At 65.8% G+C, this 202,633-nt stretch carries 178 protein-coding genes, 6 tRNA genes and 1 rRNA gene; 108 read left to right on the top strand and 77 right to left on the bottom strand.

What is annotated here, in order from left to right; genetic code table 11:
- Nucleotides 1–248: 248 nt before the first annotated feature.
- The 3 genes from ABIC17_RS18145 to ABIC17_RS18155 all read right to left on the bottom strand — a co-directional run bounded on the left by ABIC17_RS18145 (nucleotide 249) and on the right by ABIC17_RS18155 (nucleotide 3,220).
- Nucleotides 249–656, bottom strand: a complete 408-nt coding sequence (locus ABIC17_RS18145; RefSeq protein WP_354284255.1) for a host attachment family protein — start codon at nucleotides 654–656, stop codon at nucleotides 249–251.
- A gap of 88 nt (nucleotides 657–744) precedes the next feature.
- Nucleotides 745–1,449: a hypothetical protein gene (locus tag ABIC17_RS18150; protein WP_354284257.1), complete on the bottom strand. Its 705-nt coding sequence runs from the start codon at nucleotides 1,447–1,449 to the stop codon at nucleotides 745–747.
- Between the two features lie 346 nt (nucleotides 1,450–1,795).
- Nucleotides 1,796–3,220, bottom strand: a complete 1,425-nt coding sequence (locus ABIC17_RS18155) for an aldehyde dehydrogenase family protein (RefSeq protein WP_354284259.1) — start codon at nucleotides 3,218–3,220, stop codon at nucleotides 1,796–1,798.
- A gap of 121 nt (nucleotides 3,221–3,341) precedes the next feature.
- Between ABIC17_RS18155 and ABIC17_RS18160 the strand changes: the two genes are divergently transcribed.
- The 4 genes from ABIC17_RS18160 (at nucleotide 3,342) to ABIC17_RS18175 (ending at nucleotide 7,362) form a co-directional block, all read left to right on the top strand.
- The gene (locus ABIC17_RS18160; RefSeq protein WP_354284261.1) at nucleotides 3,342–4,316 is read left to right on the top strand and encodes a quinone oxidoreductase family protein; all 975 of its coding nucleotides are present in this window, start codon (nucleotides 3,342–3,344) and stop codon (nucleotides 4,314–4,316) included.
- Between the two features lie 107 nt (nucleotides 4,317–4,423).
- Nucleotides 4,424–4,678, top strand: coding sequence for a GCG_CRPN prefix-to-repeats domain-containing protein (locus ABIC17_RS18165; protein WP_354284262.1), 255 nt, complete (start codon nucleotides 4,424–4,426; stop codon nucleotides 4,676–4,678).
- A 179-nt stretch (nucleotides 4,679–4,857) separates the two neighbouring features.
- Nucleotides 4,858–6,390, top strand: coding sequence for an aminoacyl--tRNA ligase-related protein (locus tag ABIC17_RS18170; protein WP_354284265.1), 1,533 nt, complete (start codon nucleotides 4,858–4,860; stop codon nucleotides 6,388–6,390).
- A 300-nt stretch (nucleotides 6,391–6,690) separates the two neighbouring features.
- Complete coding sequence (locus ABIC17_RS18175; RefSeq protein ID WP_354284267.1) at nucleotides 6,691–7,362, top strand: outer membrane protein; 672 nt, start codon at nucleotides 6,691–6,693, stop codon at nucleotides 7,360–7,362.
- 122 nt (nucleotides 7,363–7,484) lie between these two features.
- On the opposite strand, the gene ABIC17_RS18180 is transcribed toward ABIC17_RS18175, so the two are convergent.
- From ABIC17_RS18180 to map, 5 genes are all read right to left on the bottom strand, one after another.
- Nucleotides 7,485–8,984, bottom strand: coding sequence for a carbohydrate porin (locus tag ABIC17_RS18180; protein ID WP_354284269.1), 1,500 nt, complete (start codon nucleotides 8,982–8,984; stop codon nucleotides 7,485–7,487).
- Between the two features lie 95 nt (nucleotides 8,985–9,079).
- Nucleotides 9,080–10,024, bottom strand: a complete 945-nt coding sequence (gene trhO, locus ABIC17_RS18185; RefSeq protein WP_354284271.1) for an oxygen-dependent tRNA uridine(34) hydroxylase TrhO — start codon at nucleotides 10,022–10,024, stop codon at nucleotides 9,080–9,082.
- 210 nt (nucleotides 10,025–10,234) lie between these two features.
- Nucleotides 10,235–11,656, bottom strand: a complete 1,422-nt coding sequence (glnA, locus tag ABIC17_RS18190; RefSeq protein ID WP_277968607.1) for a type I glutamate--ammonia ligase — start codon at nucleotides 11,654–11,656, stop codon at nucleotides 10,235–10,237.
- Nucleotides 11,657–11,789: 133 nt separating this feature from the next.
- Nucleotides 11,790–12,128: a P-II family nitrogen regulator gene (locus ABIC17_RS18195; RefSeq protein WP_010163022.1), complete on the bottom strand. Its 339-nt coding sequence runs from the start codon at nucleotides 12,126–12,128 to the stop codon at nucleotides 11,790–11,792.
- A gap of 327 nt (nucleotides 12,129–12,455) precedes the next feature.
- Nucleotides 12,456–13,280 carry a type I methionyl aminopeptidase gene (map, locus tag ABIC17_RS18200; protein WP_354284274.1) on the bottom strand — a complete coding sequence of 275 codons (825 nt, stop codon included), beginning with the start codon at nucleotides 13,278–13,280 and terminating at the stop codon, nucleotides 12,456–12,458.
- Nucleotides 13,281–13,344: 64 nt separating this feature from the next.
- Here map and ABIC17_RS18205 point away from each other — a divergent pair, with 64 nt between their 5' ends.
- Genes ABIC17_RS18205 through ABIC17_RS18215 form a run of 3 tightly spaced genes read left to right on the top strand, consistent with a single transcriptional unit; the run spans nucleotide 13,345 to nucleotide 16,498 of the window.
- Entirely contained in the window at nucleotides 13,345–14,100 is a 756-nt protein-coding gene (locus ABIC17_RS18205; RefSeq protein ID WP_354284572.1) for a competence/damage-inducible protein A, read from the top strand.
- A 14-nt stretch (nucleotides 14,101–14,114) separates the two neighbouring features.
- Entirely contained in the window at nucleotides 14,115–14,465 is a 351-nt protein-coding gene (locus ABIC17_RS18210; RefSeq protein ID WP_354284276.1) for a hypothetical protein, read from the top strand.
- Nucleotides 14,466–14,470: 5 nt separating this feature from the next.
- On the top strand, nucleotides 14,471–16,498 hold the full coding sequence (locus tag ABIC17_RS18215; protein ID WP_502958497.1) for a TonB-dependent receptor plug domain-containing protein: 2,028 nt from the start codon (nucleotides 14,471–14,473) through the stop codon (nucleotides 16,496–16,498).
- A gap of 33 nt (nucleotides 16,499–16,531) precedes the next feature.
- Here ABIC17_RS18215 and ABIC17_RS18220 read toward each other — a convergent pair whose 3' ends face one another.
- From ABIC17_RS18220 to ABIC17_RS18230, 3 genes are all read right to left on the bottom strand, one after another.
- Nucleotides 16,532–17,677 carry an FUSC family protein gene (locus tag ABIC17_RS18220; RefSeq protein ID WP_354284278.1) on the bottom strand — a complete coding sequence of 382 codons (1,146 nt, stop codon included), beginning with the start codon at nucleotides 17,675–17,677 and terminating at the stop codon, nucleotides 16,532–16,534.
- Between the two features lie 160 nt (nucleotides 17,678–17,837).
- Nucleotides 17,838–19,340 carry a diguanylate cyclase domain-containing protein gene (locus ABIC17_RS18225; RefSeq protein ID WP_354284281.1) on the bottom strand — a complete coding sequence of 501 codons (1,503 nt, stop codon included), beginning with the start codon at nucleotides 19,338–19,340 and terminating at the stop codon, nucleotides 17,838–17,840.
- A 91-nt stretch (nucleotides 19,341–19,431) separates the two neighbouring features.
- Nucleotides 19,432–20,619, bottom strand: coding sequence for a DUF2252 family protein (locus ABIC17_RS18230; protein WP_354284283.1), 1,188 nt, complete (start codon nucleotides 20,617–20,619; stop codon nucleotides 19,432–19,434).
- Between the two features lie 384 nt (nucleotides 20,620–21,003).
- Between ABIC17_RS18230 and ABIC17_RS18235 the strand changes: the two genes are divergently transcribed.
- Together ABIC17_RS18235 and ABIC17_RS18240 are read left to right on the top strand one after the other, a co-directional pair.
- Entirely contained in the window at nucleotides 21,004–22,503 is a 1,500-nt protein-coding gene (locus ABIC17_RS18235; protein WP_354284285.1) for an HWE histidine kinase domain-containing protein, read from the top strand.
- 166 nt (nucleotides 22,504–22,669) lie between these two features.
- Nucleotides 22,670–23,023 (top strand): response regulator, encoded by a 354-nt coding sequence (locus ABIC17_RS18240; RefSeq protein WP_354284287.1) that lies wholly within the window; start codon nucleotides 22,670–22,672, stop codon nucleotides 23,021–23,023.
- A 15-nt stretch (nucleotides 23,024–23,038) separates the two neighbouring features.
- Here the strand turns inward: ABIC17_RS18240 and ABIC17_RS18245 are convergent, their stop codons facing one another.
- The gene (locus ABIC17_RS18245; protein ID WP_354284289.1) at nucleotides 23,039–24,499 is read right to left on the bottom strand and encodes an aminotransferase class I/II-fold pyridoxal phosphate-dependent enzyme; all 1,461 of its coding nucleotides are present in this window, start codon (nucleotides 24,497–24,499) and stop codon (nucleotides 23,039–23,041) included.
- Nucleotides 24,500–24,744: 245 nt separating this feature from the next.
- Here ABIC17_RS18245 and ABIC17_RS18250 point away from each other — a divergent pair, with 245 nt between their 5' ends.
- The 3 genes from ABIC17_RS18250 to ABIC17_RS18260 are packed head-to-tail and all read left to right on the top strand — an operon-like array spanning nucleotide 24,745 to nucleotide 28,515.
- The gene (locus ABIC17_RS18250; RefSeq protein ID WP_354284291.1) at nucleotides 24,745–25,749 is read left to right on the top strand and encodes an SDR family oxidoreductase; all 1,005 of its coding nucleotides are present in this window, start codon (nucleotides 24,745–24,747) and stop codon (nucleotides 25,747–25,749) included.
- Nucleotides 25,746–27,572 (top strand): glycoside hydrolase family 15 protein, encoded by a 1,827-nt coding sequence (locus ABIC17_RS18255; protein WP_502958499.1) that lies wholly within the window; start codon nucleotides 25,746–25,748, stop codon nucleotides 27,570–27,572. Before ABIC17_RS18250 ends, ABIC17_RS18255 begins: the two co-directional genes overlap by 4 nt.
- A 49-nt stretch (nucleotides 27,573–27,621) precedes the next feature.
- Nucleotides 27,622–28,515, top strand: a complete 894-nt coding sequence (locus ABIC17_RS18260) for an SDR family oxidoreductase (protein ID WP_354284293.1) — start codon at nucleotides 27,622–27,624, stop codon at nucleotides 28,513–28,515.
- Between the two features lie 112 nt (nucleotides 28,516–28,627).
- On the opposite strand, the gene ABIC17_RS18265 is transcribed toward ABIC17_RS18260, so the two are convergent.
- The 4 genes from ABIC17_RS18265 to ABIC17_RS18280 form a co-directional block, all read right to left on the bottom strand.
- A tRNA-Gly gene (locus ABIC17_RS18265) sits at nucleotides 28,628–28,701 on the bottom strand.
- A gap of 129 nt (nucleotides 28,702–28,830) precedes the next feature.
- On the bottom strand, nucleotides 28,831–31,887 hold the full coding sequence (locus tag ABIC17_RS18270; RefSeq protein ID WP_354284295.1) for a glycosyl hydrolase family 28-related protein: 3,057 nt from the start codon (nucleotides 31,885–31,887) through the stop codon (nucleotides 28,831–28,833).
- A gap of 85 nt (nucleotides 31,888–31,972) precedes the next feature.
- A complete protein-coding gene (locus tag ABIC17_RS18275; protein ID WP_354284297.1) occupies nucleotides 31,973–35,014 on the bottom strand; it encodes a TonB-dependent receptor plug domain-containing protein in 3,042 nt (1,013 codons plus the stop codon).
- 57 nt (nucleotides 35,015–35,071) lie between these two features.
- Nucleotides 35,072–38,128, bottom strand: a complete 3,057-nt coding sequence (locus tag ABIC17_RS18280; protein ID WP_354284578.1) for a glycosyl hydrolase family 28-related protein — start codon at nucleotides 38,126–38,128, stop codon at nucleotides 35,072–35,074.
- 194 nt (nucleotides 38,129–38,322) lie between these two features.
- Between ABIC17_RS18280 and ABIC17_RS18285 the strand changes: the two genes are divergently transcribed.
- Entirely contained in the window at nucleotides 38,323–38,859 is a 537-nt protein-coding gene (locus ABIC17_RS18285; RefSeq protein WP_354284580.1) for a gluconokinase, read from the top strand.
- Nucleotides 38,860–38,970: 111 nt separating this feature from the next.
- On the opposite strand, the gene ABIC17_RS18290 is transcribed toward ABIC17_RS18285, so the two are convergent.
- The gene (locus ABIC17_RS18290; RefSeq protein ID WP_354284299.1) at nucleotides 38,971–39,648 is read right to left on the bottom strand and encodes a FadR/GntR family transcriptional regulator; all 678 of its coding nucleotides are present in this window, start codon (nucleotides 39,646–39,648) and stop codon (nucleotides 38,971–38,973) included.
- 284 nt (nucleotides 39,649–39,932) lie between these two features.
- Between ABIC17_RS18290 and ABIC17_RS18295 the strand changes: the two genes are divergently transcribed.
- The 4 genes from ABIC17_RS18295 (at nucleotide 39,933) to ABIC17_RS18310 (ending at nucleotide 45,277) form a co-directional block, all read left to right on the top strand.
- Nucleotides 39,933–40,205 carry a response regulator transcription factor gene (locus tag ABIC17_RS18295; protein ID WP_502958500.1) on the top strand — a complete coding sequence of 91 codons (273 nt, stop codon included), beginning with the start codon at nucleotides 39,933–39,935 and terminating at the stop codon, nucleotides 40,203–40,205.
- 28 nt (nucleotides 40,206–40,233) lie between these two features.
- The gene (locus tag ABIC17_RS18300) at nucleotides 40,234–41,328 is read left to right on the top strand and encodes a Gfo/Idh/MocA family protein (protein ID WP_354284301.1); all 1,095 of its coding nucleotides are present in this window, start codon (nucleotides 40,234–40,236) and stop codon (nucleotides 41,326–41,328) included.
- A gap of 52 nt (nucleotides 41,329–41,380) precedes the next feature.
- Nucleotides 41,381–42,628, top strand: coding sequence for a CaiB/BaiF CoA transferase family protein (locus ABIC17_RS18305; RefSeq protein ID WP_354284303.1), 1,248 nt, complete (start codon nucleotides 41,381–41,383; stop codon nucleotides 42,626–42,628).
- Nucleotides 42,629–42,886: 258 nt separating this feature from the next.
- Nucleotides 42,887–45,277, top strand: coding sequence for a TonB-dependent receptor (locus ABIC17_RS18310; protein WP_354284305.1), 2,391 nt, complete (start codon nucleotides 42,887–42,889; stop codon nucleotides 45,275–45,277).
- 94 nt (nucleotides 45,278–45,371) lie between these two features.
- Here the strand turns inward: ABIC17_RS18310 and ABIC17_RS18315 are convergent, their stop codons facing one another.
- The 4 genes from ABIC17_RS18315 to ABIC17_RS18330 form a co-directional block, all read right to left on the bottom strand.
- Nucleotides 45,372–45,824: a hypothetical protein gene (locus tag ABIC17_RS18315; protein ID WP_354284307.1), complete on the bottom strand. Its 453-nt coding sequence runs from the start codon at nucleotides 45,822–45,824 to the stop codon at nucleotides 45,372–45,374.
- Between the two features lie 60 nt (nucleotides 45,825–45,884).
- Nucleotides 45,885–47,342 (bottom strand): AMP nucleosidase, encoded by a 1,458-nt coding sequence (locus ABIC17_RS18320; protein ID WP_354284309.1) that lies wholly within the window; start codon nucleotides 47,340–47,342, stop codon nucleotides 45,885–45,887.
- 85 nt (nucleotides 47,343–47,427) lie between these two features.
- Complete coding sequence (locus ABIC17_RS18325) at nucleotides 47,428–47,700, bottom strand: hypothetical protein (RefSeq protein WP_354284311.1); 273 nt, start codon at nucleotides 47,698–47,700, stop codon at nucleotides 47,428–47,430.
- Nucleotides 47,701–47,790: 90 nt separating this feature from the next.
- Entirely contained in the window at nucleotides 47,791–48,270 is a 480-nt protein-coding gene (locus ABIC17_RS18330; RefSeq protein ID WP_354284313.1) for a peroxiredoxin, read from the bottom strand.
- Nucleotides 48,271–48,392: 122 nt separating this feature from the next.
- Here ABIC17_RS18330 and ABIC17_RS18335 point away from each other — a divergent pair, with 122 nt between their 5' ends.
- The 11 genes from ABIC17_RS18335 (at nucleotide 48,393) to trxA (ending at nucleotide 62,777) form a co-directional block, all read left to right on the top strand.
- Entirely contained in the window at nucleotides 48,393–48,953 is a 561-nt protein-coding gene (locus tag ABIC17_RS18335) for a YqgE/AlgH family protein (protein WP_354284315.1), read from the top strand.
- 143 nt (nucleotides 48,954–49,096) lie between these two features.
- On the top strand, nucleotides 49,097–50,512 hold the full coding sequence (gene ahcY / locus ABIC17_RS18340) for an adenosylhomocysteinase (protein ID WP_354284317.1): 1,416 nt from the start codon (nucleotides 49,097–49,099) through the stop codon (nucleotides 50,510–50,512).
- Between the two features lie 169 nt (nucleotides 50,513–50,681).
- Nucleotides 50,682–53,036 (top strand): sensor histidine kinase, encoded by a 2,355-nt coding sequence (locus ABIC17_RS18345; RefSeq protein ID WP_354284319.1) that lies wholly within the window; start codon nucleotides 50,682–50,684, stop codon nucleotides 53,034–53,036.
- Between the two features lie 52 nt (nucleotides 53,037–53,088).
- Nucleotides 53,089–53,337, top strand: a complete 249-nt coding sequence (locus ABIC17_RS18350; RefSeq protein ID WP_354284321.1) for a type II toxin-antitoxin system CcdA family antitoxin — start codon at nucleotides 53,089–53,091, stop codon at nucleotides 53,335–53,337.
- A gap of 23 nt (nucleotides 53,338–53,360) precedes the next feature.
- Entirely contained in the window at nucleotides 53,361–53,636 is a 276-nt protein-coding gene (locus ABIC17_RS18355) for a CcdB family protein (protein WP_354284323.1), read from the top strand.
- Nucleotide 53,637: 1 nt separating this feature from the next.
- The gene (gene tsaE / locus ABIC17_RS18360) at nucleotides 53,638–54,078 is read left to right on the top strand and encodes a tRNA (adenosine(37)-N6)-threonylcarbamoyltransferase complex ATPase subunit type 1 TsaE (protein WP_354284325.1); all 441 of its coding nucleotides are present in this window, start codon (nucleotides 53,638–53,640) and stop codon (nucleotides 54,076–54,078) included.
- Nucleotides 54,075–55,043, top strand: a complete 969-nt coding sequence (locus tag ABIC17_RS18365; RefSeq protein WP_354284584.1) for an aminoglycoside phosphotransferase family protein — start codon at nucleotides 54,075–54,077, stop codon at nucleotides 55,041–55,043. The genes tsaE and ABIC17_RS18365 overlap by 4 nt, the downstream gene beginning before the upstream one ends.
- The gene (locus ABIC17_RS18370; RefSeq protein ID WP_354284327.1) at nucleotides 55,040–55,804 is read left to right on the top strand and encodes a nucleotidyltransferase family protein; all 765 of its coding nucleotides are present in this window, start codon (nucleotides 55,040–55,042) and stop codon (nucleotides 55,802–55,804) included. The genes ABIC17_RS18365 and ABIC17_RS18370 overlap by 4 nt, the downstream gene beginning before the upstream one ends.
- A complete protein-coding gene (gene addB, locus ABIC17_RS18375; protein ID WP_354284329.1) occupies nucleotides 55,797–58,754 on the top strand; it encodes a double-strand break repair protein AddB in 2,958 nt (985 codons plus the stop codon). The genes ABIC17_RS18370 and addB overlap by 8 nt, the downstream gene beginning before the upstream one ends.
- Before the next feature lie 186 nt (nucleotides 58,755–58,940).
- The gene (gene addA / locus ABIC17_RS18380; RefSeq protein WP_354284331.1) at nucleotides 58,941–62,390 is read left to right on the top strand and encodes a double-strand break repair helicase AddA; all 3,450 of its coding nucleotides are present in this window, start codon (nucleotides 58,941–58,943) and stop codon (nucleotides 62,388–62,390) included.
- Nucleotides 62,391–62,453: 63 nt separating this feature from the next.
- On the top strand, nucleotides 62,454–62,777 hold the full coding sequence (trxA, locus tag ABIC17_RS18385; RefSeq protein ID WP_277968484.1) for a thioredoxin TrxA: 324 nt from the start codon (nucleotides 62,454–62,456) through the stop codon (nucleotides 62,775–62,777).
- 189 nt (nucleotides 62,778–62,966) lie between these two features.
- Here the strand turns inward: trxA and argJ are convergent, their stop codons facing one another.
- The gene (argJ, locus tag ABIC17_RS18390) at nucleotides 62,967–64,187 is read right to left on the bottom strand and encodes a bifunctional glutamate N-acetyltransferase/amino-acid acetyltransferase ArgJ (RefSeq protein WP_354284333.1); all 1,221 of its coding nucleotides are present in this window, start codon (nucleotides 64,185–64,187) and stop codon (nucleotides 62,967–62,969) included.
- A gap of 430 nt (nucleotides 64,188–64,617) precedes the next feature.
- Between argJ and ABIC17_RS18395 the strand changes: the two genes are divergently transcribed.
- Together ABIC17_RS18395 and secA are read left to right on the top strand one after the other, a co-directional pair.
- Nucleotides 64,618–64,881, top strand: a complete 264-nt coding sequence (locus tag ABIC17_RS18395) for a hypothetical protein (RefSeq protein WP_354284335.1) — start codon at nucleotides 64,618–64,620, stop codon at nucleotides 64,879–64,881.
- A gap of 96 nt (nucleotides 64,882–64,977) precedes the next feature.
- On the top strand, nucleotides 64,978–67,710 hold the full coding sequence (gene secA, locus ABIC17_RS18400) for a preprotein translocase subunit SecA (RefSeq protein ID WP_354284337.1): 2,733 nt from the start codon (nucleotides 64,978–64,980) through the stop codon (nucleotides 67,708–67,710).
- A gap of 313 nt (nucleotides 67,711–68,023) precedes the next feature.
- On the opposite strand, the gene ABIC17_RS18405 is transcribed toward secA, so the two are convergent.
- On the bottom strand, nucleotides 68,024–68,722 hold the full coding sequence (locus tag ABIC17_RS18405; protein ID WP_354284339.1) for a CC0125/CC1285 family lipoprotein: 699 nt from the start codon (nucleotides 68,720–68,722) through the stop codon (nucleotides 68,024–68,026).
- A gap of 236 nt (nucleotides 68,723–68,958) precedes the next feature.
- On the opposite strand from ABIC17_RS18405, the gene ABIC17_RS18410 reads away from it, so the two are divergent.
- Complete coding sequence (locus tag ABIC17_RS18410) at nucleotides 68,959–69,540, top strand: hypothetical protein (protein WP_354284341.1); 582 nt, start codon at nucleotides 68,959–68,961, stop codon at nucleotides 69,538–69,540.
- Between the two features lie 143 nt (nucleotides 69,541–69,683).
- A tRNA-Asn gene (locus tag ABIC17_RS18415) sits at nucleotides 69,684–69,758 on the top strand.
- A gap of 82 nt (nucleotides 69,759–69,840) precedes the next feature.
- Here ABIC17_RS18415 and ABIC17_RS18420 read toward each other — a convergent pair.
- From ABIC17_RS18420 to ABIC17_RS18440, 5 genes are all read right to left on the bottom strand, one after another.
- Nucleotides 69,841–70,479, bottom strand: a complete 639-nt coding sequence (locus ABIC17_RS18420) for a phosphoribosylanthranilate isomerase (RefSeq protein ID WP_354284343.1) — start codon at nucleotides 70,477–70,479, stop codon at nucleotides 69,841–69,843.
- A gap of 95 nt (nucleotides 70,480–70,574) precedes the next feature.
- Nucleotides 70,575–71,249, bottom strand: a complete 675-nt coding sequence (gene pyrF, locus ABIC17_RS18425; protein ID WP_354284345.1) for an orotidine-5'-phosphate decarboxylase — start codon at nucleotides 71,247–71,249, stop codon at nucleotides 70,575–70,577.
- Nucleotides 71,246–71,605, bottom strand: a complete 360-nt coding sequence (locus ABIC17_RS18430; protein ID WP_354284347.1) for a hypothetical protein — start codon at nucleotides 71,603–71,605, stop codon at nucleotides 71,246–71,248. The genes pyrF and ABIC17_RS18430 overlap by 4 nt, the downstream gene beginning before the upstream one ends.
- Before the next feature lie 39 nt (nucleotides 71,606–71,644).
- Nucleotides 71,645–73,948 (bottom strand): patatin-like protein, encoded by a 2,304-nt coding sequence (locus tag ABIC17_RS18435; RefSeq protein WP_354284349.1) that lies wholly within the window; start codon nucleotides 73,946–73,948, stop codon nucleotides 71,645–71,647.
- Nucleotides 73,945–74,634, bottom strand: coding sequence for an endonuclease/exonuclease/phosphatase family protein (locus ABIC17_RS18440; protein ID WP_354284351.1), 690 nt, complete (start codon nucleotides 74,632–74,634; stop codon nucleotides 73,945–73,947). The genes ABIC17_RS18435 and ABIC17_RS18440 overlap by 4 nt, the downstream gene beginning before the upstream one ends.
- Nucleotides 74,635–75,362: 728 nt before the next feature.
- Between ABIC17_RS18440 and ABIC17_RS18445 the strand changes: the two genes are divergently transcribed.
- The 3 genes from ABIC17_RS18445 (at nucleotide 75,363) to ABIC17_RS18455 (ending at nucleotide 81,296) form a co-directional block, all read left to right on the top strand.
- Nucleotides 75,363–76,325: an alpha/beta hydrolase gene (locus tag ABIC17_RS18445; RefSeq protein WP_354284353.1), complete on the top strand. Its 963-nt coding sequence runs from the start codon at nucleotides 75,363–75,365 to the stop codon at nucleotides 76,323–76,325.
- A gap of 104 nt (nucleotides 76,326–76,429) precedes the next feature.
- On the top strand, nucleotides 76,430–78,943 hold the full coding sequence (locus ABIC17_RS18450; protein ID WP_354284355.1) for a glycoside hydrolase family 9 protein: 2,514 nt from the start codon (nucleotides 76,430–76,432) through the stop codon (nucleotides 78,941–78,943).
- Between the two features lie 268 nt (nucleotides 78,944–79,211).
- The gene (locus ABIC17_RS18455) at nucleotides 79,212–81,296 is read left to right on the top strand and encodes a prolyl oligopeptidase family serine peptidase (protein ID WP_354284357.1); all 2,085 of its coding nucleotides are present in this window, start codon (nucleotides 79,212–79,214) and stop codon (nucleotides 81,294–81,296) included.
- Nucleotides 81,297–81,330: 34 nt separating this feature from the next.
- Here ABIC17_RS18455 and ABIC17_RS18460 read toward each other — a convergent pair.
- The 3 genes from ABIC17_RS18460 to ABIC17_RS18470 all read right to left on the bottom strand — a co-directional run bounded on the left by ABIC17_RS18460 (nucleotide 81,331) and on the right by ABIC17_RS18470 (nucleotide 83,130).
- Nucleotides 81,331–81,406: transfer RNA gene (locus tag ABIC17_RS18460), tRNA-Thr, on the bottom strand.
- A gap of 34 nt (nucleotides 81,407–81,440) precedes the next feature.
- Nucleotides 81,441–82,364 (bottom strand): hypothetical protein, encoded by a 924-nt coding sequence (locus ABIC17_RS18465; protein ID WP_354284359.1) that lies wholly within the window; start codon nucleotides 82,362–82,364, stop codon nucleotides 81,441–81,443.
- Nucleotides 82,354–83,130, bottom strand: coding sequence for a Crp/Fnr family transcriptional regulator (locus tag ABIC17_RS18470; protein WP_354284361.1), 777 nt, complete (start codon nucleotides 83,128–83,130; stop codon nucleotides 82,354–82,356). Before ABIC17_RS18470 ends, ABIC17_RS18465 begins: the two co-directional genes overlap by 11 nt.
- 116 nt (nucleotides 83,131–83,246) lie before the next feature.
- Here ABIC17_RS18470 and ABIC17_RS18475 point away from each other — a divergent pair, with 116 nt between their 5' ends.
- The 4 genes from ABIC17_RS18475 (at nucleotide 83,247) to budC (ending at nucleotide 86,946) form a co-directional block, all read left to right on the top strand.
- The gene (locus ABIC17_RS18475; protein WP_354284363.1) at nucleotides 83,247–84,368 is read left to right on the top strand and encodes an alpha/beta hydrolase; all 1,122 of its coding nucleotides are present in this window, start codon (nucleotides 83,247–83,249) and stop codon (nucleotides 84,366–84,368) included.
- A 103-nt stretch (nucleotides 84,369–84,471) separates the two neighbouring features.
- The gene (locus tag ABIC17_RS18480) at nucleotides 84,472–85,557 is read left to right on the top strand and encodes a catalase family protein (RefSeq protein ID WP_354284365.1); all 1,086 of its coding nucleotides are present in this window, start codon (nucleotides 84,472–84,474) and stop codon (nucleotides 85,555–85,557) included.
- A 58-nt stretch (nucleotides 85,558–85,615) separates the two neighbouring features.
- Nucleotides 85,616–86,185 carry a type 1 glutamine amidotransferase domain-containing protein gene (locus tag ABIC17_RS18485; RefSeq protein ID WP_354284367.1) on the top strand — a complete coding sequence of 190 codons (570 nt, stop codon included), beginning with the start codon at nucleotides 85,616–85,618 and terminating at the stop codon, nucleotides 86,183–86,185.
- Nucleotides 86,185–86,946 carry a meso-2,3-butanediol dehydrogenase gene (gene budC / locus ABIC17_RS18490; protein ID WP_354284369.1) on the top strand — a complete coding sequence of 254 codons (762 nt, stop codon included), beginning with the start codon at nucleotides 86,185–86,187 and terminating at the stop codon, nucleotides 86,944–86,946. Before ABIC17_RS18485 ends, budC begins: the two co-directional genes overlap by 1 nt.
- A gap of 50 nt (nucleotides 86,947–86,996) precedes the next feature.
- Here budC and ABIC17_RS18495 read toward each other — a convergent pair whose 3' ends face one another.
- Both ABIC17_RS18495 and ABIC17_RS18500 read right to left on the bottom strand, forming a co-directional pair.
- Nucleotides 86,997–88,307: a replication-associated recombination protein A gene (locus tag ABIC17_RS18495; RefSeq protein WP_354284371.1), complete on the bottom strand. Its 1,311-nt coding sequence runs from the start codon at nucleotides 88,305–88,307 to the stop codon at nucleotides 86,997–86,999.
- 179 nt (nucleotides 88,308–88,486) lie between these two features.
- Nucleotides 88,487–88,645, bottom strand: coding sequence for a hypothetical protein (locus ABIC17_RS18500; protein ID WP_354284602.1), 159 nt, complete (start codon nucleotides 88,643–88,645; stop codon nucleotides 88,487–88,489).
- Between ABIC17_RS18500 and ABIC17_RS18505 the strand changes: the two genes are divergently transcribed.
- Nucleotides 88,604–89,143 (top strand): PadR family transcriptional regulator, encoded by a 540-nt coding sequence (locus tag ABIC17_RS18505; RefSeq protein ID WP_354284586.1) that lies wholly within the window; start codon nucleotides 88,604–88,606, stop codon nucleotides 89,141–89,143. The genes ABIC17_RS18500 and ABIC17_RS18505 overlap by 42 nt on opposite strands.
- Nucleotides 89,143–89,457: a DUF2218 domain-containing protein gene (locus ABIC17_RS18510; protein ID WP_354284373.1), complete on the top strand. Its 315-nt coding sequence runs from the start codon at nucleotides 89,143–89,145 to the stop codon at nucleotides 89,455–89,457. Before ABIC17_RS18505 ends, ABIC17_RS18510 begins: the two co-directional genes overlap by 1 nt.
- Nucleotides 89,458–89,660: 203 nt before the next feature.
- Here ABIC17_RS18510 and ABIC17_RS18515 read toward each other — a convergent pair whose 3' ends face one another.
- Complete coding sequence (locus tag ABIC17_RS18515; protein WP_354284375.1) at nucleotides 89,661–90,812, bottom strand: glycosyltransferase family 4 protein; 1,152 nt, start codon at nucleotides 90,810–90,812, stop codon at nucleotides 89,661–89,663.
- Nucleotides 90,813–90,886: 74 nt separating this feature from the next.
- Here ABIC17_RS18515 and ABIC17_RS18520 point away from each other — a divergent pair, with 74 nt between their 5' ends.
- Complete coding sequence (locus tag ABIC17_RS18520) at nucleotides 90,887–91,591, top strand: glutathione S-transferase C-terminal domain-containing protein (RefSeq protein ID WP_354284377.1); 705 nt, start codon at nucleotides 90,887–90,889, stop codon at nucleotides 91,589–91,591.
- On the opposite strand, the gene ABIC17_RS18525 is transcribed toward ABIC17_RS18520, so the two are convergent.
- Nucleotides 91,588–92,088 (bottom strand): GAF domain-containing protein, encoded by a 501-nt coding sequence (locus tag ABIC17_RS18525; RefSeq protein ID WP_354284379.1) that lies wholly within the window; start codon nucleotides 92,086–92,088, stop codon nucleotides 91,588–91,590. The two genes, ABIC17_RS18520 and ABIC17_RS18525, sit on opposite strands and share 4 nt — an antisense overlap.
- A gap of 67 nt (nucleotides 92,089–92,155) precedes the next feature.
- A complete protein-coding gene (locus ABIC17_RS18530) occupies nucleotides 92,156–92,572 on the bottom strand; it encodes a BLUF domain-containing protein (RefSeq protein WP_354284381.1) in 417 nt (138 codons plus the stop codon).
- A gap of 162 nt (nucleotides 92,573–92,734) precedes the next feature.
- On the opposite strand from ABIC17_RS18530, the gene radA reads away from it, so the two are divergent.
- From radA to ABIC17_RS18555, 5 genes are all read left to right on the top strand, one after another.
- Nucleotides 92,735–94,108, top strand: a complete 1,374-nt coding sequence (radA, locus tag ABIC17_RS18535) for a DNA repair protein RadA (protein WP_354284383.1) — start codon at nucleotides 92,735–92,737, stop codon at nucleotides 94,106–94,108.
- Nucleotides 94,109–94,371: 263 nt separating this feature from the next.
- Entirely contained in the window at nucleotides 94,372–94,947 is a 576-nt protein-coding gene (locus ABIC17_RS18540; RefSeq protein ID WP_354284385.1) for a CvpA family protein, read from the top strand.
- Nucleotides 94,948–94,974: 27 nt separating this feature from the next.
- A complete protein-coding gene (locus ABIC17_RS18545) occupies nucleotides 94,975–95,409 on the top strand; it encodes an iron-sulfur cluster assembly scaffold protein (protein ID WP_354284387.1) in 435 nt (144 codons plus the stop codon).
- Nucleotides 95,406–97,166: a cation:proton antiporter domain-containing protein gene (locus ABIC17_RS18550; RefSeq protein ID WP_354284389.1), complete on the top strand. Its 1,761-nt coding sequence runs from the start codon at nucleotides 95,406–95,408 to the stop codon at nucleotides 97,164–97,166. Before ABIC17_RS18545 ends, ABIC17_RS18550 begins: the two co-directional genes overlap by 4 nt.
- Nucleotides 97,163–97,501 (top strand): DUF423 domain-containing protein, encoded by a 339-nt coding sequence (locus ABIC17_RS18555; protein WP_354284391.1) that lies wholly within the window; start codon nucleotides 97,163–97,165, stop codon nucleotides 97,499–97,501. Before ABIC17_RS18550 ends, ABIC17_RS18555 begins: the two co-directional genes overlap by 4 nt.
- 142 nt (nucleotides 97,502–97,643) lie before the next feature.
- Here the strand turns inward: ABIC17_RS18555 and ABIC17_RS18560 are convergent, their stop codons facing one another.
- Genes ABIC17_RS18560 through ABIC17_RS18570 form a run of 3 tightly spaced genes read right to left on the bottom strand, consistent with a single transcriptional unit; the run spans nucleotide 97,644 to nucleotide 99,441 of the window.
- Complete coding sequence (locus tag ABIC17_RS18560) at nucleotides 97,644–97,787, bottom strand: DUF2256 domain-containing protein (protein ID WP_354284393.1); 144 nt, start codon at nucleotides 97,785–97,787, stop codon at nucleotides 97,644–97,646.
- The gene (gene aroB, locus ABIC17_RS18565) at nucleotides 97,787–98,878 is read right to left on the bottom strand and encodes a 3-dehydroquinate synthase (RefSeq protein ID WP_354284395.1); all 1,092 of its coding nucleotides are present in this window, start codon (nucleotides 98,876–98,878) and stop codon (nucleotides 97,787–97,789) included. Before aroB ends, ABIC17_RS18560 begins: the two co-directional genes overlap by 1 nt.
- On the bottom strand, nucleotides 98,875–99,441 hold the full coding sequence (locus ABIC17_RS18570) for a shikimate kinase (protein ID WP_354284397.1): 567 nt from the start codon (nucleotides 99,439–99,441) through the stop codon (nucleotides 98,875–98,877). Before ABIC17_RS18570 ends, aroB begins: the two co-directional genes overlap by 4 nt.
- An 89-nt stretch (nucleotides 99,442–99,530) precedes the next feature.
- Here ABIC17_RS18570 and ABIC17_RS18575 point away from each other — a divergent pair, with 89 nt between their 5' ends.
- Genes ABIC17_RS18575 through ABIC17_RS18590 form a run of 4 tightly spaced genes read left to right on the top strand, consistent with a single transcriptional unit; the run spans nucleotide 99,531 to nucleotide 103,433 of the window.
- Nucleotides 99,531–99,668 (top strand): hypothetical protein, encoded by a 138-nt coding sequence (locus tag ABIC17_RS18575; protein WP_354284399.1) that lies wholly within the window; start codon nucleotides 99,531–99,533, stop codon nucleotides 99,666–99,668.
- Entirely contained in the window at nucleotides 99,628–101,538 is a 1,911-nt protein-coding gene (locus ABIC17_RS18580; RefSeq protein ID WP_502958501.1) for a hypothetical protein, read from the top strand. The genes ABIC17_RS18575 and ABIC17_RS18580 overlap by 41 nt, the downstream gene beginning before the upstream one ends.
- Nucleotides 101,535–102,473, top strand: a complete 939-nt coding sequence (locus ABIC17_RS18585) for a tyrosine-type recombinase/integrase (RefSeq protein WP_354284403.1) — start codon at nucleotides 101,535–101,537, stop codon at nucleotides 102,471–102,473. Before ABIC17_RS18580 ends, ABIC17_RS18585 begins: the two co-directional genes overlap by 4 nt.
- 12 nt (nucleotides 102,474–102,485) lie before the next feature.
- On the top strand, nucleotides 102,486–103,433 hold the full coding sequence (locus ABIC17_RS18590) for an acetyl-CoA carboxylase carboxyltransferase subunit alpha (RefSeq protein WP_354284405.1): 948 nt from the start codon (nucleotides 102,486–102,488) through the stop codon (nucleotides 103,431–103,433).
- 103 nt (nucleotides 103,434–103,536) lie between these two features.
- On the opposite strand, the gene ABIC17_RS18595 is transcribed toward ABIC17_RS18590, so the two are convergent.
- Nucleotides 103,537–103,704 carry a Flp family type IVb pilin gene (locus ABIC17_RS18595; protein ID WP_354284407.1) on the bottom strand — a complete coding sequence of 56 codons (168 nt, stop codon included), beginning with the start codon at nucleotides 103,702–103,704 and terminating at the stop codon, nucleotides 103,537–103,539.
- Between the two features lie 133 nt (nucleotides 103,705–103,837).
- A complete protein-coding gene (locus tag ABIC17_RS18600; protein WP_502958502.1) occupies nucleotides 103,838–104,035 on the bottom strand; it encodes a Flp family type IVb pilin in 198 nt (65 codons plus the stop codon).
- 39 nt (nucleotides 104,036–104,074) lie between these two features.
- On the opposite strand from ABIC17_RS18600, the gene ABIC17_RS18605 reads away from it, so the two are divergent.
- Nucleotides 104,075–104,506 (top strand): (deoxy)nucleoside triphosphate pyrophosphohydrolase, encoded by a 432-nt coding sequence (locus ABIC17_RS18605; protein WP_354284409.1) that lies wholly within the window; start codon nucleotides 104,075–104,077, stop codon nucleotides 104,504–104,506.
- 27 nt (nucleotides 104,507–104,533) lie between these two features.
- Here the strand turns inward: ABIC17_RS18605 and ABIC17_RS18610 are convergent.
- Nucleotides 104,534–104,607: transfer RNA gene (locus tag ABIC17_RS18610), tRNA-Cys, on the bottom strand.
- 210 nt (nucleotides 104,608–104,817) lie between these two features.
- On the opposite strand from ABIC17_RS18610, the gene ABIC17_RS18615 reads away from it, so the two are divergent.
- The 8 genes from ABIC17_RS18615 (at nucleotide 104,818) to ABIC17_RS18650 (ending at nucleotide 116,008) form a co-directional block, all read left to right on the top strand.
- Nucleotides 104,818–105,483 (top strand): protein-L-isoaspartate O-methyltransferase family protein, encoded by a 666-nt coding sequence (locus tag ABIC17_RS18615; protein ID WP_354284411.1) that lies wholly within the window; start codon nucleotides 104,818–104,820, stop codon nucleotides 105,481–105,483.
- Between the two features lie 66 nt (nucleotides 105,484–105,549).
- Complete coding sequence (locus ABIC17_RS18620) at nucleotides 105,550–107,022, top strand: TolC family outer membrane protein (protein WP_354284590.1); 1,473 nt, start codon at nucleotides 105,550–105,552, stop codon at nucleotides 107,020–107,022.
- A 60-nt stretch (nucleotides 107,023–107,082) separates the two neighbouring features.
- Nucleotides 107,083–107,586 (top strand): DUF2497 domain-containing protein, encoded by a 504-nt coding sequence (locus ABIC17_RS18625; protein WP_354284412.1) that lies wholly within the window; start codon nucleotides 107,083–107,085, stop codon nucleotides 107,584–107,586.
- Nucleotides 107,587–107,663: 77 nt separating this feature from the next.
- Nucleotides 107,664–110,474, top strand: coding sequence for a valine--tRNA ligase (locus ABIC17_RS18630; RefSeq protein WP_354284414.1), 2,811 nt, complete (start codon nucleotides 107,664–107,666; stop codon nucleotides 110,472–110,474).
- 68 nt (nucleotides 110,475–110,542) lie between these two features.
- On the top strand, nucleotides 110,543–112,033 hold the full coding sequence (locus tag ABIC17_RS18635) for an MATE family efflux transporter (protein WP_354284416.1): 1,491 nt from the start codon (nucleotides 110,543–110,545) through the stop codon (nucleotides 112,031–112,033).
- A gap of 231 nt (nucleotides 112,034–112,264) precedes the next feature.
- Entirely contained in the window at nucleotides 112,265–113,257 is a 993-nt protein-coding gene (hemB, locus tag ABIC17_RS18640) for a porphobilinogen synthase (protein ID WP_354284418.1), read from the top strand.
- A 16-nt stretch (nucleotides 113,258–113,273) separates the two neighbouring features.
- A complete protein-coding gene (locus ABIC17_RS18645; protein WP_354284420.1) occupies nucleotides 113,274–113,810 on the top strand; it encodes a GNAT family N-acetyltransferase in 537 nt (178 codons plus the stop codon).
- Complete coding sequence (locus ABIC17_RS18650) at nucleotides 113,807–116,008, top strand: fused MFS/spermidine synthase (protein ID WP_354284422.1); 2,202 nt, start codon at nucleotides 113,807–113,809, stop codon at nucleotides 116,006–116,008. Before ABIC17_RS18645 ends, ABIC17_RS18650 begins: the two co-directional genes overlap by 4 nt.
- A gap of 19 nt (nucleotides 116,009–116,027) precedes the next feature.
- On the opposite strand, the gene moaB is transcribed toward ABIC17_RS18650, so the two are convergent.
- The 3 genes from moaB to ABIC17_RS18665 are packed head-to-tail and all read right to left on the bottom strand — an operon-like array spanning nucleotide 116,028 to nucleotide 119,087.
- Nucleotides 116,028–116,555 (bottom strand): molybdenum cofactor biosynthesis protein B, encoded by a 528-nt coding sequence (moaB, locus tag ABIC17_RS18655; RefSeq protein ID WP_354284424.1) that lies wholly within the window; start codon nucleotides 116,553–116,555, stop codon nucleotides 116,028–116,030.
- Entirely contained in the window at nucleotides 116,545–118,335 is a 1,791-nt protein-coding gene (locus ABIC17_RS18660; protein WP_502958503.1) for a lytic transglycosylase domain-containing protein, read from the bottom strand. The genes moaB and ABIC17_RS18660 overlap by 11 nt, the downstream gene beginning before the upstream one ends.
- Nucleotides 118,332–119,087, bottom strand: coding sequence for a uracil-DNA glycosylase (locus ABIC17_RS18665; protein WP_354284426.1), 756 nt, complete (start codon nucleotides 119,085–119,087; stop codon nucleotides 118,332–118,334). Before ABIC17_RS18665 ends, ABIC17_RS18660 begins: the two co-directional genes overlap by 4 nt.
- Before the next feature lie 156 nt (nucleotides 119,088–119,243).
- Here ABIC17_RS18665 and ABIC17_RS18670 point away from each other — a divergent pair, with 156 nt between their 5' ends.
- The 6 genes from ABIC17_RS18670 (at nucleotide 119,244) to ABIC17_RS18695 (ending at nucleotide 127,309) form a co-directional block, all read left to right on the top strand.
- Nucleotides 119,244–120,887, top strand: a complete 1,644-nt coding sequence (locus ABIC17_RS18670) for an electron transfer flavoprotein-ubiquinone oxidoreductase (protein WP_354284594.1) — start codon at nucleotides 119,244–119,246, stop codon at nucleotides 120,885–120,887.
- A gap of 255 nt (nucleotides 120,888–121,142) precedes the next feature.
- On the top strand, nucleotides 121,143–121,967 hold the full coding sequence (locus ABIC17_RS18675; protein ID WP_354284428.1) for a 4-(cytidine 5'-diphospho)-2-C-methyl-D-erythritol kinase: 825 nt from the start codon (nucleotides 121,143–121,145) through the stop codon (nucleotides 121,965–121,967).
- A 202-nt stretch (nucleotides 121,968–122,169) separates the two neighbouring features.
- Entirely contained in the window at nucleotides 122,170–122,904 is a 735-nt protein-coding gene (locus ABIC17_RS18680; protein WP_354284430.1) for an N-formylglutamate amidohydrolase, read from the top strand.
- 8 nt (nucleotides 122,905–122,912) lie between these two features.
- On the top strand, nucleotides 122,913–124,634 hold the full coding sequence (ilvD, locus tag ABIC17_RS18685; protein WP_354284432.1) for a dihydroxy-acid dehydratase: 1,722 nt from the start codon (nucleotides 122,913–122,915) through the stop codon (nucleotides 124,632–124,634).
- Between the two features lie 87 nt (nucleotides 124,635–124,721).
- Nucleotides 124,722–126,131, top strand: coding sequence for an NAD(P)H-hydrate dehydratase (locus tag ABIC17_RS18690; RefSeq protein WP_354284434.1), 1,410 nt, complete (start codon nucleotides 124,722–124,724; stop codon nucleotides 126,129–126,131).
- Nucleotides 126,128–127,309, top strand: coding sequence for a class I SAM-dependent RNA methyltransferase (locus tag ABIC17_RS18695; protein ID WP_354284436.1), 1,182 nt, complete (start codon nucleotides 126,128–126,130; stop codon nucleotides 127,307–127,309). Before ABIC17_RS18690 ends, ABIC17_RS18695 begins: the two co-directional genes overlap by 4 nt.
- Before the next feature lie 9 nt (nucleotides 127,310–127,318).
- Here the strand turns inward: ABIC17_RS18695 and ABIC17_RS18700 are convergent, their stop codons facing one another.
- Nucleotides 127,319–127,870 carry a class I SAM-dependent methyltransferase gene (locus ABIC17_RS18700; RefSeq protein WP_354284438.1) on the bottom strand — a complete coding sequence of 184 codons (552 nt, stop codon included), beginning with the start codon at nucleotides 127,868–127,870 and terminating at the stop codon, nucleotides 127,319–127,321.
- A gap of 95 nt (nucleotides 127,871–127,965) precedes the next feature.
- On the opposite strand from ABIC17_RS18700, the gene ABIC17_RS18705 reads away from it, so the two are divergent.
- Nucleotides 127,966–128,136, top strand: coding sequence for a CsbD family protein (locus ABIC17_RS18705; protein ID WP_354284440.1), 171 nt, complete (start codon nucleotides 127,966–127,968; stop codon nucleotides 128,134–128,136).
- Between the two features lie 63 nt (nucleotides 128,137–128,199).
- Here ABIC17_RS18705 and ABIC17_RS18710 read toward each other — a convergent pair whose 3' ends face one another.
- From ABIC17_RS18710 to ABIC17_RS18725, 4 genes are all read right to left on the bottom strand, one after another.
- Nucleotides 128,200–129,849, bottom strand: a complete 1,650-nt coding sequence (locus ABIC17_RS18710) for a thiamine pyrophosphate-binding protein (RefSeq protein WP_354284442.1) — start codon at nucleotides 129,847–129,849, stop codon at nucleotides 128,200–128,202.
- 130 nt (nucleotides 129,850–129,979) lie between these two features.
- Nucleotides 129,980–130,312 (bottom strand): Grx4 family monothiol glutaredoxin, encoded by a 333-nt coding sequence (gene grxD / locus ABIC17_RS18715; RefSeq protein WP_354284444.1) that lies wholly within the window; start codon nucleotides 130,310–130,312, stop codon nucleotides 129,980–129,982.
- A 5-nt stretch (nucleotides 130,313–130,317) separates the two neighbouring features.
- Nucleotides 130,318–130,557 (bottom strand): BolA/IbaG family iron-sulfur metabolism protein, encoded by a 240-nt coding sequence (locus ABIC17_RS18720; protein ID WP_354284446.1) that lies wholly within the window; start codon nucleotides 130,555–130,557, stop codon nucleotides 130,318–130,320.
- Entirely contained in the window at nucleotides 130,557–130,880 is a 324-nt protein-coding gene (locus ABIC17_RS18725) for a DUF1476 domain-containing protein (RefSeq protein ID WP_354284448.1), read from the bottom strand. The genes ABIC17_RS18720 and ABIC17_RS18725 overlap by 1 nt, the downstream gene beginning before the upstream one ends.
- 143 nt (nucleotides 130,881–131,023) lie before the next feature.
- Between ABIC17_RS18725 and ABIC17_RS18730 the strand changes: the two genes are divergently transcribed.
- Entirely contained in the window at nucleotides 131,024–132,454 is a 1,431-nt protein-coding gene (locus ABIC17_RS18730; RefSeq protein ID WP_354284450.1) for an Nramp family divalent metal transporter, read from the top strand.
- Between the two features lie 15 nt (nucleotides 132,455–132,469).
- On the opposite strand, the gene ABIC17_RS18735 is transcribed toward ABIC17_RS18730, so the two are convergent.
- The 8 genes from ABIC17_RS18735 to ABIC17_RS18770 all read right to left on the bottom strand — a co-directional run bounded on the left by ABIC17_RS18735 (nucleotide 132,470) and on the right by ABIC17_RS18770 (nucleotide 139,824).
- Nucleotides 132,470–133,471: an NADPH:quinone oxidoreductase family protein gene (locus tag ABIC17_RS18735; protein WP_354284452.1), complete on the bottom strand. Its 1,002-nt coding sequence runs from the start codon at nucleotides 133,469–133,471 to the stop codon at nucleotides 132,470–132,472.
- Nucleotides 133,434–134,063, bottom strand: coding sequence for a 3-isopropylmalate dehydratase small subunit (leuD, locus tag ABIC17_RS18740; RefSeq protein WP_354284454.1), 630 nt, complete (start codon nucleotides 134,061–134,063; stop codon nucleotides 133,434–133,436). The genes ABIC17_RS18735 and leuD overlap by 38 nt, the downstream gene beginning before the upstream one ends.
- A gap of 182 nt (nucleotides 134,064–134,245) precedes the next feature.
- Nucleotides 134,246–135,679, bottom strand: coding sequence for a 3-isopropylmalate dehydratase large subunit (gene leuC, locus ABIC17_RS18745; protein ID WP_354284456.1), 1,434 nt, complete (start codon nucleotides 135,677–135,679; stop codon nucleotides 134,246–134,248).
- 50 nt (nucleotides 135,680–135,729) lie between these two features.
- Nucleotides 135,730–136,575 carry a c-type cytochrome gene (locus tag ABIC17_RS18750; protein ID WP_354284458.1) on the bottom strand — a complete coding sequence of 282 codons (846 nt, stop codon included), beginning with the start codon at nucleotides 136,573–136,575 and terminating at the stop codon, nucleotides 135,730–135,732.
- 162 nt (nucleotides 136,576–136,737) lie between these two features.
- Nucleotides 136,738–137,388, bottom strand: coding sequence for a CoA transferase subunit B (locus ABIC17_RS18755; protein ID WP_354284460.1), 651 nt, complete (start codon nucleotides 137,386–137,388; stop codon nucleotides 136,738–136,740).
- Nucleotides 137,388–138,236: an HAD family acid phosphatase gene (locus tag ABIC17_RS18760; protein ID WP_354284462.1), complete on the bottom strand. Its 849-nt coding sequence runs from the start codon at nucleotides 138,234–138,236 to the stop codon at nucleotides 137,388–137,390. The genes ABIC17_RS18755 and ABIC17_RS18760 overlap by 1 nt, the downstream gene beginning before the upstream one ends.
- Before the next feature lie 122 nt (nucleotides 138,237–138,358).
- The gene (locus ABIC17_RS18765) at nucleotides 138,359–139,060 is read right to left on the bottom strand and encodes a CoA transferase subunit A (RefSeq protein WP_354284464.1); all 702 of its coding nucleotides are present in this window, start codon (nucleotides 139,058–139,060) and stop codon (nucleotides 138,359–138,361) included.
- 71 nt (nucleotides 139,061–139,131) lie between these two features.
- On the bottom strand, nucleotides 139,132–139,824 hold the full coding sequence (locus tag ABIC17_RS18770; RefSeq protein ID WP_354284466.1) for a VIT1/CCC1 transporter family protein: 693 nt from the start codon (nucleotides 139,822–139,824) through the stop codon (nucleotides 139,132–139,134).
- A 156-nt stretch (nucleotides 139,825–139,980) separates the two neighbouring features.
- On the opposite strand from ABIC17_RS18770, the gene ABIC17_RS18775 reads away from it, so the two are divergent.
- Both ABIC17_RS18775 and ABIC17_RS18780 read left to right on the top strand, forming a co-directional pair.
- On the top strand, nucleotides 139,981–140,349 hold the full coding sequence (locus ABIC17_RS18775) for a BlaI/MecI/CopY family transcriptional regulator (protein WP_131528954.1): 369 nt from the start codon (nucleotides 139,981–139,983) through the stop codon (nucleotides 140,347–140,349).
- Nucleotides 140,346–142,112 carry a M56 family metallopeptidase gene (locus tag ABIC17_RS18780; RefSeq protein WP_354284468.1) on the top strand — a complete coding sequence of 589 codons (1,767 nt, stop codon included), beginning with the start codon at nucleotides 140,346–140,348 and terminating at the stop codon, nucleotides 142,110–142,112. The genes ABIC17_RS18775 and ABIC17_RS18780 overlap by 4 nt, the downstream gene beginning before the upstream one ends.
- A gap of 434 nt (nucleotides 142,113–142,546) precedes the next feature.
- Here the strand turns inward: ABIC17_RS18780 and ABIC17_RS18785 are convergent, their stop codons facing one another.
- Complete coding sequence (locus ABIC17_RS18785) at nucleotides 142,547–143,197, bottom strand: hypothetical protein (protein ID WP_354284470.1); 651 nt, start codon at nucleotides 143,195–143,197, stop codon at nucleotides 142,547–142,549.
- A 174-nt stretch (nucleotides 143,198–143,371) separates the two neighbouring features.
- On the opposite strand from ABIC17_RS18785, the gene ABIC17_RS18790 reads away from it, so the two are divergent.
- From ABIC17_RS18790 to nadA, 4 genes are all read left to right on the top strand, one after another.
- Entirely contained in the window at nucleotides 143,372–144,229 is an 858-nt protein-coding gene (locus ABIC17_RS18790; RefSeq protein ID WP_354284472.1) for an MBL fold metallo-hydrolase, read from the top strand.
- On the top strand, nucleotides 144,226–144,909 hold the full coding sequence (locus ABIC17_RS18795; RefSeq protein WP_354284474.1) for a DUF4230 domain-containing protein: 684 nt from the start codon (nucleotides 144,226–144,228) through the stop codon (nucleotides 144,907–144,909). The genes ABIC17_RS18790 and ABIC17_RS18795 overlap by 4 nt, the downstream gene beginning before the upstream one ends.
- A gap of 370 nt (nucleotides 144,910–145,279) precedes the next feature.
- Nucleotides 145,280–145,999 (top strand): hypothetical protein, encoded by a 720-nt coding sequence (locus ABIC17_RS18800; protein WP_354284476.1) that lies wholly within the window; start codon nucleotides 145,280–145,282, stop codon nucleotides 145,997–145,999.
- A 53-nt stretch (nucleotides 146,000–146,052) separates the two neighbouring features.
- On the top strand, nucleotides 146,053–147,063 hold the full coding sequence (gene nadA, locus ABIC17_RS18805) for a quinolinate synthase NadA (protein WP_354284596.1): 1,011 nt from the start codon (nucleotides 146,053–146,055) through the stop codon (nucleotides 147,061–147,063).
- A 7-nt stretch (nucleotides 147,064–147,070) separates the two neighbouring features.
- Here the strand turns inward: nadA and ABIC17_RS18810 are convergent, their stop codons facing one another.
- Nucleotides 147,071–147,745 (bottom strand): Crp/Fnr family transcriptional regulator, encoded by a 675-nt coding sequence (locus ABIC17_RS18810; protein WP_354284477.1) that lies wholly within the window; start codon nucleotides 147,743–147,745, stop codon nucleotides 147,071–147,073.
- A gap of 341 nt (nucleotides 147,746–148,086) precedes the next feature.
- Between ABIC17_RS18810 and nadC the strand changes: the two genes are divergently transcribed.
- From nadC to ABIC17_RS18825, 3 genes are all read left to right on the top strand, one after another.
- A complete protein-coding gene (nadC, locus tag ABIC17_RS18815) occupies nucleotides 148,087–148,944 on the top strand; it encodes a carboxylating nicotinate-nucleotide diphosphorylase (RefSeq protein WP_354284479.1) in 858 nt (285 codons plus the stop codon).
- A gap of 82 nt (nucleotides 148,945–149,026) precedes the next feature.
- Nucleotides 149,027–149,452, top strand: coding sequence for a hypothetical protein (locus ABIC17_RS18820; protein WP_354284481.1), 426 nt, complete (start codon nucleotides 149,027–149,029; stop codon nucleotides 149,450–149,452).
- Nucleotides 149,449–150,156 carry a ribonuclease T2 family protein gene (locus tag ABIC17_RS18825; RefSeq protein WP_354284483.1) on the top strand — a complete coding sequence of 236 codons (708 nt, stop codon included), beginning with the start codon at nucleotides 149,449–149,451 and terminating at the stop codon, nucleotides 150,154–150,156. Before ABIC17_RS18820 ends, ABIC17_RS18825 begins: the two co-directional genes overlap by 4 nt.
- Before the next feature lie 41 nt (nucleotides 150,157–150,197).
- Here the strand turns inward: ABIC17_RS18825 and ABIC17_RS18830 are convergent, their stop codons facing one another.
- Entirely contained in the window at nucleotides 150,198–150,632 is a 435-nt protein-coding gene (locus ABIC17_RS18830; RefSeq protein ID WP_354284485.1) for a DUF4112 domain-containing protein, read from the bottom strand.
- 6 nt (nucleotides 150,633–150,638) lie between these two features.
- Nucleotides 150,639–152,147 (bottom strand): ABC transporter substrate-binding protein, encoded by a 1,509-nt coding sequence (locus ABIC17_RS18835; protein ID WP_354284487.1) that lies wholly within the window; start codon nucleotides 152,145–152,147, stop codon nucleotides 150,639–150,641.
- Between the two features lie 301 nt (nucleotides 152,148–152,448).
- Here ABIC17_RS18835 and ABIC17_RS18840 point away from each other — a divergent pair, with 301 nt between their 5' ends.
- Entirely contained in the window at nucleotides 152,449–153,525 is a 1,077-nt protein-coding gene (locus ABIC17_RS18840; RefSeq protein WP_354284598.1) for a heparan-alpha-glucosaminide N-acetyltransferase domain-containing protein, read from the top strand.
- 140 nt (nucleotides 153,526–153,665) lie between these two features.
- On the opposite strand, the gene ABIC17_RS18845 is transcribed toward ABIC17_RS18840, so the two are convergent.
- The 6 genes from ABIC17_RS18845 to aroA form a co-directional block, all read right to left on the bottom strand.
- A tRNA-Leu gene (locus tag ABIC17_RS18845) sits at nucleotides 153,666–153,748 on the bottom strand.
- An 83-nt stretch (nucleotides 153,749–153,831) separates the two neighbouring features.
- Complete coding sequence (gene ihfB, locus ABIC17_RS18850; protein WP_354284489.1) at nucleotides 153,832–154,113, bottom strand: integration host factor subunit beta; 282 nt, start codon at nucleotides 154,111–154,113, stop codon at nucleotides 153,832–153,834.
- A gap of 154 nt (nucleotides 154,114–154,267) precedes the next feature.
- Nucleotides 154,268–155,995 (bottom strand): 30S ribosomal protein S1, encoded by a 1,728-nt coding sequence (gene rpsA / locus ABIC17_RS18855; protein ID WP_354284491.1) that lies wholly within the window; start codon nucleotides 155,993–155,995, stop codon nucleotides 154,268–154,270.
- Nucleotides 155,996–156,404: 409 nt separating this feature from the next.
- The gene (cmk, locus tag ABIC17_RS18860; RefSeq protein ID WP_354284493.1) at nucleotides 156,405–157,028 is read right to left on the bottom strand and encodes a (d)CMP kinase; all 624 of its coding nucleotides are present in this window, start codon (nucleotides 157,026–157,028) and stop codon (nucleotides 156,405–156,407) included.
- Nucleotides 157,025–157,282 carry a CBU_0592 family membrane protein gene (locus tag ABIC17_RS18865; RefSeq protein ID WP_354284495.1) on the bottom strand — a complete coding sequence of 86 codons (258 nt, stop codon included), beginning with the start codon at nucleotides 157,280–157,282 and terminating at the stop codon, nucleotides 157,025–157,027. The genes cmk and ABIC17_RS18865 overlap by 4 nt, the downstream gene beginning before the upstream one ends.
- Nucleotides 157,279–158,616 (bottom strand): 3-phosphoshikimate 1-carboxyvinyltransferase, encoded by a 1,338-nt coding sequence (gene aroA / locus ABIC17_RS18870; protein WP_354284497.1) that lies wholly within the window; start codon nucleotides 158,614–158,616, stop codon nucleotides 157,279–157,281. Before aroA ends, ABIC17_RS18865 begins: the two co-directional genes overlap by 4 nt.
- Before the next feature lie 108 nt (nucleotides 158,617–158,724).
- On the opposite strand from aroA, the gene ABIC17_RS18875 reads away from it, so the two are divergent.
- The 5 genes from ABIC17_RS18875 (at nucleotide 158,725) to ABIC17_RS18895 (ending at nucleotide 162,807) form a co-directional block, all read left to right on the top strand.
- Entirely contained in the window at nucleotides 158,725–159,042 is a 318-nt protein-coding gene (locus ABIC17_RS18875) for a TIGR02300 family protein (protein WP_354284600.1), read from the top strand.
- A 157-nt stretch (nucleotides 159,043–159,199) separates the two neighbouring features.
- Nucleotides 159,200–159,275: transfer RNA gene (locus ABIC17_RS18880), tRNA-Ala, on the top strand.
- A gap of 131 nt (nucleotides 159,276–159,406) precedes the next feature.
- Nucleotides 159,407–160,555 carry a Gfo/Idh/MocA family protein gene (locus ABIC17_RS18885; protein WP_354284499.1) on the top strand — a complete coding sequence of 383 codons (1,149 nt, stop codon included), beginning with the start codon at nucleotides 159,407–159,409 and terminating at the stop codon, nucleotides 160,553–160,555.
- Between the two features lie 3 nt (nucleotides 160,556–160,558).
- Nucleotides 160,559–161,605 (top strand): Gfo/Idh/MocA family protein, encoded by a 1,047-nt coding sequence (locus ABIC17_RS18890; protein WP_354284501.1) that lies wholly within the window; start codon nucleotides 160,559–160,561, stop codon nucleotides 161,603–161,605.
- Nucleotides 161,602–162,807, top strand: a complete 1,206-nt coding sequence (locus ABIC17_RS18895; protein WP_354284503.1) for a glycosyltransferase family 4 protein — start codon at nucleotides 161,602–161,604, stop codon at nucleotides 162,805–162,807. Before ABIC17_RS18890 ends, ABIC17_RS18895 begins: the two co-directional genes overlap by 4 nt.
- Before the next feature lie 57 nt (nucleotides 162,808–162,864).
- On the opposite strand, the gene ABIC17_RS18900 is transcribed toward ABIC17_RS18895, so the two are convergent.
- The 4 genes from ABIC17_RS18900 to ABIC17_RS18915 form a co-directional block, all read right to left on the bottom strand.
- Nucleotides 162,865–164,532: a hypothetical protein gene (locus tag ABIC17_RS18900; RefSeq protein ID WP_354284506.1), complete on the bottom strand. Its 1,668-nt coding sequence runs from the start codon at nucleotides 164,530–164,532 to the stop codon at nucleotides 162,865–162,867.
- Nucleotides 164,533–164,854: 322 nt separating this feature from the next.
- Nucleotides 164,855–166,174, bottom strand: a complete 1,320-nt coding sequence (locus ABIC17_RS18905) for an ABC transporter ATP-binding protein (RefSeq protein WP_354284508.1) — start codon at nucleotides 166,172–166,174, stop codon at nucleotides 164,855–164,857.
- 34 nt (nucleotides 166,175–166,208) lie between these two features.
- Nucleotides 166,209–167,972 carry an ABC transporter permease gene (locus ABIC17_RS18910; protein ID WP_354284510.1) on the bottom strand — a complete coding sequence of 588 codons (1,764 nt, stop codon included), beginning with the start codon at nucleotides 167,970–167,972 and terminating at the stop codon, nucleotides 166,209–166,211.
- Between the two features lie 366 nt (nucleotides 167,973–168,338).
- A complete protein-coding gene (locus ABIC17_RS18915; RefSeq protein WP_354284512.1) occupies nucleotides 168,339–170,801 on the bottom strand; it encodes a TonB-dependent receptor in 2,463 nt (820 codons plus the stop codon).
- A gap of 378 nt (nucleotides 170,802–171,179) precedes the next feature.
- On the opposite strand from ABIC17_RS18915, the gene ABIC17_RS18920 reads away from it, so the two are divergent.
- From ABIC17_RS18920 to ABIC17_RS18935, 4 genes are read left to right on the top strand one after another with little or no spacing between them, the layout of a single operon-like run.
- Nucleotides 171,180–172,046, top strand: coding sequence for a cytochrome ubiquinol oxidase subunit II (locus tag ABIC17_RS18920; protein WP_354284514.1), 867 nt, complete (start codon nucleotides 171,180–171,182; stop codon nucleotides 172,044–172,046).
- Entirely contained in the window at nucleotides 172,043–174,130 is a 2,088-nt protein-coding gene (locus ABIC17_RS18925) for a cbb3-type cytochrome c oxidase subunit I (RefSeq protein WP_354284516.1), read from the top strand. The genes ABIC17_RS18920 and ABIC17_RS18925 overlap by 4 nt, the downstream gene beginning before the upstream one ends.
- Nucleotides 174,127–174,729, top strand: coding sequence for a cytochrome c oxidase subunit 3 (locus tag ABIC17_RS18930; RefSeq protein ID WP_354284518.1), 603 nt, complete (start codon nucleotides 174,127–174,129; stop codon nucleotides 174,727–174,729). Before ABIC17_RS18925 ends, ABIC17_RS18930 begins: the two co-directional genes overlap by 4 nt.
- Nucleotides 174,726–175,037: a cytochrome o ubiquinol oxidase subunit IV gene (locus ABIC17_RS18935; protein ID WP_354284520.1), complete on the top strand. Its 312-nt coding sequence runs from the start codon at nucleotides 174,726–174,728 to the stop codon at nucleotides 175,035–175,037. Before ABIC17_RS18930 ends, ABIC17_RS18935 begins: the two co-directional genes overlap by 4 nt.
- 313 nt (nucleotides 175,038–175,350) lie before the next feature.
- Here the strand turns inward: ABIC17_RS18935 and ABIC17_RS18940 are convergent, their stop codons facing one another.
- Nucleotides 175,351–176,172 (bottom strand): flagellin, encoded by an 822-nt coding sequence (locus tag ABIC17_RS18940; RefSeq protein ID WP_354284522.1) that lies wholly within the window; start codon nucleotides 176,170–176,172, stop codon nucleotides 175,351–175,353.
- Between the two features lie 246 nt (nucleotides 176,173–176,418).
- Here ABIC17_RS18940 and ABIC17_RS18945 point away from each other — a divergent pair, with 246 nt between their 5' ends.
- The 12 genes from ABIC17_RS18945 to ABIC17_RS19000 all read left to right on the top strand — a co-directional run bounded on the left by ABIC17_RS18945 (nucleotide 176,419) and on the right by ABIC17_RS19000 (nucleotide 189,900).
- Nucleotides 176,419–176,844: a flagellar biosynthesis repressor FlbT gene (locus ABIC17_RS18945; protein WP_354284524.1), complete on the top strand. Its 426-nt coding sequence runs from the start codon at nucleotides 176,419–176,421 to the stop codon at nucleotides 176,842–176,844.
- 93 nt (nucleotides 176,845–176,937) lie between these two features.
- Complete coding sequence (locus tag ABIC17_RS18950) at nucleotides 176,938–179,721, top strand: hypothetical protein (protein ID WP_354284526.1); 2,784 nt, start codon at nucleotides 176,938–176,940, stop codon at nucleotides 179,719–179,721.
- A 159-nt stretch (nucleotides 179,722–179,880) separates the two neighbouring features.
- The gene (locus ABIC17_RS18955; protein WP_354284528.1) at nucleotides 179,881–181,374 is read left to right on the top strand and encodes a L,D-transpeptidase family protein; all 1,494 of its coding nucleotides are present in this window, start codon (nucleotides 179,881–179,883) and stop codon (nucleotides 181,372–181,374) included.
- Between the two features lie 15 nt (nucleotides 181,375–181,389).
- Nucleotides 181,390–181,737 carry a hypothetical protein gene (locus ABIC17_RS18960; protein ID WP_354284530.1) on the top strand — a complete coding sequence of 116 codons (348 nt, stop codon included), beginning with the start codon at nucleotides 181,390–181,392 and terminating at the stop codon, nucleotides 181,735–181,737.
- Nucleotides 181,738–181,882: 145 nt separating this feature from the next.
- A complete protein-coding gene (locus ABIC17_RS18965; RefSeq protein WP_354284532.1) occupies nucleotides 181,883–183,232 on the top strand; it encodes an FAD/NAD(P)-binding protein in 1,350 nt (449 codons plus the stop codon).
- 112 nt (nucleotides 183,233–183,344) lie between these two features.
- On the top strand, nucleotides 183,345–184,250 hold the full coding sequence (locus tag ABIC17_RS18970) for an ATP-grasp domain-containing protein (RefSeq protein ID WP_354284534.1): 906 nt from the start codon (nucleotides 183,345–183,347) through the stop codon (nucleotides 184,248–184,250).
- Complete coding sequence (locus ABIC17_RS18975; protein ID WP_354284536.1) at nucleotides 184,250–185,266, top strand: LLM class flavin-dependent oxidoreductase; 1,017 nt, start codon at nucleotides 184,250–184,252, stop codon at nucleotides 185,264–185,266. Before ABIC17_RS18970 ends, ABIC17_RS18975 begins: the two co-directional genes overlap by 1 nt.
- Nucleotides 185,263–185,997: a methionine ABC transporter ATP-binding protein gene (locus tag ABIC17_RS18980; RefSeq protein WP_354284538.1), complete on the top strand. Its 735-nt coding sequence runs from the start codon at nucleotides 185,263–185,265 to the stop codon at nucleotides 185,995–185,997. Before ABIC17_RS18975 ends, ABIC17_RS18980 begins: the two co-directional genes overlap by 4 nt.
- Nucleotides 185,994–186,659, top strand: coding sequence for a methionine ABC transporter permease (locus ABIC17_RS18985; protein WP_354284540.1), 666 nt, complete (start codon nucleotides 185,994–185,996; stop codon nucleotides 186,657–186,659). The genes ABIC17_RS18980 and ABIC17_RS18985 overlap by 4 nt, the downstream gene beginning before the upstream one ends.
- A 17-nt stretch (nucleotides 186,660–186,676) precedes the next feature.
- Nucleotides 186,677–187,474, top strand: coding sequence for a MetQ/NlpA family ABC transporter substrate-binding protein (locus ABIC17_RS18990; RefSeq protein WP_354284542.1), 798 nt, complete (start codon nucleotides 186,677–186,679; stop codon nucleotides 187,472–187,474).
- A 356-nt stretch (nucleotides 187,475–187,830) separates the two neighbouring features.
- Nucleotides 187,831–188,970: an acyltransferase family protein gene (locus ABIC17_RS18995; protein ID WP_354284544.1), complete on the top strand. Its 1,140-nt coding sequence runs from the start codon at nucleotides 187,831–187,833 to the stop codon at nucleotides 188,968–188,970.
- Between the two features lie 396 nt (nucleotides 188,971–189,366).
- Nucleotides 189,367–189,900, top strand: a complete 534-nt coding sequence (locus ABIC17_RS19000) for a hypothetical protein (protein WP_354284546.1) — start codon at nucleotides 189,367–189,369, stop codon at nucleotides 189,898–189,900.
- An 82-nt stretch (nucleotides 189,901–189,982) separates the two neighbouring features.
- Here ABIC17_RS19000 and ABIC17_RS19005 read toward each other — a convergent pair whose 3' ends face one another.
- Nucleotides 189,983–191,098 carry an alpha/beta fold hydrolase gene (locus ABIC17_RS19005; protein ID WP_354284548.1) on the bottom strand — a complete coding sequence of 372 codons (1,116 nt, stop codon included), beginning with the start codon at nucleotides 191,096–191,098 and terminating at the stop codon, nucleotides 189,983–189,985.
- Nucleotides 191,099–191,313: 215 nt separating this feature from the next.
- Here ABIC17_RS19005 and ABIC17_RS19010 point away from each other — a divergent pair, with 215 nt between their 5' ends.
- Genes ABIC17_RS19010 through ABIC17_RS19020 form a run of 3 tightly spaced genes read left to right on the top strand, consistent with a single transcriptional unit; the run spans nucleotide 191,314 to nucleotide 193,342 of the window.
- Nucleotides 191,314–192,108 (top strand): hypothetical protein, encoded by a 795-nt coding sequence (locus ABIC17_RS19010; protein WP_354284550.1) that lies wholly within the window; start codon nucleotides 191,314–191,316, stop codon nucleotides 192,106–192,108.
- 2 nt (nucleotides 192,109–192,110) lie between these two features.
- Nucleotides 192,111–192,974, top strand: coding sequence for a metallophosphoesterase family protein (locus ABIC17_RS19015; RefSeq protein WP_354284552.1), 864 nt, complete (start codon nucleotides 192,111–192,113; stop codon nucleotides 192,972–192,974).
- Nucleotides 192,974–193,342, top strand: a complete 369-nt coding sequence (locus ABIC17_RS19020) for a hypothetical protein (RefSeq protein ID WP_354284554.1) — start codon at nucleotides 192,974–192,976, stop codon at nucleotides 193,340–193,342. The genes ABIC17_RS19015 and ABIC17_RS19020 overlap by 1 nt, the downstream gene beginning before the upstream one ends.
- A gap of 25 nt (nucleotides 193,343–193,367) precedes the next feature.
- On the opposite strand, the gene ABIC17_RS19025 is transcribed toward ABIC17_RS19020, so the two are convergent.
- The gene (locus tag ABIC17_RS19025; protein ID WP_354284556.1) at nucleotides 193,368–194,435 is read right to left on the bottom strand and encodes an extracellular catalytic domain type 1 short-chain-length polyhydroxyalkanoate depolymerase; all 1,068 of its coding nucleotides are present in this window, start codon (nucleotides 194,433–194,435) and stop codon (nucleotides 193,368–193,370) included.
- 27 nt (nucleotides 194,436–194,462) lie between these two features.
- The gene (locus ABIC17_RS19030) at nucleotides 194,463–194,876 is read right to left on the bottom strand and encodes a ribbon-helix-helix domain-containing protein (RefSeq protein ID WP_354284558.1); all 414 of its coding nucleotides are present in this window, start codon (nucleotides 194,874–194,876) and stop codon (nucleotides 194,463–194,465) included.
- Between the two features lie 206 nt (nucleotides 194,877–195,082).
- On the opposite strand from ABIC17_RS19030, the gene ABIC17_RS19035 reads away from it, so the two are divergent.
- On the top strand, nucleotides 195,083–195,961 hold the full coding sequence (locus ABIC17_RS19035; protein ID WP_354284560.1) for a TauD/TfdA dioxygenase family protein: 879 nt from the start codon (nucleotides 195,083–195,085) through the stop codon (nucleotides 195,959–195,961).
- Nucleotides 195,958–197,253 carry an MFS transporter gene (locus tag ABIC17_RS19040; RefSeq protein WP_354284562.1) on the top strand — a complete coding sequence of 432 codons (1,296 nt, stop codon included), beginning with the start codon at nucleotides 195,958–195,960 and terminating at the stop codon, nucleotides 197,251–197,253. Before ABIC17_RS19035 ends, ABIC17_RS19040 begins: the two co-directional genes overlap by 4 nt.
- A gap of 7 nt (nucleotides 197,254–197,260) precedes the next feature.
- Here ABIC17_RS19040 and ABIC17_RS19045 read toward each other — a convergent pair whose 3' ends face one another.
- A complete protein-coding gene (locus tag ABIC17_RS19045) occupies nucleotides 197,261–197,464 on the bottom strand; it encodes a DUF5818 domain-containing protein (RefSeq protein ID WP_354284564.1) in 204 nt (67 codons plus the stop codon).
- 85 nt (nucleotides 197,465–197,549) lie between these two features.
- Between ABIC17_RS19045 and ABIC17_RS19050 the strand changes: the two genes are divergently transcribed.
- The 4 genes from ABIC17_RS19050 to ABIC17_RS19065 all read left to right on the top strand — a co-directional run.
- Nucleotides 197,550–198,344 carry an ABC transporter ATP-binding protein gene (locus tag ABIC17_RS19050; RefSeq protein ID WP_354284566.1) on the top strand — a complete coding sequence of 265 codons (795 nt, stop codon included), beginning with the start codon at nucleotides 197,550–197,552 and terminating at the stop codon, nucleotides 198,342–198,344.
- Nucleotides 198,337–200,862, top strand: a complete 2,526-nt coding sequence (locus ABIC17_RS19055; RefSeq protein WP_354284568.1) for an FtsX-like permease family protein — start codon at nucleotides 198,337–198,339, stop codon at nucleotides 200,860–200,862. Before ABIC17_RS19050 ends, ABIC17_RS19055 begins: the two co-directional genes overlap by 8 nt.
- Entirely contained in the window at nucleotides 200,862–201,929 is a 1,068-nt protein-coding gene (locus tag ABIC17_RS19060; RefSeq protein ID WP_354284570.1) for a lipocalin-like domain-containing protein, read from the top strand. The genes ABIC17_RS19055 and ABIC17_RS19060 overlap by 1 nt, the downstream gene beginning before the upstream one ends.
- A gap of 444 nt (nucleotides 201,930–202,373) precedes the next feature.
- Nucleotides 202,374–202,633 (top strand): 16S ribosomal RNA (locus ABIC17_RS19065); the annotation flags it as partial.

Here is a 202,633-nt window from a genome sequence, read left to right on the forward strand (position 1 = left end):
ACCACGAAATCTGCGTCGTGCTAGGTCTATCTTTGCCACAAGATGTTTGCAATCGAGCTACTGCGTGCGGACCGGGAACGCCCGCAAGTGGGCGTGAGCAGTCATTCGACCAGGTGGCCTCCGAGTCGAACCCGGTCACTCAGGCGACGCGGCGCGCGACATGCCACCGCCACCCAGCCCAACGACAAAGGCCTGCCGCATCGCTGCGGCAGGCCTTTTCGTGACCTAATCGGTCGAAGAGCGAAAATTCAGGCCGCGTTGACCGCTTTCTCGATGTCGGCAACCGAGTGACCGGTAAGGTCCTTCGAGACCTCCCCGACGAGCTTGGCGCTGAGCGTCTTGTGATAATGCTTGCGCAACTCCCCGAGCGTGCGCGGGGCCGCGATGATCACCAGTTCGTCGATCGATCCGCCCATCAGCTTCTTGTTGAGGATCTCTGCCACACCTGCGGCGAACGCGTCCTCGTCCTGCTGGCTGTCCGACGGATTGGCGGAGCTGCTCTGATGGCGTCCGCCCGAACCCATATTGTCGGTCGACACGTCGCCGGTCGGCTGTTCGGTCAGCTTCAGCGAGCCTGCGTCGCCGGTATTCTTGAACAGCTTGAGATGCTCGCCGTCGACCACCGCGACGAGCGCACCTTTTTTCAAATCGGCCATTATCTCTTCCAATCGGGTTGTGGGTTACCGAGCGCCAACTCCCACGTGCCCCGAACGGTTCATTTTGCGCTGCGACGGGATTCGTCGTTTACCGCACGCGCTTGGCTTTGGTCGCAACCGCAGGCGGCAGTGCCTGCACGCTGGGTGGGGCCGACGGAGCGACACTTGCCGTCGCCGGACGGCTGGCGGCGGGGTTCGCGGCGCGCCAGGCGTCATAGGCGGCGTAGAAATCGGTGAACGGCTTTTCGAGCAAGGGAAGGCGCTCGGCCGCGAAGGCGGTAAAGTCCATCTGTGTCGACGCCGCGCTGTCGGCGAGCGTCGTGATTGCGACGCGGCAGAAGGGGTCGCGCGCCTGGGATTGCGAGAAGAAATTATAGAGCCGCGTCATCTGGTCGTCGTAACGGTCCTGCCAGTCGCCGCCGCGTGCCTTATACTCGGCGGAAAGCCGCGTTTGTGCCGTGTTCAGCACCGCTTTGCGACTGGTCAGCAGCGCATTGTACGCCGCGATGATCCTGTCTTCGTCGGGACCGCGACACGCCAAGGCGGCGACGTTGAGCGCGGCGCGCAAATGCCAGACCGTGCCGTCGGTGGAGAGATTGCGATTGGGCGTGAGATACCGGCCATCGCTCATCACCGCAGGCGTCTTCATGCCGACATAGGCACCTGCGGGCATCGCCAGCGGCGCCGCGACTGGGACAGGCGGCGGCGGGATGGTCGTGACGATCGCGGGCTTGCGGGTGCAGGCCGACAGCAGCGCGAGGCTGATCGTGGTCAAAGCTATACTCTTGCGCATCGCACCCTCGTTTTTCCCCTCGGCATCGTTCGCGCGCAAAATCACGATCCGGCACGGTCGGGGGAACCCCATTATCAGAATCGCGGTCGGCTATAATCGGGTTTGGGCAGCCGCGGTTCGTCATATTGATCGGTTCGCCGCTTCGGACGCGCTACCCGTCCGGTTCGGGTGGTGCCGGGGCGATCCTGTTGCTTGCGGCTACTCGCTTTTGCGCTTCCCCGGCGCAGGCCGGGGCCCAGGAGAAATGGCGGAGGTAACTGTGCGCAGTCGCTCGCAATTTCTTGTTCCTCAACTGGGCCCCGGCCTTCCCCGGGGAAGCGCGGGATTGGGTGAGCGCGCGACCCCGTCAGCCGGGCATCCCCACCACCGTCTTCACTTCCATGAAATCGGTCAGCCCGAACTTGCCGTTCTCGCGGCCATTGCCGGATTGCTTGTACCCGCCGAACGGCGCGTTGCCGTCGGGGCTCCAAGAGTTGATTGTCACCAACCCGGCGCGCAGCCGCGGCGCGACCCGGGCGGCGGCGGCGGGGTCGCCCGAGATCGTCGCGGACAGGCCGAACGGCGTGCCGTTGGCGATCTTTACCGCCTCGTCCTCGCTGTCGTAGCGCGTGATCGTCGCCACGGGGCCGAACACCTCTTCCTGCGCGATCCGCATCTCGGGGGTGACGTCGGCGAACAGCGTCGGCTTGATGAAATAGCCTGCGTTGCGGCCATCGGGACGCCCGGTGCCACCGGTGACGAGCGTCGCGCCTTCGTCGATCGCGGACTGGATCAGCCCCTGGATCTTGTCGAACTGCGCCTTGTTGACGACCGGGCCGATGTGCGCGCCCATCTCGGCGGGATCGCCTACCTCGGTCCGCTCCATCATCGCCTTGACGATCGCGGTCGCCTCCTCGACCTGGCTCGCGTGGACGAGCAGGCGAGTCGGGGCAATGCAGCTTTGCCCGGAATTGGCGAGCACGCCCTGCACCGTCGGCGGGAGGACAGCGCCCAGATCCGCGCCTTCGAGCACGAGGTTCGCGGCCTTGCCGCCAAGCTCCTGATGGACTCGCTTTACCGTCGCAGCGGCGGCCTGCGCGACCGCGATCCCCGCACGGGTCGATCCGGTGAAACTCACCATGTCGACGTCCTTGTGGCTTGATAATGCGGAGCCGACGCCCGCGCCATCGCCGTTGACGAGGTTGAAGACACCCTTCGGCACGCCCGCGGCGTCCATGATCTCGGCGAGGATTACCGCGCAGCCGGGGGATTCCTCGCTGGGCTTGAGGATCATCGTGTCGCCAGCCGCGAGCGCGGGGGCGACCTTGGCGGTGATCTGGTTGAGCGGCCAGTTCCACGGCGTGATCATCGCAACGACGCCCAATGGCTCGTGCACGACGGTCGAGCGACCGAGCCGTTCCTCGAATTGGAACGCGTTCAACGCCTTGAGCGTCGACAGGAAATGCCCGAGCCCCGCAGGGACCTGCGCCGCCATCGCGAAGCCGATTGGCGCGCCCATCTCGCTGCTGACCGCCTGCGCGAGATCGGGGATGCGCTTCTTATATTCCTCGATGATCCGCTCAAGCAGTGCAGCGCGCTCGGCGACGCTGGTCTGCGAATAAGTCTCGAACGCGGTGCGCGCGGCGGCGACCGCGGCGTCAACATCGGCGAAGGTGCCGAGCGTGATCTCGGTGCACGGCTGCTCGGTCGCGGGGTCGATCACGGCATGGCGCACGCCGCCCTGGCTCGCGACCCAGGCACCATCGATATAGTGCTCGAGATAGCTCTTCATCCTCAGCCTCCGCGGTTTTTGAACTTGGGGTACGTTGGCATGGTTCTGGCGCGGAGGAACACGCGTTGCAACCTGAAACCCGTCCGGTACGTTGGCGCGCGACACAGGAAGGTACCAAGGTATGACGCGCACCGCACGGATCGAACGCACGGGGGGACCCGAGGTGATCGAATGGATCGACGTGGATCTCCCCGATCCAGGCCCCGGAGAAATCCGAATGCGCAACACCGTCGTCGGGCTCAACTTCATCGACATCTATTTCCGCAGCGGCGTCTATCCCGCCAGCCTGCCGACGGGGCTCGGGTCCGAAGCGGCGGGCGTGGTCGAGGCGGTGGGCGAGGGCGTTACCGGGCTCATGGTCGGCGACCGGGTCGGCACCTTCGGTCCGACGCCGGGGGCCTATGCCCAGGCGCGCAACCTCCCCGCGAAGACGGTGTTCAAGCTGCCCGACGACATCGACGACCGTACTGCCGCCGCGGTCCTGCTCAAGGGCTGCACGACCGAATTCCTCGTCGAACGCTGTGCGAAGGTTGAGACCGGGCAGACCGTGCTGGTCCATGCGGCGGCGGGCGGGGTCGGGCATCTGCTCGTTGGCTGGCTGAAGGCGGTCGGCGCGACCGTAATCGGGACGGTCGGGAGCACGGAGAAGGCCGAGCAGGCGCGCGCGGCGGGGGCGGATCACGTCATCTTGCACAAGCAGGAGGATGTCGTCGCGCGCGTGCGCGAGATTACCGGCGGGGCGCTGGTGCCGATCGTGCTCGACGGGGTCGGGATGGCGACATGGGAAACGTCGCTGGCGTGCACCGCGCGGCGCGGGCTGATCGTCAGCTATGGCAATGCGGGCGGCAAGGTAACCGGGGTCGATCTCGGAACGCTGTCGACGCGCGGGTCGCTGTTCGTCACGCGGCCGACGTTGTTCAGTTATTATGTCACGCCCGAGGAACGGCAGGCGGGGATCGACCGGCTGTTCACGATGTTGCGGTCGGGCGCGATCACGCCCGTGATCGGCCAGACCTTTGCACTGGAGGATGCGGCGGACGCGCACCGCGCGCTTGCGGCGGGGGAGACATCGGGGGCGACGCTGTTGACCGTCTGACCAACGAAAAGGACCGATGCGGCGGGAACGGAACGCGGGCAAGGCACCGGCGTTTTTTCGATCTCCCGCGTAACTGGGAGGTGTAAAAGCGTTATCGAGAGGTGCTTATGAAGAAGCTTCTTGCCGCGGTGTGCGCCGCGGGCATTGCCTTGGCTGCAGTCGGTCCTGCCGAAGCGGCGGGCGGATGCGGTCGCGGCTTCCATCCCGGGCCGCCGGGGATCTGCCGTCCGAATGGACCGCCCGTTTATGCGCATCGCGGACCACCGCGCGCCGGCTATTATTACCGCGGGCGTGGCTATTGGAACAACGGGCGATATTGGCAGAGCCGGTATCGCTATCGCAACGGCTGGCGTTATCGCTGATCCTTTCTAGCCCCTCCCCTTCAGGGGAGGGGTTGGGGGTGGGGCGGTGCCTCGCAGAGAGGTCAACGTGCTGGACAGCCCCACCCCAACCCCTCCCCTTAAGGGGAGGGGCTAAGTAGTCCGCATCCTAACCGCCACCGGGCTTTGCCACGCCCGCATTTCCCGCTATCCGCGCGGTCATGATCAAACGCGCACTTCCCGTCACCCGCGAGGCCGATTTTTCCGCCTGGTACCAGTCCGTCATCACCGAGGCCGACCTCGCCGAGGAATCCGGCGTGCGGGGCTGCATGGTCATCCGGCCGTGGGGCTATGGCATCTGGGAGCGGATCCAGCGTCTGCTCGACGACCGGATCAAGGCGACAGGCCACGAGAATTGCTATTTCCCGCTGTTCATCCCGCTCTCCTATTTCGAGAAGGAAGCCGAGCATGTCGAAGGCTTCGCCAAGGAAATGGCGGTCGTCACGCATCACCGTCTGAAGGCGGACGGTCTCGGACGGTTGATTCCCGATCCCGAGGCAAAGCTCGAAGAGCCGCTCGTCGTGCGGCCGACGTCGGAAATGGTGATCGGCGCGGCATTCGCGCGCTGGGTTCAGTCGTGGCGCGATCTGCCCGTCCTCATCAACCAATGGGCGAACGTCGTCCGTTGGGAGATGCGCACGCGGATGTTCCTGCGCACCAGCGAGTTCCTGTGGCAGGAAGGCCATACCGCGCACGCCAGTGCGGACGAGGCGCGCGAAGAGACGCTCAAGATGCTCGAAGTCTACCGCGAATTCTCCGAAACCTGTCTCGCGCTGCCGGTGGTGGCTGGCGAGAAGCCCGAAAACGAACGTTTCCCCGGCGCGGTCGCGACTTACAGCATCGAGGCGATGATGCAGGACGGCAAGGCGCTCCAGGCGGGTACCTCGCATTTCCTCGGCACCAACTTCGCACACGCGCAGGACATCAAGTTCCAGAATGCCGAAGGGGTGTTCGAGCTCGCCAATACGACGAGCTGGGGCGTGTCGACGCGGATGATCGGCGGCGTGATCATGGTTCACGGCGACGACGATGGCTTGCGCGTCCCGCCGCGGATCGCGCCGTGGCAGATCGTGATCGTGCCGATGCTGCGCGAAAGCCCCGAGGACGCCGCGATTGTCGACTATTGCAAGGCGTTGCAGGCGGAGCTCGCGCAGCAAACCGCGCTGGGTGAACCCGTACGCGCGCTGCTCGACCTCAAGTTCGGCAAGACCGCCACGAAGCGCTGGGGCTGGGTCAAGAAGGGCGCACCGATCGTGATCGAGGTTGGTGGGCGCGACGTGTCCGGTGGCAACGTTTCGGTGATCCGCCGCGATCGGCTGTACCGCGAGGACGGCAAGCTCGACAGCGCCGTCATCGCGCGGGGTGACTTCGTTGTTGCGGCGGCTGCGATGCTCGAGGACATTCAGGCATCGCTCCACACCGAGGCGCGGGCGCGGCTCGACGCGAGCATTACGCAGGCGGCGGACTTTGCGGCCGTGGAAACGCACTTTGCAGACGGCGTGAAAAACCCCGGCTGGCTAGAGGTACAGTGGTCGCGCCCGACCGGCGCCGCACTCGACGCGGTGGTTGCGCGCCTGAAGGGCCTCAAGCTGACGATCCGCAACGCGCCGATGGAGCAAAACGCGCCGGTAGGAACGTGCATCTTCACGGATGAGCCTGCGGTCGAACGCGTGCTGATTGGTCGCGCCTACTGATCACCGGTGAACCTTGCAGGGGGAATGTATCTCTCCGAAACGGCGAATCGGGTGGTGATCATCCGGTCGTCGTGACTGCGGGGCACTTCATCACATTCTCCCCCAACCGACGCCATGATCGTGCCGCATTTTGTTCAGGCTTTTGAAAGAAAGCGTTGCACAAATGTGACAGATCCGCGTTTCGCGATTTTAATTCCGCCGCGATGCAACAACCTGCGGACAATTAAGTTCAACCCGCTACGGGACACCCGACGCATCCCCCGGGTGCGATCCAACTGCCAAATCATGAGGCCATTACAAATGCGTACACTCAAGCTTGCCGCCGCAGCCGCTGGCGTCCTCTTCGCAGCCCCGGTCTTCGCACAGGACATGGCACCTGCCGCTCCTGCCGACACCGCGATGGCAGCACCTGCTGACACCGCGCCGCAGGCACCCGACGGCACGCGCGCATTCGGCATTGAGCCTTATGTCGGCGTGATGGGCGGCTGGGAGCAGTTCGACAACGAACCGAACCACGGCATCCCGCAGGCGATCAACTCGAACGGTACGCTGCGCAACAACTACCGTCTCGCAGGCGCGCTGGTTCAGGGCGTCGTTGGCTTCAACGTTCCGCTCGGCCCGGTCTTCGTCGGTGCAGAAGGTAACGTCGCTAAGGGCGTGTCCGGCAACATCGATTGGGAATATGGCGCAGCAGGCCGTTTCGGCGTTCGCGCTGGCGATAGCGGCATGTTCTACGGCAAGGTCGGGTATCAGTGGGTCGATTTCGACAACTACCCCGCCTTCGTCAGCGGCGACCGCAACAACAAGAAGGTCGACGGCATCACCTACGGCATCGGCACCGAGTTCGGTCCGAAGGATATCGGCCTTCAGGGCATCACCGGCAACGCCGGCTTCCGCATCCGTGCAGAAGTCAACACGTTCGGTGACTTCCACAGCTTCCGTCCGATGCTGGGCGTGATCACGCACTTCTAATATTTTCCGAATAGTCGGACAGCCTTGAGGGGGCGGGGGATGGCAACATCCTCCGCCCTTTCTTGTTGTGGCGACGATCGCACGGTGCTGTCAGCGTGCGCCCGTTCGGAACACACGGACGGTTAGAGCGTCAGCGCCGCTTTCAGCCCAAGTACGGTCACGTTACCGCGCGTTCGCACGCCACCCGGTTGGTAGATCCACTGGACGTTGGGCTGAAGCTCCAGCCACGCGACCGGTGTCAGGCTGTAATAGAGTTCGGCGGCATATTCGGCATCGCGCACTGGCGTTCCCGGGATCAAGCGGTCCTCTTCGGCGGCGCGGCCGTTGACGTTGGTACGCCCGATGGCGACGCCCAGCACGTCCCCTTCGAGCCCGGGCAGCAAACCCTTGTAGAAAATCCCGAGCGTTGCCTGATTGTCGGTCACGCTGGTAGCGCGGTCCGCCTGCGTCACATTGGCAAAGACCCCGAGCCCGGTCAGCGCCTTGCCGTCCTTGGACGTTCCGCTGATCTGCTGTTGGATGGTAGCGTAGACGCCGTACCGCCCGGAGCGCTGCAATGGCGCGAGGCCGGTAATCGCAGTCGGACGGCGGTTGCGGTCGAGCAGCACGTCGTCGCCATCGGCGGTCGAATACCAGGCACCCACCTTGTACGATCCCACATGCCCGGTATCGCCGAGCCGGGTCCAGCCGGCCTCTACCGGAATGAGCGCGCCGGTCGCGCCATGCCAACGCGCGACGAAGAAGTTGTTCTGCAGGTTGAGCGGGTTGACCTCATACGCGCCGAGCTGGACATAGGCTCCGCCGCCGACGTCGACATGCAGCCGCCCGCCCCACTGGCTGACCGGCCAGTTGTACCAATAATCGCCGACGAGATTGCCGGGCTGCGCGCCGCAGAAGGACAGGTTCTGGAAATGGCAGGAGAAGCCTGCGAAATCGGCGCCCGGATTGGTCCGGCCGACCTTCACCTCGATCGTCTCGCCGATCTTCTGTTCATACCATAATTCCGTGACGCGGACGGTCTGGCCGCGGCCGAACACTTCCTGCACCTGCTGCAAGGTGCCGAGCCCGGCATCGTCCGACAGGTTGCGCCCGCGGCGCCACGTGAAGGTCGCTTGCAGCGTGCCGCCATCGATCCCGGCGATCTTGGCCATGTCGATCTTTGCGCCGAAATCGACCTGACCGGTTTCGGTCAGCTTCCTGCGCTGGCCGCCGGTGACGTTATACCCGCTTTCCGACGCATAGCGCGCGGAGACATCGAAGCCACGATCCCCCAGCCAGGTCCGCGCATGCCGCCAGTCGGCGAACAGCCCCGGCGGGGCGCTGGTCTGCGTATCGCCGATCTGCGGATTGAACAGCGTGTTGCGCGGACGCTGGATGCGGCCGGGCACGCGCCGCCTGGCGGGCGCGGTGGTTTCGCTGGGTGTGTTCGGGCCGGATGGGCCGGCGGGTTCGGTTGCGGGTTTCTGGCTGTCGTTGGCGGGCGGTTGCGCGGCCGGGGCATCTGCGGCTGGCGGCGGGGCAGGGGCACCGATGTCGACCTGTTGCGCGAAGGAGGGCTGCGCGAAGCACAAGGCGGTCGCGGACGTCGCCACGGCAAGGCGACCAACGGTGGACGGAATCATCGGAACTCTCACGTACAAAGCGGCCGAACATTGCCGCGCGCTGCACAAGCCATGTGCGCGGGATTTACGCTAGTCCCGACGCGGGAGGAAACGCGTCATTCTTCCGGGTTAACGGGCGAACCATCGCGTTTCGGGGCGACGGCCCCGACATGCGCGCGCCCCTGCTGCTGTGCCAGCCCCACTTGCCGATGCCGTTCGGCATAGGCTGCGCGTCTTGCCTCATCGCGCGTGCCTACGCAGGCGGGGCAAGCGACCCCTTCCTCGAACAGCGGCGAAGCGCGCTCTTCGGGCGATACGGGCATCCGGCACGCCCGGCACAGGCCATGCGTTCCCGGTGCCAGCCCGTGCCCGACCGCGACGCGCTCGTCGAACACGAAGCATTCGCCTTCCCACCGGCTTTGTGCCTGCGGGACTTCCTCAAGATACTTCAGAATGCCGCCTTCGAGGTGGAAGACGTCGGTCAGCCCCTCGGCCTTGAGGAACGCGGTCGATTTCTCGCAGCGGATCCCGCCGGTGCAGAACATCGCGATCCGCTTGCCCTCCAGCTCGGTGCGATGCGCGCGGGCCCAGGCGGGGAAGTCGCTAAAACTGTCGGTCTTGGGGTCGATCGCCTGCGCGAAGGTCCCGACCTTGACTTCATAGGCGTTGCGCGTGTCGATCACGACCGTGTCGGGATCGTCGATCAACGCGTTCCAGTCGGCGGGCTTCACATAGGTGCCCGTACCGCCCAGCGGATCGATCGCGGGTTCGCCCATCGTGACGATCTCGCGCTTGATGCGGACCTTCATGCGGTGGAACGGCATCGTCTCGGCGTGGCTATGCTTGACCGTGATGTCCGCGCAGTCGGGGAGGGTTCGGATATGTGCGAGCACGGTTTCGATCGCGGCGTCGATGCCCGCGATCGTTCCGTTGATCCCTTCGTGCGCGAGGAGCAGCGTGCCCCTGATGCCCTGCTCGGTGCAAAGGTCGAGCAACGGCTGGCGCAGTGCGTGCGGGTCGGGGAAGCGGGCGAAACGGTAGAGAGCAGCGACGTGGATCATGGCGGCGGCTTTACGGGGTTTCGGGCGGGTTTGGAATGTGGGTTGGTTCGGGGGCAATTGATAGAGAAAGGGCGCCCGGATCGCTCCGGACGCCCTTTCTAAAGTTGCGTCGTGGCAAAGCCACGCCGTCGGTCCTCGCTCTGGCGAGGCCGGCCGACAGCTCCTGTGCGGACTTGGCTTCGCCTTGTCCGCACCGGCGCGTGCCGCGCCTCAGTAGCTGTAGTACATATCGAACTCGACCGGGCTCGGGGTCATTTCCCAGCGCAGCACGTCGTGCATCTTCAGCTCGATGTACGATTCGATCTGGTCCTTGGAGAACACGTCGCCCTTGAGTAGGAAATCGTGATCTGCCGCGAGCGAGTCGAGTGCCTCGCGGAGCGAACCACAGACGGTCGGAACCTCGGCGAGCTCTGCCGGGGGCAGGTCGTACAGGTTCTTGTCCATCGCCTCACCAGGGTGGATGCGGTTCTGGATCCCGTCCATGCCCGCCATGAACAAGGCGGCATAGCAGAGATACGGGTTCGCCATCGCGTCGGGGAAGCGCACTTCGACGCGCTTCGCCTTGGGGCCGGTGCCGTACGGGATGCGGCACGAGGCCGAACGGTTGCGCGCCGAGTAAGCGAGCAGCACCGGTGCTTCATAGCCCGGGACCAGACGCTTGTAGCTGTTGGTCGTCGGGTTGGTGAAGGCATTCACCGCCTTGGCATGCTTGATGATACCGCCGATGAAGAACAGGCACGTCTCCGACAGACCCGCATAGCCGTTGCCGGCGAACAGCGGATTGCCCTTGTCCCAGATCGACAGATGCGTGTGCATCCCCGAGCCGTTATCTTCCTTGATCGGCTTGGGCATGAACGTGACCGTCTTGCCGTAGGCCTGCGCGACGTTGTGGCAAACATACTTGTAGATCTGCATGCGATCCGCAGTCAGCGTCATCGTGCCGAAGGTCAGGCCCAGCTCATGCTGGCCAGCCGCGACTTCGTGGTGATGCTTGTCGCACGGCAGGCCCATTTCGAGCATCGTCGAGACCATCTCGCCACGGATGTCGACCGCGCTGTCGATCGGCGCGCAGGGGAAATAGCCGCCCTTGGCACGCGGACGGTGACCAAGGTTGCCGCCTTCATATTCGCGGCCGGTGTTGGTCGGCAGCTCTATGTCGTCGATCTTGTAATAGCTGGTCGCGTAGCTGTTCTCGAACTGGACGTTGTCGAACATGAAGAACTCGGCTTCCGGCCCGATGAAGATTGTGTCGCCGATGCCCGTGGTCTTGAGATACGCCTCGGCGCGCTTGGCGGTCGAGCGCGGATCGCGCGCGTACAGCTCGCCGGTCGACGGCTCGACGATGTCGCACACCAGGATCAGCATCGGGGTCGCCGAGAACGGGTCGGTCCACACTGCGTCCAGATCCGGCATGAGGATCATGTCCGACTCGTTGATCGCCTTCCAGCCCTCGATCGAGGAACCGTCGAACATGAAGCCGTCGGTCAGCTCGTCTTCGCCGACGACGCCCGCGACCATCGTCAGATGCTGCCACTTGCCCTTGGGATCGGTGAACCGCAGATCGACCCACTCGATCTCCTGGTCCTTGATCATCTTCAGCACGTCGTTTGCGCTGTTGCCCGTCTTAGCCATGTCCCCACGCCCTTTCTAAATACTGAAAAATTGCCCGCGCCAAAATTCGACCGCGGGACTCGTATAGGATCGTCCTATTACGCTGTCACAAGATGTTGCGTTGCGTCAAACGCGCATTCCGATCATTGCGCGGTCAGATCGCGTCTTCGTCGCGTTCGCCCGTGCGAATCCGCAGGACGGTTTCGACCGGAATGACGAAAATCTTCCCATCGCCGATGCGGCCGGTCTGCGCGGCGGCGGCAATCGCCTCGACGACGCGATCGGCGAGGCCATCTTCGACGACCACTTCGAGTTTCACCTTCGGCAGAAAATCGACCACATATTCCGCACCGCGGTACAGTTCTGTATGGCCCTTCTGGCGTCCGAAGCCCTTGGCTTCCGTCACCGTGATCCCGCTGACTCCGACTTCGTGCAGCGCTTCCTTCACCTCATCGAGCTTGAACGGCTTGATGATCGCTTCGATCTTTTTCACGCTGGTACGCCTCCCGGAATGTCCGTTCACCTTACAATAACCATGCCAGGAGCGCGAGGGGCGGAATTGCGTGGGTTTCGCGTGGGGAGCGGGGGGGGCAGTGCCTAGCTGGCGCGCAGGTGGCGGGGGTGTGCCTGATTTTGCGGCATTGTGCTCGTCGTAGCGGAGCGTGCCGAACAAACCCACCACCCCGGCGAAGGCCGGGGCCCAATAGCGAAGGTGGAAATAACGATGCACAGCGCCACAAACATCTACCATCGCGATTGGGCCCCGGCCTTCGCCGGGGTGGTGGTGCTTGGCGCTTCGGGGAGTGCGCTACCCAACCCCTCAATAGGGCGGCTTGTCGAACCCGCCCGGGCTGAGCGTGAAAATTTCGCAGCCCTCTTCGGTGATGCCGATCGAATGCTCGAATTGCGCGGAGAGCGACCGGTCGCGCGTCACCGCGGTCCAGCCGTCGTCGAGCAGCTTCACGTCCGCACGCCCGGTGTTAATCATCGGTTCGATCGTGAAGATCATCCCCGGCTTCAATTCTGGTCCGGTGCCAGGACGTCCGGCATGGACGACCTCAGGCGCATCATGGAACAGCCGCCCAAGCCCGTGCCCACAGAAATCGCGCACTACGCCGTAGCGATGCTTCTCCGCATGGCGTTGGATCGCGTGGCCGATGTCGCCGAGATGGTTGCCTGGCTTGGCGTGCTCGATCCCGATCATCAGGCACTCATAGGTCACGTCGACCAGCCGCTTCGCCTTGATTGGCACGTCGCCGACCAGATACATACGGCTGCTGTCACCGTGCCAGCCGTCGAGGATCGGCGTCACGTCGACATTGACGATGTCGCCATTCTTGAGCGTCTTGTCGCTCGGGATGCCGTGGCACACGACGTGGTTGGTCGAGATGCAGCTCGAATGCGTATAGCCGCGATAGCCGAGCGTCGCGGGGATGCCGCCGCGGTCCGCGATGAAGCGGCGAATCATGTCGTCGAGATCGGCGGTCGCCATGCCGGGCACCATGTGCGGCACGATCATGTCGAGCGTTTCGGCGGCGAGTTTGCCTGCGGCGTGCATCCCGTCGAACGCATCGCGGCCGTGGAGCTTGATCGCGCCGGTCCGGCCCATCGGGGCGTCGGCGGTTACGGTTACATATTCGGTCATGACAATCGATATAGCGGCACGCTCCGGGCTTTGCGAGGGGGCGGCGCGGGGCTATGCGGGCGGGATGACCAACCGCATCTGGACAGCCGCGCTCGCGGTGATCGGCGACGAGATCCTCTCGGGTCGCACGCAGGATAAGAACGTCGCGCAAATCGCGGCCTGGCTCAACGTGCAGGGCATTCGCCTGGCCGAGGTGCGGATCGTCGCGGACCGGACCGAGGCGATCGTCGAGGCGGTCAACATCCTGCGCGAGCGGAACGACTATCTGTTCACCACCGGCGGGATCGGGCCGACGCACGATGATATCACGGTCGACGCGATCGCTGAGGCGCTGGGCGTGCCGGTCGTGTTCCATCCACAGGCGGTGGCGGTGCTCGAAACCTATTATGCGAATCGCGGCGGTCTGAATGATGCGCGCAAGCGAATGGCGCGCGTGCCCGAGGGCGCCGACCTGATCGAGAACCGCATGTCCGGCGCGCCCGGCATCAAGATCGACAACATCTTCATCATGGCGGGCGTCCCGCACATCACCGCCGGGATGCTCGATGCGCTGACCGGCACGCTGGAAGGCGGGCTGCCCGTCATCTCGCGCACGATCGGGTGCTGGGTCGGCGAAAGCGAAGTCGCGGACATATTGCGCGAAGCCGAGAAAACGCATGAGGGCGTTGCGATCGGCAGCTATCCGTTCTTCCGCGACGGCCGTGTCGGTGCAAACTTCGTCGTCCGCGCGACCGATGCCGCACTGGCCGACCGTTGTATTGCGGATTTGACCGCGGCACTGGAGCAATCCGGTCGCAATGTCGTTAGCGACGGTATCTGATCGGGAGCGCTGTGATGAAGAACGTCCTACCCCTCATCGTCCTGCTTTCGGGCCCGCTCGTCGGATTGTCAGCTTGTGACCCCGCCACCAATGCGGGCAACACGACCGCTGCGACAGCGAAGCCCGATCCGATGGAAGCCAAGATCGACGCGCTGCCCAAGAGCTTGCAGGAAACCACCTTCTTCCGCGCTATTCGCGACGGGGGCTACACCTGCCAGAAGATCGTCCGGTTCGAGAAGCACGCGCCGATCGACGGGGAGGCGGTATGGATCGCGGAATGCGATGATCGCGGGCAATATGTCATCACGCTGAAGCCGGACGGGGTGTTCTGGGTCAGCGGTGTTCCCCAGACCAAGAAACTCTGACGGACGTGAAATTCTGGACATTGGCGCTCGCGGTAGCGGGCGTCCCCGCTGGCCTGTCCGCACAACAGGCGACCCTGGCCGAACCGGAAACCGACGGCCCCGACATCGTCGTGCTCGGGTCCCCGTTGCCGCTGCCGCCGGGAGTACCCGCCTATGGATCGGTCTCGATCGATCGGGATCGACTGACCAATGACGCGTCGGGCCGGGTCGAGAACGTCCTGTCCGACGTCGCGGGCTTCCAGCAGTTTCGGCGGAGCGACAGCCGTTCGGCCAACCCGTCGGCGCAAGGCGTGACGTTGCGAGCGCTCGGCGGGAACGCGTCGTCACGCGCGCTGGTGCTGCTCGATGGCGTACCGCTGGCGGATCCGTTCTTCGGCTATATTCCGTTCAACGCGCTGTCGCCCGATCGGCTGTCGAGCGTGCGCATCACGCGCGGCGGCGGGGCAGGGGCGTTCGGTGCCGGGGCGGTCGCCGGCACGATCGAACTGGCGAGCGCGACCCGTGCCGATTTGCCGAGGGTCGCCGGCAGCGCATTCTACGGCAGCAACAATGCGGTCGAGACGAGCGCTAGCGTGTCGCCAGACGTCGGCGCGGGCTATCTGTCGGTCGCAGGACGGTTCGAGCGCGGCGATGGTTTCTTCACCACCCCGGTCGACCAGCGCACCGCCGCGACCGTGCGTGCGCGTTATCGCGACTGGTCGGGGCAAGCGCGCGCGGTCGTCCCGATCGACGCGCAGACCGAGCTACAGGCGCGCGCGGTCGTGTTCCGCGACAATCGCACGCTGCGGTTCGCCGGGGCCGACAGCAGTTCCTCGGGCGAGGATGCGAGCGTCCGGCTGATCCATCGCGGAACCTGGGCGGTGGATGCGCTCGCCTATGTCCAGGCGCGCAACTTTACCAATCGCGTCATCAGCGCGACCACGTCGCGGCTGACGCTCGACCAGCGCAACACGCCCGCGACCGGGATCGGCGGAAAGATCGAGCTGCGCCCGCCGGTCGGGCCCGACCATGTGCTGCGCATCGGCGCGGACGTCCGGCTGGGCGAGGGAACGCTGTACGAAGACGCCTATGCCGCAACCGGCGCGGTGACGACGCGGCGGACCGCAGGCGGCAACACCAGCACCGCCGGGCTGTTCGCCGAGGATGACTGGACGCTCGGGAAGCTGGTGCTGACGGCGGGGGTGCGCGGCGATCGTTGGACGATCACCGACGGGTTCTTCCGCGAGCGGACCCGCACGGGGGCGATCACCACCGACCGGCGGTTTGCAAACCGCGACGGGGTCGAGGCGACTGGCCGCGCAGGTGCGCTGTTCCACGCGAGCAATGCGGTCGCGCTCCGGGCGGCGGGCTATACTGGATTCCGGCTACCGACACTCAACGAACTGTATCGCCCGTTCGTCGTCTTCCCGATCACCACGCAAGCCAACGCCGCCTTAGGGCTCGAACGGTTGCGCGGAGTCGAGGGCGGGTTCGATCTGACCCCGGCGCGTGGCATTTCGGTCGGGGTGACCGGGTTCTATAACCGGCTGGGAGGAGCGATCGCGAACGTGACGATCGCGCCGAATGTTCGGCAACGTCAGAATGTCGATGCGATCGTCGCGCGCGGGGTCGAGGTCACTGCGCGGGCGACGCAGGGGCAGCTGTCGCTCGACGGGTCCTATGCGTTCAGCGACAGCAAGGTGCGTGCGTCCGGCGCTTCGGCGCAGCTCGACGGCTATATCCCCGCGCAGAGCCCGCGGCATACCGCGAGCGCCACGCTCGCCTGGCAAGATCGCCGCGGTTTCGGGCTGTCGCTCACAGGGCGGCACGTCGGGAAGCAGTATGAGGACGATCTGCAGACTGACGTGCTCCCCGCCTTCACGACGCTCGACGGCGTGGTGAGCGTGCCCGTGGCGGCGCACTGGACCGTGGTCGCGCGCGGGGAGAACCTGACCGACACGACCATCATCACCCGCAATGCCGGTGGTTCGATCGACCTCGGCACGCCGCGCCGGTTGTGGATCGGGGTGCGGCTGGGCGGCCCAGCGCGGTAGGGCATCTACCGCAAGCTTGCGTCTTGCCGGCGGCTACGCCGGTTTTGCCGCAAGCACCTTACCGGGGGCGATATCGTCGACCCGCCCGGCAAGATCGATCATGTCGCGGTGCAATCGCCCAGCCGCGAACGCGAGTCCGAACACCCGCCCCGACGCTTCGAAATCGAGCGTTGCCGCGGCGTCGCTCGTCCGGAACAGATCCAGCGCGGCTCCGAACTTGCGGTAGCAGGCGGACGCATCCATGCGGTCGACCGACGTTCCGGCGGACAGTGCGACGGCGCAACGGGTCGCAAGTGCGGCATGGGCATCAAGCATAGCGGCGGCGGGTGTCGCCAGCGCGGCCAATGCAACGGGCGGCAGCACTTCGTCCAGCGCACGGCCGATCAGCACCAGATCGTTGCGGACGCGCCATAATGTGCGCGGCACCGATGCGGGAATCTGATGGTCCGCCAGCCGGGTGGCGCGTTCGCGGTCTGCATCCTTCATTGCGGCTTCGACGTTGCCCAGCGCCTGACGCAAGGCGACATGGTCGGGGGAGGAGGGAAGCGGCGCTCCCGCCTCCAGCGCGCGGGCTTGTTCCGCCAGCATCCGCGCGATCTGGCGCAGCACCGTGGCGGTGCGCGCGATGACGACTGCGTGCGAGCGCGCGGGAAACACCAGCATTGCGGCGAGCACGCCGATGACGCCGCCGATCCCGATCTCGATGATCCGATCCCGTACGAAGTCCTGCACTGGCGCGCCCGGCGGCGCGCTGAGCAGCATGATGGCAGCGGTGACGGGCGCGACCCGCAAGCGTGGGCGGATCGCCGCGACGAGCGCCGCCAGACCCGTGACGATCACGAGCACCAAGCCAACCTCGATCGTCGTGGTTCGCTGCAACGCTGCGCCCAATCCGCCGAGGACTGCTCCGATCAGGGTGCCAAGCAGACGATCGGTCGCTGCGGTGAGCGTGCCGCCGATCGACGCCTGCATGACGATCAGCACGGTGAAGACCGACCAATAGCCTTCGTGCAGCCCGAGCATCCGATACGTCGCAAACGCCGCGACCGTCCCGACCATCACCCGAGCAACTTGGCGCAGGTTGGCGGCGTTGCCGGCGAGCGTGGTACGGATGTGAGAAACGACGGTCAGTGTTTTGTCCCGGAGCCTGAGAATCGCCCGGTCAGGACGGAGCGGCAACCGCCTGAGACCGTGCCGAAGCAGGCGAGGGAGAGATGCTCCACGATCTGCGTGCGCCTGACCCTGCGAACTGCGCGGTTGGTGGTTTGTCCGGGCTGGCGTGTGCTACATTTTGGGGCGCAATTCAACGCGCATCACGGTGTGATGCGCGGGATCCAAGTTACCGTCCGGTGGTGCCGACCGCATAAAGGCGGCGCGGCGCGACGATGGGCTCGGTCATTCCGTAGATCTGCCCCGTGCCCCGCTGGCGCCGTTTGGCCTCGTATAATGCGAGATCTGCGCGGTGCGTCAGTTCGGCGGGCGAGACCAGCGTATCCTCCAGAAAGGCGGCGCCGATCGTTGCAGAGACCGGGCGGCATTGGCCCTCGCGCTCGACGTTGTGGCGTAACGTTTCCAGGATCATCGTGATTTGCGCCTCGGCCCGCGCGCAGTCCCGGGGCCGGGTCAGCAACAGGACGAATTCGTCGCCCCCCAGCCGCGCGACGAAGCTCATCGGCGGGGCGATCTGCCGCAGGCGGTCGGCCATCATGCGCAGGACATCGTCGCCGGCGGCGTGACCGAACGTATCGTTCACCGCCTTGAATCCGTCGAGGTCTAGCAGGATGAGGCAAAGCGGCGCGTTCGCGCCCTTTCGACGATCGAGAATCCCGGCAAGATGCCGCTCGTAGCAGGCACGATTGGCGAGGCCGGTCAGCGCATCGGTGTTAGCCGAATGGAGCAAAACTTGATCGTTCGCATGGCGATCCGTCACATCCTGAAAAACGCCGGTCAGCGCGACAGGCCGTCCATCCGCGACCTGCACTTCGCCCATGCTGCGCACGCGCCGCTCCCGTCCGTCCGCCGTCGTGAAATTGCTTTCGAAATCGAAGGACTCTCCGTTCGTCACCGCGCGGTCCAACAGACGCGCAATTTCGGGGCGTCGTTCGCGTGGATAGAAGCTCAGCCCTTCCTCGACAGAGGGCATCTGCCCGAGCGGGAGGCCGTAGATCGCATAGACTTGATCCGACCAGTGAAGTGATCCGTCAATAAGATCGTACCGCCACGACCCGATCCCGACCATCCGTTCAGCCTGGCGAAGCTGGAGATGCTGCACCTCGAGCGTGGAGGCGTGCTCCTGAAGCGTGCCCGTCAGCGTCCGCAGCGAGGCCGCGGCGGACCGGGCTTCGATCAGACCGGCGACCAGATGCGCGAGATCGCGCAGCGTGCGCTTGTCGGCGGTCGAAAACGCCCGCGGTTTCGTGTCGAGAATGCACAGCGTACCAATCCCGGGGAGATCGGGCGAGAAGCCGGCGGCTGCGGGCCGCAACGGCACGCCCGCATAGAAACGAATGCCCGCGTCGCCGGTCACCAGCGGATTGTCGACGAACCGCTCGTCGAGGGTTGCATCCTCGACGACCATCACGTCTTCCACATGCATCGCATGCGCGCAGAAAGCGTCACCGCGCGGACCTTCGGTCATAGTCAGGCCACAGCGTGCCTTGAACCACTGCCGGTGATCGTCAACCAGCGAGACGAGTGCGATCGGCACATCGAACAGGCGTTGCGCGAGCAAGACGATGATGTCGAATTCGCGCTCTGGAGCAGAGTCCAGAAGCGCGAGGCTTCCAAGTTTTTCTAGCCGTTCGCTTTCGCGAATAGAATGGAACTGGTGTGTGTCCGACATTCAAGCATTGTGCGTATGGTGCGGTTAACATTGGATAAATGCCGCATTAGTCTAGCGTCGTCCGGGCTTTTGCCTATATCGTTGCAGGTCATCAGGCGGCAAGCGCATAGCGGCGGCAGTGATCGAGATAACCGGCCTCGTGACTGCCCGCGAGCGACACGACGCTTTCCCACAACCATGACGGCGCATCGATCATGCCCCTGCGGTCTGCCTCGAGGACGCTCAACCATTCGGTGCGGCTAGCGGCGTCCATTTGGCGCGCATGCGCCTTGCCCACGACAAACGCGAGGTAGCGTGCCGCCTTGACTGCCTGCGCATGGTTGAACTGGTCGACTTCGAGCTTGAGATCCTGCGGGGCCAGTTCGCGAATGAACAGCGAGCGGCCCAACAACCGGATGGGCATCATGCGCGTGCCCAGGTGCGGGGAGAGTGCGCGTGCAGCGGCGACGACGCGCTCGCCATTGTCGGTCGGCATCACCGCACCGCGCGCGGCAGGGGCGATCGGTGCGACGGCTTCCTTCAGGTCGACCAGCGCGTGATCGGAGCGGCCCTTGGCATTCTTCAATCCCACGATCGCCGCAAAGCGCAGTAAGCCCAGGGAACTGCAGCCCTTCATCCAATAAGCGGCATCCACCAGTTTGACCGTACGATGCTTGTCCTTGTGGTCGAGGGCGAGGATCATCCGGCTGACCTTAGGGTCGGTAAACACCGCCTCGAGCGCATCGCGCTCCGCCGTCGCGAGCGCCCAGAATTTCTTGCCGATCGGCAGTCGCGGATCGACCGCCTCCAGGCGTTCCTTCGCCAGATGTTTCCAGCTCCGGCTGGTTGCCGCGCGCTGGACGCTGCGTACCACGTCGGGTTCGACGCCGGCGTTGCCGCTGGTGGGATCTTCCATCGCGGCGGCATAGCCTTCGACCATTTCCTCCACCATCCGCGCGGTGGTGACGCCGGGCAGGTCGGACCCCCGCGCCGCGGTCGCGAGCGACAGGCCCAGGCGGATGAGGTCATGCGCGGGATTGCCGATGACGGCCTGATCGAGATCCCGGATCTGGATCTCGACCCGGCCGTCCCCATTCGTCAGCGGTCCGAGATTGCCGAGGTGGCAATCCCCGCAAATCCACACCTTCGGACCGGCGGGCACCCGTTTTGCCACCGGCGACGCCTCCAGCCATTCGTAGAATTTGACAGTATTTCCGCGAACATAGGCATGGGCGGAACGCGCCATCTTGCGCATGCGATTGGCTTCCAGGATGGCAGGGCGTTCGGTCGAACTGGGCATTGATGGGTCACCTAGGTTGGACGAATATGCCTAACGCACGCCCCGCCAGAATGTAACGGAACATTGCCGCTGGGGTCGTTTGGCGGCCTGGGGGCCCGTCCCCTGACGTGCCAGGTTGGCGTGCGGACCCGACCAAAAACCGATTATTTGCGGGACCCCAACACCGTTGGGTGGGTTCTACCGTGATGATTACGTCGACCAGCCCTTGCATGAAGACGGTCGAAGGCGACCTGGTCCTCCCCGTAAATCGCACCGGGCACTGGTCCGATGGCAGCACATTTCAGCGGGCGAGACCCATCATTTAGACGCGTATCGACCTGTTTTGACGTTCGTATCAGCTTGGCATCGCCATCTTTCATGCCGTTTTATCCCCCTTTTGGAAGTATGCCTGCCTTGGATCGACAGCCTCTCCCGCCCGCCCCGCTCAAACCGTATGATGCGCCACCCGAAGTGCGATCGGCGATCGATGCGTTTGTCGGGAGGCTCGATCCAAACGATCCGATCGTTGCCGCCTTCGACGGGGCGATCGTGCCGATGGTCGTCACCGACCCGACGCTGCCCGACAATCCGCTGATCTACGTCAATCCGGCGTTCGAGCGGCTGACGGGCTTTGCCGCGGAAGAGGCGATCGGTCGCAACTGTCGGTTCATGCAGGGGCCGCTGACCGAGGAAGCCGACGTCAAGCGGCTCCGTGAGGCGATCGCGAAGCGCGAGCGGATCGAGATCGACCTGCTCAATCACCATCGCGACGGTACGCCGTTCTGGAACCGATTGATCGTATCACCGGTGTTCGATGCGGCGGGACAGGTCCGGTACTTCGTCGCGTCGCAGCTGGATGTGACGCTCGAGCGGCATCGCATGATCCAGCTGGAGCAGGATCGCGAAACGCTGGCGGCGGCAGTGGCGGCGCGCGAGGTGGATCTTGCCGAGCGCGAGGCGCGATTGAAGCTTGCGCTCAGGGCAGGGGGGCTGGGAACCTGGACGCTCGATCCTGTAACGCAGGAGCTGACCGCATCGAGGAGTTGCAAGGCGAACTTCGGCTGTGACCCGAACGCACCGCTGACCTATGCCGATATCCTGCAGATGATCCACCCGGCCGATCTGGCTGGCCAGCAGGCGGCGGTCACGTCGACGGTCGAGACGGGGGTGCCGCTGGCGATCGAATACCGGATTCTAACGCCCGCAGGCGATCAGCGCTGGATCGCGATCCGGGGCGAGATGCAATATCGCGCCGACGGCACACCGCTGCTGATGTCGGGCTTTTCGACGGACATCTCGGAACGCAAGTTTGCCGAGGAACACCGCACGATCCTCGCGCGCGAACTGACGCACCGCGTCAAGAACACGTTGGCGACGGTCGGCGCGGTCGTCAGCCAGACGTTGCGTGATGCGGCGTCGCTGGCGGACGCGCGTGTCACCGTGGCCGGACGGATCGCCAGCCTGGGCGCGGCGCATGAACTGCTGGTCCGCGACGAAGTCGATGGCGCGGTGATCGGCGATATCGTCGAGCGGGTCCTGGCACCGTTCGTCGACCGGAACGGCAAACGGATCGTCGTCGGTGGCCCATCGATCCGGTTGTCGCCCGAGGTGACGCTGGCCTTGTCGATGGCGCTGCATGAATTGGCGACCAACGCGATCAAATATGGCGCGCTGTCGAACGCCGACGGGTCGGTGGACGTGCGCTGGGCGCTGCAGGGATCGGACGGCGATCGCCATTTCCGCTTTGCCTGGGTCGAGCATGGGGGACCGTGCGTGACGGCGCCAACCCGTACGGGGTTCGGGTCGCGCATGATCGAGCGGGTGCTGTCGCGGCATGTTCGCGGTGAGGCCAAGCTGTCTTATTTGCCAGCGGGCGTGCGTTTCGAGATCGAGGCGCCGATCTGACGCGACGTGGCGGGCATGGCCGGGCACCCCGGTAATGGTCCCGCACGCCCGCATGTGTTCCGTGCAGATCATGCCCGAGCGGGCCATAATAACGATCGACCGATCAAACACGCGAGCCCGAAACCGATCCTGATGCATTAACATGCTGTACGATCTGGAAACCATCATGTGTCATGTTCTGATTATCGAAGATGACTGGCTCCTGTCGGATCATATCGCGCAGTTGATCGAGACCGCTGGTGCCACATCGGTCGACATTGCAGGGACTGAAGACGAGGCGGTAACGGTCGCGCTGGATCATCCGCCCGCGATCATCATTTCCGACGTGAACTTGCCGCAGGGGACCGGCCCGCTTGCGGTTCAGCGGATCCTCGCGACGCTCGGCACGATCCCTGTCCTGTTCGTCACCGGGTCGCCCGACGTATGCGAACCACGCTCTGATGCGATGCGGATGCTCGTCAAACCCGTCGATGATCGGCTGCTCGTTTCCACTTTCCAGACGATCGCGCCCGCCTGCTGACCCTTACGCCACGGGTCATTCCTTCACCACGCGCAGCGTCGCTTCGGTCGGGTCGACCGGATCCATCATGAAAGCGCCGGCATCGCGGTTGGCGACAAGCCACGCGACGTGCGCCGCGGTGATCCGCTGACCCGGAACCAGGCGCGGCACGCCGGGCGGAGCGGGGGCGATCATCTCGGCCGCAATCCGTCCGGCGGCTGATTCATACCGCACCATCTCCGCAGGACCGTTCAGCGCGGCAGGTCCTGGCATTACCATGTCGACGGAGAGGGTATCGATGCCGGGTGGAACCGCCGTCTTCGGCAGGATCGAGGAATCGGCGGCAAGACGCGCTACCAGATCGCGTAATCCACGGACCAGCGCCTTCTGATCCGCTCGGGTCGTGCCCACCGATACGACCGCGAGAATATGGCGGGCATCGGACAGCCCCATGCTGATGCGGTGGTTTTCGTACAGCCAGTCATCGACCGCATATCCCGATACGCCGAGCGGCGAGACATCGATCAGGATCTTGGTAACATCCAGATCGGCGTCGCCCGGAATGTCGGCACGGGTCAAAACGCGCAGCGGCGTAATTTCCGCGACCTTCGTCCGCATCTTTTCAGCCAGTGCGATGACGGCGGCCCAGATTCGCTCGCCATCCACGGCATGGTCGCGGCGGGTCGCGTCGAGGGAGGCAAGGATCGGTACCGAGGGGCTGGTCGTCTCGAACAACTCATAGGCCATCCAGAGCCGTTGAAGATCGACCTGTTTGCCCTTGGCAACGATGACCGACCCCTGCGCCAACGCACCCATCGTCTTGTGCGCGCTATAGACCGCGACATCCGCGCCCTTGGCGAGCGGATCGTCTGGTAGCTCTGTACAGAAGGCGAAGGCACCGCCCCAGGCGGCGTCGACGATGAGCGGGATCCCGTGGTCGTGGCAAATGGCGGAAAGCGAGGCCACGTCGCTGGTGACGCCGTAATAGGTCGGGCTGACCACGATGAATGCCTTGGCGTTGGGATGCGCCGCCAGAGTTTTGCGCAGGGCCTGCGGCGTGACACCATGTTCGATGTCCCAGGTCGCGTCGGTCTGTACGGGGACGACGACGTCATCGAGCCCTGTCGCCAGCGCGTAGGTGCGCTCGGCCTTGTGCGCATTCGCAGCGATGAGGATCGTGTCGCCCGGGGCGGCAACTGCCGCCATCACCGTATGCAGGCTTTGCGTCGAGCCGCCCGTCACGAAGCGACAGAAGTCGGCACCCCACGCTTCCGCCGCGATCTCGTGCGCGCGTTGCAGGACAAGTTTGCCCTCCGTCCGATCGTCCAGACCCTTGGGGGTGAGCACGTCGGCCCGGAAAACTCGCTTGCCAAGCAAGGCCCGCATTCCGCCCGGCATGGCGGCGCCCTGGTTATGACCGGGAGCGCCGAAGCCGATCACCGGCCTGCGTTCGATCCTCGCCAGCGCCTCTACCAACGGTGCGATCTTCTGGTCCATGCCACGCCCACTCCTTGTCGGACGACCAAACGCACAGGGGATGAAAAGCCCCCGCTGCGGCAAAAATTTCGTTTTCAATGAGGTGCTTGTTTGAATTCGATGCCTTTCGCCACCGGCACGTCCCGGCGCTACCTGCCAATTTGCAGGGATATGGTTTGCCTTGGCGGCGTTTGGTTCTTCTCCGCACCGAGCGTTCAACGTCGGCCAGCAGGTCGTGCGGTCAAAACCAATATCATGGAGCAGACATGGCCAAGACGATTGTCGTTACCGGTGGCAGCGCGGGCATTGGCCTTGCGATCGCACAACGGTTTGCCGGAACGGGCTGGCAGGTCGCGATCATCGCGCGGGATGCCGATCGACTTGAAGACGCCCGCAAGATGCTGTCGGGCGGCGGCGCGAAGGTGCTCGCGATCAGCGCCGATGTGGCAGACGCAGATGCCGTCGACCGCGCCGCCGATCGGGTCGCGGCGGAACTCGGGTCGATCGACGCGTGGGTCAACAACGCGATGTCGACCGTGGTCGCGCCGGCCGATCGGATTACCGCAGCAGAATATGCGCGCGTGACGGCGACGACGTACCTCAGCCAGGTGCACGGCACGCTGGCGGCGTTGCGGCACATGAAACCTCGCAACCGTGGCGCGATCGTGCAGATTTCGTCGGGACTCGCGATCCGCGCCGCGCCGTTGCAGGCGGCGTATTGCGCGGCCAAATCCGCGGTGACGGGATTTACCGATTCGCTGCGCGCCGAACTGATCGCGGATCGCAGCGCGGTGTCGCTGTCGATCGTCTATCTGCCCGCCGTCAACACGCCGCAGCCGACCTGGGCGCGCAATCATAGCGGGCGCGAGCAGATCCTGCCCGATCCGCTGTTCGACCCACGCCTGTGTGCCGAAGCGGTGTTCACCGCGGTGACCAAGCCGCAGCGCGAGTTCTGGGTGGGGCGCTCTACCGCGATGATGGCAATCGGACAGTCGCTTGCGCCCGAACGAGCCGACCAGCAGGCCGCTACGATGATTGCGGACATGACGGGCGAGCCCGTGCCGGATCGTGCGGGCAATCTCGATCAGGCAGTGCCGGGCCCCGCGCAGATCGACGGCCCCTGGCCGGAGCGGGCCAAGTCGACGCGCACCGAGATCTTCTCGAGCCGACAGCGCGATTTGCTCAAGGCGGGAACGGCCGGGGCATTGGTCAGCGTCGGTCTTGCAGCGGGCTATGGAGTGTCGCGCTTGCTGCCACGGACGCGTTCGTGACGGGGTTACTCGACGCGGTGCGACCGCGCCCGGTGCAGCCCGTTGAGGGAGGAACCCGGGTCGACGGGTATCTGGCACTCGAGGATTATGGGGCGCTCGGCGATGGCCGTTCGGTAGCCTTGTCCGGGGCGGATGGGTCGATCGACTGGTGGTGCGTTCCCAATCTCGATTCCCCGCCATTGTTCGACCGCTTGCTCGACCCGGAGGAGGGGGGGCGCTTCACGATCACGCCGGTTGACCCGTTCGAGGTCGAGCGTCGGTACTTGCCCGACAGCAACGTTCTGGAGACGATCTTCACGACTGGCCGCGGGCGGGCCCGTCTGATCGAATCGATGAACAGCGGCACTGCCGGCCGGTTGCCCTGGGCGGAACTGGCGCGGCGAGTCGAGGGGCTCGACGGCACGGTTGCGTTCACGGTCGAAATGCGCCCGGGACGCCGGGCCAACGGCGCCAGTCCGTACCAGTCGACGATCGGTCGGCATTCGGTGTTTCATGTGGGATCGGTGCTGGGCCTGTTCCTCCACACCGACGGCTTCACCGCAGAGCGTGCCGACGAAGCAGTCAAGGGAACGCTGACCGTGACGCAGGGACGGCGCGAGGTCCTTGCGATCGTCGCCGGCGAGGGCGAGCCGCTGGTCGTGCCGAAGCTGGCCGATATCGACGATCGGATCGACGTGTCCGATGCGGAATGGCGAACCTGGTCATCGCGCGTCGCCTATACGGGCGAGCAGCGGCCTGCCTTTATTCGCAGCGTCCTCGCGTTGAAGCTGTTGCTGTTCTCGCCGTCGGGTGCGATCGCGGCAGCGGCGACGACGTCGCTTCCCGAGGGGATCGGGGGCACGAAGAACTATGACTATCGCTACGCCTGGATCCGCGATGCCGGATACACGATCAAGGCGTTTCTCGCCGCCGGCGCGCAGGCGGAGGCCAAGGCGGCGTTCACCTGGCTCCTGAAGCGGCTGGCGGAGAAGGACGCGCGCGTCTGCTACACGCTTGGCGGGGAATTGGTGCCGGATCTCACCGAGATCGAAGTCCCCGGCTATCGACGGTCGCAACCGGTGCGGATCGGCAATGCGGCGACCGACCAGCACCAGCACGGCATCTACGGCGACATCTTCGAAACCGCGTCGTGCTTCGTCGGGTGCGGCAATATTCTCGATCCTTCGAGCGCGGAGCTTCTCTCGCATCTCGCCGACCAGTGCGCGGATGCCTGGCGCAAGAAGGATGCCGGGATCTGGGAGCTGGAAGAGCCGCAGCATTACACGATGTCGAAGGTGAGCTGCTGGCAGGCGCTGGCCCGTGCGGTCGAGCTGGCGGACGAAGGGCAACTGCCGACGACATGCCGCGACCGCTGGGAGCGCGAACGCGACCGGATCGCGGACTGGATCGAGGAGCATTGCTGGTCCGAGAAGAAGCAGGCGTTCGTCTTCTACCCCGGCAGCGACAAGCTCGACGCATCGCTCGCGCTTGCGGTCCGGTTCGGGTTCGACGGTCATGACAAGCTCGCCCGGACGCTCGACGCGATCGATGCCGAACTGGGCGCCGGACCCTATCACTATCGCTACAGCGGCGTGGACGCGGAGGAGGGATGCTTCCTCGCCTGTACGTTCTGGATCGTGGAGGCGCGTGCGTTGCTCGGCCAGCGCGACCGCGCGCAGGCGGCGCTACAGGCGATCACCACGGCGCTCGATCGGGGTGTCGGCATCCTGACCGAGATGGCCGATCCGAAGACGGGGGCCTTCCTCGGCAATCTTCCGCAGGGCCTTTCGCATCTGGCGCATGTCATGGCGCTGGACGTGCTGGCGCAGCAGGACGCGTGCTGACCGCGCGGTCCAATTTGACCCTTTCCCAATCACCCTCAGGAGACGTCTCATGACCGATCGTTTGATTATGCAGGACCCGCGCACCCAATATCCGCGCCCGCCCTTCCCACGCCAGCCGCAGCCTACGCCGGGGTTGGCCGCCGAAATGAACCCGAAACCCGATCATGGCGAGACGAGCTATGTCGGGTCGGGCAAGCTCAAGGGGCGCAAGGCGCTCATCACTGGCGGGGATAGCGGCGTCGGTCGTGCGGCGGCGATCGCCTTCGCGCGTGAGGGGGCCGATGTGGCGATCTCGTATCTCGAGAGCGAGCAGTCCGACGCCGCCGAGGTCATCGCGCTGATCGAGGCGGAAGGCCGAACGGCGCTCGCGCTTCCCGGCGACATTACCGACGAGAACTGGTGCCGCGAGATGGTGGCCAAGACGGTCGACGCGCTGGGCGGCATCGACATTCTGGTCATCAATGCCGCACGGCAGAAGTACCGCGAGGACGTCTCGCAGGTCACGTCGGACGATTTCGACCAGACGATGAAGACCAATCTCTATGCGATGCACTGGATCGCGCAGGCCACCGTGCCGCATCTGCCCGCGGGTGCCAGCGTCATCACGACGGCGTCTGTGCAGGCATACGATCCCTCGGCGATCCTGCTCGACTATGCGACGTCGAAGGCGGGCATCGTCGCCTATACGAAGGCGCTGGCCAAGCAGTTGCTCGAGAAGGGGATCCGCGCGAATGTCGTGGCGCCGGGACCGTTCTGGACCGCGTTGCAGCCGTCCGGTGGGCAGCCGGCCGAGGCGGTCGAACAGTTCGGCGCCAAGAGCGCGTTCGGGCGTCCCGGTCAACCGGTCGAGCTGTCGGCGGTCTACGTGTTGCTCGCCAGCCAGGAAGCAAGCTTCATCAGTGGCGAGGTTTACGGCGTCACCGGCGGTGCGGGGGTCGCCTGAACTCGGGCCGACCGGCGTTGTCGCCAATGTCGGTCGGCTTTTTTACCCGCTGCCGGCGGGATGGAGCGAAAGCGTCGCACGTGAGCGCAACGTTGCAGGGTCGGCGAGGAATTGGAGCGGGTGAAGGGAATCGAACCCTCGTCACTTGCTTGGGAAGCAAAAGCTCTACCATTGAGCTACACCCGCATATCGAACTGCGTCATTCGGATCCGACGTGAAACCACGTGGGAAGGCGACCGAGCCATCGATGTGCGGGCATTGGCACATTCTGCGGGCGGAGGTCAACGCCTACTGCGCAGTTCGCGGCACGCTAGATCAGTCCGCCAACCCGACCCGATAGACCGCATGATGTGTCAGCACGTACAACGTCCGCCCGTCCGCTCCGCCGACGAGCAACTGCAAGGGACGCGCGGGGATGTCGATCCGCCCGAGCGCCGAACCGTCCGCGCCGTAGACGAATACCTGGCCGTTCGCGACGTACACTCGGCCCCGGGCATCGACCGCGACGCTCTCGCCACCGCGGTCTGCGAAGGGCTTCAGGTCAACGACCGCACCCTGCGCAGCGACGCGACCGCGGTAGGTCCTGTTTTGCGATCCGTTGGTGACGAACACCGGCGCGCCCACCGCCGCGGTGGTGAAACCATAAGCATCGAGCGAGTCCGAAAAGCGCCATCCGCGGAAGGTCGCCGGGCCTTGCTGGAACGTGCGGTAGGCCGGCAGTGCCAGACTGCCGTCGGGGGACACGTATTCCAGCGGTTTGGCGGCCCCCATGTCGCGCGCGTACATGTCGGCGAGCGTCGGATAGCTATAGTCGGCGAGATCGAGCTGATCCCTGAACTCGCCATTGGCCCAGGTGTTGACCGGTAGCACGCTCGCCGCTTTCGAGTGCGGGACTGTCGGCGTGGCGGCAATCGGCGTGATCGCGCCATCGCGCGCTTCGGGGTTCAGGCTGAACACCGTTCCGTTGCGTCCCGTCGAGGACAGCACGAGCAGATGGCCCGATGCGTCGACCGCAAGGTTGACCGCATCGAGCGCGGCATCGCTGACGATCGTCAGCCCCGTGTCGGGTGCCCAATGATGGATGCGCTGTGCGTGATGGTCGACGAAATACAGCGATCCATCCCGCCCGACCGCGCCACCGGATGCGGAATAGAAGCCGTCCGCGATACGGTCGACCTTGGCGTTGGCATATGGTTGCCCTGTCGGAAATGCGCTCACGGCGTCGGTCACGTCGAGCATGGCGAATTCGCGTTCGCGGACCTCCAGCCCGCTGGCGCTGTCCTGGATTGCATTGTCATACGGAAACTTGCTGACGCGGAGGTAGGTCGCACAACCGTTCTCGTCGCAGGTGCCCAGACCGCTCTCCGCATTCACATGGACGTTGCGAAAGCGGACCGTATTGCGGCCGTACAGCCTGACGGCGGTGGGGGCGGGCTTGAGCGAGCGCGTGACGCGATACGCGTGGTAATTCGCGATCAGGACATTGTGGGAATCGCGGATCTCGAAGGAGGTCGCGTCCTGGCTTTCGCCCGCTTCCTCCTCGGTCTGCGGCGCGAGGAACTCCCAGTTGGCGGCATGGTCTAGCACGAATTCGCTGCGGCCGTGATGCTCGCTCGACATCTGGTAGACGTGGCCCGGCGTGCTGGTGTCCGATACCAGCATCCCCGCGGTCGCATAGGTGCTGGGGGTCCACACGTTGGCGAACGTCCCGCCGCCGCCGCGTGTCACCCACAGGCTCGGATATTGCGCGTCCCAGCGTTTGGCGGGGTCCGCATCGCCGGTGTGGTTGGCGTTATAGGGATCGAAGCGCGTGCCGTCGGCAAGGTTGGTGCCGTGGCCGCCCTGCAACTTGACGTCCTCGACCAGCGATTGTTCGCCCGCCATCCATAGCAGGGCGGTTGCACGCGGATTGATCCCGCCGGTGGCAAGGCCAAGCCCCGAGACGATCGCATCGCCGCCGCGTGCGCTTTCGATCAGTGCCCTGGGTGCGCCGATCCCCTGGAAAGCAGCGGTGCCGTCGGGGAGGATGATCTGCGTCAGGCTCGGGTGAAGTGCGACCAATACGGTGTCGGGTTTGAGCCGCAGCGTATCGGTGACGACATAGCGGCCCGCCGGGAAATAAATGGTGCGATGCGTATCGATCGCGCGCTGGATCGCCTTGGTGTCGTCGGTCCGGTCATCGCCCTTGGCACCGAGCGTGCAGACGTTGTTCCACGCGGTGGTCGGCGGCAACGCGCGGATTGCGGGCGGCGGCGGCGCAGGGAGCCGCGGGATCGCGCTTGCCTTCAGGACGGTCTGGTAGCTGCCGCTCGTGCCAAGCCCGGGGACGCTCAGCCCGTAATTGAACGAGGCGACCCGGTATGTCCTGCCCGTGCCCGCGACAGTCTTTCCGCTGTCGCGAAACCGCGCGAAGACGGGCGTCGCGCGGGCGACGGCATTTTCGAAGCCGATCTGCGTGAAGACATTGCCCTCGTTGCTAATGACGACCGCGGCGTTGCGAACGCCGTCGAAGTGGACATTCTTGCCCCACAGCCAGTCGCCATAGCCGCGGTCGATGTCGATCGCGGTCGGCATGTCGCGGAAGGACACGTTGACGAGCGTGAGGTTCGCCTCATGCTCCCGGATGGCGGCTTCGCGTTGGCCGTCGAAGCTCGAGTCGAGCAGCGTGAACTGCCAGGCGGGTGAGGGCTTTTCGGTCAGAATGCCATAACGACCGCCGTGGAAATGCAGGTCCTCGGCCTGATTGGCGACCTGGTAGATCCCCGCCAGACCCGACCCGATGTGGAAATCGATATGCGCGAGATAGGCGTGCTGTGCGGCGTGGAAGCGGATTGCGGTGGCGGCGGGGTTCCCCTTGCCGATGACGAAATCCACGTTCGACAGCGCGGGGTAGAAGGTGCCCGGGTTGGCATCTGCGATCCGCGGGTTGAAGGGCACGCTGCCGGGGGGCGGGAAGGGCGTGCGATAGGTTGCCGCCGTATCGACCGCGCCGGGCTTGGCGCCGGCGAAGATTACCATGTTGGCGAGGCCCTTCTGGAACCCCGGCGTGGCGTTGCCGAGCGTGATCGCCGGGCGAGTCTTGCCGACCCCGAAGACGCGGACGCCCGGCCAGACGAAGATCGTCCGGCTGATGCGATACCGCCCCGAGGGCACGAACACGATCCCGCCGCCGCCCTTGTCCGCGGCGGCATCGATCGCGCCCTGCAGCGCGGCCGTATCGTCGGCGTGTCCGTCGCCGACACCCGCCACCGTCACCGCGCGCGGATCGTCCGGCGCGGTCGTATAGACCGATGGGGATGCCACTGCCGGCGCTGCGACGCACGTTAGCCCGGCCAGCAGGAATGCGCGGAACGGAAGCGATCGGCGGGGCATGGCCTATCCTCGAACGAAAATGTCCCGGCCGACGGCCGGGACGAAGCTACGCCGCGACCACCGGCCGCGGCGCGGGGAACGGAGGCTAGAAGTTGTAGCGGGCACCGACCCGGAACAGGCGGCCGAGCGTGTCGTACAGGCCCTGATTGACGTCGATGCCGGTGTTGGTCTGCGGCGACGGGGTCGGATCGCGATCGAGCACGTTCGAGATCTTGAAGTAGACGTTCAGCTTCTTGGTGATGTCGAACGCGCCGCCGAGATCGAGATAGAATGCGCCGCGCATCGTGTTGTTGTCGATCGTCGGATGCTGCGTGTTCTGGAGTGCGGTGCGACCGACCGGGCAGGTGCCGGTGCTACACACGACATATTCGTTGCTGTAGACACCGTCGCTGAACCAGCGTTGCTGCAGGTTGAAGCTGAACCGGTCGGTCGACCAGGTCTCGATCGCGAGCAGCTTCCACGATGGTGTATTGCCCGCGTTCACGCCCGCGCCCTGAGTGGGGATCGTGCCCGGCACGCCCGGATCGGTGATGAAGTTGCGGACATTGGTGGCCAGCCCCCGCAGCTCGATCTGGCCGGGGATGCTGAGCTTGTCGAGCCGGGTCCGGTAGCTCGCCTCGATGTCGAAGCCATCGGTGAAGATCGACGCGAGGTTGAACGCCTGGAGATTGACGTACGGCGTGCCGGTCGCGGGGGCGAGATCGAACGCGCTGCACAGCGAGGTCACCCCGTCACGGCAGAGGTTCACCTCCTGCTGCGCGTTGAGCGTAGAGATCACGCCGTTGAGCTTGATCCGGTAGTAATCGAACGATGCGCTGAATCCGGGAAGGAACGCCGCGCGCGACAGCACGATGCCCGCCGTGGTGTTGCGCGCGATCTCGGGCTTGAGCGCGGTGTTGCCGATTGCGTTCTGCAGGATGGTCAGCGCGGTCCCGGTAAACGGGTTGGTGAAATTGGGGATCGTCGTGGTGATCGGCGCGGCGAAGAGTTCGGACAAATTGGGCGCGCGCACGTCGCGGGAGGTCACCGCGCGCAGGCGGATGCCATCGATCGGTGTGTCCCAGGTGCCGCCGACCTTCCACGTATAGACCGTGCCCGACGTGCTGTAATTGGTCACGCGACCGGCAACGTTGAGGTTGGCGCTGCCAAGCTGTTCCGACTTGAGGAACGGCAGGTTCACCTCGAGGAAGCCCTCGGCGACGTGATAGCTGCCGCGGCCATTGTGGTAATTGCCCGCGTACCAGTTCGCCCCATTGGTCGAGAGCAACGGATCTGCGGGGTAATCCGCGCTGTACGGGCTCTCGTCCGACACGCCGTTGCCATAGGGATCGCCGACGACGTGGTAGAATTCGTTGCGATATTCCGCACCCGCAGCGAATGACACCGGGCCGGCCCAGAGTTCCAGCGGGGAACCGTTGAAGGCGAAGGTGAACGCGTCCTGCGTCTGGCGGGTATGCTGCATCGGGCCGTTGGCAGGGGTGATATAGGCGAGCGCTGCCGCGCTCGGCGTGGCACCGCCGATGATGTTGATCGGCACGCACCCGTTGGCCCGCGCCGTCGCGCTTGCGCAGACGATCTCGCCGTTGAGACGGATCGCCTGGATCGCGGCATTGTAGCGCGGGGTCAGCGTGATGTTCTCGACGTTGATGTCGGTGATGTTCTCACCGTGCTCATACGACACGTCATACGACCAGTCGGTCCCGAACACCGGCAGCTTGCCCGCCGCGCCACCGACGAAGCGATACTGCTTGCGCGAGGGGTAGACGGTGATGTTGCGCGGCAACTGACCGTTGCTGGTGCCGAACTGGAATTGCGTGATCCCCGCGGTGGCACAGGCCGCCTGAATCGAGGCGGGAACATACGGGTTGGAACATTGCAGCGTCAGCCCGGACTTTGTTGCGCCGGGGTTTGGCTGGTTCATCGTATCGACCTGCGCGATGTTGACGGTCGCGTAGATCTCGTTGTTGGCATCGACGTCGAAACCGATACGCCCATAGCCGTTGTAGCGATCGAGGCGCGACTGGAGCGTCGTGCCGATCCCGACGTTGCCGGACAGATCGCCCCCGAGGCAGAACCCGCCCGCCGAGAAGCAGCCCGAGACGGTGCCGGCCGCATTCTTCGCGGGCACGCCGTTCGAACCGTATTGGAACTGGAACGGATTGCCGTTGACGTCGAACGCCGTGCCTTGCAGCGGTCCGGCGCTGATCAGGCCGTATTTGGTGTATTGATACGCCTGCGCATGATCGCGGACCAGATATTGCGGCGACCCGTCGTTGGTGACGTTGCGATTGACGAAGGTCGTCGTGCGATACCACTGCCGCCCGTTCGGGGCTGCTTCGCCAAAGCCGCCGGCGGGGACCCCGTCTTCGTGATCATACTCACCACTGAGCTGTACGTGCAGGCGATCGTTGAAGAAACTCTTGCCGATGGCGGCCTGGAACAGGCCCTGCTTGTTGTCGCCGTACGTCGTGATGCCGCCCTGCACGTTCGCGCGAAAACCGACGAAGCGCTTGTCGGTTATGAAGTTGACGACGCCGCCGACCGCATCCGAGCCATAAGACGCGGACGCACCGCCGGTCACCACGTCGACGCGCTTGATCAGCAGTTGCGGGAACAGGCTGATGTCGGGAACGCCGGTGACGTTCGCGCCGACGACTCGTTGGCCATCGAGCAAAGTCAGCGTGCGGATCGTCCCCAGACCGCGCAGCGAGAAGGAGCTCAGCCCCTGCTGGCCGCTCGACGTGCTGTTGGTGCCGGTGGTGACGCCGCTCGATCCCTGTAGCGAGGGCAATTGCGCGATCGTCGTGAACACGTTGGGTTCCGCGTTGCGCGCGATGTCGGCGGCCCCGATCATCGTCGTCGGCGTCGGCGCGGTGAAGCCGCTTGCGGTGATGCGCGAGCCCGTGACGACGATGTCGTCGCTCGCCTGCGTCGCGGCGGCGGCGGTGTCGCTGGGCAGCGATGCCGAGGGTGACGGCGTTTCGGCCGGCGTTGTCTGTTCGCTCGGCACCGTTTGCGCGGTGGCTGGCACCGCGAGTGCGACCGCGATCAGGGATGCAAGGCTTGCGCCCAGGAGCATGCCGCGGCGGCGTGCGGCGGAAGGAATGTCCTTTGCGATGATCTTCATGTTAGTCCCCACCCCGTTGTTTTTGTTGCTAATTGTTATGTTTGATAGACCCGTCGTTCATATGCGCACCGAGTACAGCGAATGGTGCGTCAGGATGAACAGGGTCCGCCCGTCCGCCCCGCCGAAGATCAGTTGCAGCGGCCGCTCGGGCACGTCGATCATGCCGATCGCGCTGCCGTCCGCAGCGTGGACGAAGACCTGTCCGTTCGCGATGAACACGCGGCCGTCCTTCGCGACCGCGACGCTCTCGCCGCCGCGTTCGGCGAACATCTTGAGGTCGGTCAGCGTACCACCCGCGCCGACCAGCCCGCTGAGCGTGCGCCCTTCGGATTCGTTGCTGACGAACACCCGCTCGCCGACCTTGCCGCGGACGAAGCCGTAGCTGTCAAGCGTATCGGAGAAGCGCCAGCCGACGTGGTCGGGCGCGCCCTGCTGCCACACGCGGAACGCGGGCAGGACGAGGCTTCCGTCGGGCGAGACATATTCGCGCGTCTTGGCCGTTCCGGCATCGCGCGCGAACATTTCGCCGAGGGTGGTGAAATGGTCGGTCGCGGCGTCATACTGGTCGCGGAACTCGCCGTTGTCCCACCAATTGACCGGGAGCAGCGTGTCCGCCGCCGGATGCGACGCGGTGGGCGTGGTCGGGATCAGCTGGACGTCGGTCTTGGGGCCGCGCGGATCGAACGCATAGACCGTCGCCTCCGCGCCCAGTGACGACAGCACGAGCAGCTTGCCCGAGGCATCGACGGCCAGATTGACCGGGTCGAGCGGAACGTCACGGACGGTTTCGAGCCCGGCGCCTTCGCTCCAGCGCAGGATCCGCTGGAAGCGGTGCTCGACGAAGTAGAGCGCGCCCTTGGCGTCGACCGCCGCGCCCGAGATCGAGAAGAACCCGTCCTCCAGCTTGCGCACCGCGCCGATGCCGGGGATCGCGGATGTCGCTGCCGCCACGACCGGGGTTGCGGGCAGGTCGAGCCTGGCGAACTCGCGTTCGCGCAACGCGACGTGGCGGGTTTTGTCGACGATCGCATTCTCGAACGGGAATTTGCTGGCGCGGACATAGGTGCCGCAGCCCGCCGCCTCGCAACTGGCGAACGCGCTTTCGGCGTTGATGTGGACGTTGCGGAAGCGGATATCGCTGCTGTTGGTCAGCTGGACCGCGGTCGTTGCGGGATGGTAGGTCCGCGTGACGCGATAGGCATGATAGTTGGCGAACATCAGGTTGCGCGAATTGCGGATGTCGAGCGACACCGCGTCCATGCCTTCGCCGACTTCCTGTTCGGTCTGCGGGGCGTGGAATTCCCAATTCTCCACACCGTCCAGGACGATCTCGTTGCGTACGTGATGTTCTGCCGACAATTCAAAGACATAACCGGGTGTCTTCGTATCGGATACGTAGAAGCCGGCCTGTGCAAACGTGTTGGGGGTCCACACGTCGGCGAACGTCCCACCGCCGCCATCGGTGACCCAGATGCTCGGATATTGCGCGTCCCAGCGATTGTCGGCGACCGGGTCGCCGCTGCGCGCGGCCTTGGCACCGAGCGATAGTCCGTCGGCTGTCGGAGATCCGCCCCCGCCCATGATCTTGACGTCGTCGACCAGCGAGGTCGCGCCCGACTTCCACAGCAGTGCGATGGCGCGCGGGTTGATCCGTCCGGTGAACAGTCCGAGCCCCGACACAATGTTGTTGCCGCCACGTGGCGTTTCGAGCAGCGGGACGACGCTGCCGGGACCGGCATGGGCGGGGTTGCTGTCGGGGAGCACCAATTGCGTCAGCGCCGGGTGGAGCCCGAGCAGGACGCTGTCGGGACGCAGCTTGATCGTTCCTGTCACGCGGTAGAAGCCGATCGGGAGATAGACGACGCGGTGGGTGTCAATTGCGCGCTGCAGCGCGGCGGTGTCGTCGGTCTTGCCATCGCCGATGACACCGAGCGTCTTGGCATCGGTCCATTCGCTGACCGCCGGGATTGCACGAATGGCGGCGGGTCCGGGCCGGGGCATTGCGCGCAACGGTTCGATCCGTGCGTCGGTGGCGATCGTGCCGGTGGTGCCGAGCGCAGGGACCGCGACGCCGTGACTGAATGCGGCGACCCGGTAGGTGCGCCCCTTGCCGGGGATCGTCTTGCCGCTCTCACGGAACTGCGCGAACACCGGCGTGTCGGTCGCGACCGCGTTGTCGAAGCCGATCTGCGTGAAGACGCTGTTCTCGCGGCTGATGACGACGCCCGCGCGCGATACGCGTTCGAACCGGACGTTCTTGCCCCACAAAGAGTCGCTGTAGCCGGGGTCGATCTCGATCCCGACGGGTGTGTCGCGGATCGCCACGTTGATGAGGGTGAGATCGACCTCATGTTCGCGGATCGCGGCGTCGCGTTGCCCGTCGAAGCTGGAATCGAGCAGCGTGAACTGCCACGCAGGCGAGGTCTTTTCGGTGACGATGCCGTATCGCCCGCCGTGGAAGTGGACGTCTTCCATCACGTTGCCCGCCTGATAGACCCCGGCGAACCCCGACCCGAGGCGGAAGTCCATGTGCGTCAGGAACGCATGTTGCGCGACGTGGAAGCGCACTGCAGTCGCCGCCGGATTGCCCGCGCCGATCTCGACATCGACGTTGCTCATCGCCGAATAGAAGGTCGCGGAATTGGCATCGCGAACGTCGTCGCGCGGCGGGACGATGGTGGGGACGGGAACGGGGACCTTGCCGACGTTATACTGGTCGCCACCGGTGAAGACGACCATCGTCCCCACGCCCTGCTGGAACCCGGGCGTTGCGTCGGCGAGCACGAGTACCGGACGCGTGCGGCCTACCCCGAAGATGCGGACGCCCGGGGGAACGAGGATGCTGCGCGTGATGCGATACCGCCCCGAGGGGAGGAACACGATCCCTGCACCCTGGCCGCTCGCGCGACGTGAAGCGTCGATCGCTTGCTGAATCGCGGCGGTTGCGTCGGTCTTGCCGTCGGTCGGGGCATTGACCGTGATGGCGTTGGCGTCCTTTGGCGCCGACGCAAGCGTCGACCGGGATGAAGGCGTGGCCTGGGGAGGCGCGGCAAACGCGGTGCACGGCAGCAGCACTGCCGCGGTCGTCACCAGCCAGCGTCCGGTATGTCTCATCACGTCGCCGCTCTCCTCGACCAGCGCCTGCGTGGCCGGTTTCGTGCGGGATAGGCCGGGGATTGGCGCGTGACATCCGCGACCAAGGTCGTAGTTCCCGGAACCGACGGGAGCACCGTAGAAGACCTGCGAGATGGCCCCAGGTACAAGGATCAAGAGTGCAGCGGCCATATTGCAACAGCACGATCGCGCCGATGGCGGTGATCATCATGGGGGTCAGCGGGAGCGGCAAGTCCACGCTCGGCGAACGGCTGGCAGACGCGCTGGGCGCACCGTTTCTCGAGGGCGACAGCTATCACGACGCCGCCGCCGTCGCCAAGATGCGCAGCGGTCACCCGCTCGATGACGCGGATCGCTGGCCGTGGCTGGACAGGCTGGGGGCGGCGTTGGGGACCGCGGTGCGCCGCGACGGTATCGCGGTGGCCGCCTGTTCCGCGCTGCGGCGGCGGTATCGCACACGGCTGATCGATGCGATCGTCGAACCGACGCGGTTCATCCTGCTCGACAACAGTCCGGCGGAGCTGCAGCGGCGGATGGCGGCACGGGTGGGGCATTACATGCCGCCGAGCCTGCTCGACAGCCAGATCGCCACGCTGGAGCGTCCTACGGCGGACGAGCCCGCGATGATCCTCGATGCCGGAGCAACGCCTGAGGCATCGTGTGCCGCGTCGGTTGAATGGCTTGTCAGCGAGGCGTCACGGTTGCGCGCGCGGGATACGGTACAGCGCTGAGGGTCATCGAGCACTGTGCTACGACAAGAACAGGCTTCGACTTCGCTCAGCCCGAACGGAGTTGGGGGCGGGACGGTGAGGGACGGGCGGGCGGCGAAGGGCGGGGAAGCCTTACGGCATCAATCGCTTGCGGCCTTCCGACAGATGCCAGCGCATCGCCAGCGCCGCGCCGTCCGCGTCCTGCGCACGGATCGCGGCGACGATCATCTCGTGTTCGCGCAGCATCGCGCCGATCACTTCGGGCGGGCGCGAGCGCGAGATGTCGACGCCGGCGCGCATGATCCGGTCGACATCGGCAAACAGCGCCTCGAACGTCACCAGGAACGCAGGGTTGGCGGTCGCGAGCATGATGCGGCGGTGAAACTCCATGTCCTCGTCATGCGCCGGCGCGCTCGACAACAGCGCGGTGCGAAGCTGGTCGAGGCCATCCTCGATCTGCGCCATCTCATCCTCCGACCGGCGCGTCGCCGCGAGCCGGGCCGCCTCGGATTCGAGCACGAAACGCACTTCGTAAGTGCCGAGCGTCGCGGACATGTGGTCCATCGGCATGAAGGCGATCAGCTGGTTCGACGGACGGTTCTTGACGAACGAGCCCGCGCCGCGCCGCGCCTCGGTGATCCCGTCGGACGCCAACCGCACCAGTGCCTCGCGCACGATCGTGCGCGACATGCCGAACATCTCGGCAAGGCGCGCCTCTGACGGCAGCCGATCCCCGACGGACAAATCGTCGGTGTTGATGATCTCGACGATGCCGGCATAGGCACGGTCCGCCAGGCGCCCTTCGCTCATCGCTTCTTTTCCTCGTCCGCGCTCGATGCAGGTTAGCGGACGCATCGAATGACTGGCAACGCCATCGCACCCGTTCATCCGCATGACCGACCTGTCCGACAACGTTTGCGTTAAATCTGCAACGATTGCTACCAATCGTGCGGCAAAATGCGATTGTAGGTTGAATCTGTCCAACCAATTTGCCTAGACTGACCCACGAAGGATCCGAAAACGGGACTCGAACGGCGGTTGGGGCCGACCGTGCACTGCCTGCAGCGTCGGGCAGATCATCAGGGAGAGGTTGTGTGAAAACCAATCGACAAGAAGCACCGGCGACCGAAGCCGCGACCGCGTCGTCGCCACCGCTCGCCTTATTGACGCCGACGCAGCGGAAGGTGCTCGACGGGGTCTATTCCGGGCAGCTCAACAAGCAGATCGCGTTCGACCTCGGGATCGCCGAGGCGACCGTAAAGGCGCACATGACCGCATTGATGCGCAAGTTGCAGGTGCGCAATCGCACGCAGCTTGCAATAACCGCCCAGTCGCTCGGCTGGAACGGGCGAACGCTCGCGCACTGAGCGAATAACGGTTTTGGGAAGGATGCGCATGGATATCGGACGTCGCGACGTTTTGCTCGGCTCGGCCGCCCTGTTGCTCGCGCCCGCGGGGTCGGCATGCGCGGCGACGGAGCGTCCGCTCGGCTATGCGATCGTCGGCCTTGGCTATTACGGGCTCGACGTCATCATTCCGCAATTCGTCAATTGCGAGCACAGTCGGCTCGTGGCGCTGGTCAGCGGGGACCGCGCCAAGGCGCAGCGCGTCGCGCGCGCGCATGGCGTGCCCGAGCGGGCGATCTATTCCTACGCCGATTTCGACAAGATCCGCGACAATCCCGAAATCGACATCGTCTATGTCTGCCTGCCCAACGGGATGCATGCCGAATACACGATCCGCGCGGCGCGTGCGGGCAAGCATGTGCTGTGCGAGAAGCCGATGGCGATCTCGGTCGCCGAATGCGAGGCGATGATCACGGCATGCCGCAAGGCGGATCGCAAGCTGATGATCGGCTATCGCTGCCATTTCGAGGCGCATAACCTCGAGGCGATGCGGCTGGCGCGGAGCGGGGCGGCGGGCAAGATCCGCTATGTTCGGTCCGAGCATGGCTTCGTCCAGGGTGATCCGTCGAAATGGCGGCTCAAGCGCGCGCTGTCGGGGGGCGGGTCGCTGATGGACATGGGCATCTACAGCTTGCAGGCGGCACGCTACATGACGGGCGAAGAGCCGGTCGCGGTGACTGCGCGTGAATCCACCGACCGGCGCGATCCCCGCTTCAGCGAAGTCGAGGACATGATCGAGTGGACGCTCGAATTTCCGTCGGGGGCGATCGCCGGGTGCCAGTCGATGTATAGCGCGAACCAGAACCACATCCTGCTGATGGGCGACGCCGGGCGGATCGAGCTCGAACCCGCGACGCGCTATGACGGCAACCAGATGTGGGTCGGCAAGGACGGTCGCGAACGCAAGATCACGCCGCCACCCGGTCCGGCCAAGACGCAGTTTGCGGGACAGCTCGACCATATGGCGCAAAGCGTGATGACGGGTCGGCAGCCGATCGTCTCGGGCGAGGAGGGGCTGCGCGATATGCGGATCGTGGAAGCGATCTATCGTTCCGCACGCGAGGGGCGGACGATCAAGCTCTGAACGTCGCGCTCCCCCCTCGTATGCTGCTGCGTTTCGTGGCAGCACCTTGCGTATGTCCAGCGTTCCCCCTCCCGGTCTACCGTCCCCCGCCGCCCTGAACGGCATCAAGGTCCTCGATCTTTCGCGCGTGCTCGCTGGTCCGTGGGCGACGCAGATGCTGGGGGATCTGGGTGCCGAAGTGCTCAAGATCGAGCAGCCGGGGCAGGGGGATGACACGCGCCGGTGGGGCGGTCCTGCACTCGCTGACGGATCGGGGGACTCCGCTTATTTCCTGTGCGCCAACCGCAACAAGCGGTCGCTCGCGATCGATCTCGCCAAGCCCGAGGGGGCGGACCTGATCCGTCGCCTGGCGCAGCAGAGCGACGTGCTGGTCGAGAACTTTCGCGTTGGCGGGCTTGCCAAATACGGGCTCGATTACGCGAGCCTGTCCGCACTCAACCCGCGGTTGGTCTATTGCTCGATCACCGGGTTCGGCCAGACCGGGCCCTATGCCGACAAAGGCGGCTATGATTTCCTGATCCAGGCGATGGGCGGGCTGATGAGCATCACCGGCCTGCCCGACGGCGTCCCCGGCGGCGGGCCGATGAAGGTCGGCGTGCCGATCGTCGACCTGTTCACGGGGACGTATGCCACGGTCGCGATTCTCGCGGCGCTGCGCCACCGCGATGCGACCGGCGAGGGGCAGCATATCGATTGCGCGCTGCTCGACACGCAGCTCAGCCTGTTGTCGAACCAGGCGTCGCGCTATCTCAATGGGGGCGCGGTGCCGGGGCGGTTGGGCAACGACCATCCCGACATCGTGCCGTATCGCGATTATGCGTGTGCCGACGGCGACATCGTCGTCGCATTGGGCAACGACCGGCAGTTTCGGGATTTCGCCGCAATCCTAGGCCTCGCCTCGCTGGTCGAGGACGCGCGCTTTGCCACCGTGGCGCTACGCAGCGTCAACCGCGAGGCGCTGCAGGCGGTGATCGGCCCGATTGTCGCGCGGTGGCGGGTCGACGATCTGGTGGCTGCGATGGAAGCCGCCAAGCTTCCGGCAGGCAAGGTGCAGAGCGTGCCCGAAATCATCGGCGACCCGCATGTCGTGGAGCGCGCCAGCGTCCAGACGATGCACCGGGAGGACGGCACGCCGCTCCGGGTCGTGGGCTTTCCTGCGAAGCTGTCCGCGACCCCTGCACGGTACGACCACGCGCCGCCGCGCGCCGGGGCGGATACGCGGGATGCGCTCCGCGAGGCGCTGGGGTTGTCGGGGGATGCGCTCGATGTACTGGCGGCGGCGGGGGTCATTCCGGGGTAGGAGCGCGCGCCCATATACGTGCGCTTCCCCGGCGAAGGCCGGGGCCCAGTCGCGCTGGCGGACGTAACGAAGCGCAGCCGCCAGCAATCTTCTGTTCCGCGACTGGGCCCCGGCCTTCGCCGGGGAAGCGAAGGAGATCGAGAGCGAAGGGAGAACATCCGCCGCCGGACTGACTTCTGCGCGTCATCCAACTGACGCCGTCCCGTCGTATATCCCGCCTAAGCGCCCGTGTGTTGCAGTGCGACAGGGGGATTTTACATGACGTTCCGGATGGTTTCTTGGGGTGCGCTCGCGCTCGGCATGATGGGTGGACTGCCCACGATGGCAGCAGCTGCGCCCGAAACCCCGCCAGTCGCGGTTCCCGCCGACCCCGTCGCCACGCCCGTCGAGGATGCCACCGAAACCGGGCAGATCGTCGTGACCGGCCGTCGCAGCACGCGGTCGGTGACGCAGCTTGAGGGTGTCGAGATGCAGAAGATCCTGCCGGGGATCAACCCGCTGAAGGCGATCCAGACGCTGCCGGGCGTGACCTTCCTGACCGCGGATCCGTGGGGGAACAACGAACAGAACATCTCGCTGTTCATCCACGGCTTCAACCAGCAGCAGCTTGGCTATACCCTCGACGGGATCCCGCTCGGTGACCAGAATTACGGCAATTACAACGGGTTGTCGCCGCAACGTGCGATCATCTCGGAGAATGTCGGGCGTGTCACGCTCGCGAGTGGCGCGGGGGATCTGGGGACCGCGTCGACCAGCAATCTCGGCGGAACGATCGATACCTTCTCTAGCGACCCCAAGCGCGAGCGCGGCGCCACGATCGCGCAGACGGTCGGCAGCTATGACTCCTTCCGCACCTTCGCGCGCGTCGACAGCGGCGATCTTGGCGGCGGCAATGCCTTCTATGTCTCGGGCGTGCGGCAGGATGCGCGCGCCTGGGACTTCAACGGCAAGCAGGGCGGGTATCAGGCGAACGGCAAGTTCGTCCATGACAGCGGCGCACTGCGGCTGACCGGATATTTCGCCTATTCGGACAAGACCGAGCCGAACGAGGACGCGACCGTCGTCAACATCTCGAAGGGTGAGACGCCGGGCAACGTGCCCTATGTCCGCCCGTTCCTCTACCCGGATTTCAAGAGCGCGGTCGCGTATCTGACGTCGCCTGCCTACACCGCGGCCAAGGACAATTACCGCAATTATTACAGCGACGCGCAGCGGACCGACTATCTCGGCTATCTCGCGATGACCGCTCGGTTGAGCGACAAGGTCAGCTACGACGCCAAGGTCTATTATCATCACAATGACGGCGTCGGCGTTGTCGCCGGGCCGATCACCGTGGCGGGGCTGCCGCAGCTGTTCTCGGTCTATTACCCCGGGCGGAACCTCTCGAGCGTGTTCGGCGGCTCGGGCTTCGCGACGCGGACGACCGAGTATCGGATCGATCGCGGCGGGATCGTTCAGACGATGAAGCTGGCGCTCGGCAACCATGATATCGAGTTCGGCGGCTGGTTCGAGCATCAGAGTTCGTCGGCATTCCGTCGCTGGTATGCGCTCGACGTCAACAACCCCTCGACGCCGTATCAGCGTCCGCGCGACACGCTGACGCCGCTGATCACGCAATATTACAGCGAAGTCCGCGTCGACGAACTGCAGAGCCATATCCAGGACGCGTGGCACGTGCTGCCGACGGTGACGATCCTCGCGGGGTTCAAGTCAACCTACCAGTTCGCGACCCAGCGGGTGAAGGTGCAGCCGTTGCCGGGGTCCTTCGCCGGCTCGATCGCGCTGCCCAACGGTGCGCTGGAAACGACCGAGGTGTTCCTGCCGCAGGTCGGCGCAGTGTGGGACGTGACGCCGAACGACCAGCTGTTCGCCAATGCGCAGAAGAACATTCGCCAGTTCCAGACGAGTGCGGCGGCGGGGCTGTCGCCGTTCGCGCTTGGCAGCCAGGGCGCGTTCGACCTGTTCGCGGCGAACGTCCAGCCGGAGACGAGCTGGACCTATGAGGGCGGCCTGCGATCGCATCACCGGCTGGGCGGCATCTTCTCGATCGAGGGACAGGTGAGCGTCTATCATGTCGATTTCTCGAACCGGCTGCTCGGCATCTCGCCCAACCCGACCGTCAATGCGATCACCAGCGGCGCGGCGATCCTGCAGAACGTCGGTGGGGTGAAGACGACGGGGGCGGATGTGGCGTTCACGCTCCATGCCGGGCCGCGCGTGTCGCTGTACAATGCGCTGTCGTACAATACGTCGAAATATCGGCAGGATTACGTCAGCGGAACGACGACCGTGCCGACGCGCGACAAGAACGTGCCCGGGTCGCCGGACTGGCTCAACAAGACGGTGCTTTCGGTCGGGCACGGCATCCTGGATGCGCAGCTGATCGGCGATTATATCGGCCGCCGCTATGCGACCTATACCAACGATCTGTCGGTGGCGGGCTACTTCACGCTGGCTGGGCAAGTTGGGGCGACGATCCCGCTCGACCAGCGGATGCTCGCGAAGGCGCTGCATGTCAGCGTCAACGTGACCAACATCACCGATCGCAAGGCGGCGTCGTCGCTGAGCATCGGGTCGCCGACCAACACGTATAGCGTCTTCCCGCTGGCACCGCGACAGGTGTTCGGAACGGTAAGCGTGAGCTTCTGATCGGTATACCGGGGCCGTCCGCCAGTGATGGCGGTACGGCCCCGGACCTGGCATTAATACTGCGCAATCCGAACAGGCGATGCGCGGATGTGGCTTACTCCGGGATCGTGCCTTCGTCGGCGATGCCCGCTTCGAACGATGCACTCGAATTGCTGCCGTCGGCCTGATGCGCGCGCTTGTCGCGGTTGGGTTTGTCGGTAACCGGCGTGCTTCCGCGCAGCGCGAACAGCGCAGCGGCGGTGGCACCGACGGCAGCCAGTCCGCCAACGACGGCCGCTGCCGAGCCCCAGCGCTTCCGGGTCGCGGACGTGGGGGCGGCGGGGGGTGCCGGCTTCACGATCGGCTTGCCCGGATTGACCGGACGCCCCGAACCCGCGCTGCGCGGCTTGGCGGGCTTGCGCGGCGCAGGGGCCTTGCCGGCGGATGCGGATTTTGCCCGTGCGGGCTTTTCCGCCTTGGGGGGCTTGGGCGGCTTCGCTGGGCTGGGCGGTGCGGCCGCCTCGGTCGGGGTTTCGGTATCGGTCGGCTTTTTCGGTGGCGTGGCCATCGGTTCATCCTTGAATTGGTCGCAACCCCAACGCGCAACGCGACGCTGGTTTCCCGTCTCTTACCGGAACGGCGGCTCGTTGAAGGCGCGGAGTTTGCGGGAATGGAGCTTATTGCCTTCGCGGCGCAGTTCCTCGCAAGCTTCGATGCCGATCCGCATATGCTCGCTGATGGCGCGTTCGTAGAAGCGGTTGGCCTGGCCGGGGAGCTTCAACTCGCCGTGGAGCGGCTTGTCCGAGACGCACAGCAGCGTGCCATAGGGCACGCGGAATCGGTAGCCTTGCGCCGCGATTGTGGCCGATTCCATGTCGATTCCAACCGCGCGCGACAGCGAGAAGCGCAGGGCAGAGCGCGAATATTGCAGTTCCCAGTTGCGGTCGTCGGTCGTCACGATCGTGCCGGTGCGCAGGCGGCGCTTGAGCTCGTCGCCGGTCTGGCCCGAGACCGTCTCGGCCGCGCGCGCCAGCGCCAACTGGACTTCAGCGATCGCCGGAACCGGGATTTCGGGCGGCAGCACGTCATCGAGAATATGGTCGTCGCGCAGATAGGCGTGCGCCAAGACATAGTCGCCGATCCGCTGGCTCGGGCGCAGGCCGCCGCAATGGCCGATCATCAGCCAGGCCTCGGGGCGCAGCACCGCGAGATGGTCGCAGATCGTCTTGGCGTTGGACGGGCCGACGCCGATGTTGACCAGAGTGATCCCAGTGCCGTCCGCCGCCATCAAATGATAGGCGGGCATCTGGTGCCGCCGCCACGCGCTGGTGTCGGCGAGCATCGCCTCGACGTCGTCGCCCGCGCGCATCATCACGCCGCCTGCGCCCGACACACCGATGTAGCGGCTTGGCGTGCCGTCCGCGTGTGGCTCGAGCTGCGCACAAGCCCAGCGGACGAATTCGTCGACGTAGCGGTGGTAGTTGGTGAACAGCACGTAGCGCTGGACGTGCTCGGGGGGCGTGCCGGTGTAATGCCGCAACCGCGCCAACGAAAAATCGGTGCGCAACCCGTCGAACAGCGCCAGTGGACGCGCCCCGCCGGCGAGCACGGCATAGCGCCCGTCCGCGATCTCGTCACCGATATGCGCGAGTTCGGTCGCGGGGAAATGCCGCGACAGGTCGGTCGCGGTCACCGCGTCGAGGCTCAGCGCATGGCCGGGATCGATCACATAGGGGAAGGGGATTTCCTGCCGTCCGGGGACCGCTTCGACGGTTACGTCGTAATCCTCGATCAGCAGCGTCAACTGTTCGGTCAGATAGTCGGCGAAGATCGCGGGCTTGGTGACGCTGATCGCATAGGCGCCTTCGCTGACGAGACGGCCGAACGAACGGGGGGGCACCGGACGATCCTCGCCGCCGCGATAGTGCAGTCGGATTTCGGGGTAGGCAAAGCTGCCGTCGCTGCGGCTTTCGCGCGCGGGCGGCTGGCCGGTGGTGATGTAGGTGGTGAGGGCCGCCTGGAGGCGTTCGACCGACGCGCGGTACAGGCGGTCGAGCTCGGCGACGATGTCGGATGCTTGCGTCATGCACAGCGGCTAATGCGGTATCGTTACACGCGCAAGACCGGCTATGGTTTGGGGCACGCACCGGAGAGGCGCGTGCCCGATCGCGTTACTTCTTGAGGGGCGGAATCACGTCTTCGCCTTCGCGAAGCTTCTTCACGCCATATACCGTGCCCGCCACTGCGGCGGCCGCGCCGGTTGCGATTGCGGCTGCCGCGACCGGATGTTCCTTGACCGCCTCGACGGTCGCGTTGAACGCGTCGGTGACGGCTTCCTGCGCCTGCGTCAGGATCGACGGATCGACCACCTTCTTGACCTCGGTCGCGGCCTTGTTGCCAAGATCCTGCGCGGTGTCGGTGGCCTGCTTGATCGTATCCGTCATGATGATCTCCCTTCGCATAAAGACGTGTTCCGGATGAGAAACGAAGTGCGGCGAGCGGAGGTTCCGTCGCCACACTCGTTTCGTCGTACGTTAGATTTCGCTCAGCAGATGTTCTGCCGACGAAACCTTGAATTCACCCGGTGCCTCGACGTTGAGCTGTTCGACGACGCCGTCGTTGATCAGCATCGAATAGCGCTGGCTGCGCTCGCCCATGCCGAACTTGGAGCCATCGAAGGTCAGGCCGACAGCCTTGGCGAATTCAGCGTTGCCGTCGGCGAGCATCGTGATGTCGCCCGCGTCGCTGGCCTTGCCCCATGCGCCCATGACGAAGGCGTCGTTGACCGAGGTGAAGGCGATCTCGTCGATGCCCTTGGCCTTCAGGTCCGCCGCCTTGTCGACGAAGCCGGGGAGGTGGCGCGCCGAGCAGGTCGGCGTGAAGGCCCCTGGAACTGCGACGAGCGCGACCTTGCGGCCCTTGAAGAATTCGTCCGAGCTGACCTGATCCGGGCCATCGGGCGTGACTTTGGTGAGCATGGTGGTGGGGACGCGGTCGCCGACGTTGATCGTCATGAGAATCTCCTGATGCGGCCGCTCCGACCTGAAATGGGGAAACGGCTGGGCGGTACGTCGGCCAGCGGCAGCCAAATTTCAAGCATGGCGAGCGCTCGCCCGCATGCCTATGATGCGGGATGATGGACTCGACGACATATCTGACCGGCCAGTTCCTGCTCGCGATGCCCGGCATCGGCGACCCGCGGTTCGAGCGCGCGATCATTGCGATGTGCGCGCACGACGCGGAAGGCGCGCTCGGGATCGGGATCGGCGACACGCTTCCCGGCATCGGTCTCCACGCGGTGCTGGGGCAGCTCGACATCGATCCGGGCGTGGCACCGGATGCCCCGGTCCATATCGGGGGACCGGTCGAGCCGCAGCGCGGGTTCGTTGTGCATAGCCAAGACTGGGGCGGGCAGGACACGGTTAGCGTTGCCAACCGCTGGGCGCTGTCGGGCACGACCGACGTGCTCCGCGCGATTGCCGCCGGAACCGGGCCGTCGCGCTGGATCGTCGCGCTGGGCTATGCCGGATGGGGGGCGGGGCAGCTCGATGCGGAGATGAGCCGGCATGGCTGGTTCAGCACGCCCGGCGACCTGGCGATCCTCTATGATACGCAAGCGGAGCGCCGGTGGGAGCAGGCGTTCGGCGGGGCCGGGATCGACTCGCGGTTGCTCGTCAGCGGGGCGGGGAACGCCTGAGGCAAACGTCGCGATCGTCGCACAGACAGCGATCGAGCGCATGACGGCGCCCCTTCGGACCGACATATAAAGACATCTTTATATTTGATCCGACGGCTATTCGGCAGTAAGGGCGCGGGCATCAACTCAATCGGAGATGCCCCGTGGCCACCGTTCTCGACAAGCCGACCGACTATGTCGTCGCAGACATTACCCTCGCCGATTTCGGTCGCGCGGAAATCAACATCGCCGAGACCGAGATGCCCGGCCTGATGGCACTCCGCGACGAATTCGGTACTGCCAAGCCGCTGAAGGGCGCGCGTATCACCGGTTCGCTCCACATGACGATCCAGACCGCGGTGCTGATCGAGACGCTGACCGCGCTCGGTGCCGACGTTCGCTGGGCGACGTGCAACATCTACTCGACGCAGGACCATGCCGCTGCCGCGATCGCAGCGTCGGGCGTGCCCGTGTTCGCGATCAAGGGCGAGAGCCTCGCGGACTATTGGGATTACGTCGGCAACATCTTCGACTGGGACAATGGCGACGGCCAGACCTGCAACATGATCCTCGACGACGGTGGCGATGCCACCGCGTTCGCCCTCTGGGGTGCCAAGCTCGAAGCCGGCCATTCGTTCGGCGAGCCCGAGAATGAGGAAGAAGTCGAGATGCAGCGCGCCGTAAAGGCGTTCATCGCGAAGAAGCCCGGCTACCTCACTGAGACGGTCAAGAACATCAAGGGCGTGTCGGAAGAGACCACGACCGGCGTTCACCGCCTGTACGCAATCGCCAAGAAGGGCGAGCTGCCGTTCCCCGCGATCAACGTCAACGACAGCGTGACCAAGTCGAAGTTCGACAACCTGTACGGCTGCAAGGAATCGCTGGTCGACGCGATCCGTCGCGGCACCGACGTGATGCTCGCGGGCAAGGTCGCGACCGTTGCCGGCTTCGGTGACGTTGGCAAGGGTTCGGCCCAGTCGCTCCGCAACGGCGGCGCACGCGTGCTCGTGACCGAAGTCGATCCGATCTGCGCACTGCAGGCGGCGATGGAGGGCTTCGAGGTCGTGACGATGGAAGAGGCGGTTACCCGCGCCGACATCTTCGTGACCGCGACCGGCAACGCCGACGTCATCACCGCCGACCACATGCGCGGCATGAAGAACATGGCGATCGTCTGCAACATCGGCCACTTCGACTCCGAGATCCAGATTTCGGCGCTGTCGAACTACAAGTGGACCGAAGTGAAGCCGCAGGTCGATCTCGTCGAGTTCGACGACGGCAAGCAGATCATCATCCTATCCAAGGGCCGTCTGGTGAACCTCGGCAACGCGACCGGTCACCCGTCGTTCGTGATGTCGGCAAGCTTCACCAACCAGACGCTCGCGCAGATCGAACTGTTCACCAACCCTGAGCAGTATAAGAACGACGTCTACGTCCTGCCGAAGCACCTCGACGAGAAGGTCGCAGCGCTTCACCTCGAAAAGCTCGGTGTGAAGATGACCCAGCTGACCAAGAAGCAGGCCGATTACATCGGCGTGCCGGTCGAGGGTCCGTTCAAGCCGGATCACTATCGCTACTGATCGCCGACCACGGCAATCCATGTCGAAGGAAGGCGGCGAGCACTGGCTCGCCGCCTTTTTTCTTGATCTATGCGGTGGATCCGCCGCACGCTCTGTCAACGCGGTGGTACCGGTGGTAGCGCAGCGGGTACGCGAAGGAACGGGCAATGCGCCGTCGTAAAGGGGCGGGATGATCGGTTTGGTGCAGAGCTCGCTGCTGCTGAGCGGGGTTGGGCTGGCAGTTCTGCTGACGGGCGCTTCGGTGATCCTGTACGGCGGTCTGCGCGCGCGTCGCGAGGCGGCCGCGACCTTTGCCGAGAATGCGCGGCTTTCCGCGATGCTCGCGTCCGCGCCTGCGCTCGCGATGATCGTGCATGCCGACGGGCGGGTGGACTGTTCCGAACGACTCGCCGACTGGTTCGGCCTGACGACCCCGCCGCGCTATCTGAACGACCTGTCGGTGCACGGCGCGGGGATCGCGCCCGAGGATTTTACCGCACTGTCGGCGGATGTCGCCGCCGCGCAGAAGTCGGGGCGTGCCTTCGCCCGCGCGATCCGGGCGCTGGGATCGTCCCGCGCGCTGATGATCCGGGGCAGTCGCGCGGCGCGCGACGTGCGGATTTCGGGCGGTGTGGTGGTGTGGGTGTTCGACGCGACCGACAGCGAAGCCGAGATCGTGCAGTTGCGTGCTGCGGTCGACGAGGCGACGACGCATTATGACGAATTGAGCGGGATCATCCAGGCCGCTCCGATGCCGATGTGGTATCGCGGACCGGACTTGCGGCTGGCGATGGTCAATTCGCATTATGTCGATGCGGTCGAGGGGATCTCGCCGCAGGATGTGGTTCAGCGCGGACTCGAACTGGTCGAGGGGTCGGGGGTCGGCGGACCGCTGGCGAGCGCGGTGATGGCGCGCGATGCCAAGGCGATCCAGACACAGACGCTTCCCGCGACGATCCGCGGCGAACGGCGGATGCTGCGCGTGTATGACGCGCCGCTGTCGGCGGGCGGCGTCGCGGGCTTCGCGATCGATATCGAAGATCTCGAACAGGCGCGCGCGCAGCTCAAGCGGTTCGACGATGCGCAGCGCGCGATGCTCGATCGCGTCTCGGCGGCGGTGGTGCAGTTCGGTCCGGACCGCGCGCTGGTGTTCTGCAACCAGCCGTTCCGCCGGATCTTTGCGATGAAGCCCGAGTGGCTCGCCGATCGTCCCGAATTCGATCGCGTGCTGGAGCGGATGCGCGAGGCATCGCGTCTGCCCGAAGTCCGCGATTTTCCGGGCTGGAAGAATGAACGGCGCGAATGGTTTCTCGCGGCGGGCGGTGCGATCGAGGAAGAATGGCATCTGCCGGGCGGGGTGCATCTCCGCGTCGTGGCGCAGCCGTTGCCCGATGGCGGGTTGCTGCTGATCTTCGAGGATCGCACCGAGCAGGTCCAGCTCGCCAGCGCGCGCGACACGCTGCTGCGGGTGCGGACCGCGACGTTCGAGAATCTGTACGAGGCGCTCGGCGTGTTCGCGGCGGACGGTCGGCTGCAATTGTGGAACCACAAGTTCCGCACGCTCTGGGGGTTCGAGGAAGAGTTCCTCGCGACCCATCCGCGCGTCGACGTGCTGGCGGAGGCGGCTGCCAAGCAGCTCGCCAACCCGGCGCGGGCTGGGCTGATCGGCGATCTGGTCCGCGCGGCGACGGTCGAGCGCCAGCAGCGCGCCGGGCGGGTCGCCTTTGCGGACGGCCGGCATTACGAATTCGCCGCGGTGCCGCTGCCCGATGGCAACGGGCTGTTCACGATGCTCGACATTTCCGACAGCCGACGGATCGAGCGCGCGCTGCGCGACCGCAACGAGGCGCTGGAAGCGGCGGACCGGATCAAGACTGCCTTCGTCGCGACGATGAGCTATGAATTGCGCACCCCGCTGACGTCGATCAGCGGGTTCGCCGAGATGCTCAACGAAGGTTATGCGGGCAAGCTGAGCAAGGCGGCGGAAGGCTATGTCGAAGCGATCCTCGAATCGGTCGAGCGGCTCGGGATGCTGGTCGACGAAGTCCTTGATCTGACCCAGGCGGAGGGCGGTACGGTCACGCTCGACAAGCGCGAGGTCGATCTCGTCGTCACGTCGCAGGCGGCGGCGGCTTCGGTCGCGGGGCTTGCGAGCAAGCGCAAGCTAGACTTCGTGACGGACCTGCAACCCTCGACCGGGCACGTGTTCGGCGATGCGCGGCGCCTGCAGCAGATGGTCGAGCATCTGCTCCGCCACGCGATCGCGGGGACGCGCGAGGGTGGGCGGATCCTGTTGCGAGTCGACGGCACGGCTGCGGCGGTGCGGATGATCGTGTCGGACGACGGGATTGGCATGACCCCGCAAATGGTCGAGCGCGCATTCGATCGCTTCGGGCAGCCCGGCATCACCCGCAATGGCGAACGTGCGCTCGGGCTCGGCTTGCCGCTCGCACGGCAGTTCGTCGAGGCGCATGGCGGGACGATCCAGCTCGTGTCCGAACCGGGGCGGGGCACGCTCATTACGGTCCGCTTGCCGCGGCGTTGACTTGTACCGGCGCGGCTATGCGCATAGGTTGTGCGCATAGCGGGAGGACGCAATGGCGCGGGTTCGGGAAGATCGTACGGCCTTTCGTCGCCCCACCAACGTGACGCTGGACGAGCAGCTCGTCGCGTCGGCGAAAGAGCTCGGCATCAACGTATCGCGCGCGTGCGAACAGGGCCTGAGCGACGCGGTCAGCGCCGAGCGGATTCGCCGGTGGCAGGAAGACAATCGCGAGGCCACCGAAGCCTATACCGAATATCTCGCGACCTACGGCCTGCCGCTCGAACGATACAGCCAGTTCTGATGGCGCGGTTCGAGGCGTATCGGATGCGCGACTCCACCGACATCGTGCTGGACTGCCAGGCCGATCTGCTGACCAATCTACCGACGCGGTTCGTCGTGCCCTTGGTCCCGGCGGTCCGGTTTCGGGCTTTATATGCGAGGTTGAACCCTATTTTTCGTATCGCGGACGCGGAGTATGTCTTGGCGACGCAAATGGCGGGAACCGTGCCCTGCAATCGCATGGGAGAAAGGATTGCGGGGTTCGTCGATGAGCAGACGGCGATCATGAACGCGCTCAACATGCTGCTGACAGGATATTGAGATGATCCTTGACGATCCCGCCGCGACCGAGGCGCTGGGCGCGCGGCTGGCGGTTCTTGTCCGCCCCGGCGACGTCATCACGCTGGAGGGGCCGCTCGGCGCGGGCAAGACGAGCATTGCGCGCGGGCTGCTCGCGGCGCTGGGGCTGGAGGGCGAGGCCCCGTCGCCGAGCTTCGCGATCGTCCAGCCTTATGCGCCGCCCGAGGTGCGCTTTCCGGTGCTGCACGTCGATCTCTACCGGATCGACGACGCGGACGAGATCGCCGAACTCGGGCTCGACGAAGCCGAAAGCGATTCGCTGCTGCTGATCGAATGGCCCGAACGCGCGCCCGGTTACTGGCCCGATGCGCTGATGCTGACGCTGGCGATCGAAGAAGACGGGCAGCGTCGCTTGACAGCCGCCGTCCCGCCGGGCTGGAGAGAGCGATGGCAGCAGATATGACCCCACCCGCCGCCGCCGCGGCGTTCCTCGCGGCGCACGGCTGGTCCGACGCGACGATCGATCCGGTTGCGGGCGATGCGTCGTTCCGGCGATATTTCCGTGTGCGCGCGGGGGATCGCAGCGCGATCCTGATGGATGCGCCGCCGCCCGAGGAGGATCCGCAGCCGTTCATCGACATCGCACGCTGGCTGACCGAGCGCGGGTTCGCCGCCCCCGCGATTCATGCGACCGATCTGGCGACGGGGCTGGTGCTGCTGGAGGATTTCGGCGACGTGCGAATGCGCGAGACGATCGATGCCGACCCCGCGCGCGAAATGGGGCTGTACCGGTCGGCGATTGACACGCTGGTCCGGTTGCAGCGCGAGGAAGCAGCCCCCGTGCCGCGCTACGATCTGGCGGTGCTCCACCGCGAGGCCAATCTGCTGACCGAATGGTATTGCCCCGCGATCGGCGTCACGCCGGACCAGGCGGCGTATGACCAGGCGTGGGATGCGGTGCTGGGCACGACGCTCCACGGCACGATGGTGACGGTGCTGCGCGATTACCACGCCGAAAACCTGATGCTGCTGGGGGAGGGCGATGCGCTCGGCCTGCTCGACTTCCAGGACGCGCTGGCGGGGCATCCGGCCTATGATCTGGTGTCGTTGCTCCAGGATGCGCGCCGCGATGTCGCGGAAGCGGTCGAGACCGAGATGCTCGCTTATTACCGCGCCGCGTCCGGCGCTGGCGCGGATTTCGATACCGCCTATGCCGTGCTCGGCGCGCAGCGGAACGCCAAGATCGTCGGCATCTTCACGCGGCTGTGGCAGCGCGACGGCAAGCCGCGCTACGCCGCTTTGTGTCCGCGGGTGTGGGGCTATCTCGACCGCGATCTCGCGCATCCCGCGCTCGCGCCGGTCAGGGAATGGTTCGACGCGACGATCCCGCCCGAACTGCGCGGCAACCCGATGGAGCTGTCGGCGTGATCGGACCCAAGCGGACGTTGCACATCCGGCCCGATCCGGGGGGCACGGTGCCGAAGACCGCGATGGTGATGGCGGCGGGACTGGGTAAGCGGATGCGCCCGCTCACCGCGACGCGGCCCAAGCCGCTGGTGGTGGTCAACGGGCGTGCGCTGATCGATCATGTGTTCGACCGGCTCCGCGCGGGCGGGGTCGAGCGCGCCGTCGTCAACGTGCATTATCTCGCGGACACGCTGGAAGCGCATCTCCACAACCGCGTCGCGGGGATCGACGTGGTCGTCTCCGACGAACGCAAGCAGTTGATGGAGACGGGCGGCGGGATCGTTCAGGCGCGCGCGCTGATCGGCGACGATCCGTTCCTCGTCGTCAACAGCGACAATCTGTGGGTCGATGGCCCGAGCGACGCGATCCGGATGCTCGCCGCGCGGTGGGACGACGAGAAGATGGACGCGCTGCTGCTGATGGTGCCGCTCGCGCGCGCCAATCATCATGCCGGGCAGGGCGATTTTCGGCTTGCCGCCGACGGCAAGATCATCGGGCGGCGGCAACCCGGCAAGCTCGCGCCCTTCGTCTATACCGGCGTCCAGATCCTGTCGCCGCGCGTGATCGCGGACTGGCCCGAGGGGCCGTTCTCGACGATGCTGTTCTGGGAACGCGCGATCGCCGCAGGGCGTGCGTACGGGCTGGTGCACCAGGGCCTGTGGTTCGACGTCGGCACGCCCGCGGCGGTCGGCAAGACCGAGGTCATGCTCGCGGATGGCTGAGCCCGTCCGGCCCAAGATCTTCACGATCCCCGCGCACCGCGCCTTTGCCGATGCGCTGGCGGCGGGGTTGATCCGGCAGTTCGGGCCGAATGCCAAGGGCGACGATCTCGGGCTCGCGCGCGGGCTGGTGCTGCTCCCCAACAATCGCGCCAAGCGTGCGCTGACCGAGGCGTTCGTCCGCGCGAGCGACAACGGTTTGCTGCTCCCGCGGATGGTCGCGATCGGCGATCCGGCGCTCGACGAAGGCGTCGGCGCGGCGCTCGATCCGGCGGATAGCGCGGAGCCGATCCCGCCAGCGGTCGAACCGCTCGAACGGCGGTTGATCCTCGCGCGGCTGATCGGCGAGGAACGCCAGCGCGGCGGGCAGCCGATCGATGCGGCGGAAGCGGTGCGGCTCGCGGGCGATCTCGCGCGGACGCTCGATCAGTTGCTGGTCGAGGATGTCGCGCCGATCCGGTTGCGCCAGATCGAGCTCAACGAAGCGATGTCGGCGCATTGGGAACGCGCGCTCGCGCTTTTCGAGATCGTGCTCGACCGCTGGCCGGGCGAACTCGCGCGGATCGGGCGGATCGATCTGGCGGACCGGCGCGCGCGGCTGCTGCGGCGGCTGGCGGAGCGGTGGGATGCAACGCCGCCACCGGGGTTCGTCTGTGCGGCGGGGATCACCGACAGCGCGCCCGCGGTGGCGCGGTTGCTGCGCTGCGTGGCGGACAGCCCGCGCGGGATGGTCGTGATGGCGGATCTCGCGATCGGGATGGACGAGGGCGAGTGGCAGGCGCTCGGGCCGCACCGGTTCGACCCCGACACCGGCAGCACGCGGCGCTCGATCGAGACGCATCCGCAATTCCATTTGAAGCTGCTGCTCGAGCGGATGAGCGTCAACCGCACCGAAGTCCGCCAGTGGCGCGACGGCAGCGACCATGACGCGACGGTCGCGCGCGGCAAGGCGGTGGCGAATGCGCTGGCGGCGGCGGAGGCGACTGCCAAATGGACGACGCTTCCCGCCGAGGAGCGCAGGCTGAGCGGGATCACCGCCGCCGAACTCGCGACGCCGGGGGGGGAAGCGCAGGCGATTGCGCTAGCGTTGCGCGAAGTGGTGGAGATGCCAGGACGGACCGCTGCGCTGGTGACGCCCGATCGTGGGCTCGCGCGGCGCGTGGCGGCGCATTGCAAGCGGTGGAACATCATTGTGGACGATTCGGCGGGGCGACCGCTGTCGATCCTGCCGCCGGGGACGTTGCTCACCGCATTGGCGGAGGCGGCAACCCAGCGGTTCGCGCCGCTCGCTTTGCTGACGTTGCTCAAGCATCCGCTGGTACGCTCGGGGCCGGAGCGGACGGCGTGGCTGGACGGGGTGCGCGCGCTCGACCGAGTGTTGCGCGGGCCGCGTCCGGCGGCGGGGCTGTCGGGGATCGACGCGCATTTGCGGCTCGCGCGGCGTGCGGGCGATGCGACCGCGTGGTGGCCCGAGGCGCGCGCTTTGCTGGAGCCGCTCGAGCCGTTGTTCTCGCGCGCGGCGCCGCTGGCGGCGCTGGTCGCTGGGTTGCGCGAGACGGCGCAGATCCTGTGTGGCGATGCGCTCTGGGCTGGCCCCAACGGCCGTGCTGCCGCGGAATTGCTCCGCGGGATCGAGGATCATGCGGGGCAGGGGCCGGCGATGGTCGACCCGGCGAGCCTTGCGCCGTTGCTTGCGACGTTGATGGACGAAGTCGCGGTGCGGGCGCAACAGGGCGGGCACCCACGTATCGCGATCTATGGATTGATCGAGGCGCGGTTGCAGACCGCCGACGTGATGATCCTTGGTGGGCTGAATGAGGGCACTTGGCCGGGCCTGCCTGCGCCCGACCCCTGGCTCGCGCCGCGGATCCGGATCGAACTGGGGTTGCCCGGATTAGATCGTGGCGTCGGGATGGCGGCGCATGATCTTGCGCAGGCGTTGGGCGCGCCGAGCGCGCTCATCACGCGCGCGCGGCGCGGGGGCACGCAACCCGCGATCGCGTCGCGCTTCTGGTTGCGGTTGCAGGCGCTGGCGGGCGAGCGGTTCGAGCGGGCTTCCGCGCTGGAGGGTTGGGCGCGCGCGCTGGATGATCCGCGTGAACATCTGCCCGCCACGCGCCCGGTGCCCGTGCCGCCTGCGGAGCGCCGCCCGACGACGATCGCGGTGACCGATGTCGACCGGCTCAAGGCCGACCCTTATGCCTTTTACGCCAAGCGCATCCTCGGGCTGGTGCCGTTCGATCCGGTCGATGCCGATCCGAGTGCGGCGTGGCGCGGGACCGCGGTGCATGCGATCCTCGAACGATGGGCGCGCGAGGATGCGTGCGCGCTCGATACGCTGCATGGCCGTGCGCTCGCGATGTTCGACGGCGCGCATCCGATGCAGCGCGCTTTGTGGCGACCGCGGCTGATGGAGGCGATCAACTGGATCGTCGCGGAAATGGGCAAGCAGGCGGATGCGGGGCGGAGCGTGCTTGCGGTCGAGCAGTCGGGCAAGGTCGCTATTGCGGGCGTGACGCTGACGGGCAAGTTCGACCGGATCGATCGGAACCCGGACGGGACGCTGGCGATCATCGATTACAAGACCGGTAAGGCGCCCTCGGCGGCGGCGGTGCGTGAGGGGTTCAGCTTGCAGCTCGGACTGCTCGGGCTGATCGCGGAGCGCGGCGGGTTCGAGGATATCGCCGGGATCGCGCGCGGGTTCGAATATTGGTCGCTGACCAAGAATGGCGATGCGTTCGGCAAGGTATCGTCCCCGGTCGACCCGGCGGGGAAGCTCGACAAGGTGCTGCCCGAGGATTTCGTGACGCTCGCCGCGCGGCATTTCAGCGATGCGGCGGGGGAGTGGCTGACGGGGATGCGGGGGTTCGAGGCAAAGCTGCACCCGGATTATGCGCCGTTTGCGGAGTACGATCAGTTGATGCGCCGGGATGAATGGTATGGGCGTGAGTAGCGGCGTGGGGCATTACAGCAGCTTCTCAACTTTGGCCGCTTCCCCGGCGAAGGCCGGGGCCCAGTCGCGCTGGCCCAGGTTTGGCAATGCTGCGCTCTCCAACGACCGGCTCACTACTGGGCCCCGGCCTTCGCCGGGGAAGCGAGTAGGGGAGACATGTAGGGGTCGCGTGAGGGGGCATTCCCGATGAGTGAACCCAAGGGCCACCGCCCGCTCCCGATCCTCAAGGACGCGCAGGCGCGCGCGAGTGATCCCGGCGGGCACGTCTGGCTGTCCGCCTCGGCGGGCACGGGCAAGACGCAGGTGCTCACCGCGCGCGTCTATCGCTTGCTCCTGCGCGGGGTCGATCCGGCGGCAATCCTGTGCCTGACCTTCACCAAGGCGGGCGCGGCCGAAATGGCGGGGCGGATCGGCGAGCGGCTCGCGGCGTGGGTACGGATGGCCGAGCCCGATCTCGCGCGCGATCTCCATGCGCTGGGCGAGGATCCGTCGCCCGAGCTCAAGCAACGCGCGCGGACGTTGTTCGCGCGTGTGCTCGATTCGCCCGGCGGCGGGATCCGGATCCAGACGATCCACGGTTTCTGCCAGAGCCTGTTGTCGGGCTTCCCGGTCGAGGCAGGCCTCGTCCCCGGCTTCCGTCCGATCGAGGCGCGCGAGGAAGCGGTGATGGCACGCGATGCGCTCGCCGAAATGCTCGTCGCCGCCGAGACCGAAGGCCGCGAGAAACCGATCACCACCGTCGGCGCGCTGAGCCTTCGGCTCGGCGAGGGCGAGGCGGAACGGTATCTGCTCGCCTGCGCGCGCGCGCCTGCCGCGATGGCGGAACTGCCGATGGGCGATGGCGTCCAGCCCTTCATCCGCCGCGCGCTCGACTTGCCGACCGGCGATATCGAGGCGGTGTTGTGCGAGGCGTGCGACGATAGCGAGTTCGACGTCGACAGCGTCGCGCGGCTCGCGGCGGCGAACCGCGCGTGGGGGACCGCGACCGGCGGCAACCATGCCGACATCGCCGAGTGCTGGGTCGAGGCGACGCCCGAAATGCGCGTTCGGATGCTCGGCGACCTGATCGGCGTGCCGTTCACCGCCAAGCGCGAACCGCGCAAATATTCGCCCAAGCTGATCGCGGCGGACGAGGATTATGCCGGCATCGCGATCGAGGTTGGCGAAGCGTGTGCGACGCTTCTGGGCCTGCGCGAGCGTGCGGCTTATGCCGATCTGCTGGCCGATGCGCTGATGGTCGGGCGGGATTATGCGGCGACCTATGACCGCGCCAAGCACCGGCTCGGTGCAGTCGATTTCGACGATCTGATCCGCGCGACGATCGCGTTGCTGCAACAGCCCGGCATGGGCGAATGGGTCCGCTACAAGCTCGACCAGGCGACCGAGCATGTCCTGATCGACGAGGCGCAGGACACCAACCCCGAGCAATGGGCGATCATCCGCGCGCTCGCCGAGGAATTCTTCGCGGGCGACGGCAGTCACGGCGAGCGCGTCCGCACCTTGTTCACGGTCGGCGATTTCAAACAGGCGATCTTCGGCTTCCAGGGGACCGACCCGCGCTATTTCGGTGCGGCCGAACTGAGTTTCGGGCGGCTCGCGGAGGCCGCGTGGGATTCGGACAGCGCGGAACGCGCGCGGACCGGCGAAATGCGCGCGCGGCCGTGGCACCGGCTGTCGCTGACGCAATCGTTCCGCTCGACCCGGCCGGTGCTCGAATTCGTTGATTCCGCGCTCGAACTGCTGCCCGAGCCCGGCATGGGGCTGATCGCGGACCGCGAGCGTCACGCTAGCGAAGTTCCGGGGCCGGGGACGGTCAGCCTGTGGCCGCTGGTGATCGCAGGCGCTGGCGACGAGGACGAAGAGGGCTGGATCGGCGACGCGACTCGTGCGCTTGCCGGGCAGATCGCGCGGACGATCAAGGGCTGGGTCGGCACGCTGATGCTCGAGAGCAAGGGGCGCACGCTCCAGCCCGAGGACATCATGATCCTCGTCAAGCGGCGTGGCGACCTCGCGTCGCTGATCGTCGCGCGGTTGTATGCGGAGGGCGTGCCCGTCGCGGGGGTCGACCGGTTGCGGCTCAACGCGCCGCTGTCGGTGCAGGATCTGCTGTCCGCGATCCGCTTCGTGCTCCAGCCGGAGGACGATCTGTCGCTGGCGTCGCTGCTGGTCTCGCCGCTGATCGGGTGGAGCCAGGAGCAATTGATGCATGCCGCGCCCAAGCGCGCGGTCAGCCTGTGGCGGCATATCAGCAAGACGCTGCCGCGCGCCGATCTCGCGCCGGTCTATGCGATGCTCGATCGCGCCGATTTCGCGACGCCCTATCAGTTCCTCGAGGAACTGCTGTCCGGGCCGCTCGGCGGGCGGCGCAAGTTGCTCCGGCGGCTGGGGCAGGAAGCGCGCGATCCGATTGAGGAATTGCTCAGCGCGGCGCTCGATTTCGAATCGCTCGGCACGCCGTCGCTGCAACGCTTCCTCGACTGGTTCGATCGCGGCGAGGTCGAGATCAAGCGCGATCCCTCCACGCCGCATGATTCGGTGCGCGTGATGACCGCGCATGGCGCCAAGGGATTGCAGGCCCCGCTGGTGATCCTCGCGGATGCGGCGGTCGACCCGACGCGCTCGCCGCGCTCGACGCTCAAATGGACCGCGGGCGACATGGCGGCGGCGATCCCGATTATCCGTCCGCGCAAGGGCGAGGCGACCGGGCCGCTCGCCGAGCTCGTCGACGACGCCGCCGCGCGCGATCTGGAGGAGCATTGGCGGCTGTTCTATGTCGCGGCGACCCGCGCCGAGGAACGGCTGGTGATCGCCGGATCGGTCGGGCCAAGTGCCAAGGGCGTCGCGCCCGAGGCGAGCTGGTACGCCGCCGCCGACCGCGCGATGGCCGCGCTCGGGTTGCCGGTGGAGGCCGCACCGCGCGATTTCGTCGGCCATGCGCCGCAAAAGCCGGTGCCGCTGGTGCGCGCGAAAAGCGGCGAGGGGCGCGATCCGGTCACGGTGCCCGACTGGGCGCTCCGCGACGCGCCGGTCGAATCGCGCCCGCCGCGACCGCTCGCGCCGTCGTCGCTGGGCGATGACGTCGTGTCAGACGCGCCGCCGACGCCGGCGATGCGCGATGCCGCTGAGCGCGGGCGGCTGATCCACGCGCTGTTCGAGCGATTGCCGCCGGTTGCGCCCGAGGATCGTGCGGTGGCGGCGGATCGCTGGCTCGAGCGGAGCGGCGCGGTGGCCGGTCCTGCCGTGCGCGCGGCGATTGCCGACCCGGTGTTGTCGGTGCTGGCCGATCCGCGCTTTGCCGAGGCGTTCGGGGAGCGGTCGCTCGCCGAGGCACCGATCGCGGCGGTGCTGCCCGACGGGTTCGTCGTGTCGGGAACGGTCGATCGCCTGCTGGTCGAGCCCGAGCGGATCCGGATCGTCGATTTCAAGACCGGGCGCAGCGTGCCCGGCAGCGAAGCCGAGATCCCGCCCTATCATATCAAGCAGATGGCGGCCTATGCCGCGGCGCTGCGAGTGATCTTCCCGGGGCGGCTGGTGGAGGCGGCGTTGCTCTATACCAGCGGGCCGACGCTGTACCTGCTGTCGCCCGAGACGCTCGCCACGCACAAGCCCGGCTTTGCGAGTGCGGAGCAAAGCTAGGCTTCGTGCGCTTGAGGTGCGAGGGCGACGACCTTACGTTCAGCCCAACACAAGGAGACAGACATGCCGACCAAGAAGATCACCGACGCAAGCTGGGATGCCGACGTCACCAATGCGCAGGGCGCGGTGCTGGTCGATTTCTGGGCGGAATGGTGTGGCCCGTGCAAGATGATCGGGCCGAGCCTCGAGGAGATTTCCGAGGAACTGGGTGAGCAGGTGACGATCGCCAAGCTCAACATCGACGAGAATCCCGACGCGCCGGGCAAGTATGGCGTGCGCGGGATTCCGACGATGATCCTGTTCAAGAACGGGCAGCCGGCGGCTACCAAGGTCGGGGCCGAGCCGAAGAGCAAGTTGAAGTCTTGGCTTGAGGGTGAGCTGGCGTAAGGGTTTGGGCCTCCGGATCTGGTGATCCGGGGGCCTTTTTCATTCATACCCCACATATCCGCTTCCCCGGCGAAGGCCGGGGCCCAGGAGTGAAGCCTGAGTTATTGAGCGCCGTGCCCAGTTGGAGAAACCTCCGCTACTGGGCCCCGGCCTTCGCCGGGGAAGAATCTACTTGGGAGTTGGAGAAACTCAGCTCCGATAATCCGCGTTGATCGAGATATACCCGTGCGTCAGATCGCAGGTCCACACCGTCGCTGCGCCGTCGCCGAGCCCGAGATCGACCCCGATCTCGATGTCCCGGCCCTTGAGATGCGCCGCGACCGGCGTCTCGTCATAACCCGTCACCGCCAGCCCCTCGCGCGCGACCTGCGTGTCGCCGAAGCGGATAGCGAGCAGGTCGCGCTCGGCGGGTTCGCCCGCCTTGCCGACCGCCATCACGACGCGGCCCCAGTTGGCATCCTCGCCCGCGATCGCGGTCTTGACGAGCGGGGAGTTGGCGATGCTCAGCGCGATCCGGTGCGCGCTGCGGTCGCTCTCCGCGCCGGTCACCGCGACTTCGATGAACTTGGTCGCGCCTTCGCCATCACGCACCACCAGATGCGCGAGCTGGCGGCACAGGTCGCCGAGTGCCGCGCGGAACGCGTCGGCGCCGTCGTCCTCGGCGGCGGTGAGCGGCGTGTTGCCCGCCTTGCCGGTCGCGAAGGCGAGCACGCTGTCGCTGGTCGAGGTGTCGCTGTCGACCGTGATGCACGAGAAGGTCGCACGATTGGCTTCGCCGAGCGTCACCTGGAGGAACTCCGCCGAGACCGCGGCGTCGGTGAAGATATAGCCGAGCATCGTCGCCATGTCGGGCGCGATCATCCCCGAGCCCTTGATGATCCCGACCAGCGTGACCGTGCGCCCGCCGACCACCGCCGTCGTCATTGCACCCTTGGCGAAGGTGTCGGTCGTGCCGATCGTATTGGTCGCATCCTCCCACGAACAAGGCGCAGCCGCGAAGACCGCGTCGAGCCCGGCCTCGGCCTTGTCGATCGGTAACGGCACGCCGATTACCCCGGTCGAGGAGACGAACACATCCGACGGCCGGCACGCGAGCGCCCCCGCGACCTTGGCGGCGATCGCCTCGACCGCGGCGCGCCCGCGTGCCCCGGTGAAGGCATTCGCGTTGCCCGCATTGACGACGACCGCGCGCGCTTCTCCGAGGATCAGCGCGGCGCGGCACCATTCGACTTCGGGCGAGGGGCATTTGCTTTGCGTCAGCACGCCCGCGACGGTCGTGCCGGGGTCGAGCGTGATGAAGGTGAGGTCGTTGCGCTCCCACGGCTTGTACCCGGCGCGCGCGACACGCGGCGTGACGCCGGCGATCGCAGGCAGGGCGGGGAAGGGGCGAGCGAGCGGGGAGCGGTCCATGTGCGCGGCTTTAGCAGATCGCTACCGCGTCTCAAGCGGTGCTGCCTGCACTCCGTCCGTCTCCCCTCCCTGGAAGGGAGGGGGCGGGGTGGGTCGGTGTGAAGGGCGCGCAGTACCTGCCTTAGGCTTACCCACCTCCCTTCCAGGAAGGGGAGGGCGCGGTTTCGGGCGTTTCGCTTGGGGCGGTGCTTCGACTTCGCTCAGCACGAACGGAATATTTTGCTCAGCACAAACGGACCATATCGCTCAGCACCAGCGGAATTCAGCGCAGTTCCTTCTTTCAACCATTCGGGCGCGGGTGGCTCGTCGAAACCATCCTCCGTTCGCCCTGAGCGCAGTCGAAGGGCCCTCTCCACACGAACAGCCCCCACGACGAGCAGTGTTTGCCGATAGACGAAGTGCGTCGCAGCCATTACATGCCCAGATACCCATGGAATGGCTGCTGTTCTTTTCTGCGATCCTCTCCGCGCTGACCGGCGTGGTGACGGGCGTTCGCGCGCCGGACGTGCAGGTTGAATGCCAGTCGGTCGCGGCGGCTCGTGCGCAGGTCGCGCTCCCCGCGCGGGTGCTGCGTGTGGCGGGCCATCTGCATCTCGCCGGTGGCTTCATGGAAACGCCGGTCTTCTCGGTCAGCAGTCTTACCCTGCCGGTGATCGCAGCGCCGCGCCTGTACCTGGATCGCCCGCGGGCTTGATCCGGTGGCGCCTGCCGCGCTGCCCTTCTTAACGACATCTTTCGGTGGCCGCGTGTAGCGCGCCGCTCATCCTCTTTGAAAATACAGGAATTGCCCATGTTCGGCGGCATTGCCAAATCGCTCTTCGGCTCGTCCAACGACCGTTACGTCAAGTCGCTCGGCGCGGTCGTTGCGAAGATCAACGGGTTCGAACCGACCATCTCCGCCATGTCCGACGAGGAACTGTCAGGCCAGACCGCGCGCTTTCGCGAACGGCTGACGGCGGGCGAAGACCTCGACGCGTTGCTCCCGGAAGCGTTCGCTACCGTCCGCGAAGCCGCCAAGCGCGCGCTCGGGCAGCGGCATTATGATGTTCAGCTGATCGGCGGCATCGTGCTCCACCGCGGCGAGATCGCCGAGATGCGCACCGGCGAGGGCAAGACGCTCGTCGCGACGCTTGCGACCTATCTCAACGCGCTGCCGGGCAAGGGCGTCCACGTCATCACCGTCAACGACTATCTGGCGGCGCGCGACGCGGGCTGGATGGCGCAGGTCTACAACTTCCTCGGGATGACGGTCGGCGTGATCATCCCCAACCTGTCGGACCAGCAGCGCCTCGACGCCTATGCGGCCGACATCACCTACGGCACGAACAACGAATTCGGGTTCGATTACCTGCGCGACAACATGAAGTATGAGCGCGAATCGATGGTCCAGCGCCCGTTCGCGATGGCGATCGTCGACGAAGTCGACTCGGTGCTGATCGACGAGGCACGCACGCCGCTGATCATCTCCGGCCCGACCGACGACAAGTCTGACCTGTATCGTTCGGTCGACCTGATCGTAAAGCAGCTCCAGCCGACTGACTACGAGAAGGACGAGAAGCAGAAGTCGATCATCCTGACCGAGGACGGCACCGAGAATATCGAGCGGCTGCTCGAGACCGCCGGGCTGCTCGAGGGCGCGAACCTGTACGATTTCGAGAACACGCAGGTGGTGCACCACACCAACCAGGCGCTGCGCGCGAACATGATGTTCCGGGCGGACATCGATTACATCGTCAAGGACGGCAAGGTCATCATCATCGATGAGTTCACCGGCCGCATGATGGACGGGCGGCGTTGGTCGGACGGTCTGCACCAGGCGATCGAGGCCAAGGAAGGCGTCGAGATCGAGCCCGAGAACCAGACGATGGCGTCGATCACCTTCCAGAACTATTTCCGCATGTATCCGAAGCTTGCCGGCATGACCGGGACGGCGGCGACCGAGGCGGCGGAATTCTACGACATCTACAAGATGAACGTGGTGACGATCCCGACGCACGTGCCGGTCCAGCGCGTCGACGAGGAAGACGAATTCTACAAGGACACCGCGGACAAATTCCGTGCGATCGCCAAGAAGATCAAGCATCACGCCGATCTCGGCCAGCCGGTGCTGGTCGGCACCGTATCGATCGAGAAGTCCGAATTGCTCAGCGAATTCCTGGTGCAGGAAGGCGTCAAGCATGAGGTGCTCAACGCACGCCAGCATGAGCGCGAGGCGCATATCGTCGCGCAGGCAGGGCGCAAGAGCGTGGTGACGATCGCGACCAACATGGCGGGCCGCGGCACCGACATTCAGCTCGGCGGCAACCTCGAGTTCCGCGTCAACGACGAGCTGTCGGCGATGGCCGAGGGTCCCGAGCGCGAGGCGGCGATCGCGCGGATCAAGCAGGAAATCGCGGTCGAGAAGGCCGAAGTGCTCGCGGCGGGCGGGCTGTTCGTGCTCGGCACCGAGCGGCACGAGAGCCGTCGGATCGACAACCAGCTGCGCGGCCGCTCGGGCCGTCAGGGCGATCCGGGTCTCTCGCGCTTCTACCTCAGCCTCGACGACGATCTGCTGCGCATCTTCGGGCCGGACACGTTGTTCGCCAAGATGATGCGCTCGAACATCGGCGACGGCGAGGCGATCGGCAGCAAGTGGCTGTCCAAGGCAATCGAGACCGCGCAGAAGAAGGTCGAGGCGCGCAACTACGACATCCGCAAGCAGGTCGTCGAATATGACGACGTGATGAACGACCAGCGCAAGGTCATCTACGAGCAGCGCAGCGACATCATGGACGCATCGACCGTCGGCGACGTGGTCGAGGACATGCGGTCTGAGACGGTCAACGGCATCGTCGGCGCGGCATGCCCTCCCGGCACCTATCCCGAGCAGTGGGATATCGCGGGGATGAAGGAGCAGCTCGCGACGACGCTCAACCTCGAACCGCAGATCGAGGCATGGCTCGAGGAAGAGGCGATCGACCCCGAGATCATCGAGGAACGCGTCCGCACGCAGGCCGACGATCTGGTCCGTGAAAAGGCCGAGTCGCTCGATCCCGAGACGTGGGTGCGGGTCGAGAAGTCAATTCTGCTGCAGAACCTCGATCATCACTGGAAGGAGCATCTGGCCACGCTCGACGCTCTGCGTCAGGTCGTCCACCTGCGTGCCTATGCGCAGAAGACGCCGATCAACGAGTATAAGCAGGAGGCGTTCTCGCTGTTCGAGCGGATGCTGACCAACATCCGCGAGGACGTGACTCGCACGATCGCTTTCGCTGAGTTCAACGTCGAGCCGACCCCGTCGCTGCCGACCTTGCCGGACTTTATCACCAGCCATTTCGACCCGTTCACCGGGGACGACGATACCTACGACCAGGATGGTGCCAGCGGCCTGATCACCACGCGCCTGCCGCCGCTGTCGATCCCGCGGCCGGAGGGCAAGGAACTCGGCCAAGATCCGTCGGAGTGGGCCGGCAACGTCAGCCGCAATGCGCCGTGCCCGTGCGGGTCGGGGAACAAATACAAGCACTGCCACGGCGCGGTGTGATCCCCCGCCGCTAACGTCATCCCCGCGGAGGCGACCTCTGCGGACGATGGGTTACGGAGTGGTCATTTCTGTTTTCCCGCGAAGGCGGGAATCCAGAGTCATTCAGACCAACGGTTTGCAGTTCTTGTGACTCCTGGACCCCCGCTTTCGCGGGAGAACAGCATTGGTTTCGCTGAGGCCATGCCTTCGCCGGAATAACGGAATGTGGGGGCGGGGGCCTCCACCACCGCGTCCGCAGAAACCGCAGACGCAAAAAAAGCCCCCCTTCCGGCCTGCGGAAGGGGGGCTTTTTCATGCCGCTGACCGGCAGCCGTTACTTCGGCGTGACGATGCTCGGCCCGAGGTTGCGGAGCACCTCGCGCGCGTCGAACGCACGGATGTTGTCCTTGGGCTTGGGGCCCTTGCCGACGACGATCTCGGCGTTCGCTTCGTACTTGTCGATCGTGTTAATATCGATCCCGCGGTCGAAGAACGGATCGCCGATGAACGGATCCCACGAGCGCCAGCCGAAGCCGCGACCGCGGTAGCGCCAGCTCGGACCCCAATAGCCGCCGCCGAAGCCGCCGCCATAGCCGAACCCGCCACCAAACCCGCCGCCGTAGCCGAGGCCGCCATACCCGCCGCCGAAGCCGCCGATGCCCGGCGTGGCGTAGGTCCGCGTGCTCTTGTCGACGTTACGGTCGGCGAAGACGAAATAGTCGAAACCGCGCTGGACGGTCAGCTCGGCGGCGCGGAACAGCAGGTACTTCTCGACCGTGTCGCGCGAGGTGTAGCTGTTGCCCGAGAAGCTGACCTGGAAGCGGTTGTCCTCGATCTGGCGGTCGGTGTAGCCAGACCGGGCAAAACCGCGGCCAACCGCCGGACGATAGGTCGATTCGGATGCGCAGGCCGTCAGCAGGGTGGATGCCGCAAGCGCCACGATGAGCGCGGATCGGCGGAATTTGGGCGGGAACTTGGGCATTTCGGTCTCCAGTGATCTGGTCTGTGCGGCGAGCCGTGCCGTCGAGGCCATGAAGCGCAGAACGATCGACCCGATGCAAGGCTCCGGGTTCTCGGTCCGATCTTGCTGCGCATAAGCGCCTGTAGATGAACGGAGACTGACGCGCGACGAATTGCTCCGCAGGCGTCAACGAATGTATTACCGTTTTGGGCCTATGTACGACATTATGTAATCGCGCGAACGTCTGACATGCGCTTATGTTGCGAAGTGGGCGTTGGCGAAGCGTATTGGGGGTTTCGATGCGAATCGTGGCATTGACGGCAGCGAGCTTGATCGTCGGGGCGACTCTGGCGCGGGCGGCGCATGCCGATCCCGGGGCGATGTTGCCCGACCCGGTTCCGTCGGCGCTCGGCAAGCTGACCCCGGTCGAAGCCAAGGTGACCCCCGATTTCCGCGTCAGGCTGGCGATGGTGACGTCTGCGGCGGTGACCGATACGCTGCTCGGCCCGGACGGCGCGATGCAGCACCGGTTCGCGAGTTCGATGATCGACTATTACCCGTTCCACGGCAGCGGGCTGCACCTGTCGGGCGGGATGAAGTTCTTCTCGGTCGCCAACTTCGTCCGTGACGCCGAGAAGGCGACCGGCGGTCTGCTCTATATACCGCGTCTGCCGGGCACCAGCAGCGGCGTGCGCACCGGGTTCAACCGTCGCACGCCTGCCGCGACGGTGGGGTATAGCGGCAAATACAAGAACGCGCTGTTCGGGGTCGAGATGGGGACACTGGTCGGTGCGGCCAATGCCGACCTCCCGCGCTCCTATCGTGCTCTGGGCGAACGGCGCGGGGGGCTCAACCCGATCGCCAACCTCGTGGTGGGCATGAAGTTCTGAACCGACGCAACGATTCGGTCGCGCAGCGATCGCCCGATTAGAAAACGGCAGAAATCCGCCGTTTTTTCAGTAATCTAAAAAACCTGCGTCACGGCGCTTGCATTGCCGCGCAACCCGTTGCTATAGGCGCGCCTCCGCGATGTTCCCTGATAGCTCAGCGGTAGAGCTCTCGACTGTTAATCGAGCGGCCGTAGGTTCGAATCCTACTCAGGGAGCCACTTCTCGCCGGACGATCCGACCGTTGCACAGCGTGCAAGGTCGGACCCCAATCCAGCCGCACAGTTTAACGATCGACTTGCCTCAGCAGGCGGCGACCGCGCCCAGGAATGCGGTGATCTTCGTAACGTCCTTGATCCCCGGCGCGCTTTCCAGCCCCGACGACACGTCCACCAGCGTCGCACCCGTCGTCCGCACCGCATCGGCGACGTTGACCGCGTCCAGGCCGCCAGAGAGCGCCCAGGGCTGCGCGTGGCGGAACCCGTGCAGCAACGTCCAGTCGAAGCGTACGCCCATCCCACCGGGCAGGGCGGCGCCGGGGGGCGTCTTTGCGTCGTACAGGATGCGGTCCGCGACACCCTGATAGGGCAGCGCCTCGGCGAGATCGGCGCGCGTCCGCACCGCCACCGCCGCCCATAGCTCGATCCCGGTGCGTGCCTTGATCGCGGCGGCGCGTTCGGGCGAGGTCTGGTGGAGTTGAAGGACTTGCAGACGACCGACGTCGATCGCTGCGTCGAGCATCGCATCATCAGGGTTCACGAACACGCCGACGCGTGCAACGTGCGACGGAACGCGCGCTGCAAGCTGCGCGGCACGGTCGCGCCCGACATGGCGGGGGGAGGGCGGGAAGAACACCAGCCCGACATGGCTCGCGCCCCCGGCGATCGCACAGTCGAGTGTTTCGGGCGTGGATAGCCCGCAGATTTTGGCGGTAACAGGCATGCAGGAGTCCTCGGCGCTCGTCGTTAGGCACGCAAGCGTTATCACGAAGGACTTAACTCTCGACGAACGACCGATCGGTCGCTCGGCTGCTCACGCTAAAGTGTGGCCTCGATCGCGCGAGCCGCGTGGTCGGGGTTTTCGGCCTGGGTGATCGGACGACCGACGACGAGCACCGACGCCCCCGCGTCGATCGCGGCGCGCGGCGTCACGACACGCTTCTGGTCGCCCAGCGCGCCGTCGAGCGGACGGACCCCCGGCACGACGAAGAAACCCTTGGGCCACAAGGCGTGCGCCGCCGCCACTTCGGCACCCGAACACACGACCCCGTCGATCCCCGACTCGCGCGCAAGTTCGGTCAGCCGCAGGACCTGGTCGTGCGGCGTGCCGGGAACCCCGATCGTGGCGAGATCGGCGGCATCAAGGCTGGTCAACGTGGTCACCGCGACGACCTTGGTCCCGACCGGCGCGGCTGCCTTGGCATCCTCCAGCATCGCGCGGCCGCCCGCGGCGTGCACCGTCAGGATCGATGGCTCGATCCCGTGCAACGCCATGATCGCCTTGGCGACGGTATTGGGAATGTCGTGCAGCTTGAGGTCGAGGAAGATCGGCAATCCGACCCCCGCCATGCTGCGCACCCCCGCCTGACCGTTGGCGAGGAAGAATTCTAGCCCGAGCTTGATCCCGCCGACGTGATGGCGAACCCGCTCCGCCATCGCATGGGCCTTGGTGAGATCGGGGGTGTCGAGGGCGACGTACAGGCGGTTACTCACAACAACGCTCCGCTGGCGGGGGTGGTCTGAACGGGTTCGGCGGGCATCGGCGGCGAATCCGGCAGCAAATTGGGGGCAGGGGTAGGCGGCACGGGTGGCGCCATCGCCGCGCGCATGTCGGCGAGCGTGCGTTCCGCGGTCGCCAGTCGCGTACGGAGCCGCCAGCGCAGCGTCGAATGCCAGGCCAGCGTCGGCAGCAACCCGGCGAGGAAGGTGATGAGCAGCAGCAGCGGCAGATTGACCAGCGCCTCCATCCCGCCCCACAGGCGAATCGCGACGCTGGTCCAGTTGGCGACGGTGAACACCGCCGCGATGAACGCGAGCAGGCACCAGAACAGGATCTTGAGGAATTGCATGGGGGCAAGGCTACTCAAAACCGTGCGGCTTGGCCAGCGTCAGCCGATTTCGCGGCGAAGTGTCTCGAACAGGCCCGGAATTGCGGTCTGCCGATTGGCCTCCTCGTCGAGGATCGCGAGGAAGGCGGCGCGTTTGATCGCTGCGGTACGACCGGGCTTGAGCCGCTGGTCGGTGTCGAGTGTAGACAGCACGATGTCGATCATCCGTTCGGCCCCATGCAGCCGCCCCCACAGATAGTCGTTTTCACGGTAGGCGCGGCTGAAGAACGCGCCGAAGCTGTTGAACTGGATGCCCTTCAACGTCGCCTCAGCACCCCCCGACCGGATCGTCGTCGCGTCGTCGGGGGCGATCCGGTCGACCTTGATCGGGTCGAACTCGTCGAGGCCTTCTCCCTGCAACAGCGGCAGGGTGGCGACGTCATAATAAGGGAAGCCGAGATACGTCAGCAGGATCGGCCGCTTCACCTCCCGCGACAGGCTTGCAAAGGCCGCCGCCAGCCTTGTGTCGGTCGCGGTGTCGAGGTCGCGCAGGCGCATTGCCGTGCCCAGTCGCTCGAGCAACGCCGCGGCGTCGCCGTCCACCGCGCTGACGTCCGGCAGGAGCGCGGCATATCGGTCGGACCGCTTGCATTCGAGATAATCGGACAAGCTCGCATAGACCGCCTCCCGGATCGGGCCGAGTTCGGTTTCGGGATGATTGCCCTCAAGCTCGGTGATCCGCCGCGCCAGCAACCGCAGACGGCGTAACCGGAACCCGAGATCGAAGGTGCGCAGGAAGACGATGGTGGTCTGGCCGACCCCGCCTGCGAAGCCTCCCTTGGGATCGTCGAACCCCTGCGCCGCGACCGCGCTTTCGATACGATTGCGGACGTGCGCGCTCGTATGCGGCTTTGCCTCGGCGCCCACGCCGTCGAGTAATGCAGTGATCGCCTCGACCACGCCCGTCAGCTTCAGATGCCCGTAGGCAGCATAGGCATAGCCCGAGCTTTTCGCCGCCGCATTCTGCGCGCGCTGCCGCCATGCCGCGAGGCGTGCCGGGGTCGGCGAATCCAGGAACAGCGTATAGCCGAACAGTCCCTCGACCTGTTTCTCGACCTCTGGCCGGATCCCGGCGATGATCGTCCGCATCCGCTCGATCCGGCGCGAGCGGTCCGCGATGTCTTCGAGATTGTCGCGGATCGGTTGCTGGCGCGGCAGTTCCGACATTGCGCCGATAATAGTCTGGAAGAAGCCGGGGGACTTGTCGCCACCGGTGCCGAACCCGAAGCTGCCACGTGGGTGCGGATCGATATAGACGAACCGGCGGTCGATCTGGCGTTGGGCGGGGCGTTCGCGCAAAGCCTCGATCGCGGGGCGGAAGGGGGCGTTGTTGAGCACCGACCCGTCGATCAACACCGCGGTCTCAGCGGCATTGGCGGCATATTGGCGCGGCAGGATACGCTTGAGGAACGCCTCGCGCTCGGGCCACGTCGTCGCGCGATCTTTGAGCACGCGATCGAGTTCGCCGACCATGAAGGGCGGGAATGCGCCGGGAAAGCAGGACGTCGCGCGCGCCGCGAACGCCAGCTCCGCCGGATCGGCAAGCGTCTCGCACGCAATGCCGTGGTCGGAGAAGGGCACCACCACGCGGTGTTCGGTCTCCACCACTTCGGGGGGCGAGTGCAGCGTGAGGCGTTCGGGGTGGCCGCGGAAATCGGTGACGGTGACGAACAGGTCGAGCGGCTGGCCCGGCGGCAGCAGCCGCGGCGCGCGGGGTGCCGCCGCCATTGCTTCCAGCGCGTCGAGGATCAAACCGGTGAACCGCTCGCCCCCAAAGGGTGGCTCGAACCAGCGCGAGCGAATGAAGTGCGACAGCTTCGCGCGCACCTCGTCGCGCGCGCCCGATTCGACCGTGGCCTCGACCCCGTCGGCGCTCCGCGCGGCGACCCAGGCAAGCGGTAGCGCCCAGGCCTTGGAGAATCGCGTCGTCGGGGCCTGTCGTTCATCGATCAACGCCTCGACATCCGCCGAATCGAGCCACAGTTGCGTCAGTGGTTCGAGGCTTTGCCCCGTGCTGATCGCCTGCCCGAGGAAGACGCCGTTGATGCCGCCCGCGCTCGCGCCCGCGATGATGTCGACCAGCACGCGCAACCGAACGCCGGTTTCGGCTTCGATCTCGTCGAGCAGCGCGCGGTAGATGCCTGCGCTTCCGGTGTGCGCATCGGGTGGCGACGCCCCGGCGTGGAACGCCTGGCTCGCGCGCGCCAGCCGCCAGATCTCCTTGGTGATCCCATGCATATAGACCGCGAGGCTGATGCCGCCGTAGCAAACCAGGGCTAAACGCAGCTCCTTATCGCGGGTCATTGCCGCTCGATCAGTGCCCAGATCGGGAGGTGGTCGGACGCCTTGCGCGCCAGCGGGCTGGTGTGCACCCCGCACGCCTCCACCCGGAAGCCGCGGGTCATGATCCGGTCGAGCCGCCCGATCGCACGGCGCGCGTGGAAGCTGGGTCCGGTCGGCGCGATATCGAACGAATGGCGGAAATCATGCAGGCACCCGCCATTGGGGGTCCATTCGTTGAGATCCCCCATCATCACCGTCGGCATCGGCGGTGCACAATCCTCGACATGCGTCAGGATCGCGCGCGCCTGACGCCGTCGCCACAGGCCCGACAGGTCGAGATGCATGCCGAGGACGCGGATCGGGTTCGAATCGACCGTCAGATCCACACAGATCGCGCCGCGCGGTTCCAGCGTCGGAATATGCAACTGGGTTGGCCGGAGGACCGTGCATTCCTTGCGGACGAGCAACGCGTTGCCGTGCCACCCCATGCTCAGGCGATCGTGCAGGCGGACTGCACGCCAGGGGGAATGGTCCTCGAGCAGCCGGTGCGGAATGATCGCCGCGCGAGTGCCGTGGCGCAAATCCGCCTCCTGCAACGCGATGACGTCCCCGTCGATTTCGCACAGCACGTCGAGAATGCGACGCGGGTCGCGGCGTCGGTCCAGCCCGACTCCCTTGTGCATGTTGTAGCTGACAACCTTGATCACCCGATCGCTATCGGGCGGATCGCGTCGTCATGCAATCGAGAGTGGTCGATCGTACGGGTCATCGCGACGGAATGCGCGACGAACGGAGCGGCAAAGGGGGGCAAGCCGCCGCGTTGCGCGTGGGGGACAACGCGACGCCCATATCGCAACAAACTGCCGTGGGTCTTGTGGCGTAAGTAAAGTCTGCGAGACGCGGCGTAATACGCACGTAAAATGGTGAGACACGAACAGAATGGATAGTCAAACGGCGGCATAACTGCCAAAAGCGACCGTCAAGCGAATGACACGAGCGCCCGATATGATATAAGGCGAATCCAAGGCGCGGGGGCGGATCATGGCTATTCTACAATGGGTAAAGTGCAGGTTTGGTTTCCACAGTCGCAATGGACACCGCGTGCGATGGCAAGGTGGCAAGCGCTATAGCGTTTGCAAGGGCTGCAACCGTCGCATGGTCCGCGAACAGGAAGGGTGGCAGTTGCTGATCGTCCGGGACGAGGCGAAGGGGTGACTGCGCCGCGGTCGGACGGGGACAATCTGGCTTCGGCAGAGCGTGCAGCCACCGTGGACGTCCCCGGGATTACCAGTTCGGCCGGTCGTCGCGCCTGACATAGCGCTACCATCGACAATGACTTGATGGAGAACAACTATCTTTCTTTCGACGCGGATTGCGCGATGGTAACGTTACCGTTAATCTAGTCAGACAATAACAAAAGCTTGGGAGAGCGATCATGAGTCTTGCGTCACGGAACCGTGCGTCGAATTGGGCCGTCAAACCTGTTCGAGCCTGCCTCACCCGCTGCGGCATCGCCGCCGCCTTTGTCCTTGCCGCGCCGTTGCAGGCGCAGAGCGACAAGATGGCGCCGATCGCGATCCCACCCCAGCCATCCGCGATCGAGCTTGGTACGGGCCCGCTGCCGAATGCCAAGGCGCCGGAAGCATGGCACAGCCAATATGGCAGCGTCTTCGCCCGCAACGTGACCGTCGCGACTCTCACTCCCTTCCTGCCCGATCCCGCCAAGGCGACCGGTGCTGCGGTGATCGTCGCGCCCGGCGGTGGCTTCCAGACGCTGTCGATGGAAAACGAGGGCTGGGACGTCGCCCGCGCGCTTGCCGCCAAGGGTGTGGCCGCGTTCGTGCTCAAATATCGTCTCAATCAGACCCCTGAGGACATGGCGGCGTTTCAGAAGGGCTCCGGGCCCGGCGCGGGCCCACGCCCGCCGCGCCCCAGCGCCGAAGCGATGATGGCGAACCTCGCGCCGCAGATCGCGGATGCGCGTGCGGCGTTTGCGCTGGTGCGCAAGCGCGCCGGGGAATGGCATGTCGATCGTGACCGGATCGGGATGGTCGGCTTCTCGGCCGGCGCGATGCTGACGATGGCCACGACGATGGCGGGCCAGGACGCAAAACCCGCGTTCATTGGCGACATCTACGGGCCGGTCAGCCCGATGACCGTGCCTGCGGACGCGCCGCCGTTGTTCGTGGCGCTGGCGGCCGACGACCCGTTGTTCGGGGGCACGGGCTTCGGGCTGATCGACAGCTGGCGCGCCGCGAAGCGGCCGGTCGAATTCCACCTGTTCGAACAGGGCGGCCACGGCTTCGGCATGTACCAGAAGACCACGACGAGCACTGGCTGGTTCGATGCGTTCGCGCGCTGGCTCGACATGCACGGTTATCTCAAGCGCGCCGCCTGACCGCCGCTTGACCACCCCGCGCCGCCGCCCGGGCGGCGCGGCTTGCCGATCGAATGCCCTGTCGCGCCGTCCGTCGGACAGGTTCCGGACATGAGGAAGACTGTATGAAGCGGGTTGTTGTCGCGTTGCTTACGAGTGCGAGTTTGATGGCGGGAATCACCGCAGTGTCGGGTCAGTCCCGGACCGCCCCGGCCAAGGGGCCGGCGCTGATCGTCACGCCCGCCGAGACGCTGGAGGCGCAGGGCCTGTCGGTCATCATCGACCAGAACAAGTTCAGCCCGATCTTCTTCGACGAGAAGAACGCGGGCATCCAGCTCGTCCTGCATGGCAACCGGATCGCGACCGACGGCGCGGTGCGGCTCGACCGCACGCCCGAGCAGTGGGCACCGGTGCCTGCCTTCATCAGCCGCACGCGCGGCACCGAGCCAAATCAGATCGTCGTCCGGTCGGACTATAAAGCGGTCGACCTGGCGTATAGCGTCAAGGTCACCGCGGAGGCGGGCGGCTTCCGCATCGCGGTCGATCTCGATCGGCCGCTTCCCGCGGCGCTCGCGGGCAAGGCGGGGTTCAACCTCGATTTCCTGCCGACCGCCTATTTCGGCAAGAGCTATTTGATGGACGCTGCCCCCGGCCTGTTCCCGCGGCATCCGACCGGGCCGATGGCCAAGGACGGCTCGGGGGATCCGCTGCCGATGGCAACGGGCGGCAAGTCGGTCACGCTTGCGCCCGAGGACCCGCTGACCCGCGTCAGCATCACCTCGGACGCGGGGACGCTGTCGCTCTATGACGCGCGCAATCGGGCGCAGAACGGCTGGTTTGTCGTCCGGTCGGAGATCCCGGCGGGGGCGAAGGAGAATGCGGTCGTCTGGCATGTCCGCCCCAACGTCATCAAGAACTGGGTGCGCGAGCCCGTCGTGTCGTTCAACCAGGCAGGCTATACGCCCGGGCGCAGCAAGGTCGCGCTGATCGAGCTCGACCCCAATTTCACCGCCCCCACCGAGGCCGAACTCGTCAAGCTCGGGCCGGACGGCAGCAAGCAGTCGGTGTTCCGCGCCAAAACCAAACCGCGCGGTCGATGGACGCGCTATGCCTATGCCGCGTTCGATTTCTCGAGCGTGCGTGAGCCGGGCGTCTATGCGATCTCCTACGCCGGGCAGACGACCAACCCGTTCCGGATCGCCGCCGATGCCTATGGCCGGATCTGGCAGACATCCCTCGACACCTTCATCGCGGAACAGATGGATCATGTCGGGATCCGCGAACAGTATCGCGTCTGGTCCGCCCCGTCGCACTTGGACGATGCACGCCAGGCCCCGCCGAACATCACCCATTTCGACGGTTACAAGATGGGCCCCAATCTCGATTCCCCGTTCAAGGCGGGCGAGCATATTCCGGGCCTCGCGGTCGGCGGGTTCCAGGATGCGGGCGATTACGACATCCAGACGCCCGAAAACGCCTCGGTCGTGCGCGATCTGGTGTGGGCGCGGGAGCTTTTCGGGCTCGATTGGGACGAAACCAGCGTCGATGAGTCGGCGCGTGCGGTCGAGATCCGCAAGCCCGACGGGGTCGAGGATGCGGTCCAGCAGATCCGCCACGGCACGCTGCAATTGCTCGCGCAGTACAAGGTGTTCGGCCATGCGATCGTCGGGATCGTCGATCCGGCGCTGCGGCAATATGCGCATCTTGGCGACGCCGGGTCGCAGACCGACAATCTGGTCTACAATCCCAAGCTGAAGGCGACCGAGCGGAAGGGCGACGGGTCGGGCGCGCAGGACGATCGCTGGGCGTTCACCACCAACTTCCCCGCGAACAATCTTGTGGTCGCAGGGGCGCTCGCAGGCGCAAGCCGCGCGTTGCGCGAGAGCGATCCCGCGATGGCGGCGGAGTCGCTTGCAGCGGCCAAGGCGCTGTGGACCAAGGAACAGGCCGGGGTGAAGGACGGCGGCGACGGGCGTGACGATTCGTCCTCGCGTCGATCGCCCGAAATGGCGAACGTGGTCGCGACGGTCGAGCTGCTGATCACGAGCAAGGGCGACAAGGTCTATGCCGACCGGCTCCGCACGCTGATGCCGGTGATCCAGCAACACTTCGAATGGGTCGGCAGCGCGGCGGTCCGGGCGATCCCGCTGATGGATCCGGCGTATCGCGCGCAGCTCCTGCCGCTGGTGCAGGCGCTCAAGACCAAGGTCGATCAGGACATGACCAAGAACCCGTTCGGCGTGCCGATCAGCGACGGGTCATGGGCGGGGTCCAATCAGGTCGTCAGCTTCGGTACGACGATGTACCTGATGCACAAGGCGTTCCCCGAACTGATCGGGACCGAGCACACGCTGGCCGCGCTCGATTATGTGCTGGGGCGGCATCCGGCGAACAACCTGTCGCTGGTGTCCACCGTCGGCACCGCCTCCAAGCTAATCGGCTATGGCCACAATCGCGCCGACTACAGCTTCATCCCGGGCGGGATGGTGCCAGGCGTGCTGATCGTCAAACCCGACTTCCCCGAGGCGAAGCCCGACTGGCCGTTCCTGTGGTTCGAGAACGAATATACGGTCAGTACGACCTCGGCGTATATTCTGGCGGCGCGGGCGGCGATGGCGACGGCGGCGGAAACGCCCTGACGGGGCCCGGGGCTTGCCGCGCGCTGGCTGCGCGCGGCGGCACCGCCGGGCAGGGTGCGAGACCTCTCCTTCCGTTCGTTTCGAGCCTAGTCGAGAAACCTGGCACAGCGATCGTGGCGGCTTCTCGACTGCGCTCGAAGCGAACGGAAGGGGGGATGGGCTCGTTAAGGCCCCCGAGGGGATGGGGGACTAACGCGGACCGCTCTCCTGCTATTGCATGGCGCGCCCAATCGGGCATGACCGGCGGCGACCTATCCGGAGATCCCGCATGCGCCTGACCCTCGCCATAGCCCTCGCGACATCGCTTGGGGTTGCCACGCCGGTCGCGAGCATCGCGCAGCAACAGCCGAATGCAGCACCCGCCGAGGGGCCGCCGCGTGCGTTCACCGGCGCGGACCTGTTCGGGCTGTCGATCGCGGCGGACCCGCAGATCAGCCCGGACGGGCACACGATCGTCTACGTTCGCCGCAGTGCAGACGTGATGACCGACCGGATGCAGTCCTCGCTCTGGCTGATCGACGTCGCTTCCGGGCGGCAGACGCCGTTCGCGGCACAAGGGTCGACCCCGCGCTGGTCGCCCGACGGTACGCGCGTTGCCTATGCCGCCGCTGACGGCGATCGCTCGCAACTGTTCGTCCGCTGGCTGTCCTCCGGGACAAGTGCGCGCGTGACGAGCTTCCCCGGCGATCCGCAGGCACTGGCGTGGTCGCCTGATGGACGACAGCTTGCCTATGTCGCGACGGTCGCGGGTGAGGCGACGACGCTGGGCAAGGCTCCGCCCAAGCCCGAGGGCGCGAAATGGGCCGAGCCGCTGACGGTGATCGACCGGATCAACTATCGCAACGACGGGCCGGGATACGTCAAGCCGGGGCGCGATCATCTGTTCGTCGTCGCGGCAGAAGGCGGTGCCGCGCGCCAGCTGACGTTCGGTGCGTTCGATGACGGTGGCCCGCTTTCCTGGACGCCCGATGGGCGCTCGATCGTCTTCGCGGCGATCCGCGGCCCCGAGGCCGATCGGCAAGTGATGAACTCCGACGTCATCGCGGTCGACGTGACCAGCGGTGCGCTCCGGACGCTGACGAGCCGCGACGGCCCCGACGCCAAGCCGCTCGTATCCCCGGACGGCAGCCGGATCGCGTGGCTCGGGTTCGACGACAAGCGCCGCAGCTACGAGAACACGCAACTCTACATCGGCGACCGCAACGCCGGCGGTGCGAAGTCGCTCACCGAGCCGCTCGATCGCGGGATCGAGGATGCGGTGTGGGCCGCGGACGGGCGTAGCTTGTTCGCGAGCTACGACGATCGCGGGCGGCGCAAGGTCGCGCGGATCGGCCTTGATGGCCGCGTCACGCCGATCATCGACAATGTCGGCGGCGACGGGCTCGACCGACCGTATACTGGCGGTGCCTTCTCGGTCTCGCGCAACGGCACGATCGCCTATACCGGCGGCGATGCGTCCGCGCCTGCGGACGTGTGGGTGTCGAGCGGGGGCAAGCCGCGCCGCCTGACGCAGCTCAACGCGGTGATGACCGCGTCGAAGGCGTTGGCACCCATCCGCAAGATCGCGGTGACCGCACCCGATGGACGGTCGATCGACGCGTGGCTCGCAACCCCTCCCGGCCAGCCTGCCGGGAAACGCGCACCGTTGATCCTCGAGATCCACGGCGGTCCCAACAGCGCATACGGCCCGAGTTTTGCGACCGACGTGCAGCTCTATGCGGGGGCGGGCTATGCGGTGCTGTGGACCAATCCGCGCGGATCGACGTCCTATGGCGCGGAGTTCGCCAATCTGATCGACAAGAAATATCCCTCCGCCGATTACGACGACCTGATCGCCGCGGTCGATGCCGCGATCGCGGACGGCACCGCCGACCCCGACAATCTCTTCGTCACCGGCGGGTCGGGCGGCGGCGTGCTGACCGCGTGGATCGTCGGCAAGACCGACCGGTTCAAGGCAGCGGCAACGCAGAAGCCCGTGATCAACTGGGCGAGCGAAGCGCTGACGATGGACAACACGCTGTTCACCTCGCGCTACTGGTTCACCAAGCTGCCGTGGGAAGACCCGATGAGCTACTGGAACCGTTCGCCGTTGAGCCTCGTCGGCAACGTCAAGACGCCGACCTTAGTCGTCGTGGGCAGCGACGATTACCGCACGCCGGTATCCGAGTCGGAGCAATATTACGCCGCGCTCCAGATCCGCGGCGTGCCGACCGCGCTGGTCAAGGTGCCGGGGGCGAGCCACGGCGGCTTCACGTCGCGCCCGTCGCAATCGGCGGCCAAGGCGTCCGCGATCCTCGCATGGTTCGATCGCTATCGGGTCGGGGCTGGGGGCAACGCCGCTCCCAAGCCATGACCGGCGCGGCAGGCGATGCGCAAAGATGGGGGGATGGTGCCGGTTGCAGGAATCGAACCCGCGACATCCAGTTTACAAAACTGGCGCTCTACCAACTGAGCTAAACCGGCGTGGAGGATGCTGTCCTCGTGCGCATTCCATGCGTCAAGACACGCCGAAGGTCCAGCCCTCCGTGCGCGCGATCTGGCGCGTCATCGCGGGCGGATGCCATAAATCGTCGCGTCGCGCGTTCGTGCGGAGCCATGCCGCGGTGAGGATCGCATCGGTCGCATGATCGGTATAGCGCGGCATCGGCAGATGCGGTTCGCTCCCCATCGCGGCGAGCGCCAGGTCGAGCGCCTCGCCATCGCGCAGCTTGCTCAGGCCCTTGCGGATCCCCGCCGCGCGGGCGGCGATCGTCGTGTAGATTTCGACGACGCAGGCACCACGCCGGGGCGGGGGGTCGATCGGCCAGACCGGAATTGCGGGATCGAGATGATGCAGCAGGCGCATCCCTGCGAAGCTTGCCTTGGCGACCTGTGCCGCGCCGATCGCGTCGTAGACGGTCGATGCCTTGCCGCCGCCGTTCGCGTTAAAATGCTGTTCGCAGCGGCGATAGTGCATGAAGTGCGCCTTCACCCCGTCGGCCGCGCCCAGATAGAAATGCCGCCCCCGCCGCGTCTCCAGGAACGATGCCGCGCCAAGATCGGCATCGCTGCTGTGCCGGTCGACATAGGCCCATAATGCGCGCGGATCGGTCGCGTCGGTTTCGCCCGGCAGATAGGCGCCGCGATCGAGGAACGGCGCCGAGAAGCTGAAGTCGAACCCGACCAGCAAGGAGTCATCCGCGCGGTCGTGCAACCAGTGCAGGATATCGCTGCGTGACCAGACGCCACGCGGCGGCTCGACCAGCAGTGGTGCTGTGCGCCCCTCGTCGCAGATCGCCAGCGCGATACCGGGATGCCGCGCACCCTTCGCGCCTGACCAATCGATCGCCGCGAAGCGTGTAAAGTGCTTCGGAACTAGGTTCGTTTCCGGACTGGTGGTCGGCGTGGCGCATTCCGCCGACGGGGCTGTGTCACCGTCCATTGTCGACCGCATGTCCGTCCGCGATCAGCCGGCGATATTCCTGCTCCGGGTGGCCGTAGGTATCCCCGGCCAGTTGCAGCAACTTGTCACGGCAGCGCACGACAACCTTTGCTCGTAATCCCCGAATGGCCTGTTCCTCTTCCAGCCGGTGCAGGGCATCGGTGATGCTGCTGCGGCGCACGCCCAGCATGAGGCGAAACTCCTCGTGGGTCATGCAGATTTCGTCGGACTGCACGCGGTCGTGATACAACAGGATCCAGCGCGCCATCCGCCGCTCGATCGGGTGGGCGAGCGACGATACGATGGTGCGGCTCATCTGCAGCATGAAGATGTGGACGAACCGTAGCAGCGTCCGGTGGAGGGTCGGGCTCGCCGCGATCGCGGACAGCAACGCGTCCGCCGGGATGCGCAATGCGCGGCCATGTTCGGCCCGCATCGTCACGTCATAGGGGGACCGCCCATCCCCCAGGAGCAGGGGCCAGCCGATGAAGCCCTCGGCACCGATCAGGCCGACCGCGTAGCGCCGGTCGTCCTCGAGCGAATCCAGGATCCCCGCGATCCCCTGCTCGAAGAAGCACAGGCTGTCGATCGGGTCGCCTGCGCGGGTGATGAAGTCCCCCACCGCGAACGATACCGGGGTCAGATGCGGCACCAGTAATGCGAGGTCCGCGGTCGACAGACTGGCGAGCAGCAGGTTGCCGCCGGCCGCAACGGTATCGGGCTGCGCGTGCGAGATACTCGCAGAGATCGGGGTGACATTGCTCATGAAGGCTGGGGACATGGAAGGCTGGCCTGCTCGCTGGACAGGCCGCTTGGCCCGGAACCGTACAGAAACGTTCATGCCGTCGGGTTGTTCACCTTTTGATACAAGCAGGAGCGACCATGACTTTCACCCCCAAGCACCTTCCCGCCCGCGCGATACTCGTCGCTGCGCTGCTCTCGGCGTCGTCCGGCGTTTACGCGCAGTCCGCGCCGTCGGCCGATGCGCCGCCCCCGCCGCCGCCGCCCGCCACTGCAACCCAGCCGCCCAAGGCGGCGCCCGACATGCAGATGGTGCTCGATGCGCTGGCCGGCCTCGGCGGCAAGCCGATCGAGACGTTGACCCCGGCGCAGGCGCGTCAGCAGCCGTCCGCCGCCGATGGCGCAAAGGCGGCCATGGCCAAGAAGGGCATGCCCACGACGCCCGACGCGTCGGTCACGACGCAGGACGTGCGCTATGGCACCGACGCCCAGCAGTTCGCGCGCATCTACAAGCCAGCGGGCGCGCCGGCGGGCAAGCCGATGCCGATCGTCGTCTATTATCACGGCGGTGGCTGGGTGATCGCCGACGTCGCCACCTATGACGCCGCACCCCGCGCGATGGCCAAGGCGCTCAACGCGATCGTCGTGTCGGTCGAATATCGGCATGCGCCCGAGTTCAAGTTCCCGGCGCAGCATGACGATGCCGCGGCAGCCTATCGCTGGACGCTGCAGAATGCCGCGAGCTGGGGTGGTGATCCGGCCAAGATCGCGGTCGCAGGCGAGAGCGCTGGCGGCAATCTGGCGGTCGCCACCGCCATCTACGCACGGGATAACCGCCTGATCGCGCCGCTCCACATCGTGTCGGTCTATCCGATCGCGAACAGCAGCATGACGCTGCCGTCGCGCAAGGATTCGGCGAATGCCAAGCCGCTCAACACCGCGATGCTCGGCTGGTTCGGCCATTACTATCAGACCAGCAAGGCGGATGCGCAGGACCCGCGGCTGAACCTCGTCGCGGCCAACCTGCGTGGCCTGCCGCCGACGACGATCATCAACGCGCAGATCGATCCGCTGCGCTCAGACGGTGAAACGCTGGCGACTGCGATGCGGGCGGCAGGGGACAAGGTGGAGCAGCGCACCTTCCCCGGCGTGACGCACGAGTTCTTCGGCATGGCCAAGGTCGTCCGCGGCGCGAAGGACGCCAACGATCTCGCGGTCGCGCGGTTGAAGGCAGCGTTCGCGGCGGCACCGCGCCAGCGTTAAGCGACACGGGGGCGGCAGGTCGCCGCCCCCGCATATGTGTGGGGAAGGGTCAGCGGCGAAGCGCGCGACATGGCTTTTCCCAACCTTTCGAGGAAATTTTGCCATGACGCATCTACCGTATCGCGACGATATCGAGACGCTCGAACCCAATGAGCAGGACAGTATCGACGGCATCATCGAGGGCATGACCCAGGAGGCCCAGACGGTCGAGAAGCGCGACGGTCATGCCGTCCGGGCAAGCCACGCCAAGAGCACCGCCTGCGTCATCGGCAAGATGACCGTGTCCGACGGTCTGCCGCCGGAACTGGCGCAAGGCTTGTTCGGCGCGCCGGGCACGTTTGATGTCGCGGTCCGCTTTGCGCAGGGGCCGGGCGAGAAGCTCAACGACCGTGTGTCGACCCATCGCGGGATGGCGATCAAGGTGTTCGGGGTCGAAGGCGAGACGCTTCCCAGCCATGATGCGCCGACGCAGGATTTCGTGCTGGCGAGCGGCACCACCTTCCCGGCGGGGACAGCGGACGGTTTTCTGCAGCAGGCGAAGAAGATCGGCGCGACGGTGCCGATGCCGGAGGGCGTGAAGAGTGCGGCGGCATCGGTTGCGCGCACGATGAACACGCTGCTCAACGCCGTCGGTGCGGGGCCGAATGCCGCGCTCGACTTCTACGGGCATCCCTTCAGCCATCCGCTCCACGAAGACTATTACAGCCAGTGCCCGATCCGCTTTGGCGATTACGTCGCGAAGATCGGTGCGTTCGCGGTCGCGCCCGAGCAACGGGCGCTCGCGGACTGGCGGCTCGATCCGCATCAGGACGAGGACGGCTTTCGTCACGCGGCGATCGACTATTTCGACCGCAACGATGCGGTGTTCGAGCTGCGCGCGCAAATCTGGACCAACGCCGAAACCCAGCCGATCGAGGACACGTCGGTCGAATGGCCCGAAGAGGATAGTGCATACCGCACGATCGCCACGATCCGCCTGCCGCGCCAGGCCGCCTATGGCGCGGAGCGGGTTCGCTATTTCGATGAGGTGATGACGTTCCGGCCGGCCCACAGTCTGGCCGCACACCGCCCGCTCGGCGGCGTGATGCGCGCGCGCATGCAGGTATATCGCGCGCTGAGCGACTTCCGCCACCGGGAAACGGGCATCCCGGCCGCAAACACCGCGCGTATCGACGACATTCCTGCCTGACCGGCGGATCGGCGGCGCACAGCCACCTCCCACCACACCGACACTGATGGAGATGACCATGAAACTCGACGGCAAGAAGATCGCGATCCTGATCGCACCCCGCGGCACCGAGGAGCCCGAATTCGCGCAACCCAAATCCGCGGTCGAACAGGCTGGCGGCACGGTGACGGTGATCAGCCTCGAAGCGGGGGAGGCGCAGACCGTCAACAACGACCTCGACCCCGGCACAACCTTCCCGATCGACGCAGCGATATCGGATGTATCGGCATCCGAATTCGATGGCTTGGTGATCCCAGGGGGCTGCGTCGGCGCGGACAAACTGCGGTCGTCGGACGCGGTGATCGCATTCGTGCGCGCGTTCTTTACCGCCGGCAAACCCGTTGCCGCAATCTGCCATGCGCCCTGGACACTGATCGAGGCCGATCAGGTGCGCGGTCGTACGCTGACCTCCTATCCGACGCTCGAAACGGATATCCGCAACGCGGGCGGCCATTGGGTCGACCAGGACGTCGTCGTCGATCAGGGGCTCGTCACCAGCCGCACGCCCGATGACTTGCCCGCCTTCTGTGCAAAGCTGATCGAGGAATTCTGCGAGGGCCGTCATGCGGCGCAGGCGGAGAACGCGTAATGGCGCGATTCTCCGACACGGTGGTCGTGATCACTGGCGCCGCCTCAGGAATCGGTGAGGGCGTGGCGCGCCGGTTTGCCGCGGAAGGCGCAAGCCTGATGCTCGGCGACATTGACGCGGACGGCCTCGACCGCCTGGCGCAGTCGCTCGGCGGCGCGGTCGCGATCTTGCCGACCGACGTTTCCGATCGCGCGGCGTGCGCGGCGCTCGTGCAGGCGGCGGTCGATCGCTTCGGGCGTATCGACGTCCTCGTCAACAATGCGGGCGTCGATCATCTCGGCAAGCTCGACGAGGGCGCCTTCTCTGAATTCACCAAGGTGATCGAGACCGACCTCTACGGCGTCGTTCATATGAGCCGCGCGGCGATCGCGCACCTGCGAGAAGCGAAGGGGTGCATCGTCAACGTCTCGTCGGTGTCGGGTCTTGGCGGGGACTGGAACCACAGCTTTTACTGTGCAGCGAAGGGTGCCGTCACCAACTTCACCCGCGCGCTGGCGATGGACGAGGCGCGGAACGGCGTGCGCGTCAATGCGGTGAACCCGTCGCTGACCTATACCGCGCTGACCGCGGGAATGAAGGAACAGCCCGACCTGATCGCCAAGTTCGAGGAGCGTATCCCGCTCGGTCGCGGTGCGGAGCCCGACGATATTGCGGGCGTGGTCGCTTTCCTCGCGAGTGACGATGCGCGGTTCGTCACCGGGGTGAACCTGCCGGTCGACGGCGGGCTGACGGCGTCCAACGGGCAACCGCCGCTGTCTTGAACGACTGGGGGGCAGGGACGCTGTCCCCCGGATCGTTTGCCGATGCCGTATTATTGTTCGCGGGAAGGATCGATCCGGCGGTTGGACCAGAAGTCGACGCGCTTCTTGATCTCGCGTTCATAGCCCCGCTCGTTCGGCTGGTAGAAGACCGGGCGGCCTTTCTGCGACAGTTCGTCCGGGAAGAAATTCTGCCCCGAAAAGGCATCGGCGTGATCGTGATCATACTGATAGCCCTCGTGATATCCCAGTTCCTTCATCAGCTTGGTCGGCGCGTTCAGGATTCGCTTCGGGGGGGCGACCGAGCCGGTCGCTTTCGCCAGTGCCCGCGCGCGGTCGAACGCCAGATAGGCGGCATTCGATTTGGGCGCGGTCGCGACATAGGCGATCGCCTGGGCCATGAAGAGCCGTCCTTCGGGTAGCCCGACACGCTCGAACGCCTGCCATGCGGTCAGAACCTGGATCATCGCATTGGGGTCGGCCATCCCCACGTCCTCCGATGCCGCGCAACTGAGACGGCGGAATATCACCGAGGCGTCCTCACCACCCTCCATCATCCGCGCCGCCCAGTACATCGCGGCGTCGACGTCGCTCCCGCGCAGGCTCTTATGGAAGCAGCTCAGCAGGTTGAAATGTTCTTCCTGCCCCTTGTCGTAGAGCGGCGCGCGCGACTGCACGATCGTCGCGAGCTGTTCCACGGTGAGCGGCTCGGAGACGGCCCCGGCGAAGATGTCTTCGCACAGGCCGATCAAATAGCGCGCGTCGCCATCAGCCATGCCGATCAGCGCGCTGCGCGCACGCGGATCGAGCGGTAGCGGGCGCTGCTGGTGTTCTTCGACGCGACCGATCACGCGACCGAGGTCTTCGCTATCGAGCCTGCTCAGCGTGTAGACCTTGGCGCGCGAGAGCAACGCGGAGACCAGACTGAAGCTCGGGTTTTCGGTCGTCGCCCCGATCAGCACGAACGTCCCGTCCTCGATCGCAGGGAGCATCGCGTCCTGGACCGGACGCGAGAAGCGATGAAGCTCGTCGATGAACACCACGGTCGTGCGGCCCGCGCTTGCCCGCAGCGACGCCGCGGTGGCGATCGCCTTGCGGAGATCGACGATGCCCGTCGAAACCGCCGACAGCTGGATGAACTCGTAATCGGTCGCCTGTGCCATCAACCGCGCGATGGTCGTCTTGCCGACGCCCGGTGGTCCCCACAGCACGAACGATGACAGGCGCTTGCGCTGAATCATGCGACTGAGCGGCGCGTCGGGGCCCAATAACTGCTCCTGACCGATGACGTCCGAGATTTTGCTGGGCCGCAAAAGCTCGGCGAGCGGCTGCTTGGCGAGGGACGAGAAGAGCGAGTCGGTCATTGGGCTGCCTTATGCGCACGGATGGCGTGGTCGAGTGGGAAAGGGTCACCTGGCGCTTTGAAACACAGCCAGCCTCCGGATGCGTCGGGGAGGATGACCATCGCGGGAAAGATAAGGTCCCGAACGAAAATTTGCACGTCACCCTTGCACGCGCTGTTCAAAGATATATCTTAGTGCCATCATGAATAGGAAGAGACAGTATGTTTGGATTTCATCAACACGGTAGTCGCGGCTGCGATCGGCACGGGCATCGCTTTGGCGATCGGCACGGCGAAGGCGCGTCGCGGATGGGCATGATGCGGGGCGGGGGTGGTCGCGGTTTCGGTGGCGGCGATCATTCCGAGGGACGTTCCGGCGGCAGGGGCGGTCCGCGCGGCCGTCGGATGTTCGACGGTGGCGAGCTGCGGCTGGTGCTGCTCAAGCTGATCGCGGACGAGCCCCGCCACGGCTATGACCTGATCCGCAGCATCGAGGACCTGACCGGTGGTGCCTATGCGCCGAGCCCCGGCGTGGTCTATCCGACGCTGACGTTGCTCGACGACATGGATCTGATCGCAGCGCGACAGGCGGACGGTGCCAAGAAGCTGTTCGAGGCGACCGCGACGGGGACGCAGCATCTCGTCGACAATGCTGAACTGGTCGAGGCGCTGTTTGCGCGGCTTGCCGGCGTTGGGGCGGAACGCGCGCGCACCGATGGCGCGTCGGTACGCCGTGCGATGGGCAATTTGCGCGAGGTGCTTATCAACAAGCTGCGCAGCGAGGACGTGGCGATCGAGACGATCCATGCCGCCGTCGCGCTGATCGACGATGCGGCGCAGAAGATCGAGCGTCTGTGATGGAGCATGTCGCAACCGCCCGCGTGCCCACTGCGCACGCCAGCAAATATTTGCAGCAGACGTGCAAGCATTGGGAGCACAATCTGACGGTCGCCTATACCGCGACTCACGGCACGATCGTTTTCCCGCGGGATGCCCGCGGCGCGGATTATCCGGGCGATGCGACCGTCACGTTCGATGCCGAACCGGACGCGCTCGTGGTGCGGATCGACGCGACCTCGCCCGAGCAACTCGAGGGACTGAAGGGGGCGGTTGCACGGCACGTTGACCGGTTTGCATTCCGGGAGGCACCGCTGGTGTACGACTGGGGGTGAGAATGGCGCGGGCCGTACCCTGATCTTGCGGGGATTCGGGCGTACGGCGTCCTTTCCCTACTCCTGGCGTCACCCTGAACTCGTTTCAGGGTCCACCGCGCCACTGAGGCAGGCCTCGGTAGCACGGTGGATGCTGAAACAAGTTCAGCATGACGCCAGAAACGAGGTTGAGGCCGCCGCCGTACGCCGTCCGACCGTCCTGCCTATCGCCCAGAACGCCGCTCGATCACGCGCAGATAGGTGTCGAGCACGGTCTGGTTGATCGTGTCCCACTTATACCCCCCCGCCTTGGCATGACCCGCCGCGCCCGCCGCGCGGCGAAAGGCGTGGTCTTCGCAGAACCGTTGCAGCGCATCGGCATAGCCCTGGATGTCGGTCGGCGGGACGATCAACCCGGTCACGCCGTCGTCGATCAGCCCGACCGCACCCGAGGCGCGCGCCGCGACGACGGGGACGCCTGCCGCCATCGCCTCGAGCGTGACGTTGCCGAACGTCTCGGTAATGCTCGGGTTGAAGAACACGTCCATCGACGCGACCGCGCGACCGAGGTCATCGCCCGACTGGAACCCGGCGAACACCGCGTCGGGCACTTCCTTGGCGAACCAGTCGCGCGCGGGGCCTTCGCCGATTACCAGCGTCTTGTGGCGCACCCCGCGGCGGTCGAGCGCGTGCATCGCGTCAGCGAACACATCGAGGCCCTTTTCCTTGACCAGCCGGCCGAGGAACCCGACCGCGATCTCGTCATCCGCGATGCCTAGGCTTCGACGCCACTGTAGATCGCGGCGGCCGGGGCTGAAGCGATCATGGTTGACCCCGCGCGACCAGCGGCTGACGGGGGTCGGCACGCCCCATTCGCGCAGGATCTCGCCCATCATCTGGCTCGGTGCGAGGACTTCGTCGACCCGCGAGTAGAATTTGGCCTGGAGCCGGACCAGCGTGCGGACCAGAAAGCCGAGCCCGTAATAGCTCATGTAGGTCTCGAAGCGGGTATGGTAGGATGCGACGACCGGAATGCCGTGGTCTTCTCCGTACTTAACCGCGCTGTGGCCCAGGACGTCGGGGGCGGAGACGTGGATGAGATTGGGGGCGAACGCTTTTAGGTCGGCCCGCAATTGCGCGTTGAGTCCAAGCGACACCTTGTATTCGGCGCGTCCCGGAAATTTGAAGGACGGCGCGCTGACCAGATCGCCGGTCGGCGCGAACGCTGGGCGTCGGCTCGTCGGCGCATAGACGCGTACCTGTGCGCCTTGTTGCAGCAGATGCCCGACAAGCAGGTTTAACGCCTGATTCGCACCATCGCGCGTATAATTATAGTTGCCGCTGAACAGGGCCACGCGGAGATCGGATGCGTCCATTGGCAGGGGCCATAGCGAAGCGCAGGGGGGATGACTATCTCCCTCGGTGCCGCCATTTTGTCAGGAGTCCCGCCATGGTCGATCTTTCGCGTTTTCCGATCACGCAGCGTTGGCCAGCGGCGCATCCCGACCGGTTGCAACTGTATTCGCTGCCGACCCCCAACGGCGTGAAAGTCTCGATCATGCTGGAGGAAACCGGCCTCGCTTATGAGCCGCATCTGATCGACTTTGCGAACGATGATCAGAAGTCGCCTGCGTTCGTTTCGCTCAACCCGAATGGCAAGATCCCTGCGATCATCGATCCGGACGGTCCCGGCGGCGTTCCGTTGGGGTTGTTCGAATCCGGCGCGATCCTGCTGTATCTCGCCGAGAAGACGGGCAAGTTCCTGCCCGCGGATCCGGCCGAGCGGCTTCAGGCGATCCAGTGGGTGATGTTCCAGATGGGCGGCGTCGGTCCGATGTTCGGGCAGCTCGGCTTCTTCGTGAAGTTTGCGGGCAAGGATTACGAGGACAAGCGTCCACGTGACCGATACGTCGCGGAGGCAAAGCGGTTGCTCGGCGTGATGGACGCGGCGCTGGCGGGGAAACAGTGGTTCCTGGGGGACAGCTATACGATCGCCGATATTGCGATGATCGGCTGGGTTCGCGCGCTCGTCGATTTCTACGGCGCGGGCGATCTGGTCGGGTTCGACGCCTTCGGCAATGTGCGGGCCTGGCTCGATCGGGGCCTTGCCCGTCCGGCGGTCCAGCGCGGGTTGGAGATTCCCGCGCGCGGCTAGCCGAGGCTGTCGCGCGAGGGCGCATCCAGGATCGCGGCGATCTCCGCGGCAAACCCGCGGATCGTTGCGATCAGTTCGGGCATGTCGATCTTGGCGGGACCAGGATCGATCGCACAGAGCGTTCCGAAAAACCGGCCGTCGGACAAAGTTATCGGCAGCGAAATGTAACTTTCGAAACCGTAGAGGATAGGTGTCGGATGGGTCCGCCAATAGGCGTCTCCCGACACGCTATCGATCACGACCGGTTGCCCATGTTCGCGGATCTCGTTGCAGATTGTCGTCTTCAAATCGAGTTCGTCACCCGGATCTAGCCCGAACTCGATCTGATCGAGCACATGACACGCCGTCCACGTCTGCTCTGTGACCTGTGCGACCGCGGCAAATCCCATTCCGGTAAGATCGCAGACGCGCGCAAGAATTTCGGCAACGCGCGGGTTCCCGGCCAGAGTAACGCAACCTGTAGCTTTACTCTGCATCGGAATGTTCCCCAGGCGCATCTATACCGCGTCTGGCGAGACGGGCAAGCTACACTGTGCGAAGGGGAAATTCGCTGATGCGGGGATGTCAGGCGGCTGCGTGCAGCGTCGCGAACTCGGTGAATTCCGCGCGCAGCATGGGGTCGTCGATCGGCGCGACCAGTTGCTCGACGATCGCTCGCAAATCGCGCTTCTGTCCGTTGCGGTCGACCACCCGTGCGGAACGATACCCCATCGCCCATTCGCCGAACGCCCGTGTCTCGATCGTCTTGTTCGACAGTCGGACGACCGCGAAATGCCGTGGATCGCGCGAGATTCGCTCGAACACGCTCGCGACTGCTTCTTCCGGACCCTCGAGCACTTGCAGGAATCGGCGTCCACCGACGACCAGCAATCCGGTTACCCCGACGGCGGCATTGTTCCGGCGCGAGCTCCGCAGGATACCGTCTAGCGCAGCCTCGTCGAAGCCGTCGCGGGCGGTGCTGATGTAGAGGATACGCTGCATGAGGGAACTCCGTTGAACGCCCCTAGAATTGCCGCGAAAGCCGAACGTTTCGTTAATTTGATGGTCAGTACTATACTGACCCATGTTATCGTGTGCCGCCGACGCGGCCGTTCGTCGACAAGCCCTGTTCCCTTAACGTTCCAGTTGGGCTAGGCTGTCCCGATGGCAAAACCCCAGAAGCGCTACGTCTGCCAATCCTGCGGCTCAGTCTCGCATCGCTGGGCGGGGCAGTGCGGCGATTGCTCCGAATGGAACACGATGGTCGAGGATACGGCGGGTGCCAACGTCACCCCGTTCCAGGCCAAGCACAATCTGATGGGGGGCGGGCGATCGATCCAGCTCGTCGGGTTGGATGCCGAGATCACGCTCCCCGAACGGATGCAATCGGGCATCGCGGAACTCGACCGCGCGCTGGGTGGCGGGTTCGTCGAGGGGTCGGCGACGCTGATCGGCGGCGATCCGGGGATCGGCAAGTCGACGCTGCTGCTGCAAGCCGCCGCCAAGATGGCGATGACTGGATTGCCTGTGGCCTATGTCTCGGGCGAGGAAGCCGCGGATCAGGTGCGTCTGCGCGCGCGGCGGCTTGGGCTTGGCAGTGCACCGGTGATGCTCGCGGCGGCGACCTCGGTGCGCGATATCCTGACGACGCTGTCGCAGGCGACCCCGCCCGCGTTGCTCGTGATCGATTCGATCCAGACGATGCATTCCGACCTGATCGAGGGCGCGCCGGGCACCGTCAGCCAGGTCCGCGCCTCGGCGCAGGAGCTGATCCGCTTCGCCAAGGAACGCGGCACCGCGGTGGTGCTGGTCGGCCATGTCACCAAGGACGGCAGCATCGCGGGGCCGCGCGTGCTGGAACATATGGTCGACACGGTGCTGAGCTTCGAGGGCGAACGCAGCCATCAATATCGCATCCTCCGCGCGATCAAGAACCGCTTCGGCGGGACCGACGAGATCGGCGTGTTCGCGATGGTCGCCGAAGGGCTGACCGAAATCGCCAACCCCTCCGCCTTGTTCCTGACCCAGCGTGAAGAGGGGGTGACGGGCACCACCGTCTTCCCCGCGCTGGAGGGCACGCGGCCGGTCCTCGTGGAAATCCAGGCGCTGGTCGTCCGCCTCGCGAGCGGCGCGACGCCGCGGCGCGCGGTGGTCGGGTGGGACAGCGGCCGGATGGCGATGATCCTCGCGGTGCTCGAGGCGCGCTGCGGCCTCAGCTTCTCGGCGTGCGAGGTCTATCTCAACATCGCTGGCGGCTATAAAGTGCAGGATCCCGCGGCGGATCTCGCGGTGGCGGCGGCGCTGGTTTCGGCGCTGAGCGAACGGCCGGTCCCGGTCGATGCGGTGGCGTTCGGCGAGATCGCTTTGTCGGGCGAGATCCGCCCGGTCGCACACGCGCCGCTCCGGTTGAAGGAAGCGGGCAAGCTCGGGTTCGAGCGCGCGTTGCTCCCCTCCGCGATCACCGACGACAAGAGCGGGCTGAAGCTGACCGGGTTTCGGACGCTTGCCGACTTCGTCGGGCATATGCTGGGGAAGTAGCGGGGCACTCGCGGGTATGACTCCCCTTAGCCCGTCCCCTTCAGGGGAGGGGTTGGGGTGGGGCCGTGCCGCGCGTTCGGCCGAGGTCTCTGCGAGGCGTTCCCCACCCCCACCCCTCCCCTAGAGGGGAGGGGCTTGCTTGTTGCACGGGCCTCGAAACAAACGGAGGGGGGGGACCAAGTCGCACCCTTACGAGGGACGAGCCTGCCTCCCCAGCTGCAACGCCCTCGACTCCCCCGGCCCGCTCCGGATAGAGCAACCCCATGAACCTCACTGCGCTCGACATCATCGTCCTCATCGCCGTCGGCGGCGCGGCCATGCTCGGCGTGGCGCGCGGGTTCGTCACTGAATTCCTGTCGCTGTTCGCCTGGGTCGCGATCGTCTTTGCGCTCAAGCTGTTTCACGTTCCGCTGACGCACGCGCTGACCGGCGTGGTCGGGACCACCGCGGGCGCGGCGGTGCTGGCGTTCGCGCTGCTGGCGGGGGGGACCTATTTCGTCGGGCGGATGATCGCCAATGCGGTCGGTGCGCGGACTCGCGATTCGGTCATCGGCCCGATCGACCGGGCACTGGGGTTCGGTTTCGGCGCGCTCAAGGGGCTGATTCTCGTAAGCCTCGGCTTTCTGCTGGTCGTGCTGGTCACCGACACGATGGGCGGCGGCCCAACCCAGCGACCAATCTGGCTCAAGTCGGCGCGCGTCTATCCTTTGCTCAACGTCACCAGCGCAGGGATCGCGGATTTTGTCGACCGCCGGCGCAAGGGCCTGCCGCTGTTCGAACCGACGCTTGGCAAGACCACGCCCGCGCAACCGATCAAAGATCCCAAACGGGGTGACTGAGACGATCGGGCTGCCTACATAAGGGGCATGAACGCCCCGCTCTACAATACCGAGATCCTGCGCCTCGCCGCGTCCATCCCCAATCATGCGCGTCTGCCCGATCCGATGGGGAGCGCGGAGAAGCGATCGCCGATCTGCGGCAGCCGCGTAACGGTCGACGTCGCGGTCGATGCCGAGGGCCGCGTTTCGGAGCTCGGGATGCTCGTGCGGGCGTGCGCGCTGGGGCAGGCTTCCGCATCGCTGATGGGGGCGACCGTGATCGGCAAATCGGCGGAGGAGCTCGCGACGGCGCGCGATGCGGTCGCGGCCTGGCTCGCGGGTGAGGGGCCGGTACCCGAATGGCCCGGGGTCGACGTGCTGACCCCGGCCTTGCCACACAGCGCGCGCCATGCCTCGATCCGGCTCGCGTTCGAGGCCGCGGCGGAGGCGGCGCACGCAGCCGCCGCAAAGGCGCCGGCATGAGCGAATCGCTGCTGTTCGACGGTGTCGTCCTCGGCGGTTTCGCTCTCGTTTTCGTTCTCATCTTCCGTCGCCTCGGGCTCGGTGCGACGCTGGGTTTCCTTGTTGCCGGTGCCGTGGCGGGGCCGCAGGTGCTTCACCTCGTCGGCAACGCGCAGTCCAAGATCGGTGTCGCTGAACTCGGCATCACGCTGCTGCTGTTCATCGTCGGGCTGGAACTCAATCCCACGCGACTGTGGGCGCTCAAGAAGGAGATCTTCGGGCTCGGACTGATGCAGGTCGTCGGCTGCGGCCTTGCCGTAACCGTGGTCGTCTGGATCGCAACGCACTTCTCGGGTGCGGCGGCGCTGGTGCTCGGTTTGCCGCTCGCGCTGTCGTCGACGGCGCAGGTGCTCCCCATGCTGCAATCCGCGGGGCGGATGCGTACCCCGTTCGGCGAGCGCGCCTTTTCTATCCTGCTGTTCCAGGATCTGTCGATCGTCCCGCTGATCACGATCGTCGCGGTGCTGTCGCGCAACCCGGCCGATGCGAACGCGCCGCCGGGATGGCTGCTGTTTCTCTACACCGTTGCCGCGGTTGCCGGGCTGGTGCTGGCGGGGCGTTTCCTGCTGCGGCCGTTCTTCCGAATCATCGGCAATCTCGGCGAGCGCGAGATGTTTGTGTTTGCTGGCTTGTTTACCGTGGTCGCATCGGCGGCGATCATGGAGGCGCTTGGCCTGTCGACCGCGCTCGGCGCATTCGTTGCGGGCGTGATGCTCGCGGACAGCCCGTACCGGCACGAGCTGGAAGCCGATGTCGAGCCGTTCCGCTCGATCCTGCTCGGGCTGTTCTTCCTGGCGGTCGGCATGATGCTCGATCTCCATGCGATCGCCGAGCGGCCGTTCTTCGTGATCGGCATGGCGCTTGCGCTGATCGCGACCAAGGCGATCATCATCTTCGGGATCGGGATGCTGTTTCGCATGACCTGGCGGTCGGCGCTCGCGCTCGGGCTGTTGCTCAGCCAGGGCGGCGAATTCGGCTTCGTGCTGTTCGCCCAGGCGCAGAAGGCGCTGCTGATCGCGCCCGAGGCGGCGAGCCTGTTCGGCGCGATCGTGACCCTGTCGATGGCGACCACGCCGTTCCTCATGTCGATGACGCGCCGCATCCGCGAGGAGCCGGTCCAGACCGGCGACCGCGACGGGCCGCAGGCGGATGGCGCGAACGCACTGATCGTCGGCTACGGACGGTTCGGCCAGACGGTCGCGCAGATGCTGATCGCGCAGGGGATTCCGGTGACGCTGATCGACAACGATATCGAGATGATCGACATCGCGGGCGAGTTCGGCGCGAAGGTCTATTATGGCGATGGCACGCGGATGGACCTGTTGCGCCAGGCGGGCGCAAGCGAGGCCGAACTGATCCTGTTCTGCATCGATGGCGATCAACTGTCGGCGGATCTAGTCGAGGGCGTGCATGCGGCGTTCCCCGACGCGGCGATCTTCGTGCGCGCTTATGATCGCCGCGCGGTGATCAAGCTCAAGGGCGCACCGGCCGATGGCATCGTGCGCGAGGTTCTCGAATCGGCGGTGCGGATGGCGCGGCTTGCGCTGCTCAAGGTGGGGGTCGACCAGGCCGAGATCGATCGCAGCGAGGATCGCTATCGCCGCGAGGACCGGGAGCGGTTGAAGGCGCAAGTCGAGGCCGGGGACATTCGCGTCGCCCGCGACCGAATCATAACCCAGGTCTCGCGCGAGGGACCGAGCGAGGCGTTGGGCGGATGAATTTTCTGGCGTTACTGGCGGCGCTGTGTGGCGCGATGGCGGTCGGTGCGGGTGCGTTCGGCGCGCATGGCGCGACCGGTGATTCGGCCAAGTGGCTGACGACGGGCGCGCATTATCAGATGATCCACGCGGTCGCGGCGCTGGTTGCGCTGCAGATGGGGGCGCGGGGGCCGGCGTGGCTGTTCGTGATCGGCGGGGTGATTTTCGCCACGACGCTGTATTTGATGGCGCTGGGCCTGCCGCGCTGGCTGGGGGCGATTACGCCGATTGGCGGTGCTCTGCTGATCGCGGGGTGGTTGTGGCTGGCGTGGGGGGCGATGCGGGCGGGGGTGTGACGGCCCCTCCTAACCTTCGCTTCCCCGGCGAAGGCCGGGGTCCAGTTGCAGAACGAACGTTAACTGGGAACTGCGCTTCGTTACCTCGGCCATCTCTACTGGGCCCCGGCCTTCGCCGGGGAAGCGCGTTAGGGGATGGGAACTACCCCTTCGCCATCCGGCACTTGTCCGAACAATAAACGACATTCTCCCAGTCGCGCTCCCACTTCTTGCGCCACGCGAACGGGCGCTGGCAGACCGGGCAGACCTTGGTCGGCAAATCCCGCTTGGCGACGCCGCGCGGCATCAGGCCGCCAGGAACACGCGGATGTCCGCGAGGTCGACCGACTTGTCGAGGAACGTCCGTCCGATCCCGCGCGCGAGCAGGAAGGGGAGCGTGCCCGCGTCCATCTTCTTGTCGTGGAGCATGTGATCGACCAGCACGTCCGCGCTCGCCGAAATGCCTGCCGCCGCAACGCCGTCGGGCAGCCCGATCGCGCGCAGATGCGCCGCCACGCGCTCGGCGTCCGCCGCCGGGGCAAGATCGTGCGTGGCGGAATACTGGAACGCGAGCGCCATCCCCGCCGCGACGCCTTCGCCGTGGAGCAGCCGATCCGAGAAGCCCGCTTCGGCTTCCAGCGCGTGGCCGAAGGTGTGGCCGAGGTTGAGCAACGCGCGCTTGCCGGTGGTCTCGCGTTCGTCCTCCGCGACGATCCGCGCCTTGGCACCGACCGAATGCGCGATCGCATAAACGCGCGCGTCCGGATCGCCCGCGAGCAGCGCGGCGGCGTTCGCCTCGCACCAGTCGAAGAATTCGGGATCGTCGATCAGCCCGTATTTGACGACTTCGGCATAGCCCGCGCGGACTTGCCGCAGCGGCAGCGTGTCGAGCACTTGCGGGTCGATCAGCACCAGCGCGGGCTGGTGGAACGCCCCGATGAGATTCTTGCCCGCGCGGCTGTTGATCGCGGTCTTGCCGCCGACCGACGAATCGACCTGTGCGAGCAGCGTGGTCGGGATCTGCACGAACCCGCAGCCGCGCTTGAGGATGGCGCAGGCAAAGCCGACGAGATCACCGATCACCCCGCCGCCGAGCGCGATGACATGGTCGCCACGCTCGATCCCGAGATCGAGCAACCGATCGGTCAGCGCCTCGAGCTGCGCCCAGCTTTTCGTCGATTCACCAGGGTTTAGAACGATCGCCTCGCTCTCGACCCCCGCCGCAGACAGCGATGTTTGCAATGTTTCCAGATGCGGCAGGACGTTCGAGTCGGTCACGATCGCCATCTTTCGCCCGCGCGACAGCGGCGCGAGCCAGTCGGCGGCGCGCGCGAGCAGGCCGGCCTCGATCACGACATCGTAACTGCGCGAACCAAGCGAAACGGGGATCGTCGTCATATTTGTCCAAGAGCTTTCAGGATGGCGTTGACGGTGGCGTCATGCGGCGCGCGGTGGCTGGAGACGCGGAGCGGGGCCATCGCGTAGAACGGGTTGCGCACCCGCGCCAGTTCTTCGAGCACCTTGAGCGGGTCCTTGCCGCGCAACAGCGGGCGCGTATCGCGGCGCGACACGCGGTCGGCGAGAACGGACGGTTTCGCATCGAGCCAGACCGCAAAGGCATGCGCCAGAATCGTCTCACGCGTCTTCTGGTCGATGAACGCCCCGCCGCCGGTCGCAATGACGCGGCGTTCGCCGTCCATCAACCGCGCGATCACGCGGCGTTCCCCATCGCGAAAATAGGCTTCGCCGAATCGTTCGAAGATGTCCGGGATCGACATTCCGGCCGCGGTTTCGATTTCCGTATCAGCATCGACGAACGGCAGGCCGAGCCGCACCGCAAGCCGCCGCCCGACCGTCGATTTGCCAGCGCCCATCAGACCGACGAGCACGATCGGTTGGCCATTCCAAGGAGATGGGTCGGGCAGGGCGGTATCCTGAGAAGATGGCGGGCTTTGCAACATTGAAACGAGGGCTATACAGCGCCCCTGCGCATCGGGCAAAAGCTCGCTTGCGCCGCTCTTGTCTTTTCGGTCCGTTACAGGTCTTGCCCATGCCCCGCTTGCTTCTCGTGCTTCTCGTCGTCGTGGCCGTCCTGGTCGGCGGCCTGTTCGCGCTGTCGGGGGTGGCGCATGAAAAGCCGCTGAAGCATGTCGAGAAGGCAGTGCCGCTTGCGAACCTTCAGAAGTAGTCGCGCGCTACCGGCGATCTTCGCGACCGCCGTGCTCGCGGCGACGCTGACGATTCCCGCCGCGGGGCAAAAGGGCCCCGAATCAATCCTGCCGCCGGGGTTCGGCGATCCCAACCCGGCACCGGTCGCACCGCCGGCGCGTCCGCGCGCGCGGCCAGCGCCCGTGTCGTCGCCTGCAGCGAACCCTTCGCCGAGCGCAACGCCGCGGGCGGTGTCGCCGGTCGCCCCGGTAGTCGTTCCGACGACATTGCCACCCGCGCCGCCGCTCGTACCGCTGCTGCCGACCGACGTGCCCACACCCGGCGCGACGCCGACGCCGCTGGCGACGCCGCCTTCCCCGACGGACTTCGCCGCCTTCGTCCGCGCCGACATGCCGAGTTACGCGCGCCGTTCGCTGAGCCGCGTGGGTGTCGCAGGGCCGGCCGAAGGCGCGATGGCACCCGATGCATTCGGTCGCGCGGACGGGCGCTATCTCGAAACGCTGATGCGGCGTCTGCGTCCCCCGCTTGCGTCCCGGTGGCTGTCGATCGCCTTGCGTCGCGCGCTGATGGCGCGGGTCGACACACCGCGCGGCGTCAACGGCGCGGACTTCGCAGCGGAGCGATCCTGGTTGCTCGTGCGGATGGGCGAATCGGTTGCTGCACGCGCGATGGCGCAGGCGGTGGATACCGAGGACTATACGCCCAAGATGTTCGAGGCCGCGATGCAGGCGGCGCTCGCTTCTGGCGACCCCGCAGCGCTGTGTCCGGCCGCAGAGGATGGTGCCGCACTCGGGCGCGAACGCGGGTGGGTGCTCGCGCGGGCCATGTGTGCCGGGCTGTCCGGAACGGCTGCCAAGGCGCAACCGATGCTCGCCGCCGCCCGCAAGTCGCGGATTGCCGGCGGGGTCGATCTCCTGCTTGCGCAGAAAGTCATCGGAAATGGTGGCCGTGCGCGGCAGGCGGTAACGATCGAATGGGACAGCGTGCCCTATCTCACCGCGTGGCGCTTCGGGCTCGCGACCGCGACGGGCGTCGAGATCCCGGAAAGTCTGCTCGAGTCGAGCTCGCCCGCAGTTCAGGGGTGGCGTGCCCTGTCGCCGAGCCTGGCCCCCGGTGTGCGTGCGGCCGCAGCCGATATCGCCGCCGCCCGCGGTATCCTGTCGAGCGCGGCGCTGGTCGATCTGTACGCGGCGATCGATGCCGGGGACGATCAGCCTTCCACCCCGGCAGGTGTCGCGCGCAATTTGCGCACCGCCTATGAAGGGACGGATGCCGATGCCCGGGCCGATGCGCTCGGCAAGGTCTGGGATCAGCCCAAGGACGATGAAGCGCGCTATTCGCGGCTTGTGTTGACGGCAAGCGCTGCGGCGCGGATTCCGACGTCGTTGGCGAAGCCCGACACCGACCGGCTGATCGCGGCAATGCTCAGTGCCGGATATGATACGCAAGCGCTGCGGTGGGGTGGCAAGGCGGAGCGGGGCGGTGACGGCTGGGCGATGCTCACGCTGGCAGATCCGGCGGGGGCGGTGATCGGTTATGGCGAGGTGAGCGCTTATGCCGGTGCGAAGGACGCCGATGGCCTCAAGCGGCGGATGTTCTTTGCGGCGCTAGCCGGGTTGGGTCGGCTCTCGGCGGCGGACGTGACGCAGGGTGCCGAGGCGCTCAACGTTCCCGTGAGCCGAGCGGACAGCTGGACTCGCGCGATCGCGAAGGCGGCGCTGGACAATGAACCGGGTACGGTCGTCCTGCTCGCGGCGACGGGCATGCAGTCACGGTCGTGGCGCGGCATTCCGCCTGAAACGCTGTATCATGTGTGTGCCGCGCTTCGATCGGTCGGGATGGTCGGCGAAGCCAGGATGATCGCCGCCGAGGCGATCGCACGGCTTTGACGACGCCCCCACCCGGGGCGGGTGAGGACCGTGCGCTTATCGAACGGTTTCTCGAGATGATGACCGCGGAGGCGGGGGCCGCGAAGAACACCGTGGCCGCCTACCGTAGCGACTTGATGCTCGCGTCGGGTGTCCTGGGCGGTCGTCTTGCCGCGGCGTCGGCGGATGATCTCACGCGGGTCGGTACGGCGTGGCTTGACCTGTCGAAAGCAAGCGTCGCCCGCAAATCGGCAGCGTTGCGAAGGTTTTTCGCATTCCTGGCGGAGGAAGGGCATCGCATGGACGACCCGGGTACCGCATTGCCGCGACCGGGCGCATCGCGCGGGTTGCCTAAAGTGCTCGATCATGCGGACGTCGACCGGCTGTTCGCCGCAATCGCGGATCGCATCGCGCGGGATCCGCGGGATCCCAACGACCTGCGTCTGTCGGCGCTGGTCGAGCTGCTGTACGGATCGGGACTGCGCGCGACGGAACTGGTGTCGCTGCCGCGGCGAGCGGTGGCGCCCGACCGGCCGTATCTGATCCTGCGCGGCAAGGGCGGCAAGGAACGGCTCGTTCCGCTGTCGGATCGGGCACGCGCTGCGGTGGCGATCTGGCGGGAGTACGTCGCGGAGGAAAGCCCGTGGCTGTTCCCCTCGGGCAAGGCGCATCTCAGCCGTATCCGCTTGTATCAGTTGCTCAAGGCCCTGGCGGCGGAGGCGGGTATTCCACCGGACCGGGTCAGTCCGCACGTTCTGCGCCACGCGTTCGCGACCCATCTGCTGGCGGGCGGTGCCGATCTTCGCGCGTTGCAGGCGATGCTCGGTCATGCGGACATCGCGACAACCGAAATCTATACGCATGTCGATGCGAGCCATCTCGTCGCGCTGGTCAACGCACGGCATCCGCTGGCGGACGAGCAGCGGCGCGTTGACGCGACGCCGCGTGGGGCTTAACCGCCCGAGGTTATGGCAACCTTCCTCGACTTCGAAAAACCGATCGCCGAACTCCAGGGCAAGATCGATGAATTGCGGGACACCGCTGCGGACGGCACCGTCGACCTGAGCGCCGAAATCGCGCGCTTGCAGGCGAAGGCGGACAAGCTATTGCGCGATACCTACACCAAGCTGACCCCGTGGCAGAAGACGCAAGTCGCACGCCACGGCGCACGTCCGCATTTCAAGGATTATGTCGCTGGTCTGTTCGACGACTGGATGCCGCTTGCGGGCGACCGTGCCTTTGGCGACGATCAGGCGATTCTCGGCGGGTTCGCGACATTCCGCGGGCGCCGCGTGCTCGTGATCGGCCACGAGAAGGGGGACGATACCGCCAGCCGGTTGCGGCATAATTTCGGCATGGGCAAGCCGGAAGGCTACCGCAAGGCGATCCGGCTGATGCAATTGGCGGATCGCTTCGGTCTGCCCGTGGTGACGCTGGTTGATACCTCGGGCGCGTTTCCGGGCATTCAGGCCGAGGAACGTGGCCAGGCCGAGGCGATCGCCCGGTCAACCGAGCAATGCCTCGCGCTTGGCGTGCCGATGGTTGCGGCAGTGGTCGGCGAGGGCGGCTCCGGCGGTGCGATCGCGCTTGCGGCGGGCAACGCCGTGCTGATGTTCGAGCACGCCGTCTATTCGGTCATCTCGCCCGAAGGGTGCGCGTCGATTCTGTGGCGCACGGCCGACAAGGCAGCAGATGCGGCTGAGGCGATGAAGGTGACAGCGCAGGACCTCAAGGGGCTTGGGGTCATCGATACGATCGTTCCAGAGCCGCTGGGCGGTGCGCAGCGTGATCCGGCGGCGGCGATCGCTTCGCTTGGTGACGCAATCGATGCGGCACTGACCCGCTTGGTCGACCTCCCGCCGACCGAATTGCGCCAGATGCGGCGCAAGAAGTTTCTGGCGATGGGACGCCTCTGATTTCAAGCCGGCAACGACGGACCGGGGCTGCGTACGCCAGAAACGCAAAGAGCGGCGGAACCGAAGTTCCACCGCTCCCCCAGCGTCAAGTCCGGGTCGAGGCTCAGGACTGAACCATCTTCGACGAAACATTATTGAACGTGTTGCTCAGCTTCGAGCCAAGGCCAGACATCGCGGTGATCGCGGCAACGGCGATGAGAGCAGCGATCAGGCCGTACTCGATTGCGGTCGCGCCCTTCGAGTTCTTGATCAGGTTGCGGACGGTCTTCATGATTTGGATCTCCGTAGGATGGCTTCAATACCCGGTCGGACCGGTGCGCCGGGCCAACGCTGAACGATGTAGGCGCGGCGGGTTTAGAAAGGCTTAAACGGCGCTTCATTTTGATTGGCGCCGCTTCGACACGCTAACTGGACGTGATGACCGCCGTGCTGACGCGGTTCCACATTCCCGTCGTGACATTGGCAAGCTGGACAATCGCTGCGACGGTCGCGATCACGACCAGCGCAACGATCAATCCATATTCTATCGCAGTGCCACCGGTGCGGTCGGCAAACAGCCGTTTTATTATTCCGACGATCATGTCGGCAATACCCCCGGCCATGTAAAGAAGCCCGCACCGTTACCAGGAGAGCGTTACCGAATGCCTAAACCCAGTGCTGCGTTTCCAGTCATGATGGTCGTCGCGGCAGCGCTGGTCGACGATCGCGGGCGTGTCCTCGTACAGCGCCGGCCCGCCGGCAAGGCTTTGGCAGGACTGTGGGAGTTTCCAGGGGGCAAGGTAGAACCAGGGGAGTCGCCAGAGGACGCCCTGATGCGCGAATTGCGCGAGGAACTGGCGATCGACATCGACGCCGCGGCGCTGACCGCCTTGACGTTCGCCAGTATGCCGCTGACCGACCGGCATCTTCTGCTGCTGCTGTACGTGTGTCGCGAATGGCGTGGCGACCCGCGCCCGTTGGAGGCCAGTGCGCTTGCGTGGCATCATCCGGCCGGCTTGCGGCAACTTGAAATGCCGCCGGCGGATGCGCCGTTCATTGCCGTTCTGGAAGCCGCGCTGGCGTCATCGGCATAGCCGACAGCGCGCAACCTGCTGGAATATTGGAGGCCCGACCGGGAATCGAACCCGGGTGCGAGGATTTGCAGTCCTCTACGTCACCACTCCGCCATCGGGCCGGAGAGCGGCGCAGATGCAAGCGGATCGTCGCGCTGTCAACTCTCGCGGTCAAAAAAAGCAACGCAGTTAACGCGCTGTTTACCCAAAACCGACAGAGACGCATTTGAAACAAGCGCTCGCTTGGCGAAGTAGAGGACGCACGGTAGAAGCGGTGCATTGACGATAGGTGTATTGTTGCACTATAACAGTACCGCGACGAGGGTGGCATCATGAATTTGGATTTGCGCAAGCAGGATATGACGGCCATGCGCCATGCGATGGTCGCGAGCCAGTTGCGGACCAACGCGGTCAGTGACCCGCGGGTCGTAGCCGCGATGGACCTGGTTCCACGCGAAGCGTTCCTGCCGGAAACGGTGGCTGAGCTTGCATACCGCGATACGTCGGTTCCGCTGAGCCACGGACGTGCGCAGAACGTGCCGATCGCGACCGGACGCTTGCTGACCCAGGCCGAACTGCGCGCAACGGATCGCGTGCTGCTGATCGGTGCTGCCGGCGGGTACACCGCTGCGGTACTCGCCGAACTGGTGGCCTCGGTGGTCGCGGTCGAGAGCGATCCGGCGCTGCTGGCGATTGCGCGCACGGCATTGGCGAGTCATGCCAATGTCACGGTGGTCGATGCGCCGCTTCATGAAGGCCATGCGTCCGACGGACCGTTTGACGTCCTGTTCATCGATGGTGCGGTCGAAGCCGTGCCGCAGGCTCTGGTCGATCAGCTTGCCATCGGCGGGCGGATCGTCAGCGGCATCGCGGATCGCGGCGTGACCCGGCTGGCGGCCGGGCGTCGGACCGCTGGCGGTTTCGCCCTGCTCGATTTCGCCGACATCGATTGCGTACCATTGCCGGGCTTCGCCAGCCCGCGTTCCTTCACTTTCTGACCAAGAAAAGAGCCGCCTGCGATGCGATTTCTGTCCCTTCTGAGCGGCTCTGCAGTGGTGATGGTAATGGCGGCGGCTCCGCTTTCCGCAGAAACGCTACGCGATGCGCTGATCAAGGCCTATACAAGCAACCCGACGCTCGCTGCGCAGCGTGCTAGCCTTCGGGCGATCGACGAGAATGTGCCGATCGCTCGATCGCAGGCCTTGCCCAACGTGCAGTTGCAGAGTGCCTTCACCGAAAACGTCATCAAGGCGCAGAACAGCTTCGTCGCGCCGGATCGCAGCGGGACGGCAAGTGCGTCGATTTCGGTTCCGCTCTATGCGGGCGGCGCGGTCCGCAACGGGATTCGCGCTGCGCAGACACGGGTCGAAGGCGGCCAAATGGGTTTGCGCGGTACGGAATCCGACCTCTTCTCGGCGGTGGTGGGCGCGTATATGGACGTCATCCGCGACGAGGCGATCGTCGGGCTGAACACGCAGAATGTACGCGTTCTGGACGTTAACTTGCAGGCCAGCCGCGATCGTTTTCAGGTTGGCGATCTGACACGGACCGACGTTGCGCAATCGGAGGCGCGGCTGGCGCTTGCGCAGAGCCAGTTGCAGTCGGCGCAGGCGCGGCTGATTTCGAGCCGGGAAAGCTATATTCGTCTGGTCGGCGCTGTGCCGGGGCGGCTGGACTTGCCGCCGAGCTTGCCCAACCTGCCCGCCAACCCCGACGGTGCCGTGACGGTTGCGCTGCGGAACAACCCGACGCTGCTGGCGGCGGCAAAGGAACGCGACGCGACGGGGTTCGACATTGGCGTGGCGCGCGCCAACCGGCTGCCGCGGATCAATGCCAATGTCGGCGGAAACTATTACAACTATCTGGGAACGCTGGGGTCGGGCACGGGCGTTGCGATCGCCCAGGCCGGCACGGCGGCAACGGTTGGGCTGGGTCTGACGCTGCCGCTGTACCAGGGTGGCCGGCCGGCCGCACAGATTCGCCAGGCGCAGGACGCGCGCGCGCAATCGATCGAACGCGTGACCGAGACCGAGCGGAGCGTCATCGCCCAGGCGCGTTCAGCCTATGCGGTATGGAAATCATCGCTCGACGTGATCGCGTCGAGCGAGGTGGCGGTCAACGCGAACAAGCTCTCGCTGGAGGGCGTGCGCGCCGAAAACAGTGTCGGAAACCGCACGATTCTAGACATTCTGAACGCAGAACAGGAGCTGCTTAACTCCCAAGTGACGCTGGTTACAGCACGTCGTGACGCGTATGTAGCCGGTTTCGCACTGCTCGCATCGATGGGGCAGGCGGAAGCGCGCGACCTCGGGCTCGACGGCGGCCCGCTGTATGATCCGGTCAAGCATTACGAGAGCGTCCGCGGCAAGATCTGGGACTTTGCGTCGCAGCCCGATCCGGCGGTGACGGGAACGCGAACGACCGATACGCCCGCCCAGACCGCGGCGGTCACCCGTGCGCTCGACCCGATGCTCGATTCGCGACCAGTTGACAGGAGCGCGCAGATTACCGCAGGTGAGCAGACGAAGAACCGCTGACGCGGCGAGTAGGTTTCTTTCGCGGGGGTTTCGATGGCGGATTTGAGCGGAGAGCCATCGATGGAGGACATCCTCTCATCGATCAAACGCATCATCGCGGAGGAAAACGACACCTTGCCGGGGCGGACCAAGCGTCCGGATCGCAGTCTTGCGCGCCGCGGCGATGTCGACCCTGCGGTCCGCGACGACATTCTGGAACTGCGCGAAGCCGTTGCCGCTGCGATGCCGACGCTGCCGCCGGTAACGGCGCACACCGTTTCGCCTCCTGAACCCGCGGATGGCGCGACCGCCGCGGACCCCGCTTCGGCACCGCGTCCGCCTGCACCGCCGAGCCCGCCCGAAACCCCGGGAATTTTATCGCAGAGTGCCGCTGCCGCAACCCGCGGGCCGTTCGATACGCTGTCGCGGCTGGTGGTGAAGCCCGAAACGCCGGGGAGCGATACGCTCGAATCGATGGTGCGCGAGATGCTACGCCCGATGCTGCGCGAGTGGCTCGATGCGAACCTGCCGACCATGGTGGAAGCAATGGTCGCGAAAGAGATCGACCGCATCACCGGCAAATAGCCGCGGTCCTGCGCATACGTGCTACGGCATCCAGCGCCCTTTCTTTTTGCGCGTCCCCGGCTAAAGCCGATGGCATCATGAGCGAACTCCCCAAAACCTTCGACCCCGCCGAAATCGAGACGCGCTGGTATGCGCATTGGGAGGCGACCGGCCAGTTCCGGCCCGACCGTCCTGGCGCCGAACCCTGGACGATCGTCAACCCGCCGCCCAACGTAACGGGCTCGCTCCACATCGGCCATGCGCTCGACAACACGTTGCAGGACATCCTGACGCGCCACGCGCGGTTGAAGGGCAAGGACGCGCTGTGGGTCGTCGGGACCGACCATGCCGGCATCGCGACGCAGATGGTGGTCGAGCGGCAGATGGGCGCGCTCAACCCGCCGGAGAAGCGCACCGATTTCACGCGCGAGCAGTTCGTCGATAAGGTGTGGGCGTGGAAGGAAGAGAGCGGCGGCGAGATCACGCAGCAGCTCCGTCGGCTCGGTTGCTCGATGGACTGGGCGAACGAGCGCTTCACGATGGACGAGGGCTTTTCCAAGGCCGTGCTCAAGGTGTTCGTCGATCTGCATCGCGACGGCTTGCTGTACCGCGACAAGCGGCTGGTGAACTGGGATCCGGGTCTCGGCACCGCGATCAGCGACCTCGAGGTCGAGACGCGTGAGATAAAGGGTAGCTTCTGGCACCTGCGCTATCCGCTCGAAGACGGTTCGGGCTTCATCGAGGTCGCGACGACGCGGCCCGAGACGATGCTCGCCGATATGGCGGTTGCGGTGAATGCATCGGACGAGCGCTATACCGCGCTGGTCGGCAAGCAGGTGCGGTTGCCGATCACCGGGCGGCTGATCCCGATCATCACTGACGACCATGCCGATCCGGAGCTCGGGTCGGGTGCGGTCAAGATCACGCCGGGGCATGACTTCAACGATTTCGAGGTCGGCAAGCGCGCGAGGATCGCAGCAGGCGCGATGCTCAACATGCTCGATGCCAAGGCACGCGTCGTGCAGGTTGCGGACGAGTTGATCCCCGAGGCCTTCCTCGGGCTGACCACCGCCGAAGCGCGCAAGGCGGTCGTCGCGCAGTTGAAGGCGGAGGGGTTCCTGATCCCGCACGTCGACAAGGACGGTGCGGAGCATGACGCCGAGCCGCGCACGATCCAGACGCCCTATGGCGATCGCTCGGGCGTGGTGATCGAGCCGTGGCTGACCGACCAATGGTATGTCGATGCGGCGACGCTCGCCAAGCCTGCGATCGAGGCGGTGCGCTCGGGTGCGATCAAGATCGTGCCGAAGACGTGGGAGAAGACGTTCTTCAACTGGATGGAGAATATCCAGCCGTGGTGCGTGTCGCGGCAGCTTTGGTGGGGGCATCGGATTCCGGCTTGGTTCGCCGAGGATGGTTCGGTGTTCGTTGCGATGAGCGAGGCCGAGGCTCAGGCGCAGGCGGGTGAGGGCGTTGCGCTCACGCAGGACAGCGATGTGCTCGACACGTGGTTCTCCTCGGCGCTGTGGCCGTTCGCGACGCTGGGTTGGGATGGCACTTCTTCTCCTTCTTACCCCTCCCCTTCAGGGGAGGGGCCAGGGGTGGGGGATGCCTCGCAGAGCGCAGCGCTTGCTGGACGGCCCCACCCCAACCCCTCCCCTGAAGGGGAGGGGCTAAAGGACACGCTCCACGGTCGCTATCCCAACGACGTGCTCATCTCGGGCTTCGACATCCTGTTCTTCTGGGATGCCCGCATGATGATGCAGGGCTTGCACTTCATGGGCGATGTGCCGTTCAAGACCCTGTATTTGCACGGTCTTGTCCGCGCGGCAGACGGTGCCAAGATGTCCAAGTCGAAGGGCAATGTGGTCAACCCGCTGGGTCTGATCGACCAGTACGGCGCGGATGCGCTGCGCTTCTTTATGGCGGCGATGGAGAGCCAGGGCCGCGACATCAAGATGGATGAGAAGCGCGTCGAGGGCTATCGCAACTTCGCGACCAAGCTGTGGAACGCATGCCGTTTCGCGCAAGGCAACGGCATCGGCGCGAGCAAGACGCTCGAAGCGCCGGTGACGACGCTTGCGGTCAACAAGTGGATCGTCGCGGAGACGATCGCGACCGTCCAGACGGTCGATCTCGCTCTTGCAGACCTGCGCTTCGATGGTGCGGCGAATGCGGTGTATCAGTTCGTGTGGAGCCGCTTCTGCGACTGGTATCTCGAACTGATCAAGCCGGTGCTCGGCCAGATGGACGCGCCCGCCACCGGGCCGGACGCGGACGAGACGCGCGCCGTCGCGGGCTGGGTGATCGACCAGATCCTCGTGCTGCTCCACCCGTTCATGCCGTTCATCACCGAGGAACTGTGGAACGCGATGGGGTCTCGCGAGAGCAACCTGATCGTCGCGCGCTGGCCGATCGCCGACGCGCGATCGATCGATCCTGCGGCAAGCCAGGAGATCGACTGGCTGATCCGGCTGATCGGTGAAGTCCGCGCGGCGCGGACCGAGCTGAACGTCGCGCCGGGCACGCGGATGCCGGTGCATATCCGCGATGCGGGGCCCGAGACGTTGGCACGGATCGAGCGGCAGGCGAGTGTGATCGCACGCCTTGCGCGGATCGATCTGGCGGTTGGCGATGCGCCTGCGGGTGGTGCGGTGCAGGTCGTTGTCGACGAGGCGACGTTCGTGCTGCCGCTCGCCGGGGTGATCGACCTCGATGCGGAACGCGCGCGGCTGACCAAGGGGATCGAAGCCGCCGCCAAGGAGCGTGACGGGCTCGCCGGTCGGTTGAACAACCCGAGCTTCGTCGAACGCGCCAAGCCCGAGGCGGTCGAGAAGGCCCGCGCCGATCATGCCGAAAAATCCGCCGAGGCCGAGCGTCTCAGCGCTGCCCTGGCGCGTTTGGGGTGAGATAGCCGGCTGACGCTGGCGAACACACAATCCCCCTCCCGTTTGCGGGAGGGGTCAGGGGAGGGTCTGTGAGCGACGTTGGTGAGATAACAGCCCCTCCCTCAGCCCCGCCTTCCCGCGGGAGGGGGGGCAAACAGCGCGACCTCACCACCGGCCCGATCGCGTGGACGTTGCTCGCGTTCGCGCTCCCAACGCTGGGGTCGAACATCCTGCAGTCGCTCAACGGGTCGATCAACACGATCTGGGTCGGGCGATTCCTCGGCGAAGGCGCGGTCGCGGCGACCGCCAACGCCAATACGATCATGTTCCTGATGTTCGCCGCGGTCTTTGGTTTTGGCATGGCGGCGACGATCCTGATCGGCCAGTCGATCGGACGACGCGACGTTGAGGCGGCGCGGCGCGCGTTCGGTGCGTCGATCGGGCTGGTGATGGGCGGCGCGGTCGTGATCGCGGCGCTGGGGTGGATCTTCTCGCCCGACATCCTGACGAGCCTGTCGACGCCACCGAGCGTGCAACCGCTTGCGCTGGCGTATCTGCGGGTGATTTTCCTCGGCTTGCCTGCGACGATGTTGCTGGTGCTGCTTGGCATGGCGCTACGAGGTGTCGGCGATTCGGTGACGCCCTTGTGGTTCACCGCGCTCAGCGTACTGCTCGACAGCGGGCTCAACCCCGTGTTCATCCGCGGGTGGTTCGGGATGCCTGCAATGGGGATCGCCGGATCGGCGGTCGCCACGCTCATTTCGGTCCATGTCGCGTCGCTCGGGTTGCTCGCCTTCATCTACCGGCGCGATTTGCCGATCCGGTTGCGTGGCGCGGAACTGGGGTATCTGATTCCGTCGGCGACGCTGGCGCGGACGATCCTGCTCAAGGGCTTGCCGATGGGCGCGCAGATGCTGGTCGTGTCGGTGGCGGCGTTGACGATGACCGGGCTGGTCAACCGCTATGGGGTGGATACGACCGCGGCTTATGGCATTTCGATGCAGCTATGGGGCTATATCCAGATGCCTGCGCTGGCGGTCGGCGCTGCGGTGAGCAGCATGGCGGCGCAGAACATCGGCGCGGGGCAATGGGGGCGAGTCGATCGCATCACCGTCGCGGGGCTGGTGTTCAGCGCGGTGCTGACGACGACGATGGTGATCGCGATCATCGCGTTCGATCGACCGGTGATGCTGCTGTTCCTCGGCGGCGAGAGTGCGGCACTGCCGATCGCGCGGCATATCCAGGTGCTGGCGAGCTGGAACTTCATCATCTTCGGGATGACGATGGTATTGTTCTCGACCGTGCGCGCGAATGGCGCGGTATGGGCGCCGCTGACGATGCTGTTCATCGCGATGTATCCGGTGCGGCTCGGGTTCGCGCTGGCGTTCCAGCCGTCGCTGGGGGCGGATGCCCTGTGGTGGAGTTTTCCTCTGGGGTCGGTTGCTAATTTTGTGATGGCGGTGGGCTATTATCGTTTTGGCGGCTGGCGGAAGCAGCGGCTGGTCGTCCCCGAGGGGGAGGCGAGCGAACAGAGCCAGAACCCGGCGGAGCCGGGCGGGCGGTTGCATCCGGCGGGGTAAGGGGGCGGGCGGGGCTGCCGCCTGGTATTGGGGCTGCCCCCAAGCCCCATCCGTCATTCCCGCGGAGGCGGGAATCCATTAGCGCCACGTCCGTTACCGTAAATCAGCCCGTATGGATCCTCGCCTTCGCGGGCATGACGGAATGTGGGGGGAGGGGGAGCCTCATCGGCGGAGGCCGCTACCGCGTTCTAAACCTTGCGCGGCCCCCGGCGAAGTTCCAGAACACGACCCATGACAGCTCAATACCCCGCACTCCGCCTCCGTCGTACGCGCGCCAGCAACTGGAGCCGCCGCCTCCACGCCGAAACCGTGCTGACCCCAGCCGACTTCATCTGGCCGCTGTTCATCACCGAGGGCGAGGGCGTCGAGGATCCGATCGCAGCGCTCCCCGGCGTATCGCGCTGGTCGATCGACGGGATCGTGGCCCGTGGGCGCGAGGCGCGCGATCTGGGGATTCCGTGCATTGCGCTGTTTCCCAACACGCCGTCGCATTTGCGCACCGACGATGGCCGCGAGGCGCTCAACCCCGACAATCTGATGTGTCGCGCGATCCGTGCACTCAAGGACGCGGTGCCTGAAATCGGCGTGCTGACCGACGTCGCGCTCGATCCCTATACCACGCACGGGCATGACGGGCTGGTCGATGCGGCGGGCTATGTCGTTAACGACGTGACGTCCGAGGCGCTCGTCCAGCAGGCGCTGACGCAGGCCGAGGCGGGATCGGACATCATCGCGCCATCGGACATGATGGATGGCCGGATTGGCGCGATCCGCGAGGCGCTGGAGGCGGGCGGGCATCACAACGTCCAGATCATGTCCTATGCCGCCAAATATGCGAGCGCCTTCTACGGTCCGTTCCGCGACGCGGTGGGGAGCCGCGGGCTGCTCAAGGGCGACAAGAAGACCTATCAGATGGACTCGGCCAATGCCGAGGAAGCGCTGCGTGAGGTTGCGCTGGATTTGGCGGAAGGCGCGGATAGCGTGATGGTCAAGCCGGGAATGCCGTATCTCGACATCATCCTGCGGGTGAAATCCGAGTTCCAAGTCCCTGTATTTGCTTACCAAGTGTCCGGCGAGTACGCGATGATCGAGGCCGCGGTGGCCGCCGGCGCGGCGGACCGCGATGCGATGGTGCTGGAAAGCCTGATGGCGTTCAAGCGCGCAGGGACGGCTGGGGTGCTGACCTATCACGCTGCGCATGCCGCCCGGCTGCTCGGCGCGTGAGACTGAGCTTGCGCGCATGATCGAGACCGAGCGGCTGATCCTGCGGATGGTCGAGCCCCGCGACCGTGCGGAGTTGTGGGCGCAATGCCGGGACCCGGCGGTGATGCAGTATCTGCTCCCCGTTGCGGACGAAGCGGCACTCGATGCGATGATCGCGCGGATGCACGCGTCGCAGGCCGAGCATGGCTTCGCCTTCTGGATCGTCGAGCGGCGCACGGATGGCGCGCTGACGGGGATCTGCGGGTTGAAGCCGGGCGCACCCGACACGCCGATCGAAGGGGTGCTCGAAATCGGGTGGCGGTTTTCGCAGGCCTATTGGGGGCAGGGCTATGCGCGCGAGGCAGCGCTAGCGACGCTCGACTGGGCCTGGGCCAATCTGTCCGCGCCGGAGATCGCCGCGATCACGGTGCCCGACAATGCAGCGAGCTGGGGCCTGATGGAGCGCATCGGAATGCATCGGGTCGTGGACGGTGATTTCGATCATCCACTGGTCGCGGCGGGTAGCCCGTTGCAGCGTCACATTCAGTATCGGATCGATCGGCCGCTTTCATGAAGCTTTTGCCTAGGCCGCGCAGCGGGGTTCGCCCGCTGTTCGTGGTGACGATCCTGTCGAGTGCGTTCCTGCTCTTCCTCGTCCAGCCAATGGTCGCGCGGATGGCGTTGCCCCGGCTCGGCGGGGCGCCTGCGGTGTGGAACTCGGCGATGCTGGTTTACCAGGCGCTGCTGCTGGGCGGATACGCTTATGCGCACTGGCTCGGGCGGCTCGAGCCGCGGTTGCAGGGGCGCGTGCATCTGGGGGTGCTGCTGATCGCCGCCCTGTGGCTGCCGATCGGGCTGGGCGGGTTGCAACCCGGACCGGGGGTGCCGCCGGCGTTCTGGGTGCCGTGGCTGTTCGTGCTGTCGATCGGGCCGTTGTTCTTCGCGGTCTCGGCGCAGTCGCCGCTGTTGCAACGCTGGTTCAGCCTGGCGTGCAAGGGGCAGGACCCGTACGCGCTGTACGCGGCGTCCAACCTGGGCAGCTTTGCGGGGCTGATCGCCTATCCGTTGCTGGTCGAACCGATGATGACGCTGTTCAACCAGCGGATTCTATGGAGCAGCGGCTACATCCTGCTCGGGCTGTTGGTCGCGTTATGTGCGGGGACATTGCCGCGTGACCGGCCGCTGCAGGCGGCGACGCCCGTCACCTCCGCGCCGCCGGGGCGCAAGCGGGTTGCGCACTGGATCCTGCTCGCGTTCGTGCCGTCGGGGCTGATGCTGGCGACGTCGACCTACATCACCACCGACATCGTTGCGATGCCGTTGCTGTGGGTCATCCCGCTCGCGCTGTACCTGCTGAGCTTCACGATCGCGTTCGCGCGGGATCGCACCGCGGCGGACATCCAGACGCGGATCGCACCGATCGCGATCCTGTTGTTCGGCGGGATCCTCGTCAGCGGGATGCCGGGGATGCCGTATCTCGGCGCGATCATGGCGCTGGCGTTGCTGTTCCTGGTCTCGGTCGCCTTGCACACCGGGCTGTATCGCCTGCGACCCGAACCCGACCGGCTGACCGGCTTCTATCTCGCCATGTCGTTCGGTGGGGCGCTTGGCGGCGTGTTCAGCGCGCTGGTCGCGCCGATGCTGTTCGACTGGACGTATGAATATCCGATCCTGATCCTGGCGGCGGGGGTGCTGACCCCGCATGCCTACATGTTCGCGCCGTTGCAGCGCGTCTGGCAGGGCAATCCGCAGCGGCGGCGCATCCTGCTGTGGGCCGTTGCGCTGATCATCGCTACGCTGGTCGCCGTCGTCTTGCTCGATCACACGACGGGCGATGCGCCGTCATCGTTGCAGCAGGCGATGCTGCTGATCGTCGTGGCGGTCGGCGTGCTTGCGATCGGTACCCCGCCTGCGTTCGGTTTTGCCTTGGTGGGGGTTCTGATTGCCTTTGGCGGGTATCAGGCGATTGCAATCTCGCTCGAGCCCGGTGCGCGGACGCGGAGCTATTTCGGGATCTATACGGTGCATAGCACGCCGACCGAACAGCAGCTCGCGCATGGTACGACCGTACACGGCACGCAATTGCGCGGATCGCCCCAACGCGAACGCACCCCGACTGCTTATTACGTGCCGGGATCCGGCGTTGGGCAGGCGATGCAGGCGCTCCCGGTGCTGTACGGTCCGCGCGCGCGCGTGAGCGTGGTGGGCCTGGGGACAGGGACACTCGCTTGCTATGCGCGGCCGGGGCAGGACTGGCGATTCTACGAGATCGATCCCGCGATCGTCCGGATCGCGCGCGACAGCGGACAGTTCAGTTTCCTGTCGAGCTGCCTTCCCGACCCGAAGATCGTGATCGGGGATGCGCGGGTCAACATCGCAAAGCAGCGGACCGATACGCTCGACCTGTTGGCGCTCGACGCCTTTTCATCGGATTCGGTGCCGATGCACCTGATGACGCGCGAGGCGTTCGACAGCTATGCGCGCGTACTGTCGCCGCGCGGGCTGTTGCTGGTGCATATCTCGAACCGGTTCCTCGACCTGGAACCGGTCGTCGCGGCCGCCGCAAAGGCCGGGGGCTGGCAGGCCGCCACTTTGTTCTACTCGGCGCCCGGAGCAACCATGTCGCAGTGGATCGCCCTCTCCCGCGACCCGGCGACGATCCGCGTCTTGCAGGCACGCGACGCAGCGTGGAAGCCGACTCGCGGCCGCCCCGGGTTCGTACCGTGGAGCGACGGCTATTCGTCGATCCTGCCGTTGGTGAAGGGGCTGTAGGAACCGTCGATCGAAAGGATCAGCGTTCGCGCAGGCGCGGCATCAGCTCGACGAAGTTGCAGGGCTTGTGACGGCTGTCGAGCTGGTCCTTGAGAATGCCGTCCCAGCCATCCTTCACCGCGCCGGTCGAACCGGGCAGCGCGAAGATGTAAGTGCCGCGCGTGACGCACGCGCAGGCGCGCGACTGGACCGTCGACGTTCCGATCGTCTTGAAGCTCAGCCAGCGGAACAGTTCACCGAACCCCGGGATCATCTTCTCGGCGATCCGTTCGATCGCTTCAGGAGTGACGTCGCGACCGGTCACACCGGTGCCGCCGGTAGTGATGATGCAATCGACCGATTCGTCATCGATCCAGCGATGCAGCACCGCGATGATCAGCGAGACATCGTCCTTCACTATCTCGCGTTCGACGAGAACATGGCCTGCCTCGTTCAGCCGCGCGACCAGCGTGTCGCCCGAGCGGTCCTCGGCAAGCCCGCGCGTATCGGAAACGGTCAGGACGGCAATCCGGACGGGGATGAATTCGGCGTTCAGATCAATTGGCACTGGCGACCGCCTGACGCGCGTTGCTGGAACTGAGGCGGACCGCGGTGGCGCCCTTCATCCCCGGGAAGCGGGGCCAAAGCCCCTGCGCCAAGGCAGCGCGGCTGACCGACGCGCGGCGACCGGTCTGCGCTTCATACACCCAGTAATTGCGCAGGACGGTCGTCACATAACCGCGCGTCTCCCAGTACGGGATCGATTCGATGTAGAGCAGCGGGTCGCCGCCATCATGCGCCTGCGCGTCCCAGGCCTGCACCGGACCAGGGCCGGCGTTGTACGCGGCGATGACCTTGGGGAGCAGCCCGTTGGTGCAACTCTGGTCGCGCAACTGCTCGAGATAGCTCTGGCCGACCTCGATGTTGGTGCCGGGGCGCGACAGCGCGGTACGATCGAAGACGCGCCCCTGCTTGCGTGCGATATCGGTCGCCGCGCTCGGCATCACCTGCATCAGGCCATAAGCGCCAGCCTTGCTGACGACATCGGTGCGGAAGCGTGATTCCTGGAGCGTGTGCGCATAGACGAGCGCCTTGTCGACGCGCCAACCACCGTCCGGGGTCCAATTGGGGGCAGGGAAACGCGCCTCGACCGGCGGTGCCGCGCCGAGCGGACCATTGTGCGACAGCCAGACGAGCGTGGAGGGAAGATCGAGCGCAGAGGTCAGGCGGACGAGCGCGGGATATTCCGCTGCGGTGCCGATCCGTGCCTGTTGCTTGATCACCTGATCCGCGAGGCCATTCTCGCCGATCTCGACCAGCGCCGCAGCGACATGAATGTTGGGACGGTGTTCCAGCGCCTGCCAGTCGCCCGCAAATACCTTCGCGTTGGATTTGAGCGGCGCATCCTTGATGCCGAGCGCCTGCCGCGACAGCAGGCCGTAGAAGGTCTCACGATATTGCGATGCGTTCTTCAGTCGGCCCTCGACCTTGTCGGGGCGGCCGCACTGCATGTCTGCGCGCGCGCCCCAGTACAGGCCCGCCGCGCGAAGGTCGACGTCGCCCGCACGCGCCGCGACGTTCTGGAAAGCGGCGCTGGCTGCGACGCAATCATGCTGTCGCCATGCCGCGAGCGCACCGACCCACATCGCCTCGACCGCGAAGTCACCGTATCCGGTCATCGCCTTGGCGGCCATCGCGCGGGCGTTATTGTCGTCGCCTGCGAGGTAATACATCCAGGCGACCTTGCGCTGCCACTCGGTGATCGAGTCCTGCGACAGTCCGGGGGTCGATTCGAGCAACGCCTGTGCTTCGGAGCCGCGGTCTTCCTTGACGTAGGGCTGCATCTTGATCGCGAGTTCGGCGGCGATCATGTCGCCCGCGACTAAGCTGCGCGCGCGCTTGCGGACCGGCGCGCCGTCGATCCAGATCAGGGCCCGTGCCTCGGGAAGCGGAGGCAGGCCCACTCCGCCGCGCGAGGCGGCCATCGTCGCGAGCTGGCGCGCCTGCGGCAATTCGGGCGCTTCGGACAGCAGCTTGAGCAACGGGTCGAGATCTGCCTTGGGAGACCCCTTGGCGGTGAGCAGTTCGGCGCGGGCGATCGCGTGGAGCGGACCCGGCTTCATCACGTCGAGCGCGAGTTGCGCATCGAGCCATTTCTGCTCGCGGATCGCGGCGAACACCGCGCGATACCCTTCGCGCTGTTCGGGATCGAGCTGCGGGGGAATCGCGGCGCGAACGTTGGCCGTCTCGACGCTCGCCGGCTCGATCGCCGCCTGCGCCATCCCCGGAGCCAGCGTCAGCGCGCTTGCCAATGTCAGCGAGACCGACAGAAACCGTTTTGCGCTCATGCGCCTAACCCCGCGATAAGCATTTGTAAGTCCTTCCAGGCACGTGCCTTTTCCGCCGGCCGTTCGAGCAGCAGTCGCGGATGAAAACTGGCGACGGCCTCGACGGCGATGGTGCTGCCGGATTGTCCAACTTCCACATTAACCAATTGCAAACTTCCCCGCGACCGCGCCACATCGGCCCCGGTAAGCGCACGGCTCGGCGCGTTCCCTAGCACAAACAGCCGCTTCGGTTCCACTATTGCGACATGGTGCCGGATCAGCTGGCTCAACCGTTGCTCGATCTCGGGTGCAATACGGCCGGCGACCGGGCGGATCGTGCACATCGGCACGATATAGACCGAGTTGCGGTCGCGCCCGATCGCGGCGAGCATCCGGTCGAACAGCCGCCCGGCCGCGCCGCTCAACACCGCGCCCGATTCGGTATCGTCGCGATCGGGGACGTCGGTGACGATCATGATGTCGGATTGTGGATCACCGCTCGCAAAAATGGGTGAGCCCGACCAGTCGGCTTCGGGGGCTTCCGGCCCAGTCCGCCAGGCGACATAGGCGTCGATCGCGGTGGGCAAGGGGGCCGCGACCGGAGCGGAGGGTTCCGCTACGGCGTGTCGCTTCGTTTCGCGGACGACCGGTGCCGGGGCGGCGGTCCAGTCGCGTGGGACTTCGTCCGCAAGCGTGTCGACGCCCGCATCGCGCCACCATTCGAGCACGCTTGCCGCGGCAATTTGCCAATCGATATTCTGGTCCGCCCCCATGCGTTCCTTAGAGTCCTATGTTGACGCGAAGGTCAATTCACTGGCACTCGGTTTTCATAGCGATGGGGCCGGACGTTCCGCGTGCGCGACGAGACCGCGCTGCCCCAACCGCAGTGGAGAGACACCGTGAGTGACACCGAAACCCAGCGTGAGTCGATGCCCTATGACGTTGTGATCGTCGGAGCGGGGCCTGCGGGCCTGTCCGCCGCGATCCGGCTGAAACAGGTTGCGGCCGAACGCGAGATCGAGCTGTCGGTCTGCGTCCTCGAAAAGGGGTCGGAAGTCGGCGCGCACATCCTGTCGGGGGCGGTGATCGACCCGAAGTCGCTCGATGAATTGCTGCCGGACTGGCGCGACATGGGCTGTCCGCTCGCCGAGGTGCCGGTGACCGACAACCAGCATTGGATGCTGTCGAAGCGCGGCAAGCGCGCGGTGCCGCATTTCATCACCCCCGGCTTCATGCACAACAAGGGCACCTATACGGGCAGCCTGGCCAATCTATGCCGCTGGCTCGCCGGGCAGGCTGAGGAATTGGGGGTCGAGATCTTCCCCGGGTTCGCCGCTGCCGAGATCCTGTACAATGACGACGGATCGGTGAAGGGTGTCGCGACCGGCGACATGGGCGTTGCGCGCGATGGTTCGCACAAGCCCGACTATACGCCGGGGCTGGAGATCCACGCGAAGTACACCTTGCTCAGCGAAGGCGTGCGCGGGTCGCTGTCGAAGCAGATCATCGCCAAGTTCGACTTGGCGCGCGACAGCCAGCCGCAGGTGTATGGGATCGGGATCAAGGAACTGTGGGACATCGCGCCCGACAAGCATGTTCCCGGGCGCGTGATCCATACGCAGGGCTGGCCGCTCAACGAGACGCCAGGGTCGAACGGTGGTGGCTTCCTCTACCACCAGGCGAACGGTCAGGTCGCGCTCGGGTTCGTGACGTGGCTGAGCTATACCAATCCGCATCTGTCGCCGTTCCACGAGATGCAGCGCTGGAAGACGCATCCAGCGATCGCCGAGATTTTACAGGGTGCCAAGCGCGTGTCCTATGGCGCGCGCGCGATCAACGATGGCGGGTTGCAGTCGATCCCCAAGCTGGTGTTCCCGGGCGGCGCGCTGATCGGCTGTTCGGCGGGGTTCCTCAACGTGCCGCGGATCAAGGGTACGCATACCGCGATGAAGTCGGGCATGATGGCCGCCGAAGCCGCGGTCGAGGCGATCGCGTCGCAGCGGCAGCATGACGAGTTGGTGGCGTATCCGGCGGCGTTCGAGGACAGCTGGGTCAAGAAGGAGCTGTCGATCGTCCGCAACGTCGTGCCGCTGGTCGAGAAGTTCGGCGAGCTGGTCGGGTCGGGGCTTGCCAACGTGACGATGTGGCTGGAAAGCTGGGGCGTGAAGATGCCCTTCACGATGAAGCACCACGCCAACCACAAGACCTTGTGGCGCAAGGACCAGGTGCATCCGATCACCTACCCCAAGCCCGACGGCGTGCTGACCTTCGACCGGCTGTCCTCGGTGTTCATCTCGAACACCAATCATGAGGAGAACCAGCCGGTTCATCTCAAGCTGGCGGACCCGGACATTCCGGTGAAGTATGACCTGCCGCTCTACGACGAGCCTGCGCAGCGTTATTGCCCGGCGGGGGTTTACGAGATCGTCGGCGAGGAAGAGGGCGACCCCAAGTTCGTCATTAACGCGCAGAATTGCGTGCATTGCAAGACGTGCGACATCAAGGATCCGACGCAGAACATCACCTGGGTGGTGCCCGAGGGCGGTGGGGGGCCGAACTATCCGAATATGTGACTCGCTTCTTCCCCGGCGAAGGCCGGGGCCCAGTCGCGAAGGGCGTTGTTGGCGCGCGGGGTGCTCGCCATGGACCGGCCGCGACTGGGCCCCGGCCTCCGCCGGGGAAGGGAAGTGGTTTGGGCGTGCTCCTTCCCCGGCGCAGGCCGGGGCCCAGGTGCGAAGGGCGTTGTTATCGCGCGCGGTGCTCGCCATAGACCGGCCACGACTGGGCCCCGGCCTTCGCCGGGGAAGGGAAATGGTTGGACTGGCCCGATGATTACCGAACGCGCTCCCGCGAAGATCAATCTGGCGCTCCATGTCCGCGCGCGGCGGTCGGATGGCTATCATGAACTGGAAACGCTGTTCGCCTTCGTGACGGACGGCGACATGGTGACGCTCGCGCCTGGCGCGTTGTCGCTAACGGTCACCGGGCCCTTCGCGGCGGGCCTGTCGGGCGAGGGGGACAATCTCGTCCTGCGCGCGGCGCGGGCGTTTGCCGAGCGATTCGGCACGAGCGTCGGGGGGGTGTTCACGCTCGACAAGCATCTGCCGGTCGCCTCCGGGATCGGTGGTGGTTCGGCGGATGCAGCGGCGGCTCTTCGGGCGCTGGCACGGGCGAACGACGTTGCCATCGACGATCCGCGCCTGTTCGAGATCGCGGAGGCGCTCGGGTCGGACGTGCCGGCCTGTCTGCTCGGCCACACCGCTTTGGGGCTGGGGCGTGGCGAGCGGCTGGAACGGCTCGACGGGCCGTCGGGGATGCCGGTGCTGCTGGTCAATCCGGGTGTCGCCGTGTCGACGGCGGCGGTGTTCAAGGCGTGGGACGGGGTCGATCGTGGCCCCATGCCGGACGGCGACGTGCTGGCGCTGGCGCTTGCGGGGCGGAACGATCTCGAGGCCCCGGCGCGCGCTTTGGCCCCCGCGATCGATGCGGTGCTCGAACGGCTCGCTGCGGGCAATCCGTTGCTCGCGCGAATGTCGGGGTCGGGTGCGACGTGTTTCGCGCTGTACGCCACTGCCGCGGATCGGAGCGCCGCTGCCGCAACCATTCGGGCAGACCAACCAGACTGGTGGTGTCTTGAAACGGCACTCGCGTGACAGAAAGGTGTATCACTATGGAACGCAGTGCGGCGGCGGCCAACACCGAATGGCGCGAAACGGGGATTGGCGCGATGTTTGCTGATGGAATGCACGATGGGTCCACCGCTCTCCGTGGTGCATCCGTCGATGGCCCGCGGTCGCGCCGCGCGTCATCCAGGCTCAGGGGCGACGCGGGCAACTTCGTCGCCCCACTGCGCGTATGAGCCGCCCGATCGTTCTCGGCGGCGCGCCGGGCGGCATCCTGCTGATCTGCGATCACGCATCGAATGCCGTGCCCGCGGGGATCGACCTACGGATCGACCCGGCATTGCTCGACAAGCATATCGGCGTCGATATCGGGACCGCGCCGTTGACCGAGGCGCTGGCGACCGCGCTCGGGGCGCCGGCAGTGCTTGCGACGGTTTCGCGGTTGGTGATCGATCTGCACCGGCAGCCGGATCATCCCGGACTTATCCCGGTAGTCAGCGATGGCCATGCCATTCCCGGGAATGTCGAGGCAGACCGGTTCGACCGAATCGCGCGTTTATACCAGCCGTATCATGCGACTTTAAAGGACGTGATTCGAGCGGTTAAACCCAATCTGCTGGCGTCGATCCACAGCTTCACGCCGCGACTCGAAACCGCCGATGGTCCCGTGCGGCCGTGGGAGATCGGGATCCTCTCGAATCGCGATCGTCGCGCTGCCGATCTCGCATTGACCCTGCTGCAAGAGCGCGGACTGGTGGTCGGCGACAACGAACCCTATTCGGGCCGCTTGCTGAACGCGACGCTCAATCGCCACGGCGAAGCGCGGGGAATCCCCAGTATCGCGATCGAGGTCCGCAATGACCTGTTGGCGGACGATGCGGGCGTCGCGCGGTGGCGCGACATTCTCGCCCCGATTTTGATCGAGATACGTAATAGACTTGCGCAAACGGGTGCTGTCGCGACATAGGCGCGCGCATGACACGCACTTTCGACAAATCGAAGCTCCCCAGCCGTCACGTTTCGGTCGGGCCCGAGCGAAGCCCGCACCGCAGCTATTATTACGCGATGGGGATCGCCGAGGAGGACATCGCCAAGCCGTTCGTCGCCCTGGCGAGCGCCGGAAATAACTCCGCGCCATGCAACACCACGCTCGATTCGCAGGCGGATGCCGCGCAGGAAGGCGTCATCACGGGCGGTGGCATGCCCCGCCGCTTCAACACGATCACCGTGACCGACGGGATCGCGATGGGGCATCAGGGGATGAAATCCTCGCTCGTCAGCCGCGAAGTGATCGCCGATTCGGTCGAGCTGTCGGTCCGCGGGCATTGCTACGACGCGCTGGTCGGCTTCGCTGGCTGCGACAAGTCGCTGCCGGGAATGATGATGGCGATGCTGCGGCTCAACGTGCCGAGCATCTTCGTGTATGGCGGGTCGATCCTGCCCGGGCGGTTCCACGACAAGGACGTCACCGTCGTCGACGTGTTCGAGGCGGTCGGCAAATATGCCGCGGGCGGATGCCCGCTGCAGGAGTTGATCGAGCTCGAGAAAGTCGCATGCCCCGGCCACGGCGCGTGCGGTGGCCAGTTCACCGCGAACACGATGGCGTGCGTCGGCGAGGCGATCGGCCTTTCGCTCCCCAATTCGAACATGATGCCCGCACCGTATCGCGGCCGTGACGAGATCGCGATCGCGGCGGGCAATCAGGTGATGGAGCTCATCGCCCGCAACATCCGCCCGCGCGATATCTGCACGCGCGAGGCGTTCATCAACGCCGCCCGCGTCGTCGCGGCAACCGGCGGGTCGACCAATGCGGCATTGCACTTGCCCGCGATGGCGAGCGAAGCGGGGATCGAATTCGATCTGTTCGATGTTGCTGAAGCTTTCAAATCAACACCTTACATCGCCGACCTCAAGCCCGGCGGGAAGTATGTCGCGAAGGATATGTACGAGGCTGGCGGCGTCTACATGCTGATGAAGACGATGCTGGCGGGCGGGTTCCTCGACGGAAACTGCATGACGGTGACGGGCAAGACGCTCGGCGAGAACATCGATCAGGTGACGTGGAACCCCGACCAGAAGGTGATCTACGACGTCAAGACGCCGTTGTCCGCGACTGGCGGCGTGGTCGGGTTGCGCGGCTCGCTCGCGCCCGATGGTGCGATCGTCAAGGTCGCCGGGATGCACCGGCTCCAGTTCGAAGGCCCGGCGCGCGTCTTCGATTGCGAAGAGGATTGCTTCGCGGCGGTCGAGGCGCGTGCGATCAACGAGGGCGAAGTCATCGTGATCCGTTACGAAGGGCCAAAGGGCGGTCCGGGGATGCGCGAGATGCTGTCGACCACCGCGGCACTGTATGGCCTCGGGCTCGGCGAAAAGGTCGCGCTGATCACCGACGGGCGTTTCTCCGGCGGCACGCGCGGATTCTGCATCGGCCACGTCGGCCCCGAAGCGGCCGAGGGCGGGCCGATCGCGCTGGTCGAGAATGGCGACATGATCCGGATTGATGCCGAGGCAGGAACGATCGACCTCGACGTCGACGCGGACACGCTGGCGACCCGCAAGGCCAATTGGGTCGCCCGCGTCAACGATTACCAGTCGGGGGCGCTGTGGCGCTATTCGCAGACGGTCGGGCCTGCCTATAAGGGCGCGGTAACGCATCCTGGGGCAGCAACCGAACGTCATGTTTACGCGGACATCTGAGGCGAGGGACCGGTCGCTATCGCCGCCGGCCCTACCGGCGGCGGTATCGGGCGGACGGCGGACGGTCACCCTGCAACGGCTGGCGCGATGACGCCGATCGACGGAACGCCCATTCTCTCGGCTGCGCAGATGCGCGGTGCGGAGGAGGCCGCCATGGCTGCGGGTGCAACCGTGGACAGCCTGATGCTGACCGCCGGTCGGGCGGTAGCGGAGGCGGTTCGGCGTCTTGCCGCCCACGCCGAGATCCTCGTCGCCTGCGGGACGGGCAACAATGGGGGCGATGGCTATGTCGCGGCGCTGGCGTTGCGCGAAATGGGGCTGGACGTCCGCGTCGCGGCGCTCGGCGAACCACGTAGCGAGGCTGCGACGGCGGCACGGTCGCGCTGGATGGGGCCGGTCGAACCATTGCTGACTGCCGACCCGGCGGCGATCCTGGTCGATGCGGTGTTCGGCACCGGATTAACACGCGCGCTGGAGCCAGAACTTGCGGCGGCGTTGGAGCGTTTGTCTTCGGCTGCCCGTCTGACGATCGCGGTGGACCTGCCAAGCGGGGTGACGACGGATACGGGCGCGGTGCCCGGCGATGCGGTCTTGGGCGACGTCACGCTTGCGCTCGGAGCGGTGAAACCGTCGCATCTGCTGGTGCCTGCGGCGAGTCACTGCGGGACGATACGGTTGCTCGATATCGGGCTGGGGCCGGACATCGGTGCTGCGTTGCGCGTTGCCCGGCGGCCGGACTTTCCCAAGACACCTGGTCCTTCGGCCCACAAATATACGCGTGGCATGGTCGCCGTGGTGGCGGGCGCGATGCCCGGTGCCGCCGAGCTTTCGGCCGAGGCGGCGTTGCGCGCGGGGGCGGGCTATGTCCTCCTGCTCGGGAACACCGGCACGACCGTACCCCATGCCATCGTGCGGCGGCAGTATTCAGCGGATGCGCTCGGCGACACGCGGATCGGGGCTGTCGTCATCGGACCCGGCCTGGGCCGCGATGCTGTGGCAGCCTCCCTGCTGGACGACGCAGTCCTGGCAGATGCGTCGCTGATCATCGACGGCGATGCATTGCAGTTGCTCGACGCCGGGCGGCTGGCGACGGCCCGCGCGCGGAAGGCGCCCACGATCCTGACGCCGCACGAAGGCGAGTTCGATGCGGTGTTCGGAAAGAGCGATGCCCCGCGGATCGAACGTGCGCTGACTGCGGCGCGGGATACGGGCGCGATCGTCGTATTGAAGGGGGCGAGCACGATCATCGCTTCGCCGGACGGCACAGCGATCGTCACGCCACCGGCTGACCCGTGGTTGTCGACCGCGGGAACCGGGGACGTGCTGACGGGCGCAATCGCTGCGGTGATCGCGGCGCAGGACATCCGGCACATCTCGCTGATCGATCGTGTCGCCGCTGGGGTATGGCTCCATTCGCAGGCGGCACGGCGGTTGCCGGGGGCTTTCCTGGCGGATGATCTTGCACACGCGCTCAGCGCCGTTAGGGCGGCGCTATGAGCGATACGATTGTAAGAGTAGCTGCGCGCGGCGATGGCGTGACCGCAAATGGCCGTCATGCGCGGTTCGCGGCACCCGGCGATACGTTGACCGCTGACAATGCGGTCGTTCCGGGACCGCACCATCAGACGCCGCCTTGCCGCCACTTTCCCGAATGCGGCGGGTGCCAACTCCAGCATCTCGACGATGCGAGCTATGCCGATTTCCTGGTGGATCGTATCGCGGGGGCACTCGCCGCGCAGAATGTGCGCGCGGAGATCCGCGCGCCGTTGCTGTCCCCGCCGCGTACGCGCCGCCGCGCGACGTTGCATGCCGAGGTGAAGGGTGGTGCGATCAAGCTCGGGTTCAGTGCCGCGGCAAGCCACGAGATCATCGACGTCAAGGAATGCCATGTCCTGACACCCGCGCTGTTCGCTGTGCTGACGCCGCTGCGCAAACTGCTTGCGCGGACTCTGAAGGGGCGGGCACGGATCCACCTGACCGAGATCGACCAGGGCATCGACTTGCTGATCGAAGGCACACTGTCCGAAAGTCTGGCGGTGGCCGAGGCGCTGACGCAATTCTGTTCGGACCATGCGATCGCACGGCTTGCAGTCGACGATGGTCTCGGGCCGGAAACCCGGTGGGAGCCCGAAGGCGCGACGATCACACTGGGGGATGTTCCGGTCCCGTTTCCCGCGGCGTCGTTCCTGCAGGCGACGCGCGAAGGGGAGGCGAGCCTGGTCGGCGCGGTGCGCGAGGCGCTGGCAACCGCAAGCGGCGCGACCGCCGATCTGTTCGCTGGTCTCGGCACGTTCGCGCTCGCCTTGCCGGGGAAGGTCTATGCCGCCGAGGCCGGGCGCGACGCGATCCTGGCGTTGCAGGCGGGTGCCAGTCGTGCAGGCCGATCGCTGTTCACGGAGCACCGCGATCTGTTTAGGCGACCGTTGACCAGCGCGGAGTGCTCGCGTTTCGGTGCGGTCGTGCTTGATCCGCCGCGGGCCGGCGCGCGCGAGCAGATAACGCAACTGGCGGGCTCGACCGTCCCTGTGATTGCCTACGTTTCGTGTAATCCCAGCAGCTTCGCGCGAGATGCGGATATCTTGTGCAAGGGTGGGTATCGGCTGGAGTGGGTTCAGCCGGTCGGCCAGTTTCGGTGGTCGACCCATGCCGAACTTGCTGCGCTGTTCCGGCGCTAAGCGGGCGGGCTAGCGTTTCTCCGCCAGCCAGATACCGGCATCTTCACACGCCGGGTCGGCCAGAACGCGTGCGACCAGGCTTAGTCCGCTGTCGGCGATCGCGGCCGAATAGTCGGCGGCCTCGAGATCCACGCGGTACGGCGACCCATCGCGATAATCCTCACGGCTCGGATCGAGGTCCGCAGCCGCGTTGAACAGCATTCGTCCTTCTGGCTTCAGCCACGCCTCAGCGCGCTTTGCCATCAATGCGCAATCGGCATGCGTCAGCCACGTCAGCGAGTTCCACGCGATGACTGCGTCGAAGCGCTGGGGGATGTCGACGATCCGCATGTCGCCCTTGATCCATCGACCGCGCGGGAAGCGCGTCGTTGCAAGCGTGACGACCGATCCGGCTGAATCGACGCCGGTCAGATCGAACCCGCGATCCATCAAATAGCGTGCGATTGGCTCGCCATCCCCGCAGCCGAGATCAAGAATCGCGCTACCGGGGGCCAAGGGTGCAACCAGCCGATCAACCCACGCCTGGCCGATGAACCCAACCGTGGACACGCGCTTAGCCATCTGTCGAGGGAACCCCTGCGGATATCAGCCGTTTATTACTCGGGAGTAGCGGATGTCGGCTGGCGACATCACCTGATACCGAAAGGATTAAAGCCATGGGCGAACTCATCGACAAGATCAAAGGCAACGTCAACGAGGCCATCGGCAAGGCGAAGCAGGAAAGCAACAATCCTGATACGCAGGCAGACGGTGCCGCACAGGAAGCCAAGGGCAAGGCCCAGCAGCTCGGTGGCAAGGTCAAGGGCGCGCTCGGCGACGATATCTGAGCTGCGACTGACTGATTGATACAGGCCGCTCCGGGAAACCGGGGCGGCTTTTTCTTGTCGGGATCATGTCGAAAGCGTCGCACCAGCGGTAATGACCTTCATGTCCGTCTTGAGGTGAAGCAGCCGGACCCCGGGCTCGGTCATTGCGCGTTCCAGCGCCGGCGCGAATGCTTGGGTGGTCTCTACCGTTTCGGCCCAGCAGCCATGAGCGCGCGCCAAGGCAGCGAAATCGGGGTTTTGGAGCGCTGTCCCACTGACCCGGCCTGGAAATTCACGTTCCTGGTGCATGCGGATCGTGCCGTAGCCCGCATTGTCGATGATTAGCACGAGCATGTCCACACCGTGCGAAACCGCGGTCGCGAGTTCCTGCCCGTTCATCAGGAAGCATCCGTCGCCCGCCAGCGCGACGACGGTGCGCCCGGGGTGGCGCAGCGCAGCAGCAGTCGCCGCGGGAACGCCATACCCCATCGCGCCCGCGGTCGGGGCAAGCTGCGTCCCCGGACCGGCATAGCGCCAGTAGCGATGCCACCATCCCGAGTAATTGCCGGCACCGTTGCAGATGATGCTGTCGGCGGGAAGTCGCGCGCGCATCTCGGCGACGCACGGGCCGAGGTCGAGCGCAACGCCGTCGCGCGGGGCGGGTGTCGACCAGGCGAGATAGTCGTCATGTGCGCCGCTATCCTCGCGCGGGCGGCTTGCGATCGAATGAAGCGCGTCGGCGAACGACCCCATATCCGCGCAGATCGCGAGGTCGGTACGGTAGGTCTGCCCCAGTTCGTTGGGGTCGGGGTGGACATGGACCAGCCGCTGTCCCGGATGGTCCGGCGTGATCAGCGTGTAGCCATCGGTCGTCGCTTCGCCCAGCCGCGGGCCAACGACCAGAAGGAGATCGGCGTCTCGGACGCGCTGGACCAGCGCGGGATTGGGGCCGTAGCCGAGGTTCCCCGCCCAGACCGGCGAGGTGTTCGGCAACGCATCCTGACGGCGAAAGGCGGACGCGACCGCGAGGCCGCTGCGTTCTGCCCACATGCCGAAGGAGTCGGCTGCGCGTTTGTTCCACCCCGCGCCCCCGATGATCGCGAGCGGTCGCTCGGCGGCTTCCAGCATTTCGCCCAACGCGTGAAGCTGGAACGGGTCACAGGCCTGCACCGCGGGCATGACGCGGGGGCGATCGACCGTTTCCACGACGTCGAGCAGCATGTCCTCGGGCAAAGCGAGCACGACGGGTCCGGGCCGTCCCGACATCGCCACGGTCCAGGCGCGCGCGACATATTCGGGGATGCGCTGGGCATCGTCGATCTTCGCCGCCCATTTCGCGATCGGACCGAACATCGCGGGGAAATCGATTTCCTGGAAGGCTTCGCGGTCGCGCGTGGCGCGGTCGACGTCGCCGATGAACAGGATCATTGGCTGCGAATCCTGCATCGCGACATGGACGCCGATCGACGCATTGGTCGCGCCGGGTCCGCGGGTGACGAAGGCGACGCCCGGTCGCCCGGTCAACGCGCCATCCGCGCAGGCCATGAACGCGACGCCACCTTCCTGGCGGCAGACGGTCAGGTCAATTTCGGGGGAATCATGCAGCGCGTCGAGGACCGCCAGGAAGCTTTCCCCGGGAACGGTGAAGATCCGGTCGCAGCCTTGCGCGAGGAGATTGTCGACCAAAATGCGGCCACCCGTGCGGCCGTCGGAATGCGGAGAAAGCGTCGTCATGGCCCGGTCTTAGCGAGGCATCGGGCAGATCGCAAAAGGCCAAGGCGGTCCGGGCCGCAAGCCTGTCGAGCGGAACGCTCGAGCAGGGCGGGTCGCGGCCAACAGGGCGCGGCGACCCGCCCGATTCGGGTCAGTTCGCCTTGGCGACGCCCTGTTCTTCCAGCAACGTGGCGAGCTCACCGCTCTCGTACATCTCCATCATGATGTCCGACCCGCCGACGAACTCGCCCTTGACATAGAGCTGCGGGATCGTCGGCCAGTCCGAAAAGGCCTTGATGCCCTGACGGATGCCCTGGTCCTGCAACACGTCGACGCTATCGAACTCGACGCCGACATGGTTGAGGATCGCGATCGCGCGGCTCGAGAAACCGCACTGCGGGAACAACGGGCTGCCCTTCATGAACAGGACTACGTCGGACTTGCCGACGATGTCGGCGATACGGCTGTGGGATTCGTCGGTCATCATCTTTACTCCTGAACAGGGACGGCGGTGGTGAGCTGCAATGCATGGAGCACGCCACCCATCCGGTCGCCCAACGTGGCGTAAACGGCACGCTGTTGCTTCAACCGCGGCATGCCGCGGAAACTCTCGGCGGTGACACGCGCGGCCCAATGGTCGCCGTCACCCGCCAGATCCGTCATCTCGACGCGCGCGTCGGGGATACCCGCGACGATCAGCGTCTCGATCTCGTGCGCAGACATGGGCATTATTCGACCCCCATCAACTGGCGGCGCGCTTCGATCGTCTTTTCCTCGATCGTGCGGCGGATCGTCGCCTCGTCGATCGCGACGTTGGCGGCCGTCAGGTCGCTGACCAGCTTGCGGATCACGTCCTCGTCGCCGGCTTCCTCGAAATCGGCCTGGACGACAGCGGTGGCATAGGCATCCGCCTCTTCCTTGGTCAGCCGCATCTCGGTTGCCGCCCAATGCCCCAGCAAGCGATTGCGTCGGGCGATGATACGGAACGCCATTTCTTCGTCGCGTGCATATTTGGTTTCGAATGCGCGCTCGCGATCGTCGAAGCTGCTCATATGCCGTTAGTCCCCGGAAACGGTAAGAAAGGATTGCCACGAGATAGGGGCAGCAACGCGTTGGTGCAACGCATCGCTGTCGCAACCGTTCGTGGCGCAAATCCGCGTCGGAGAATCGCGGGAATTCAGGTAGGCAACACGGCATGGCAGCATCACACCCGAAACGTGCATTATTCGAGCGCATGATTGCCCCGGCGGACTCCCCCGACTTCGCGCGATCGCTGCCGGAGGCGCATCGCAGCGTGAAGGTGTGGGAGACAGGCGACCCCAAGCGTTCGCGGTTCTGGCAGTGGTTGGGGTTCGCAGGGCCGGGGTTTCTCGTCTCGGTCGGGTATATGGATCCGGGCAATTGGGGCACCGATCTCGCTGGTGGCAGCCAGTTCGGCTACACTCTGTTGTGGGTGATCCTGGCATCCAACCTGATGGCGATCTTCCTGCAGGTGCTGTGCGCGCGGTTGGGGATCGTCACCGGGCGTGACCTCGCCCAGTCGTGCCGCGATTACTACGCACGCCCGGTCGGCATCGCGCTTTGGCTGTTGTGCGAGTTTGCGATCATCGCATGCGACCTGGCAGAAGTGGTCGGATCTGCGGTTGCGCTCAACCTGCTTCTCGGGCTGCCGCTGCTGTACGGGGTGATCCTGACCGGGCTCGACGTGCTCTTGCTCCTGCTGCTGGTCAACCGGGGTTTCCGCAAGATCGAAGCGGTCATCGTAGTCCTGGTGGCCACGATCGGCTTGTGTTTCGCGTACACCATCTTTCTCGCGAAGCCCGACTGGAATGCGGTGGCTTTGGGGGCCATCACACCGGCGATCCCGAATACTGCGGCGTTGTTGATCGCGCTCGGCATCCTCGGCGCAACGGTCATGCCGCATAACCTTTATCTGCATTCGTCGATCGTCCAGACCCGCGCGTTCGGTACGGGCAAGCGTGACGTAAAGGCGGCGCTGGCGTTCAACACGGTCGATACCGTCCTCGCGCTGGGCATGGCGTTCTTCGTCAACGCGGCGATCCTCGTGCTGGCGGCGGCGGTGTTCTGGCGCAATGGCATTGTCGTTTCCGAGTTGCAGGAAGCGCATGAATTGCTTCGCCCCGCGCTCGGTGGGGCCGCTGCAACGGCGTTCGCGCTGGCGCTGCTGGCCTCGGGCCAGTCGAGCACGATTACGGGGACGCTTGCTGGCCAGATCGTGATGGAGGGGTTCCTGCGCATCCGGGTCGCGCCGTGGCTGCGGCGTCTGGTGACGCGCGGGCTGGCGATCATCCCGGCCCTGATCGTCATCTCGGCTACCGGGGGGAAGGATACCGTCGAACTGCTGGTGGTGAGCCAGGTCGTGCTGTCGATGCAGCTGCCCTTCGCCATCTTCCCGCTGATGATGGTAACGAGCAGCCGGGCGCGGATGGGCGATTATGCCAATCCCCTGTGGGTCAAGCTGGTCGGCTATTCGATCTGCAGCGTGATTGCGGGGCTCAACGTCTATCTGCTGTGGGAGACGATCGGGCCGGTCTGGGTCGGCGCGATTGGTGCCGTGATGCTGGCTTTCGCCGGGTACGTGCGCTTCGTGTACCGCCCCGCCTGAGCGGGGCGGTATGGCCTAGGCAGCGACCGTAACAACCAGCTTCCCGATCGCGCCGCGCGCGGCCATCTTGGCGATCGCCTTGCCGCCATCCTCGAACGCGAAGGTTTCGGTGACGCGCGGGGCAATCTTGCCGTCTTTCCATAGACCGAACAGGCGCTCGATATGCGCCCGGTTCGCGTTCGGGTCGCGCGCCGCGAACGCCCCCCAGAACACGCCGCAAACGTCGCAGCTCTTGAGCAGGGTAAGGTTAAGCGGCAGGCGGGGAATGCCCGCGGGGAAGCCGACGACGAGATACCGGCCCTCCCATCCGATCGAGCGGAGCGCGGGTTCGGCATAATCGCCGCCCACCGGGTCGTAGATCACGTCATAGCCGGTCTTGCCGCCAGCGGCCTTGAACTGCTCGGCAAGCGCCTTGGACTGATCCTTGTCGAATGGCGCGCGCGCATAGACGATGACGTCATCCGCGCCCGCGTTCCGCGCGGCCTGCGCCTTTTCGTCCGATGACACCGCCGCGACGACCCGCGCTCCGAACGCCTTGCCGAGTTCGATCGCCGCCAGCCCGACGCCGCCCGCCGCACCAAGCACGAGCAGGGTCTGCCCCTCCGCCAGACGACCGCGGTCGAGCAACGCGTGGATGGTCGTTCCGTAGGTCAATAGCAGCGAGGCACCCTCGGCGAAGCTGCGTCCTCCGGGCAGCGCGAACAGGCTTACCGCAGGGAGCGCGATCTTTTCTACGAGACCGCCCGATCCGGTCGTCGCGATCACCCGGTCGCCGGGTTTCCAGTCGGTCACGCCGTCGCCGACGCTTTCGACGACACCCGAGATTTCGCTTCCGGGAGCGAACGGGCGCGGTGGCTTGAACTGGTATTTGTCCTCGATGATGAGAACGTCGGGATAGTTGATCGAGCACGCCTTGACCGCCACCACGACCCGTCCCGCAGCCGCGACGGGATCGGGCAGGGTATCGATCGTTAGGGTTTCAGGTCCGCCCGGCGCTTTCGACAAGAGTGCTCGCATCCGCCCGTTCTCCGCTCATCCACGGCCGGTGTTTGCTTACCCCGGCTTCGTATTTCGAAATCGCGGTATCTCTTGCCAGTGTCAGACCGATCTCGTCCAGCCCTTCCATGAGGCACTGGCGACGGAATGCATCGAGTTCGAACCCGAAGCGATCCTGATAGGGGGTGGTGACGGTCATCGTCTCGAGATCGATCGTCACGGGTTGATCCTGCGCGACCTCGATCAGGCGGTCGATCGCGGTCTGTGGCAGAACCACGGTGACGATCCCGTTCTTGAACGCGTTGCCCGAGAAGATGTCGGAGAAGCTCGGCGCGACCACCGCGCTGATGCCCATGTCGGCCAGCGCCCAGGCGGCATGCTCGCGGCTGGACCCGCAGCCGAAATTGTCACCCGCGATCAGGATCGGGGCACCTGCGTAGCGCGGGTCATCGAAGATGTTGCCCGGTTTCGCGCGCACGGTCTCGAACGCGCCCTTGCCGAGTCCCTCGCGGGTCACGGTCTTCAGCCAGTGCGCCGGAATGATGACGTCGGTGTCGACGTTCTTCTGTCCCCACGGATAGGCCGTACCCGAGACGTGCGTGACAGGTTGCATCGTAAGATCCTACTTTGGGGCAATGCGCCGAAAGACGTGCGGGCGCGCGCCTGCCGTTATCGCTGCTTGGCGGCGATCGCGTCGTTGGCGCTGGTGCGCGCGGTCGCTGCATAGGCGGCGATCCCGCTCGCGAGGGTACCCATCACCAAAAGAACCAGAACACGCTTCATACATCGTCCCCCTTATGTCGTTACAAAATCGCGCACGTCGCTCAGTCGCCCGGTTACGGCGGCCGCAGCCGCCATTGCCGGGGAAACCAGATGCGTGCGCGCACCCGGACCCTGCCGTCCTACGAAGTTGCGATTCGAAGTGGAAGCGCAACGGAGACCGGGCGGTACTTTATCGGGGTTCATTGCAAGGCACATAGAGCATCCCGGCTCGCGCCATTCGAACCCTGCCGACAGGAAGATGCGATCGAGTCCCTCGGCTTCGGCCTGACGCTTGACCAGTCCCGACCCCGGAACGACCAGCGCATGAACGCCCTCCGCAACGTGCCGACCATCGGCAACCTGCGCGGCGGCGCGCAGGTCCTCGATCCGGCTGTTGGTGCAACTGCCGATGAAGACATAGTCGACGCCGACGTCCCGCATCGCGGTGCCGGGGGTGAGGCCCATATAGTCGAGCGACTTGCGCGCCGCATCGCGCTTTGCGGGATCGGCGAAGCTGTCGGGATCGGGAACATGACCGGTGATCGCGACGACATCCTCGGGGCTGGTGCCCCAGGTCAGCAGTGGCGCGATTTCGGTTGCGTCGATCGTGACGACCGCATCGTACACTGCGCCCGGATCGGTCGGCAGCGTGCGCCAATAGGCGACCGCCGCGTCCCAGTCGGCACCCTTGGGGGCCATCGGGCGGCCCTCGAGATAGGCGAAGGTGGTCTCGTCCGGCGCCACCAGACCCGCGCGCGCGCCCGCTTCGATCGACATGTTCGCGATCGTCAGCCGACCCTCGATCGACATGTCACGGATCGTCGAGCCGGTATATTCGAGCACATAGCCCGTACCGCCCGCCGCCCCGAGCTTGCCGATGATCGCCAGCGCGACGTCCTTGGCCGAGACGCCGAAGCCGAGTTTACCGTCGACGCGCACTTCCATCGTCTTGGACTGGCCGAGCAACAGTGTTTGCGTGGCGAGCACATGCTCGACTTCGCTCGTGCCGATCCCGAAGGCGAGCGCGCCCAGCGCACCGTGCGCCGAGGTATGGCTGTCGCCGCACACCAGCGTGGTGCCGGGCAGGGTGAACCCCTGTTCCGGGCCCACGACGTGAACGATCCCCTGCGCCGCCGCGATCGCATCGATATAATCGATCCCGAAGTCGCGCGTATTGCGCTCGAGCGCGTCGAGCTGCTGGAGGCTGTCAGGATCGGCGATCGGCAGCCGCGCGCCGTTCGCGTCGCGGCGCGGGGTCGTCGGCAAATTGTGATCAGGGACCGCAAGCGTGAGATCGGGACGACGGACAGTGCGTCCGTTGGCGCGCAGCCCGGCGAAGGCTTGCGGGCTGGTGACCTCATGGACGAGGTGACGATCAATGTAGATCAGGCACGTTCCATCGTCGCGGCGCTCGACCACATGATCGGTCCAGATCTTCTCGTACAGGGTCAGGGGCTGGTTGGACATGCCGCGCGCTCTAGCCGAAAACTGCGCAAATGCAATGTTTGGCAGGGCCTTTATTGCGTAGCGGGACGCTGGTGTTCCTCGATCAGGTACGTGTGGACGGCGGCAATCTCGCCGTCCGTGAGCCTGCTTAAGTCTCCTATGGCCACCCGCGTCATCAGCCCGAGGTCGCGTCCCGACATGCCAACGCCCGTCCGGAGCAAATGGCGGAAGGCATTCGCATCATAGGACGAACCGACGTCCGCCAAGGCAGGAACCGTCACCGTCGGATCGGTTTCCTGTGGCTGCGCATGCCGCAGATCGTGGCACGCCATGCACGAAACGTGGACAAAATATGCTCCGGCAGCGACAGGTCGGTGGTGCGCGGCGATGGTCTCGGGATGCGCCTGGCTGGGCAGACCGCCGGTCAGGATCAGCAGGCGTGCCATTGGCCCATAGGATATCGTCCCCGGAAGATCCTTCGACTGCGGCTTGAGCGTGCGGATCCATCCGATCAGCCGCGCAACGTCATCGTCGGAGAGATGCCGGAATGCCTGGACCGGCATGACGTGAAGGGCAGTGCCATCTCGCTTGATACCGTGGCGGATCAGCCGGGACAGTTGCGCGTCGCTATAGTCCGCCGCGCGACGGGCAATCGCGGGGGCCGCGAAACGGCCGAGCAAGGCATTCTCGACCAGCACCCTGCCGGTCGCGTCGCTTGCATGGCAACCGCGGCATCCGATGATCCGCGCAATCCGTCCGCCTTCCGCCACGCCCGCGGCCGAGTGGTCGGCAACGATCGTATCCGGCGGTGCCGCATAGGCGCGGCGCAGCACCCATTCGGACCCGCCGTACAGCGTGGCCATGGCCACGACGATGGCCCCGCACAGTATCAGCGCAGCACGCTTGAGCCACTTCATCGAAGCCCCCCAGCAAGGTCAAGTCCGCGTCGATCAGGACGAAGCAGGGGATACCACAGTTGAGGCTATTGCGCGAGTAGTCGTAAGACATTCAGTGACGAAAACGACTAAGCCTGTCCGTAACGGACGCAGACTGCGGTACTTCCAGCAAGTAAATACCGTTTAAACGACGTAATGTGCTGTTGTTTTGCTGGCAATCTCAGCGGAACTGACGCCGGGGGCGGTTTCGAGCAGCTTGAAGGGCGACTGGTGATCGGGGCGCTGGAAGACCGCAAGGTCGGTGACGATCATGTCGACCACATTCTTTCCGGTCAGCGGCAGCGTGCAGGCGGGGATGAACTTGGGGTCGCCGTTCTTGGATGTGTGCTCCATCACCACGATGATCTTCTTGACCCCCGCGACCAGATCCATCGCGCCGCCCATGCCCTTGATCATCTTGCCAGGAATCATCCAGTTGGCGATGTCGCCATTCTCCGCGACTTCCATCGCACCGAGCACGGTCAAATCGATATGGCCGCCGCGGATCATCGCGAAGCTGTCGGACGAACTGAAATAGGCGCTCTGCGGGAGTTCGCTGATCGTTTGCTTGCCCGCGTTGATCAGATCGGCGTCTTCCTCGCCCGCGAGCGGGAAGGGGCCGATGCCGAGCATTCCGTTCTCGGACTGCAACGTCACCTCGACGCCCTGCGGGATGTGGTTGGCGACCAGCGTCGGGATACCGATCCCGAGGTTGACGTAGAAACCGTCCTTCAGTTCGCGCGCGGCGCGGGCGGCCATTTCGTCGCGGGTCCAGCCCTTTGCCTGGTCGGCCATCACTTGTCTCCTGCGGGCGGGGCCCAGCGTTTGTCTTGCGGGAATACGTCGTCGAAGCTGCCCTTGAGCGCGCTGCCGTAGACGGGGTTGGGGAGGATGAACCAGCCCGCCCCGAACTTCGCGGAGACGGGCTCGCGCTGGACGGCGGCACGGCGCGCGGGTGGGGGGAGGTTGGCGTTGAACAGGTCGCTGAAGTCGCCGAGTTGGTCGCCGCCCATCGCGATCACGCAGAACTTCGCGGCGATCGTCGCGCGGCGGCCATCCTTGCGGCTGCCCATCGCATCGTCGCCCGACAGGTACAGCGTTTCGCCGTGGACTGCAGGGCCGAGCCCGGCGCGCTCGATCGTCGCGCGGGTGATGTCGGCGTGGGCGGCAGAGCGATTGGTGTTGAACACCACGGTCACACCCATCCGGCGAAGCGCATCGAGTGCCTGCACCGCGCCGGGTTGCGGCGCGACCTTGTCGAGGTCGGTCAGCTCCCAGGCATCCCAGGTCTTCTGATTGTACGGGGCCGGGTGCGCGGCGTCATTGGCCTCGAAGCCGAGGTTGAGGAGGACGGTCTCGTCGACGTCGAACACTGCGGCCTTGGGCTTGTTGCCGCAGGGGATCCATTTTGGGGCGGCGAGCGTGGCGTCGGGGGCGAGGACGGCGGAGTCGGCTGGGGCCTTTGCGACTTGCGTCGCGGCGAACTGCGTTAGTTGCCGCCACGTCTGGAGCGCCTGCGCTGCCGCTTCGCCTGAGCCGTAGAGATATTGCATCCCGGGCGGGACGGTGGGGCTGCTTGGCGGCACTACCGCCGCGGGCGGTGTCGTGGTGCAAGCGGAGAGCGCCAGTGCAACCAGAACCAAGCCCCTCCCCTTCAGGGGAGGGGTTGGGGGTGGGGCGGTGCCTCGCAGAGGGCTGAGTTCTGCTGGACTTCCCCACCCCAACCCCTCCCCTGAAGGGGAGGGGCTTAATGAAAGCCCCTTCTTCACGCGGCCTCCCGGACAGTGCGGAATTCGATCTTCTTGTCGTATGGCGCGCCGAGCACGAGGCGCTGCACATAAACGCCCGCTAAGTGGATCGCGTCCGGATCGAGTGAACCTACGGCCACGATTTCCTCGACCTCGGCGACGCACACCTTGCCAGCCGTCGCCATCGGCTGGTTGAAGTTGCGCGCGGTCTTGCGGAAGACCAAATTGCCGCTCTCGTCTGCCTTCCACGCCTTGATGATCGCGAGATCGGCGCGGATGCCGCGCTCGAGGATATATTCCTCGCCGTCGAAGGTCTTCACTTCCTTGCCCTCGGCCACCAGCGTGCCGACACCGGTCTTGGTGTAGAAGCCGGGGATGCCCGCACCCCCCGCGCGACAGCGTTCGGCGAGCGTGCCTTGCGGGCAGAACTCGACCTCGAGCTCGCCCGACAGATATTGGCGTTCGAACTCCTTGTTCTCGCCGACGTAGCTCGAGATCATCTTCTTGATCTGGCGGGTGCGGAGCAGCTTGCCGAGGCCCTCGCCATCGATCCCGGCGTTGTTGCTCGCGATCGTCAGGTCCTTCGTGCCCGCGTCGCGAATCGCGTCGATCAGGCGTTCGGGAATGCCGCACAGCCCAAACCCACCCGCGCAGATCATCATGCCGTCGTGGAGCACCCCGTCCAGGGCGGCGGCGGCATCGGGGTAGATCTTGCGCATGAACGGTCCTTTCGGAGGGTTTCGCCCGATTAGGGCGGGGCGGGGCGAGGGGTCAACCCGCCCGTGTCCCCTCAGACCTGCGTCCCCACCAGATGCCCGATCCCCGCCGTCACCGCCATCGCCAGCGCGCCCCAGAACAACACGCGCACTGCGCCGCGCCACAGCGGTGCGCCCCCGATCCGCGCGCCGGTCGCGCCGAGCAGCGCGAGCAGCAGCAGCGTCGTCACGACGACGGCTTCGATCAGCGCGGTGCCGCGGAACAGGAACGCCATCAGCACGGGGCAGATCGCGCCCAGCGCGAAGCTCGCGGCGGAGGCGAGCGCGGCCTGGACCGGGCGTGCCTCCATTACCTCGTGGATGCCCAGTTCGTCGCGCATGTGCGCGCCGAGCGCATCGTGCGCCATCAGCTGCTCCGCGACCTGCAGCGACAGCGCCGCATCCAGCCCGCGGTGGCGGTAGATGGCGGCGAGTTCGCGCGTCTCGGCCTTGGGATCTTCTTCCAGTTCAGCGGCTTCGCGGGTGCGGTCGGCGGCTTCGGTGTCGGACTGCGAACTGACCGAGACATATTCCCCCGCCGCCATCGACATCGCCCCCGCGACCAGCCCGGCGACTCCGGTCAGCACGACTTCGGAGGGCGCGCGGGCGGCGGCGGCGACGCCGACGATCAGGCTGGCGGTCGACAGGATCCCGTCGTTGGCGCCCAGGACGGCGGCGCGGAGCCAGCCAACACGCTGAACAAGATGCTTTTCGGAATGGCGGATCATGTCCCGCCGTAACCGTCCCGCCGCGATCAGGCCAGATGCAGTGGCGCGCCCCTCCGTTAAAAGTCGCCAAGGTCGCACAGGGTAACGTCGGCGGGGCTATTGACTACAGACGTAAACGGTACGATTACAGCTGTAGTCAGTACGGAGGCGACTCGAATGCCCGAGAAGATCAGCGATGCCGAACATGCCGTGATGGAGGTGCTGTGGGACGAAAGCCCGCTGACCGCGCAAGACGTGTCCGAGCGGATTCCCGATACGCGCGAGTGGAGCGCCAATACCGTCAAGACGTTACTGGGCCGGTTGCTGGCCAAGAACATCATCGCGCATGAAGCCGATGGTCGCCGCTATTTGTACCGGCCGCTGGTGCAGCGTACAGATTATGTCGCAGGCGAATCGAAGCGGCTGATCGACCGGTTGTTCGGCGGCAAGCTGACCCCGTTGGTCGCGCATCTCGCCGAACGCGATGAACTGACCGCGCAGGATATCGCGGAGATCGAAGCCTTGTTGAAAGGACTGAAGTCATGATCGGGCCGGACGGAATAAGCTGCGCAATCGAGGCGATGATCGCGTCGAGCGTGCTGATGGTTCTGGTGCTGGTGCTGCGGACGCCGGTCCGGCGCGCGTTCGGGGCCAATGTTGCTTATGCACTGTGGGCGCTGCCGGTGCTGCGGCTGGTGCTGCCGCCGTTGCCCGCCGCCTGGACCGAGGCGACTCGGCAGGCGGTTACGCAAGCCACCGCGGTTCCGATGCATTTTGCGACGCATCCGGTCGGAATGCTGCTCAACGCACCTGCTTCGGAGATCGATTCTGCCGCCGGAAATCCCTGGATCGTCCCGGCGATCGCCGCGCTGTGGCTGATCGGCGCGGGCGGGTTCTTCGTGTGGCATGTCGTATCGCATCGCCGGTTCTGCGCACGGATGCTGGCGGGCGTCGGGCAGCAGATCGACCTGGACGGCGTCCGTGTGATCGAGAGCGACGCCGCGAGCGGACCGCTCGCCTTCGGGGTGGTGCGCCGCTACGTCGCCTTCCCGCGCGATTTCGCCGAACGCTATGAGCCCGAGGAGCGCGATCTCGCGCTGGCGCACGAGCTTGGCCATCATGCGCGCGGCGACCTGATCGCGAACTGGATCGCGCTCGGCGTGCTCGCGGTGCATTGGTTCAACCCGATCGCATGGCGCGCCTTCCGGGCGTTCCGGGCGGACCAGGAAATCGCCAATGATGCGCGCGTGCTGGCGGGGATGAACCCGATGCGGCGGCACGTCTATGCGTGCGCGATCGTCAAGGCGGCGCATCCTTCACTGTACGGCGAGGTTGCCGCGACCTGCCATCTCAACCCGATCGACGATCTCAAGCGGCGGCTGCGGATGCTGACGACGCAGCGGACGTCGCGCGTGCGGCTGGTCGGCGGTGGTGCGGTGATCGCGGCGCTGACGCTCGGCGGGCTGGGGCTGACCGCGTCGGGTAGTGCGGCGGCGGAACGCGTGCGCTCGGGTGTGGAACGTGCGACCGGGGTCGATATCGCCGCACTCGCGCCGCCAGCCGTGCCCGCAGTCGGCATGAGCGGGGACGACCAGGTGCCGCCCGTGCCGGCCGCGCCGCCGGTAGCCGAGACGCCGGATCGTCCGGAGCACGCGATGCCCGTCGCCCCGGTGGCCCCGGTGGCCCCGGCTGCGCCCGCGCTGGTGACGGTGCCGGAAGCGCCGGAAGCGTGGTCGGCCCCGCGTGCGCCGGAGCCACCGCTTCCCCCGGAGGCTGCCGAGGGGCAGCGCGGGACGACGGTCGTCACCGTCGACAAAGACGGCAAGCGGATCGTCCGGCACGGTCGCTATGTGAAGCTCGGCCCGAACGGGCAGGCGAGCTTGATCGGCGACGACGGCACGATCACGCACGTTGCCGAGGTAACCGCGGTGCCGCAGCGTCCCGATGTTCCCGAAGTCCGCTCGCTGGCGTGCGGAACGCGCGGCGACGGGCACCGCATGACGATCGAGGATCGGCATGCAGGGCGTCGGCGGATCACCGTCTGCACCGACCGCATTGCCGCTGCGCAGGCGCGGGGTGCGGCAGCCGCCGCCCGCGGCGCTGCCGCTGCGGCCCGGGGCGCGCAACTCGCGATGAACGGGGAGCAGATGCAACAACGCGCCTATCGCCAAGCGCTGGACGGGTTGCGCGCGGCGCGGGCGCAAATGCTGCTCAACCGCGACATGCCGGCGGACGCGCGGCGCGGGGCGCTGGAGGGGATCAATACCGCGATTGCCGAACTGGAAAGTGACATCGCGCGGGGGCAGTGATTTGAGCGACGTCGCGAGGCCGGGGGGGGGGCGCTTCGTTTCTGGCATGCTGAGCTTGTTTCAGCATCCGCCGCGCAACGGGCGCGGACCGGACTTGTGGCGCGGTGGGCCCTGAAACATGTTCGGGTTGACGGCGGGTAGGGGGAGTGCCGCCCGTCTCACCACGCCGCCGTCATGCTGAACTCGTTTCAGCATCCACCGCGCACCGGGCACGGACCGGACTTGTGGCGCGGTGGACCCTGAAACGAGTTCAGGGTGACGATGGGTGGGGAAGGGTGCCGCGCTCCCACCGCCCCCTGCCGTCATTTTGGAAGTCGTTCGGGCACGGACCGGACTCTTAGCTCGGCGACCCCGAAACGCTCTGAAAACTATATCCTCGCGAAACGGTCGGTTAGCTCGGCCATCCTGATATCCTCAATGTTGTATATGCCACATCAAGTCTCGGTCGGACGCGGCTTTGACAGCATCGTCAATATTTCTCGCTTGAGCAGGTCCCCGATCATTCCAAGGAATTGAGGCAATCCGTTTGGTCTAGTTTGTGCGGTCAACACCATATGGGGTGGCATTTGAATGCCTATCCCATGGAGCAGCGCGACCGAACCTAGTACTTTTGGACCAAACCTTTCGAAAAACAGTTTTCCTGTTACCGCTTCGAAATCACGATCTGTCTGCCAACTTCCAAACCCCGGCTCCCTGTTGGGGTTAGCTTTATGAATGTCTGCGTGATCCCGTTGGCGTTCGGCTAGGTATCGAAAAATCTCATGTGACAAAGCAACAAGTTCATCCCCAAAAGCCTGATATTGCGTCGGGTCAAATTTCATCATCGCGCGGGCTACGGTATAGTTGCGCAACGCCGCCATGCCTTTATCCACACAAAAAAGCAGCAGAGCCACCGTTGTAAGGAACACTAGCAAAAGTCCCCAAGGGGGAAGGTTTGACCAAATATAGGCCCAGAAAGCCATCAGCAGCGCCGCAATTACAGCGGCTACGTTCCATAAAAATGCCCCAAGTCCAATGCGCGTCCCGAATGATAATATGGCGTCTATGTAAGGAATGTGCCGAAGTGCTTTAGCAATTTTTCCCATGCATTTGTCCTCGCCGACTCACCCCTGAGTCACCTTGAATTAGATGACTTATTCATTATCATATTGCATGTTCGAGGGGTATAATTGCCAAATGCTTTCAGGGTGACGGTGGATAGCCGAACACAGCCCCAAGCCGGGGTTGCGCCACTCCGCGCAAGCCGCCATTTCACCCCGATGAGCGAGCAACAGACCGGCGTGCCCGAACAGCGCGAGCGCCTCGTCAGCCGGGTGCTGGCACCTAATCCGTCGCCCTTTACCTACACCGGCACGCAAGTGCATCTGGTCGGAACGACCGATCTCGCGGTCATCGATCCCGGCCCGGACGATCCCGCACATGTCGCCGCGCTGGTCGCCGCGATCGCGGGGCGGCGCGTCGTCGCGATCGTCGTCACGCATACGCACCGCGATCACAGCCCGGCGTCGCGCCCGCTCGCCGCGATCACCGGCGCGCCGATCCTTGGGTGCGCGCCGCTGGCGCTTGACGATCTCGGCCCGCGCGCCGACGCCTCATTCGACGCAGACTATGCGCCCGACCGCGTGATGGCGGAGGGCGACAGCGTCGGCGGGGAGGGGTGGACGCTCAGCGCGATCGCAACGCCCGGGCACACGTCCAACCACCTCGCCTTCGCGCTACCCGAGACCAAGGCGCTGTTTTCGGGCGATCATGTGATGGGCTGGTCGACCAGCATCGTCTCGCCGCCCGATGGCGACATGGCATCCTATATGGCGAGCCTCGAGAAGCTGCTGCCGCGCGACGATCGGATCTATTATCCCGGGCACGGCGATCCGATCGAGACCCCGCAGCGGCTGGTGCGCGGGATGCTCGGGCATCGCAAGCAGCGCGAGGGGCAGATCCTGCGGTTGCTGCGCGCATCGTCCGAGACGATCCCGGCGATGGTCGCGCGGATGTATGTCGGGATCGATCCGCGCCTGTTCCCCGCCGCCGAACGCTCGGTGCTGGCGCATCTGATCGACCTGCGGCAGCGCGGGCACGTCCTTGAGGCGGATGACGTGTGGAGCGCGGCGGCATGAAATTCCTTGGCAAATTCGCGGGCGCCCTCGCGCTGATCGCATTGTTCATCCTGGCGGTGTTCTGGGGGCTGGGGGCGCTGGTCGAGCACAAGCTCGCGGGGCCGGACCCGGTGACGATCGCGAGCGGATCGTTGCAGGGCCTGCGCGAGCAGAACCGGCTGTCGGCGTTCGCGGCGCGCTATGTCGCGGTGTCGACCTCGACCCAGTCGCAATATGGGCTGACCAGCAAGAAGACGCTGATCATGCCGGGCAATGTCGAATACCGCGTCGACATGGCGAAGCTGACCGCGCGCGACGTGACGTGGGATGCGAAGACGCGGACTTTGGGGGTGACGTTGCCCCCGATCGAGGTCTCCCCGCCGCAGATCGACCTGACGCAGATCCGCGAATATGGCGAGGGCGGCTTGCTCTCCGCGATCAGCGATGCGGACGCCAAGCTGGAAGCCGCGAACCGTTCGGCGGGGCAGCGCGAACTGGTCCGCCAGGCGCATGAGCCGGTGCCGATGAAACTCGCGCGCGATGCGACGCGCCGCGCGGTCGAGCGGAGCTTCGCGTTGCCGCTGAGTGCCGCCGGGCTTGATGCGACGGTGAAGGTTCGTTTCGCGGACGAGGCGCATGACAATAGCGACGTGTGGGATACGACGCGGTCGATCGCGGAGGTTCTGGGCAACCGCGGGTAGCCAGTGCCTTTGCCTGACGTCGTGTATGCAAGCGCCACACGGAGTTGCTACCCACCTCTCCGTCATTCCCGCGCAGGCAAGCTCTGCATGAAGGCAATCGGAGGTTTGTTCGTCGCCCCGCGCCCCAAAAGCTGCCGTCATGCTGAACTTGTTTCAGCATCCACTGCGCAACGGGCATAGTCCGGACTCGCGGAGGGCTGGATCCTGAAACGAGTTCAGGATGACGGGCGGGTTTTGCCGAGGCCATGCCTTCGCAGGCATGAGGGGGGCGTGTCACGGCTTCGGCGGCGGCGCGAAGCGTCCCGCTATTTCCCGTCCACCCGCAATATGGTAACGCTTGCGTATCGAGATTTTCGGGGGAGAATCGGGGGTGGCGACGCAAGTTGGCGCGGCGGGGGCTTCGGTCGAACGCGACCGCGCGTTCTTTTTCGCGATGGCGATGGCGATCGTTGTCACGACGATTTCCGGTTTCACGCTGCAATTCGCGGCGGGTCGCTCCAGCCTTGCATCGCCGTGGTGGGTGCATCTCCACGGCGTCACCGCGGTCGGGTGGCTCGCGCTTTATGCGACTCAGAATTTCCTCGTCTTCCGCGGGTCCTTCGTGGCGCACCAGCGTCTCGGCATGTTTGCCAGCGTCTATCTCGCGTGGATGGTCGTGGCGGGGCTGTCGATCACGGTTCTGTCGGCAGCGGCGCACCGCATACCGCCGTTCTTTGAACCCAACGTCTTCCTCGTGATGGACTGGCTCAACACCGCGGTATTCGCAGGGTTCACCTGGGCGGGGGTGGCATTGCGCGCGCAGCCCGACTGGCACCGGCGGCTGATGCTGTGTGGCGCGGTGCAGGTGATGACGCCGGGGATCGGGCGGTTGCTGCCGCTGCCGCTGATGGGAACGTGGATCCTATGGTCGATCTGGCTGGCGATGATGGTCTATCTATCGGTCGCGATCGCGTATGACCTGTTGACGCGGGGAAGGGTTCACCCGGCCTATCTGTGGGGCGTCGGTGTGATCACGGTGACGGTCGCGGCGATGCGGCCGATTGCCTTCTCGCCCCCCGTTCTCGCGCTCACGGAAACACTCACGGGTTGATCGCTGCTCCCGCACGGGCCATGTGAGCCGCAGATAAAGGCGGGAGCATGGGTATGGACGCACGCGGTGGTATCGGGGGGACGCTGACGGGGCTCGACCTGCGTGCGGAAATCGACCGGTTGCGCAAGGATCGCAACGCGGTGATCCTGGCGCATTATTACCAGAAGCCCGAGATCCAGGACCTTGCCGATTTCGTCGGGGACAGCCTCGATCTGTCCAAGAAGGCCGCGGCGACCGATGCCGACGTCATCGCCTTTTGCGGTGTGCGCTTCATGGCGGAGACCGCCAAGATCCTCAGCCCCGACAAGATCGTCGTGCTGCCCGATCTCGATGCGGGCTGCAGCCTCGAGGACAGTTGCCCGCCCGATCAGTTCGCGGCGTTCCGCGCGGCGCATCCCGATCATATCGCGCTGACCTACATCAACTGCTCGACCGAGGTGAAGGCGTTGAGCGACGTGATCGTCACGTCGTCCTCGGCCGAGAAGATCCTCAGCCAGATCCCGCTCGACCAGAAGATCATCTTCGGGCCGGACAAGAACCTCGGCGGTTATCTCGCGCGCAAGACCGGGCGCGAGATGCTGTTGTGGCCGGGCGTCTGCATCGTCCACGAGGCGTTCAGCGAGACCGAGCTGCTCAAGCTGCAATTGCAACATCCCGGCGCGCCGGTCGCGGCGCATCCCGAATGCCCGCCGTACATTCTCGACCATGCCGATTACGTCGGGTCGACCAGCGGGATCCTCGCCTTCGCGGATACGATGCAGGGCGACACGCTGATCGTCGCGACCGAGCCGCACATCATCCACCAGATGGAGAAAGCGGCGCCGCTCAAGAACTTCATCGGCGCGCCGGGCGCGGACGGGAACTGCAACTGCAACATCTGCCCGTATATGGCGCTCAACACGATGGAAAAGCTCTACGTCGCGTTGCGTGACCTGAGCCCGCGGATCGAGATCGAGGAAGGGCTGCGATTGCAGGCGAAGAAGAGCCTCGACGCGATGCTCGCGATGGCGAGCGGGACGGTCGGGATGGGCGACCTCGGCCCGTTGCGCGTGACGGGCGACTGAGCCCCCGTCAGCGCGGGGTGAGGTGAAGGTAGCGCGGGTTGAAGTCGCTCGCGTCGCGCAGGCCGGCCCAGTCGACGATGCGGATCTGGCGACGATCCCGCTCGATCAACCCGCGCTGGGCGAGCGCCTTGAGCACGCGGTTGACGTGGACCGGCGTCAGTCCGACGGTATCGCCGAGCTGTTCCTGCGTCATCGGCAAGTGATCCGCACGGGTCGACGGGATTCCGGCGACTTCGCGGCGGAGCGAGAATTCGCACAGCAGATGACCAACCCGCGTATGCGCGTCGCGTCGCCCGATGTTGACGATCCATTCGCGCAGGATCGACGATCCGATCAGCGACATCCGCCATAACGCCGCCGCGACCGCAGGACGATCGGCCACGAGCGTGCGGAGCGCCCCGGCGTCGATGTCGACGACTTGCGCGCGAGTCAGCGCCTGAACGTTGTGATCCGCTTCTTCGAACCACGGATTCTGGAGGTCGACGAAATCCCCGGGGATCTGCAGCGAGACGATCTGGCGCGCGCCGGTGCTGGTCAATCGCTGGGCATAGGTAAAGCCGCCGAGGATGAACGAGCAGCGCACCGGCTTCTCGCCCTCCCGGACCAGATAGGCGGAGGGTTCGACCTGGCGTTGGGTGAAGATCAACCTGCGGATCGCAACGTGGTCATCCGGATCGAGCACGCTGTGGCGTGAAAGACTAGCAATAATGACGTCGTGTATCGAGGGTATCGGCATCACGTTCCAAACGAAGGGGGGCTAGTGTACGTCACGTAAAATGTGTGGAAGTCATTGTAATCGTCCGGTGTCATCATGACGTAGCACAAGCGTAAATATTGTTGCTGACTTTTTGCAACATAAAGTCGGAACACAGGTTAAGTACAAAAAGGTTGATAAACGATATCTTGAAACTTCGGGGACTCGCTGCTCCGAAGGGAATTCCATGTCAGGATTGGGCCGGATCACGCACGCGACGGGCCACGAATTTGGGCTGACCCGCTCTCGCTGCCACGGTAAGGCGGGGCATGACCGATCCATGCTTTGCCCTCGACGGGTTCAATCTCGCCGCCTTCGTCGCCGCCACGCTTGCCGAGGACATGGGCGACGCTGGCGACATCACCGCGCAGGCGGTGATTCCGGCGGACGCGCGCTTCACCGGGGTGATGGACAGCCGCGAGGAGATCGTCGTCGCGGGATTGCCGATCGCCGAGGCGTTCTTCCGGACGCTCGACCCTGCCGTGACGATCGAGCGGCTGGTTGCGGACGGCGACCGGGTCGCGGCTGGAAGCGACGTGCTTCGCCTGTCGGGCAACGCGCGCGCCTTGCTGACCGCGGAACGGTCCGCGCTCAACACGGTGCAGCATTTGTCGGGCATCGCCACGCTGACGCGCATATACGTCGACGCGATCGCAGGGACGGGCGCGACCTTGCTCGATACGCGCAAGACGATTCCTGGCCTGCGGCGGCTCGAGAAATATGCGACGCGGATGGGCGGCGCGACCAATCATCGGCTCGGACTGTGGGACGCAGCGATGATCAAGGACAATCATGTCGCGGTGGCGGGCGGTGTCGCGGCGGCGGTGTCGCGCGCGGTTGCGGCGGGGATCGCGCGGATCATCGTCGAAGTCGACTCGCTGGATCAGATTGCCCCTGCGCTGGATTCGGGCGCGACGCATCTGTTGCTCGACAACATGGATCCGTCGACGCTCCGCCGCGCGGTGGCGGAAGTCGGCGGGCGTGTGCCGACAGAGGCCTCGGGCGGCGTTCGGCTGGATACGATCCGCGCGATCGCGGAGACGGGGGTGACCTATATCAGCGTCGGCCGCCTGACCCAGTCCGCCCCAGCGGTCGATATCGGGCTCGACTTCACGCCGCAGTCCTGACGCCAGCCTATTGGTCGCAAGCTACTAGTGCCGCGAGACAAACAGGCTAAGCTCTCCATCATCGTTTTGGGGGAAACGAATCATGCACCGTCCCATTTCCATTACCTGGTTCGAGCGCTGCTATCTCGGCGGCGTCGCGGTCGGGCTGCTCAACGTCGCGCTATCGTGGAACCAGTCGCTCGATCGACTGGTCGCAAACCCCAGCGCGCAGCAGTTCGGACCGTCTTTTGCGGTCAACATGCTGTTGATCGGGACCGCGATCAGCGTCGCTATCTCGGGGGCGCTGTGGTTCTTCGCCGCGCGTCGTCGCGCAGTCGTCGCCAAGTGGCTGATCACCGCATTCTTTGCGCTGGTGCTGGTCACCACACTCAGCGCCGCGCTGACGGGCAAATTGCAGCCGGGACTGTCGGGCGTGCTAGGAATCGTCGGCCTCGTCCTCAACGGGATCGCGGTATGGCAATTGTTTCGCCCCGACGCGCGCGTCTGGTTTGAGGAAACTGCAGCATGAAGAACGCCCTCATCGCGCTCGCGATGCTCGCCGCACCGGGCGTTGCGACTGCCCAAACCGAGCAATGCAGCGTTCCAGCGACGCTGCCGCGCCCGCACCCCGATCTTCCGTCGGCCAACCAGCCGCAGCGCATATTGCCGATCGGTGGCTACACGCTCGCGCTGACCTGGGCGCCGGAATATTGCCACACCAATGCGCGCGACCCGCAAGCGCGCTTCCAATGTCGCAGCGGCAACACGTTCGGCTTCACGCTTCACGGCCTGTGGCCCGACGGGGTCGGCAAGGAGTGGCCGCAATATTGCGCCGCGACCCCGCTGCTGCCCGCGACGCTGATCCGGCGGACGGTCTGCGCGACCCCGTCTCCGCAGTTGATCCAGCATGAGTGGGCAAAGCACGGGACGTGCATGGGGATCACCCCCGACGCCTATTTCGCGCGTTCGACAGGCCTGTACGGGCGGCTTCGCTTCCCTGACCTGCGCACAATGTCGCGCGGGCTGCTCAATGCCGGACAGATCGCCGCAGCGATGGCTCGCGCCAATCCCGGGCTTCCTGCGCAGGCAGTACGCGTGACCGTCAACAAACGCGGCTGGCTCGACGAACTATGGCTGTGCCTGGACAAGCGTTTTGCCTACGAGCCCTGTCATGCAAATTCCGGGGGCGTATCCCCGGCCACCGCTGTGAAGGTGTGGCGGGGGAAAGCCTGAGGGCAGGGGCGCAGATCACGCTGGTTGCGTGATCTGCCGCCTCACACTTGATCGACGACCGCACCCGCGGGATAGTGCTTGTCCAGGTGCCGCTTGATGATCTTGAGGTTCCGCGTGTTCGAGCGGAACATCAGATCGGGGATCGCACCGATGAACGGCACCAGCCCCAGCGTGAAGTCCAGCCCGACGTTACCGAACATCCGCGCCATCTGCATCTTGGTCATGCCCAGGTTGCGCGCTTCCCAGACAATCCAGCTGCCCATCGCCGCACCGACGATGTCGCCGCCGATCGGCAGGATGTTGAGCATGAAATCGAGCCCGACCTTGCGGTTGAGCCCCGGAATGGTGAACAGCCCTTCGAGCAGGCGCTCCATCGCCTCGATCCGCTGGCGTACTGCCGCAGGATCCTTGCTGGCATAACGCGCCGCCATCTCGGCGAAGTGCGGGGAAGACATGCGTGTCGTGTTCTGGGCCATAGTGTATCAATTGGTGTCTGTACGAAGATGATTCAACGGGTGCCATGCACGCGTGTTGGCGGCCCATGCGCGCAGCCGTGGCGCAACGAGCGACCATCGCAATGGCCGGGCGATCGGGACGAAGGCGACATCGCTCGCGAGCGCCGCATCCGCCGCGGCGATCTGTTGCGCGCGCAGCCGGGGCGAGTCCGCCTCGCGCGCCGCTTCGATCGCGAGTTGCGCGGCTCCGCTACACGGTTGGCAGGCGCGCGCGACATACCAGCGGGCGCTGTCATAGGGGGCGACTTCGTCGATCAGGCGCAGGTCCGCGGGCGCATCGGGGCCGACACGTTCGGGCGCCATTCCAAGCGACAGCAGGGCCCCGGCGACATAGCCGTAGAGGATCGTCGCGCCGGGTCCATCGGGGAGCGCGACGCGAATCCGAACGTCACCGGGGTTGGCCGCGCGCCACGCATCGATCGTCGCGCGCGGGGATCGTTCGTCGGGGGCAAGGGGCTGCGTCCACGCCGCAAGCGCGGGCGGTGCTGCGGAGTCGAGCTGCTCGGGGAGCAATTGTGTCGTGGATTCCCACTCGGGCGAGATCGCCGCCGTGAAGCCCGCCCGGTCGATGCTGCGCGCGATCGCAGCGCGGTTGACCGGACTGGCAAGCACGCCATCACGGCTGGTGAACGCCAGGCCGAACAGACCCGCAGCTGGATCGAACCGCCGGCTGATCGGGGCGATCCTGGTTTCCAGCACGATCGGCCAGTCGACGAAGCTGCCTCCCAGGACCGCGTCCGAATGACCCGCATCGAAACGCGCGATCGCCATTGCCGCGCGTTCGCCGATCAGCCGGGCGTCGTCATTCGCGGAGGGCTCGGTGGCCTGGTCATCGGCTGCGCGCGATGGATCGAATGCGGGGCGCAGCCGCACGACAGGCCCGCGCTGCGCGAGGATCCGGTAAGGCCCGCTGCCGCCCGGTTGTGCGATCCGGACGATCGCGAGCTCGGGTTGCGCGAACAGCTTGAGCAGATCGGGACGCGGGCGTTTCAGCCGGATCTCGATGACTTCGGGGGTCATTTCGACGATCTCGTCGATCGCGGTGAGGAACGGTACGAGGACGTTGCGGGATTGTGTTGCCAGCTGGCGGCGCAGCAGCTTGACGACGTCCGCAGCCGTCACGCTGCGGCCGTCGGGCCACTCCGCATCCCGCAGTCGGAAGATGTAGCTGGTGCCATTGTCGATCACGCTCCAGCGTTCGGCGATGCCGGGCTCGATCTGGCCCGCGGCGTCGAACCGCACGAGACCCTGCGCGGTCGCATCGAGCAACACGCGTGCGGACGGGTCCAGTCGTCCCTTGGCAGGATCGGCAAGGGCGGGTGCGGCACCGATCGCGCTGACGACGACCGGGCCGCTATCGGGCTTGGGCGCACAGGCCGCGAGCACCGTCGCGATGCCGAGCAGTAGCAGCGATACTGCAGGGCGGGGCGAGGGGGAGCGGGGCGGGGGGGAGCGGCGGGGGGGCGGCAGCAGCATTGGCTACCTCTGCCATCGCCAGCACGCCTGCGCCACTCCTCTCGGCAATCACGGGGCACCACGATCCTGCCCGCAAGCGGCCAGTTTCAACGATTGATCCCAGCACGGCAGGAGATCGTCCGTCGGGTAAAGCGAAATGCTTCAGGCGTCGCACCGTGTAAAAGATCGGGCGGATGCCGGACATCAAAAACCAAATCGTTTGAGCATGATGTAGTATTTGGTTAATAGACACCTAACTTTTGTTGGCAGCGTTCGGGAATTTGTATTGAGTACTCAGCCGCTGCAGCAGCCCCACGGCGACGTGGTTGCCAAGCGACCCGCACGATTCAGGGCGCTCGACCAGGTCCGCGGCCTTGCCATTTTCTGCATGATCCTCGCGCACTTCGGACCCGGCGTTTACGAGCGCCTGGGGATCGGCGGTACGCCGCGCGCGATGCTCGATCTTATCGGCAGACTGGCGACCCCCGCGTTCGTGCTGATCTTCGGGATCACGCTGGCGATCATCTACGTGCCGAAGGCGCGCAAAGCGCCGGATGCGACGATGCGCGGGCTGATCAATCGATCCGGACTGGTGTTGCTATGCAGCCTGATCGTCTCGCTGCACGGGACGGTCAACGTCCTGATGACGAGCGACGAGCCAGCCTTCTGGTTTCGCTTGCTCCTCGCGCAATACAGCGTGTTGACGTTCTATACCGTCGCCATTTTCCTCACCGCGCTCGCGGTCCGGTTCATCGCGCAGGATCCTGTGCGGATCGGCTTTCTGGGGGGTGCGCTGCTGATCTTCATCGGCAGTGTGCTCGGCTATGAGGCCTTCCCTTTCCAGGGCGAGAAAGCGATCGAACTGGTGCGATTGCTGTTCGTCTCGGGCAAGTACGGCGTGTTCGTGATGATGGGCTGTGCGTGGCTGATGATCGGGGTCGGCGTGCTGATCCGCAATCACCTGGCGAATGGCACGTCGTTTCACCGCGACGTAATGACGATCGCGCTTGGCATGGCGTTGCTGGGCTTGAGCGACGGTCGTGTCGTCGGCTGGCGGACGCTGGGGGATCTGGCGTCGGGGTACGCGGCACCGCCGCAATTCTGGTATCTGGCGATGGTCGGCGGCGCGATGCTGTCCGCGCTGGTCGCGCTCGACCGTTATACGGTGCCGGTCGTGGGGTTCGTGCTGGAGCGCATCGGGCGCTATCCGTTGAGTATCTACGTCGCGCATAGCCTGGTCCTGCCGGGCGTGGCGCTGCTCCGCTGGGCGGCCCCGACGTTGCCGGAGGCGATCGGCACGGTCGGCTGCCTGCTGCTGTTTATCGGGTTCTGCGTCTACAAGGTCTGGTCATCGACGGCACCCGATCGCGCCCGGCGTACCTTGGCGGTGCAGGGCTGAACCGCCCGTCGCTCCGATCCGGCCGAGCCGGAGAGGGGGCGGTCGTGCTGCGGTTGATGGCGCGCTAACAGGCGCCGGGCCGGGTCCGTGCAGGACCCGCGCCGGCGTCCTCGGATTGAAAGTGTGGAGTGCCAGGAGCTTGGTGCGGACGGCGGGACTCGAACCCGCATTCCGAAGAGGGAGATTTTAAGTCTCCTGCGTCTACCGATTTCGCCACGTCCGCAACACGACGTGCCAAGCGCAAGTTGCGGCCTGCGTCAAGCGGACGATGCCGCTTGCGGTCCTGGCACGTACGGGATGTTCGCGTCAGGCGACGTTGAGTCGCTGCCGCATTTCCTTGCCGGGCTTGAAGTAGGGGACGCGCTTGGCGTCGACCGCGACCAGTTCGCCGGTGCGCGGGTTGCGGCCCGTACGGGCGTCCCGCGGGCGCGTGGAGAAGGCGCCGAAGCCACGAAGCTCGACACGGCCTCCCGAGGCCAGGCGTTTGGTGATTTCTTCGAAAAATGTCGTGACCAGCGCTTCGACATCGCGCGGCGACAGATCAGGGTTTTCGTTGGCGAGCATCTCGACGAGTTCGGAACGGATCATTGCGTTTTTTCCCACCCCTTACGGACCCATGCCCCCACGGTATGGATAAGGCCGTATCGGCACTGATTTACCGCAACTCCACCAACGTACAAAGGCAAATTACGACGTCAAAAGAGAGACAGGGGTCGTTCTTTCGAACGACCCCTGAATAGTCTTACTTCTTGGTATCGCTGTTCTGTGCCTTGAGCGCTGCGCCCAAGATGTCGCCAAGCGACGCGCCCGAGTCGGACGAGCCATATTGTGCAACAGCCTGCTTCTCTTCGGAGATCTGCATCGCCTTGATCGAGAAGGTCGGCTTCTTCGAACGATCGAAGCCAGTCACCATCGCGTCGAACTTCTGTGCGACCTGGAAACGCTCCGGACGCTGCTCGTCACGATCGCGGCCGAGATCGGTCCGCTTGATGAAGCCCGTCGCGCCGTCGTCACCGACCTGCACTTCGAGACCGGCATCGCGCACTTCGAGCACCGTGACGGTGACGATCGCGTTCTTGTTGAGGCCCGACGACGCATTGCCGCCTGCTGCAACCGTGCCTGCCGCCGGGGCGCCACGCTCGAGCTGCTTCATGCCCAGCGAGATACGCTCCTTCTCGGCATCGATGTCGAGCACGATCGCCTGAACGACCTCGCCCTTGCGATGCAGGTTGAGCGCGTCCTCGCCCGACACGCCCCAGGCGATGTCCGACATGTGGACCATGCCGTCGACGTCGTTGTCGAGGCCGATGAACAGACCGAATTCGGTCGCGTTCTTGACTTCGCCTTCGACGGTCGAACCGATCGGATGCGCTTCAGCGAAGGCCTCCCACGGGTTGTTGATCGCCTGCTTGAGACCAAGCGAGATACGACGCTTGTCGGGATCGACCTCGATGACCACGACATCGACTTCCTGCGAGGTCGAGACGATCTTGCCCGGGTGGACGTTCTTCTTGGTCCAGGACATTTCCGAAACGTGCACCAGGCCTTCGATGCCCGGCTCCAGCTCGACGAACGCACCATATTCGGTGATGTTCGTGACGCGGCCGGTGAGCTTGGCACCAACCGGGTACTTCGCTGCTGCACCTTCCCACGGATCGCTCTCGAGCTGCTTCATGCCGAGCGAGATACGCTGCGTGTCCTTGTTGATGCGGATGATCTGAACCTTGACGGTATCGCCAATGTTGAGAACTTCCGAAGGATGGCCGACGCGCTTGTAGCTGAGATCGGTGACGTGCAGCAGGCCGTCGATGCCGCCCAGGTCAACGAACGCACCGTAATCGGTGATGTTCTTGACGACGCCGTCGATGATCTGGCCTTCAGCCAGCGACAGGATGAGGCCCGAACGCTGCTCGGCGCGGGTCTCTTCGAGGATCGCGCGACGCGACACGACGATGTTGCCGCGCTTGCGGTCCATCTTGAGGATCTGGAACGGCTGCGGGATATCCATCAGCGGGGTGACATCGCGCACCGGGCGGATGTCGACCTGCGAACCCGGCAGGAAGGCCACGGCGCCGTTGAGGTCGACCGTGAAGCCGCCCTTGACGCGGCCGAAGATGACGCCCTCGACGCGTGCCGACTTGGCGAATTCGGTTTCAAGCGTGTCCCATGCGGCTTCGCGGCGTGCGCGGTCGCGCGACAGCATTGCTTCACCGTGGACGTTCTCGACGCGGTCGACGAACACTTCGACTTCGTCACCGACCTTGAGGTCTGCCTTCTGGCCCGGCAGCGCGAATTCGCGCAGCGGCACGCGGCCTTCCGACTTCAGGCCGACGTCGATGACGGCGAGGTCGTTCTCGATCCCGGTAACGGTGCCCTTGACGACGCGACCTTCGAAACTGTCGGCACCGCCGAGGGTCATTTCGAGAAGGGCGGCGAAATCGTCGCGGGTTGGGTTTGGCTGAGTGGCCATAAAGTGATGCGTTCCTAAATCATGTTCCGGCCAGCCGGTTGTCTCCGGCGGTCTTGGCCAATATTGCCGCGGCGACCGAATGCCGGACGCGACATCCAGTCAGCGGGCACGGGAAAGGTTTTTCCGCAAAACGCGAAAAAGGCGCAGGAGGATAAATCTCCGCGCCTTCCTGACCAGGAATGCCTGCCAATCGGACAGCGCGCCCTAGCCGAAGCGGTGGTGAAAAGCAAGGTGCCGGCGCTTGTGGCGCGGTGGCGCGACGGTGGTTGGCGTCGGGTGGAATATGCCGCCGATCTGGGGGGCGCTGCTGACGCCAATGCACGCGCATCCTGCTGTGCAAGCAGGGCCCCAGAGGTGCAGGCGTTGTGCCGTATAACCCTGGGTTGCTGCTTGCGCAGGAGAGCATTCGTCAGGCGGCGGTTCTCGCATCCACGATCGCGATCGCGCGCTGCACCGAGGCCTCGATCGACAGGAAGCTTGTGTCGAGCAACGCTGCGTCCTGCGCAGGCACGAGCGGCGCGGTCGCACGGGTCGAGTCGCGCAGGTCGCGGGCGCGGATGTCGGCAAGCACCTTATCGAGGCTGAGCGTTGATCCGCGCTCCTTGAGCTCCGCGTGGCGGCGTTTCGCGCGGATGTTGGGGGTGGCGCGGACGAACAGCTTGGCGGTCGCGTCGGGCGCGATCACCGTGCCGATGTCGCGCCCGTCGAGCACCGCGCCGCCCTCCTGATAGGCGAACCGCTTCTGCCGGTGGAACAGCGCCGCGCGCACCAGCGGATGCGCCGACACGACCGAAGCGAGCGATCCGATCTCGTCGCTGCGCAGACTGGGGTCCTCGAGCAGCGCATCCTCGAAATCGCACGCCGCAACGGCATCCGCCTCGATCGCGGGATCGAGTTCGAGCTGCGCGACCCGCGCCGCGACCGCGCGGTACAGCAGGCCGGTGTCGAGATACGGCAGGTCGTAATGCCGCGCCAATGCGCGCGCGATCGTGCCCTTGCCCGAGGCGGCGGGTCCATCGACGGCGATGATCATGCGCGCGCTCCCGATCGTGCCACGGTCATGCGCACCAGCCCGAACGCCGCGATCGCCGCCCAGGCGAGTTCCAGACACAGCGCCGGCAAATTGAAGTTCACGCTCAGCGACAGCGCGAGCAGCGAGGCGCCCAGGAAGTTGAGCAGCGTGGAGAAGAGGTCGGGCGCGGCGTTGCGCAGCGTCTGATGGGCATAGCCGATCAGGATCGTCAGCGCGCCGACGAACCCGATCAGGTCGGCAGTGGAGGCAGTCATCGGTCGGTGGCACCCTGGAGTTGCGCGAGCTGGTCGAAGAACGCGGGGTAGCTGGTGGCGACGGGCGACATGTCGTCGAGCGTCACAGGCGTATGACAAGCGAGCGCGGCGACCGCCATGCTCATTGCGATGCGGTGATCGAGCAGCGTCGCGATCGTTGCGCCGCCGGGGAGGGGGGTGCCGCCCGAACCATGGACGATCATCCCGTCCTCGACTTCCTCAACCTGCGCGCCGATCGCGCCGAGCGCGGCCGCCATTGCGGCAATCCGGTCCGATTCCTTGACGCGGAGTTCTTCCGCGCCGCGTGCGATCGTCGTGCCGGACGCGAAGGCGGCGGCGACGAACAGGATCGGATATTCGTCGATCATGCTCGGCGCGAGGGCGGCGGGCACTTCGATTCCCGACAGCGGCGCATAGCGGACGCGCAGATCGGCGACCGGCTCGCCACCGACGTCGCGCGCGTCGCATTCCTCGATGCTCGCGCCCATCATCCGCAAAGCGGTGAACAGGCCGGCGCGGGTCGGGTTGAGGCCGACGTTCTCGACCGTGATGTCCGACCCCGGCACGATCGTCGCGGCCACCACCAGAAAGGCGGCGGACGAGGGATCGCCGGGGACGGTGATCTGCTGCGGCTTGAGCTCGGACTCGCCGCGGATCGAGATGATCTTGCCCTCGGGCGACTCCTCGACGGTCACGTCCGCGCCGAACCCGCGGAGCATCCGCTCGCTATGGTCGCGAGTCGCGACGGGTTCGATCACGCGGGTGACCCCCGGCGTATTGAGGCCCGCGAGCAGCACCGCGGACTTCACCTGCGCGGAGGCGACGGGGAGGGTGTAGGTGATCGGGATCGCCGGGCAGATCCCGCGCAGCATCAGCGGCAATTGCCCGCCGGGGCTCGCGGTGACCTCCGCGCCCATTTGCGACAGCGGCGTGATGACGCGGCCCATCGGGCGCTTCGACAGCGATGCGTCGCCGGTAAAGGTCACGGTGATCGGGTGGCTCGCGACCAGCCCCATCAGCAGACGCGTAGAGGTACCACTGTTGCCCATCTCCAACGCGGTTGCGGGTTGCAGCAGGCCGCCAACCCCGACGCCGTCGATCGTCCACACGCCATCGTCGCCGCGCACGATCGTCGCGCCCATCGCGCTGAGGGCTGCGGCGGTGGCGAGGACGTCCTCGCCCTCGAGCAGCCCCTCGACCCGGCTGGTGCCGACCGCGAGCGCGGAGAACATCAACGAGCGATGGCTGATCGACTTGTCGCCGGGAACGCGGACGCGTCCTGCCAGCGGACCGGAGGAAGGGATTTCGAGCGGGGTGGGGGCGGGGTGCTGCATCGGCCCTGCGCTTTGACAGTGCGCTTGCGCTATGGCAAGGCGCGCCCCACTTTGCGGCGTTCGCGTTGCAAGCTCTCAAATTCAATTTTGAAGAAGGTCAATCGGCCCATGATACAGCCGGAATGGGGCACGAAGCGTACGTGTCCGAAATGCGCTACCCGCTTCTATGATCTGGGCAAGGAAGATCCCGTCACGTGCATCAATTGCGGTGCGCATTGGGAGCCTGAGCCCATCCTGAAGTCGAAGCAGCCGCTGCCGTTCGAGCAGGCCAAGCCAGAGCAGGTCAAGAAGGACGACGATCTCGCCGGCGACGACGAGGATATCGACACCGGTGAAGACGAGGAGCCCTCGCCCGACGACGAAGTCGATCTCGGCGGCGACGACGACCTCGGCGTGGAAGCGCCGACGGAAGACGACGAGCATTGATCGGCTGATCGGCGCGCGTGCCGTGGTGCGCGCGCCGATCGCAACAAATTTTCTCGAATTTTCGGCAAAGCGACGTTCCGCGCTTGCCAACCGCGCCGCCCCTCGGTAGGGGCAGCGCCTTCCCGCCGCAGACCTACTGGGTCAGCGCAGAAACGATGGGGCCGTAGCTCAGCTGGGAGAGCGTTCGCATGGCATGCGAAAGGTCAGGGGTTCGATCCCCCTCGGCTCCACCATCTTTCGTCATACTGATGGACTTCCATTGTCTCGGCATGACACTCCCCTTCGCATTGCGAACCCCAAAACCCTAAGCTAGACGCTTCTCCCATCCGCCATTTGGCCTACGCCTATTCGAAGTTGGGAAATCATGCGCACAGTGGCGATCATCGGTACGGGGTTCGTGGCCGATCTCTACGCGGCCTCGCTGCGCACCTTCCCTGATATTCAGGTCGTCGCCTGTTATGATAAGGACGCCGAGCGGTTGCAGCGCTTCTGCGCGCACTGGCAGCTTCCTGCGGTCGACAGCATCGATGCGGTGCTGACCGGTCCGGCGACGCTGGTGCTCAACCTCACCAACCCGCACGCGCATTTCGAGGTCAGCCGGCAATTGCTAGAAGCCGGCAAGCACGTCTATTCCGAGAAGCCGCTCAGCATGCGGATGGAGGATGCGGTCGTGCTCCACGCGCTGGCCAAGGCGCGCGGTCTGCAGATCGCCTCGGCGCCGTGCAGCCTTCTCAGCGAAGCCGCGCAGACGTTGCGGCTCGCGGTCGAGCAGGGGCGGATCGGCGTGCCCAAGCTGGTCTATGCCGAGCTCGATGACGATTACATTTCGCAGGCACCGCTGACCAAGTGGAAGAGCGAGTCGGGGACGCCGTGGCCGATCGAGGACGAGCTCGTTGTCGGCTGCACACTCGAACATGCGGGCTATTATCTCACGTGGCTGATGGCGATGTTCGGCCCGGTGCGGACGACGGTGTCGGCGTCGGCGGGGCTGGCGGACGTGTCCGGCCTGACCAGCGCGGAGACTGCGCCCGATTATTCGTCCGCGACGCTGTTCTTCGAAAGCGGCGTGGTCGCGCGGCTGACGTGCAGCATCCTCGCGCCGCATGACCACCGGATCCGCGTGATCGGCGATCGTGGCGTGGCGAGCGTCACCGAATCCTGGGACAATCGCGCGGCGGTCAAGGTGCGGACGCGGCACGTCATCCGCCGTCGGATGATCAATAGCCCGATCGCGCGTAAGGTCCCGTCGCCCGCGTTCACGCGCCACCCCGCGGTCAAGCGTCGCGGCGCGGCATCGATGAACTTCATGCTCGGGCCAGCGGAAATGCTCGACGCGATCGCGGCGGGGCGCGAGGCACGCCAGGCGGGCGATTTCGCGCTTCATCTGACCGAGGTATCGCTCGCGATCCAGTCGGCGGGGGAGAACACTGGCGCGCAGCACATGACGACGCGCTTCACGCCGTCGCCGGTGACGCACTGGGCGGGCCAGCGGACCAGCGTGCAGGAGTCCTGAGCGATGGCGCAGGGCATTCGCGTCGCGGTGATCGGCACCGGCTATATCGCGCATACGATCGTCGCGGCGATCGGGCATGTGCCCGGTCTGACCGTCGTCGGCATCTGTTCTGCCAGCGCCGAGCGCGCGCGGAGCGTGGCGGACGCGCTTGGGATCGCGACTGCTTTCCCCGGGCTCGACGCGGTGCTCGCCGATCCGGGCGTGGACGCGGTCTATATCGCGAACAATAGCGCGGACCACGCGGCGGCGGCGATCAAGGCGATGGAAGCGGGCAAGGCGGTGCTCAGCGAAAAGCCGTTCGCGGTCGATACCGCGGAGGCCGAGCGAGTCGTTGCGGCCGCGCGGCGCACGGGCGTGTTGTTCATGGAAGCGGTCGCGACGCCGTTCCTTCCGGCGGTCCATACCGCGCTTGCCGATGTCGCGTCGGGGCAGCTCGGGCCGGTGCGGCATCTGTCCGCGAGCTTCGGCTACCCGACCACGCCCGCGAGCCACCCCGGCTGCTATGCCGCGGTAGGGGGGGGCGTATTGCTCGATCGCGCGGTCTATCTGGTGACGCTCGCGCGACTGGCGCTTGGGCCGGTGGCGGACGTGCGCGCGCAGATCACGCGTGGCGGGAACGGCATCGATACCGAGGCTGCGCTGTTGCTCACGCACGCGAGCGGCGCGACCGCGCAACTCTCCGCGTCGCTTACCGCGCTGCTGGGCAATGCGATGACGATCGGGTGCGAGCGTGGTGCGGTGACGGTCGCCGCGCCATTGCTGTCGTCGGAGAAGATTGCGGTCGATACGGTCGCGCCGCCATCACGCCCGACGGGGGAAAGCGGTCTGCGCGACCGCATCAAGGCGCGGCCAGCCTTCCGGCGGCTGGCGGACCTCGCGCGGATGCGCAAGACCCGCTTTGCCGCATTCGGTGCGAGTCCGTACGTCCCCGAGCTGCTGCATTTCCGGGATCTTTACCGGTCGGGTGCGATCGAGAGCCCCGTACTGCCGGTGGAATTGTCCCTGGACGTCATGCGCGTGCTCGATGCCGCACGGGAAGATCGCCGATGAAGCTCGCGTATTTGATGAACTCCTACCCGATGACGAGCACGACGTTCATTCGCGGGGAAATCGAGCAACTGGAAGCGCTCGGCCAGCCGGTAAAGCGCTTCGCGGTGCGGCATTGGGAGGGCAAGCTGCTTGATCCCGACGATATCGCGGAGCAGGGGCGCACCGAATATCTGCTGACGGGCAACCTCGGTCGGCTGATCCTGTCCGCGCTGGCCGAGCCGCTGGTCAACCCGGGCGGCCTGTTGCGCACGCTGCCGGTGTTCCGCCATGTGCTGGGGCAGTCGCGCGGCGGGTTCGCCAAGAACGTCAACTATCTGTTGCAGGCGATCTATCTGCGGCGGCGGATGCGGGCGCTCGGCATCGATCATGTCCACACGCATTTCTCGACCAATGCCACGACGGTGGCGCTGCTCGCGCATCACCTCGGCGGGGCGCGCTACAGCTTTACGGTGCATGGCCCCGACGAGCTGGTCGATCCGAAAGAGAACGCCCTGGGCCGCAAGGTCGCCGATTCGGCGTTCACCGTCGCGATCACGCAATACTGCCGTGGGCGAATTCTGGAAGAAGCGCCCGATCATGCGGGCAAGGTCCAGATCATCCACTGCGGGATCGATCTGACCAAGTTCACGCAGGCGGCCACCCCCGGCGAAGCGGGGCGGTTCGTCTGCGTTGGGCGGCTTTGCCCGAACAAGGCGCAGAGCCTGATCCCCGCCGCGGTCGCGATGGTGTGTCGGGAATTCCCGCAGGTGCAGGTCGACTTGATCGGCGATGGCGAAGACCGCGCCCTGATCGAGGCGGAAATCCTGCGTCACGGGGTTCAGGACCATGTCCGCATCCTCGGCTGGGCAGATGCGCCGGGAGTCCGCAGCGCGATCATGCGCGCGTCGGCCTTGCTGCTGCCCAGTTACGCCGAAGGGTTGCCGATCGTGCTGATGGAAGCGCTGGCGCTGGGGCGTCCGGTGCTGACAACGACGATCGCGGGGATCCCCGAACTGGTCGATGACGGCTGCGGCTGGATCTTCCCCTCGGGCTCGGTCGAAGCGATCGCAGATGCCCTCCGCGCGGCGCTGCGGTCATCGCCGGAGCAGTTGATGGCGCTCGGGCAGGAAGGCCGTCGCCGGATCGAAGCGCGGCACGACGCGACCCGTTCGGCCGAACTGCTCGAACGTGCACTGGTCTCGCCGGTCACGGTGGCAGGCTAATCGCGAAGCGACGGCAGGGCGGGCCATCGAGGCCCGTCCTGCCGCGCTTGCATAGCTTTACTGGTTGGCGGCAATCGCCTCCAGGACCGCACGGCGCTTCGGTGTTTCGGAAACGGGTTGCCCCGCATATTCCCGAATACCCCACGCCCCATATTGGTTGATCGCGCCGGTCGCCGAATAGAGCGTCACCGTACCACCCACCTTGGTCTTCCAGTCGCTCAGATAGCGCTGGTAGATGTCGTGCATCAGCGGGCTACGCTGCATCCGCATCGCAACGTCCGCGCTGGCCGCCGGCGGAACGATGTGTTGCCCCCCCTCATAGGAAAGATAGCGCTTGCCCCATTTAGTCGCGCTGGCCTTGTCCGACACCGCCAGTTCGATCGTCTGAGCTCGCATCGTTTCAAGCGAGGCGAACAGCGTTGGCAGGTCCGTTACCCCGACGTTGACTGTCCGTAACAGGCTGTGACCGAAATAGGGCGCGGTTGCGATGGCATCGACCCACTGCTTGGTATCTCGGAAATTCATCATCTGATCGATGCCGGACCCGTTGCCGTTCTGCAGATTCAGTACGCGCACAAGACGTGCCGGATTGTCCTCAAAGGCAGACGTCAACAGCTTATGGAACCAGACGGACTTTTCCGCATAGCGCAGAAGATTATTCGAATAGCGATCCGGGGACAGGTTTCGTGCCAAGCCCTCGTTCAGCACGACGTTGCCGATCGGGAACGCATAGTTCCAGGTCTCATTCGACAGTTCGAAATAGGCCTTGCGACCGGGTGCTAGTCGGTCGTGCACCAATTTGCCCAGTGCCCGGACATACCCCTCGTCAGCATTCCACGGCACCGTGAACCATGGATCCGAGCCGGCCGCATTCGCGAGATCGACCATATGTTCGAGGGCAATGCCGTCAGTGCCGTCTTGGACGAGACGCTGGGGAACCGAGCGAGCCGCCCACGTCACGCTGGCCGGGTTGCCGTTGGCATCGGACCAATCGAGGAAGCGCAGCACGCGATAGGATTTCAGGTCGTCCACGCTCCTCTGATCGAACACGCCATTTGCTACCAAGCCGGGTTCGCGGCAGTCGAGATTGGCAAGGGGATCCGATGCATTGACTGAATCGACATAGAGCAACATGCTTGGAAGCGTCGTTCCAATCCGCCCCGGCCAGGTAAACGTAACAGCGTGATTGGCGGGAGCCGTCTGCGTAGCGCCGGAGATCCGGATCGTGCCGCTACCACTCCAGGTACATTTGATTTGCGTGGCTTTCCCGGCCCAGACCGTCTGCGGAATGTTGAGGAACAAGGCCGCGTCGATCAACGGCGTCCCACCCGCGGTCAGTTTCGCCTTGGGAACGTCTGCCCAGGATGCGGAGGGATTGCGCCACGCTCCCGTGGCGAAAGCCAGATTGGCGAATGTACGTTCGGGACTATAGTAATTGCTGCCCGCCACGTTGATGCCAATCGCAAATGCTTCCGCGCCGGGTGACGGTGCCTGCGTCGGCGTTGGCGTCGGTGTTGGTACCGGCGTCGGCGTCGGCGTGGGTTTGCCCTTCACCACGATGACCGGCGTGGAGGAACCGTTGCTCGTGCTCGATCCCCCAACCCCGGCGGCGAATGCCCCGCCGATGATCGTTGCGGCGAGCAGCGTACCGATAATGACCTTTTTGCGGGAGGACGCAGACGATGCGTCGCCGACGGAAGACTCTGCAACCTTGTTGTTGGACACCGATTTCTACTTTCCTTGCGGTGCTGTGCGCACGCCAGCACGAGATGTTCAGCCATAGCGAGCCGATCGGAAGAATCCGATCGACCGCCATTGTTCGGGAGAATGTATAAGAAGGGATATGGCCAGAACTGGAAAACACTGGCGTTACAGTGCTTCTACTGGGTTCTTTGATATTGGGCAAAGCACGTCGGAAACGCTTTGGCATAGTTGCGCCACGTTTCACCGTCATTCAGGTGAGAATATTCGTTACGCCCAGCGTCTTGTGACGGGGCGGTGCATGGCGTTGTAGCGGCGCGATTCTGCACCGCACCAAACGCAGGGCTCAGACCGCGTCCTCGAGCGAGAAGCGGTCGTCGTCCTCGTCATAGGCGAAGACCTCCGCATAGCGTCCCCAATGCGTCACGGTGCGCAGCGTCTCGTCCGCATAGTCGGGGGACATATGGTCCTCCAGTTCGTCCCGGAACCGCCGCGCCGGAGCGATATGCCCGCTGCGCTCGTCGAGGATGCGCCGGATGTGCTGCGCGAGCGGGACATGGACGAGCAGCGCGCGCGCGAACATCGCCTTGCGGTCGTCGACGTCCGCCTCGACATAGCGCCGCGCCGCCGGGGTGAGCAGGATGTCGGCACCCTGAAGTTCCGCGAAGCGCAACAGCTGGAGCGTTTCCGCGATCGGGAACAGGTCGTCGATCTCGAGCTGGAGCTGATCCGCCAGGTCCGCCATCGGCGCGCGTCCGTCGAACGGGGGCGCATCGACTTCCTCCATCAGCCCGGCGAGCGCGTTGGTCGACACGCGCGGCAAGACCATCTGGATGCCGCTGCCGGGGAACACGCCGTCCTGCGCGGGTTCGGGCGCAGCGCGTGCGGTCATGCGCGCGTAAATGTCGTCGACCAGCGCGCGGAACGCCGGATCGAGCCGGTCGCGCGGCTGCGGCAGGTCGACGGTGATCTCGGCAGCGACGCGGCCGGGGTTGGAGGAGAAGACGAGGATGCGGTCGCACATCAGCACCGCTTCCTCGATGTTGTGCGTGACGATCAGGATCGACTTGATCGGCATCCGCCCCTCGGACCACAGGTCGAGCAGATCGGTGCGCAGCGTCTCCGCGGTCAGCACGTCGAGCGCCGAGAAGGGTTCGTCCATCAGCAATAGCGACGGATTGACGACGATCGCGCGCGCGAGCCCGACACGCTGGCGCATCCCGCCCGACAGTTCCTTGGGGTAGGCATTCTCGAACCCGTCGAGCCCGATCAGGTCGATCGCGGCGAGCGCGCGGGTGCGGCGTTCCTCGGCTGGCACGCGCTGCGCCTCCAGGCCGAGTTCGACGTTCTGCAATACCGTCAGCCACGGGAACAAGGCGAAGGTCTGGAACACCATGCTGACGCTGGGTGTGCTGCCGTCCTCCTCGGGGACGAAGGCGATGCTGCCTTCGTCGGGCTGGATCAGTCCGGCGATCGAGCGCAACAAAGTCGACTTGCCCGAGCCAGAGCGGCCGAGCAGCCCGACGACTTCATTCTCGACCAGCGTCAGCGCGACATCGTCGAGCACGAGCAAAGCGCCGCTCGTCCCGCCCTTGCCGTAGCGGTGTGTCAGATGCTCGATTGCGACGAGCGGGCGGGCGGGGGAAAGCGAGGCGAGGGTGGCCATGATCGTAGGCTCCTTGAGGACTCGGGAAACGGGCTCAGGCGAGGCGCAGGCGGCGGTCGGCATAAGCGTAGAGCGGGCGCCACAGCAGCCGGTTGCAGCCGATCACGAAGACCGACATCACCGCGATCCCGAGCGTCACGCGCGGGAAATCGCCTGCGGTAGTCGCCTTGGCGATGTAGCTGCCGAGACCGTGCGCCTCGAGCCGTTCGCTCCCCCAGGACACGGCTTCGGCGACGATGCTCGCGTTCCACGATCCGCCCGAGGCGGTCAGCGCGCCGGTGACATAATACGGGAAGATCCCGGGGATGCCGAGCTGCCGCCACCATTGCCAGCGCCGCACGCCGAACATTCCCGCCGCCTCGCGCAGATCGTTGGGGATCGCGCTCGCGCCGGCGATGACGTTGAACAGGATGTACCACTGCGTGCCGAGCACCATCAGCGGCGACAGCCAGACATCAACGTCGAGATGCCAATGGACAATCGCGATGACCGCGAACGGGAACAGCACGTTGGCGGGGAAGGCGGCGAGGAACTGTGCGACCGGCTGCAGCCGCTCGGCCCAGCGCGGGCGCAGGCCGATCCAGACGCCGATCGGCACCCACACCAGGCTCGCCAGCGCGATCAGCACGAGCACCCGGAGCATCGTGATCATCCCGAGCCCGAAGGCGGTCAACGCATCGCCCCAGGCAAGATGCCTCGCGACATAGCCGAACACGACCCAGGCGGCCGCGAGCAGCGTGACCGTGACGAACGCGAGCCACAGCATTTGCCCAAACGACCGGCGCGCGACCGGGCGCGGAGCGCGCCGCGCTTTGACGGGCGCACGGTCAAGCGCGATCAGCGCCTGCCCGAGCCACCGCAGCGGCGCGAACAGCACGGGCAGCAACCGCGCCTTGCGGAACACGTCATACGCCCAGCTGCTCGGCGCATCCTGCGACGCGGTCTGTTCGAAGCGGAAGCGGTCCGCCCAGGCGACGACCGGGCGGAAGACGAGCTGGTCGTACAGCAGGATCACCACCGCCATCGCCCAGACCGCCCAGCCGACCGCGCGGAAATCCTGCCGGTCGATCGCAAGCGCGAGCCACGATCCGATCCCCGGCAGCATGATCCGCGTGTTGCCGACGCTGATCGCCTCGGACGCGACGACGAAGAACCAGCCCCCCGACATCGACATCATCGCGTTCCACACCAGCGAGGGTGTCGCGAACGGCAGTTCAAGCCGCAGGAAGCGCCGCCACGGCGACAGCGCGAACCCTTGCGACACTTCGGCCAGATCCGCCGGGACTGAGCGCAGCGACTGGTAGAAGCTGAACGCCATGTTCCATGCCTGGCTGGTGAAGATCGCGAAGATCGCCGCGAGTTCGACGCCGAGCTGCTGCCCCGGGAACAGCCCCATGAAGAAAGTGACGGTGAACGTCAGGAAGCCGAGGATCGGCACCGATTGCAGGATGTCGAGCGCGGGGACGATGATCATCTCGGCGCGCTTGCTCTTGGCGGCGAGGGTCGCGACGACGAAGGTGAACAGCAATGACGCGCCAAGCGCTGCGAACATCCGCAGCGTCGTGCGCACGGCATAGCCCGGCAGGTGCCACGGATCGAGCGAGACCGGATCGATCCGCAAGTCGGCCAGCGGTTGTGCTACCCCCGCTGCGCCCTTGGCGACGAGCACGGCGAGTGCCGCAAGCAGCAGGAAGGCAATTCCGTCCGCCCAGCTTGGCGTCGTGATTCGCCAGGCGCGCGGGAAGGGGCGCAGGCCGCGGATGATCCGGGCCGGCGCGATCGAAGGATAGTCTCGCATCGTCTCACCTCATCGGACGCCGTCGACGGCGCCCGCGCGAGACTGATCGGATCAGGCCCGGCGAAGCGCCCCCGACGGCGCGGTCAATCGACTACTGTCGCTTGGCATTTGCTGTTTCGCGTCCTTGATTCGCGGCCACCGGGCCGATTTGCGCCGCTTGCGACGGGCGGGGGCGGTTGTCAAACGATCGTGAATGCGGCGGTGACAAGGCGGCAACCCCGATCATTTGTGGTCACCCAACAAACCGTTCGGGCTGAGCGAAGTCGAAGCCTTGCGCACACCAGAAGCGGCGCTCCATCTGCACGCGGCCCTTCGTCTCCGCTCAGGGCGAACGGACTGGGGGGCGGGGGGCGTTCGAAACGCCCCCTAGAAACTCACCTTCCCGCGAAAACCGATCGACCGCGGCCGCGCGAGCGTCACGCGGCTGCCCGCTTGATAGACCTGGTAATAGGTCGCCCGCGCGATGTCGGTCACGCGCACGCCGTTCGCCAGGTTGTTGCCGTACACGCCGAATTCGAACTGGCCGATGTTGTAAGTCACCGCCGCGCTCAGGTTATGCGTCTCGGGGATCACCGCAAAGCTCTGGTTCAACCCGTTGCGGGTGAGCGTCCCATTGGCGATGATCGTGCTGAATTGGTTGAAGTTCGTGGTCTGCGACGACTGATATTGATAGCCGGTCTGCACGTGCAGCGCGCCATTGCCGACCGGGCGATCGTAGAACAGCTGCAGATTGCCGGTCCAGCGCGGGTAATACGGCGTACGATCCCCGTCGAACGCGCCGACCGTCGGGATGTCGCCGTTCGCCGTCGAATCATTGTACGACCCGCTCGCCGACAGCGTGATCTCGGGGGTTGCCTTGATCATCGTCTCGAGCTCGACGCCCTTGCTGGTGATGCGGCCCTTGTTGTCGGTGAAGAAATACGAGCAATCGAGCCGCAGCCGGGTCTGCACGTCGCGCCAGTCGATGTAATAGGCGCTCGCATTGAGCGTCACGCGGCCGTCGGCGAACTTCGCCTTCTCGCCGATCGTATAGTTCCACAATTTGTCCGGCCCGAAGGTCAGCGGCGCGGCGTCATAGCCATAGCCTGCGAGCTGCCGCGTGCATTGCTGCGCGATCGATCCGCCGCTTGCGGGGTAGCTCGGCGACAATGGCACCGGCTGGTTGCCGCCGCCGTAACGGAAGCCCTTGGCCGCCTCGGCATAGACCATGAAGTCCGGGTCAAAATGATAGGACACGTTCGCGCGCGGATTGACCCCGTTCGACTTGAGCGTCGCGTTGGTCGTCAGCGGCTTGTTGTCGATCACGCCGTAAGTGCCGCCCGAGAACAGGAAATAGCGTTCCTTGAAATTGAAGTAGCGCAGCCCCGCGGTCAGATCGAGCTTGTCGGTCGCGTGCCACGTGCCGTCGGCATACAGCGCGAACTGATGTTCGTTGGTGTTCTGAAGCCCGGAGTAGATGTCATTGGGCTGGAACGCGGCATCGACGAGCTGCGAGTCATACAGGCCGTTCGGCGTATTGAACGGGCCATAGTAGAAATTCTGGTAGGACGTCCGGTCGAACCCGGCGACCGGAATGTCCTGACGCAGATTGCGTTTCTGCTTTTCGTAGAATGCGCCGACCGTCCATGCCACCGGCCCACCCGGCTTCGACACGAGCCGGCCCTCGACCATATAGTCCTTCAGCTTCTGGTCGATCTGGTACAGTTCCGCGGGGATCTTGCGCGCGATGAACGAGTCATATTCGGTCGGTGCGCTGAACAGCGGATAGGTCGCGGTCCCGAAGGGCGGGTTGCCCTCGAAGAAATAGGCGATCTGCGGTTCGAGGCTGGCGTCGAACCCGATCGCGCGGTCGGTATAGGCCCCCGTCACGATCAGATGCGCGAAGCCCGCGTCATAATCCGCCCCCAGTGTGTAGAGGCGGAAGCGGTCGTCGGTGCCTTCCGGCCCGTTGGTGAGGATGGTGTAAGGCTCGAGCCCGTCGAACGCGGCATTGAGGCCGTTGGCGATGCTGCGTTCGTAGGTGATCGACGCGTCCACCGTCAGCGACGCATCGGGCGTCCAGCGCAGCGCGGCGCGGCCCTGATAGGTGCTGTTGCGGTTGGCGTCCTCCTTCCGGCGTCGCCCGATATTGTCGATGAACCCGCCGTCGCGCCCGACATAAAAATTGGTGCGAAGCGCGAGCGTATCCGTCACCAGAGGCACGTTGAGCATGCCGCGGAAGTTGAAGCCGGGCTCGCCGTGTTCGGTGGTCACCACGCCCGCTTCGGCGGTGCCGAACGCTTGCGTCAAATTGGGCTTGGCGGTTACGAAGCGGATCGTCCCCGCCATCGATCCCGCGCCAAACAGCGTACCCTGCGGCCCGCGCAGAATCTCGACGCGTTCCAGATCATAGACCTTGAGGTCGGGCGTCTGGCCCTGCACCGAGATCGGCGTATCGTCGAGATAGACCGCGACGAGCGATCGGTCCGACGTGTCCGAGGTACGATAGGGTCCGGTCGCGAGGCCACGCATGTTGAACTTGTTGAACCCCGGCGCGCCTTCGGTGATCGACAGCGAGGGGGTGAACTTGGCGAGATCGGACAGATTGCCTTGGCCCGACTTGGTCACCTGGTCGACGTTGACGACCGACACCGCGATCGGCACGTTCTGCAACGATTGCGCGCCCGCGCGATTGGCGGTGACGACGATGTCGGTCAGTTCGGTCGATGGCGCGGGTTCGGCCAGTGGCGCGGACTGTGCCTGTGCGGCCAATGGCGCGAACACGGCGACGAGCGCCGCCGATGCAGCCCAACGCGCGGCGAGACTGCGAAAGCGCGGAAGTGGTGTCATGGTGCCCCCCAAGTGTCGTGCGGACGGGCCGCTCAGGTCCATCCGCCGCGTGTTCGCTTTGCGGATCGTGGCCCGGTTGCCCGTCGCGGTCATCATGCCCCTGCACGGATGACCTATCCAGTAATGCGATCCCCATATGCATTTTTTGCATGAGATCGAGAGGATTTTTCGTTTTTGTCAGCATTCTGGGAAGGGAGAAACCGGGGCGACTACGTGTGCTTTCCGCAACGCAGACAAATTTCGTTACAATCCGTCGACACGCGGCGTCCGATGGCGCAAGCACCCGCCGCGACATACGGGCGTGGGGCCCGCGGTCGAAGGGACGCGTTCAGGATGATTCGCCGCGAGTGTATGCGGTTGCCGGTTGCCCGCTGGGCTGTGTCCGTCGGGTTGCTGGTGGCGCTCGGCGGATGCTCGGCGCTGGGCCACGGCTTTCTCGCAGCAGCAGGGCCGGTGGCGACGCACGAGCGCCAGCTGTTCCTGATCGTGTCCGCGATCCTGGTGTTCGTCGCGGGGCCGGTGCTGCTGCTGACGCCGCTGTTCGCGTGGCATTACCGGTTGGGCAATGCCGACGACGCCTATCGCCCGAACTGGAACTTCTCCTGGTGGGTCGAGGCGCTGATCTGGATCCCGCCGATCGGGATCGTGGTCGTCCTCGCGGTGCTGCTGTGGACGTGGACGCACATCGATGACCCGTATCGCAAGCTGCCCGGTGCCGCGCCGATCGAGATCGAGGCGATCGCGCTCGATTGGAAATGGCTGTTCATCTATCCCGACGAAGGCATCGCGACGATCAACCAGCTCGCGATCCCGGTCGGGCGCCCCGTCCATATCCGGCTGACCAGCGCGACGGTGATGCAGTCGATGCTGATCCCGCGGCTTGCCGGGCAGATCTATGCGATGGGGGGGATGACCACCGAGCTCAATCTCGCCGCATCCCGCCCGGGTCAGTATCTCGGCAAGAACACGCAATATAACGGGGCCGGGTTCGCACGCGAGCGGTTCACCGTGCTGGCGCTTCCGGGCGCAGGCTATCAGGCGTGGCTCGGCCGCGCGCATGCCGCGCCGCGGATGCTCGATCAGACAAATTGGAGCGCGGTTGCCGAGCGGTCGGTGGTACCGCAGCCGATCTTCTTCGGCACGGTCCAGCCCGGCCTGTTCGCACAGGTGATCGCAAAGACGGGTGGCCCGGGCTCCGCAGGAACGATGCACGGCATGCCGATGAAGGCGAAGGACGCACGATGAACACCCCGGTCTGGCCGCTACTGCTCGGCCGCTTCGAATGGCGCGACTTGCCGTTCGTCCGCGCGATCGCCAATCCCAGCGCGAGCGAACTGGTCGGCGCGTTTGCGGGCGGGCTGGTGGTGGTCGGCGCGATCGTCGTCGCCTTACTGCTCACACGATACGGCAAGTGGCGCTATCTGTGGACCGAGTGGCTCACCAGCCTCGATCACAAGAAGATCGGGATCATGTACATCGCGCTCGCCTTCGTGATGCTGTCGCGTGCGCTGGTCGAGGCAGTGCTGATGCGCGGACAGCAGGCGGTCGCGATCAACAATCCGGGGTTCCTCACCCCCGACCATTTCGGCGAGCTGTTCAGCACGCACGGGTCGATCATGATCTTCTTCATGGCGATGCCGTTCCTGACCGGGCTCATCAACTTCGTCATGCCGCTCCAGATCGGTGCGCGCGACATGGCGTTTCCCTGGGCGAACTCGGTCGCCTTGTGGCTGACCGCGGGGGGCGCTGCGCTGATGATGGCGTCGCTCGTCGTCGGGCAATTCTCGACCGGGGGGTGGACGGGGTATCCGCCCTTCACCGAACTGGCGTTCAGTCCCGACGTCGGGCCGGATTACTGGATCTGGGCGGTGTCGCTGGGGTCGATCGGATCGACCATGGCGGGGATCAACATCGCCTGCACGCTCTACAAGCAACGCGCGCCGGGGATGGCGTTCATGGCGATGCCATTGTTCTGCTGGACCAGCCTGTGCACCTCGATCCTGATGATCTTCGCGATGCCGCCGCTGACCGTCGCGACGGCGCTGCTCGCGCTCGACCGCTATCTCGGGTTCCACATGTTCACCAACGATCTCGGCGGGAACATGATGAACTACGCCAACCTGTTCTGGCTGTTCGGCCATCCCGAGGTCTACATCCTGATTCTCCCCGCATTCGGGGTCTATTCGGAGGTCGTGTCGACCTTCTCGACCAAGGAACTCTACGGCTACACCTCGCTCGTGCTCGCGACGATGGTGATCGCGGTGCTGAGCTTCACCGTGTGGGTCCACCACTTCTTCACCATGGGGCAAAGCGCCAATCTGAACGCCGTGTTCGGGATCGCGACGATGACGATCGGCGTGCCCACGGGGGTCAAGATCTACGACTGGATCTGGACGATGTTCCGCGGCGAAGTGCGCTTCACCGTGCCGATGCTCTACGCGCTCGCGTTCATGATGACCTTCGTGCTGGGCGGGTTCACCGGGATCCTGCTGGCGATGCCGCCGCTCGATTATCTGGTGCACAACACGCTGTTCCTGGTCGCGCATTTCCACAACATGCTGATCCCGGGGCTGCTCTACGGGATGCTGGCGGGCTATCATTACTGGTTCCCCAAGGCGTTCGGCTTCCGGCTCGACGAGAAATGGGGGCGGATCGCCTTCACCTGCTGGGTGGTCGGCTTCTACCTCGCGTTCATGCCGCTCTACGTGCTGGGCGCGAGCGGAATGGCGCGGCGGACGCACGAGATCTTCGATCCCGCGTTCCGGCCGTGGCTCTACGTCGCGATGGCGGGGGCGGGGGTGCTGTTCTGCGCTCTGGGGTCGCTGTTCGTGCAGCTCGTTGTCAGCATCCGCAACCGCGACGCGCTGCGCGTGTCCGCGGGCGACCCGTGGGACGGGCGGACGCTCGAATGGTCGATCGCATCGCCGCCGCCCGAGTATAATTTCGCGGTCGTACCCAATGTCGACGGGCGCGACATCTTCTACCGGCGCAAGCACGCCGAGCATCAGGCGCCGCCCTATGCGGAGCCCTATGCTTATGAGGACATCGTGATGCCGCGCAACAGCGCGAGCGGGGTCGCGATCGGCGTGTTCGCGGCGGTGTCTGCGTTCGGGCTGATCTGGCACATGTGGTGGCTTGGGGTCGCGGGCGGTGTAGTGGTGATCGCGGCGCTGGTGACGCGCAGCTTCGGGCGCGATCAGCACCGTATCCTGCTTGCGGCGGACGTCGCGCGGGAGGACCGCCGCTGGCGCGCGGCGCTAGCCGAAGCGCGGGCGATCTCCCGCCACACCGAGATGACGACTGCCAATCAGGGGCTGGCGGAACGATGAGCAAGACAGCGATCGAGATCGAACAACCGGACGCAGAACAGGACGATACCGCGTTGTTCGGCTTCTGGATTTTCCTGATGAGCGATGCGGTGATCTTCGCGCTGCTGTTCGCGACCTATGGCACGATGACGCAGGCGACCGCGGGTGGGCCGACTGCGGCGGCGGAGTTCAAGCTGCTGCCCGCGTTCATCGAGACGCTGCTGCTGCTGACCAGCAGTGCGACCTTCGGGCGCGCTTCGGTCGCGATGAAATATGACGAACCGCGCCGTGTGCTGTTCTTCTGGCTGTTCGTGACGCTGGGGCTGGGGCTGGTCTTCCTCGGGTTCGAGGCGAAGGACTTTGCGGACATGGTCGCGGATGGCGCCTATCCGAGCCGCAGCGGGTTCCTGTCCGCCTTCTTTGCGCTCGTGCCGCTGCACGGGCTGCACGTAATCGCAGGGTGTTTCTGGCTGATCGTGATGATCGTGCAGGTCCGCGTGATCGGGCTCGACCGGCGCGTGAAGCTCAACCTGTTGCGGCTGGGGCTGTTCTGGCATTTCCTCGACGTGGTGTGGATCGCCATTTTCTCGGTCGTCTATCTGGGCGGGCATATCGCATGAAGAACGGGACCGAACGCCGCACGGAGTTGCGCACCTATGCGGTGGGCTATCTGCTGGCGCTCGCGCTGACCGGCGCGGCGTTCGCGGCGGTGGTGTGGCCGTCCTTCGCGGCGGGGACGACGCTGGCGATCGTGCTGGGGCTCGCGCTGGTTCAGGCAATCGTGCATTTCCGCTGCTTCCTGCACATCACGATGCAGCGCGCATCGCGGCATGACCTGCAGCTGATTTTGTTCTCGACGCTGATCATCGTGATGATGGTGGGCGGCACGCTGGTGCTGCTGATGAATTTGCGGGGGCGGATGATGTAGCGGGGGCTTTCCACCTCCTATTTCTTCCCCGGCGAAGGCCGGGGGCCAGGAGTGGAACGTGGATTGTCGAACGCTGCGCGGGGTTGCTGCCACCTTCGCTACTGGGCCCCGGCCTTCGCCGGGGAAGCGAGTTGAAAGAAGGGGGAAGTGCGCTTTTCGCGGCGCTAAAAACAAGAAAGGACAGGGGCCGGCGGGCCAAGGGAGCGTACCGGCCGGCCCCTGTCGCAACGTCGGCACCCTGAGGGGGGGTAGGTGCCGACGATCTCTGGTCCCGGCGCCAGACCCGTAGGTCCGGCGTCGGGTTTCGGTGGTCTTAGCGGAACAGCGAGGTGATGCTCTGCGGCGCCTGATTGGCGATCGAGAGAGCCTGCACGCCCAGCTGCTGCTTGACCTGCAACGCCTGCAGATTGGCCGATTCCTTCGACAGATCCGCATCGACGAGGTTGCCGATGCCGCTGGTGATCACGTCCGACAGGCTGCTGACGAAGCTTGCCTGGCCGTCGATCTTGCGCGACGCCGAGCCCAGCGTGCTGAGGCTTGCGTTGATCGTCGTCGAAACGTCCTTCAACGTGTCGATCATCGTCTTGGCCGATGCCGCGTCCGTGAACGTGGAACCGATGGCGTCGATGACGTCCGTGTCGAAGTCCTGGTTTGCGACATCCAGCGTTGCTGCGGTGGTGTCGGTGGATTGGAGTGCGCTGACGCTACCGCCGCTGCCCTGGAGCAGGTTGGTGCCGTTGAAGCTCGACGAGTCGATGATCGACTGGATCTGCTCCTTCAGTGCGTCGAAGTCCTTGCCCATCGCATCGCGGCTGTTGGTGTCGAGGCCCGCGTCCGACGCCGACGTGGCCTTGGCGGCCATCTGGTTGACGAGGTCGGAGATCTGCTGCGTTCCCGCAACCGCCACGTCGACCGTGCTCTTTGCGCGGCTCAGCGAAGACCCGACCGATGCGAGCTTGCCGACGTCGCCACGCAGCGTCTGCGCGATGGTGTAGGAAGCCGAATCGTCCTTGGTCGAGGAGACCTTGAGGCCGGTGCTGATGCGCTTCTGAGTCGTCGCCAGTTCGTTGGTCGTCATGCTCAGGTTCTGGAGCGCGGTAAGGGCGGCGGTATTGGTGTTGACCGACATTGCCATGATAACATTCCTTCTCAAAAGACGGCTGCCTTCTGCAGCCGATGCGCCGCGACAAGCGGGGCATGCGTCCTTTTTAGAAAGCGGTTGGGGCCGCGGTTTCACGCACCGGGCTTTTTGATGGTTAAGCGGCGTGGACGAACCTTTTGATGAAGGCCCGATCGAGCAGCTAGGCAAAAAATTCCGGGTCGGCACCGCGCGCGCCGCCCGGCGTCTATGATGGCCCAAGGATGTGCGGAAGGAACGGTCGTGGCGCTCAAGATCTGGTTGCGGGAAGGGGAGAAGGTCGTCGTCAACGGCGCGGTCTTGGTTGCGCTCGGTCGGACGCGGCTCGCGGTCGAGAACCATGCCGCGGTCCTGCGCGAACGCGAGATCATGACGCCCGAGCAAGCCAATACCCCCGCACGGCGGCTCTATTTCGCCGCGATGATGGCGTATATCGATGAACCGGCGCGCGATCGCTATCAGGATCAGGTCGTCCTGCTGGTCCATGCGCTGCTCAGCGCGATCCAGTCCGAGACGGCCAAGGCGATGGTCGTCAGCTTCGCGCGCCATATCGCGGCGGGCGAATTCTACCGCGCGCTCGCCGATTGCCGCGAACTGATCACCTATGAAACCACCGCGCTCGAACGCGGGCAGGGCGAGGGCGCGCAGGCGGACGCATCGCTGCATTGATCCCGCAAAAATGTGCGCGCTCGCGACCGGGGATCTACGTGTCGTCTATCATGGGAAGTGACCCAGAAGGGTCTTGACCCGGAGTGACGATCCATGGCGGCGGATGTCTCCAATAGCCTTGCCGGCCTGAGCCTGCTGACGCGAACCAACGCGTTCGACACCTATGGCGTGAGCGTGGGCGGCGCTGCCACCGAAACCACCGCGCAACGCACCGCCCGCGCCCAGTTCAAGACCCCCGCGACGACGGCCCCCTGGACGCAGACGCGCACCCCGTCGCCATCGGTCGCGGCGGTGCAGGCGATGAAGACGATCGTCGACACGCGGTCCGCGTCCGGCACGTTGCCCCGTGACGTCCAGACCGACTTCACCACGTACAAGGCGCTCGACCGGTTGCGCGTGCTGGCGCAGGCGGCGGCGAGCAGCAGCGCAAATGACGCGCAGCGCAAGAGCTTGCAGCAAAGCTTCGAGCGCGGATTGAAGGACTTGCGCGGCTACCTCGGCACGACGCTGGGCGATCAGTTGCAACTCGCCTTCGATCAGCCGCACACCCGCGCCGAAAGCATCGCGATCGGTGGCCCAAAGGTCATTCCGGCGATCGTCGGCAAGGGTGTGGTGGCCGACCGGTACGCCACGGTGCCCGGCGTCGGCGGGGCGGAACGGCTGCGGATCACGCTGTCGCAGCGCGAAACGAGCGACGTGGTCGACATCGACCTGGCACAGACCCCGCAGCCGCCGACGCTCGACGGCATCGCCACCGCGATCACCACCGCGATCGCTGCGATCCCGGCACGCGATGCCGCTGGCGCGATCCAATACAATGCCGACGGGGCAGCAATCCCGCGCTGGGACGTCAAGGTTCGCGTGACCAAGACCGGCGACGCCTGGGGCCTGACGATCGACCGGACCGGCAACGAACGGATCACGATCGATCAACCCGGCGCACCCGCGACGGTGGTCGCCGCCGCCGACGTGACCGGGGCGACGTCCGCGACCAGAGTGCAGATGCTGCGGTTCGACACCCCCGATGCAACGATCGAGCAGCGGCTCGACGGCACGATTGCGGCGACCGACGGGCTGGCGACCGCAACCGCAGCGTTGCGACCCCAGCCGACGATCAAGCCCACACCCGGCACACCCCGCGTGACACCGCCACCCCCGCCACCCGTGACGGCCGAAACCACGGTCAATGCGCTGGTGGTCGATCCGCTAGGCTTCAGTTACGTCCTTGGGACGACGCAGGGCGATCTTGGCGGCGTGCTTTCCAACGGCAACCCGATGCTATTCCTGTCCAAGCGCGACAGCGCGGGGACCGTGCTGTGGCAGCGCAGCCTGGGGACGCCGGGAACCTCGACCGGGGCCGCGCTGGCGCTCGCGCCCGGCGGCGGCGTAGTCGTCGCCGGGACGGTGTCCGAAGGCGCAGACCCCATCGCCAACGGCAGCGCGATGGTGGTCGCACGCTTTGCGGGCAACGGCGACGAACAGATGCTGCAGCGGATTCGGACCTCGAGCTTCGACAGCGCGACCGCGGTGGCGGTGGCCGACAACGGGACGATCTACCTCGGCGGCAGGGCTTCGACCGGGGGCGGGGATGCGTATCTCGCGCGGCTCGATGCGAAGGGGCAGGTCACGGACCAGCAGGTGCTCGACACCGGTGGCGACGATCGTGTCACCAGCCTGGCGTTCGACCACGATGGGCAGGTCCTCGCGCTGTTGCAACAGGGTACAACCAGTGTCTTGCAACGCTATGACTCAAAGGATCTTTATCCCGAAACCGGGAGCGTCTCGCTCGGCACCGCACAGGCCCGCGCACTGGCGGTGGCGGCGGACGGCACGATCGCAATCGGTGGCGCGACGCTGGGGGCGGTGGCGGGCGATCAGGTCAATGCAACCGGTGGCGCGCGCGACGGGTTCGTCACGCGGATCAGCGCCAATTTCACCAGCGTCGCAACGACCTATCTGGCGACGGCGGGGGACGATCAGATCGACAGCGTCGGCTTCCTCGGCGATGCGCTCTACGTCGGCGGGCGGACGAGCGGGACGTTGGGCACCGCCAAGCGCGGCGACGTCGATGGCTTCGTCGGACGGATCGACCCGACGACCGGCGCGATCGAGACGGTCGAGCAGTTCGGCACCAGCGGTGCGCGAACCGGCACGGTGCGGATCGCCGCGGTGGCGGGCGGGGATACCATCCTCGAGGCACTCGGCCTCAATCGCGGCGTTGTGACGCCCGACGTCTCCGCGAACCTGGTGTCGCAGACCAGCGTCCGCGTCGGCGACAGCGTGTCGATCCGGATCAACCGCGGCGCCGCGATCAAGCTGACGATCGGGCCGAACGACACGGTCGCGTCGCTGGCCAGCCGCGTCGGGCTGCTCACCGGCGGAAAGGCCAGCGTCGCGAGCACGATCAAGGGCGACGGCCGCGCGTTCCAGATCACCGCGCGCGGCGGCGCGACGATCGAGCTGATCGCGGGGCCGCCCGGACAGGACGTGCTGTCGAAGATCGGGATCGATCCGCAGATCCTGTCGCAGCCACCGGTGCGCGCGCCACGCGCGCCGAAAGTGTCGCCCGGCGGGCAATTCGGCCTTGGCCTTTCCGCCGGGCTGTCGCTGGCGTCGGCGCAGGACGCGGGGATCGCGCTCAACGCGGTCAAACAGGCGATGTCGATCACCCAGACCGGCTATCGCTCGCTCTACTGGGATTCGACCAAGGCTGCGCTGGCCAACGGCGGATCGGCCAAGGGCAGCAAGGCCGCGGTCACGCGGGCGTCCGCGCAAGCCGCAAGCTATCAGGCGGCGCTTGACCGGATCCAGAGCAGCGCGGTCGTAACCACGCGCAAACCGGACCTTACGCTGACGGTGTTCGGCCTGAACGGATGACGTCGGGCGCCATCGGTTTGCTCCCGGCAACCCGTTGATCTGCAATCGTTCGGGTCAAGTCGGGCCGAAACCCCAATTAGGCGATGCAGAGCACGCCGATGCCGTGTTAGAGGCGCTTCTATGACTATGAAGCGCCGCACAGAATCTTCCCTTACTCGCATGGTATCCGGGCTGACCCGCTATGCCGTGGCGAGTGCCTGTCTCGCCCCGTTCCCGGTATTCGCCCAGACTCCACCGCCCGTATCGTTGCTCCCGCCGACGATGCAGGCGCCGGTCGTCCCCACCGCGCCGCCGCAGACGGTACAACCGCTGATCGCGCCGGAAATCATCTTGCCGACGCTGAGCGCGAGCCAGTCCAAGCAACTTGCCGAGCTGATCCGCAAGGACGTGGTCGCGCAGGGGTTGAGCGACACGCCGGGCACGGTGCCGCGCGATAACGACGGGCTGATCCGCGCGGCGCTCGATCATGCGCGCGCGGTCCATTCGGGGCGGCTTGCCGAGGGCGACTTCCAGCGCGACTGGGCGATGCGCCCCGTCGCCTATGATCCGCTTCCTGCGCTCCGTAGCGCGATCGTCAACGACCGGCTGAGCGCATGGGTCGCCGCCTTGCCGCCGCCCTATGCGGGGTATGACACGCTGGTCGAAGGGCTCGCCCGCTATCGCGCGATCGGGGAAGACGGCGGCTGGTCGCAACTCGCCGGCACGGACGTGACCTTCGGCAGCAGCGGCGCGCGCGTCGTTGCGCTGCGCAAGCGGCTCGCGGCGGAAGACTCGACGGTCAAGGCAAGCGGCGACAAGTTCGACACAAGCCTGGTCGAGGCACTCCGCCGCGCCCAGCGCCGCTATGGCCTCAACCCGACGGGAACCCTTGGCGCGCAGACGCTGGCGGCGCTCAACGTCCCCGTCGATGCGCGCATTCGCCAGATCAAGGCGAACATGGAACGCTGGCGCTGGTTGCCGCCGACGCTCGAGCAGAACCGCGTGCAGGTCAACATCGCCGCCGCGGTGCTGACGCTGTTCGACGGTGACGCGCCGGTCATGTCGATGAAGGCGGTCACCGGCCGTCCCGGCGACGAAACCCCGATGCTGGTGTCGCAGATCCATAGCATCGTGCTCAATCCGCCATGGAACGTCCCCTCGACGATCGCGGGCAAGGAATTGTGGCCGAAGGAGAAGGCGCATCCGGGCTATCTCGCGCGCAACGGTTTCCGCGTGATCGACAATGGCGACGGCAGCAAGCGGTTGCAGCAGTCGTCCGAACGCAGCGCGCTCGGCCGGTACAAGTTCGATTTCGCCAATCCGTTCGCCGTCTATCTCCACGACACGCCCGCGCAGGCGGGGTTCGCACGGTTCGACCGCCTCGCGAGCCACGGCTGCGTGCGGCTCGAAAAGCCGGGCGCGCTTGCCAAGCAGTTGATGAGCAACACGCCGGAATGGTCGGCGCAGACGATCGACGATACGGTGACGGCGGGCAAGACCGTCCGCGCGAAGCTTGCGGCACCGGTTGCGGTGTATCTGCTGTACTGGACCGCGTTTGCGAACCAGAACGGGCAGGTCAGCTTCCGCGACGATCCGTACAAGTGGGACGGGACGCTCGCGAGCAAGATCGAGGCACGGTCCGCCCGGCAGACGCAAACGCTCGCCGCGCGCTGAGCAGGAGAACATCGAATGAACCGCAAATTCGCCTTTGCCGTTGCAGCCACGCTGCTGACCTTCAACCTCGGTGCCTGCTCGGGCGGAGATGACGAAGCCGTCTATACCGACAACGGATCGGACAATGCCGAGATCGTCGCACCTGAGCCTGCCACGCCGACGCCCGAACCGGCACCACCGCCGGTAGAGCCGACCGAGACGGCGAACACGGCGATGATCGACGACACCCCGCCGCCGGCCCCGACCGCGCCCGATGAGCAGATGATGGATGACGCGTCCGCCACCGGAATGACTGCACGCAGCGTGCGCAAGGACGCCGGGGCGGATCCGACGACGGCAGCGGACCCGGTCGAGAACAAGTAACGCCGGTCGGAGCGATGGACCGACCGGTCACGACGGTCGTGCTGCGGGACGTCGCGCGACCTTTGCACGGCTTGAACCGTTGAGACGACGGACGGCTGGAGACTATCATGGACGTTAAGCGCTTCGACTGCGGCGGGGCTGCCGCGTGATCGAACATGTTGCGATCATCGGCGGAGGCTTTTCGGGCTCGCTCGCTGCGATCAACCTGGTGCGGCACGATGGTCCGCGGGCGACGCTGGTCGATCGTCAGGCGGATGCCGGGATCGGGCTCGCGTATGGCGCGGCGCATCCGACGCATCTGCTCAACGTGCGCGCGTCGAACATGAGCGCCTTCCCGGACGATCCCACGCATTTCGTGCGCTGGCTGGAAACGCAGGGCCATGCCGCGACCGGGCACACGTTCGTGCCCCGGCTTGTGTACGGTACCTATCTCCGCAGCGTGCTCGATCGCGTCGCGGCGGAGCATCCCGACCGGCTCCAGATCGTTCAGGGCGAGGCGGTTGACGTCATCCACGGGGCGGGGGTTCGCGTTGTCCTGCGCGACGGTGCGCAGATCAAGGCCGATGCCGCGATCCTGGCGGTCGGCAATTTGCCGCCGCCCACCCCGGGCGGGCTCGACCTCGATGGGCTTCCGCCCGGGCGATATGCGGGCAATTGCTGGGATGCGGCGGCAACCGACGGGCTGGGCCCCGACGATACCGTGTTCATCCTCGGCACCGGATTGACGATGGTCGACGTGGTGCTGCTGCTCGATGCGAAGGGGTTTGCCGGACGGATCGTCGCATTGTCGCGGCGCGGATTGCTGCCGCACGCCCACGCCGCGCCGGGCGCGCCGTTCGTGCCGATCAAGGAACGCCCCGCGCCGATCCTGTCGGAACGCGTGCGCGCATTGCGGGCGCGCGGCGCGGAGATCGGCTGGCGCGGCGCGATCGACGAGCTACGCCCGTTCACGCAGGACATCTGGCGTGCCGCGAGCGCTGAGGAGCGCTCACGCTTCATCCGCCATGCGCGACCGTGGTGGGACATCCACCGCCATCGGCTCGCGCCCGATGTCGCCAGCCGGATCGATGCGCTGCGCGACGCCGGGCGGCTTGAGCTGATCGCGGGCAAGGTCGCCCGGGTCGAGCCGACCCCGGACGGTTTGTCGGTCGGTTTCAGGCCACGTGGTGCCAGCGAGGAGCAACGGATCGAGGTCCAGCGGATCATCAACTGCACCGGCCCGCAAGGCGACCTGCGCCGCACCAGCGAGCCTGTGCTCAACCGGCTGACGATGCGCGGTGCGATCCGTCCCGATGCGGCGGGGCTCGGCATCGACGTGGATGACCAGATGCGGGTGGTCGCGGACGACGGCGCTCCCAACGACCGGCTGTTCGCGCTCGGCCCGATGACGCGCGGCGCGTTCTGGGAAATCGTCGCGGTGCCCGATATTCGCACGCAGGCCTGGACGCTTGCCCGACGGCTTTCCAACGCGCATTGGGTCGCGGAAGGCCTCTAGCGATTTTGCGAATTCCAAGAAATGCTTGGTTTGCGGCAAGCAGGTGTTTGCCGACGCAACTGTTCCCGCGCGTCATGGAGGCGGGGAGAGCCCGACAGGAACTGGAGACGGCGTGACCGACCTCGCTTTGCTTTACGAACATCCCGCGTGGTTCACGCCGCTGTTTGCCGCGCTCGACCGGCGCGGTGTCGATTACGCCGCGCTGCGTCCCGACGGGCATTACGATCCGGCCGACCGCCAGCCCCCCGCGAAGGTCGTCTTCAACCGCATCGCGATGTCGAGCTTCCTGCGCAGCGACGAGCATCCGATCTTCCACGGGATCGCATTGCTCGACCACTGGCGGCGGGCGGGCGCACGGATCGTCAACGGGCCGGAGGTGCTCGCGATCGATTCGTCCAAGGCGCGGCAATTGTCGCTGATCGCGGGTCTTGGCCTTGCGATCCCGGCAACGCGCGTCGTCCACCGGGCGGCCGACGTCGAAGCGGCGGCGGCGACGCTCGCGTTCCCGCTGGTCGTGAAGGCCAACATCGGCGGATCGGGTGCCGGGATCGTTCGCTACGATTCGATGGACGAACTGCGCGCCGCGGTTGCGGACAAGACCTTGCCGACGAGCGTCGACGGCGTGTTGCTGGTGCAGGATTACGTCCCCGCGCGGAACGGCACGGTCACGCGGATCGAAACGCTCGACCGCGCCTATCTCTACGCGCTCGACATCGCGGGGGGCGGGACGTTTGATCTGTGTCCGGCGGACGCCTGTCAGGTGCCCGGCGCACCGATCCCAATGGTGTCGGCTGAGCCCGCGCCCGAACTCCGCGCCGCCGCAGAGGTGATCGCAGCGGCGGCGGGGCTGGACGTCGGCGGGGTCGAGGTGATGATCGACGATCGCGATGGCGTCCCGCGCTTCTACGACATCAACGCGCTCTCCAATTTCGTCGCCAAGCCGCTCGACGTGCTCGGCTGGGAACCGCACGACCGGCTGGTCGACTATCTGCTGACCGTGATCGAGGACGCCCGCTGATGCGCTATGGCTATTGGACTCCCGTCTTCGGCGGCTGGTTGCGCAACGTGGCGGACGAGGGGATGGAGGCGAGCTGGGACTATACCAAGCGTCTGACCCAGCGCGCCGAGCAGATCGGCTACGATCTGACGCTGATCGCCGAACTCAACCTCAACGACATCAAGGGCGTCGAACAGCCCGCGCTGGATGCCTGGTCGACCGCCGCCGCGCTTGCCGCGGTGACCGAGACGATCGAGCTGATGGTCGCGGTGCGCCCCAACTTCCACCACCCCGCGCTGTTCGCCAAGGCCGCCGCCAATATCGACCGGATCGCCGGCGGGCGGCTTGCGCTCAACGTCGTGTCGTCGTGGTGGGCGGACGAGGCAAAGCAATATGGCCTCCAGTTCGACGAGCATGACGACCGCTATGCCCGCACCGCCGAGTGGCTGACGGTGGTCGACGGGTTGTGGACCGAGGAGCGGTTCAGCTTCGCCGGGCAATTCTACCGCACCGAGAACGCGATCTGCGCGCCCAAGCCCGCCAAGCGCCCGACGGTCTATGCCGGCGGCGAAAGCGAGAAGGCCAAGACTCTGATCGCGGCGCAATGCGATGCCTATGTCATGCACGGCGACCCGGTCGACGCGATCGCGCCCAAGATCGCCGACATGGCCGCGCGCCGCCAGGCGGCCGGGGGCGCGCCAATGCACTATGGCATGGCCGCCTACGCGATCGTCCGCGACAGCGAAGCAGAGGCGCAGCGCGAGCTTGAGCGGATCACCACGGTCACCGATTTGCCCGCGGGATACGCCAATTTCGACCAATGGCTGTCGGGCACGCAGTTGGAGCGCGATCTCAAGATCCAGGAATATTCGGTGTCCAACCGCGGGCTTCGCCCGCATCTGGTCGGCACGCCCGAGCAGTTGCGGCAACGCATCGCGGATTACGAAGGCGTCGGGCTCGACCTGCTGCTGCTCCAGATGAGCCCGCAGGCCGAGGAGATGGAACGGTTCGCAGCCCAAGTGATCGGCACCGCGTGATCGACCTGATCGACATTGCGAAGCGGTTTGACGGGAATGGCGCGCCTGCGCTTGATGGCGTGTCGCTGTCGGTTGCGCGTGGGGAAGTGTTCGGGGTCATCGGCCCGTCGGGCGCGGGCAAGTCGACGCTGATCCGCCTGATCAACGCGCTGGAACGCCCGACGAGCGGGCGCGTCGAGATCGAGGGAGTCGACGTCACCGGCCTCGCACCCGGTGGCTTGCGCACGCTGCGGCGGCGGATCGGGATGATCTTCCAGAATTTCGGGCTGCTGTCGTCGCGCACCGTCGCGCAGAATGTCGCTTTCCCGCTCAAGCTTGCGGGAATCGGCGCCGCGGATCGGCAGGCGCGCGTTGCCACGCTGCTCGACCGCGTCGGCCTGACCGACCATGCCGCCAAATATCCGGCGCAGCTGTCGGGCGGGCAAAAGCAACGCGTCGGCATCGCGCGTGCGCTCGCGACCGGTCCCGACATCCTGTTGTGCGACGAGGCGACCAGCGCGCTCGACCCCGAAGCGACCCGGAGCGTGCTCGCGCTGCTGCGCCAGCTCAATCAGGAACTGGGGCTGACGATCGTGCTGATCACGCACGAAATGGACGTCGTTCGCGCGGTGTGTGATCGTGTTGCCGTGCTGGATCGCGGACAAGTGGCGGAAACCGGGACGGTCGACGCGGTGTTCGCCGACGCTCGGCACCCGGCGACGCGCCGGATGCTGGCGGGGCTCGACGCATGAACGGCTGGTTTTCCAACGTGAACTGGGCGGATATCGCCGCGGCCACCGGCGACACGCTCGTCATGCTCGCGGCGTCGCTCGCGCTGACGATCGTGCTCGGGCTACCGCTCGGCGTGCTGCTGTACGTGACGGGCAAGCGGCAGATCGGCGAGAACCGCGTGTTCCACGGCTTACTGGGGGTCGTCATCAACGTGTTGCGATCGGTGCCGTTCATTATCCTGCTGATCGTCATGATCCCGCTCACCGTCGCGCTGGTCGGGACGTCGCTCGGCGTGGTCGGGGCGATCCTGCCGCTGGTGGTCGGGGCAGCACCCTTCTACGCACGTCTGGTCGAAGGCGCATTGCGCGAAGTCGACCGCACGACGATCGAGGCGACGCAGGCGATGGGCGCAACCCCGCTCCAGATCGTGACCGGCACGCTGATCCCGGAAGCGCTCCCCGGCCTCATCTCCGGCGCGACCGTGACCGCGGTGGCGCTCGTATCCTTCACCGCGATGGCGGGTGTGGTCGGGGCAGGGGGGCTCGGCGACCTTGCGATCCGTTTCGGCTATCAACGCTTCCAGACCGACGTGATGATCGTTACGGTCGCGTTACTCGTGCTGCTCGTACAGGCGATCCAGTTCGCCGGCGACCGGCTTGCTGCCGCCTTCACGCGCCGCTGAACTTCAGGACACCCAAGATGAACCGACGCCTGCTGCTTGCCGCCTTGCCGATCCTCGCGATCGCCGCCTGTTCGCGCGGTGGCGCGCCGTCGAACGGCAATACGCTGACCGTCGCGGCGACCGCGGTGCCGCACGCGGAAATCCTGGAATCGGTCAAGCCGGCGCTCGCCAAGCAGGGCATCGACCTCCAGATCCGCGTCTTCAACGATTACGTGCAGCCCAATCTGCAAGTCGACCAGAAGCAGATCGACGTGAACTACTTCGAGACCAAGCCGTATCTCGACTCGTTCAATGCGGCGCGGGGCACGCATCTCGTGCCTTATGCCGGGATCCACGTCGAACCGCTCGGCGGCTATTCGCGCAAGTGGAAGACGATCGCCGCACTGCCGGCGGGCGCGACCGTCGCGATCCCGAACGAACCGAGCAATGGCGGGCGCGCATTGCTGCTGTTGCAGAAGGCCGGGCTGATTCGCCTGAAGAACCCCGCCGACCCGCTCGCGACGCTCGGCGACATCGCGAGCAACCCGCGCAAGCTCCAGTTCAAGGAACTCGAGGCAGCGACCTTGCCGCGGGTGCTCGATCAGGTTGATCTGGCGATGATCAACACCAATTACGCGCTGGATGCGAAGCTCAATCCGGTGCGCGACGCGCTGGTGATCGAGGACGCCAAGTCGCCCTACGTCAACTTCGTCGTTGGCCGCAGCGGCGAGGAGAAGGATCCGCGCGTGGTCAAGCTGATCGCCGCACTCCAGAGCCCGGCGACGCGCGCATTTATCGAGACGCACTACAAGGGCGCGGTGCTGCCCGCGTTCTGAGGGCGGTTTCTGTCTGCAACATTGGGTAGGAAGGGTCATGGCCGTGCCATCCGTGCCGTCTAGGTCGTAAGGCCAAAATCGGCCGGTTTCAGCACGACGTCCTGACGGCCGGGGTGGGTGAAGCGCTGCCGTCGCGAGGATGACAGAAAGGGGTATAGTGACCCTTTCAATAGCGGCTCGCGACGCATTAGGCTGAACGGCAAAAGTTGATGGGTAATAGACGTAGCGTGGCGGCGCTTAGTCAATGCATCGGGTGCTTGCGTCTGGAAGAATGACGCAGTTCAGCATTCCTTGACTAACATTCCTTCGCAGTTCCACAACGCGCAGGAGCGGCCGTGCGCTCGAAGGGATCTCGAGTGTCAGCCAAAACTGTTCTCAACGTGCAGGCATTGCGTGGGTATGCAGCACTCATTGTGGCCGCTTACCACGTCCAGCCGATGCTGCGTGCCAGTTTTGGAGTCAGCACGGACTTCGAGTTTGGCGCATTTGGGGTTGACGTGTTCTTCGTCATTTCCGGATTTGTAATGTATTATGGTCACCAGACCGTTGACCGACCTATTCTACCATTCCTTATTGCCCGCTTCTTTCGGATTGTGCCCCTTTACTGGATAGCCACGCTCATCATGGTGGCCCTCTTCTATGCTGGTTTCCATCCCAACGGCCTGAATGTGCTGAAACCCCATATGGTTGGGGAGTCTCTGATGTTCGTGAGGTCCACATTCCCGGGAGATAGGCACGGCCTAATTCTCTTGTTGGGCTGGACATTGATCTACGAGCTATTTTTCTACTTCGTCTTCGCCCTTACATTCCGTTGTAAAACTGCATCGCGCTCTTTGGCAGCCGTGGCGACAGTCTTTGTCGTGCTTGTGGGCGTTGGGTTTACCGGCCTCAGCCTTCCACCCAATATTGCCTATTTCACAAAGTCCGTAATATTAGAGTTTGTCTTGGGCGGAACACTCACGCTTTCCATCCAGAAGCTTAACGACGCAAGCTGGAAGCCGACGGGGGTTGCTGCCCTGGCCTCTGTGGTGGCGATTGCAATCGGGTGTGTCCTTGTAGTGGCGCTAGCGCGGAAGGCTGGGGGCGTCCCGGACTTTTACCGTGGCTTCATGTGGGGACCGTCGGCCCTCCTTGTCGTAGGCGGCGCGGTTATGCTCGAACGCGCAGGGTACGCTCTCGGGAATAGGGCCACCCTTCTGTTAGGCGGCGCCAGTTATATGCTTTATCTGTTCCACCCATTGATCATGCAACCGGGCGTAAAGGTGGCTGCTCAAGTGCTACCGCTAAGCAGTGCCGCAGGCGTCTGGGTAGCTGGCGTCTCAGCGATTTGCGCTGCTGTCGTTTTCGCAGTCATCGTGCACCTCACCTTGGAGAAGTGGGTCTTGATGGCGGGGCGCAGAGTGGTGCGAGCAATGGGCGACTTCGAAGACTTTCGCCAGATGCGTGTTGAGCGGGCGCTTCTCAGCAACGCGAGCCAAGTCCCACCGTCTGGCTAACCCACCCTACCGCCAACGGCGGTTAGCCCACTTCAAGCGCCAAACCGGAGCGACGAGCAATCATCCCACTCCGTCAGAAAGCTTTCGCGCCGCTCATTGGTTGGCCGGATTACTCGAACAGTTTTCAGGCTTCAGGGGAATGCCGCATAAACGAGCGTTTGCAGACTGTCCGCGTTGGGCAAGTCGAGTTGGCGGACATGCAGGCCTCGATTACCGACTATCTTGCGCGGCATCGCGCGATCCCAGGCATCGCCTTCTGCAAGCAACCGATACCCAATGTCCTTGCCATCCGAGAGCAGCCAGCTGCGCAAAACGTTAGGTGTCCTCAAACCTTTACGGCGCAATAGCAGATACAAATCATGGACAAAACGGGTACGATCCGGTTAGCGCGCCCCGATGGCAGCGTTGATGTTTCTCCTGATTGCGGTCCTTCTGGCGTTCGAGGGCGGGGGCGGGCCGTGGGTCCTGATTGCGACAGTGGTCAGCGCGACGGCGGCGGGCATCACACTCCCGGACCTGGATAGCCGCCTTCGGCTGGGGCACCGGAGCGCTTTGCTGCACGGGGTCTTGCCACCCTTCGTCGCGCTCCTCGATCAGCGCACATGGGCGATCGCCGCGGGCCTAGGCTTCGGGATCGGCTTCCATCTCGTGGCCGATCTATTCCCGGGGCAAATGCGCGGCTTCGCGACGATCAAGCTGCCGCTGTGGGGCTCGATCGGCGCTGGCCTGTCGTACCTCTGGATCATCGCCAATGCTGCCGGGACGCTGCTGGGCGGTGTCGTCGTGCTGACGTCGCTCGCTGACGGAAGCGTCCTGGCGATCGCGCTGGCGGCGGTGGGCGTCATGGGCGTCGCCTATCTGCTGCGCGCGGAGGGCGGTTTGTGCGCGCTGATGATGTTCGCATTATTGGGGTGGCTGGCGAGCAGATAGCGCGAGCGACCCAAACGCAACGTGCCGCAATCGGGCGTCGGCAGCGAGTCCGCCTCCTGCATCTACCGCCCGACACCCAGGCTCATTGCGTCCGGTCGAGCAGCGCCACCAGATCCTGTTTCCAGAAGCGTGCCGCGGTGTGCGTACCGTGGCCGCGCGTGTCGTCGCTCTCCGCGATCAGCCGGAAACGCGCGTCCTTCATCCGCGCGACCGCGCGGGTCGGCAAGTCGAGGTTGCGCGGGTTGATGAAGTCGTCGGCGGAATTGATCCACATCGTCGGCGCGGTGATCCGCTCGAGCTTCGGCCACGGGTCATAGGTCCGCGACGCGTCGATCTGGTAGATCAGGTCGTTCGCATCAGTCGGCGCGATCGATGCCGTCACGCGCTGCCGCGCGAACGCCTCGGCGTCCTGGCGCCGCGGATATTGCGCCTGGAAATACAGCGGTGCCGCGCCTGCCACGAACAACAGACTGGCGGCGGTGCGCAGGCCCTGCACGGGCGGTGCGCGATAGTCGCCGTTCGCCCAGGCGGGATCGGCCTGAATCCCGTCGATCGCCAGTTGCCGCCACATCCGGTTCAATCCCCCGATCTCGACCGGTTCGCACGCAAGCGGCATCAGCGCGCGCGCAAAGTCGGGATGCGTCTCGCCCCAGACCAGCCCGTGCATGCACCCCATCGACGTGCCCATGATCAACCGCATCCGCGCGATGCCAAGACCGTCCTTGAGCAGCCGATATTGCGCGTCGACCATGTCGTCATAGTCGTAATGCGGGAAGCGCATGTGCAGCCCGTCGGACGGTTTGGACGATTTTCCGTGGCCGATGTTGTCGGGCAGGATGATCCAGTAGCGCCGGATATCGAGCGGCTGCCCGGGGCCGTACAGTTCGTCCGCGAATTGCGGGCTGAGGAACTGACGCCCGGTGCCGCCGGTCCCGTGCAGGATCATCACTGCATTGTCGATCTCACCCTGCGCATTGCGATGCGGCTGGCCGAGCATGGTGTAGTTGATCCGCAGTTCGGCCATGCTTTCGCCCGAGCGGAAGCGGAAGTCGCGCAGCGTGTATTGCGCGTCACGCGCCGGCCAGCTTGTCGATGGCTTGGCCGGAGTCGTCGCCGCGGTCAGCGGCGGGACTTGCGCGGGCTTCGGCGTCGGCGATGGCGTCGCTTGCGCGAGCACGAACAGCAAGGCGGATAACATTGCACTTTTCTGCCCTCGATCGGCCCGACTGCCAAGCGATTGCTGGTTCCGCGCCGCCTCCAGGGCTGACGGTCCACTTTATCGCGGCATGTTTCCCGATCTGAGCCACGACATGCGGACAAGGCGGCTTGGATCAGCGTACCTCTTTCGGATAGCTGTTAAGTGCGAGTACAGGCGTTCACCGCAACAGGGGCGCGCTGAAAGGAAGCGTATCGATGGTAACCAACCTGCCGACGGATCCCGTGGCAGCCGACATGGATCGGATCTTCAAGCCGCTGGCCAAACGTGGGCTGGCGAGCACGGTGCCGCTCGATCGCGTCGGTTCGGGGAAGTCGTCGCGGGGCGGGCGTCGCTGGCGCGGGCTGACGATCGTCGCGCCGGTGCTGGTCGTGGCTGCGTCGACGATGCTTGCGGTGGGCTATGTGAGTCAGGATTCGGCGCATCCTCGATCGGCGTCGCGCGCAGCGATCGTGCCTGACCGGGCCTCGCTCCGGTCGACGGCTTCGCCTTCGGCCGCGGTCCAGACCGTCGCGTTGGTCGCGCCATCGGTGCGGACCGGATCCGAAATGCTGGTCGACGCCGACGGCAACCGCACGGTGGAGCCACGCGCGCCCGCGATCGAACCGCTTCGCCGGACGACCGGCGAAACCGGAGACGCCGCCGCGCGCGCGCTCCCGGCAGAGCGTGGTGCGCGGTCCGCCCCGTCGTCCATGCTGACCGAGCCCGAGGTTGCACGCCCCGCGCGTCGGGGAAGCACAGCCGCGGGCTGTGCGCCGGGCAGCCTCGAGGATCGCTGTATCTATCAGGACGTGCTCAACGCGGATGCACGGCTTCGTCTGGCCTATAGCCGCGCGCGGCGCAGCGGCGTCTCGGTCCGTCAGCTCACCGCGGTCAATCGTCGCTGGATTCGCGCACGCGAGATGTCGCTGGACGATCCCGACGGCACGATCGAGCGCTACGACGCGCTCGCCGACACGCTCGACCGCGCGCGGCGCGATCTGGACGAATGACGATGGCAGGCCAGGGAACCGCCGTCGACATCGAGATCGTGCGCCTGCCTGACGCGCCGCCGTCGCAGCGTGCGACGTCGACCGATGGGCGGATCGTCTATGCGGTGGGGGACATCCACGGCTGCTACCCACAGTTGTCGGCATTGCTCGAGGCGATCGTGGCGGATGTCGAGGCGGCGGACGTCGCGGTTCCGCCGTTGCTGGTCTTCTGTGGCGACTACGTCGACCGCGGGCCGGAAACCGCCAACGTCGTGACCGCGCTGATCTGGCTGGCGCGCCATGCCGCGCTCGACGTCGTGTTCCTGCGCGGCAATCACGAGGTGATGCTGCTCGATTTCATCGATCAGCCCGAGGAAAGCCTCGCGTGGTTGCGCCGCGACGGGAAGGCGACGCTGACGTCCTACGGTGTCCGTTTTTCCGACATCGCGCCCGACGCCTATGACGAGGAATGTTTCCGGCTGCGCGATCGCCTGATGGACAAGATGCCCGCGTCGCATCTCGAATTCCTGCGGGGATTGCCGGTGACGCATGTCTGCGGGGACTACGTCTTCGTCCATGCCGGGATGAAACCGGGCGTCCCGATTGCGCGGCAGGATGACGAAGACTGTCTGTGGATCGGCAAGGAATTCCTCACATCGGACTACCGGTTCGAGAAAGTCGTCGTCCACGGGCACAGCTGGAGTTCCGCCGAACCCGTCGTCTTGCCCAACCGGATCGGGATCGACACTGGCGCCTATGCGACCGGCGCCCTAAGCGCGGTGCGTCTCGACGGCCGACGTATCGGGTTCCTGCAAGCCCGGTCGCCCGACGACGCGGCGGCGGGATCGGCACCGCGTGGGCCAAAGATCAGCCCAGGAGGCTTATAATGCTTCGTCTTAGAATTTTCGCGGCGATCGTATCGATCGTCACGCTGGCGGCTATGGTGCTGTCGCTCGTCCTGGGCGCGCCGATCGGGGTGGCGATCGCGCTGATCGTGGCGGCGGCATGCCTCGCGGCGATCGCGCCGTTCGACGCGCCCGCTCTGCGCGAGCGGAACCGCGTGCTGTTCGCGTGCCTTGCGTATCTCGTGCCCGTAGCGGCGGCGCTTGCGTTCGCGCGGGGGGTGCCCGGGATGAACATCATGATGGTGGCGATCATCGTCCTGCTGCAGCTCGGCATCGGGCTCGCCTGCTGGGCATTTGCGACGCGAAAGCGGCGGCGGATGCCGCGGTCGCGTCGCTATTTCGACAATTGATGCAGGCTGGATCGACGCGAAAGCGTTACGATCCGCTGCGTTTGTGCGTTAGAAAGAAGTCCAGCATCGCGCGTGACGCATCGGGGCCGGCGGCGTCGGCATAGGACCCTGCCGCATCGCCGCCCGACCAGGCGTGACCCGCACCCGCGATCGTCCATTGCTCGATCACGACGACCCCCTTTGCATCGCGGGTCAGCGCGCGCGAATAGCTGCGGCCCTTCGCGCTCCCCGTTTCGACGGTGACGGGATCCTTCACGGTCGTGGCAGCGGTTGCCGCCTCGACGATATCGCGCGCATTGACCTCGCCCACCGTCGTATCGCGATCGCCGTGGAAGGTGATGACAGGCACGAAATGCGCCGTCGCACCGGCATGGCGTGTCGTGCCCCCTTGCTTGCCGTTCTTCATTGCCGACAGCGCACTCGGCAAGTCGCGGGCTGCGCCGCAGGCGATCCCCGAATGCACCCCGATCGCTGCGAAAACGTCGGGATAGGCATCCGCCATGATCGCCGCGGCGGCACCGCCTGCGGACAGGCCCGCGGCGTAGACGCGGGTTGCATCTGCCTGTTCCTGCTCCACAATGTCGCGCACCACCCCGGCGATCAGCGCGGGCTCGCCGCGGTCGCGCTGCTGGTTGCCCGGCTGGAACCAGTTCCAGCACTTCTGCATGTTCGCGGACGGGGTCTGGCGCGGATAGGCGACCAGACAGCCGTATTCGTCGGCCAGTTGGTTCATGCGCGTCCCCCGCGCGAAATCCTCGGGCGACTGCGTGCAGCCGTGAAGCATGACGACGAGCGGCATGTCGGGACGGGCCCCCGCCGGACGATACAGCATATAGTCGATCGAGCCTGCCGGACCGCGATGTGTTCGCGCCTCGAAACTGCCCACCGAATCAGGTGTGCGGGCGCTGGCGGGCTCGGCCTGCGCCGCGGTGCGGCCGGGCGTCACGTCGATCACGCGCGTCGCGGGATGCACGGGCGAAGCGGCAGGCGCTGCCTCACCCGTCATCACGCCGCGAACCAGCCGGGTCGCGCCGAGAAGATCGCCGGACCGGGTCAGCCGTAGCGCCTCGGCCATTGAAGGGATCAGGGCCATGATAGGATACTCCAGGTACGAAAGGGGTCAGGCGATGCGGTCGGCCAGCGCGGCCTTGACCGCGGGGCTCGCATGCAGCGCGCCAAGCACGGTGATCGAACCGATCGTCGCCCGTGCAAGTTCCGGCGTGACGTCGGCGGCGATGGTAGCAAGGCCGAGCACGCGAATGTCGAGCAACTCGCCCGCCGCGCGCGTCGCTTCCAGATCGCGTGCGGCATAATGGCAAAGGCCAAGCTGCAATTGGCGGCGGACGGTCGACTGGCGCGCAGCCTCGCCGTGCCGGTCAAGCTGGTTGCGGATCGCCGTCCGGATGAAATCGGTGCGATTGCCGTAGAACCCCTCGCGGACGAGAAGATCGACATAGCCAAGATCGACGAAGCCGAGATTGATCGTGATCTTCTCGCTTTCGCTCTGCTTTGCCTCGCGCACTCCGACAACCATGCCTATCATCCCACCATCCACATGGATGGTATATGGATGGCAGATCGAGCGCATTCAAGGACAGCCGAACGGATGCCCCTGAGAAACATCAAAACTTTACCGCGGCCAAACATTTGCAAGGCAGCGCTGGCGGCCGGTTTCCCTATCCTCCTGCGACGCGACCATGCCCTCCGAATATTGGCGGGTCGCGCGAAAAAGGAGTGGTTATGATCGAAGATCGCCAACGCAGCAGCGAGCATCTGGACGTTCGTCCAACGACCGGCGGACTCGGCGCGGAAGTCCGCAACATCGACTTGCGGACGCTCAGCGACGACAGTTTCGCCGCGATCCACGCCGCCTGGCTGCAGAACCTCGTCCTGTTGTTCCGCCACCAGGATCTCACGCCCGCCGATCTCATCACGTTCAGCCGACGCCTGGGGGCGCTCGACCATGCACCGATCCAGGAAACCGGGCGGCGGGTCGTCGGCGGGATGCCGGAGTTATATGTCGTCTCGAACGTCGTCGAGAATGGCGAGCCGATCGGCAGCCTCGGCAATGGCGAGGCGGTCTGGCACACCGACATGTCCTACGTCGAGCAGCCCCCCAAGGCGAGCGCGCTCTACGCGCTCGAGGTTCCGCCGACCGGCGGGAACACCAGCTTCATCAACATGTACGCGCTGTACGACTCGCTTCCCGATGCCCTGAAGCAGCGGATCGCCGGTCGCCGCGTAAAGCATGACGGGACGTACAACAGCGGCGGCTATGTGCGGCAGGGGGTGATCCCGAGCGACGATCCGCGCGAAGCGCCGGGTGCGCTGCATCCGCTCGTCTACACGCACCCCGAAACCGGCCGCCCCGCCTTGTATCTGGGACGCCGCCGTAACGCCTATATCGAGGGGCTCGACTTGGCGGAGTCCGAGGCGTTGCTCGACGACCTCTGGAGCCATGTCGATCAGGCGGCGCTGACCTGGACCAACGTCTGGCAGGTCGGCGATCTCGTCCTGTGGGACAATCGCTGCACGATGCACCGGCGTGATCCGTTCGATCCGAACACGCGGCGGGTGATGCATCGCACGCAGATCAAGGGCGAAAGCCGCCCTGCGTGATCGGCAGGGCAGGGCAGGCGACGGGCGGTCCGCGTCGTCGCGGGTTCGGGTTGAGCGTTCCGAGCCAGGTGCTCGCAGTGCTGTGCGTGATGTACCTCGTGCTCTATGTCGAGCGCGTCAACATCGCGACGATCGCGCCCGCGATGACCGCCGACCTCGGTCTGACCAACGCGCAATTCGGTCTCGCGGTCTCGGCCTTCTCCTACCCCTATGCATTGATCCAGCTGTTCGGCGGGTGGATCAGCGATCGCTTTGGCACGCGGCGAACGCTGCTGTTCTGCGGCGCGCTCGTCACCGTGGCGACGATGCTGACGGGGCTGGTCGGCGGGCTTGCCTCCCTTTTCGCGCTGCGGCTTGCGCTCGGCTTCGGCGAAGGGTTCGCTTTCCCCAGCGCGACGCGCGCAATCGCGACATGGCTGCCGGTATCGCGCTGGGGGTTCGCGCAGGGCATCACCCATGCGGCGGCACGGCTGGGCAATGCGCTTACCCCGCCGCTGGTGGTCGCGGTCCTGACTTTCGCGTCGTGGCGCGGCGCGTTCGTCGCGCTCGGATTGTTCAACCTGATCTGGGTGGCGTTGTGGTTCTGGGTCGCACGCGACGATCCGCGCAGCCATCCCGGGATGACCCCGGACGACATCGCGGCCCTGCCGCCGGTATCCACGCGATCGAAGACGCCGCCGGTGCGCTGGTGGCGGCTCGCGCGCCGCATCGCGCCGGTGACCGCGGTCGATTTCTGCTACGGCTGGACGCTGTGGGTCTTCCTGACCTGGCTGCCCTCGTTCTTCTTCAAGAACTTCCATCTCGATCTTGCGCATTCGGCGTTGTTTTCCGCCGGGGTCCTGCTCGGCGGCGTGGCGGGGGACGCGGTCGGCGGTCTCGTCAGCGACCGGATCTACCGCGCGACCGGCAATTTGCAGGCGGCACGGCGCAACGTCATCATCACCGGAATGCTCGGGGCGTTCGTCTTCCTGATTCCGGTGGTGCTCACGCATGACCTGACCACGGTCGCGATCTGCCTGTCGATTGCCTTCTTCTTCTCCGAACTGGTGGTCGCGCCGATCTGGGCAGTGCCGATGGACATCGCGCCCGACCATGCGGGTGCCGCCAGTGGAATGATGAACTTCGGTTTTGGTCTCGCGGGCATTCTGTCGCCGCTGGTGTTCGGGGCGGTGCTCGACCTGACGGGGAGCTGGACCGCGCCGTTCCTGGCGTCGATCGCGTTGCTGCTCGTGGGTGCGGGTCTGTCGTTCTTCATGCGGCCGGACCGCCCGTTCGACCCCGGCGACGCTTGACGCCAGGTCAGGCGGGGGCGACCCCGTCGGCACTGACCCGCTCCGGGCCGACGATCGTCCCCCGCAACCGTACGCGTTTCTCGACCAGATCGACCGGGGTCCGCTGCAACTCGAGCGCGAACCGGCCCCCCAAATCCCGTTGCAGGTAGAATGCCCCGCCGTCGCGGATCAGTGTCCCGGTTTCATCTACGCTCGTCCCAACGTCCATCATCGTTCCTGCTTGATCCCTGCGCGCGTCGGTTTGCCATCAACCGGACGCGATCGACACCCATTTCCGCCCGGCACGCGATCTTCGCTTGCGCAGGGAACCGAATGGCCGGATCGACTGTACCCGTCTGGTGCCGGTCGATCGCGATCCGCGCCGGGGGAACGGAGCGTTGGCGATGGGCGAAGTCTCGCTTGGGGAGAAGGGCGGCAACGGAGCGCTGCTCGACGTTCGGGCGCTGGTCAAGTCGGTGCCCGGGCCGCGGCAGCTGTTCCGCCATCTCGATCTTGCGGTGATGCCGGGCGAACTGGTGGCGATCATCGGAGAATCGGGCGTCGGTAAATCCACGCTGCTCAATATTCTCGCGGGGCTCGATGATGCGGACAGCGGCACGGTGGCGGTCGACGGCACCGTTCTCGGCACGCTCGACGAGACGGCGCGGACCCGCTTGCGGCGCGAGCGGATCGGCTTCGTGTTCCAGGCCTTCCACATCCTTCCGTATCTGACGCTGCGGCAGAACGTCGCGCTCCCGCTCGCACTCGTGTCGCCAGACGTGCGCGCCGCGGATGCGCGCGCGGAGGCGATGCTCGAAGCGGTCGGACTGGCGGGGCGCGGCAGCGGCTATGCGCGCGATCTGTCCGGCGGCGAATTGCAGCGCGTCGCGATCGCGCGCGCCCTGGTTCACCGCCCCGCGCTGATCCTCGCGGACGAGCCGACCGGGAATCTCGACCCGGAAACCGCGGCACGCGTGCTGGCGCTGTTCGCGGAAGCGGTGCGGGGGAACGGCGCGGCAGGCGTGATGGTGACGCATTCCGAAGCCAGCGCTGCGATCGCCGATCGCGTATTGACGCTCGGCGCGGATGGATTGGTCGAGCGGCGTGGCTGAACGCGCCGGACTGATCTCGGGAAGGCTTGCGCTCGGCTGGCTGATCGGCGGCGAGTGGCGGTTCCACCCCGCGCGCTTCGTGACGACCGCCGTTGCGATCGCGGTCGGCGTGGCGCTGGGCTTTGCGGTCCATCTCGTCAACGGCAGCGCGCTGTCGTCGTTCGACGGCGCGATGCGCGGCGTCAGCGGTGCGGCCGAGCTGTCGATCCGGGGGACCAGTCCGCTCGGCTTTGATGAACGCGTCTATCCGCGCGTCGCCACGACGACCGGTGTCTCCGACGCGAGCCCCGTCGTCAGCCTGTCCGCACGGATCGGCAAGACCCGGCTGACGGTGCTGGGGGTCGATGTGATCCGTGCGGCGAATGTCACGCCGTCGCTGATCGGGCGGCGCGCGGCGGGGCCGGATGCCGATAACGACGCCGCGTTCGATGAAACCGCTTTGTATCTGTCACGTCGTGCCCTGGCGCAGACCGGCGCGCGGGTCGGCGCGACCGTGCCGGTGATCGCGAACGGGCGGACCGTCCGGCTGCGGATTGCGGGAACCTTGCCTGCGGTCGACGACGTCGCGATCGGCGTGATCGACATCGCCGCGGCGCAGTGGCGGTTCGGCAAGCTGGGTCGGATCGACCGGCTTGATCTCGCGCTGTCCGATCGGTCCGTTGCGGAACCCGCGCTGCGCGAACTGTTGCCCGAGGATGCGATTCTGTCGACCGCGGCGGCGCAGAACGCGCAAGGCGATGCATTGTCGCGTGCCTATCGCGTCAATCTCGACATGCTCGCGCTCGTTGCGCTGCTGACCGGCGGGTTTCTGGTCTATTCCGCGCAATCTCTTTCGGTGGTGCGCCGTCAGCGCGCCTTCGCCTTGCTCCGCACGCTCGGCATGCCACGCGGCGCGGTCATCGCCGCGATCGTCACCGAAGGCGTCGTCATCGGCGTGGTCGGCTCCGCGGTCGGCCTGCTCGCGGGCTATTGGCTGGCGTGGGGGGCGTTGCGCTGGTTCGGCGGCGATCTCGGCGCTGGATATTTCGGCGGGGGCGGGGTGCGCATGGTGTTCCAGCCGCTCGCCGCGTCCGGCTTTTTCGCGCTCGGGCTCGTCGCGGCGTGCCTCGGCAGCGCGCTCCCCGCGCTGGCGGCGGCCCGCGCCGCACCGGCTGCAGCCCTCAAGAACGCCGGGGATGTGCTCGATCCGCGCCGACCCGTCCCGTGGCTTCCGGCGGTCGTGCTGCTGGGGGCGGGCGTGGGTGTCGCGTTGTTGCCTGCGGTTAGTGGATTGCCGGTGTTCGGGTTCATCGGGATGGCGCTGATCCTCGCCGGCGGCGTCGCAGGCGTGCCGTGGTTCGCGCGGACGCTGCTCGCCCCGATCGCGGCGCGCGGGCAGGGCGGTATTCCCCGGATGCTCGCGGTCCGCCACCTGTACGGTGCACCGGGCGAGGCCGCGACGGCCTTGTGCGGGATCGTCGCGTCGACCGCGCTGATGATCGCGATGGCAACGATGGTGACGAGCTTCCGGGGCGCGGTCGACGACTGGCTCGGCGCAGTGCTCGGCGCGGACCTGTACGCGCGCACCACGGCGGGGGCGTCGTTCGATCCCGCGACGCGTGCGCGCCTCGCCGCAACCCCCGGGATCGCGACCGTGGCGTTCAGCCGCCAGATCCCGCTGACGATCACCGCCGATCGCCCCCCCGTCAGCCTGATCGCCCGGCCTGAGCGCAATGCGCGGGATCCGTTGCTCGTATTGATCGACCGTGCGCGTATCATTCCGGCTCAAACCATACCCGTTTGGGTGTCAGAACCGGCCCAACGGCTCTACAAATGGGACCCGGGCGACACGATTCTGCTGCCAATCGCGGGGAAAAGGCGCTTCTTCGTGGCAGGGGTCTGGCGAGATTACGGGCGGCAGGCGGGGGCGGTGCTGCTCGATGAAGCGGATTACCAGCGGCTGACCGGTGACGATGGCCGCGACGAAATTTCCGCAACCGTAGCAAAAGGTTACGACATCGATCGCGTCGCGGCGGGGCTGACCGCTCGGCTCCCCGCGGACCTGCGTGGTCAGGTCGAGATCACGCGACCTGCGACCCTGCGCCGGCTCGCGCTGACGCTGTTCGATCGCAGCTTCGCGGTCACCTATCTGCTTGAGGCGGTGGCGATTCTCGTGGGGCTCGCCGGGGTCGCGGCAACCATGTCGGCCCAGACGATCTCGCGCGAACGCGAGTTCGGCATGCTTCGCCACCTCGGACTCACCCGCCGCCAACTGACTGACATGCTTGCGACCGAAGGCGCGATCGTCGGCCTGACGGGCGCGCTTGCCGGGATCTTGCTCGGGCTCGTCCTGGCGCAGGTGTTGATCCACGTGATCAACCCGCAATCGTTCAACTGGACGATGACGACGCGTATCCCATTGTTAACACTGGCAACTGTCACCGCCGCCCTGACCGGCGCGGCGACGGTGACCGCGGTATTGGCAGGGCGGCGCGCGACCGCCCGCAGCGCGATCGCCTCGGTTCGGGAGGATTGGTGATGCTACGCCTATGTGCGATGATCGCTGTGTTCGGTGCGATCGGTGTGGCGGCGCCGGCAGCGACGCCCTATCCGCAAGTCCGTCCCGGAATCGTCCTGCGCTTTCCCGCCGACCACGGCGCGCATCCCACGTTTCGCACCGAATGGTGGTACGTGACCGGCTGGCTTCGTACCGCGGAGGGCAAGGACCTCGGCTTTCAGGTCACGTTCTTCCGCACGCGTCCCCCGGTCGATCCCGCAAACCCCAGTCGATTTGCCCCGTCGCAGATCCTGTTCGCCCACGCCGCGTTGTCTGACCCGAACACCGGCAAGCTCCTGCACGGCGAGCGCGCGGCGCGGCAAGGCTTCGGTCTCGCCGCCGCCACGACAGGCTACGCCGATGTCGCGATCCGCGACTGGCGTTTGCGCCGCGGCGCGGATGGGCGATGGCACACCACCATCGCCGCGGACGGGTTCAAACTCGCTCTTGCCTTCGACCCGACCCAGCCGCCGCTACCGCAAGGGCAGGGGGGGTATAGCCGCAAGGGGGCACGGCCTGGCGAGGGCAGCTATTATTATTCGGTCCCGCATCTGCAGGTCAGCGGCACGGTCGAGCGCGGTGGCCGCCGCGTTGGCGTGCGGGGCAGTGCGTGGCTCGACCGGGAATGGTCGTCCAACTATCTCGCACCGGAAGCGCAAGGGTGGGACTGGACCGGGCTCAATCTCGATGACGGGTCGGCGCTGATGGCGTTTCGTATCCGTCGCAAGGATGGCGGGACGTTATGGGCGGGAGGATCGTTGCGAACGCGCGATGGCACCACAACCGTGTTCGGGCCGAACGATGTGGTGTTCCGCCCCGTGGCCACATGGCGCAGTCGCGCGACCGGGGCGACTTACCCGGTCATCCAGGACCTCACGATCCGGGTCGGGGGGAAGCGTATCACACGGCGTCTGACCCCGATGTTCGCTGCGCAGGAACTCGATGCCCGGCGGAGTGGCTTGCCCGTCTACTGGGAGGGTGCTGTTCGTACGCCGGGGGGGCGAGGGTATCTCGAGCTGACCGGCTATGCGACGCCCCTGGCGATGTAGCGTGGGGTGGGGCTGTCATACGGCCCGCGCTGGCGTTTGCACGGGCACCAGCGTGCCGTGGAGGGGTTCTTGAAGAAAAATCGCATTGCGTGAAACTTTTGCGTTGACGGGCTCTGGTTCGCCCCGTAGAGACCACTCCACCGCAGCGACGGACCGAACGGTTCGCTTCTGCAGTCACCAGATCCTCGGCGCTCGGTTCGCCCTTTGAAAGAAGGGTGTGACAAGGTGTCGGTATTCTGCGCTCTTTGACATTGTCGGTTTTAGATGAAGGGACATGTGGGCGGCGGCTACACGGTTTTTCGGGTCCTCTAGGCTCGTTGGATCGTTCAAAGCTAAGTCGCTCTTATACATGTCCTTCACGTATCCATACGTAAGAATATGTGCAGAGCAGCTCCTAGAGATGCTGACGTTATCGTGGAATTCCACTGCGATGATGTTGGTCATAAACTTGAGAGTTTGATCATGGCTCAGAATGAACGCTGGCGGCATGCCTAACACATGCAAGTCGAACGAAGGCTTCGGCCTTAGTGGCGCACGGGTGCGTAACGCGTGGGAATCTGCCCCTTGGTTCGGAATAACAGTTGGAAACGACTGCTAATACCGGATGACGACGTAAGTCCAAAGATTTATCGCCGAGGGATGAGCCCGCGTAAGATTAGCTAGTTGGTGTGGTAAAGGCGCACCAAGGCGACGATCTTTAGCTG

The sequence above is a fragment of the Sphingomonas sp. PvP056 genome, from assembly GCF_040549155.1.
In the GTDB taxonomy this organism is placed as follows: Bacteria; Pseudomonadota; Alphaproteobacteria; order Sphingomonadales; family Sphingomonadaceae; genus Sphingomonas.

What these genes read in the sequence shown, in the direction of transcription:
- ABIC17_RS18790 (WP_354284472.1), top strand. Translation starts at nt 143,372, where the DNA reads ATGAGCGAGCAACAGACCGGCGTGCCCGAACAGCGCGAGCGCCTCGTC.
- ABIC17_RS18145 (WP_354284255.1), bottom strand. Translation starts at nt 656, where the DNA reads ATGGCCGATTTGAAAAAAGGTGCGCTCGTCGCGGTGGTCGACGGCGAG.
- ABIC17_RS18555 (WP_354284391.1), top strand. Translation starts at nt 97,163, where the DNA reads ATGAATTTTCTGGCGTTACTGGCGGCGCTGTGTGGCGCGATGGCGGTC.
- ABIC17_RS18210 (WP_354284276.1), top strand. Translation starts at nt 14,115, where the DNA reads ATGAAGAACGTCCTACCCCTCATCGTCCTGCTTTCGGGCCCGCTCGTC.
- ABIC17_RS18455 (WP_354284357.1), top strand. Translation starts at nt 79,212, where the DNA reads ATGCGCCTGACCCTCGCCATAGCCCTCGCGACATCGCTTGGGGTTGCC.
- ABIC17_RS18620 (WP_354284590.1), top strand. Translation starts at nt 105,550, where the DNA reads ATGGCGGCGGCTCCGCTTTCCGCAGAAACGCTACGCGATGCGCTGATC.
- ABIC17_RS18300 (WP_354284301.1), top strand. Translation starts at nt 40,234, where the DNA reads ATGGATATCGGACGTCGCGACGTTTTGCTCGGCTCGGCCGCCCTGTTG.
- ABIC17_RS19015 (WP_354284552.1), top strand. Translation starts at nt 192,111, where the DNA reads ATGGCAGGCCAGGGAACCGCCGTCGACATCGAGATCGTGCGCCTGCCT.
- ABIC17_RS18785 (WP_354284470.1), bottom strand. Translation starts at nt 143,197, where the DNA reads ATGGGAAAAATTGCTAAAGCACTTCGGCACATTCCTTACATAGACGCC.
- ABIC17_RS18260 (WP_354284293.1), top strand. Translation starts at nt 27,622, where the DNA reads ATGACCGATCGTTTGATTATGCAGGACCCGCGCACCCAATATCCGCGC.
- ABIC17_RS18310 (WP_354284305.1), top strand. Translation starts at nt 42,887, where the DNA reads ATGACGTTCCGGATGGTTTCTTGGGGTGCGCTCGCGCTCGGCATGATG.
- map (WP_354284274.1), bottom strand. Translation starts at nt 13,280, where the DNA reads ATGACCGAATATGTAACCGTAACCGCCGACGCCCCGATGGGCCGGACC.
- ABIC17_RS18720 (WP_354284446.1), bottom strand. Translation starts at nt 130,557, where the DNA reads ATGCCCATGTCTGCGCACGAGATCGAGACGCTGATCGTCGCGGGTATC.
- ABIC17_RS18420 (WP_354284343.1), bottom strand. Translation starts at nt 70,479, where the DNA reads ATGCCTGTTACCGCCAAAATCTGCGGGCTATCCACGCCCGAAACACTC.
- ABIC17_RS18895 (WP_354284503.1), top strand. Translation starts at nt 161,602, where the DNA reads ATGAAGCTCGCGTATTTGATGAACTCCTACCCGATGACGAGCACGACG.
- grxD (WP_354284444.1), bottom strand. Translation starts at nt 130,312, where the DNA reads ATGACCGACGAATCCCACAGCCGTATCGCCGACATCGTCGGCAAGTCC.
- ABIC17_RS18690 (WP_354284434.1), top strand. Translation starts at nt 124,722, where the DNA reads ATGACGCCGATCGACGGAACGCCCATTCTCTCGGCTGCGCAGATGCGC.
- ABIC17_RS18955 (WP_354284528.1), top strand. Translation starts at nt 179,881, where the DNA reads ATGGTATCCGGGCTGACCCGCTATGCCGTGGCGAGTGCCTGTCTCGCC.
- ABIC17_RS18305 (WP_354284303.1), top strand. Translation starts at nt 41,381, where the DNA reads ATGTCCAGCGTTCCCCCTCCCGGTCTACCGTCCCCCGCCGCCCTGAAC.
- ABIC17_RS18485 (WP_354284367.1), top strand. Translation starts at nt 85,616, where the DNA reads ATGAAACTCGACGGCAAGAAGATCGCGATCCTGATCGCACCCCGCGGC.
- ABIC17_RS19035 (WP_354284560.1), top strand. Translation starts at nt 195,083, where the DNA reads ATGATCGAAGATCGCCAACGCAGCAGCGAGCATCTGGACGTTCGTCCA.
- ABIC17_RS18605 (WP_354284409.1), top strand. Translation starts at nt 104,075, where the DNA reads ATGCCTAAACCCAGTGCTGCGTTTCCAGTCATGATGGTCGTCGCGGCA.
- ABIC17_RS18240 (WP_354284287.1), top strand. Translation starts at nt 22,670, where the DNA reads ATGTGTCATGTTCTGATTATCGAAGATGACTGGCTCCTGTCGGATCAT.
- ABIC17_RS18780 (WP_354284468.1), top strand. Translation starts at nt 140,346, where the DNA reads ATGATCGGGCCGGACGGAATAAGCTGCGCAATCGAGGCGATGATCGCG.
- ABIC17_RS19000 (WP_354284546.1), top strand. Translation starts at nt 189,367, where the DNA reads ATGGCAGCGTTGATGTTTCTCCTGATTGCGGTCCTTCTGGCGTTCGAG.
- ABIC17_RS18930 (WP_354284518.1), top strand. Translation starts at nt 174,127, where the DNA reads ATGAGCAAGACAGCGATCGAGATCGAACAACCGGACGCAGAACAGGAC.
- ABIC17_RS18500 (WP_354284602.1), bottom strand. Translation starts at nt 88,645, where the DNA reads ATGATCGCCGCCACCGAAACCGCGACCACCCCCGCCCCGCATCATGCC.
- ABIC17_RS18935 (WP_354284520.1), top strand. Translation starts at nt 174,726, where the DNA reads ATGAAGAACGGGACCGAACGCCGCACGGAGTTGCGCACCTATGCGGTG.
- ABIC17_RS18675 (WP_354284428.1), top strand. Translation starts at nt 121,143, where the DNA reads ATGATTACCGAACGCGCTCCCGCGAAGATCAATCTGGCGCTCCATGTC.
- ABIC17_RS18235 (WP_354284285.1), top strand. Translation starts at nt 21,004, where the DNA reads ATGCCTGCCTTGGATCGACAGCCTCTCCCGCCCGCCCCGCTCAAACCG.
- ABIC17_RS18165 (WP_354284262.1), top strand. Translation starts at nt 4,424, where the DNA reads ATGAAGAAGCTTCTTGCCGCGGTGTGCGCCGCGGGCATTGCCTTGGCT.
- ABIC17_RS18430 (WP_354284347.1), bottom strand. Translation starts at nt 71,605, where the DNA reads ATGCAATTCCTCAAGATCCTGTTCTGGTGCCTGCTCGCGTTCATCGCG.
- leuC (WP_354284456.1), bottom strand. Translation starts at nt 135,679, where the DNA reads ATGTCCAACCAGCCCCTGACCCTGTACGAGAAGATCTGGACCGATCAT.
- nadC (WP_354284479.1), top strand. Translation starts at nt 148,087, where the DNA reads ATGACCGATCCATGCTTTGCCCTCGACGGGTTCAATCTCGCCGCCTTC.
- tsaE (WP_354284325.1), top strand. Translation starts at nt 53,638, where the DNA reads ATGATCCTTGACGATCCCGCCGCGACCGAGGCGCTGGGCGCGCGGCTG.
- ABIC17_RS18230 (WP_354284283.1), bottom strand. Translation starts at nt 20,619, where the DNA reads ATGCCCAGTTCGACCGAACGCCCTGCCATCCTGGAAGCCAATCGCATG.
- ABIC17_RS18355 (WP_354284323.1), top strand. Translation starts at nt 53,361, where the DNA reads ATGCGCGACTCCACCGACATCGTGCTGGACTGCCAGGCCGATCTGCTG.
- ABIC17_RS18540 (WP_354284385.1), top strand. Translation starts at nt 94,372, where the DNA reads ATGAACCTCACTGCGCTCGACATCATCGTCCTCATCGCCGTCGGCGGC.
- ABIC17_RS18915 (WP_354284512.1), bottom strand. Translation starts at nt 170,801, where the DNA reads ATGACACCACTTCCGCGCTTTCGCAGTCTCGCCGCGCGTTGGGCTGCA.
- ABIC17_RS18885 (WP_354284499.1), top strand. Translation starts at nt 159,407, where the DNA reads ATGCGCACAGTGGCGATCATCGGTACGGGGTTCGTGGCCGATCTCTAC.
- ABIC17_RS18825 (WP_354284483.1), top strand. Translation starts at nt 149,449, where the DNA reads ATGAAGAACGCCCTCATCGCGCTCGCGATGCTCGCCGCACCGGGCGTT.
- cmk (WP_354284493.1), bottom strand. Translation starts at nt 157,028, where the DNA reads ATGATCATCGCCGTCGATGGACCCGCCGCCTCGGGCAAGGGCACGATC.
- ABIC17_RS18875 (WP_354284600.1), top strand. Translation starts at nt 158,725, where the DNA reads ATGATACAGCCGGAATGGGGCACGAAGCGTACGTGTCCGAAATGCGCT.
- ABIC17_RS18590 (WP_354284405.1), top strand. Translation starts at nt 102,486, where the DNA reads ATGGCAACCTTCCTCGACTTCGAAAAACCGATCGCCGAACTCCAGGGC.
- ABIC17_RS18510 (WP_354284373.1), top strand. Translation starts at nt 89,143, where the DNA reads ATGGAGCATGTCGCAACCGCCCGCGTGCCCACTGCGCACGCCAGCAAA.
- ABIC17_RS18445 (WP_354284353.1), top strand. Translation starts at nt 75,363, where the DNA reads ATGAGTCTTGCGTCACGGAACCGTGCGTCGAATTGGGCCGTCAAACCT.
- ABIC17_RS18315 (WP_354284307.1), bottom strand. Translation starts at nt 45,824, where the DNA reads ATGGCCACGCCACCGAAAAAGCCGACCGATACCGAAACCCCGACCGAG.
- glnA (WP_277968607.1), bottom strand. Translation starts at nt 11,656, where the DNA reads ATGGCTAAGACGGGCAACAGCGCAAACGACGTGCTGAAGATGATCAAG.
- ABIC17_RS18630 (WP_354284414.1), top strand. Translation starts at nt 107,664, where the DNA reads ATGAGCGAACTCCCCAAAACCTTCGACCCCGCCGAAATCGAGACGCGC.
- ABIC17_RS18175 (WP_354284267.1), top strand. Translation starts at nt 6,691, where the DNA reads ATGCGTACACTCAAGCTTGCCGCCGCAGCCGCTGGCGTCCTCTTCGCA.
- ABIC17_RS18950 (WP_354284526.1), top strand. Translation starts at nt 176,938, where the DNA reads ATGGCGGCGGATGTCTCCAATAGCCTTGCCGGCCTGAGCCTGCTGACG.
- ABIC17_RS18820 (WP_354284481.1), top strand. Translation starts at nt 149,027, where the DNA reads ATGCACCGTCCCATTTCCATTACCTGGTTCGAGCGCTGCTATCTCGGC.
- aroB (WP_354284395.1), bottom strand. Translation starts at nt 98,878, where the DNA reads ATGACGACGATCCCCGTTTCGCTTGGTTCGCGCAGTTACGATGTCGTG.
- radA (WP_354284383.1), top strand. Translation starts at nt 92,735, where the DNA reads ATGGCAAAACCCCAGAAGCGCTACGTCTGCCAATCCTGCGGCTCAGTC.
- ABIC17_RS19060 (WP_354284570.1), top strand. Translation starts at nt 200,862, where the DNA reads ATGCTACGCCTATGTGCGATGATCGCTGTGTTCGGTGCGATCGGTGTG.
- ABIC17_RS19010 (WP_354284550.1), top strand. Translation starts at nt 191,314, where the DNA reads ATGGTAACCAACCTGCCGACGGATCCCGTGGCAGCCGACATGGATCGG.
- ABIC17_RS18270 (WP_354284295.1), bottom strand. Translation starts at nt 31,887, where the DNA reads ATGCCCCGCCGATCGCTTCCGTTCCGCGCATTCCTGCTGGCCGGGCTA.
- addA (WP_354284331.1), top strand. Translation starts at nt 58,941, where the DNA reads ATGAGTGAACCCAAGGGCCACCGCCCGCTCCCGATCCTCAAGGACGCG.
- ABIC17_RS18495 (WP_354284371.1), bottom strand. Translation starts at nt 88,307, where the DNA reads ATGACCGACTCGCTCTTCTCGTCCCTCGCCAAGCAGCCGCTCGCCGAG.
- ilvD (WP_354284432.1), top strand. Translation starts at nt 122,913, where the DNA reads ATGACACGCACTTTCGACAAATCGAAGCTCCCCAGCCGTCACGTTTCG.
- ABIC17_RS18795 (WP_354284474.1), top strand. Translation starts at nt 144,226, where the DNA reads ATGAAATTCCTTGGCAAATTCGCGGGCGCCCTCGCGCTGATCGCATTG.
- ABIC17_RS18520 (WP_354284377.1), top strand. Translation starts at nt 90,887, where the DNA reads ATGGTCGATCTTTCGCGTTTTCCGATCACGCAGCGTTGGCCAGCGGCG.
- ABIC17_RS18865 (WP_354284495.1), bottom strand. Translation starts at nt 157,282, where the DNA reads ATGACTGCCTCCACTGCCGACCTGATCGGGTTCGTCGGCGCGCTGACG.
- ABIC17_RS18155 (WP_354284259.1), bottom strand. Translation starts at nt 3,220, where the DNA reads ATGAAGAGCTATCTCGAGCACTATATCGATGGTGCCTGGGTCGCGAGC.
- ABIC17_RS18940 (WP_354284522.1), bottom strand. Translation starts at nt 176,172, where the DNA reads ATGGCAATGTCGGTCAACACCAATACCGCCGCCCTTACCGCGCTCCAG.
- ABIC17_RS18730 (WP_354284450.1), top strand. Translation starts at nt 131,024, where the DNA reads ATGGCAGCATCACACCCGAAACGTGCATTATTCGAGCGCATGATTGCC.
- ABIC17_RS18660 (WP_502958503.1), bottom strand. Translation starts at nt 118,335, where the DNA reads ATGAGCGCAAAACGGTTTCTGTCGGTCTCGCTGACATTGGCAAGCGCG.
- ABIC17_RS18725 (WP_354284448.1), bottom strand. Translation starts at nt 130,880, where the DNA reads ATGAGCAGCTTCGACGATCGCGAGCGCGCATTCGAAACCAAATATGCA.
- trxA (WP_277968484.1), top strand. Translation starts at nt 62,454, where the DNA reads ATGCCGACCAAGAAGATCACCGACGCAAGCTGGGATGCCGACGTCACC.
- ABIC17_RS18365 (WP_354284584.1), top strand. Translation starts at nt 54,075, where the DNA reads ATGACCCCACCCGCCGCCGCCGCGGCGTTCCTCGCGGCGCACGGCTGG.
- ABIC17_RS18225 (WP_354284281.1), bottom strand. Translation starts at nt 19,340, where the DNA reads ATGTCGGACACACACCAGTTCCATTCTATTCGCGAAAGCGAACGGCTA.
- ABIC17_RS18560 (WP_354284393.1), bottom strand. Translation starts at nt 97,787, where the DNA reads ATGCCGCGCGGCGTCGCCAAGCGGGATTTGCCGACCAAGGTCTGCCCG.
- ABIC17_RS18700 (WP_354284438.1), bottom strand. Translation starts at nt 127,870, where the DNA reads ATGGCTAAGCGCGTGTCCACGGTTGGGTTCATCGGCCAGGCGTGGGTT.
- ABIC17_RS18480 (WP_354284365.1), top strand. Translation starts at nt 84,472, where the DNA reads ATGACGCATCTACCGTATCGCGACGATATCGAGACGCTCGAACCCAAT.
- ABIC17_RS18475 (WP_354284363.1), top strand. Translation starts at nt 83,247, where the DNA reads ATGACTTTCACCCCCAAGCACCTTCCCGCCCGCGCGATACTCGTCGCT.
- ABIC17_RS18245 (WP_354284289.1), bottom strand. Translation starts at nt 24,499, where the DNA reads ATGGACCAGAAGATCGCACCGTTGGTAGAGGCGCTGGCGAGGATCGAA.
- ABIC17_RS18320 (WP_354284309.1), bottom strand. Translation starts at nt 47,342, where the DNA reads ATGACGCAAGCATCCGACATCGTCGCCGAGCTCGACCGCCTGTACCGC.
- ABIC17_RS18905 (WP_354284508.1), bottom strand. Translation starts at nt 166,174, where the DNA reads ATGGCCACCCTCGCCTCGCTTTCCCCCGCCCGCCCGCTCGTCGCAATC.
- ABIC17_RS18180 (WP_354284269.1), bottom strand. Translation starts at nt 8,984, where the DNA reads ATGATTCCGTCCACCGTTGGTCGCCTTGCCGTGGCGACGTCCGCGACC.
- ABIC17_RS18890 (WP_354284501.1), top strand. Translation starts at nt 160,559, where the DNA reads ATGGCGCAGGGCATTCGCGTCGCGGTGATCGGCACCGGCTATATCGCG.
- ABIC17_RS18830 (WP_354284485.1), bottom strand. Translation starts at nt 150,632, where the DNA reads ATGGCCCAGAACACGACACGCATGTCTTCCCCGCACTTCGCCGAGATG.
- ABIC17_RS18290 (WP_354284299.1), bottom strand. Translation starts at nt 39,648, where the DNA reads ATGAGCGAAGGGCGCCTGGCGGACCGTGCCTATGCCGGCATCGTCGAG.
- ABIC17_RS18835 (WP_354284487.1), bottom strand. Translation starts at nt 152,147, where the DNA reads ATGCTGCTGCCGCCCCCCCGCCGCTCCCCCCCGCCCCGCTCCCCCTCG.
- ABIC17_RS18350 (WP_354284321.1), top strand. Translation starts at nt 53,089, where the DNA reads ATGGCGCGGGTTCGGGAAGATCGTACGGCCTTTCGTCGCCCCACCAAC.
- ABIC17_RS18770 (WP_354284466.1), bottom strand. Translation starts at nt 139,824, where the DNA reads ATGATCCGCCATTCCGAAAAGCATCTTGTTCAGCGTGTTGGCTGGCTC.
- ABIC17_RS18465 (WP_354284359.1), bottom strand. Translation starts at nt 82,364, where the DNA reads ATGGACGGTGACACAGCCCCGTCGGCGGAATGCGCCACGCCGACCACC.
- aroA (WP_354284497.1), bottom strand. Translation starts at nt 158,616, where the DNA reads ATGCAGCACCCCGCCCCCACCCCGCTCGAAATCCCTTCCTCCGGTCCG.
- addB (WP_354284329.1), top strand. Translation starts at nt 55,797, where the DNA reads ATGGCTGAGCCCGTCCGGCCCAAGATCTTCACGATCCCCGCGCACCGC.
- ABIC17_RS18330 (WP_354284313.1), bottom strand. Translation starts at nt 48,270, where the DNA reads ATGACGATCAACGTCGGCGACCGCGTCCCCACCACCATGCTCACCAAA.
- ABIC17_RS18335 (WP_354284315.1), top strand. Translation starts at nt 48,393, where the DNA reads ATGGACTCGACGACATATCTGACCGGCCAGTTCCTGCTCGCGATGCCC.
- ABIC17_RS18435 (WP_354284349.1), bottom strand. Translation starts at nt 73,948, where the DNA reads ATGACCCGCGATAAGGAGCTGCGTTTAGCCCTGGTTTGCTACGGCGGC.
- ABIC17_RS19005 (WP_354284548.1), bottom strand. Translation starts at nt 191,098, where the DNA reads ATGTTATCCGCCTTGCTGTTCGTGCTCGCGCAAGCGACGCCATCGCCG.
- ABIC17_RS18515 (WP_354284375.1), bottom strand. Translation starts at nt 90,812, where the DNA reads ATGGACGCATCCGATCTCCGCGTGGCCCTGTTCAGCGGCAACTATAAT.
- ABIC17_RS18695 (WP_354284436.1), top strand. Translation starts at nt 126,128, where the DNA reads ATGAGCGATACGATTGTAAGAGTAGCTGCGCGCGGCGATGGCGTGACC.
- ihfB (WP_354284489.1), bottom strand. Translation starts at nt 154,113, where the DNA reads ATGATCCGTTCCGAACTCGTCGAGATGCTCGCCAACGAAAACCCTGAT.
- ABIC17_RS18570 (WP_354284397.1), bottom strand. Translation starts at nt 99,441, where the DNA reads ATGTTGCAAAGCCCGCCATCTTCTCAGGATACCGCCCTGCCCGACCCA.
- ABIC17_RS18735 (WP_354284452.1), bottom strand. Translation starts at nt 133,471, where the DNA reads ATGCGAGCACTCTTGTCGAAAGCGCCGGGCGGACCTGAAACCCTAACG.
- ABIC17_RS18325 (WP_354284311.1), bottom strand. Translation starts at nt 47,700, where the DNA reads ATGACGGATACGATCAAGCAGGCCACCGACACCGCGCAGGATCTTGGC.
- ABIC17_RS18150 (WP_354284257.1), bottom strand. Translation starts at nt 1,449, where the DNA reads ATGCGCAAGAGTATAGCTTTGACCACGATCAGCCTCGCGCTGCTGTCG.
- ABIC17_RS18285 (WP_354284580.1), top strand. Translation starts at nt 38,323, where the DNA reads ATGGCGGTGATCATCATGGGGGTCAGCGGGAGCGGCAAGTCCACGCTC.
- trhO (WP_354284271.1), bottom strand. Translation starts at nt 10,024, where the DNA reads ATGATCCACGTCGCTGCTCTCTACCGTTTCGCCCGCTTCCCCGACCCG.
- ABIC17_RS18650 (WP_354284422.1), top strand. Translation starts at nt 113,807, where the DNA reads ATGAAGCTTTTGCCTAGGCCGCGCAGCGGGGTTCGCCCGCTGTTCGTG.
- ABIC17_RS18775 (WP_131528954.1), top strand. Translation starts at nt 139,981, where the DNA reads ATGCCCGAGAAGATCAGCGATGCCGAACATGCCGTGATGGAGGTGCTG.
- ABIC17_RS18910 (WP_354284510.1), bottom strand. Translation starts at nt 167,972, where the DNA reads ATGCGAGACTATCCTTCGATCGCGCCGGCCCGGATCATCCGCGGCCTG.
- ABIC17_RS18750 (WP_354284458.1), bottom strand. Translation starts at nt 136,575, where the DNA reads ATGAAGTGGCTCAAGCGTGCTGCGCTGATACTGTGCGGGGCCATCGTC.
- ABIC17_RS18405 (WP_354284339.1), bottom strand. Translation starts at nt 68,722, where the DNA reads ATGGCCTCGACGGCACGGCTCGCCGCACAGACCAGATCACTGGAGACC.
- budC (WP_354284369.1), top strand. Translation starts at nt 86,185, where the DNA reads ATGGCGCGATTCTCCGACACGGTGGTCGTGATCACTGGCGCCGCCTCA.
- ABIC17_RS19045 (WP_354284564.1), bottom strand. Translation starts at nt 197,464, where the DNA reads ATGATGGACGTTGGGACGAGCGTAGATGAAACCGGGACACTGATCCGC.
- ABIC17_RS18525 (WP_354284379.1), bottom strand. Translation starts at nt 92,088, where the DNA reads ATGCGCCTGGGGAACATTCCGATGCAGAGTAAAGCTACAGGTTGCGTT.
- ABIC17_RS18505 (WP_354284586.1), top strand. Translation starts at nt 88,604, where the DNA reads ATGCGGGGCGGGGGTGGTCGCGGTTTCGGTGGCGGCGATCATTCCGAG.
- ABIC17_RS18395 (WP_354284335.1), top strand. Translation starts at nt 64,618, where the DNA reads ATGGAATGGCTGCTGTTCTTTTCTGCGATCCTCTCCGCGCTGACCGGC.
- ABIC17_RS18645 (WP_354284420.1), top strand. Translation starts at nt 113,274, where the DNA reads ATGATCGAGACCGAGCGGCTGATCCTGCGGATGGTCGAGCCCCGCGAC.
- ABIC17_RS18250 (WP_354284291.1), top strand. Translation starts at nt 24,745, where the DNA reads ATGGCCAAGACGATTGTCGTTACCGGTGGCAGCGCGGGCATTGGCCTT.
- ABIC17_RS18990 (WP_354284542.1), top strand. Translation starts at nt 186,677, where the DNA reads ATGAACCGACGCCTGCTGCTTGCCGCCTTGCCGATCCTCGCGATCGCC.
- ABIC17_RS18545 (WP_354284387.1), top strand. Translation starts at nt 94,975, where the DNA reads ATGAACGCCCCGCTCTACAATACCGAGATCCTGCGCCTCGCCGCGTCC.
- ABIC17_RS18625 (WP_354284412.1), top strand. Translation starts at nt 107,083, where the DNA reads ATGGAGGACATCCTCTCATCGATCAAACGCATCATCGCGGAGGAAAAC.
- ABIC17_RS18755 (WP_354284460.1), bottom strand. Translation starts at nt 137,388, where the DNA reads ATGGCCGACCAGGCAAAGGGCTGGACCCGCGACGAAATGGCCGCCCGC.
- ABIC17_RS18205 (WP_354284572.1), top strand. Translation starts at nt 13,345, where the DNA reads ATGACCAACCGCATCTGGACAGCCGCGCTCGCGGTGATCGGCGACGAG.
- ABIC17_RS18450 (WP_354284355.1), top strand. Translation starts at nt 76,430, where the DNA reads ATGAAGCGGGTTGTTGTCGCGTTGCTTACGAGTGCGAGTTTGATGGCG.
- ABIC17_RS18670 (WP_354284594.1), top strand. Translation starts at nt 119,244, where the DNA reads ATGCCCTATGACGTTGTGATCGTCGGAGCGGGGCCTGCGGGCCTGTCC.
- ABIC17_RS18170 (WP_354284265.1), top strand. Translation starts at nt 4,858, where the DNA reads ATGATCAAACGCGCACTTCCCGTCACCCGCGAGGCCGATTTTTCCGCC.
- ABIC17_RS18595 (WP_354284407.1), bottom strand. Translation starts at nt 103,704, where the DNA reads ATGAAGACCGTCCGCAACCTGATCAAGAACTCGAAGGGCGCGACCGCA.
- ABIC17_RS18550 (WP_354284389.1), top strand. Translation starts at nt 95,406, where the DNA reads ATGAGCGAATCGCTGCTGTTCGACGGTGTCGTCCTCGGCGGTTTCGCT.
- ABIC17_RS18985 (WP_354284540.1), top strand. Translation starts at nt 185,994, where the DNA reads ATGAACGGCTGGTTTTCCAACGTGAACTGGGCGGATATCGCCGCGGCC.
- ABIC17_RS18600 (WP_502958502.1), bottom strand. Translation starts at nt 104,035, where the DNA reads ATGGCCGGGGGTATTGCCGACATGATCGTCGGAATAATAAAACGGCTG.
- argJ (WP_354284333.1), bottom strand. Translation starts at nt 64,187, where the DNA reads ATGGACCGCTCCCCGCTCGCTCGCCCCTTCCCCGCCCTGCCTGCGATC.
- ABIC17_RS18705 (WP_354284440.1), top strand. Translation starts at nt 127,966, where the DNA reads ATGGGCGAACTCATCGACAAGATCAAAGGCAACGTCAACGAGGCCATC.
- nadA (WP_354284596.1), top strand. Translation starts at nt 146,053, where the DNA reads ATGGACGCACGCGGTGGTATCGGGGGGACGCTGACGGGGCTCGACCTG.
- ABIC17_RS18615 (WP_354284411.1), top strand. Translation starts at nt 104,818, where the DNA reads ATGAATTTGGATTTGCGCAAGCAGGATATGACGGCCATGCGCCATGCG.
- ABIC17_RS18580 (WP_502958501.1), top strand. Translation starts at nt 99,628, where the DNA reads ATGTCGAGAAGGCAGTGCCGCTTGCGAACCTTCAGAAGTAGTCGCGCG.
- ABIC17_RS19020 (WP_354284554.1), top strand. Translation starts at nt 192,974, where the DNA reads ATGCTTCGTCTTAGAATTTTCGCGGCGATCGTATCGATCGTCACGCTG.
- ABIC17_RS18160 (WP_354284261.1), top strand. Translation starts at nt 3,342, where the DNA reads ATGACGCGCACCGCACGGATCGAACGCACGGGGGGACCCGAGGTGATC.
- ABIC17_RS19030 (WP_354284558.1), bottom strand. Translation starts at nt 194,876, where the DNA reads ATGGTTGTCGGAGTGCGCGAGGCAAAGCAGAGCGAAAGCGAGAAGATC.
- ABIC17_RS18960 (WP_354284530.1), top strand. Translation starts at nt 181,390, where the DNA reads ATGAACCGCAAATTCGCCTTTGCCGTTGCAGCCACGCTGCTGACCTTC.
- ABIC17_RS18710 (WP_354284442.1), bottom strand. Translation starts at nt 129,849, where the DNA reads ATGACGACGCTTTCTCCGCATTCCGACGGCCGCACGGGTGGCCGCATT.
- ABIC17_RS18275 (WP_354284297.1), bottom strand. Translation starts at nt 35,014, where the DNA reads ATGAAGATCATCGCAAAGGACATTCCTTCCGCCGCACGCCGCCGCGGC.
- secA (WP_354284337.1), top strand. Translation starts at nt 64,978, where the DNA reads ATGTTCGGCGGCATTGCCAAATCGCTCTTCGGCTCGTCCAACGACCGT.
- ABIC17_RS18665 (WP_354284426.1), bottom strand. Translation starts at nt 119,087, where the DNA reads ATGGGGGCGGACCAGAATATCGATTGGCAAATTGCCGCGGCAAGCGTG.
- ABIC17_RS18925 (WP_354284516.1), top strand. Translation starts at nt 172,043, where the DNA reads ATGAACACCCCGGTCTGGCCGCTACTGCTCGGCCGCTTCGAATGGCGC.
- ABIC17_RS18765 (WP_354284464.1), bottom strand. Translation starts at nt 139,060, where the DNA reads ATGCGCAAGATCTACCCCGATGCCGCCGCCGCCCTGGACGGGGTGCTC.
- rpsA (WP_354284491.1), bottom strand. Translation starts at nt 155,995, where the DNA reads ATGGCCACTCAGCCAAACCCAACCCGCGACGATTTCGCCGCCCTTCTC.
- ABIC17_RS18530 (WP_354284381.1), bottom strand. Translation starts at nt 92,572, where the DNA reads ATGCAGCGTATCCTCTACATCAGCACCGCCCGCGACGGCTTCGACGAG.
- ABIC17_RS18975 (WP_354284536.1), top strand. Translation starts at nt 184,250, where the DNA reads ATGCGCTATGGCTATTGGACTCCCGTCTTCGGCGGCTGGTTGCGCAAC.
- ABIC17_RS18280 (WP_354284578.1), bottom strand. Translation starts at nt 38,128, where the DNA reads ATGAGACATACCGGACGCTGGCTGGTGACGACCGCGGCAGTGCTGCTG.
- ABIC17_RS18470 (WP_354284361.1), bottom strand. Translation starts at nt 83,130, where the DNA reads ATGAGCAATGTCACCCCGATCTCTGCGAGTATCTCGCACGCGCAGCCC.
- hemB (WP_354284418.1), top strand. Translation starts at nt 112,265, where the DNA reads ATGACAGCTCAATACCCCGCACTCCGCCTCCGTCGTACGCGCGCCAGC.
- ABIC17_RS19025 (WP_354284556.1), bottom strand. Translation starts at nt 194,435, where the DNA reads ATGGCCCTGATCCCTTCAATGGCCGAGGCGCTACGGCTGACCCGGTCC.
- ABIC17_RS18680 (WP_354284430.1), top strand. Translation starts at nt 122,170, where the DNA reads ATGAGCCGCCCGATCGTTCTCGGCGGCGCGCCGGGCGGCATCCTGCTG.
- ABIC17_RS18575 (WP_354284399.1), top strand. Translation starts at nt 99,531, where the DNA reads ATGCCCCGCTTGCTTCTCGTGCTTCTCGTCGTCGTGGCCGTCCTGGTC.
- leuD (WP_354284454.1), bottom strand. Translation starts at nt 134,063, where the DNA reads ATGCAACCTGTCACGCACGTCTCGGGTACGGCCTATCCGTGGGGACAG.
- ABIC17_RS18345 (WP_354284319.1), top strand. Translation starts at nt 50,682, where the DNA reads ATGATCGGTTTGGTGCAGAGCTCGCTGCTGCTGAGCGGGGTTGGGCTG.